Source organism: Bradyrhizobium erythrophlei, assembly GCF_900129425.1.
GTDB classification, from domain to species: domain Bacteria; phylum Pseudomonadota; class Alphaproteobacteria; order Rhizobiales; family Xanthobacteraceae; genus Bradyrhizobium; species Bradyrhizobium erythrophlei_C.
In genome coordinates, this window is record NZ_LT670817.1 from 3,990,650 (window position 1) to 4,221,335 (window position 230,686).

Genomic DNA, 230,686 nt, shown 5'->3' on the forward strand with positions numbered 1-230,686 from the left:
TGGACGTTACCCATCGCCATATCTCCTGTGCGTGGCTTTGATCCTTAAAACCGAATTAACGAACACGTTTTTTATTACGAGCCGGCGCAATCGACTTTAATCTATTACAAAGCCGAGGGCGACTGGATCGGCGCTGAATTCGTAGACCGCGGAGAAAGCAAGCAGCAAGGCATATTCACCCTTACTCACTCAGCGAGACCGGGGCATCGCCGTAGGCGTCGATCTCTGACAAACATCGCGCCGTCGTGGCTAGGCGTCCGCCGGTTAGGCCGCCAACCAAGGCCGACTTCCACAAATTCGTTGTCGCGAGGACTGCAAGAATTTTCACGCCTTGACAAGGGGCGCGGGTTAGTTTGCTCTGCCCGTGTTTAGGACGCTGGTCATATTGATCAGCAAAGGGAATTCGGTGCGGTTTGCTTTCGTCGATGGCAGGCCAAATTCGAAGCTGCGCCCGCAACTGTAAGCGGTGAATCCTTCTTCGGTATGCCACTGGGCTTTTTGGACAAGGCCCGGGAAGGCGAGGAGGGGTTATGACCCGCGAGCCAGGAGACCGGCCTGAACACGTCATCCTTCCAGCGTGCGGTGCGCGCGCATGGGGCGGTCTTTCGCTGCGGTGGCAAGATTGGAGATGTCTCGCAGAGGAGGGCCGCCATGGCAGCGCTTGTGAAATCGATTCCCCAGACGGATAAAGGCGAACCCGAATTGCTCGGCTTTCGCGGTCGGATCGTTGCAATCTACGCCATTCTCGTTATCGCCAATCTGGCGACCTGGATCTGGTCATTCATTGCGTTCGTCCATCAGCCAGTCCTGATTGGGACCGCGGTGCTGGCGTACAGCCTCGGGCTTCGTCACGCGATCGATGCGGACCATATTGCAGCGATCGACAATGTGACGCGCAAGTTAATGCAAGAGGGAAAGCGACCGGTCGCCGTTGGCTTTTTCTTTGCGCTGGGGCATTCGACCGTTGTTGTTCTCGCTTCTGTTGCCGTTGCCCTAACTGCGAACGCGCTAAGCGATGAACTCGTTTCTTACCGCGAGATCGGAGGTATCGTCGGGACATCGGCGTCGGCGCTGTTTCTCTTCATCATAGCCATCGCAAATCTGATTGTATTGCGCGGCGTATACCGGGCCTTTCGGGTGGCCGAACGCGGCAATAACGTAACGGAAGAGGAAATTGAAGCGCTGCTGCATCAGCGCGGCTGGCTCGCGCGAATATTCAGGCCGCTTTTCCGGTTTGTTTCTCAAAGTTGGCATCTCTATCCGATTGGTCTGCTGTTTGCGCTTGGCTTTGAGACCGCGAGCGAGATCAGTCTGTTCGGCCTCTCGGCTCAGGCATCGACTGCGATATCCAGCTGGTCGCTCTTGATTTTCCCCGCACTGTTTGCCGCAGGCATGACGCTGGTCGACACAACTGATGGCGTCCTGATGCTGGGTGCCTATGGCTGGGCTTATCGTAATCCCATGCGCAAACTCTTCTACAATCTGACCATCACGTCGGTGTCGGTGCTGGTGGCTTTAGTGGTCGGCGGCATTGAAACGCTTGGCCTGATCGCGGGTCAATTCCAACTGCACGGCGCGTTCTGGAAGGCGATCTCGGACCTGAACGGTAACTTCGGCGCACTCGGCTATGGCATCCTCGCGCTGTTTGTCGTGAGCTGGGGGCTGTCGTTCCTGATCTACCGCTTCAAGCGATACGACTTGAATCCCGGTCTGGATCGACTCTGACGCCCGATATCTTGACGCCGGTTCAATCAGCCAGATTCTCACGGATTTCGGCGCGCATTACATTTTGTCATGACCGATGCCGGCGAGCGCGGCGCCGTAGAGGATCAGGCACGGGCCCAGCGGTTTTGCCGCGGCCAGACGGCCCGCGATTTCCGTCAGTGACCCCGCTATCACATGGGTGGACGGCGAGCCGAGGCTTTCGACCACCACTGTCGGCGTTTCGCCCGATAATCCTTGGGCGATCAGCTTGTCGGCCAGTGCGGCGAAGGTGGCCTTGCCCATAAACACGCAGGTTGTGGCGCCGGGATCGGCGAGAGCCGCCATATCAAGATCGGCTGGCAGTCGGCCGTTGAGGTCGTGGCCGGTGACCATCTGAACCCGGCGCGCCACCCCCCGTTTGGTGAGCGAGGTGCCGAGATAGGCTGCCGCGGCGGTCGCGGTGGTGATGCCAGGCACGATCTCGATCGGCACGCCGGCGGCGCGCGCGGCACTGATTTCCTCGTCGGCGCGGGCGAAGATCGAGGGATCGCCGGACTTGACCCTGACCACGCGCTTGCCGAGCCGGGCATAGCCGATCATCAACCGGCTCACTTCCTGCTGCCTCGGCGAAGGATGGCCGGCCCGCTTGCCGACCGCGATCAGTTCGGCGTCGGGACGTGCGAACGACAGAATTTCGTCACCGGCAAGGTCGTCATAGAGGATGACGTCGGCGGCGCGCAGTCGCTCCACCGCGCGCAGGGTCAGCAGATCGACGTCGCCCGGACCGCCGCCGATCAAGGCGATGCTGCCGAGCGACGTCGCGTCGGACGATACAGAGGCGGACGCCGTCATGCTCGGGTCTCCTCTGCCACATCGACCATGTGAAAAAAGCTTCCGGTAACGCGACCGCGCCGGCCACCGGTTTCCGCCGTCGACACGCCCGAGGCGTCGCGGATATTGGCGAGCGGCTGGTCGGGCTGCGCCACGACGCGGGCATAGTGGAATTCATGCCCGCGCAGAACGCGCCCTGCGGGGTGACCTGGAATCGCCGCAAGCAGCGTCGCGGTCCTGTAGCCGAGATGCAGGCGCCGCTGCGCAAAATCGGTCTCGAGTCCGAGCAGCCCGAGCATCGCGTGACGAGTTCCCGCGGCGTCGATCAGACCAGCGCCGAGCGTCATGTAGCCGCCGCACTCGCCGTGCACCGGGCGCGTTAGCGCGAACGTGCGGATGCCGTCGGCGAATCGCGACGTGGTGGCGAGCTTGCCGGCGTGCAGTTCCGGATAGCCGCCGGGTAGCCATACAACGTCACAGGAAGGATCGGGCGGCTCGTCGGCGAGCGGCGAGAAGGGGATGATCTCGGCACCCGCCGCGCGCCAGGCAGCCAGCAGGTGCGGATACACGAAGGAGAACGCCACGTCGCGCGCCAGCGCGATCCGTTGTCCGGGCGGGACCATGCGAGGCGCGTCCGTGCGCGGTTGGCGCCGTGTCGGACGAGCCGCCGCCTGAAGGGCTGCAAGATCGATGTCGCGCTCCACAAGATCGGCCAGCGCCGCGAGCCGGGAAGCGAGCGAAGAATCTTCCTGCGCCTGAACCAGCCCGAGATGGCGCTCCGGCATCGTCAGCCTGTTGTCGCGTCCGATCGCCCCAAACACGGTGATCCCGCTCGTTGCAAAACCGTCGCGGACCAGTGCTGCGTGGCGCTCGCTCGCCACCTTGTTGAGGATCACGCCGGCGATCGTAACGTCGTCGCGATAGCGCGCAAAGCCGAGCGCGACCGCGGCCGCGGATTGCGCTTGGCCCGCGACATCGAGCACCAGCACCACCGGCCAGCCGGTCGCTGCGGCGATATCGGCGGTCGAGCCGATGCCCCAGGCGCCTGATGCGGCGACGCCGTCGAAAAGCCCCATCACGCCTTCGGCAAGGCACAGATCGGCATCGGCGGCAGCATCCAGCAGCGCGTCGAACCGGTCGCGCCCCTGCGCCCAGGAATCCAGGTTGAATGATGCCCGGCCGGCGGCGGCGGCGTGGAACGCCGGATCGATATAGTCCGGCCCGCATTTATAGGGCTGCACGATGCGGCCGCGACGACGCAGCGCGGCGAGCAGCGCCAGCGTCAGCGTCGTCTTGCCGCTGCCGGATGCGGGCGCGGCAATGACCAGTCCCGGTGTGCTATTCCCCGCCACGGCCGTCCTCCGCGGATGGTCGGAACCGGCGATCATAGTTCGCGTCGTAAAGTGCGCTGTCGGCAAAATCGCAAGCGGCGAGCGCCGGCCCGACCAGGATGAGCGCCGTGCGCTCGATCGCTTCAGCGCGCACCCTGGCGCCGATCGTCGACAGCGTGGCGCGAATGACGATCTGTTCCGGCCAGCTCGCGCGCACCACCACGGCGACAGCGCCGTCGGCTCCGTAATGCGGAATCAGCGTTGCCGCCACCTCGTCGAGCGCATGGATCGATAGGTGGATCGCGAGCGTCGCGCCGGTCGCGGCATAGGCGGCGAGGCTTTCGCCCGATGGCATCGCCGAGGCGCGGCCCGAGGTGCGGGTCAGCACCACGGTCTGCGCCACCCCGGGCAGCGTCAGTTCGCGTCCGAGCACAGCGGCGGCGGCGGCGAATGACGGCACCCCCGGCGTGACCGTATAGGGAATGTCATGGCCCTCGAGCCGCCGGATCTGCTCGCCCATCGCGCTCCACACCGAAGGGTCGCCGGAATGCAGCCGCGCCACCTCGAGCCCGGCGTTATGGGCTGCGACGAATTCAGCGGTGATAGCGTCGAGGTCGAGCGGGGCAGTGTCAATCACCCGCGCGCCGGGCGGGCAGAGCGCGATGATCTCGCGCGGCACCAGCGATCCTGCGAACAGGCACACCGGACAGCGCGCCACCAGATTTTGGCCGCGCACGGTGATCAGATCGGGCGCGCCGGGGCCGGCGCCAATGAAATGGACGGTCATGCCGCAGTATCCTCGATGATGGCGGCGGCTGCGGTGGCGTGGCGATCGGCCGACACGATGCGGGTGACGATGAGGCGCGCGCCAGCGCCGGCGGCGGCGAGCGCCGCCGCTTCGCAGACGCTGCCGACGCCACGGTGTTTTTTCACCTGGTCCGAGCGGGTAGCCAGGTGCGCGTCGGCCGCGCGCATCGCGCTGGCTGCGACCGTCTCAATCGGCAGGTGCGCGGCGTGTGCGGCCGTGAGCAGGCCGGCGTGAGCGGCTTTGTCTTCAGGGACGGCGATGGCGCTCGCGACGCCCGGCAAGGCGGCATCTGCGACAACGCTGGCCAGCACCTCGGCAATCGATAGCGCGTTGGCCTCGTCGCGAAAACCCAATCCGATGACCAGCCGGCTCATTTGGTCACGCTCCATTGCACCACCGGCATCGCCGCGCGCCAGCCGGAGAGGTCGCCGACCGGGCCGGCGCGCTCGACCGCGAGCCGCAGCAGCGCGCCGCCATGGCGCGCCTGCCGGCAGATCAGCATTGCTTCGGTTTCGAGCGTCACGGAATTTACGACCAGCCGCCCTCCCGGCGGCAATGCCTGCCACACCGTATCGAGCACGCCTTCGCGGCTGGCACCGCCGCCGACGAAGACGGCATCCGGGATCGGCAGGCCCTTGAGCGCGTCGGGCGCGGCGCCAAGCCTGAGATCGAGATGCGGCACGCCGAGCGAATCTGCATTGGCCCGCGCCGTGTCGAGCCGATCCTCGCGCGCCTCGATCCCGATGGCGCGATTGGCCGGGTGAGCGAGCAGCCATTCAATCCCGATCGCGCCGGAGCCTGCGCCGACATCCCACAGCAATTCGCCGCCGCGTGGCGCCAGCGTCGACAGGCTGACCGCGCGGATCTCGCGTTTTGTCAGTTGACCGTCGTGGCTGAACAATTCGTCCGGCAGTCCGGCCACACGTGGAATGACGATGGCGCTCGGCTCCGCCACGGCTTCGATCGCGACCGCGACCGGGGATTTGATATCATCCCATGCGAACCCTGTGGTAGCAGCGGAGCGAATGCGCTCGCGCGGTCCGCCGAGCGCTTCGAGAATCGTGAGGCGCGACGGTCCAAAGCCGACGCCGTTGAGATAGGCCGCGATCTGCGCCGGCGCCGCGCCGTCGCGCGCCAGCACGATCAAGCGCGCGCCGGTCCGCAGATGCGGACGCAGCAATTCGAGCGGGCGGGCATGCAGGCCAAGGGCGATCGTCTCCTCCAGCCGCCAGCGCAGCCGCGCCGCGGCCCACGCAAAGCTCGAGGGGGCCGGCACCACGGCGATTTCCGCTGCTGGGATTGCTTCGGCCAGCACCGAGCCTGCGCCGTACCAGAACGGATCGCCAGAGCACAGCGCGACGACGCGCTTGCCGCGATGCGCCAGCAGTTTTGGGATAGATGCCGCGAACGGCGTCTCCCACTCGAACGTCGGCTTGTCGAGCGAAGCGACCAGCGCCAGATGCCGGAACCCGCCGGCCACCAGATCGGCGCCGGCGAGCAGCCGGCGCGCCGCCGCCGATAGGCCATCGAGCCCGTCTTCGCCGATCCCGACGATGGACAGCCAGGGTCCCGGCGTGTCATCGCTCGCCGCCATGATATCCTCCCCGGCCAGACCACGGCGCGTCCTGATCCTCGGCGGCACCGCCGACGCCAACCGTCTCGCGCGAGCGGTGGCCAATGATCCGCGCATCGATGCAATACTGTCCTATGCCGGCCACACCGAAAACCCGACGCCGCCGCCGATTTCCTGGCGCCTTGGCGGCTTTGGCGGCATCGATGGCCTGGTGAACTATCTTCGCGGCGAAAACATTGTGCGCGTCGTCGACGCCACCCATCCGTTCGCGGCGCAGATGAGCGCGCACGCGGTCGCCGCCTGCGCCGTGGCGGCCGTGCCGCTGCTGGCGCTCGAGCGTCCGCCGTGGCAACGCGCGCCCGGCGACCACTGGATCGAGGTCGACGATCTCGCAGCGGCGGCCGAAGCGCTCGGCACGGCGCCGCGCCGGGTGTTTCTCGGCATCGGCCGCCTGCAGCTCAAAACGTTCGCCGCGCATCCGCAGCATTCTTATCTGGTCCGGCTCGTCGACCGCCCGCGCGTGCCGTTGCCGCTGCCCGATGCCGAGGTGATCGTGGCGCGCGGGCCATTCAAAGTTGCCGATGACCGCGCCATGTTGGCGAATTACCGCGCCGAAATTGTCGTGGCCAAAAACGCCGGCGGCGATTCGGCCTCGGCGAAAATCGAGGCCGCGCGCGATCTCGCGCTGCCGGTAGTGATGGTCCGCCGACCCTTCATACCCGCGCGGGAAACGGTCGAGACGCCTGCGGAAGTGATGCGCTGGCTCGGTCACGACAAAACTCCGGCCGAGCGCGGCGTATAGACGAAAACCTTGTCGCCCGCCCGCGCGATCAGCCGCGTCCGCGACGAGCCGATCAGCACAAGCGTGCGCATATCGGCGCGGCTCGCGGCCGCGTCGCGCAACATCACCGTATCGATCGCCTCGCTCGCATCGCTGACCGCACTGGCGAATACCACGGGAACGGTGCCCGGCAGTTCTTCGCGCAACAGTTCGAGCGCGCGGCCGAGCTGCCAGGGCCGCGCCCTGGAAAGCGGGTTGTAAAGCGCAATGACAAAATCGGCCTGTGCCGCCAGCCGTAGCCGGCGCTCGACCAAATCCCACGGTTTCAGATTGTCAGACAGGTTGATGGCGCAAAAATCATGACCGAGTGGGGCGCCGATCCGCGCGGCGGCGGCGAACATCGCACTGATGCCGGGCAGCACCCTGATATCGAGGTTGCGCCATGCGGGATCGCCGGCATCGACCGCCTCGAACACCACCGCCGCCATCGCGAACACGCCGGGGTCGCCCGACGAGACGACGACGACCCGCTTGCCCTCTGCTGCGAGCCGCAGCGCCAGGCCGGCGCGGTCGATTTCCTCGCGGTTGTCGGAGAGATGGCGCGTCAAACCTGCGCGTTCAGCCACCCGCGTCACATAAGGTCCGTAGCCGATGAGGTCGGTGGCTTCGGCAAGCGCCTGGGTCACTTCCGGCGTCACCAGTTGCGTGGCTCCGGGGCCCAGCCCGGCGATGGCGAGCCAGCCGGTCATGGTCTGCGTCCGCGACCATGGACCAGAATCATCGAGAAGTAGGGCGCCTCGTTGTCGGTCTTGTCGGTGAGCCGCATCACCTTCTCGCCGGCCATGGTACCGCGCTCGACATAGATCGCCCGCTCGGCAAGACCGGCGGCCTGCAGCGCACGGCGCACTTTTGGCAGATTGCGGCCGAGCTTCATCACCACCAGCGCGTCGATCGACTGCAGCCGTTCGTACAAGGTCGCCTCATCGAGCGTCGCCGGCACCACGGTCAGGACGTCGTCGCCAAAGGTGATCGGCACGCCGCTCGCGGTCCAGCAGCCGGACATGCCGGAAATGCCGGGCACCACCACGACAGGCACGCGACCGGTGAACCGGCTGTGCAGGTGCATGAACGAGCCGTAGAGGAACGGGTCGCCCTCGCACAGCACCGCGACGTCGCGGCCATCGGCGACATGGCACAGCAGCCGCCGTACGCAATCGTCGTAGAAGCTTCGCAGCGCGTCGCCATAGGCCGGGTCTTCGAGCTCGATCTCGGTGGTGACGGGATATTCCAGCGCCTCCTCGATCACGCCGGGGGCGAGCATGCCGTCGACCAGGGTGCGGGCGTTGCCGGGGCGGCCGGCTTTCCGGAAATGCGCGATGACGCCGGCCCTGGCGATCAGCCGCGCCGCCTTGACGCTCATCAGCTCCGGATCACCCGGGCCGAGGCCGACGCCGTAAATGGTTGCGGACGAACTCATTCGTTTTCACTCGCAACCGCATTGAGGGCAGCCGCGGCCATCGCGCTGCCGCCGCGCCGTCCCCGCACGATGACGCATGGCACAGGGGCGCTGGCGAGCAGCGCTTCCTTGGATTCCGCGGCGCCGACGAAACCGACCGGGATGCCGATCACCGCGGCGGGCGGAGCCACGTCAGGCTCTTGCAGGATCTCCAGCAAACGGAACAAGGCCGTCGGCGCGTTGCCGATCACCACCACCGATCCCGCCAGTTGTTCCCGCCACAATTCCACCGCCGCCGCGCTGCGGGTGGTGCGGCGTGCGGCGGCGAGTGCCGGCACACGCGGATCCGACAGCGTGCAGATCACGGCATTGTCGGCCGGCAGCCTCGCTTTGGTGATGCCGTGGGCCACCATCTGGGCGTCGCAAAAGATCGGCGCGCCTTTGCGCAACGCCGTAGCGGCGGCGGCGCCAAAACCGCGGGCGAACACGATATCGTCGGCGACCTCGACCATGCCGCTGGCGTGGATGATCCGCACCGCGACCTTTTCATCCCCGGCATCGAAACGCTCGAGCCGGGCTTCGGCACGGATGATGGCGAAGGAGCGCCGGTAGATCGCGGCGCCGTCGGTTTCGTAGGCGTAGCTCATGACGCCGCCCCTGCATCTGTCGGCGCTGTCGCGATCGCCTCGATCGCGCTGTTGCGCCGGGTCGCCCAATGGCCGGCGTCGCGCAATTGCTGAAAACGCCGGCGCATCATCGCCGCAGCTTCGGGGTTGGCCTGTTCGATGAAGCTCCGCACCGAGTCGTCGCCGAGCGTCGCGTCGTAATAGAGATCGAAATGATGGCTTTCGACGGCGCCAGCCAGATGCGCGTACAGTGCCATCTGGTCGAGCGTCGAAGCGATCTCGGCTGCGCCACGAAAGCCGTGCCGCATCTGCCCGTCGAGCCAGCGCGGATTGGCGGCGCGACCGCGCACCACGCGGGCGATCTCTTCGGCCAGCGTCCGCGCCCGCGGCGCATCTGACGTTGCCGAGTCGACGTGATAGAGCGTCGGTGCAGTGCCGCCGAGCCGGCGCGCCGCGGCGGCGAAACCGGCTCCGTGAGCGGCGTAGTCCGGTGCCGACAGCAGATCCGTCTCGGGCAGGTCCTGGGTGTGGACAAAGGCGTCGACGGCGGTGGTGCGCTGCTCCAGCACCGGCCGCGCCGCCATGCCGTCCTGTCCGCCGCCATAAGCGAAGGCGCTGGCGGCGAGCCAGGCTTCGCCGGCGTCCTCGGCCGTGGCCGGCGTGAACTCCGTCACGGCTTCGACGACGCCGACACCGTACTCGCCGGGCGCGGGCCCGAACACCCGCGGACCCGCCGCGGCGCGGTAAGGGTTTTCCCCAACGGGTTCATCGCGCGCGGCCAGCGCCGCCGCCGCCTGCTCGAACATGACAGGCAAGGTCGGAAACACATCCCGGAACAGGCCGGAGATCCGCAGCGTTACGTCGATCCGCGGCCGTCCGAGCATCGCAAGCGTGATCACGTCAAACCCCGCGACGCGCTCTGAAGTGGTATCCCACACCGGCGCGATGCCCATCAGCCGCAGCGCCATGGCGAATTCCTCGCCGGCCGTGCGCATGGTCGCCGAACCCCACAGATCCAGCATGACATTGCGCGGATAGTCACCGTGGTCCTGGAGGTGGCGGGTCAGCAAGGCATTGGCAAGACGCTGGCCCTGTTCGGCGGCGGTGCGGCTCGGCACCGCGCGGGTGTCGACGGTAAAGAGATTGCGGCCGGTCGGCAGAACGTCGCGCCGCCCTCGCCATGGCGAGCCGGCGGGCCCGGGCGCGACATGCTTGCCGTCGAGTGCGGCGAGCAGGGCGGCGCGTTCGGCCGCCGCGCAGGCGTCGAACGGCATTCCGGTTTGGTCCGCGACAGGCTGCGGCGGCGCTCGACCGAAGATGTGAAGACCGTCGGCGACCAGCGTGGTCTTGACGTCGCACACGAAGCTGTCAAGCCGTACCACGGCTTCGCGCGGAGTCATGGTGTCGGTGAGGCCGCTATCGCGATCGAGGCCGGATTCGGACGCCGCATCGATGATCGCGCGCGCCAGCCGCTCGCGCCGGCGCGGATCGAGCCCTTCGGCGACCGAATATTCGTCGAGCAGCCGCTCCATCGCGTGCAGTCCCGACGGTAATTTGCCGGTGCTGATCGGCGGCGTCATATGTCCGATCGTGACGGCGCCGAGCCGGCGCTTCGCCGCGGCAGCTTCGCCGGGGTTGTTGACGATGAATGGGTAGATCACCGGCGTTGCGTCGAGCAGCGCGTCGGGCCAGCACTCCGACGATAGCGCCACCGACTTTCCCGGCAACCATTCCAGCGTGCCGTGGGCGCCCATATGGACCAATGCGTCGCATCTGGCGACGTGACGGAGCCACAGATAGAACGCGACGTAACCGTGGCGCGGCGATCGTCGCGGATCGTGATACTCGGCGGCGCGGTCCGCGCGCTGGCCGCGATCGGGCTGCAGCGCGATCAGCGCGTGGCCGCAACGCACGCATTTGAAAACGAAATCACCGTTGTCGATTGCCGCGTCGCGCTCAGGCGCGCCCCATTGCGCGGAAAGGTCGGCGACCAGTGCCGGGTCGAGGCCGGCAAGGTGGCTGCGGTATTTCTCGAGCGGCCAGCGGATCGTCTCGATCTTCAGGCGATCGATCAGCGCGGCGCCGTCGGGCGGGGCGTCGGTGATGGCGTAGCCTCGATCGCGCAGAACGTTCAACACCTCCACGGCGCTTTCCGGTGCATCGAGGCCAACGGCGTGCGCCATCTGGTCGTCGCGCCCCGGATAGGCCGACAGCACGATGGCGAGTCGCTTGTCGGCATGCGCGGTTCGCCGCAGCGCGATCCAGGCGCGAGCGCGCGCGACAATGGCGGCGATGCGTCCGTCATCGCCGGAATGAACCGTGCGGGCGTAGCCTAGCTCCGGATCGGCCGTTTCGACTTTCTTGAACGAGGCGACGCCGGCGAAGATGCGGCCGTCCAGCTCCGGCAGTACGATGTGGATCGCGAGGTCGGGCGGCGAGAGCCCGCGGTCGGACTCCGCCCATACCTCGCGGGTCGAGCCCGCCAACGCCACCTGCAGCACGGGCGCATCAACGACGTCGAGCGGTGAACCGGCATTGCCATCGCCGCGCGCCGAAAAGGCAGTCGCGTTGACAATCACATCGGGTCCGATTCGAATGATCCAGTCCCGCAGCCAGCCGTCGCTTTCCGGATCTTTCAGGCTTGCAGCAAACAGGCCGATGGCTCGGATGCCGCAGCGGCCCAACTCGACCATCAGCCGGTCGATCGGATCGGTGTCGGAGGCGGCAAGAAAGGCGCGATAGAACACGACCAACACGATCGGTGCGCCATCGGACGCGAGGTCGAGATCGGACGGCTCGACGACGCCTGTTCCTGGAACATAGAAGCCGTGGCGATGCAACGCGGCGCGATGCACCGGAGGTACAGAAGGCAAGCCCGCGGCGAGCGCGAGCTGCGCCAAGGCGGCGCGCGCAGAGTCCGGTCCGCCGCTGTCGCAAAGCGTCTTCAGCCGGCGCAGCGTCGAGGGCGGCAGGTTCGAGGCGGCGTCGAGGCGCGGATCCGGCCTGCCGTCGCCCGGAACGATCGCCAGCGCGATTCCCTTTGCCGCCGCCAGCGCGCTGACCTGCTCGACGCCGTAGCGCCAATACTCGACACCGCCGAGCAGGCGAATCAGAACGCCGCGCGCGCTCGACACCGTCTTCTGGATGTAGAGATCGACCGAGAGCGGATGGGTCAGACGGCGTAGATTGGCGAGACGCAGGCTCGGCAGTGTCTCTCGCCCGGCACGCCACGCCGCAGCGAAAGCGCTGAGATCGCTGTCGGAAAACGAGAGCACGACGAGATCCGCCGGGGCCTGACCGAGGTCCTCGGCGACCGCGGTCTCGTCAAGTCCATGCCGTTCCCGCAGCAGGATATGCATGCTTCACCCCGTCAGGACGGCGGTGATCGCATCGCGATCGAAGCCGCGCTCGCCAATCACGACGATCCGTGAGAGACGTTCTTCGTCGGCGCGCCACGGCCGGTCGAACTGCGTCCGTACCCGGGTCCCGACGCCCTGGACCAGCAGGCGCATCGGCTTGCCGGCGACGGCGACGTAACCCTTGGCGCGCAGCACGCTGTGGTCGCGCGCGATCGCCTCCATCCTGACCACAATCGCCTCGGCATTGGTATCGGATGGCAGCGTCACCACGATGGTTTCGAAATCGTCGTGATCGTGGGCATCGTGATTTTCGTGGTGGCTCGGCCGCGCGTCGAGATCGTTCTCCGCCGCGGCACCGAGGCCGAGCACGACGCGCGGATCGATGCGGCCCTCGGCTACCTCCAGCACCGGAATGCTGCGCGGCGATTCCGCCAGTACGGTCCGGCGCGCCTCGGCGAGACGGTCCCGGTCCACCAGATCGGCCTTGTTGAGAATCACGATGTCGGCGCAGGCGACCTGATCCTCGAACACTTCCCCCAGCGGGGTGTCGTGATCCACGCTGCTGTCGGCCAGACGCTGCCGCGCGATCGCCGCCAGATCGGGCGCGAACCGGCCGTCGGCGACGGCCTCGGCATCGGCTACCGCAATCACGCCGTCGACCGTGATGCGGGATCGTAGTTCCGGCCATTCGAATGCCTTAAGCAGCGGTTTCGGCAGCGCCAGTCCGGAGGTCTCGATCAGGATGTGGTCGGGCGGCTGCGGTCGCGCCAGCAGGGCTGCGATGGTCGGCACGAAGTCGTCGGCGACGGTGCAGCACAGGCAGCCATTGGTGAGTTCGACGATCGCGTCTTCCGGACAATCGGCGTCGGCGCATCCTTTCAGGATGTCGCCGTCGATGCCGAGGTCGCCGAATTCGTTGACCAGGATCGCCAGGCGGCGGCCCTGCGGGTTCTGCATCAGGTGGCGAACCAGCGTGGTCTTTCCCGCGCCGAGGAAGCCGGTAATGATGGTGACGGGCACTTTTTCGATCGACATGCGATGCTCCTAAACCGGCCGAGGGAATGGCGGGATGCGCGCGATCACACCCTTGCGGAAGATCACCGGCCGCTCCCGCCACGGCACCAGGCCGTCCTTGGTGGCCGCGTAGCGCGAGGCGCCGGTGAGGAGATCATCGACCAAAGCTTCGTCGAGATCGCCGTAGACGTAGCTCCAGCGTCCCGGTCCGGTGAGCGCGACGCTGCAGCCGCGATTGCAATTCGAGAGGCATTCGGCTTCGACGATGCGAAAGTTCGGCAGTTCGTCTTGAAGGCGCTGTGCATCGGCCAGCGCGTCATGCAACCGGCGGCCGGCGCGCGGCACGGTTTCGCGGTCTTCGCCGGCAAGGCATGTCACACAGACGTACAAGGTCGCCACGATATCGCCGGATTCGGATAAAGTTCCCCGGGGAGCGGCTGGTGCAGATGGGTCCATAGCAGCAAAGCCCGTCGATGGATGGCCACCGCCCAAGGCGGTACCCAGACATGCGGCGAGCGGACCTGCACTCCGTTCGACCAACTCTCTCACTCCGGGACGCCCCGTCCGGAATGGCGAATACGGCAGGCGACGGCAGGTTTCCTGGCTCACGGGTCATTGCCGGCACCACCTTCCCGGGTGAACGACCCAGTGGCTTTAGATGCAGGCTTTCCGCTCACAGTTGCGGGGGCAGCTCCGGCTTCGCTCAAACCCGGGAACTTCCCCGTGTCTGCTGCGCCCGGTATTCCCTCTTAGTCCCATCCGAAGACAGGACACCGTCGGCTGAGGATTCAATCAGACGGAAACGCCGTCAAGTCAATCCCCTTGCTCAAGGGGGGCGCGGGCATGTTGCCGAGATGGTCTTGGTGTGTTCCTGTCGCCGCCCATGGATTATACCGCAGGACATGATGACCGAGATCGACACTGACGAGGCCGCGCGTTACCGCGCCAAGATGGCCAAACGCAAGGCGGTCCAGGACGCCGAAGTTGCGTCCAAGACCGTCGCAAAAGGCCTGTTGATGATCAACACCGGGCCCGGCAAAGGCAAGTCGACGGCCGCCTTCGGCCTTGCCTTGCGTGCGCTCGGTCACGGCTGGCGCGTCGGCGTCGTGCAGTTCATCAAAAGCCGGGCGACCGGCGAGCAGGCAGCGCTGCAATCGTTCGGCGACCGTCTGATCTGGCACATCGCCGGCGAGGGGTTCACTTGGGAGACCCAGGACAAGGCGCGCGACATCGCCGCGTGCCGGCGCGCCTGGGAGATCGCGCTCGGTCTGATGGACGATCCGACCTTCGGCCTCATAGTGCTCGACGAACTCAACATCGCGCTCCGCTACGATTACTTGCCGCTCGACGAAGTGGTGGCGCGGCTTACAACGCGGCGAAGCGATCTGCACGTGATCGTCACCGGCCGCAACGCCAAACCGGCGCTGATCGAGGCGGCCGACCTCGTTACCGAGATGGGCGCGGTCAAGCATCACTTTTCGGCCGGCGTGAAAACCCAGGCCGGCATCGAATTCTGATGACCGCGCGGGCGCTGATGTTCCAGGGAACCGGCTCGGACGTCGGCAAGTCGCTGATCGTCGCCGGCTTGTGCCGCTTGTTGGCGACCCGCGGCCTTTCGGTCCGTCCTTTCAAACCGCAGAACATGTCGAACAACGCTGCGGTGACCGAAGATGGCGGCGAGATCGGCCGCGCCCAGGCACTGCAGGCGCGCGCCGCACGCGTCGCGCCGTCTGTCGACATGAATCCGGTGCTGCTCAAGCCGCAAAGCGAAGTCGGCGCGCAGATCGTGGTGCAGGGACGGGTGTTCGGCAATGCCCGCGCGCGCGAGTACCAGTCCCGTAAGGCGGAGCTGATGCCCTATGTGCTCGATAGCTTCGCAAGAATTCGAGCGCAATGCGACGTCGTGCTGGTCGAGGGCGCCGGTTCGGCGTCGGAAGTGAATTTGCGCGCCAACGATATCGCCAATATGGGCTTTGCCCGCGCCGCCGACGTGCCGGTGGTGCTGATCGGGGATATCGATCGGGGCGGGGTGATCGCAAGCCTGTGCGGTACCGCCGCGGTGGTCGATCCCGATGACGCAAAGTTGATCGCGGGTTTCATCGTCAACAAGATGCGCGGCGATCCGTCCTTGTTTGCAACCGGCATGACGTTCGTGGCCGAGCGCACCGGCTGGGCGCCGCTCGGCCTGGTGCCGCATTTTCGCGACGCGCATCGGCTTCCGGCCGAGGATGTTTTCGGTCTCAGGGCCCCGCCGACGCGCGCGCCGGACTCCGGCGGACGCCGCGTGCGCGTCGTCGTTCCGGTGCTCCCGCACATCGCCAATTTTGACGATCTCGATCCGCTGCGGCTCGAGCCCGGTGTCGAACTGGTGCTGTTGCGTGACGGAGCGTCGCTTCCCGTCGATACCGAACTCGTTATCCTGCCCGGCTCGAAGGCGACGATCGCAGATCTGGCGGCGCTGCGAGCGTGCGGCTGGGATGCCGACATCATCGCTTATGCCCGCCGCGGCGGGCGCGTGCTCGGCCTGTGCGGCGGCTATCAGATGCTCGGCCACGGCATCGCCGACCCGGACGGCATCGAAGGTCCGCCGGGGTCGGCGGCGGGCCTCGGCTTGCTCGAGATCACGACGGAACTGACCGGCGACAAGTCGCTCGTCGCGGTCCAAGGCCGGACCGTGGCAGACGACGTCGCTGTGGCCGGCTATGAAATGCATATCGGCCGGACCACCGGCACCGGAACGCAGCGGCCGCTGCTGAGGCTCGATGATGGCCGGCTGGATGGCGCGGTTTCGGCCGACGGCCGCGTCGCCGGTTCGTATTTGCACGGTTTCTTCGCCGGCGATGCGCAACGCGCGGCATGGCTCGTCCGGCTCGGCGCGCCGGCGAGTTCGCTCGCCTACGAAGCACTGGTCGAGCAAACCCTCGATGCGCTTGCCGCGCATCTCGACGCGCATCTCGACGTCGATAAGCTGCTCAGCCTCGCGCGCTGACACGCGTTCGCTCAGCCACGAAGCCAAGCAACCAGCAGGCCGAGCGCTGCGACGATCAATAGCGCACCGGCGAAGGCGACGCGGTAGATCATCAGCGCGCGATCGACATCCAGCGCCGTCGCCTCGGCCCGACCGTCGCCCATCCAGTGGTCATGGACCAGAACACCGCCATAGATGCGCGGGCCGGCGAGCCGCAGGCCGAGCGCGCCGGCCATCGCGGCTTCCGGCCAACCGGCATTGGGCGATCGATGCAGCCGCGCGTCGCGCCGATAAGCCCGCCATGCCGACGGCGCGGACGCGCCCGGCACCATCGCGGCGGCGGCAACGAAAATCAGCCCGGTCAGCCGCGACGCCGGAAGATTGACGAGGTCATCGAGCCTTGCCGCGGCCCAGCCGAAGGCGCGGTGGTGCTCCGACATGTGGCCGATCATGCTGTCGGCGGTGTTGATGGCCTTGTAGGCGATCATGCCGGGCAATCCGCCGGCCAGAAACCATAGCGCCGGCGCCGTCACGCCGTCAGAGGCGTTTTCGGCAAGACTCTCGATCGCAGCGCGGCAGATCGCGGCTTCGTCGAGTGCGTCCGGATCGCGACCGACGATTTTTGCGATGCTGCGCCGTCCGCCGTCCAACCCCTCGGCGCCGAGCGCGGTCGAGACCGCACGCACGTGCTGATCGAGATTGCCGAAGGCAAGCAGCATGGCGACCACCAGGACAGCGATGGCAAATCCGAAATACGGAATCGCCGGCGCGACGGCCTCAATCGCAACGCCCGCGCCGAGGCTGCCGGCGAGCAGCAGTAGCACCGTTCCCACGCCAGCGCCGCGGCGCATGGCAAACGAATAGTTCGGCCGGTTGAGCGCAGAATCGAGCGCGGCGATCAGTGCGCCGATCCACGACACCGGATGACCGATTGCACGAAACACCGCCGCAGGATAGGCCAGCACGGCTTCGATGCCGAAGGCGATGATCAGGATCAAGACGCGGCCGGACAAATCGAACATGGATTGCAACATGCACCTAAAGGATGAGACCCGGGAGACGGCGGCCGAGCTTCGCATTCACGGCGGCCGAATCGATACGGCGGCGCTACTCTATCCGTCGGCGCCCCAACCGTGGATCGATCTGTCGACCGGGATCAACCCTATCGCCTGGCCGGTGCCACAGATACCGCTCGCCCGGTATCAGCGCCTGCCGCTCGCGCGCGAAATGGCGCAGATGACCGCCGCGGCCGCCGAGGCCTACGGGCTTCCGGCGAACGCTGCGATCGTCCCGGTCTCCGGGAGCGAGCTCGCGATCCGCTTATTGCCGCGCATGATCGGCGCTGGCCGCGTCGGCATCCTGACGCCGACCTATGGCTCGCACGGCGCGGCCTGGCGCGACGCAGGCGCCGAGGTGCATGAACTCGTCGCGCTGCCGGACCCAAATACTCACGAGCTTCAGACCCTGATCGTGGTCAATCCCAACAATCCGGACGGGCGCGCGATCGCGCGCGCCGATCTCGCAGCTTTCGCCCAGGCGTGGACCGCTGACGCGCGAAGGCTGATTGTCGATGAGGCTTTTGCCGACGTGCGGCCCGATGTTTCGTTGCTGGCGATGCCGGAACTGCCGGTCGGCGTCGTGGTGCTGCGCTCGCTCGGCAAGTTTTTCGGTCTCGCGGGACTGCGCGTCGGCTTCGTTGTCGTCCACGAACCGGAAGCGGCGGCTTGGCGCCAGCTGCTCGGCGATTGGCCGGTATCCGGCCCGGCTTGCGAGATCGCGGCGCTGGCGCTGCGCGACGCGGCATGGATCGCGAAGGCGCGGGGGCGCCTTGCCGCTGATCGAAGACGGCTCGACGGCACCCTCGGCCGCGCGGGCCTGAAACTGCTTGGCGGCACCGATCTTTTCGGTCTGTTTGAAGGCTCCGATGGAATCGACTTGCTCGACCATTTCGCCCGTGCCGGGATCTTGATCCGAGGCTTTTCCGCGCCGGCAGGGCGCTATCGGTTTGGACTTCCGGCCGACGAAGCCGCGTGGCGGCGGCTTGAGGCTGCCTGCGGTACGCTGGCGGCTTGATGGCATCCATCGCGTCTCATCCCGCGCACTTCGCTGCCGGAGATTATCTTCCGGCCAACCGCGCGGCCTCCTCGCCGGCGAGGCGGCCGAATACGGTGGAAAGCGCGACGCCGAGACCAGCGAGATAGCCGTCGCCCAGCACATTCGCCGCCATGATCATTCCGGCCGCGAAGACATTGCTCGCCGGCTTGCCATCATTTCTCAAAACCCGCATTTGTTCATCGACGGCGACACCGAAATGCATGAACGTCACGCCCGGCCGCATCGGATAGGCGGCAAACGGCGGGTCCACGAGCGCGACCGCGCCGCGCGATTTCGGCGGGGTTAGCCCGCTGGTACAACGCGCGGTTAGCGGCACATCGTCGGTGGCGATCGCGGCATTGAAGTCTCGTATCGTCGTTTCCAGCGCCGCTTGATCAAGCCCAAGCGCCGTCGCGAGTGCGGCGACGGTGTCGGCCCGGATCGGCGGCAGCGCCGTTGGCAAGGCGCGGTTAAGGCCTTTCGCATCCATGATCAGGTAGGCGATCTGACCCGGGCAGTCGGCGATGCGCGCGCCCCAGCGGGCAAAATGCGTTTTGCGGGCGTCCTCGCCCTCGTCGTGAAATCGTCTGCCATCGCGGTCGACGACGATGCCGTGCGGAATCGCGGTAATGCGGGTGACGATACCACCATCGAACTTTGGTCCCCGGGCGTCGACCGCAACCATGTGGCAGCGCGAGGAATCGCCGACCGGCCTCACGCCGGCGTCGAGCAGCAGGCGTAATACCGAGCCGGTAACATAGGGCGTTCCGCGGATCATAAAACCGTCGGCGGCGGCGCCAAAACTTTCGCGCAGCCAGTCGAAATTGGCCTGATAGCCGCCCGAGCACACAACCATTGTCTTCGCCAGGACCCGTTCGATGCCGCCGCCATGAGCGATGTCGGCTTCGCAAACCCGAGCGTCGCCGAAAGCAAGTTCGACCACTTCGCTGTCATAGCTGATCGTCACGCCGAGTTTCGCCGCGGTCATGTAGAGCGCGTTGATCATTGCCTTGCCACCGCCGAGGAAGAATGCGGTGCGCTGCGAGTAGGGCATCGCGCCCGCTGCCGGATCCTGCAGACGCACGCCGTTGTCGCCGAGCCATTGAGCGATTGTGGCGGAGCCGCGGATCAACGCGCGCGCCAGTCGCTCATCGGTCGCGCCTTGCGTGACGCGGAGCAGGTCCCTGAAGAACGCGTCCTCGCTATAGGTGCCCGGCACATACCATGCCGAGCGGTCATGCATCAGGCGGAAATTACGCGCGTGACGGGTGTTGCCGCCGCGCATCGCGGCTGGCGCCCACTCGACCATCCGTACCGAGACGCCGCTGCGCCGCGCCGCTATCGCAGCGCACAGCGCGGCGCTGCCGCCGCCGACCACCAGAACGTCGACAGTCGAGGCGGCCGCTTCGCTCATGATCGTGTTCGGTCGATCATGTTCCGCACCGCGTTCCCTGTTCAGTGAATGAAATTCGATGAAATTGATAGGGAGGCTAACATCGCGTTGTCAACCGCGGGGCGTGCCAGATTGCGGCGGCCGAGCGGCGAAGGGCTATCCTGTCGGCGCTTGCGCGACAGCCTGCATCATGCTCTCGTGGTTCCGTCTTTCGGTGCCTCGCGAGAGGTGAAACGGGAATGCGGTAAGGCGAGAGATCGCCCAAGCCGCTGCTGCCCCCGCAACTGTAGGCGGATCGTCCTCGATCAACGACGTCACTGAACGCCGCGGAAGCGGCATCGGGAAGGCGATCGGGGGCATTGTCCGTGAGCCAGGAGACCGGCCGCAAGACACTGAATCAACTCGTTCGACGGTGGGTCGAAGAGAGGGGGAGTGCACGCCACAGCCGTTCAGTCGCCATACTTTCGGTTTGGTCGGCGGCGCCGCGCCGCCCGACGCCGAAATCCCGTTGCCGCCCGTCTCGTCATCGCCATCGTGTTGTCCGCAATCCAAACCGTCGCGCGGCGCGGCCGCGCGCTCGTTTCGTCCTTTATCTTATTGAGCAAAGCCAATGCGAACCAAAGCGTCGTCCGCTGAATCGAATGATCTGCAGATCGAACCGATTGATCGATCGCTCGAGCCGCAGTTTCGTGCCCGAATTGACGGCAAGGCGAAGCCGCTCGGCTCGCTCGGCCGGCTTGAGGATCTCGCGGTCCAGCTCGGCCTGATCTGGCACCCGCTAGTGCCGCGCACCGGGCGCGCTGCCGTCTTCGTCTTCGCTGCCGACCATGGCATCGTGGCCGAGGGTGTTTCGCTATATCCGGCGAGCGTCACCCGCGCGATGGTCGCGACCTACCTTGCCGGACGAGCCGGCGTCAACGCGTTCGCGAAGGCGTCGGGCGTTGACGTGCAGGTGATCGATGCCGGCGTCGACGGCGACATTCCCGCGCATCCCGGCCTGATCGACGCCAAGATTCGGCGCGGCAGCCGCAACGCCGCGCGCGAATCGGCGCTTACCTCTCGGGAGGCGAGCGATTGCCTGGCGCGAGGTTCGTCGATCGTCGCGGCATCGATCGATGCCGGCACCGACGTGGTGGCGATCGGCGAAATGGGCATCGGCAACACGACATCGGCGGCACTCTTGATGCACCGGCTCGCGCCGGTTCCGCTCGCCGACTGCGTCGGCGCCGGCGCCGGTCTCGATGCGGCCGGGATCGCGCGCAAGCTCGCGGTTGCGGAAAGAGCGGCCTCGCGCAGCGACGCGACGTCGCCGCTCGACGTGCTGGCCGAATTCGGCGGTTACGAAATCGCGATGATGGCTGGCGCGGTGCTCGGGAGTGCCGGGCGTCGCCGGCCCGTGATCATCGACGGATTCATCGCGACCGTGGCAACACTGGTCGCAGTGCGGCTGCAGCCCGCGGCACGCGGCTACTGCGTTTTTTCGCATCGCTCCGCCGAGCGCGGTCACAGCCTGTTGCTGGAGGTGCTCGACGCAAAACCCTATCTCGACCTGGGGCTACGGCTCGGCGAGGGGACTGGTGCTGTCATGGCGGTGCCGCTGCTGCGGGCTGCCGCCGGAATCCTGACCGGGATGGCAGATCTCTCGGACGTCCTGGCCGGAACGTTGGAAACGCCAGCGGCGGATCGTCAGCATGGCTGATTTGATTTTCCTCACCGGACCGACACGCAGCGGCAAGAGTCGCCGCGCGGTTGAGATCGCGCAAGCGTGGGGCGAAGGCGTGGTGTTCATCGCGACCTATCGGTCCGACGCGAGCGATGCCGAAATGCTCGAGCGTGTGCGGCGCCACCGTGCCGAGCGCCCGGCCGTGTGGCGGACGCTCGAGGCGCCCGCCGACATCGCGCAGGGGCTCGCCAATTTGCGGCCGGCGCCCTCCGGCGCGGTGATCGACAGTATCGTGCTGTGGCTGGCCGATCGCCTCGGTCAGGACGATGCGAACCTTATCGCCGCGTGGGAGCGCCAGCTTGATGGCTTCCGCGCGGCCCCGCATCCGGTCATAGTGGTCGGCGACGAGATTGGCTGGGGACCGGTGCCGATGGACAAGGAGTTACGCCGCTTTCGCGATCTGCTCGGCCTGCTCGGCCAGCGCACTGCGGCGCGGGCTTCTGAGGCATGGCTGATGGTCGCCGGCTGCAGCGTGCGGCTGAAATGATGGCGCGCCGGATCGCCGCCATTGCCGGGGACTGGATCGACGATCTTCGCCTCGCCACCGGCCTGCTGACGCGGGTGCCGATGCCGCATCTGGGCGGTGTGATGCCTGCTGGTCTGGCGCGCGCCCAGCGCGCGTTCCCGCTAGTCGGCGCGGTAATCGGCCTGGTCGTCGGGCTCGCCGATCTGTCGTTGCTGGGGATAGGCATTCCACCGTTAGTAGCGGCGACGCTTGCGCTGGGCGCCGGCGCGGCGTTGACCGGCGCTCTGCACGAGGACGGCCTCGCCGACGTCGGCGACGGGTTTGGCGGTGGCCGCGATCGGGCTACGAAGCTTTTGATCATGCGCGACAGCCGGCTCGGCACCTACGGCGCGATTATTTTGCTCGTCAGCTTTTCGGCGAGGTTGTCGGCGCTGGCGAGTTTGCCTGCGGTCGCGATTGTTCCGGGCCTCGTGGTAGCGCACGCGCTCGGCAGGGCAGCTATTCCCGTACTCGCGGCGCGCATGCCGTTCGCCCGCGACGACGGGCTCGGCAAATCTGCGGGACGGCCCGAGGCGGCAAGCGCTATAACGGCGATCATCATCGCCGCCGTGATCGCATTGCTGTGCCTGTCGGGGAAGGAGGCATTGCTGGCGCTGGCGGTAACGGTCGCAGGGGCGGCGGCGATGGCGCTGCTGGCATGGCGCCAGATCGGTGGCGTGACCGGCGACGTGTTCGGTGCAACCGAGCAGGTCGCGGAAACCGCGGTGCTGATCATGCTCGCCGCCCGGCTGTCGTGAGAGCATCACCATGAGCGAGGACCATCGTCTGTGGCTGATTCGGCACGCGCCGGTTGCGGGATCCAGGGGCGTGATCCACGATTCCGACGTGGCCGCCGACACCAGCGATGACGCGGCATTCTCCGCTTTGCGTGCGAAATTACCGGCGGAGGCTACGCAATTCGCCAGTCCCAGTCTCCGGACTCTCCAGACGGCGGCCGCACTGGGGCTGCGGCCGACGGCAGAGCCAAACTTTCGCGAGCAGAATTTCGGCGACTGGACGGGACGCCGTCATGGAGATCTCACCCGCGAGCTCGGCGCCGCATATCGTGATTTCTGGCGGGCGCCTGCGAACAGCGAGCCACCGGGCGGCGAAAGTTTTGCGGACCAGATCGTCCGCGTGCGCGATGGCCTGGCGAGGCTCCCGGCGGGCGACGTCGTACTGGTGGTGCATTCGGGCACGGTGCGGGCGGCACTTGCCATCGCGCTCGAAATCGCGCCGGAACCGGCGCTGCGCTTCGCGATCGATCCGTTGTCGCTAACCAGGATCGATCGGTTGACGAACGGCTGGCGCGTCGTTTGCGTCAACTGTTGAAACGTTGCGTACATCGAACTGCTACCCGGAGGGACAGATGCGAAAGATATTCGTTATCGGCATCGGCGTCGGCGATCCTGATCACGTGACCATCCAGGCGATCAAGGCACTCAATCAAGTCGATGTCTTCTTCATTCCCGACAAGGGGACCGAGAAGGCCGCCTTGCGTGATTTGCGAACTACAATTTGCGAGCGCTTCATCGAAAATGCGGATTACCGCACGATCGACGTCGATATCCCGCAGCGGGCGACCACCGGCGGCTATCTCGCCGGCGTCGACCAATGGCATGGCCGCCTCGCCGACATCTATGGCCGCCTGTTCGAGCACGAGCTTGAAGAAGGAGAAGTCGGCGGCATCCTGGTGTGGGGCGATCCCGCGATCTACGACAGTACGCTGCGGATTCTCAAACGCGTGCGCGCCAAAGGGCTCGCGCTGGACTTTCAGGTGATTCCCGGGATCAGCAGCGTGCAGGTTTTGGCGGCTAAACATTGCATCGCCTTGAATCGAATCGGGGAAAGTGTGCTGTTGACCACCGGACGCAACCTCGCCGACGGTTTCCCGAGCGAATTCGGCAGCGTGGTCGTATTGCTCGACGGCGCACAGGCTTTTGCGAGCCTGGGCGAACCGGACCTCGATATCTTCTGGGGGGCCTATCTTGGAACCGAAGACGAAATCCTGATTTCAGGTAAACTCGCTGACGTCAAAGACGAGATCGAGGCGGTGCGCCGGCGCGCGCGTGAACAGCACGGCTGGATCATGGATACGTACCTGCTGCGCAAATCCGATCCCGACAGATGACGAAGTGAAGTAGCGCCGCAATCGACGGCGTTGCCGATGCCGTAATTGCAGTCAAGTTGTCCGGCACCATGGCGGCGCCCGCGACGGAAAGAGAAGACGATGGAAACCAACGACATTCAGGGCGACGCCGAGTTCTCCGCCGACGAGCGAGACGCCGTCTACAAATGCATCTTCAACCGCCGCGACGTGCGCGGGCAGTTTCTTCCTGATCCGATTCCAGATCAGGTGTTGGCGCGCCTTCTCACGGCGGCTCATCATGCACCGTCGGTCGGTTTCATGCAGCCCTGGGACTTCATCGTCGTCAGGGACAGCGCCATCAAGCAGCGGGTGCGGGACTCGTTTCAGGCCGCAAACCTGGAAGCAGCCGGGATGTTCGAGGACGAGAAGCAGAAAACCTACCGCCAGCTCAAACTGGAGGGAATCGTCGAAGCGCCGATCGGGATATGCATCACCTGCGACCGCAGCCGCACCGGCGCGGTCGGGCTCGGGCGAACCCATCAGGCCGACATGGATCTCTATAGCGCGGTCTGCGCGGTGCAAAACCTCTGGCTTGCCGCCCGCGTGGAAAATATCGGCGTCGGTTGGGTCAGTATTATCAGGCACGATGATTTGCGCGGGGCGTTGGGCATCCCGCCGTCGATCCAGCCGATCGCCTATCTCTGCGTCGGCTATGTCACGCATTTCCTTCGGAAGCCGGAACTGGAAACAGCCGGCTGGCTGCCGCGGATGCCATTGTCCGACGTAGTGTGGATCGACCGCTGGCACGCGCGCGAGGCATCCGATCCGCTTCTTCAATGCCTTTGATCCGTGTGATTTCTCTTTCCGATGGCTTGATTTTTGGTTGCGCCAAAGGCCCAAGGATTCGCCGTATTCGACCCCAAGGTTGAAATGACGAAAGGTGTCCATATTCGAGCCGGCGTGTGATGTGGGTCGACCCGTGAAGACGTCCACGGAATCGCCGACGGCGGGGTAGGGTGCTCAAGCAGGCAGCGGTGGTTTACTCCCGAGAGGCAGATGCACCGGATATTAGCAACATATGGGCGGGCCTCCTCCCTGTTTAGAAAATACCTGGGTGTTCCAAGGGCTGCTTGTGGCGCGAAGCCACCGTTCGTCGAGTATGTGATCTACGTGGTTTACGGAACGAAGCAGCGGCGACCAATCGTCCGGCACGTCATCGGGGGCGCGCTTCATATCTCGCGCAAGCGACGCGAGAGAACCTCCAAGGGTCGCCGCGGCATTGCCGCCATTCTGGACCGCCAGAGCGAAACAGAGCAGCCCGATCATTCCGCCAGCTTAGGCGATTCCATCACGTCATCAACTCGGACAAGGTTTTCGGTACACACACGATCCCGAGTGCGCGCTGAAGTCCGCGAACGCCGTCCTCGATTTGATGAGGTGAATGACGAGGATGTTCCGCGTCGGTTGTGGGCGAGGAGCGCGACGACTGCTCTTCGTATGTGCTCTATCGATTTAATTCGTGGCCGGCACGGACAATAGTCATGATCGTCTGTGAAAGCCGAGCACATGAAACTGTGAGACTTATTTTCTTCCCAGCAGAGATGAAAGAACGGCGACCAGCTCTGCCTGTCGATTAACGCCTAGCTTTGCAAAAATGCTTTTTAATCGGCTCCGACCTGTTTCTTTAGCGATAGCAAGGCTATCCGTTATTTGTTCCAAGCTCTCGCCCGCGGCGATGCGAGCAGCTAAGCGCGCCTCAGCCTCCGTCAATCGGAAAGCAGATTTTAACACCTCTTCGGACGGGCGCGCCACTGTATTTAGGTCGACGAAGATGACGATAGCCTGACAGTCTGCAAGCGCGTTAGCAGCTAAGCTCGATGGCCGCATCGGATAGGCCAACAAAGGACGGCCCGTGGCCCGCGGGAAACAAACAGGCGGGGAAAATCGACCGCTTGTGCTATTCCACAGCAACTGACGTAGCGCCTGGTTTAGTTCGGCTGATCCCCTGAGGTCTTTTGAAACGAGATTCCCGTTTGAAATCTGAAAATCACTGGCTAAAACTCTCTCGGCCGTCTGGTTCAGCTTGAACGCCTTGCCAAGCCGATTGATTAGGATCGCTGCGGTGCCGCTAATCTCGAAGGCTTCTAGCAAGCCCGTCGACGCCGATGCACCCAAGGCCCGCGCCAATGCCACACTTGCTGACAGACGAGAAGAGAGTGTGGTCAACTGTTGCTTCTCTTGCGTCGTAAATGGCTCCTGATCGATCGTACGTTGAATGGAGAGGCACCACGTATCCTCCGCGCAGGCGACCTTGACGCCAGCGAACCATCGTAGCCGGTGCGGAGCGAGAAATTCTTGATAATACGGATGCGTCTTAATGCGATCGACGCTGATGATATCCAGGTCATCAACGACCCCGCGCTTCCGCATGATTTCAAAGCCGTTGTTTCGTTCATCGCGTAGATACCAACCTTCACGAAAGTAGACGTCTGCCGAAGGTCCCATCTGCTCTGTAAACGGCACGTTTGGCAGCAAGCCGCCGGTATTTGGTATCAGCACTGTGCCGAAGCTTTCGGTCGCCGCGGTCACCGCTTCTAGAGCGGTAACCCACCGGCTGGGGTCTAAAGCCGCTTCAGCAAAGCGTTGTTCAACTAAGGCAAAATCCCATGAAGCCATTGATCAGCTTGATCCTTTATTTCTGGATATTTTCGAGTTTAACCCAAATGGGTGTAGACGGCCAACGTAAGTGCGGGCCTCATTAGCGGCTCGCTCGTGAAAAATTCCCGTGCCGGAATGGAACCTCGATCCGGGACGCGAGCAAACAAGCTTAGGGGGCATGCGTTGGACGAGTTAATCCGTTATCGAGCTATGCAAGCATTCTGCCTACAACGCGCCAAGATGGAACACGAAGATGAAACGTTTTGGGAGGCGGAGGCCGAAGTCTGGGCGCGGCGCGCAGCTCACTTCGATATCAAAATAGGCGGCGATGAATCAGCGTCGCCAGGCAACTGCGACACGTGGGTCTCCAGTCCTTCGACGGCAGCCAGCGGTGACGGTGGCCGGACCACTACTTCAATTTAGGCCGTCTCCAAGCTTACCCGGCTCGATAGGTTGCGCGAGGTCCACTCGCGATCTCTCTCCGCCATCGATTTTGGACAGCGCAGAACTCGTCAAAAACAGGCTTTTCTCGAACCGGCGGAAAATGACGGTGTAGCACCACGGTGGAACACCGCGACCGGGTCAAGTTGCCATCATTGAGCCGCCGGTGGCAATGACGAATCCAACACCCGACGTCGTCTGAATAAGACATTCTCCACCCGGACAAGGAAACTTTACGCCCGGTCAATTCGCCAGGCCGTTCATTCAGTCGGATGCACTGCCAAGCTGGCGGCGTGAAGTGCGTGACCTTTGGCTTCGCCGCGGTGCCAAACGCGTCGATCCAGAACGGCGCAGCGATGCCCATTCCGCCGATGACTACGCGGCCAAGCGCAGGTCCGATCGCCCCGCTGATGTCGACGCCGACGCCGTTGCTCGCCGCCGCCGCGGTCAACTCCTGCTTCGGGACAAGCTGTGGCACGACCGACTGCCATGCCGGAATCGCGAATACAGGCCCGGAGACTTCAAGTTGGTTCAGGGAAAACGAGGCGCGCCTCGAAGCCGCTGACGCGGCCCATGACAGGGGAAATGAGCGTCAGGCTGCCGCCGATCTGCTTCATGACGTTGTCGACAATAGCGAGCCCAAGGCCGCCACCCGCGCCGACCGCGCATCCACGTATGAAGGGCTTCTTCAGAGTTTCGAGCGTCTCCGATGGAATGACAGCACCGCCGTTGAGCAGGCGAATCTGCCGGTCGCGATCGATGACGATCTCGATCGGCTCACCGGGATCGCCATAACGCACGGCGTTCTCGATCAGATTGCGCAGCGTGATGCCGAGGACGTCCAATTCCCCCTGCACGATGAATTCGTCTGGGCATTCGGCGGCGACGACGAGCCTGTCGCCCACGTCCTCGCGTCGGCGAAATTCATCGACCAAGACTTGTAGGACGGTCAATATGTCAATGCGTTCGCGCAGCAACCCGACGCCGGCCCCCGCCCGAGACAGCTGGAGCAATTTCTCGGCGAGGCTGCCGAGACTTTTTATCTGGTTGACGATTCGCGCTGCGCGCACTGCATGCGGCGACGCCGTGAGCTTGGTCGACAACAGTTGCATCTGCGCCAGCACGGCTGCGATCGGCGTCCGCAATTCGTGCGCGCTGTTCGCCGCGAACTGGCGTTCGGTAGCCAAGGCACGCGCCAGCCGCTCCAGGAGCCGGTTCACTGCAGCCTCAATCGGAGCGAGCTCGGTGGGCAGGCCCATGTCTGGAATCTGCGACAGGTTGGAGCCGTCGCGACGGCCGATCTCGCTCCGGAGCCGGTCCAGCGATCGCATGCTCCGGAACACCGCCCAGCGGATGAAGAACCAGGACAGCGGCAGGAACAGCAATAGCGGCCCGACGGTAAGCGCGACGGCTCGCCGCAGCGACTCGGAGCGGTGCATGGCAGGCTCGCCAACCTCGATGAAATAGCCATCGACAGCCGCTGGCTGAGAATAGACCCGGTACTGCGGGATGTCGTGAAATCCAGCCTGGCGCGGCACCGGAAACGGCGTCTGGGGTGCGTTCTCGGAGCGCATGATGATCTCGCCGGCCGGACCGACGATCTGATAAGCTAGGGCTCTTGGATCCATCGTTGCGACCAGGCGCTTGGCCATCTGCTGCATGGCCTGCGGTTGCTGGATGGCATCGTAGGTCGCTGGCAATAGCCGCTGTGCGACTTCCTCGATCGCGTCATCGAGCCTCTCGTGGACCTCGAATACCGTCAGCACGCCAGCGGCGACGCTGCCCAGCAGCCATAGCCCCGCCATCGACGAGGCCAGCATCCAGATCAGCCGTGAGACCAGACTCCTTCCCGCCACGTCCTAGTCTCCCAAGCGGTAGCCGAGACCGCGTATCGTGCGAATGAAATCCCGCCCGAGCTTGCGTCGAATGCGGCTGACATAAACTTCGATGGTGTTGCTCTCGATTTCCTCGCCGAACGCGTACAGCGCATCCTCGATCTGCTCCTTCGACACCGTCGATTTCCGCCGTCGACCCAGCACGTCAATAACGGCCCACTCCCGCGCACTCAGTTCGACTGGTCGCCCCTCCAGCCGCGCGACTTTCGATTCCCATTCCAGCTCCACTGGGCCGACCTGGAGGACCGGTACCGCCTTGCCGAAGTACCGGCGGCTGACCGCCTCCAAACGCGCACTTACTTCGTCGAGGTCGAACGGCTTGACGATGTAATCGTCGGCGCCCGCTTTCAACCCCTCGATCCGGTCACTGACGAGGTCGCGCGCGGTGAGGATGACGACTGGCAGCGCATCGCCACGGCGGCGAAGTTTGCGCAGGAAATCCAGACCCCGCCCATCGGGCAGGTGCAGATCAAGCAGCAGCGCGTCATAGGAGACCGTGCGCACCGCGTGCTCCGCCGGCTCCAGCCGTTCGAACCAGTCGACGGCGTGTCCCGCCGCACGAACATGCTCCTGCACAGCCGATCCGAGATGCGGCTCGTCCTCAATCAGCAAGACGCGCATGGTCCGCTCACGATGCTCATGAAAGGTAGTTGAAGGAGAAAGCTGAAGCCAACCTGAATGTCACGGAGATAGTCTTCAGGCCCGCGTCAGAAAAGCCCGCTAACGGTGCCGACCAACGGTTTTCTTCGGAGCGGGAAATGATTCATACAAGCCTATCACGCACAGCTCACGCTTTCGCGATCAATAGGTCGGAGGCCGGTCATGGCCTGTTGCCTCTTCGTCGGGCATTGCCGCTTACACAGCGCCGATTGCTCCTCAGTGTCGCGACAGTCGCTATCGCCTTGGCCGCGGGATTTGCCGCGGGCCGCTCGTTGCCGTCCGCCTCGATCGCGGCGCCCGTGAGCGTCCCGGCGGCAGTCACCGCCCATCCGGAGCTGCCCGCCACAATTACTCTCTCCGAGCCGAAGCTCGCGAACCTGCAATTGCAGATCGGACAGGCGAAGTCCGGTCCGCTGGTTCGTGCCGTGTCGGCGACGGGTAGCGTCGGCTACGATCAGCTTCACCTCGCCCGTATCAGGCCCGTGGCGCGCGGCCGGATCGAAGCACTCGATGTAAACGCCGGCGATCGGGTCGTAGCAGGTCAGCGGTTGGCGGTCCTCGACAGTTTCGACCTCAGTGCCGCCCGCAGCAAGGTTCTGAGCGCCGAGGCGGCGCTCAGTCAGGTACAAGCGCAACTCAGAGCGGCAAGTGCTGCTTACGACCGCGCGACAAACCTTATTCGCAACGACCTCGTGACGCAGGCCGAGGTCGAGGCTCGGCGCGCCACCGTCGCCACCATGGAAGCCGAACTCCGCACCAAGCAAGCCGAGTTGCAGCAGTACCAGGAGGAAGAGGCGCGGCTCTTGCCGATGCGGGCCGCCACCGCAGACGCAAACCCCTCCAGCGCTCAGCCGACGCTCGGCTCGCGGGGCGCCATTGTCGCGCCATTCGCCGGCGTGGTTGATTCGGTCTCTGTTGCGAAAGGGGAGATCATCGATCCGGCGACGTCGATATTGACCGTGTCGGACCTCTCGACCGTCTGGGTCCAAGCCGACGTAGCGGAGAGGGATCTCGGCGCAGTCAAGGTGGGCGATGCAGTAGAGGTGAGAGTGAGCGCCTTTCCAGGTCGCGTTTTTACCGGCCGTGTCATCTACATCCCCGACCAGATCGAGACGACGACGGGGATGGCCAAGGTGCGCTGCGAGATCCCTAACCCGGACGGCGCGCTGCGCGTCAACATGTTCGCCAGCGTCACCATTCTCTCACCCCAGGGCGGCGACGCCGTCATGGTGCCGAGCGAAAGCCTGCAGGAAGTCAACGGGCAGAGCGTCGTGTTCATTCTGACAGGAGATCGCCAGTTCGCCTGGCGTGCGGTTCGTACCGGCCCGGTCGCAAACGGAAAGACCCAGATCGCGAGCGGGCTCGCGGCTGGGACGCCGGTCGTCGGCGAGGGCAGCTATTGGCTCAAGGCGGCTCTGATGCAGTCCACCATTCCGGACCAGGGCTAAGGGAGACATCACCGTGATCAACAGGATTGTCGATGCCGCCCTTGGTAACCGCATGCTCGTGCTCATGCTCATCGCCGCGCTCGTCGCTGCCGGCCTCTTGAGCATGCAACGCCTGCCGTTTGACGCCGACCCGGACATCTCGCCGCTGCAGGTGCTGGTGACGACCCAGGCACCGGGTTTGGCCCCGCCGGACGTGGAGCGTTCGATCACCTTGCCAATAGAGCTGGCCTTGCAGGGTCTGCCGGGCATGACGAGCTACCGCTCGATCTCGCGCTATGGGCTGTCCGTCATCTATGTGAAATTCGCCGACGGCGGCGACATCCTGACCGACCGCACGCTGGTTGCGCAGCGGCTGAGCCAGACAGCGCTGCCAGCAGAGGCAGGAACGCCCAGGCTCGGACCACTCTCCGACGGCCTCTCCGAGATCTACCAGTTCAGGGTCGAGGGCAAGAACTACTCGCTCATGCAGTTGCGTTCGATCTTGGATTGGCAGGTCGCGCCGCAGCTCAAGCTGGTCCCGGGTATCACCGAGGTCAACGTCAACGGCGGCGAACTCAAGACCTACGAGGTCCGAGTTTCCGAGAACGCGTTGATGCACTTTGGCTTTTCCATCGAGGACATCTACAACGCGGTGGCGCAGAACAACCGTGCCATCGGCGGCGCGACGCTCGCCCGCAATGGTGAGCAGGCGGTCGTCCGCGGCGAAGGGCTGCTGCAATCGATCGGCGACATCGGCAACATCGTGCTGCGCACCGCAGCCGGCGGGGCGCCGCTCTATGTCAAGGACGTCGCAGAAGTTGTGGAGGCGCCGATGCCGCGGCTCGGCGCGGTGACCAGCCAAGGCGACGGGCAGGCGGTGGTTGGCGTCGCACTGATGACGCTGGGCGAGAACACGCGCGTGGTCGCCCAGCGGCTGGCCACCGCCGTGCAGCAGATCAACAAGACGCTTCCGCCTGGGGTCAGCATCGTTCCCTACTACAATCGCGCCGATCTGATCGACCGCGTTCTGGAGACGGTGGCGCACAACCTGGCCGAGGGTGCCTTCCTGGTCATCGCCGTCCTGTTGTTGCTGCTGGGCAATTTCCGCGCTGCCGTCATCGTGGCGCTTGCCATCCCGCTCTCGATGCTGGCCGCCGTCACTGCGATGTACTTCACTGGGCTGTCTGGCAACCTGATGAGCCTCGGCGCCATCGATTTCGGGCTCCTTGTCGACGGCGCGGTGGTGATGATCGAGAACATCGTGCGCCGTCGCGCGGAGGCGCCATCTCTCCCGGCCGAGCAGGTGGTGCGCGAGGCCGCGCACGACGTGGCGCGCCCGGTCGCCTTTGCGGTCGCGATCATCACCCTGATCTATCTGCCGATCCTCAGCCTACAGGGCGTCGAGGGCAAGATGTTCCGCCCGATGGCGGTTACCGTGATGTTCGCGCTGGCTGCCTCGCTGGCGCTAACGCTCACGCTGATGCCGGTGCTCGCTTCGTTCTTCCTGCGCAAGCCGGTCGCCGAGCGGGACAGCCGCATCGTCGGTGTGGCCAGGAGCGGTTACGCGCCAGTGCTCGCGAGGACGATGCACCATCCCGGAATCACCATCCTTGTGGCGACCTTGATGCTGGGCGGCGCCCTCGTGATCGGCTCCCGTCTCGGTGCGGAGTTCCTGCCGCGCTTGGAGGAAGGCGCCCTTACCGTAACGACCACCAAGCTGCCCGGCATCTCGCTCGAATCCGCCATCGCCACCCAGACCATGGTGGAGAAGACGCTCAAGAAATTCCCCGAGGTCGAGACTGTCACCACGCTCGGTGGCAGTTCGGAGATTCCGACCGACCCGATGGGGGTCGAGCAAAGCGATACCTTCATCATTCTCAAGCCAAAATCGGAATGGCGCACCGCGCAGATCGAGGCCGGGCTGATCGAAGCATACAAGGAGGCACTGGATCAGAGCGTGCCCGGCATTACGCAAAGCTGGGCGCAACCGATCGAGATGCGCATGGACGATCTCTTGCAGGGTGTGATGGCCGACCTGGCCATCGTCGTCCACGGGACCGACACGGCAACACTCCACGACCTCGCCGACCAGGTTGCGCGCGTGGTCTCGGCCGTTCCCGGGGCGGCCGACGTGCAGGCAAAACAGACGGTTGGTCAGCCGTATCTCCGCGTCATCGTCGATCGCGGCGAGATCGCTCGGCGCGGGTTCAATGCGACCCAGGTGCTCGATCTCGTCGAAGCGCTGGGCGGACGCACCGTCGGCACCATGAAGGACGGCGACGAGCGGTACAATATCCGCGTCCGGCTCGCTCCGCAGGACCGTGACAGCATCGACCATATCCGCGCGCTGCGCGTGAACAACGGCGCCGGCGTTTCGGTTGCTCTCGGCGATCTGGCCGATATCCGCTGGGAGCCCGGCCCAGCCCAGATCGAGCGCGAGGAAGGCAGACGCGTCATCACGGTGCAGGCCAATGTGCGCGCGCGACCGCTCGCTGGCTTCGTGGCCGACGCGCGGCAGGTGGTCGCGGCCCAAGTCCGCCTGCCGCCGGGCTATACGATCTCCTGGGGTGGGAGCTTCCAAGACCTGCAGCAGGGCATGGCGCGACTGTCCGTTGTCGTGCCCGTGGCGCTCGCCGTCATCTTCGTGTTGCTCTATCTGATGTTCGGCAGCGCACGGCTTGCGACGTTAATCTTTTTCAACGTGCCGTTTGCAGCGGTCGGCGGAATCTTCGCTCTCGCGCTGCGCGGCATGCCGTTCAGCATTTCGGCCGCGGTCGGCTTCATCGCCTTGTTCGGCATCGCCATTCTGAACGGCGTCGTGATGGTGAGCTACATGGAGGAGCGGCGCAAGGAGGGGCTCGCCGTGGCCGCCGCGGCCCGGCGGGCGGCCATGACGCGGCTGCGCCCGGTGCTGATGACGGCGACTGTGGCCAGTCTCGGCTTCCTGCCAATGGCGCTCTCGACGAACTCGGGTGCAGAGGTGCAGCGCCCGCTGGCGACGGTCGTCATCGGAGGCCTGATAAGCGCAACGCTACTCACGTTGCTGGTGTTACCTGCACTGTATCCATGGTTCTGCCATGTGCGCCGCTCCGTTCCCACCGTCGCAGACCATACGTTCTATGCGCCGCAGCCGGCAGAGTGACGACACTTTTGCCAGCCTTATCAGTCTGAATCTGCAGAACGCGGTGGCCGTCCGCAGCACGTTCCTCAACCCCGACATCAAGGAGAACCTAGCGCATGAGCACTCCCGACATTGGCCTGGCCTCTCGATCTGTGGTCGCCCTCCCAATGATCGTGATTTCCAGCGCCAGTAGCTGCGAAAGCCGGCCCGATGCCAACCAACCAGCGTCTCGGGACGGATGACCGTGAGGACCACCAGGATCGACGGAAACCAGCGATATAACTGAATGAAGAACCAGCGATTGCTGTTGGCAAGTTTGACGCGCCCGCGCAGCTTGCGCCGCAAAACGATCAACTGATGTCGGAGCGCGGCATTTTCGGCCTCAAGCCGGGTCGTCGACTTGAATGGCGAGGTCAAGGCGGCCAAACCGAAACACAAAAGCCAGATCATTTCCGCGAGCTTAGGCGATTCCATCACGTCATCAACCCGGATAGCGTTTTCGGTACGCACAACGGCGGCGGCGTCGGAGAAACCTCGCTTGCAAGCATCGATCGAGCGCTTACGAGGCATCGCTGGAAAGGAAGGCCCGGTAGCCCGTATGAGTCGCGCGGCTGTTCACCCGGATCACTCGCGACGCTATTTCGCAGTAGGATTTCGTGACAGCAACGTCAGAGTCGTGTACCCAGATGATGACGACCCGTTGCAGTTCAAACAACAGGTTGTTGCGAGCGAATCATCGGGCTTCGAGTTCCTGCGACCCGAAACCGCTCTCTCTAACCTTATAAGCGGCGCTACCGTCGACCTCCACCGCGACCTTAGACTAACGCTGCCCAGTCAATTTGACGGGCTTCCAGAATGGACGATAGCCGCGATCGTGCGCGTGGGTTGGTGCCGCAAGGGTTGCGAACGTAGAAAGGCCCATTTTTTCCGCGATTACACGGGTGCTGCATTCGATAGAGTTTTGTCAATCAAACCCAACACGGTCATGGAACCCGAATTTCCAAGCATCGAAGATGACAATATGGTCTCGCCCCATGCGCGAGAGATCGAGTACGCCCTGATTCTTTCGCAGATGATCAATATAGCGAAGGAAGATCCTTCCCAGATGCGTTTGGCGATCTACGAGTTTGCGCGCGCCAGACTGAAGACCGCTACCTCATGGGCCGACGAAGCTGAACGAGAGCGGCTTTCGGCCTCGCTCGAGAAGGCCATCCAGGGAGTCGAGCAGTTTTCGGCACGCAGCGACCAGAAGGAGCGGCTTCAGCTTTCGACTGCATCCGCGCATAGGGCGCTCGGCAGTTCGCCAGTCGAAGCAACGACTACGTCGATGGTACCGGTTCATCTGGTAAGCTCAGCGCCAGACGGCATTCCAACGCGAAAAGAAGCTTATTGGCGGCCTGAAGTGCAGCCGGTTATAGAAGTGCAAATGCGAGGGCGGGTATCCAGGCTGGCTCGGGTCTCGATCGGAATCTTGCTGTTCGGTTTGGGCCTGGCAGTTTATACGGAGCGAACGTCCCTGTTGGGGGCGGGAGAGAATTTACTTTCAGCGATAGTTTTAACGCCTCCAAAGCCGGTAGCTCCGCCGTTGATTTCGGAGCCGGCTCAAACACCCGTGGCAGCCGACTTGAAGACGGCGGCTGCTTCATCGAGTGCGCCGCCTTTTCCGCTGCCGACCGACTACGGCGTGTACGCCGTAAGTAATGCCGGCCTGAGCGAACTCCAAACTCTTCCCGCACTGGTGCCGGATAAGCGGGTTGCAATCTCGACACCTGTCAATCAGTTCAGCCGCACGACTCTTCCGGACGGAAAAACAAAATTCGTGGTGTTCCGCCGCGATCTTGCGGGCGACGCGCTCGATCAGATTGAGGTGCGTGTGGTTGCCCGGGTGATGCGTGCCGTGACGTTCGATGCCAAGGGAAAGCCGAATTTCTCGCCGGTTTCGGACGCCTGGAATATTCGGAATCTATCATATGAGTTTAGGGTTCGGCCGATTGCTGGAAACTCCGAAATGGTTCTGGTGCAGCCAAAGGATCCCGATTTCACGCTTCCTGCGGGCCGCTATGTTCTTGCTCTGAAGAATCAGGGCTATGATTTCACGGTTGCCGGTAAGGTGACCGATCCGTCGCAATGCCTTGAGCGGATAGATGCGGCCAATGGTTCGTTCTACAGCGTTTGTCAAAAACAGTAGACGCTTCTTCTAACTCTAACTCCAAGAGGCGGATGCAGATCGGATGCCAGAGTGCGGTCGCATGCAATGAGTCGCGGAAGCTATGCCGAAAGGCTGATCGGTTCGATCCGACGGGAATGCGTTGACCACGTCATTGTATTCAGCGAACGCCACCCCCATCACTTACCGCTCTGTTACATGAGATATTACAATGGGACCCGCACGCATCTATCCCTGGAGAAAGATGCACCGGTCTCACGCGCCGTCGCTCGCGCCGGGCACATTCTTTGTCGCCCGATCTTAGGCGGACTCCACCACCGATACGCCCGGATCTAATTTACGACAGGCACAGCCGGGAGCAGGGCGGTGATAGACCTCCACGGGCGGCTTGACCCCGTCCCCTGCATGAAATGCTCGGCCGCCATCCGGCGCCCCGACTTCCAGGAAAGGCTGATCGGCCTGAACGCCGCCTGGACGGGATTCGACGCGACCGCGCTGCCGGACGGCGACGCCGACCTCGACCAACTGGACTTCTCGGGTTTCACTGTGCCGTCTTGAGCATCCCGCGGCGGCGTTCTCAAGCCGGACGTGGTGTTCTTCGGCGAAAGCGTCCCACGCGAGCAGGTTGCCTTGGCCCTACAGAATTTGGAGGCTCCGACCTCACGCCCGCCCGTTATGGTCAACCGATTTCGAGGCTCGCGGATCGCGCCTTGAGTGCAATTCGAGACCAAAAATGCAACCGAAAATCTGTCGATTCAGGTGCCTCGAACGGCATTTCCGGCAGGTCTTCCAGCGGCTTAGAGTAGGCGCAAATTCATTTGGACGAGGCGCAGATTCAATTGGATTACGCAGCAATCTGGTGAGCCCTAAGTCGAATTACGAGTCGGGCCGGATACAAAAAGCCAATGATATCAATGCTGTATGTAAAATATATTGTGAGTCCAGTTTAAGTCAGTTTTGAGTCCCGGGCATATAGCCCCATCGAAATCCGAGTCCCGTCGCAGCCGGCGAGTAGGCGATGAGGCGTTGTTGGCGCCAAGCACTCTGGCCACGGGCTCTTTGCCCCTACGGCGGACATTCTAAGGTGGCCTAAGGTGGCCGAGTGGGCCCAGAAGCAGACACAAATTGCCGCTTTGCCCCAGAAAGCGAACGGACGTAATGAAGCGGGATCTTTTGATTATCTGTAGTGAATTGATTGCGATCGGTCTGGCCCGAGTGGACGTGCCGGGGAAATCCGCAGCGGACCTACACGCCCGAGATGAAAACGTTCAGACACAGAGTCGCATGTTTGGTTTGTGGGAGCGCAAGGGGAAGTCAGGTGAGAAGCCGTACGCAACCTTCGACCAACGCGCATCGGCCTTTGTTTGTCGGCACCGCCGAAGGATTCGTTGAAGTAGATTACAAGGCGAGGCACGCCTTAAAAAGCTATTACGCCGAAGCCTGCTCGGCTGCGAACTGGCCAACGATCCAGCGTCTGAAATTGTGCACCCGGGCCGGCAGCCGGTGGCGATCCGGATAGATCAGGTAAAAGCCGTCGCCTGCATCGGCCGTCTGCTCGAACGGCTGTATCAGATTGCCCTTGCGCAGGTCGTTTTCCACAAACCCGCGCCGGCCGAGCACAATACCAAGACCATCGAGCGCGGCGCTGAAGGCCAAATCGGTGCTGGTAAAGGTAATACGCCGTGCGAGCGCCGGTGCCTGGACCGAGTTCAAGGGCGACTGACCGGATGGGGCGCCCCGCCTGCCTATGCGGGTGCTGCCGCCGTTCTGGATGTGCGCCTTGGATCAGTTCACCGATCCGGCGCGAGCGGCGGTTTCGGCGGCACTATCTTGCTTTGCGGCATCGGCCGCTTTGGCGCATCTACGTCGAAATGCTCGGGATTGTGCGGCAGCAGTCCATCTAGGCACAGCCGCTTTGCCTTGCTGCGTATCGCCCAGCGCGGGCGGTGCAGCCGTTTGACAATTTGCGACACCGAGTGTGTCGGCCACAAGGTGATAAGCTCGCGGAGTTCCTCGTCGGTCCAGCGGGACATTTAGGGCCTCGGTCATGGCAGCCCCCAGCGCCTTGTTCTGTGCCGACCGATTCGCGTCGCGACTTTGGCGATTGCATCTTTTCCACAGCGGCGCACACGCGCATGCGCGCTGCCTGCCGGGCCGCCGTCGTCGTGAGTGCTGTCCGCTGTTGTCGTCGTTGGTCGAGGTCGAGGTGACGAGCGACGGCTGGCGATGGTGACGCGGTGCGCTGGCCTGCGAAACGGAGCGGCGCGCCGCTCCAGCGAACCCGGAGCTAACGATAGCTCCAGCGAACCGTCGAAGGATGGCGGCCCTCCGCAATCGGTCGGCAGGGTCCTTTGGGAGGGTGACCGTGCGCGGGGACTGCGCGACCGTGGAACTTAAATATGTTTGCAATTTATCATATCGCCCTAAATTTTATGCCGGTCGGTACACAAAGGTCGGTGCGCGATGTGCCACAGGCCGAATACGGAAGCCGTGATCTTCATGGGGGTTGGAACGCCGGGCCTGGCACGAGGTTAGATAGATCGCGCACCATCGCGGCGGCGCTGACCGGCGCGTTGGATTGGAGGCGGCCCATGAAAACCATCGTGGACGAAGCCGGTGAGATCATCGCCAAAGCAACGGATGACCATATTCTAATCGGCGGCCACCACCGCCTCGCGGTGGCGGCCAGCCTCGGTAAAAGACTGTTCTGGCGAGATACCGGCGAACCTGTGAAGCTCGATCTCTTCTTCAAGCATTATGGAAGTTCTCTTCGGCATACAGCCTGAGCCGCTCGTCGAGACGACAAGGACGGATCGGGAGAACTCACCGGCCTATCAGATGTGATCCTGATCACCGAGGAAGAATGCGACGTGTGGATGCGCGCGCCATCGGATGAGGCGCGGGCACTGCAAAGGCCGCTGCCGGATGACGCGCTCAAGATTGTCGCTCGCGGTGCCGACAAGGAAGACAGGGCGGCAGCGTGAAGGCTGATCGCGGCTGGAACCGAGCGTTCGAAGACCCCATCCCGCTTGCGCGCGGCCGTCAGCTCGTGACGCTGCAAGACGTCGCCAGCTACGTCATGAAGCTCCCGAAGGTCGAGCAGAACATTCGCGGAAGTGATCAGGAATGAAGTTACGTCACTAAAAGGACTTTGCCGATATTCCTGCGATCTTGGACGAAATGGTGCGCTTGCGGAGCTTCGGCGAACGGGAAGGTGCGCGCGACCTTCGGCTTGATGGCTCCCTGTGTCCACAAGTTCAATAGCTGATCGGCCCACTGACGCTGGCGATCGATCTCACCCCACATATGGCCGAGGTTGACGCCGAAGACGCCCTTGTTCGCATTCATCAGCGACAGCGGGTTGAACTGAAACCAGGGGGCGCGGGCAAGCGTAGCCAGCATTCCGAGCAGGCTGCGTTCCTTGCCGCTCACGGCCGCGGAAATACCGAATATGCCAAGCCGTCCTGTCGGTGCGAGGACGCGATAACCTTTCTTCCATGACTCGCCGCCGACGGCGTCGAGAATGAGCTCGACGCCGCGGCCGTTGGTGATTTCCCTCGTGCGGGTCTCGAAGTCCTCCGTTCGGTAATCGATGAGGTGGTCGGTGCCGAGCGCGCGTAATTCCGCATGTTTGGCCGCGGACGCAGTGCCGATGACTTGGGCGCCGATGTGTTTTGCGATCTGGGTTGCAGCAATGCCGACGCCGCCGCCGGCCGAATGGATGAGGACCGTCTCGTTCGCCTTGAGGCCGCCCATGACCACGATAAGCTGCCAAGCAGTGAAATAATTGATCGGGATCGAGGCTGCTTCCAACGCCGACATGCCAGGCGGGCGTGCGAAAACCTGGTTGATCGGGACGCATATAGTATCGGCGTAGCCGCCAAATCGGGTCGCCGCTAAAACATCACGGCCAGCCCAATTCGGTGCAACACCCGCACCAACAGCATCGATGTGGCCGCTGACCTCATAACCAGGCACGACCGGGATGGGGGGCAGGTCGGGATAAAGACCCAAGCGGCCCATAATGTCAGCGAAATTAACCCCGCTTGCCTCGACGCGAATCCGGACTTCGCCGGCTTTGGGCTCCGGGTCGGGCGCTTCCTTCACCTCGAGAACTTCAGGCGGGCCAATCTTCGTGATCCAAATCTGCCGCATGACCGCGACCTCGGCGTTCGGGCTTCGAGCCAAAAACTATATACGAGCCATTTGGAAGATTCGAGGATGACCACGAACGGCGCCGAACCGCGACTTGAATGACCGCTCCGGGTCCAACTCGGAAGTGGAGAGCCATTCACGGAGAGTCCGGTCTGTCCCGATGAACGGACATCGTCAGTTTGACTGGGTCGCATCGAGGAATATCGGCAGGCAGTTAGGTCGGATAATACCGGGTGTGCATCCGAGCGAACGCGACGCCCGCCAGTTGCTCCGATGGCGCCAACGACTCATGCTGCGACCTCGACGGTTTCCTGCTTCATCGATCGCGCGCGAGTTTGCGCTTGCCCCAATGCTTTTCCTTCCGTGACGGATCGACCACGCGCTCGACATGTCGGTTTAGAGCCCTCATCACGCCGATCCGAGCAAACATGGTGGGTCCGCCGCGATCGGCGACGAGCATGAGCGCCTCGATCGCGGCCTGCCACTCCGGCAGCGCGGCTTCTTTTTTTGGAAGCCCAGTAATGTAGTTGGCCGCGTCGTGGAGGGTGCGAAGTGTTCGGCCGCCGGGCAGCGAAACCGGCTCGTCGAATTCGCGCGCCCAACCCCGGTTGCTAATGGCGCCAGCCCTTCTTGTCGAATTCGGTCTTGAAGCCCTTCGGCATCCGCGGATCGTCGTCGCCCGCGTTGCAACGTGGACAAGGAGCCCCGGCGGCGCCGCAGGTGCAGGCGTGCTCACCCTCCCATGGTTTATCGGGGTGGCTTTCACAAACCCAGCCGCAGTCCTCGCAGAGGGAGCATTTCACAGGGGTCGTGTGGATAAGGTACATCAACAAGACCCGTGGTGTGGCTTGGCGGTTCCTGACATCAAATCCTAGTGGCATTGCCGGATGCCCGCAAAGTGCGCTGTAGTCGCACCATGAGCACCAAATCGCGCGAGGTAATTTTCGGCAGTCAGATAGCGGGCGCCAAAATCCGCGCCGAGGGTGCCCGCCAGCGCGCCAGGGAGGCTGTTCGCGAGGCGGATCGCGCCGAGGCCGAAGCATGGTCGATCCGGATGGAGGGCTATGGCGGACCCGCGCAGCCGTCACCGACGCTCGGGCAATGCCTCAACGGCGGCCTCGGTTGGCTCCAGGTCAGATGCCATCGCTGCAAGACCGAAGCCAGCATCCCACTCGATTGCGTTCGCAGGCCGAAGGACACGCCCATATGGAAGCTTGAGGCTTCACTGAAATGCCGCTCATGCCGGAAGGGGCGTTACGCTCCGCCGGTGCACATGATCCGGCTGACAGAAGAACGGGAGACGGTGCCTTACGTTTGGGTGCATCCGGACGAGGAGAGGTGAGGTCAAGGCTTTTTCTTTTTGGGAGCGCCACGGAACGAACTCAACCTAGGACCCGTTTGGCTTCTGTCACGGCAAAAGGGGAGGGTAAGCAATGGCTCACAAAGCCAATCTCACTCCTGTCGACAAGTATGAGCCGGATCGCCGGGAGGCTGAGAGGCTCGACCTGGAGAAGCGTGCGCGATTGGAAGCGGGTTTGATCGATCCGGTGAGCGCCATTCAGCGGGTGCCAACCGCTGAGCATCAACACCGGGAAGGCCTATCGTTCTGGCAGGCGATCAAGACGATGTTCAAGTAGACTCGTCGGGACGATGAGAGGTGAGGGGCGGCCGGTTCACGCCGGGCGGGGTCCTTTTCCGACTGACCGCAGAGACCTTCGATCAGTAAGGCCGCCTCAGTTGGCGACATTGATAATCAATGCGCGGTCGCCGACCCAGCCCGGCTGGTTTTTCTTTGGCTTTTGCAGCGCGCGGCCCATGTTGGCCGGCGGTCCTTTCAATCCGACGTTCTTTGTTGCGGCCGGGATTACCACCGAACCGAAACGAGCAGCCCATCGCTGCTCGAAGCGTCTTTGAAGGTCTAGGGGAATAATGCTCATGGCTGGAGCTCCCGTTCCGGATCGCCCCAGCATTCCGCTCACCTTAAACGCGCCCAAGGCCTTAAAGGTCCCATGGGGTCACGCCGAAGTGTCATCGGTCGCGCGCCCGCTTGCGCCGTCCCAATGAATCCTCTTCGCGGGCCGGATTGAACATGCGCTCGACGTGGCGATTCAACGCCCGCACCTAAAGTGGGAACCGCGCCGCTGTCTTTCGTTTATTCCTAGGAACAACCCAACTCTTCAAGCTTTGTATCAGGCCGGTCATCGTCGACGCGGGAGGTCCGATGCCAGATTTTCAACTTGAAAGTCGATGCCGTCCTCAATTCTCGTCGTGGGGAGCCCTATCGGCCCAGGTGCTCAGTTACAATATGTGACCACGAACATCGCCGAATACTGGCGTCATGTGGCTGAGACTCACGTCGCGGCCGTCATCGCTATTGCCGGCGCCCTTGAGACACCGACGGATCGGCGGCGCAAGTTTACGGTAATTGATGGCCGGAAAAAGTAATTGCAGGTTCCCGCAACAACAAAAACCCGCCTGTTAAGGCTGGTTTTCAGCTTCCTATACACCAAACGACGGCACAGTCTGTTCACTTGCATGCGCAGCGAATTACGAACCCTAATGCTGCTCCTCTACTCCATCGCGCGCGTCGCATTGAATGCGACACTCAGTAGCGTTTTGAGTCTAAATCCGCTACTGTGACCGTACTTTGTAGCGTTCATTTTTGGTTAGTTGGAGGTCTCAAATGAGTTCTCTTCAGCAGCACATTGCGGTCATCACCAACCTTATTGATCGGTTACGCGAATTGGACCAACTGCGCGTTCGGGTCCGGAAAGCGCAGCTAACTGCCCGAAGATCGCAGCGGAGATCATCCCGCAGAAAAAGAAGGCGCATTTAGAATGAAAGGCCGCCTCAGTTGGGCGGCCTCTTTCAATTTCCACCGCGCGGGCGCTCCATCACCAACCACCACCGCGCCGTCGCGCTTGCGCACGCACCACGGTATCGGCACCACCTGGACATCCGGACGAGGAGAGGTGAGGGCGAAGCGCCGCCCCCAAGACTCAGCTAAATGCGATAGTGAGCAGGCCAGAGCAAAGCAGGATAAGACTAACCACGGTCACAGCGAGGAAAACGAATTCTTGGCGCATGGTACACTCTTCGCGCTGTGTTCTCAGCGCGGCGCACTAAAGCAAGAAACCGCGCGGGGACTGGCCCCCTCTACGGCGGCTTTTTTTTGCGAGCGTCAAAAGAATCGGCCCCAGCGTGGGGCAGAGCTGGGGCCGAACTTTAGAAGTGTCGAGAGTGACTGTCCGACACGATTCTGATGTAGGTTCGCAGCCCCGCTGATCCCATTAAATTCTGCTTTAGGGGGCCAAACGCCTCAGTCGGCGGCCTCTTTCAGCTTCCACTTCGCAGGCTTCCCCTCAGCGACATTCTGGACGCCCTTGCCGCCTGAGAAGCCAACCGCCCCGAACCTTCCGCCGCCGGTGTGCAGCAATGCGCCCGGGCGGTTTTCGTTTGACCACAGGCCTAGCGCGGGCCGTGGGACGTTCCTGTGGCTGGCCGATTGATGCTGAGTGCCGCGGGGCAACGGTATCGGATCTTCAAACCGTCGCTTCCAGCCGCGATCGCGCAGTCCGCCGGCATTACCAAAGCCCGAGTTTTGCATATTCAACGCGGCGCAATCTGAACGCGCGACGGCGTACGATCATTGACGTCTATCGAACTGTCGCGGACATAGACCTTCGGCGTCCCAAACGCGAGGTAGAGGACCGCTATCATCGTGACGACGTTGGCGACTGCCGATGCGCCAAGGAGCCAAGCGAGAGGCGAGATGTTTCGTACCCACGGCTTGAACGGCATCGGACTTTTACTCTTTGATGACCTTGGCGCTTTCGTTGGTGTTTTGGGCCAGTGCTACGCGCATCAACCTCGGCCACGATGACTGACCTGCGCGCGAGCTCGTGCCGACCGTGAAGCTCCAGAAGCGGTCTCTGCTCTTGGCATCCCCTGGTCGTGAGATCGAGATATTCAACCGCCATCCAACCGCAACCGGAGGTCGAAGGCAATAGCGGACGCACGAAGCCACCCCACTGTGCTCGGCTACGGCTGTGGAAAAGCTGGCTGCGAATCGCTAATCTCCGAATGCGCTATCCAGCAGTTTGGCGAGCCTCACGCCGGCCTTCTGCAACTGCTCTTTCACCACTGGCTCGTTCGCATCAAGGTATTCCTGGTTTATTGTCACGCTGCCGTCAGGCAGGTCGCAGGATGGTCCGTGCATCACGCAATATTGCGTCTTGGCTGCCTCCGAGATCGCAAAGGAATCGTTCGCCCAATCGCGCGGTTCTGATGCGCTCCACTTTGTTTTCAGTTCATCCGTGATCCCGTCGACTAGCTCGCTGGCGGCATCGGCGACGTCCGGACCAACAGCGGACTTCCGCCCTCAGGTTTCGGAGATTTGCCAACACGTCCTTCGGCGGCAGATCGACTTTTGACAGTACCGCCTCGGTCATCGTTGCGACGACGTTTTCGGCAAAATGGTCGATGCGGTCAATTGCGACGAGCGCAAGAATCGCAGCGACGATCACCATGATCGACGTTGCATTGATTAGCGCCAGCAGCAACTGCACAGGGAGGCTCCACAACCGCGAGGCGATTCCATTGCGATCGGGCTCGGTCACAATTGCCTCCTGTCGTCCAAGATACCGGGCTTTTCCCTTCCGCACAGACATCGACCATCTGGAACCGAACAGGGAGCTGGCGTCCGATCAGTGCAAAACCGAACGCCAGTTCGGTTCATTCACTCGTACGCAGCGCAAACGCCAGCCTGCCATCGCACACACCTGCGGACGGCTCGGCGCGTCTGGCGGACGGTGGTTCGTGCCACGCAAACACCATTGACTCTTGTCCTGCCGGGGCCGCAGCCGACAGCAATTTGCGTCACCATGTCGTCCGGCTGAGGAAGCGGCGCAGGCGTCATGCCTTGCGCCGATGTTGCAATCGATAAGGCGAAGCCAACCACAGCAATCAATCTGAGCATTGTTCTCCTCCTTTATCATCAGACGGTGCACAGTTCATGCCGACTGTCGGGCCGGGCCTTGAGATGGATCAAGGTCCGCACGGCCTTCGAGCCGGATCCTTTCCGGCATCAGCGACAAGCCGCGCCACGATTGGAGGTTGGCGAGTCCCGACGGTCAGGAAGTCACCTGCAAAGTGATCTGCTCCGTGTTGATACAGATCAGCCGTCGGCCACTTATTGGGCGCAACGTGGCTGGCCGATGGATCGGCCACACCGGCCGAACTCGACAGTGGAGAACACATTATGATCCATGTTCTGATCGTCGTTAGCTGGCTCGGCGGTGCTGTCCAGGGCGCCACGATATCGACACAGGAATTTTCGAGTGCAGAGCGTTGCGAAGCAGCCCGGCTGGCACTGATTGAGTATGCCAAGGCCCGCAGCATCGAAGAGACGCTTCGGCCTGTCTGCACGCAGAAGTGAGAGAGCGCGCAGCGGCTGAAGGCCCACCACCGCTTTTCAATATCCCTCGCCCCATCGATACTGCCACGCGATGCCGGCTGCACTGAATTCGCTGCCGGTGCGAGTTGAGATGCCGGTGCTGGCGGAAGACTTCAGCGAGTTACGGGGGTCGATCGGCAGCGCGAGGCTGAAACCGGCCCCGCGTGTTCCGTTGCTCGTTGTCGCCCTTTACGCCGTTCAGCGTGGTGTGGCCGCCCGTGAAATAGATCCCGTCGAGCGCCATCCAGACACCGGACTGGAACGTGTAGAGGATATGTGCCTGAACGGCGTAGATTGGCGCCTGAGCGAAAATATTGCCGCCGAAGAAGTCGGTGTTGTCGCTGAAGATTGTCACGCTGGGGGCGACCTCGAATGTCCAGGGACCCCAGGCCTTGGAAATCCCCAGCTCAGGCTTGAACGACCAGCGATCGTTGCCGAGGTTGAGCAGCTTGCTGTTGTCGTACTGTCCAAGTGGCGCGGAAACCTGAAGGCTCATGCCAACGATGAGATCCTGCCGGTAGCTGGCGAAGTCCTTCACCGACAGCGCAGGGGCTCCAAGCGCCATCAGTGGCCGGTCAGCACCAACGTCTTGATCGGCAGCAGCAGCGCCTGGATTCGCAGCAGCAGCGCGTGCACCAGTCCGACGCCGTCGACGACATGCAAAGCGATCTTGCGGCCGGTGCCGGTCTCCTTCGCAGAGATTTCCTCGTGGTTGCTGGTGTAGGCGTTGACGATACAGCTGCTGCCGGCCGTCACCCCCTCAAGGCCGCCCCTGTAGAGCGGCTCCAGGTAGACGAGGATCGTCCCGGGTCTGGTGATGTTCTGCGCTTCGACCAGCTGCTCGCCGCCGCGAAACTGACCGGCGGCGATGTAATCCTGAACCGTGGTGACGACCATCGGGATGATCACCCAGGGCCTGGAGACGCAGGTCGCCTCCGCCACCATCCCTTCCTTCATGACTTGAGCCTCAATCTGGCCGAAACCCGCCTGCAGTACCCGCTGGCCGGCGCCTTCCGGAATCAGAATCCCGGCGGGCCGCATGAATGGATTGACCACGTCGCCCGTGCGCAGCGCGAACTGTTCGACCCGGCCGGTAACCCCGGCGCGGACGAAGGTCTTGTCCAGGTCCACCTGCGCCTGCGCCAACGCCGCTTCGGCGCTCGCCTTTTCCGCCGGCAGGAGCGTCGAAACGCGCAAGGACGCCGATTGCTTCACCGCGGCGGCCGCATCGACCCCGGCCTGGCGCTGGTTGACCATTACCTGCAGCTTCTCGATGTCGCGCTGCGGCACGATGCCGGGATTGCGGCGCTGCAGTTCGCTCTTGACGTCGAGCTCGTCCTTGGCCTGCTGGAGATTGGCCGTGGCTTCCTGAACCTGGGCTTCCGCCTTGACCACCTCCGATTCCGCCGACACCATCGCGGCATCGACCTCCGCGATCTTGCGCTTGGCCGTTTCGAGCGCCGCCTCCTGTTTCGAGCTATCCAGCCTGAAGATCACGTCGCCCTTGGAGACCGGCGCACTGAAGCCGATGTTGACTTCCGCCACACGTCCCGACCCTTCGGGAAGAATCGGAACCGTCCTGAAGAACAACGTGGCGCTGGTGGTCGAGGGATGAAAATAGAAGATCATCGTTATCAGCGAGATCGTCAGCATCAGACATCCGGTGATGCCCCATCTGAGCTCGTACCAGACCGAATAGAACGTGATCTCCTTGCCAAACCGCTTGTTCTGGACATAGCGGCGGTAGAGATAATCGGGCAAGATCGTCACAAGGGAGCAAATCATCAGCTCAAACATGGGGCCTATCGCCTTCTGTGCGCCGCTTGCGCTCTTCTGCAGCGTCGGTTGGAAGTGACGCGGGAGCCAACGCCGCTTCCTGCTCCGCTTCGGCACTGGTATCCGGCCCGGTGTCCGCTATTTTTTCAACCGACCCCGCAATGCTGCGCAGCGGGGTGCCGAAATCGGGGATATCGATCATGGCAAGCAGCAGTCCCGCTACCCAGAACAGGTGGATGTGCGTGAAGAGCGCCAGCAGGCCCAGAATGGCCACGATCTCGAACTGCAATTTCTCCGACTTGTGTGCCATGCGCTCCGGCAGGCTATGCAATCGCAAATAAAGTGTGCCGACCCAGACGAGGGCGGCGACCAGAAAGATGCCCATCACGACCATCAGGACATCGGTCCCGCTTCCCGGGGCGAGGTAGAAGGGCAGATGATGCGGGCCCATCGGATGAATCTGCGCGTTCAATGTTCTCTCCCCGAAAGACCCAAGGCGTTCTGTGGTCGAGGACACCGTATCGGGGGTCTCGGGCGTTGATCTGGATCAACGGAAGGGGGCAGGACCGGATTCCAGTCGCACGTCCCGCGTCTTCGACCGAAGCCGCGCCTTCCGTACTAACGCATGGCTGGTCGCGGAGCCCGGCGGGGACGCTTCCGGACTCCGCGATCCTAGCTTCACTCTGCCGGAACGCGGTTCGCCGCCGCGTACATGTCCCGGTAGCCGCGCGCGATCAGCCGCACGCCCCGCCCGTTTGGTCGTTGATCTACGCGACGGTCAGCGACCGCACCGTGACGATCGCGGGCGTCGATCAATTGCGTGCAAGGTTCAACGCCAATGCATTCTCGGGCCGCGTCGAAGGCGGCTATCGTTTCGTCACGCCGTGGATGGGCCTCACGCCTTATGCCGCCGGACAGTTCACGACGTTCGATCTGCCGGCCTATACCGAGCAGGCGCTGTCCGGCGCCAACACCTTCGCGCTCAACTACGCTTCGAAGGGCGTCACGGCGACACGCAGCGAGTTGGGTGTGCGCACCGATAAATCTCCTGGGCGATGCAGGACGCGATCTTCACCGTGCGCGGCCGCCCCGCGCCAGCTCGATGACGTGGTCCGCCGACAATATCGCGCTAACCAGATCAGACTGCGGCGCGGTGTGGATTTCGTACAAATGATGCTGGGATTCCGGTTGCGACATAAACCGTTCGATGCACTCGTCGAGAGTGCCGTCCATGATCATGTAGGGACGCGCGCCGAGGGTGGCGCTCACGCGCTCCTTGTTGACTGATGGCCATTTTCTGAGGGTTGCGGGGGCACTGAAATCAATTCGGGTATCGGACATGCTTAACCGGGTCACCTTTTCTTACATACGTCAATAGAAGCGCAGAACGTGGTGTTGGGCAAACGCTCGGCCGCAGCCCGGTGGCGGCTTAGATCGCCGTGGCCGCCATCACCGTGGCAGCGGACTTCGCGGCTATTGGCGGGGCCCTTGTCGCGCTGCCTTTCGCCACCGATGACGGCATTGCGGCTGGCGAGCCGACCGAATGCTTCAATCCCATCGCCGTTGTAACGCGCTGAGGCGCTCCCGCGCAAGGAAGGTCACGTTGGCGCGGTCGCGTTTAGCCGCACCGGCGATCCTGCTACGGGCGATTTCAGCGATGCCAGGGTGATTGGGAAGTTCGGCGACGTGCCGGATGATTTGAGTGCGTTGTGATCATACGAATGCACCCGAGATCGCGCCTTACGTTTGGGTGGATCCGGATGATGATGATCGGCGCCGACGGTGGCCACCAAGCTAGGTGACGCCTATAGCTCCAAACGCTGCTGACGTAATGTCCGCTATCGGGGGCAACCCGGACTCCTCGGGTGCAGCGCGGAAACGACGCGAATGACCCAAATGCGACATCGATTGAACGGACGGCCACCGTTTCTATGGACCCTAGATTTGAATGACATTGGCGGACCGAACCGGTAGGCTCGGGGCTTCCGGCAGGAGATGCCCGATGAATCTGCAGCAGCTGTCGGACACGATCGGCGTTATTTACGATTGCGCACTGGAGCCAGAACGTTGGCCACAAGCGCTTAGCCAAGTCGGAGAATTGTGCCAGGCACCGTTCGCCTTTGTGCTGGCGCATGACGTCGAGCGGAACCAGCCCGGACGGGTGTTTCAACATGGTGGCCGCGCTGAGTGGATGATGAAATATTGCGGGCAATACGCGACCATCAACCCGCTATTCACGGCCTCATGGCTTCGCCCGATTGGCGAAGTCTACACCCCCGACGATCTCTTTAGTCGTGACGAATGGTTTGAGAGCCGGTTCTACAAGGAATTCATTCAACCATCAGGTTTCGTTGATCTGATGGGGTTGATGGGGCTTCGCTCGGGAAGCCGGGCCGTCTGGTTTACTGCCGCGAGAATGGGCGAGGCATCCCAATTTTCCGGCGCGGATAACCAGGCTTTCCAGCTGCTCTCACCCCATGTCTGTCGCACGATCAAGATTTCGCACGCTTTGGACCTGCGCACGCTCAAATCTGAAAATTTGGAGGCCGCACTCGACGCGTTGTCTACTGGAGTGTTTCTTCTCGACAGCCAGGCACGCGTCATGCACGCCAACCGCGCGGGCGAGCGACAGGTTAGGACCGGAAACGCGCTGCGCATCGTCAACGACCGGTTTTCCCCAACTGATAGCTCTGCGAATGCAAATTTTATGAAGGCTCTTTCGCCAAAAACCGATTGGGACCGCAAATCAGTTGAGAATATGCATTCGATCGCGATGCCGGCCAACGATGGCGAAGGTTTGATTGCGACCATACTGCCGATCGGCGACGGCCACCGTTCGAGCCTGATGGCGCCTTGGTCAGCACAATGGGCGGTGTTCTCGCAGAACCCGATGTCCGTTCCGCAAATACCGGGGGAGGCTTTTGCACGGCTACATGGACTAACGGGTGGTGAATTGCGCGTTGTGCTCGCGGTGTTGCCTGGATTGGGCGTACCAGAAGCAGCAGAACTTCTCGGCCTAAGCAAGGAAACAGTAAAAACACACCTTCATCGTGCCTTCGAAAAGACGGGGACAAAAAGACAAGCCGAGTTGGCCAGGTTGTTCATGGCTTCCACACCGCCGACACACGGGTAGCGCCAAACAGCAATTGCTGGGACGTATCCCCACGCATTCCCGCGAACGGCATTGCGCCTTATCTCGGCGATCCCTCATCTGGTCCGTACACAGTTGAGGGGACAATCAAAACCACCTTGTTTACAACAACTGGCACACATCATGCTGATTACTGACTATTTCCATAATCCGCTTATCAACCGATACTTTCATTGACTCCGGTCGAGTATCCCCTGATCGGGTGACGCGCGCCTGCGTACGATCCGCCATCATCATAAAATCGTTCTTTCGGTAGGGCGCGCGTCCGCTGACTACCACGATCGGCGGTCAGTACCAAAAAAAGTGAGGAAGCATCATGACCGACACAAATCGTCGAGTATTCCTTGGCGGCCTTGCTGTCGCCGCCGGTGGCCTTGCCGCGACACAGTCACTCGCCGCCGGCAATGACGGCCACGCTGCAGGATATGACGTCGCTCCCGCCTCGGACTATGTACCGCTGATTCCGCGGCGCACCGGCGATCCCGTCACATTTACGGCCTCGCTCGACAAATCGCCGATCAAGTCGACTTCCGGCGGCTGGGCCCGCGACATCACCACCAAAGGACTGCCGATCGCCACCGGCATCGCAGGCGCGCATCTGTTCCTCAGCGCCGGCGGGATCCGCGAGATGCATTGGCACAATTCCGCGGAATGGGCCTACGTCTTGAGCGGCCATTGCCAGGTGACCGTCGTCGATCCCGAAGGCGAAACCGAGGTGGCCAACTATGCTCCCGGCGATCTCTGGTACTTTCCCAAGGGACATGCCCATTCGATTCAGACGCTTGGACCCGAGCCTTGCCACGCCATCCTTGCTTTCGATGACGGCTTGTATGGGGAGCACGGAACATTCGGCCTCAGCGACTGGATGAGCCGGTTCGATGCGGGGATGCTTACGCAGGCACTGGGTCTGCCCAAAGACTACGTCGCCAAGATTCCGGCCGCCGAGGTCTACATCCGGCAGGGCGACGTGATCGGCCGCGATAGCGCGGAAGCGCGCACTGTTCGCGTGCTGGATGGAAAGCGGACGCATCGCTTCCCCCTCATGGCGCAGAAGCCGCGTGTCAGCTCACCTGGGGGCGCCATCCATGTTGCATCAGCCAAGGAATATCCGATCGCAACGACAATCACCGGGGTTGTCACAAGATTGAAAGCCGGAGCAATACACTCACCCCATTGGCATCCGAACGCCAACGAATGGCACTACGTTGCCAAGGGGCGGACACGGGTCACCTTGTTTGCACCCGACAAGCGAATGGCTGTGGCTGAGCTCTCGCCGGGCGACTGCGCCTATATTCCGCGCGGGTGCGGTCATTCCGTGCAGAACATCAGCGCGGAAGAAAGCGAAATGGTCGGCGTCCTGGACAGCGGTACGTATGCGGAAAGCTCGCTGTCCGACTGGATCGCGAAGGCGCCTCACCACGTGCTTGCCAACAATCTCGGCCTGCCGGCGGAAACCTTCACGACAGTCACGAACAGATCGGTGATTGTTGCAGCGAGCTGAGGGCCGTTTGTCCCGCTTCGGCTCAGATAGTCCGTTCGTCAAACCGATAAATGGTCCGGTACCATGAGTAGTAGCCACAAATATTGCAGGCGCGCATTGATTGCCGCAATGCCACGCGCGCTCGTATTCGCTCTCGCATTGGCTGTGTTCGCAACGGCGGCGTCCCTAACCCTCGCCGCGGATCGGACGATCATTCTGAAAGTCGGTGCCACGTCGGCGCTGCTGCTCGAGAGGCCATTCAATACCATGTTGATCGGCGATCCCGACGTTGTCGATGTCCTTGTGCGCGACGATCGCTCGGTGATCCTGCAGCCGCTGAAACCAGGAGCAACAAACATCATTTTCCTTGATGGGCGGAGCATCGCGATCACCAACGTCGGCATTCTGGTCTGCAATCTCGGCGTGAGCGCCATCACCTACCCTGACAAATCCGTTTGCGAGCACGTCGATGAACAGCCAACTTGAAACCGGTTTGGATGGTCTTCACGCGCGCTTCTGAGCGTGGACATAGGATCGAATGGGAGAACGTAAATGAGCGTAGTCGAGCGATTTTACACCCGATTTCCCACCGAGACTGCTGAATCCGTTGATGACGGTGCCGCAATCTTCTGTGGGATCAGCCTGCTACTTGCCGCCGTGGCGGTGATCTTCAGTTGGCTCGGATCGTCTGGCCCGATTTTCTACTGAGACGATCAAATAATGGCAGGCGCCGGCTTGGCGCTCGATTTCGGCGATTTAACGTTACCGCCAGCGGCTTGGGGCACGTTCAATGAATAATATCAATCTGCTGTTCGTCTGCCTCCTTCTCGGCATGGGTCTTCGCACCACGCGACGGCTGCCGGAAAACGCACATGTTGCGCTCAACGCGTTCATCATCAACATCTCCCTGCCTGCCCTCATCGTCCTGCAGATCCACCACGTTGCCCTCCAAACGCAACTGCTATTCAGCATCGCGATGCCGTGGTTGATGTTCGCGCTCGGTGTCGGCTTTTTCTGGACGCTTTCCTCGCGTTTGAAATTCTCGCGCGAAACCACCGGGGCGCTGATGCTGGCCGGCGGGCTCGCGAATACCTCTTTTGTCGGACTGCCGATGATCGAGGCCTTTTTCGGCGCTTCCAATATGGCGACCGGCATCCTCATCGATCAGCTGGGTAGCTACCTGGTCCTCAGCACGTTGGGGATCACGGTCGCCGCCATTTATTCGGCGGGTACGGAATCCAAAACCGCTGTCTTCAAGCGGGTCCTCACATTCCCGCCTCTGCTTGCCCTGATCGCGGCATTCATTCTGATGCCCTTCGAGTTCCCCGATTGGGTCTCCGACGCGCTCAAGCGTTTAGGCGACACCCTTTCCCCATTAGCCCTCGTTTCAGTCGGTTTCCAATTGAGGTTTGACCAAACCACCGGGCTCAAGACCGCGCTTGCGACGGGCCTGGGGTTCAAGCTGTTCCTGGCCCCCATCGTGATCGCTTCCATTTACTTCATCGTGTTGGGCACCGGCGAAGAAATCACCCGAGTGACCCTGTTTGAAGCTGGGATGGGCCCGATGATCGGCGGTGCAATAGTCGCGGCCCAGCACGGCCTGAACCCGCCACTGGTCTCGTTGATGGTTGGAGTTGGCATATCACTTTCGTTTCTCACACTGCCGCTGTGGTCCTACGCCTTGCACCACCTTTGACGGTTGAAATCGATGATGGCTCTCAAAAATGAAAGGGAAACCAATGAAAATCCTTGAAGCGCTACAATCATACGAAGTTCGCTCCAGTGGAAGAGATCTGCACTTCATTTTCGGCTATTTCGGATTAGCAATGTGTATGTTGGGTGCGATCTATGCTGCCGCGTTGTCTCCCGGAAACACGGTCAGCGATTTGGCATTGATGTCCGTGTTTCCCTGACAATCCAAGCTCTGCCGGCAAGGGCGTCGTCCGCTATCAGTGGTGAGCCGACTTCCGCTGTTGGCACTTTTCCGACATGTCGGGGCGGTCTGACTATGTCCGTTCATAGGGGCAGACCGGAAGTGGCCCAACCACGGTCGAAACGACGCGATTGACCCGAACCGGTGATTCAAAACCGGGCCCTAGACAGGCTATCTCCCCTGGTGGATCATGCGTCGGTAGGCGAGCCAGGGGCGCCGTTATGGACGTCGGAGGTTGGCTGCGGAGGCTTGGCCTCGAACAGTATGAGGCCTCATTCCGCGAGAATAAGATCGACGACACGGTCCTGCCGAGGTTGACGGCCGAGGACTTGAAGGATCTTGGTGTCGGATTTGTCGGACATCGTCGAAAGCTGCTCGACGCCATCGCAGCCTTGCGCGCTCAAGTAAGCGCACCAACGCCGCCATTATCCGATGCGCCTCTGGCAATCGACAAATCCGCCAAGGACACCGCCGAGCGCCGCCAGGTCACCGTGATGTTCTCGGACCTTGTCGGCTCGACAGCACTCTCCGCGCGAATGGACCCTGAGGATTTGCGCGAGGTCATTGCGGCTTATCAGAAGTGCGTTGCCGAGGCCGTGCGTCGCTTTGGCGGGTTTGTGGCGAAATACATGGGCGACGGCGTGCTCATCTATTTCGGTTATCCACAAGCGCATGAGGACGACGCCGAGCGGGCGGTGCGAGCGGGGCTAGAGTTGATCGCGGCGGTCACTGCACTCAAATCGCCAGTTCCCCTGCAAACCCGCGTTGGTATCGCCACTGGACTGGTCGTCGTCGGCGACCTGATCGGATCGGGAGAGGCGCAGGAGCACGGCATCGTCGGCGATACGCCGAACCTTGCGGCACGCTTACAGGGCGTTGCAGAGCCGAACAGCCTGGTGGTTGCTGAAAGTACACGCAAACTCGTGGGCAGCTTGTTCGAGCTTGAGGATCTTGGTCCACAGGAACTCAAGGGTATTTCAGGGCCTGTACGAGCCTGGGTGGCACTACGACCGGCTTCAGTGGAAGGCCGTTTCGAAGCCATGCATGCGAGCGGCGTGACTTACCTCGTCGGGCGGGAAGAAGAACTCGACTTGGTGCTGCGGCGGTGGTCGAAAGCCAAATCCGGCGAAGGACAGGTAGTGTTGCTCTCCGGCGAGGCAGGCATCGGCAAGTCGCGACTGACGGCGGCACTTCTGGAGCGCCTCTCCGGCGAAGCGCACACGCGCTTGCGCTATTTCTGCTCGCCGCAGCACACAGACAGTGCATTCTATCCGATCAGTGGCCAGATGGAGCGCGCCGCCGGACTGGCGCACGACGACAAACCGCAAGCGAAGCTCGACAAGCTCGATGCGCTTCTCGCCCAGACCTCGACCTCGACCCAGGCTGCCGCACTCTTTGCCGAGATGCTGTCGCTCCCAAATGATGGACGCTATCCCGTGCAGGAGCTTTCTCCGGAACATCGCAGGCAAAGAACGCTCGAAGCGTTGATGGCGCAACTTGCAGAATTGGCGCACCAGCAACCGGTGCTGATGATCTTCGAGGATGCGCATTGGGTCGATCCGACGAGCCTGGAAGTGCTCGGTCGGACTGTCCACCGGATTAAAACTCTTTCGACGCTGCTCATCGTAACTTCCCGTCCCGAGTTCGACGCGCCGTGGGTGGGACAGTCGCATGTGACGAGCCTGACGCTCAACCGGCTTGGGGAACGTGAAGCGGTCGCCATCATCGCGCGGCTGGTCGGGAACAAGGAGCTGCCGGCGGATGTGATGGTGGAGATCGTCGAGCGCACCGACGGCATTCCCCTGTTCGTGGAGGAGATGACGAAGGCGGTTCTGGAGGCGGAGAGCGAGGGAGCGGCCCGGCGCACGCTCGCTTCGGTTCCGTCTCCCGCCTTGGCGGTCCCGGCAAGCTTGCAAGCATCGCTGATGGCGCGGCTCGATCGGCTCGGCCCCGCCAAGGAGGTGGCGCAGATCGGATCGGCGATCGGGCGGGAGTTCTCCCATGCGCTGCTGGCGTTGGTGGCGCGGAAGTCCGAGGCGGAGCTGGGATCGGCGCTTGATCGTCTCGTTCAGACAGGTTTGCTGTTCCGGCAGGGCGTGCCGCCGCAGGCGAGCTACCTTTTCAAGCATGCCCTGGTGCAGGACGCGGCCTATGGCACGCTGCTGCGCGAGCCGAGACGCGCGCTTCACGCCCGTATCGCCGAAATCCTTGAAAGCCAATTCGCCGAGACTGCCGAGAGCCAGCCCGAGATCCTGGCGCGTCACTGCACCGAGGCTGGGCTGATCGAGAAGGCCGCGGGATTATGGGGCAAAGCGGGTGAGCGGTCGCTCGATCGCTCGGCGCTTGCGGAAGCCGCGGCCCAGTTCACCCGTGCCCTCGAGCAGATCGCGACCTTGCCCGGCACGCCGACCCTGCGTCGCGAGCAGATCAAGCTTCAGGTCGCGCTCATAACCCCAATCATCCATGTCAAAGGCTATGCCACGGTCGAAACCAAGACGGCTGCGGAGCAGGCACGTTTGCTGATCGAGCAAGCTGAAGCGCTGGGAGAGCCTCCCGAAGACCCGCTGCTGCTGTTCTCGGTCCTCTACGCCTTCTGGGTAGCGAACTTTGTGGCCTTCAATGGCGATGTCTGTCGCGATCTCGCGGCGCAGTTCCTGGTGCTCGCGGAAAAGCAAAGGGCGAAAGCCCCGCTGATGATCGGGCATCGCCTCATGGGAACTTCCTTGTTGATAAGGGGGGACATCACGGAAGGCCGGGCGCACTTGGATCAGGCGATCGCGCTTTACGATCCCGCCGAGCATCGTCCGCTGGCGACGCGATTTGGCCAAGACGTTGGGGTGGCAGCCTTATCCTATCGGTCGTGGGCTCTGTGGTTGCTTGGCTATCCCGAGGCGGCGCTCAGAGACGCTGATGACGCGCTCAAGAAAGCGCGAGAGATCGGTCAAGCCGCTTCGCTGATGTACGCTTTAAACCATACCACGGTATCATATACACTCTGCGGCAATCACGCCGAGGCCGCCTCGCAAGCCCAGGAGCTTTTCGCTCTCGCCGAAGAAAAAGGTGCCTTTTTTTGGAAGGCGGCCGGAATGATGCGCCGTGGTAGCGTATTGGCCCTGACCGGCAAGGCTTCGGACGCGAACGAAATGTTGATCTCCGGGATTACTGCCTATCGGTCAACGGGAGCAACTGGTTTCTTGCCACTCTTTTTGCCGCAATTGGCACGCGCCCATGCGGAGCTTGGGCTCGAGGAGGCTTGGCGCTGGATCGGCGAAGCGATGACAGCGGTGGAAACAGCCAAGGAAAAATGGTGCGAGGCCGAAGCTCATCGCGTGGCCGGCGAAATTTCATTAAAGTCCCCGGAGCCGGTTGTGGCGAAAGCGCAAGCCTATTTCGAGCGCGCGCTATCGGTAGCGCGGGCGCAGCAGGCAAAGTCCTGGGAGCTGCGCGCGGCGATGAGCATGGCGCGGCTATGGCGCGATCAGGGCAAGCGGGACGAGGCCCGTGACATACTCGCTCCGATCTACGGCTGGTTCATTGAAGGCTTCGACACGCTCGATCTGAAGGAGGCCAAGGCGTTGCTCAACGACCTGCACGACTGACAACGAGTTTTGATGCCCGAATTTTTGTTGCAGCGCATGAGTCCGTTCCTGGCACGAAACGGACATGGCGGGGCCGTCAGAGGATGTCTGTTGTGGAGAGAGTAGAACGGACATGCCGTTCCAGCGCGGCCACTTCCGTTTTTGGTAGCGGTTGCCGGGTGGGGCTTGCACCCACTGGAAAGCGCCGCCTTGTCACGGCGCACACCCGGGACGGACATCGCAAGGTTGGCTCGCTTCACTCGAAATTCGATGCACTAGGTCCTTCCGTGTGCTAATTTGCCCAGCGTTCGTCTGTCCCAACGCCTTGGGGGATGGTATGAAACGACGCCAGTTCATTACGGCCCTCGGCGGCGGCGCGGCATTATGGCCGCTTGTTCTACGTGCGCAGCAGCCTGCGATTCCCCTGGTCGGATTTCTCAATAGCACCTCTTCCGTGGGATATTCGCCGTATGTCGTGCGCTCTCAGCAGGCAGAACAGGCTCGTCGTATCGGCATACTCATGAACCGCGCCGCAGATGATACCGAAGGTCAGGCGGGCATCGCGGCTTTCCAACAGGCCTTGCAACAACTTGGATGGAACGTTGGCCTCGATCTGAGGATTGACGTTCGATGGGGTGAAGACGACGTTGCGCTGGAGCGCAAATACGCCGCAGAACTTGTCGATCTCTCGCCAAATATCATTCTGGCCAGCGGCACAATGAGTGTAGCTGCGGTGGAGGGCATCACCCGCGCACTGCCGATCGTATTCGTCGGCGTAACCGATCCAGCCGGTGCGGGGTTCGTCGATAAGCTTGCGAAGCCGGGCGGCAACGCCACCGGCTTCATGATTTTCGAGTTCGGCTTCACAGCGAAATGGGTGGAGCTTCTCAAACAGATCGAGCCGAACATAAGGCGAATGGCTGTCATTCGCCTTCCGGACAATCCCGCAGCGATGGCCCAATTTGGCGCCATACAGGACGCTGCGGAGTGGCTCAGCGTGGAGATCAGCGCTGTCAACGCGCGCAGCAGTAGTGAGATCGAGCGCGCGATCGTCGCTCTCGCGAATTCAGGGAATGGAGGCCTGATCGTAACGCCGAGCGCCGGAGTGTCGGCGCATCGCGATCTCATCATTAAACTAGCTGCCCAGCACAGACTTCCGGCCGTGTATGGCAACCGAAACAATATCAACAGCGGCGGGCTGATTTTCTACGGGCCCAATCGCATCGACCAGTTTCGGCGCGCGGCCGGTTATGTCGATCGCGTTCTCAAGGGCGAGAAGCCGGCCGATCTTCCGGTCCAGGCTCCGACCAAATATGATCTGGTGATTAACCTGAAGACGGCAAAAGCCCTCGGCCTCGATCTTCCGGCTTCCCTCATCGCCCGCGCCGACGAGGTGATCGAATGATGTCGCCTGTTGGCACTTTTCGGACGTGACAGCCCTGGTGCGAGATGTCCGCTCTTGAGGGGTTGAGCGGACGACGGCAGGGCGTCTGTCAACTTCCGCTTTTGACAGTAACGGACATCCGACCGCTTGGACCCGTGCCATGAAAAAGTTATTCGGCGTGTCGGATATGCATCCCGACGTTTGTCCTCTGGATGTACATCCGCAAACAGTCGGAGCAAGAGCCATGATGCAGCAAGGCGGAACATGCAGTCCGCTGCGGCCCGCCAGCTGCGCGCGTCGGCGAGGGCGGCGGTATCGCACCGCCGAAAGCGGAGCTGCAGGCGGACGGCGCTACGTCATTAAGACAGATCGCAGCCGGGCTCGACGCCAAGGAGTACCGACTGCGCGAGGCGAGGGCGCGTGGACCGCGCTCCAGGTGAAGCGAGTGTTGAAGCGGCTGGTGTGATAGCCCGCTTCCGCTCTCGGTTCTAAATTGGGTCCGGGGGTAAACCCCCGGCACCGCAGATCGGCCGCGCCTCTATATTCATTTCCCCTTTGGTCGTCGCAAAAGGGCGACCCAAAAATTTTTTGGCCAGTCTCAGGTTTGATCTTTTTCGCTCAACTTCGCCAGTTGGCGGTGACGGTGGGTAACGTCCATCCGAGACGGCACCGCAATCGCTGCGCGGCCCACCGCCTGTCGATCTGCACCCGTGTCGTGCGGTGTGACAGCGGCCGACGAGCGAACGCACCAGCGGGCTCGGCTGCGTGGATCAGTTCACCGACATTTGCCCCCGCAAGGTCTCATAGCATTCGCAAGCCATGGCCTTGACCGCTTCGGGATCGATGATCTTGATGAGGCCACGCGAACAAATGATTGCACCAGCGGCCTCCATTTTAATGGACGTCTCCGTGACTGTCGTGCGGCGAACCCCGAGCATCTGAGCGAGAAATTCGTGCGTGAGCATGATCGTGTCGCTCTCGGCTCGGTCACGGGTTTGCAACAGCCACCGGCAGAACCTCGCCTCGAACCGATGCAGCGCATTACACGCCGCGCCGATCCGCGCTTGTGTGAGCAGACCCTCGTTACTGCGTAGACAGAGATCGGCAATCGCTTTGCTGGAGGAGACTGCCTTCCTAAATTCGGTTGAGGCGATCCTTCTGGCGAGCATCGGCAGTTGGGCGATGACTCTCACCTGCCATTTACTGGGGCCAATTCCGGACATAGGGCCGACCACGCCTTCGCACCCCACGGTGCCGGTCTCGATGGCCTTACCATCGCGCATGACGGCCAGCAGCGAGACCGCGCCGGACTTCGGGAAATAGACGTGATCGACATCGACGTCCGGCTCGCAAAGGACGGTACCTTGAGCGAATTTCATTGTGACGAAATGTGGAATGAGAAACTGGAGGTCTTGAGGCGGAAGTTCCGCCAGCAACTTATTGCTGCGCGGGTCCGGATCGATTGCATGCACGGCTAATTCCCCCCTGTCGATCTGGGACTGATACCTGCGGGGATAGATGTGCCGTCCGAGAATCGTCGCCCCCCGCGCCTTTAAAGGGTAAGCTACACAACCAAGGCTCGGGTTTGTCCTGCGCTATCTTGTCACTGCTCCGATGCCAACGGCTATACGGGCTATCTGTCCTCATCTGGATGCAGGCAGGCGGGTACGGGTCGCAAAGTCGCGTCGTCGGATCGGCGTCGGCGATCTCCACGATTGTCGTGGTGCTGGCGGGGTCGCGTCGTACCGTAACAGGGTCGGAAGGGCGAACGCACCGGCGGCCTCCGCATCCCGAATTGATTCAAGATCACGATGGTCGGCTGGTACTGGCCTATTTTGGTTTTCGGCGGGACGTTAGAAGCGTGCGGATCAAATCTATTGCCGTGCACCCGATCCACCCGGCGGTGAAGATGGCAAAAAGTGCCGGAGCAACCACACCAAAGACACTCGAATTATAGGAAGGAGAGTATCCCCAAAAGGCATAGGCTATCAGGGCGCACACCGTGAATATCAAAGCTGATGCGAGCCCCTTCTGCGAATTCGACGCCTGCCGCATCGTGGGGATATAAATTATAGAAACGAGCGCCGTGCAAATTGCGCTACCGACAAGATAAAATTGGATGTGCTCAAATATGCCGTAACTATCCATGCAACACCTTAAGCTGGGCCGCCTCAGTTGGCGGCCTCTTTCATGTCAGGCTCGGCATCGCGTAGCGTGTCCCATCATCGCCTCGACGCCTGGGGCGCTGAGTTGCTCGGTTCATCCGCCATACGGACCAAAACGGCCTCGAAGGCCAAGCCCGGCGCTTGTTTGGCAGTTCCGGTGCAGGATGCCGTCGTCGGGGTGGAATTACCGGTCAGCGTCAAATTAACGTCGTCGATGCCGAGGCCGAAAACGGATGGTTGCCCCGGCGTGTGCCGCTCCGTGGCAATGAACGCTGTGAAATTATCTCCGTCTACAACGTATGAGCCGGTGTAGGTGAGCCCGCCGTCTCCGCCGGTCACTTTCCCGTCGTTAAGCTCAATAACGCCGGTTCCCTCTCCCTGCATCATGCAGCGTCTTTCCTTCTGCCGGGTTCTGAACCAAGCAGAATAACTGCCATTTCGAAGCATGTGCCCACCTGAAGTCGTGTGCGGGTTTTCGCGACGTGGTAGCATCCATCGGTTGGCGGATGGTTTACCGTAGGCTTTGCTTTTAACTCTAATGCAACGGGCCTTGCGGCCCCGGATTCTGGCATATTTCAATCTCCACGTCGTGAACATGCGCCAGCATTTGGGTTAGATCGCGCATGCGAGCAACGCTCCGCAGACCGGGCATTTGTTGAGATGATCGGCCTCGGTTCGATCTCGCAGCCCACCGGGCTCAAGCGCATCGACCTGGAGCTTAGGAAGCGGCACCGGCAACAGCCCGTGCCGTGCCCCCGCCTTGCGGAGCGCGCCCGAACGCGCACTGACGGTTGACCACATTGCGTTGGGCCCTATTATTTGGCGCACACTGGGGGGCCGTGCGATGCCAAAAACTAGCAAGGCGGTCACGCGCGTCGATCTGTACGAGGCGGTCTACCAGAAGGTAGGACTGTCCCGAACTGAATCATCCGCTTTTGTTGAACTGGTCTTGCAAGAGATCACCGACTGCCTGGAGAAGGGCGAGACGGTGAAGCTGTCTTCGTTCGGGTCATTCATGGTACGCGAAAAAGGGGGACGTCTCGGGCGCAATCCCAGGACCGGCATCGAGGTGGTGCCGATCTCTCCGCGACGCGTGGTGGTGTTCAAGCCCTCAGCTATTATGAAACAGCAGATCAACAGCCAGCCACCCGGTAGCGGCGCGGTCGCGGGCGCGGAAACCCGGTCGTCCTTGACGGGCGGCTGAAACTGCAGCGCGGGGTCAGGCGCAGCGGCGATTGCGAAGCGCGGTCGGCCGACAAAGTAAACCGCCTCGGTTGGCAATAGAATACCGCCTTTACTTCACCCTGCCACACTTGGGCACGGCTGCGGTGCCGACGTGACGCTCGGTTTCGTAGTCCAGCGGCATTTCATAGGAGAAACATTCGATAAGGACGAGCGCACGCGGAGCGGGTCTCGGCCCTCCCAGAAGGGTCCGGAGGACTGGTTCACCGGCACTGTCCGCATCGGTCCGCTTTTCCAGGCGCCGGAGCCCGCTCGCGTGAGCGGCGCCCAGGTCACGTTCGAACCAGGTGCCCGCACGGCCTGGCACACGCACCCGCTGGCCAGACGCTGATCGTGACGGCGGGGCTCGGGTGGGTGCAGCGCGAGGGCGGTGCGGTCGAAGAGATCCGGCCAGGCGACGTCGTGTGGTTTTCGCCGGGCCTGAAGCACTGGCATGGCGCTTCGCCGCGGCGTCGCCGGTCAGGAAGCTGGAAGAGATCGGCGCGCTTTGCGCGCACTGTCCAGTGGCCAACGAAGGACGCCAAGGGCCCCGGCTCTCGTCCGGAGCTAACCACACCGGAACTTTCTCGCCCGGAATTACGTAAAACGGCAGTCGCCGTATTCGGCGTTCCGATCCCGACTCGAAATCAGTGCTCGGTCTCAATTCAGACCTGCTGACCGGACTGGCGCATCCTCTGAAATGCCATGACAGCGGATACACGGTTCGTGGCGCCGCACTTCTGCATGATGCTGCTCATGTAGTGCTTGACGGTCTTTTCGCTGATCCTGAGTTTTTCGGCGACCATCCTGTTGGTTGCGCCGTTCTCGACCTCCGCGATGATCTGGAGCTCGCGATGACTGAGATTCACGTTGATCGATCCGACTTCTTTCTGCTGAACAGCCGAGAGCAGGCGCGCGGCGAACTCTGGCGAGACGAACGAAGACTCGTTCTTGAAGACGGCCCAGATCGCGGCCTTCAATTCGCTCGCGCTGACCCCCTTCAGGATGTAGCCGTGGGCACCCGCGTTCAGGGCGGCGATTCCGGTCTGCGGATCGTCGCAGGCGGTGAGTATCACGCAGTGCGTTCCGGGAAATTCCACGCACAACTGCTTGAGCGTCTCCAGGCTGTCGCCGGGAATCCCGAGATCGAGGATGATGATGTTCGGGCGATGTGCCTTCGCTATGTCCAGAGCGTCTGCGGACGAGACGCCTTCGGCTACGACCTTGAAGCGCCGCTCCGCCCGAAACACGGCGGCCAATCCTTGGCGGTAGATCGGGTGGTCGTCGACGATGGCAATGGTAGCTTGCTCACTCAACGTTTCCATATGCGGTACTCACAATGCAAAAAACTCACACCGATGAAAAGTGGCATTCCAGAATGATCGAATGATAGGCATCATAAGGATACAAGTTCAATCACTTTCAATAGATCGACGTTGCAATCGCGTTGGTGGCAGTTCCGTCTGGAAACCGTTCACGGAGAGCTCACACAGAATTTCAGTACCTTGTTCCGGGCTCGAGAGTACCGAAAAGGTGCCTCCCAGCGCTCTCACTCTGGAGGCCATTCCCGGCATCCCGAGACCCGCATGCGGCCCGGTCGGCGTCGCACTCGAAAGGCCGCATCCGTCGTCGCGCACCGAGAGCCGCAACATCCCGTCGTCCCATCGGAGTATCACGGTCTGGCGGGTGCTCCCCGAGTGCTTGGATGCGTTGTTCAATGCCTCCTGAGTCACTTTGATGACGCAACGCATCACCTCGCGCGGCAGTTTCTCAGGCACGCCGGCCACCTCAAAATCGACAATGCACGCGGCGCGGCCTTCGTACGTCTGTATGATCTTGCGGAGTACCTCGGGGAGATTGCCGCTATCGCCGACCTCGGGAAGAAGCAGGTCGGCGGCGATCACGCGTAGCTCCTTGAGCGCGTCCTGGAGCGCGCTCCGAAGCTCTTTCAGCAGCGCCCGCGCGCTCGGCGGGCGGTCATTCAGCTCCTGCTCGAGATCCTCCAGCCGCAGCAGCACGAAGGACATCAGCTGGGCGGGCCCGTCGTGGAGCTCGGCTCCAATCCGTGTATGGACAAGATCGTCGATCCGAGCAGCCGTGCGAAGGGCTTCTTCCGTTTCAGACGTGAGGATGTCGTTCTTGCGGTGCAGCAGCATCTTCTCGCGGAAGCGCTGCCTGATCGCCGACCGTTGCCCTTTTATCGTCGTGCTTCCCCGGTGCACGACGACGAACAGAGCCAAGAGGGTGCCGAGACCCACCGACCCGACCACCAGCCACGCGCCGCGCACGGCGCTCGCCTGGTCGCGGAGAAGCGCGCTGGCGTCTTCGTAGATTTCGGCGACGGCGATGATCTTTTCCGTCTCGTTCTTGTAGAGCGGCAGGAAAATCTCGTAGAGCGGCATCGACAGAGAGCGTTCGAACTCGCTGTCGTCATCGTTCAGGTCGGCCATTCCCGCACGGATCTCTCCTCGCAGCGAGGGTGCGATGTCGGTCGTCGGAAAGCGCTTTCCGATAAGTCCTTTTTGCGTGCTGTAGACGATGGTGCCGTCCGGCCGCCAGATCTTGACGGAGGCGACATGGCGCCTCGATTTCAGCAATTCGTCGATCGCGTCGAGTCCGCGGGCGTCTTCCGCACTCGGCGAGCCGCCTCCGTCCATCGACTGTACGTAAGGCTCGACGAAATTCATCATGTACAGGGCGGCGGCTCCGCTGGTGCCGCGCAGAACGCCATCAGCGATGCGAGTACCGACCCAACCGCCGACCGCGAGGACCGAAAGACACAGCACCAGCGAAGACAACATCGCGAATTGCTCGAAGAGCGACCTCCGAAACCACCAGCTATGCAACCGCCGCCGGGCGATGCTGATGGTTTCTCCGGTCGGCCTGGATGCGGCGCCTCTGGCCGCCGGCTTGCCTTCGCCGGTTCTCAAGGAAGCAATGTCGTCGCGAGGAATGTGCCGATCATCTTCACCGGCACCGGAGACTTCTCCTTCATGGCGATCAATCTCGAACAATGTCATCGATGAACAGATGCTTAAATCTGCGACTATCATATGCTCCAATCAGGTCGGCTTTCAACGTTTTGGGCGAACATGGTGAAGATCGCAGGCGCTCCCACGTCGCCTGCAGATTCATCTGAAGCCCCATCAAGGTTAACGCCACCGCCGGAACCTTGCCGCCCATGCGCTCGCGCGAGTGCGCGCCGCCCGTCGAAAGGCCGAGCTGGATTCGGACCAAAGTCCGAGGCGGGGGACTTTGGTCCGATGAAGCTCGGCCGACCATCGGCGGAATTTTTCGCTCGACCTTCTCCCCTACACAGCCCCCGATGCACTCGACATGCTTCTGCAATGTGGGAGATCCGGCCGTTCGATCTCCTTGAAACTTGGCAGGAGTGGATCATGGCGAATTATCTCAAGCCGTTTGTAATTGATCAGAGCGACATAGACTTCCTGCTCAATCAAGTGAACTTCCGTCCGCTGTTCGACGCTTCAGGAAACGCCATCATCCTGTGGGACGGCACCGGCCCGGTGTACGACTCGCACGGCAATCTCATCGGCACCGGCGGAACGGTTGCAGGCGACGCGGCGTCGACGGCAGCCATCGCCCAGTGGGGGCAGTCCTACTATTCGGAGTTCGACTTCGCCGGCCTGCGCGATCCGAGCGGTCTCAACAACAACCTCTCGCTCGTCAACTCGACCTTCGGCGCAGTCGACCAGATATTCACACGCTCGGCGGCAGCCGACTACGCCGGCTACTCATCCGTGATGCAGGCGGTGGCCGACCGGGTCTACGCCGCCGCCAAAACCTACTACTCCTCCTACAGCGCCGCGACCGGCGGCTTCAACCCGGCGCTCAACGGCGACTACGCCATCAAGGCGGATCCGGCCGGTGCCCAGACCGCGGCCGACGGCACCAAGATCGATCTGCCGAACGTCGTCGATTATACGCCGCGCATGATCAGCCTGACGACCACGACGGGCGGCGTCACCTTCGATACGTGGGCGAACCACCAGAGCGACGCCGGAGTGGCCTCGCATCAGCCGAACGAGATCTACTACGATCCGACCACCGGCACCGCCAAGGTGCTCGATTGGGGCCAGCTCGCAACTGTGGCTGACGGCGGGCTCGGCCAAGTCGATACCCAGGCGCGGCTCGCCGCCTCGGCCGGCCAGGGCGACCACTTCATCGGCGGACTCAATCCGGGAGTGTCGCCCTCCAACGGCTTCTTCGTGCTGTTCGGCCAGTTCTTCGATCATGGCCTCGATTTCATCGGCAAGGCGTCGGGCCAGACCATCAAGATCGCGCTCGCCGCCGACGACCCGCTGTACGGCATGCTCGGCCCGGACGGGCAACCCGTTCACGAGATCACCATCAACCGCGCCACCGTCCAGACGGTCGACGCCCAGGGGCCCGAATACGTCAACCACACCTCGCCCTTCATCGACCAGAGCCAGACCTACGGCTCCCACGAGCAGCTCACCAACCTGTTGCGGGAATGGGTCAAGGATCCGGCCACCGGACAGTACCACGCCGGCATGAACCTGTTCGACGGGCAGACCCTCGAGACGGCCTGGATTAAGCCCGACGGAACGAGCACTCACCAGACGCTGCCGACGCTCGACGAACTGCGCGCCCATGTCGATGCGACCGCCCGCGACGCGCTGACCTGGGAGGACGTCAACGACCTGCGCAACCGCGACGCCTCCGGCCACGTGACCACTGGCACCAGCGGATCGGCGCTGCTGCTCGACATGAACCCGCGCTTCGACGCCGGCCACATGGGCGCCTTCTATGACAAGAACGGCAACGGCACGCAGGACGCCGGCGAGGCTGCCTACGGAACCGCGGCTCAGGCGGCTAAGGTGACGTCCGCGATCTCGACCATCGACGGCTACGTCAAATCGACGTTCGGCAGTGGGTCGAGCTTCGGCATCGACGCGACCACGCACAAGCTGACGCTGTTCATGCAAAACCTGCCTCCGGGTTCGCCTGCCGGAACGCCCCATACGCTGGACGGCGCCAACGCGCTCTTTCCGTTCGTCAATTTCGCCGACTTCAGCATCAAGGTCCCCGCGGGTGCGCTGCACGACGCCGTCGGCGAGATCCTGATGGCCTCGGTCGGCGACCATTACGTCGCGGGCGACGGCCGCGTGAACGAGAATTTCGGCCTCACCTCGATCCACCACGTATTCCACGAGGAGCACAACTACCAGATCCAGAACATCATCGAGGCGCTGCACACCCAAGACGTCGTGTCGGGAGACCCGACGCACGCCGCGTTGCACGGCTTCCAGATCGATACCGGGCACGGAATGAACGCCGCCGGCGACTATCTCGACGCCAACGGCAACATCTCCTGGGACCAGGACAAGATGTTCAACGGCGCCAAGCTGGTCGTGGAGATGGAATACCAGCACGCGGCGGTCGACCAGTACGCCCGCAACGTCTCGCCCAACATCCAGGAATTCGGCGCCTATTCGACCGAAGTCGACTCCGCGATCTCGCTGGAATACTCGCAAGCGGCCTTCCGCTTCGGTCACTCCACCCTGCGCGAGACCATCGACACCATCGATCCGTCCGGCGGCCTGACCGGCAAGATCATGGGCTACGCCCTGAAGGCGGCCTTCCTGGCTCCCGACAAGTTCGCCGACGTCGGACCTTCCGCGATCGTGCTCGGCATGACGCACCAGCAGATGAACGAGGTGGACGAATTCGTCACCCCCGCCCTCAACCAGGGCCTGCTCGATCAGCCGCTCGATCTCGCCGCGATCAACATCGCCCGGGGCCGCGACCTCGGCATCCCGACGTTAAACGAGGTGCGCCACACGCTCGGCTATTCGGAATACACCAGCTGGAACGACTTCGGCCAGAACATGCAGCACCCGAGCTCGCTGGCCAACTTCATCGCCGCCTACGCCTTCGATGGCGACTTGGAAAAGGCCAACACCATCGTCGGGATCGTCGACGGCAGCGTCGCGGCCGGCACGCTCGGCATCTCGCTCGACCAGGCCTACGGCTTCATGAACGGCGACGAGGCGGCCGGCGGCGTCGGCACGCTCGCCTTCAATCAAATCGACACTTGGCTCGGCGGCCTGGCCGAAATTCACCAGCCGGGGGGCCTGCTCGGCGAGACCTTCGACCGCATCTTCGTCGACCAGATCGAGAAGCTGATGGACGGCGACCGCTTCTACTACCTCTACCGCCTCTTCGGCGTGCAGTTCGGCACCGAGATCGTCAACGCCCAGCTGAAGGATATGGTCGAACGCACCACAGGCCTGACGCACCTCAACGGCAACATCTTCGGATATGCCGACCAGTACGTCGACCTCGGCGCCCACAAGGAAGTGCTGGCGCCCGGACAGACAGAGTACCTGACGACCGGCAATGAGCACAAATACGGCGACATCGCCGCGGTGGATGCCGGAACGATCGGCATCTACTCCAACGGCGGACGCGGCAACCTGAACGACGGCCATGAAGTCGTCATCGGCGGGGTGCACTACATCCAGGACACCCGCCTGGCCGACACCGACCCCAACAGCGCGTACGGGCAGAACGGCTTCGTCAACCTCGACGGCACGCCGAATTCCGGCGCCGAATCCAACGAGATCATCGTCGGCTCGAAGGGGGCCGACCTGATCTACGCCCAGGGCGGCGACGACACCGTCTACGGCGACGCCGGTAACGACAAGATCTACGGCGGCTACGGCATCGACCGCCTCTACGGCGGCGACGGTGTCGACACGATCTACGGTGGCGACAACCCCGACCTGATCGACGGCGGAGCCGGCGACGACTTTCTGTATGGCGAGTCGAGCGGCACGGACATCAACGGCCTCGACCAGGTCATAGGCGGTGCGGGCAACGACTACATCAACGGCGGTATCGGCATCGACAAGCTGTTCGGCGGAAATGGCGACGACGTCATGTACGGCGAGCAGGACACTGACCCGTTCTTCGAAGGCAACGACGGCAACGACTATCTCGACGGCGGCTCCGGCACCGACATGCTGTACGGCAGCAACGGCGACGACATGCTGCTCGACGGCACGGACGTCGACATTTCCTTCGGCCAGGCAGGCGACGACTGGTTCAAGGTCGGCGACATCGCCCAGGCGCTTAGCACCGGTCCGGACGAGATCCTGGGCGGCGACGGCGTCACTGACGACGGCAACACGCCAGGAACCGTTGGCTTCGACGTCATGGACTTCAGCCTGCAGCACGCCCGTCCGGTCGGCGTCACCTACGACCTCGACCAGCAGGCCAACCCGCTGGCGGCGGTGAACGCCGCGCAATCAGTTCCCGCTGCGTTCGAAATCGAGGGCCTGGTCGGCAGCGTCTCCAACGACACGCTGGGCGGCGACGCGGGCGACAACTGGGTCGTCGGCGGTTCCGGAGACGATGTCCTGACGGGCGACGCAGGCAACGACGTCATCGTCGGCGGGTCGGTCCGGCTCGACACCTTGATCGGCCAGTACATTCAGGGCCACGATGCTCAGGGGAACGAGATCGCCTCGACCTACGACCACAACAACAACAACGACGGCTCCACCGAGGCGCTTCGACTCCAGGACGCCCGCTACCAGGGCGCCTCGCACCGTGTCGCCTACGACGACACGCTCGGCGCCGGTCTTCTGGACAACGCCGCCCTAGGCACGCAGGATTTCGACAAGCACTTCACCGAAATGCTGCGCACGCAGTTCTTCAAGGATGTCACGCTGGGGGACGGCGGAGCTTCGGGCGGCACCGACACGGCGGCCTATAACGGCGTGAAGGCCGACTACGAAGTCACGCTGATCGAGTTCGACAGCGCCAAGGCCGGACACGTCCAGGCCTACAAGATCGTCGACAAGGGCCACACGCCGACGGGACCTAACGACCCGCTGCCAGCCCGCGCACCGACCGACGGCACCGACCTGCTGGTCGGCATCCAGAAGATCCAGTTCGCCGACGGCACGGTCGATATCGCCAACCTGGTCGAAATCCCCGCCACGGGCGCGCCGGTGATCTCCGATCCGACCCCGACCGAAGGGCAGCAACTGACCCTCGACATCAGCGGCATCCAGGATGCCAACGGCTTCGATCCGGCCGCCCTGCATTACCAGTGGCAGCAGCTGAACGCCACGACGTGGACCAATATCGCGGGTGCCACCAACGCGACATTTACGCCGCAGGACATCTCGCTCCTGGGATTCAACGGCCTCGACGCCCAGGCCGGCCACCAGCTGCGCGTCGTGGCGACCTTCACCGATGCGGGAGGACACGCGGAAACCGTGATCTCCAATCCGACCGGTCCGGTCGGCGCGAACTGGGCTTCGCCGATCCAGGCCACGTTCAACGGCACGGCCGGCGACGACATCGCCAACGGCTCCAACACGATTTTCGGCTTCGGAGGTGCGGACACGTTGAACGGCAACGCCGGCAACGACATCCTCAACGGCAACGGCGGCAACGACACCATCAACGGCGGCGCCGGGGACGATACCATCAACGGCGGCGCGAACACGGATACCGCCGTCTATGCCGGTGGCCTCGGCAACTTCACCTTCGGCCTGAACGGAGCGGGCCAGTTGACGGTGAGCGATCTCACTGCCGCGGAAGGCACCGACACGGTGGTCGGCGTCGAAACGTTGCGGTTCGCCGGCGCCAACTACAACCTGGTCAACGGCACCTCGGCGGCCAACACCATGCCCGGCACCTCCGGCGTCGATCTCGTTCTCGGTCAGGATGGCAACGACACGATCACTGCCGCGCTCGGCAACGACGCCGTGTTCGGCGGCGCGGGCGACGACACGGTCAACTGGCGCAGCAACGTCTCCGGGGCGACCGACGGCCGCGACTTCGTCGATGGCGGGGCGAACGGCGCCGCCGGCGACCGCTTCGTTGTGACCGGCAACGCCTCGGCCGAAACGTTCCGGATCTACTCTAACACCGACGACTGGGACGGTGCTGGTCCAGGAACGGGCAGCAGCGCCGCGCATGCCGGCTTCACGGGCCTGAACGCCAACACCGAAATCGTCGTGGTCCGCAACGGAGCGGTGATCGCGGAACTCGACAATATCGAGGAGATCACGGTCAACACGGCAACGGTCACGTCGCCCGGCGGCGTGCTTCCCGGCGGCACCGGCACCATCGGTGGCGACACCGTTCAGGTGATCGGCAACTTCACCGGCACAAGCCTCAACTACAGCACGATCACGGTGAACGGGGGCGCGGGAGGCGATACCGTCGACATCTCCGGCCTGACGTCGGACCACCGCGTCGTCTTCCACGGCGGCGGCGGCGACGACCACGTGATCGGGGCGCTGCGTCCGCAGGACGTGGTCGACACCCAAAGCGTGCTTCCCGCTGGCGATCCTTCAGGCCCTTCTGGCGGGGACCATGAGGAGCAGGACAGCGGCCAGGACGGCAACTCGAGCGGAGAGGACGAGCACTGTTCTTCCGGAACCGGTGATCACGACGGCGCCGACACTCCGGTTCCGCCGGCAGTGAACCCGGGCATGGCCGAAGGTCAGATCGGGACCTCCAGTGCCGACGTGATGATCGGAGCGACCGGGGACGACGTCCTCAGCGGCCTGGACGGCGACGACGTGATCCTTGGCAACGACGGCGCCGACACGCTCAAGGCCGGGGCCGGAGACGACCTGGTGAAGGCCGGCGCAGGCGACGACGTGGTGTTCGGCAACGAGGGCAACGACGACCTATTCGGCGGTGCGGGACGCGACCTGATCACCGGCGACGCCGGCGACGACCGCCTCTTCGGCGACGCGGGCGACGATGCCCTCGAAGGCGGTGCCGGCAACGACACCGTCTACGGCGGCGCCGGCAACGACCGGATCATCGCGACCGCCGGCGACGGCAACGACACTTACTTCGGCGACACCGAGGAAGACACGCTGGACTACTCGGCGATCTCCGCCAACATCACGGCGGATCTCGGCAACGGCATCGGCCAACACGGCAGCGTCGCGAGCGCCCAGAGCGGCACCGACCAGGTCTTCGGGTTCGAGAACTTCATCGGCGGCTCCGGCAACGACACCGTCGCGGCGAGTTCGGCGGCGAACGTCATGGATGGCGGCGGAGGCAACGACACCTTCGTGTTCGGCTCAGCGGCCGACGCCAACGGCGACACCATCAAGGGCTTCCAGCCGGGCGACAAGATCGACCTGTCGGCCATCGACGCCAACACGGGGGCGGCCGGCAACCAATCCTTCGTGCTGTTCGCCGGCAACGTCTTCACCTCGGCCGGACAGGTGATCGTCACGCAGGAGGTCAAGGACGGCGCGGAGCACACCTTCGTCTCCGGCAACACCAACGGCGACACCGCGGCCGACTTCAAGATCGACCTCGGCGCCGGCAACCACGCGCTAACGACCGCCGACTTCAACGGCGTGCACTAAGCGTAACCGACCATCACCCGGGCGAACCGCTGCCCGGGTGAACGACGTCACTGAAGCCAAGGGCAGGGCAGGACACGATGAGCAAGAACGCGAAGCGAAAGAATTCGACAGAAAATCCGATCGGCAGCTACCGCGGCATCGGTTTCGTCCTGCTGGGAATGTCCGGAATCATCAACCTACTGGCGCTGACCGGCTCGTTCTACATGTTGCAGATCTACGACCGGGCGCTGACCAGCCACAGCATCCCGACCCTGGCGGCGCTCTCCGCGCTCGCCATCGGGCTCTATCTGTTCCAGGGCATGTTCGACATCCTGCGCTCGCAGATCCTGGTCCGCTTGGGGGCCCGCCTCGACGCCAGGCTGGCGCCCTTGGCGCACCACGTCGTCATCGAGATGGCGCGCTACGGCTACTCGACCTCCGAGGCGCTGGAGCGGGGCCGCGACGTCGATGTCGTGCGCGGCTTCCTCGGCAGCCAAGCCCCCATCGCCTTCTTCGACCTGCCATGGATGCCGCTGTTCCTCGGCTTCGTCTACCTACTCCACCCTGTGCTGGGGCTGGTCACGCTGGCCGGCGCGGTGGTCCTGATGTCGCTCACGGTGGCAACCGAACTGCTGACGCGGCGGGCCGGCAAGGAAACCCACCAGGCGGCGGTGCTGCGCTCCACGCTGGCGGATTCGCACGCGCGCAACGCCGACATCCTGCGCGCGATGGGGTTCGGCGGCCGCGCCGTGGCCCGGTTCGAAACCGCCAATGCCCGACATCTGGCGCTGCAGACCCGAACCAGCGACATCAGCGGCAGCTTCGGCGGGATGGCGAAGGTGATGCGCATGATCCTGCAGTCGGCGCTGCTCGGGCTCGGCGCGTTCCTCACCATCAAGGGCGAACTTTCGGCGGGCGCGATCATCGCCTGCTCGGTGGCTTCGGCACGGGCGCTGGCTCCGATCGATTCAGCCATCGGCAACTGGAAGGTGATCGCCGCGGCGCGGCGCAGCTTCAATCGTCTGAAGCAGACGCTCGCAGTGGCCGATGATGGCAGCCACGTCCTGCTGCTTCCCAAGCCCTGCGCGAGCCTCAAGGTCGAAGGCATTACCGTCGTCGCGCCCGGCAGCGGCACCGTCCTCGTCGGCGAGGTCGGCTTCGAACTCAAGGCGGGCGAGGCGCTCGGCTTGATCGGCCCCAGCGGCGGCGGCAAGACCTCGCTGGCCAAAGGTCTCGTCGGCGTCTGGCCGCTTCTCAGGGGCAAGGTCCGGCTGGACGAGGCGGATCTCGACCAGTGGCGCGCCGATGCCCTCGGCGAGCATATCGGCTACCTGCCTCAGGATGTCTCGCTGCTCGACGGCAGCATCGCCGAGAATATCTCGCGGTTCGAGACCGAGCCCGACGCCCGCAAGATCATCGCCGCGGCAAAGGCCGCCGGAATTCACGAGATGGTCACGCGCATGCCGGACGGCTACCAGACCGAACTCGGGCCGTCGGGCACGGCGCTGTCGGCCGGCCAGCGGCAGCGTATCGGCTTGGCGCGGGCGCTCCACGGCGATCCCTTCCTCGTCGTGCTGGACGAGCCGAACTCGAACCTCGACGCGCCGGGCGAGGCGGCCCTCGGCGAGGCCATCGAAGGCGTCAAGGCGCGCGGCGGGATCGTGATCGTGATCGCGCACCGTCCGAAGGCGCTGGCGGCGGTAGACTACGTCGGCGTGGTGCAGGGCGGCAAGCTGGTCGCGTTCGGACCGAAGGACAAGGTGATCGGGGCGCCGGCGACGCCGATCCCGTTCCCCGCCGCGGCGACGGCCTGATCAGCGGGAGGTAGCTATGGACGAACGGCTGTCGTTGGGAATTCCGGACCGTAGCGCGCTCGATGCGCCTGCGCGGCGCTTCGCGCTCATCGAAGAACGGTCTCGCGTCAGTTCCATCGTGCCTGCCATCCTGCTCGCATCGTGGGGACTTCTGCTGAAGCAGGTGTTCGGAGACGGCAAGGAGGAGGCACCCCATCAGCCGAAGGCGGACTCTCAGGACGCGCCAACGCAGCCGGAAACGGATACGTCGCCCGCGCCGCCCATCGCCGTGGAGCGGGGCACCGGATCGTCCGAGCTCGTCCGCGCCTTCGGGCTGCAAGCCGTATCGATGAACGAGGCGTTCGAGCCGGCGGTCGATCCGGACAGGCTCAGATTCGCCAGGACCGAGGGGCCGCGGCTGTCCTTGGTCCCGGCCAACCAGAACGCGCCGGCTCCCGCGCATCAACGGCCGCCGGCCGCAGCAGAGGCCACACCGGCCGCCGGCGGCGGCGGCGGCGGCGGCGGCGGCGGATCTCCGGATGACCGCAACAAGCCCCCGGGCGATGAGCCCAAGAAGCCGCCGCCGGCGAGCAAGGATCCGCCTCCCGATCCGCCGAAGCGCGTCAACCATGTGCCGGTGAGCGCGGGCGCGGTCGATCTCGGCAGCGGGCTCGTCAACGAAGCCTTCATCATCTCGCTCGGCCAATTGCTGAACGGCGCCAGCGATCCGGACGGCGACCGGCTTTCGGTGCAGGCCCTCCAGGTCGACCACGGATCGCTGCAGGCGTTGGGAGCGGACCGTTGGCTCTACACGCCGGAACACGACGACATCGGCCCCGTCCAGTTCAACTACCGCATCTCCGACGGCACCGCCTCGATCGTCCAGACGGCGCACGCGGATCTGCACGCCGCGCCGGACGAAGAAATCCATGGCACCGAAGGCGACGATTTCCTGATCGGAACGCCCCTGGTCGACGTGATCGACGCCGGCGCCGGCAATGACATCGTTTACGGTCGAGAAAGCGCCGACACGATCTACGGGGGTGAGGGCAAAGATCGTCTGGTGGGCGGCGACGGCGACGACATCCTGTTCGGAGGCCCGGGCAACGACGTCATCTTCGGGGGCGCTGGCAACGACACGCTGTTCGGCGAAGCCGGCGACGACGTCCTCTACGGCGAGGACGGGAATGACCTGATCTTGGGCGGCGATGGCGACGACTTTGCGTCCGGCGGGCAGGGCAACGACACGCTCCTAGGCGGTGCTGGCAACGACAGCCTCCATGGCGACGACGGCAACGACAGGATCGAGGGCGGGGAAGGCAACGACCACATCGACGGCGGTACCGGCAACGACACCCTGCTCGGCGGCGCCGGCGACGATTGCATCGCAGGGGGGGCCGGCGACGACACGGTCCACGGCGGCGAAGGAAACGACCGCATCGACGGCGGCGCCGGCAATGACACCCTCCGCGGGGATGCCGGCGACGATGACCTGGACGGCGGGACCGGCGACGACGCGCTCTCGGGCGGCGCAGGCGAGGACACCCTGCAGGGCGGCGCGGGCAACGACTGCATCGACGCCGGCTGCGGCGACGACGTGATCGTCCTCGGCGTCGAGGCGGGCCACGACGTCATTCACGGGGGGGCCGGCGACGACACGCTGGATCTGTCGCAGATCGTGTTCGACGAGAACGTAGACCTGCCCGACGGCATCGTCGAAATCTGCGACGGGCAGAGCGCGCAGATCTTCGAGATCGAGAACGTGCAGGGTGGCCACGGCCGCGACCGCCTGGTGGCCGACGCCCACGTGAACATCATGGAGGGCGGCGACGGCAACGACACCTTCGTGTTCCAGAACCTGGCCGCGTTGAAGAACGACGGCGGGCCGCGCGACCACATCGTGGACTTCAGCGTCGGCGACAGGCTCGACCTTTCCAGAGTCGGACAGGAATTCGACGATTTCTCCGGCCGCAAGCTGTTCTTCGCCGGCGCGGACCAAGCCACGTTCGACGAGGTCGGCGCCGTCGGCTACCGCCACGAAATCGTCTCCGACCAGGAGATCACGATCGTCTCCGGCCACCTCGACGGCGACGCGGAGCACGATTTCGAGATCGTGCTGGACGGCAACCTCGTTCTCGACGAGAGCAATTTTGTTTTCACGGCCCCCCAGCAAACCAACGCGCACCCCTGAACGTGGAACCGCGGACTCGTGCCGGTTATAACAACGGAGATTGAGCGATGGACCTAAAGCCCACGGAACGGGCCGCGCGCGGTGCGGACAAGTCGTTCGGCATCCGCTCGCGCGTGGCGATGGCGGCCGTTCTGGCCATCGCCCTGATCGGGGGATGCGGCGGCTGGGCGGTGCACGCCGAGCTGACCGGCGCCGTGATCGCGCAAGGCAAGGTCGCAGTCAGGAAGCAGGTCAAGCTGATCCAGCACCGCGATGGTGGCATCGTGGGCGAGATCCTGGTCGCCAACGGCGACGCCGTAAAGGCGGGCGACGTCCTCGTCAGGCTCGACGAAACCCAGACCAAGGCGGAACTCGGCGTGCTCAAGGGGCAGCGCGCGGAGCTGGAGGGCCGCAGGGCGCGGCATGTGGCCGAGCGCGACGGGGCCACGGCCATCAGGTTCGATTCCCGGTTCGAGCACGACCCGTTCACGGCGGAGATCGCGCGGGGCGAGATCCGGCTCTTCAACGAGAACGTGGCGGTGCGGGAGGCCAGGCGCGATCAGTTGTCGCTGCAAATCGCGCAGTTCGAGGAGCAGGTCCGCGGGCTGACGGCGCAACAGGAGGCCAACGCCAGCGAGCGCAAGATGGTCAAGGACGATCTCGAGCGTCTGACGCCGCTCTACAACAAGGGTTTCATAGAAATCGGAAAAATCCGCACCATGGAGCGCGATCTCGTCAAGTTAGACGGGCTTAAGGGCGAGATCGACGCCAACATCGCGCGCGTCAAGGGGCAGATCAGCGAATCGCGGATCAAGATCATCGAACTTGATCAGCAGGCGCGCACCGACGGTCAGCGGGATCTGCGCGAGGTGGATGGCAAGCTCGCGGAGCTTCAGGAGCGGATCGTCGCTTCGTTGGACCGCCTGTCGCGCATGGTGATCCGCTCGCCGATCGCCGGCACCGTCAACGAGCTCGCCGTCAACTCTGTCAACGGCGTGATCGGTCCGAAGGACACGCTGATGTCCATCGTGCCCGAAAGTGCCGACCTGGTCGTCGAAGCGAAGCTGTCGCCGACCGACATTGACCAGGCGGTGGCGGGCCAGCCCGCCCGCCTGCGCTTTTCCGCCTTTAACCAGCGGACCACGCCGGAGGTGTCGGGAATAGTCGAAACCATCGGGGCAGCAGCAACCTTGGACCAGGCTACCGGACAGACGTACTATCTCAGCACCATCGCGATCGCGGGCGGCCAGAGACAGGTCGCGGGCAAGCCGATCGTGCCGGGAATGCCGGTCGAGATCTTCCTGACGACCGGCGACAGGACCGCATTGTCGTACCTGATCAAGCCGTTCGCGGATCAGATGATGAAATCGTTCCGGGAGGAGTAAGACATCTGCTCGCCATTATAGCAATGAACTCGCCTGAGGGCGCGCGCACTTGGCCTCGCTGGCGCGGACTTGCATGGGTGCTGCTCGCGATCTGGATTCTCGCGGCGACAACTGCCCCGGCTCCCGCTGCAGAGTCGGAGGCGCCGCTCCGCCTGGGACTGCCGGTCAACTGCAGACTCGGCGAGGATTGCTTCGTCCAGCAGATGCCGGACATCGATCCCAGCGAACAGGCGCTGGATCCGCTCTGCGGGAGGGCGACGTACCAGGGCCATGATGGTTGGGACATCCGCGTGCGCTCGCTTAAGGACGTTGACCGCCCGTCGCCCGTGATCGCCATCGCCGAGGGCACCGTCGCCAGAACAAGGGACGGCGTTCCGGACCGCATCTACGACCGCGTTCAGGACGGGGATCTCAAGGGGAAGGAATGCGGCAACGGCGTCGTCGTGGAGCACGCCGGCGGACTGGTCTCGCAGTATTGCCACCTCAAGGAAGGCAGCATCGCGGTCAGGCCGGGAACGCGCGTGGGAAAGGGCGACTCCCTCGGCTCGATCGGCGCTTCGGGGCTCGCCGAATTTCCGCACGTGCATCTGTCTGTCCGCCGCGACGGCCAGCGGCTCGAGCCGCTCACTGGACGGCTGCTCGATGCGGCGGGGGAGCAATGCGGCGACACGACGCGAAGCCTGTTCGAGCCGAGCGTTAGGGACGCGCTCACTCGATCGACGTCGGCGATCTTGTTGATAGGGCTGACCAACGCTCCGCCCGAATCTTCGAGCCTGGTCCGCAGCGGCGATCCGCCCGTGCCGACGATATCCGAACCGGTCATCGCTTGGGTCTGGGCCATCAACGTCGAGCCGGAAAGCCTTTTCAGAATGCGTCTGGTCGATCCGGATCGAAAAACGATCTTGAACTTCGAGACAAAATCCCTTGAGGGGCGGAAGGCAACTTATGTGGCCTATGTCGGCGGAAAGCATGCGCTAAGGGAGGGGTCATATAGGCTTCAAGTTGACCTAGTCTCTGACGGTCAAAACGTAAGGTCGACGGTCCGATCGATTTTCATCGGACCATGAAAAAGGCGAGCGAGCTCGTAAGCTCGCCTATGGCGCGAGACCTTTTTGCACTCCTCTGAAGATCGTTAACGGAATAATCCAGCGTCATTGGTGTAAAGGTTTGGTGACATCCCTGATACATCAAATGACCCGTCCTTTCCTCACGACGCGTCCCGGCCGCTGGATACTGAGGAGCATCTGGGTAGCACACTCGAAACTGGCTAGTTTGGCGCATAGGTTCGAATTTTCCCGTCACCGGAGGGATGCTCGGCTGAGGGGAAGGGGCGACAACCTGCGGGGGCCTATCGTTTGGCTCGGGGACCTGCGAAAGCGCAAGGAGCGAAACGGTAGGTAATCTGGCCACGCGAGGGCTCATTGAACCGCCTCAAAAACGTGCATTCGCGGTGATCAGTCGACTGACCCGCAGCGCGTCTCCGACTGTCAATCGGCCTTCAGGCCGAATAACAATCCGCCGGCGGAGCTCGGGATAGACCGAGCCCGGGTAGTCCTCAGACGTCGGCCACTTCATGCCGCTCTGGGAGATGACGGCCGCTGTGACGAGGCTACCCCGGACACGGTCGAAACGATCGACACGTTCTCCAGCAGGTGCTCGCCGCAGGACGCAGAGATGGAAGACGGCGGCACGAATGCCGCCGCCGGAAAGCGCCAGACCGATACGATGGAGGGCCGCCTGCGCGGCGGTTTCCGCGGAGGCCTCGTCTGCATCAGTCGCTTGGTCGCCCATGCCCCTCCTACTCGCGCCTCTCTGCGACCACGCTCATCACCGTGCGTCCAAAATCGATTCACGATTTCAAGCAAGAGCCGCGGCCATCCTGATAGGATCCAGCGGACCCGGTGTGCGCCAGCACCTACGGATTGCACATTTCGACCATCGCCCGGAGGGCAATCCCGGAATGATGGTCGGGAGTGGCTTCCTACTCCCGCACTCGCGACGGCAGCCGCGCAACCGCGGCTTGAAAAGTGCCGGGGACGGGGCTCGGCGCCCAATGAGGCCGCCACATTTGGCTATCCGTGACAGGCGCCGATTGAACAGCGGGTGACGGCCTCATGTGGAAATGCTGGGGCGAGTGCCTCGCTCCTCAGGAGCCGGGGGTTGGATACGCTGATGTGTGGCATCTTGGTTCAGTGCAATCGCAGGCCACAGAAATGGAAATGGGCCAACGGATACACTCCCACGTTAAAGGGAAGGGACCTCTCGGCTACGAATATCGTCAGCGTGTGTCGAGCCTGTAAGCGTGAACAGTGCCGTCCATCATCATCGGGATCATGATGATGCCGTCCGGCCCCACGCCGAGATCGGCGCTCCCCTTCGCGAGCGGAAGCAGGCGCGTCGGCTTGCCGTCCTTCGCAACCTGGAACAGGCCGCCGCTTACCCAGTCGGTGACAAGATAGCCGCCCTTGCCATCGGGCTCGACGCCATCGAAATTGCCGGCCGGTGTCGAGTCACCAAGAGCAGACACTTTCTTCGTCGCGAGATCGACCGCCTTCATGTGGCCGGGCACCTTGGTCGAGAAGTCCGGGGCCATCTTGCCCCACGACGCGACCACAAGCCTCCCGTCCTCGGCGAGGAGCCCGTTCGGGTTGTCGAGCGCGTCATCCTGCATCAGGAGAGACAGCTTGCCGCCGTCGAGCACCCAAATGCTGTTTGTCACCATGTCGGATGCGTAGACCCGTCCCGTCTTGTCAGCCGCGAGGTCGTTCAAGAACTTGGATCCGGGTGCCTCGTATCGCTTGGTGATTTCGCCCTTGGCGATGTCGATTTCCGCAATCCGATCCACGTCTGCGGCGTACAGCTTGCCGTTGGCAAGCGCGAGCCCGGTCGGACTGTCGAGACCTTTGACCCACTCCATTGTCACGACCTTTCCATCCGGCCCGAGCTTTGAAATGAAGCCGTTGCCATCCTTTTTCATCGGATCGCCGTTGACGTTCGACACATAAATGGCCCCCGCGGCTCGGTCAAAGACGACCGACTCGGGCTGCTTGAAGCCACTCGTCTCCCACAGCTTCTGAGGTTCCGCGGCGACGGCATTGAAGGTAAGCACAGCAAACACTATTACGGAGAGCTGAGTTGTCCTCATGGTGACCTCCTCGTGATTTCCCCCAGGAAGGAACGAGCCTGTCACGGCAGATCTTCCGCCGTTTTTCTTTTATGTCACGCACCAATTTGCTCTGACTGTGTTGGCTGCATGATGCTGGCCCAGCGCATTGGGCTGGGTCGAGCCTGTCGCGGGCGATGTCGTTGTGACCACGGCAGACGGGACCGGCACTCTTACCGACGGTTCACCTTGTGACTGCGACGACCGGGACGGGCACACGCCGGCCTCTGGGCCGGCGGACTCATGCTGCGACCTCGACGGCTTCCTGCTTCCTCAATCGCGCGCGAGTTTGCGTTTGCCCCAATGATCATTACGTCGATCCGAGCAAACTTGGTGAGTCCGCTGCGATCGGCGACGAGCATGAGCGCCCCGACCGCTGCCTGCCATTCAGGCTCTGCGGCTTCCTTTTTCGGTAGCCCAGTGATGTAGGTGGCCGCGTCATGCAATGTGACCAACATTCGTCCGTCGGGTAACTGGATGCTGCCAGCCGCGATCGGTCACGCGGCGGCCTTGTCTTCCTTGTCGACGCCGCGCATGACGATCTTGAGCGCGTCGTCGGGCAGTGGTCGCTGTAAGCTGTCTGTACCGAAAACTTAAGCACGGCCATAGTAGTAATGAAGTCTGCCCAGGATGGCGCGTGAACTGATCACACCGGTTGGCTGAACCGGGCGAGAAACCGGCGCATCCTTGTTCAACGATCGATGTGTTCTGTCGCAATTGTAGTAATCGGCGTAAGATTTTAGAATTCGACGCAAATGTATCGCGCCCAAGACAATGACGTGGTCCAAACACTCGCGCCGGATCGATCCGATCAGCCGTTCGGCAAAGCCGTTCTGCCAAGGTGAGGCCGGTGCGATGGGCTTGTCCCGAATGCCCATGGCGCGCAATCGGCGTGTGACGACGGGACCATAGATGCGATCCCGGTCGCGGATCATGTAGCGCGGAGCCTCATTCCACGGGAACGCTTCTGTGATCTGGCGTGCAACCCATTCGGCGGTCGGATGTGTTGTGACGCTGATCCAGACCAGCTCTCTGCGATCCAGCCGCACTATGATGTAGGCGTAGAGCAGATCGAAGCCGATGGTCGGCACAACGAACAGGTCCATGGCGGCAATGTCCGGCGCGTGATTACGCAGGAAGGTCCGCCATCCCTGACTGGGCGGATGGAGTCACGTTTGAAGTGCAACGATTGATTTGAGTTTGGAGAATGCCTCGGCGGGGGTCTTGAAGTCCAGGCATTTGCGTGGGGTGTCGTTGAGGCGCCGAACGTATCGCTTGAGTGCGGCTGCCGTGATGAGCTTGAGGTCAGTTTTACGTGGCAGTGAGCGTCGTAAGCGCCCGATGGAGTTTTCCACGCCGCCTTTTTGCCAGGGACTGTGGGGATCGCAGAAGAAGGTTTGGACGCCGAGGGTTTCGTGAAGCCTGTGATGCTCGGCGAACTCGGTTCCGTTGTCGAAGCTGATGGTTTTGCGCATCGCCTGTGGAAGCTTGCCGAGTTGGCGAGCGATGGTCCGAGCGGTAAGAACCGCTTTTCGATCGAGCGGATGCTGAACCATGCTGAAGCGGGTTTGCCGTTCCTGGAGAACCAGCAACCCTTGGCCATATCGGGCGAACAGCATGAAGTCGGCTTCCCAATGGCCCGGCACCTCGCGACCTTCGACCTCGGCGGGCCGTTCGGTGATCGCGCGCCGTTGTTTGATGAAGCTGGCGGGACTGCCGCCTGGGCGTCGGCGGCGGCCTCGTCTGAGTTTATGGCGCGGCAGCAGGCGATGCCAATAATCCTTCTGGGCCGTACGATGATAGATGAAACGATAGATTGACTCATGGCTGATGATGACGCGACCATGCTCCAGCGCCAGTCGGCCAGCGATCTGCTCCGGGGAATGTCCCATCGCAAGGCTTTTTCCCACGCAGGCCCGTAGGTCCGGCTGGCGCGCCAGCTTGAAGCGGCCATCCTGCCGGCGCCGACGCTCGGCCAATTGCTGCGCCCGGACAGGCTCGTAGCCCCCCGCCCAGACCTTGGTGGGCCGGGAGTTGCGCTCGAATTCCCGACTGATCGTTGACGGCGACCGATCAAGCGCAGAAGCAATTTCGATTTGAGATCTACCGCCTGCATGCAGGCGGTAGATCTCAACACGCTCTTCAAGGCTGAGCTGGCCATAACATTTTCCCATCGCCACAACACCCTAGCAGGTGTTGCACTTGTGTCGTGAACCCAAGCCCCCGCCGTTTGACCATGTACTTGGCGACGCTCGACTGCGCGACCTCAAACCCGAGCTTGAGCAGTTCGCCGTGAATGCGTGGCGCGCCCCAAAGCGGATTCTCCATGCTCATTTGCCGGATCAATCCGCGCAACTCCGTGGCGATCTGCGGTCGCCCTCCCAATGGGCGCGACTTCAAACGCCAGTAGCAGCGAAAGCCGGCCCGATGCCAACGAACCAGCGTCTCGGGACGGATGACCGTGAGGACCTCCAAGATCGATGGAAACCAGCGATATAACTGAATGAAGAACCAGCGATCGCTGTTGGCGAGTTTGACGCGCCCGCGCAGCTTGCGCCGCAAAACGAGCAACTGATGTCGGAGCGCGGCATTTTCGGCCTCAAGCCGGATCTTCGACTTGCATGGCGAGGTCAAGGCGGCCAAACCGAAACACAAAAGCCAGATCATTTCGCCAGCTTAGGCGATTCCATCATGTCATCAACCCGGATAGCGTTTTCGGTACACACAACCAGAATCTCCGCGACAAAGCGCCATCGCGGCGTTCCCATCATGCGTGCCGCCTCGATGATCGGCCGCTCGATGTCGCGAATGCCGGAAAATGAATTGATCACCGAAGGCACGAAGGCCGCGAACCAGATCACCATGATCTTGGCGGCGTCGCCGAGGCCGAGCCACAGGATGGCCAGCGGAATCCAGGCCAGCGGCGGGATCGGCCGGATGATGAGGAACACAGGGTTGATGGCAGCCTCCGCGCGCCGGCTCCAGCCCATCCACAGGCCGATCGGCACTCCCGTGGTGACGGCGACGACAAATCCGACCGCGACCAGGATCAGGCTGTGCAAGGCGTGGGTGAAAAGCTCGCCGCCGGCATAGCCGCGGGTCGCGATCTGAACCAGCGAAAACCAAAAATCGGCGGGCGAGGGAAATCGTCCGGCCGAAACGATGCCGGTCCATGTCGTCAAGGCGAACCACAGCAACACGAGGACGGCGAGCGTCGCAAATCCAATCGCTGTCCGGCGCCGCCCGATCATCCCGCGTTTCCAGGAGTTTTATGAAAGCGCTTTCAGCTTCCTAGCGCGAATGGTGCTTGTCAATGTACTTTTCTGCTATTTAACTGCGGCCACCGCGGCGGTAGAAGGACTGAAAATATTTTCAGTGGGCACGGCATGGCTTTCAACCGGCGGATCAAACTTCTTGACGTCGCACGCGACGCCGGCGTCTCGCCGGCCACGGTCTCGCGCGCCATCGCCCAACCGGAGCTCGTGAATTCCGCAACACTCGCGCGGGTCAGACTGAGCGCCGCGCGTCTGGGCTATGTGCCGGGCGGGGCCGCGCGGGCGCTGGCCTCGGGACGCTCGATGACGGTCGGCGCGGTGGTGCCGACGCTGGACAGCGCCATTTTCGCACGCGCGCTGCAGGCGATGCAGACTGAACTCTCGCGGCAAGGCTTTCAGCTTCTTGTTGCCTCTCATGATTACAACGCAGCAGCCGAGGCCGAAGCCATTCGTATCCTGCTTGGCCGCGGTGTCGATGGACTCATCCTGGTCGGCGCGGAACGCCCCGCAGCCATCTGGCAACTGCTGCAAGGGGCGGGCGTCGCCATCGTCCTGACATGGTGTGGCGATGATCGCGCAAGTTCGATCGTCGTTGATAACGAAAAAGCAGGCGTGCTTGCCGCACGACATCTCGTCGAACTCGGGCACAAACGGATCGGCGCCGTCGTTGGCGGCCTTCAATTCAACGACCGGCAAACGGCGCGCCTTACGGGAATTCGCTCGGCGCTTCGCGCAGCCGCGCTCGATTTGCCGGACTGGCTGGTTAGCGAACAACCCTTAACCCTCGCCGGTGGTCGAACCGGTTGCTCGTCGATGCTCGCTCTGGAACAGCCGCCGACGGCTCTCATTGGCGGCATCGACATGCTCGCCATCGGGTGCATCGAAGAAGTGCATTCGCGGGGGGCTCACGGTCCCCGAGGCGTTGTCCGTCGTCGGCATCGACAATATCGAAATGTCCGCCCACATATTTCCACCACTGACGAGCGTCCATCTGCCGGTCGCCCGAATCGGCGAGGTTGCAGCAAACTGCCTTCTCGATGAATTGGCGGGAAGGGGCGTGAAATCCATGATTGAGCTGCCGATCGAGCTTGTATCGCGAAAATCGAGCGCAAGGGTCAGCTCAAAATGACCGGGTCATTTGCGAAGTGGCGTCCTATGCGACTGGGACCGGAGACTTTGCAAAGCAAGCGGGCGCCGCGCAGTGTTACCTGTGCCGGACTGTGCCCGGCCTTTTCGCGAACCAGCTCTTCAGTTTTTCCTATCGGCAACTTCGCTTGAACCAGATTAGTAGCTGGTGTGCCCTTCGTCTACGTTAGAGCTGCGGATATCGCCGAACAGGAAAGGGATAGCGATGGTTGACAAGGTCTTTGCGGGAACGATCGTTCTTCCTGACCGGATCGTCGACAACGGTTATGTTCTGGTTGGTGATGGCAAGGTGCAATCGGTTGGGTCAGGCGGCTCGCCCGACGGCGAAAAGCATGGAGGGCAAGGATTTCTGGTATTCCCGGGCGCGATCGATGCGCAGGTCCACAGCCGCAGCCAGTTAGGCCAGGAGGATTTCGTCTGGTCGACGCGCAGCGCCGCGGCGGGCGGCGTCACGACCATAGTCGACATGCCCTATGACGACAACTGCCTGATCGCGACTGCCGAGCGGTTTCGTACCAAGGCCAAAGAGGCTGCCGCGCAGGCGCGCGTGGATTTCGCGCTTTATGCGACCATCGATCCGGAGGAGGGCGCGGCGCGGGTCGATGAACTCGTTGAGGCCGGCGCCGCCGCGTTCAAGTTTTCGACCTTCGGCACGCACCCAAAGCGGTTTCCGCGCATCCCGCCGCACATGCTCTACCAAAGCTTCTGCGCCGTCGGCAAAAGAGGGCTGATCGCAGGCATCCACAATGAGAACGACGAGATGGTCCGGGCCTTCATGGCGGAGGTCGAGGCCAGGGGCATTACCGATTACACCGCGCACGGCCTGTCGAGGCCGCCGATCTCCGAGGCGCTGGCGACCGCTGAAGTGTTCGAACTCGGTGCGGGCGCCGGCTGCCCGGTGCATATCGTCCACAGCTCGATCGGCCGCGGCTATGAACTGGCCGCCGCCTATCGCGCGCAGGGCCATGGCGCAACGATCGAGGCCTGCGTGCACTACCTTACGCTCGACGAAGACAACGACGTTCGCCGGCTCGGCGGCAAGGCCAAGATCAATCCGCCGCTGCGGCCGCGTCACGAGGTCGAGGCACTGTGGAGTCATCTCGACGCAGGCAATGTCACGATCGTCTCGACCGATCACGTGAGTTGGTCGGAGGATCGCAAGACCGATCCGAACATGCTGAAGAATGCTTCGGGAATTCCGGGCCTCGAAGCCCTGTACGCGCTGCTCTTGAAAGGGCTGGACGAGCGCAAGCTTTCCCTGACCCATGCCGCGCGCCTGCTGGCCCATAATCCCGCCGCTCTGTTCCGGATCATGCATGCCAAGGGCGCGCTGGAGGTCGGCCGCGATGCGGACATCGTGTTGATGCGCCGCGATCTCCATCGTTACAACGCGGCAGCCAGCGGGAATAACTTCGTATCCTGGAGCCCGTATGACGGAATTGAGTTGCCATTCCGTGCGGTCGAGACCTATCTGCGGGGCGACTGCGTTGCTGCCGACGGGCGTGTGCTGGCCGAACCTGGCAAGGGCCGCTTCGTCAGCCCGCTTCGCTCCCACTAATTACGGAAACCGATGAAAACAAATCTTCCGCTCGACGCCGATCGCCTTTGGGCCGATGTGATGGCGCTGGCCGACATTACCGATCCGGTGCGGCCCTACACCCGGCGCTCGTTCACGGCGTTGTTTCTCGAAGGCCGCGCCTGGCTCGCGCAGCGCTTCGCAGAGGCGGGACTGGTAACCCGGATCGATACGGCGGGCAATCTGATCGGCCGGATCGAGGGCAACAATCCCGAACTCGGCGTCATCGCGATCGGCTCGCACAGCGATACCGTGCCGTCCGGCGGTCGCTTCGATGGCATCGCCGGGGTGGCGACAGGGCTCGAGATCGTGCGCGCCCTGCGCCAGTCCGGCGCGCGGCTGGATCACACCATCGAAATCATCGATTTTCTCGCCGAAGAGCCCAGCGAATATGGCCTGTCATGTGTCGGCAGCCGCGGCATGACGGGCTCGCTGGACGGCAAGATGCTCGATCTCACCGAGCCCGGCGGCGAAACGTTGCGTGACGCCTTGCGGCGGGTCGGCGGCAATCCCGATCGGCTCATCGAGGCCAAACGCAACGATATCAGCGCCTTTCTGGAGTTGCACATCGAGCAAGGCATCGTACTCGAATCGCGGTCGCTCGATGTCGGTGTGGTCACATCGATCGTCGGCATCCGCCGTATCGAAATCGTGTTCCAGGGCGAAGCCGATCATGCCGGTACGACGCCGATGGCGCTGCGCCACGATGCGTTGGCGGCGGCCGCCAACACCGTCGCGGCGGTTCGCCGTGTCGCCGAGCAGCTTGCCGCCGAGGGGGAGAATTATTTTGTCGCCACCGTCGGCATCCTGACGGTCGAGCCTTCGGCGTCGAACATCGTGCCCGGGCGCTGCAGGCTGGTCATCGATGCACGCACCACCAATCCGGAATTGACGGCGCGTTTCGTCGGCACCATCGATCTCGAGAGCGCGGCCCATGCCGCAGCGGCTAAGGTGACGCGCCCCAAATTCGAAACCTTGTCGGATGGCCCCCCGGTGGCCTGCGATCCGGATCTGCGCGCCGCCTTGCGGCAGGGCGCGCATGATCTCGGTCTTGGCGAAATGGACCTGCCGAGCGGCGCCGGCCACGATGCAGCATTCATGAGTCGGATCGCGCCGTCGGCGATGGTCTTTGTGCCTTGCCGCAAGGGAAAGAGCCACGCCCCGGAGGAATGGGCGGACCGCGAAGCAATCGCGGCCGGCGCGGCGGTCATTTATCAGGCGGTCAGGGCGCTCGATCAGTCCTTGCCGCGAAGCCGGGGTGGTGAAGCCGCATAACAGCACAAATTCTCGAAGCGTCTTAAAAGAGGGCATCAGCTCGCTTCGCTGGCTCGGACAATTTCCTTCGCAGCGAGTTGACCAGGCCGCGTTCGGATTCGCTCAGGGTGCGCTCGCCGGAATAGATCACGAACAGCCGCCGCGAAATCGTCGGCTCGATGATCGGGTGAGCGGCCAGGTCGCCGGCGGCGATTTCGCGCTCCACTGCCGATGCCGGCAGCACCGTGCATACCGGCAGCCGCGCCAGGATCGCAACCGCCATCGGCAGGGCGTCAATCTCCATATAGGGCCGCAGTCGGATGTCGTGCTGTTCGGCCGCACCGTCGAGCAGCTGGCGCAACCCGAAGCGGTTGGTCGGCAAGGCGAGTTGCAGGCGCGCGAGGTCGGCGAGTGTCACCGGGCCCGGGGGCAGCATGCTGTGACGGGTGTGGACGATCGCCGCCAGCCGTTCGGATGAGCCGAGCGGCAGGCGTGGCATTTGGGGCAGCACGGTTTCAACGATCGCCACGCCGACCAGACCGCGTATCACCCAGTCCTGCAGCGTGCCGTTCGGCGCCTCCCGGATCACGAGTTTCAGGGCCGGATGGCGCGCCTGGACGTCCAGCATGGCCTCTGTGATCCGGTTGACGAGGAAGCCGTGCTGGTTGACCGACGGCAAAATTCCCAAGGCAATCCGCCGGCTCTGCGCTGCCGCCGCGCCGGCATCGCCGGTGGAAAGTTGCCGGTACCGGGCTTCGATCAGCCTCGCGATCCGATCGAACCGCTCTCCCTTGTCGGTCGGTATCATGCCGTCGCCATGCCGCTCGAACAGCGCGCCACCCAGGGACACTTCCAGCTTGTGGATCTGTTCGCTGAGCGCGGGTTGGCTGATATTGGCGCCGCGCGCCGCGGCGGACACACGCCGGAGCCGCTGCACCAGGTTGAAATAGCGAATTTGCCGCAGGCTGACGACAGGACGTTCGGCCCGAGATGGCTTGGTCTCCGTCAATGCGCGCTGCAAATGGCGCACGAACAATGCCGTCACGGCGTCCGGCTCCGCCGCGCGGGCGACGATCTTCGTCGTCAGCGGTTTTTCCGGCACGACCGCTACGACGTTGAGCAATCCCAGACGCGGAGAAACCAGTGTCTCCGGCACAAAAAGGGCCGCGTCCGGATAATCATCCATGATCCGCGGCAGGTCACCCGGATGATCGCCGAGATACCGCACGCCGCTGATCCTGTGCTGACTGAAATAGCGTTCGGCCTGCTCGATCAAAGGCGGTGACAGCAACGGCACCACCAGCCGGCCTGCCGCCAGATCGGCCGCCTTCGGATAATGCGGGGTGCCCGCGGGCATTCGGCAGGCGAACACCCACCGATCCGACAGCAGCGTTGTGGCCCGCTTCGACGCCCGCGGACTTTCATCACCCAACGCCAGGGTGATGCGGCTGGATTTTCCGTCGCCCCATTCTTCAGCCATGCCGCCGAGATGCGGAATATCCTTTTCGTCGGCCCATAGCGGATCGACGAAAACGTCAGGACGCTCAACACCCATTCGGTCGACGGCGTGGCGAAGCGCCTTGCTCAGTCCGCCGATGGTGAAGCTCAGGCCGGTCTCGACGGTCAACCGTCTAAGCGTGGCCTTCGCCGGTGCGGCGACCCAGCGGCGGGCGAACAGCTCAGCCATCAGCAAGGGATCGGCGCCGCGTATCAACGCTCGCGCCGAGTCGGTTGGATAAAGGTTGTTGTTGATCCGCCGGAAAAGCGAGAGACCGACCTCGCGTTCGAGTGCCTTCATGGTGGTGCTGAGCGTCGATACTGCGATGCCAAGATCCGCCGCGGCTTGGGTAAAACTGCCGGATCGGCAAGCGGTCACGAAATAGGCCAGGGTACGCAGTTCGACCATCGGATCTCGCGGGATTGTGACAAATCATATTCCCTGCGCGTCGCTTCGTCACTAGGCCTTTCGTTTTTGCCTATGCCCTGGTTCGCCGCAGGTAGACATGGACCGGGCCGCAATGACCGATATGATCCTGATGCGGCAATCCGCTTCCGGATCGACGAATCCGGGGTTGCTCGCAGACATGTTTCGCAGGGGTCAGGCAGACGTGCACGCCAAGGATGCCATCAACAGCGAGGCGACGCATTCCCGCCAGTCAATACGCGCGTTCCTGTCCGCCCTGCGGGGGGCCGGCGAACTCGCGTCGATCGCACAGCCGATACAGCTGGACTATGAAATTGCCGGGTGCCTTGCGGAGATCGACAGCGGCCCGGCGCTGCATTTTACCAATGTCGAATCCGCATCCGGCGCAGTTACGATGCCGGTGGTAGGCAATCTGCTTAATTCACTGCCACGGTTTGCCCTCGGACTGGGCACCACCGTCGACCAAATTCAGGCGTCGTTGCTGGCGGCGATCGAAAAGCCTCTGCCACATCGCGTGCTGCGGTCCGGACCCTGCCAGCAGGAAGTCATTGCGGGTCCGTCGCTGGCGGACGAATTGCCGATCCCGCGCTTCTTCGAAAAGGAGGGCGGGGCTTATGTCACAGCCGGCGCGATCGTCGCGAAGGACCGGGTCACCGGCCACACCAACCTGTCGATCGCGCGCTTGATGCCGCTGGGTGGGAACCGCGCCTTCGTCGGAATCGCGCCCAACCACCATCTCGCCGTTTTGGCGCGGGCGGCTTACGCACGCGGCGAAAAACTGGATATCGCGGTCTGCGTCGGAAATCATCCCGCGGTTCTGGTGGCCGCCTGTCTCTATCTCGGGCTTGGCGAGGATGAACTTCCGATCGCCGGCGCGCTGCTGGGGGAGCCGCTCGAGGTGGTCCGCTGCGCCGGGTCCGGTCTTCTGGTCCCGGCGCATTGCGAATGCGTGCTGGAAGGCAGCCTCGATGCCGGTGAACCCTTCACCGAGGGACCGGTCAGCGAGTTCCACGGTATGTATGAAAATTACGGCGCGGGCGTCGTCGCGACGTTTTCGCGATTGACCCGCCGCAGCGACTCAATCTTCCAGATCATCCTGCCGGGCTACCATCCCGAGCATTGCCTGCTCGGCGGCGTCGCGATTGCCGCGGGCCTCGTGCGCGCTATCCGCAGTGCCGTCTCCTCGGTTTCCAATGTGGCCGTCGGCGTCGGCGGGGCTGGCCGCCTGCATGCCGTGGTCGCGCTGCACGGGCCGCGTCCGGGCGAGGCACGCAAGGTGATGTTCGCCGTCTGGGCCGCCGTCAACCTGATCAAGCAGGTGATCATTGTCGATGACGACATCGATCCCTGGAACGCGCTTGAAGTGGAATGGGCGCAAGCCACGCGCAGCAAGCCGGAACGCGATTTTGTCATCGTTCCCGGCGTTCGCGCCGATCGTTCCGAGCCCCTCGAGCGGGATGGCACCATCGGCAAGCTCGGCATCGATGCGACGCGCAAAGAGGACGACCGGCGCGACTGGGAACTGGCGCGGCCGACGCGGCCGGCGCTGGCGCGTGCCCGCGAAATATTGCGCGAAAATCGGCTTGTCTAGGCTACGTGACGTGACGCCCCTTTCAATGGAGAAAGCCATCGTGAACCAGATCCCCAAAACGCCGGTGCGGAACAAGAAGCTGTTCATCGGTTTCGCCAGCGCGCTGATTCTTGGGCTTGCCTCAACGATGCCGGCGCACGCCGACATCAAGATCGGCTTCCAGGTGCCGCTGACGGGCCCCTCGGCGACCGATGGCAAATCGGCGCAGATCGCAGCCACCATGGCGGTCGAGGACATCAACGCCGCCGGCGGGGTGCTCGGCCAGAAAGTCGAACTCGTCACCTATGACGACCAGGCCAAATCTGACCAAGCGATCTTCACCGCCAACAAACTGATCGGCGAAGACGGCGTCAGGCTGGTGGTCAATGGCAGCTATTCGGCGTCGGGCCGTGCGGCGGCTCCGGTGTTCCAGAAAGCCGGCGTCGTCATGATTTCCGCCTACGGCGTGCATCCAGACATCACCCGCGCCGGAGACTACATGTTTCGCCTCGTCCATCTCGGTCCGCCCCAGGGCGCGGCGACTGCGCTTTACATCGGCAAGAACCTCGGAATCAAAAAAGTATCCACCATCACGATGGATAATGATTACGGGCAGGCGACGATGGATGGATTTCTGGAGGCGTCCGGCAAATACGGCATCGAGGTCCTCAACAAATACAGCTATTCGCTCAAGGACCGCCAGTTCGGCTCGATCGTCGCAAGCGTGAAGCGAGACAATCCCGACGCGGTCTACGCCACCGGCTACTTCTTCACCGCCGGCCCGCTGGTCGCCCAGCTCCGCGCAGCCGGCATCACCGTGCCGATCATCGGCTCGCAAGCGTTCGATTCCGAGAAGTTCGTCGAGATCGCCGGGCCGGCCGCCGAAGGAACCTATATCATGGACAGCTTCGACCGCGACCGGAAGGACGCGACGCTGCAGAAGTTTTTCACCGAGTTCAAGAGCCGAGCCGGCTATTCGCCGGAGGGCGTCGCCGCCGTAACTTACTCGGCAGTAAAGCTGATGGCGGACGGCATCAAGCGCGCCAACAGCGCCGATCCGGCCAAGGTGCGCGATGCGCTCGCGGCGACCAAGGATTTCCCGATGCTGGAGGGTAATCTCAACGGCTTCAACAGCCTGCATGAGATAGTGATGCCGATCAGCGTCAACGTGATCAAGGACGGCAAGTTCACACCGGCCGGCGTGATCACCGACCTCGCCGCCTTCGCACCGCCCGAGAAATAAGACGGATGCGGGTGCCGACGGCAGAGACGGCTTGCGCCATCTGCGGCAAAGGATGATCCGGTGTACTACATCGATCTGGCCGTAACCGGCATCAGCTTCGGCTGCATGTATGCCATGATGTCGGTAGGCCTGACCCTTGTGTACGGCCTGCTGCGCATCCTGCACGTGGCGCATGCCGCTGTGTTCGCGCTCGGTGCCTATGTCACGGTTCTGGTCGCCAATGCAACCGGCAGCATCTTGCTCGGCTTTCTCGCGGCTGTCATTATCACCCCGCTGTTCGGCATCGCGATTTATCGCCTGCTGTACGAGCCGCTGCTCAAATACCGACCGGACGTCCCCATGATCGCTTCGGTCGGGTTGCTGGTCTTGATGCAAGACGCGTTCCGCATCGTGTTCGGCGAGCAGGGCATTACCTTTCACCGGAATGCTTTCGCCTTCACGACCTTCAATTTTTCCGGCGTCACCGTCAGCGCGGTGCAGATCGCGATCGTGATGACGACCGCCGTGGTGTTCACGGGGCTGCATCTGTTTACGACGCGAACCCGGATCGGGATCGGCTGGCGCGCCACCGTGTCCAGGCCGCAGATCGCCGCGAGTTTCGGGATCGATCCGATCAAGGTTCGCTATCTCAACTTCGCCGTTGGGTCGGCGCTGGCGGCGGTCGCCGGCGGCCTGGTGGCCGAGATGAACAATCTGGTCGATCCCGGCATCGGTTTCGTCGTGAGCTACAAGGCGCTCGCCATCATCGTTCTCGGTGGCCTCGGCAGCGTGCGCGGCACCCTGATCGCAAGCCTGGTGCTGGGCCTGGTCGAAGCTTACGGCACCGTTTTTATCGGCGCCTGGCTCGATCGCGACGCGATCGCATTCCTCGCCCTCATCGTGCTCCTGATGATCCGTCCGCAAGGGTTCACCGGAGCGCGCACGGCATGAGCGCTTACGAAATCAGCATCATCTCGATCATCGGCATCAATGTCATTCTGGCGGTCAGCCTGAACATGATCAGCGGTTTCTGCGGACAGATCAGTTTAGGCCACGGCGCCTTTTTCGGCGCTGGTGCCTATGCGGCGGCGCTGACGATGACCGGAAACGGCAGCGTTCCCATGGCGATCGCAGCCGCGCTGATCACCGGCAGCGTGCTCGGTGTCATCGTCGGTTTTGCCTCGCTGCGCGTGCGCACGGATTTTCTCGCGGTCACCACGATCGGCGTCAATTTCCTGTTTGTTGGTTTCGTCCGCAAGCAGACTTGGCTCGGTGGCGAGATGGGGATCAGCGGCATTCCGCCGGCCGGTCTCGGCGCTGCCGGCAACATGGTGATGATCCTGCTGTTCGCAGCGGCGACCACTGCCCTGAGCCTTTATATCAGTCGGTCCTGGATGGGCTTTGCGTTCCGTGCCGTCGGCGAAGACGAGGGCGCTGCGGCTACGCTTGGTATCAATTCCGGCGCCTACAAGCTCGCCGCCTTCGGCATCGGAACGGCGCTCGCCGGTCTTGCTGGAGGACTCTACACATTTTTCACCCAATTCATCACGGTGGATGCATTCGACTTCATTTTCTCTGTCATGCTGATGGCGATGGTCGTGATCGGCGGCATCGGATCGACCTGGGGCGTTGTGGTTGCTGCCGTCGGCCTGACCCTGTTGCCCGAGGCGATCCGCTTCGTGAACGACTATCGTCTGCTGGTGTTCGGCGGCCTGCTGGTGCTGGTGATCCGCCTGGCGCCGGGAGGCTTGGCGGCAATGGTGCAAAACCTCTTCGTCGCAGCGAGGAGGTCATGAGTGCAGCGCTGAGGCTTGAGGATGTGGCGATCCGGTTCGGCGGCGTTCAGGCCATTGATGGCGTGTCGTTCCTGATCGAGGAAGGTGATTTCGTCGGGCTGATCGGGCCCAACGGTGCCGGAAAGACCACTCTGATCAAGGTCGTTGCCGGCTTGTTGCACCCGGACCGAGGGCGGGTGTGGATCTCGGGCGTCGACGTGACCAGGGACGCGACAGCGGCACGGGTGCGCCGGGGTCTCGCATTGACCCACCAGATCGTACGGCCGTTTCGCGAATTGACCGTGGTGGATAACGTCGCGCTCGGTGCCGGATATCGTCATACATCGTCGCCATTGCGTGCTTTGATGCATCTCAATAGGCGAAGCGAATATGAACGCGCCGCACACATTCTGGCACAGGTCGGCTTGGCGGGGACCGAAAGCAAGCTCGCCGGCTCGCTGCCGCTCGGCCAGATGAAACGGCTGGAGGTCGCCCGCGCACTGGCTGTCGATCCGCGGGTGATCCTGCTCGACGAACCCTTGGCCGGGCTCAACCATACCGAGGCATCGAAGCAGGTCGAGACCATCGCCGAGGTTCATGCCCGCGGCATCACCGTGGTCCTGGTCGAGCACAATTTGGAAGAGGTCATGCGGATCTGCCGGCGCCTGATCGTCCTGAACAATGGGCGGGTGATCGGGGACGGCGAGCCGCGCGTCGTCATGGCTGACCCCGTCGTACATGACGCCTATGTTGGCGGGGGGATGGCAAGCCATGCTGAAGCTTGAGAACCTCAATTGCGGTTACGGCTCGGTCGAGGCCGTGCACAACGTGTCATTCGAGGTTCCCTCAGCCTCGGTGTTCGCATTGCTCGGTCCCAATGGCGCCGGCAAGACCTCGACCATCATGGCGATCATGGGCCATGTCGACATCCACGGTGGCCGCATCCTCCTCGGAGGCGAAGACATTACGCGCCGCCGCGCCATCGACCGCGTCGGTCTCGGGATTTCTCTGGTACCGGAGGGGCGGCAGCTGTTTTCCGATCTCACGGTCGACGAGAATTTGACGGCCGGTGGTTACGCACGTCCGATTTCCCGGGACGCCGCCAAGCGTGATCGCGTGTTCGGCTATTTTCCACGGCTGTTTGAGCGGCGAACGCAGCTCGCAGCTTCGCTGTCAGGCGGCGAGCAACAGATGCTGGCGATCGGTCGCGCGCTGATGGCCGAGCCTCGCCCGCTGCTGGTCGACGAGTTGTCGCTTGGACTGATGCCGAAAATGGTCGATATCTGCCTCGGCGCGTTGCTGCAGTTGAAGCGCGACGGCATGACGATCGTTCTGGTCGAGCAGAACACGGCGCGCGCGCTGGATGTGGCGGACCAGGTCTGCGTGCTGTCGTCGGGCGTGCAGGTCTATCGGGGCACGGCGTCGGAGGCGAAAGCGGCTGGCTCGATGTTCGCGACCTTTCTTGGTGTCAACGAGTCTGTCGAGTTATCGAATGTGAAAGTGCGGCCTTGAGGCCGGAGGATAAAGCAATGGCGCGAATGCTGACGGTGGACGATGTGGAAGCGGGGCTTGTCGGGGGATTGTTGCTCTCGGCGGGCGGCAGCGGCAGGAATGCGGTCGACAAAAATCGCGGGCTCGGCCGCATGGCGCTGGACAATGGCGGCGTCCGTCTGGTCGCGCTCGACGAACTGGCGCCTGACGCGACCATCATCACCGCAACCGCGGTTGGCGCGCCGGGTTTTGCGAACTGGCAGATCAAGCCGCGCGACTCCATCAATGCGGCGCGGCGGCTGATCGAGAAATTGGACAAGCCGCCGGTCGGCGTCATCTGCGGCCATGTGCCGGGCTTCAATGCCTGGCTCGTCGCCGCCGCGCTCGGGCTCGACTATATCGATGCGGCCTCGAACGGGCGCGGTCATCCAACCGTGAAAATGGGCGGCATGGGACTGGCGTCGCGGCTCGATCTTTCCATCACCCAGGTCGCGAGCAGCGGCAGCAAGGCCGAGAACTCGGAATTCGCCATCGAGGTGGAAGGTGACATTGTCCGCACCTCCAATGTGATGCGACAGGCGGCGGTGATCAATGGGGGATTGATCTATGCCGCGCGGGGTCCGTTGACGGCGGGCTTCATCGGTGAGAACGGCGCTCCGGGCGCCATCACGTTCCAGCTCGACCTCGGTCGCGCCATGCTGGCGGCCAGCGGCGCCGATCGCGTTCGCGCGACGGTCGAGTTCCTCGGCGGGGAATTGCTGGTCGACGGCGAGGTCACGGCAAATAGCGTGACCTATGGCGGCGGCTTCGATCTCGGCCAGATGACCGTGCGCGGCAAGAACGGCGAAGCGGTGCTCGGCGTCTACAACGAGTTCATGACCGCAGATTTCGCCGGCAAGCGCGTTGCAACGTTCCCCGACATGATCGGAACGCTGGATCCCTTGACCGGTGAGGTGGTGTCGATATCGGAATCCAAGCCCGGCAGCCGCGTCGCCGTCATCATCGCGCACCGGTCGAAATTCCCGGTCGGCAAGGGCGCGCTCGACCCAGCCGTGTTCCCCGAGGTCGAGAAGGCCATGGGTGTCGACATGCGATCGTATCTCTGAGGAAGGCAGGTCCATCATGCTGCGTCTCTACGACAGCCGGTTGTCCGGCAACGCCTGGAAAGTGCGCATCCTGCTGGCGCAACTCGGCATCCCCTTCGAGCGCGTTACCCTCGATCTCGCCAAGGGCGCAACCAGCGACCCGGCGTTTCGGGCCAAGAGCCGCTTCGCGCGCGTGCCCGTGCTCGAACTCGAGGACGGCCGCACTATCGTGGAGTCGGCGGCGATCATGCTCTATCTGGCGGAAGGCTCGCGGCTGCTGCCGGACGATCGCTATCTCCGCGCGGAAGTCACGAGCTGGCTGACGTTCGAGCAGGCGGATTTGCTACGCGCGCTTGCGCTGCCGCGGTTCTACCATATGCGCGGCATCGCCGATCAGATGAAAAACCGCATCGCCGATTTTGAGGAAGGAGCCTATGTGGCGCTGGCCAAGGTCGACGATTGGCTTGCCATGCACGATTGGCTTGTCGACAATCGCTACACCATCGCCGACATCGGCATGTTCGGCTACGTCTCGATGGCGGGCGAGGGCGGCTACGAGATGGAAAAATTTCCAGCGATCCGCGCCTGGCTCGCGCGGGTCAAGGCCCAGCCGGACTGGGTTCCCCTGGTTGAGGAGGCCTGACGATGAACATTCCCGTACGCCGCGGCAAAGAGGTTAAGGCAGGGCGCGGCAACGTCTTGCGCTGCAAGGGCTGGCGGCAGGAGGCGATCCTGCGCCTGCTGGAGAACAATCTCGAGAACGGCGAGGATCCCGACAATCTCGTGATCTACATGTCGATTGCACGCGCGGCGCGCGACTGGAAGAGTTTTGACCGCATTGTTGCGACGCTGGCGTCGATGCGTGAAGACCAGACCTTCATCATGCAGTCGGGCAAGCCGATCGGCGTCTTTCCGGGCCAGTCCACGACGCCGCTCGTGATCATGGCCAACGGCAATCTCGTGGGCGAATGGAGCGGCGAGGAGAGCCGCCGCCAGCTCGACGACATGGGTCTCACCGTCTATCCCGGCATGACGGCGGCGGCCTGGCAATATATCGGCAGCCAGGGCATCCTGCAGGGTACGTTCGAGACCTTCATGGCGATCGCCCGCCAGCATTTCGGCGGCACCCTGGCCGGCCGCTTGCTCCTCACGTCGGGCTGTGGCGGCATGAGCGGCGCGCAGCCGCTGGCCGGAAAGCTCGCCGGAGCATCGACGCTGGTGATCGAGGTCGATCAGGCCCGCATCGACCGCCGTATTGCCTCCGGCTATTGCGATGCCACCACTGATGATCTCGACGATGCGATCGCGCGATGGCAGGCCGCCCGCGACGAGCGGCGTCCACTGGCGCTGGCGCTTTGCGCCAACTCAGCGGTCGTGCTGCCTGGACTGGCCCGACGCGGCATCCTGCCCGACATCGTCACCGACCAGACCTTTCCCGATCCTCTGAAGGGTTACGTGCCGGCGGAATTGTCGCTCGAACAGGCCCGCGCCATGCGGACCAGCGATCCGCAAAAACTGATGGCGCTGGCGCGGCAATCCGTAGCCACGCATCTTCGGGCGATGCTGGGGTTCATGGACCGTGGCGCGATCGTGTTCGAATACGGCAACAGCCTGCGCGCCGAGGCGAAATCCGCCGGCGTGGAAGACGCATTTCGGATGCGGTCTTTTGTCGACCTCTATATCCGCCCGCTGTTCTGTCAGGGCATCGGACCGTTCCGCTGGATCGCGGTTTCGGGCGACCCGCAGGACATTTATACCATCGACGAGATGATCCTGGAGACATTCTCGTCCAACCATCCGATCTCGTCCTGGATCGGGAAGGCGCGCGAACATGTCAAATTCACCGGACTGCCAGCGCGGATCGGTTGGCTCGGCTATGGCGAGCGCAGCCGTCTGGCCTTGCTGGTTAACGAAGCCGTGGCGAGCGGCCGGATTTCCGCGCCGGTCGCCTTCACCCGGGATCATCTCGATTCCGGCTCGGCCGCGCTTCCGCACCGGGAAACCGAGAACATGAAGGACGGCTCCGACGCGATCTCGGACTGGCCTATCCTCAATGCACTGTTGAATTGCTCGTCCGGTGCCGACCTCGTGGCGATCCATGGCCTCGGCGGACGCGGCGTCAGCGCCGGCGTCACGATCGTGGCCGACGGAAATCCGGCGACCGCCGAGCGGCTCAAGCGTGTGCTCGACGGCGATCCCGGCATCGGCGTGTTGCGCCACGCCGATGCCGGTTACGACATCGCGATCGAGCAGGCCGAGCGCTCGGGGCTCGCCGCGACGGTGCCGCCCGGCCTTGCATCCTAAGCAACCGGTCCGGCTCGCTGGACTGGTTGACTTTCCCAAGCCCCTTAATAATGTATAGACATATTAGGCTGAGCCCGCGGCTTGCCCGCGGCGTTTCGGCTTTGGTCGCGCGCCGGGGTGGCCGCGGTCGCCCTGCTAAGGAGGTTCCGTCTTGCCGCCGATCTATATCGCCTATCTCAACCGCCTCGATATCGACGAACTCAAGATTACCGATGAGGAAATCCTCTCGGCCATCGAAGCAAGCCTTGCCAGTCAGGGCAGGGGCGAAACGGTAATCGAACCGCGCGTTCATCTCGAACCCGGGGTCGCCAACGGCCATTTCAACGTGCTCCGCGGCGCCATCAAGCCGCCGATCGATTCTGCGGGCGTCAAGATCGTCGGCGACTTCGTCGACAACTACAAGCTCGGCTTTCCCTCCGAACTCGCGATCCTCGCTTTGTTCGATCCCCGCACCGGCGCGCCAAAGGCCATCCTCGACGCCAGCGGCATCACCGACATGCGCACCGGCGCTGTGACCGCGATCGGCGCCAAACATCTTGCGCGGAAGAATTCGAAGATCCTTGGTCATATCGGTGCGCGGGGCACCGCCTACTGGAACGTGCGGCTGCTCAATCATCTGTTCGATTTCGATGAAATCCGCGTTCACTCCCGGCGCGAAGAGAGCCGCAACAGCTTTGCGGAGCGGCTGAGCCGCGATCTCGGCAAGAAGGTCGTCGCCACCGAAGACTGGCAGAGTTGCGTCGAGGGCGCCGATATCGTGGTCGAGGCTTCACGGCTCGACAAGCCGACGCCGATGCTGAAGACCTCCTGGATCAAAAAGGGAGCCTTTGTGGTTCCCTATGGGACGATGAGCGCGATTGAGCTGTCGCTGACCGACATCATGGCGAAGCTGGTGGTCGACGACTGGGGCCAGTGCAAGGGCGGCAAGTTCGGCAGCCTGCGCGCCCATGTCGAGGCGGGAAAGCTGTCTGAAAAAACGCTTCACGCCGAACTCGGACAGATCGTGGCTGGTCTGAAACCGGGACGGCAGCGCGACGACGAAACCAATTTGTTCTGGCATCGCGGACTGTCGCTGTCCGATATCGCGCTTGGCCATGCGATGCTGGAGAAATCCCAGCGTCTGGGGATCGGACAGCGTCTGCGCTTTGCCTGAGGAACAGTGCCGATGCCGTACGTCGCGAATGCACGAATGTATTCGGTCAATCCGGCGGCGGCATCGGCATGGAAAGAGCTGTTCGACTGGCTGGCGCGGGAATCGCAAGTCAATTTGCGCGCGATCGACCATGCGTTTCCATTGCCGCTTGCCGAACTCTGGACCCGCCCCGATCTGGCCTGCGGCTTCATGTGCGGCTTTCCCTATGCGCTTGCACCGGTGAGGCCGCAGCCGGTCGCAGCCCCCGTTCCCGCGGGAGCGCCTGTTCCTGGAAAGCCGGTCTACGCCACGCGCCTCGTGGCGCGCGCGGATTCGAGGTTCTATTCGCTTGAAGACACGTTTGGCGGCCGGCTCGGATATACGGTCGAGGATTCCCATTCCGGCTATAACGCGCTGCGGCATCATTTGCTGCCGTATCAATCCGCGCGCGGGGCGCGCCTTTACCGCGAGAGCGTCGGTCCGCTATTCACGCCGCGCCGGGTCATCGAAGCCCTTCTCGCCGGCGATATCGATGTCGGCCCGCTCGATAGCTACGCGCTGGACTTGATGCTGCATCACGAGCCGGATCTGGCGGCCCGGATCAGGATCGTCGCGACCACCGATCCTGCGCCGATTCCATTTCTCGTCGCGGCGCCGGACTGTTCCGTCGAAACGGTGTTGGCGCTGCAGGCCGCGCTGGCGAACTTTGCCGATGCGTCGGCCTGCGCGGACCTGAGAGACCGGCTTTGCCTGGAGGCGTTCGCTCCGGTCAAGACCGACGACTACGAGTTGATCATGCGGTGGGACACCGAAGCCCGCGCGGCGGGCTATATCCAACCGGGCTGATCGCCCGGCTAAATCACCTGATGCTCATGCAGGAGCACCAGGTAGCAATCGCTTGAGCCTATCGACACGATCCGGAAAGAATTCTTGCGCGCGCCGCTCAAGATGGCCGCATCGCCGTGGTTCAGCGTCGCAGTATCCCGGTCCAAGGCCAGCGTCGTGCTGCCTTTGAGCGACAGCACGACCGCGATTTCGTTGCCGCCAAATTCGCAGCAGGCGGACTGCCCGATGCGCCGCAACCGATGGCGGAAGCGCGACCGCCGCGTCATCACGTTGAGGTCGGTGATCTCGCCTGCGGTCAGCCGCGCCGATATCGGGATGTCGCCGGCGAAGCCGATCGGATCGGAGCCGCGTTCGACGCGGATCGGCGCGTTGCCTCCGATGGTGAGCATCATGCCTTTCCCGTCAATGACGGCAAGCGTCCGGTCAATTCCGGCAAATTCGGAGAAGGGGCCATCGGCGGCGACCCTTGCCACACTGATGCGCCAGTTGAAGTCGTCGAGCGTGGCGCCAGGTGGCTCGGCAACGATCTCGGTCGTCGAGCCGCCGCCGTTCTTCCAAGGCGTGGTGCGGCAACTTCCGGCGCGGATGATCTTCAACGGCGCGTCTTTCCTCAGCGCAGGCTCGGCAGGTCGAGCTTGTTGGCGCGCGCGCAGTCGATCGCGAGGTCGTAGCCGGCATCGGCGTGACGCATCACGCCCGTGGCTGGATCGTTCCACAGCACGCGGCCGATGCGGGCAGCGGCCTCCGGCGTGCCGTCGCACACGATCACCATGCCGGAATGCTGGGAAAAGCCCATGCCGACGCCGCCGCCATGATGCAGCGACACCCAGGTGGCGCCGCTGGCGCAATTCAGGAGCGCATTGAGCAGCGGCCAGTCGGACACCGCGTCGGAGCCGTCCTTCATCGCTTCGGTCTCCCGGTTGGGGGAGGCCACCGAGCCGGAATCCAGATGATCTCGGCCGATTACGACCGGCGCTTTCAATTCGCCGCGTGCGACCATCTCGTTGAAGGCAAGCCCGAGCCGGTGGCGATCGCCAAGACCGACCCAGCAGATGCGCGCCGGCAGGCCCTGGAACGCGATGCGTTCGCGCGCCATGTCGAGCCAGTGATGCAAGGCGGCGTTGTCCGGCAGCAGCCCCTTGACCTTGGCGTCGGTGCGATAGATGTCTTCGGGATCGCCGGACAAGGCCGCCCACCGGAACGGTCCGATGCCGCGGCAAAAGAGCGGCCGGATATAGGCCGGCACGAAACCTGGAAAATCGAACGCGTCCTTGACGCCTTCCTCGAAGGCCATCTGGCGGATGTTGTTGCCGTAGTCGACGACCGGAATTCCCATTCTGTGAAAATCGAGCATGGCGCGGACGTGTTCCGCCATCGATTTCCGCGCGGCGCTCGCGACCGCCTTCTGGTCGGTCTCGCGCCGGGATTCCCACTCGTTGGTGGTCCAGCCCTTCGGCAGATAGCCGTTAACGGGATCGTGCGCGGAGGTCTGGTCGGTGACGGCATCGGGCCGAACGCCGCGCCGCACCAGTTCAGGGAAAATGTCGGCGGCGTTGCCGAGCAGGCCGACCGACACCGGCTTGCCGTCGCGGCCTGCCTGTTCGATGATCGCCAGGGCCTCGTCGAGGCTCCCAGCCTGGCGGTCGAGATAGCGGGTGCGCAGACGCATTTCGATCCGCGACGGCTGGCATTCGACGGCGAGGCAGGATGCGCCCGCCATCACGGCCGCGAGCGGCTGAGCGCCGCCCATGCCGCCAAGTCCCGCGGTCAGAATCCATTTGCCCCGGAGGTTGCCGCAATAATGCTGGCGGCCAAGTTCGACGAAGGTCTCGTAAGTGCCCTGAACGATGCCCTGGGTGCCGATATAGATCCAGGAGCCCGCCGTCATCTGGCCGAACATCATCAGGCCCTTGCGGTCGAGCAGATTGAAGTGCTCCCAATTGGCCCAGTGCGGCACCAGATTGGAATTGGCGATCAACACGCGCGGCGCGTCGGCGTGGGTGCGAAACACCCCGACCGGCTTGCCCGACTGCACCAGCAGGGTTTCATCGCCTTCGAGCCGTTTCAGGGTCGCAACGATGCGATCAAAACTTTCCCAGTCGCGCGCGGCGCGGCCGATGCCGCCATAGACGACGAGCTCGCTCGGCTTCTCCCCGACATCGGGATCGAGATTGTTCATCAGCATGCGCATCGGAGCTTCCGTTTGCCACGATTTGGCCGAAAGCTGGTTGCCGCGCGAGGCGCGGATGACGCGGGCATTGTCAATGCGGGTCATGGTCGAAAAAATCCTTGCAGAAGAGGTCAGAGGAGGCCTGCGGCCACGGCGTGTGAATCGCCATGCCAGACACGAGCGTGGAGGGGGTTGAAGCCGATGCGGTAGACGAGCTCCGCCGGCCGCTCGATATTCCAAATGGCGAGATCGCAATATTTGCCGCGCTCGAGACTTCCGATGTCCTCGAAGCGTCCGAGCGCGCGCGCAGCCTCCCGCGTGACGGCCGCAATGCATTCATCGACGGTAAGGCGAAAGAGCGTCGCGCCCATGTTCATCGCCAGCAGCAGCGACGTCAGCGGCGAGGTGCCGGGATTGCTGTCGGTGGCGAGTGCTATTCGTGCGCCGTGGCGCCGCATCGATTCAATCGGCGGCGCCTTCTGCTCGCGGATGAAGTAGAACGCGCCCGGCAGCACCACGGCAACGGTGCCGGCCCGGGCCATCGCCTCGATGCCGTCGTCGTCGGCATATTCGAGGTGATCCGCCGAAAGCGCGCCGAAGCGCGCGGCAAGTGCTGCACCGTGCAGGTTCGAGAGCTGATCGGCGTGCAGGCGAACGGGCAGGCCGAGCGCTTGCGCTTTCGCAAATACCTGCGCGGTTTCCTCCGGCGAGAACGCAATGCCTTCGCAGAAGGCGTCGACTGCATCGGCGAGGTCCGCGGCGGCGATCTGCGGCAGCATTGCGTTGCAGACCGCGTCGATATAGGCGCCGCTGTCGCCCTTCATCTCGGGCGGCACCGTATGCGCGCCGAGAAAGGTCGTCTGGATCGACACCGCGCGCTCGGCTCCGAGCTTCCGCGCGGCCTGTAGCTGTCGTCGCTCGGTGTCGAGTTCGAGGCCGTAGCCGGATTTGATCTCGACCGTGGTCACGCCTTCTGCGATCAGCGCGTCAAGCCGTGGCAGCGAGGCGTCCATCAATTGTTCGGTATTCGCCTGTCGTGTCGCCTTCACCGTCGAGACGATGCCGCCGCCCGCTCGCGCGATCTCCTCGTAACTCGCGCCGGCGAGGCGCTGCTCGAATTCCTGGGCGCGGTTGCCGCCATAGACCAGATGGGTATGGCAGTCGACCAGCCCGGGTGTGATCCAGCGGCCGTCGCAATTGGTTCGTTGTTTGGCGTCGAGCGAGCGCGGAGCGTCCGCGGCGGGGCCTGCATAGACGATACGCCCATCGGCGGCGGCGATCAGGCCGTCATCGACCAGACCGAGACCTTGGCGTGACGGCGAAAGCGTTGCAAGACGGCAGCCGTGCCAGATGTGATCGACCGATGCCATGAACCCCCTTGGCCCATCAGAGGCGTTTAACGTACTTGGCAAATTGCCCATTTGTCTATACATATTCGCGACGAACCTGTCCAGCGTTTCGCTGACTTCGGAGGCGTGAAGGGTGGCCGGAATATTCTTCGACGAGGCCTTGTTGTCGCAGGGCTGGGCGCGCGACGTCAGGATTACGCTTGCCGACGGCCGGATCGCGAGCATTGCCAGCGGCGCCGGGGCCGAGCCCGGCGACGAGCGTCACCGGATCGGGCTTCCCGGAATCTGCAATCTCCACAGTCACGCATTCCAGCGAGGAATGGCGGGTCTTGCCGAGATCAAGGGAACATCCGCAGACAGTTTCTGGACCTGGCGCGAGCTAATGTACCGTTTCGTCGGACGCATGACCCCTGAGGATATCGAGGCGGTGGCGGCGCAGGCTTATGCCGAGATGCTGGAGGCTGGATTTACCCGAGTCGGCGAGTTTCATTACATCCATCACGATGTGTCTGGCGCGCCTTATGGCAATCCGGCCGAATTGGCCGAACGGATCGCCGCGGCGGCGCAGGCCACCGGCATCGGCCTGACATTGTTACCGGTCTTCTACGCGCATGCCGGATTTGGTGGTCGAACACCCGACAGTGGGCAACGGCGCTTCATCAACGATATCGGCGGGTTCGCGCGGTTGCATGAGGCGAGCCGGCGCGCTCTGGCGGGGCATGAGGGCGCAATCGCCGGTATCGCACCGCATTCGCTCCGGGCGGTTACGCCGATGGAACTTTCGGCCCTCGTGAGCCTCGCCGGATCAGACCCCATTCATATTCATATCGCCGAACAGACCCGCGAAGTCGATGAATGCATCGCCTGGAGCGGCCAGCGGCCGCTGGAATGGCTGTTCGGCCACGCCGCCGTTGACCGCAACTGGTGCCTCGTCCATGCCACGCATGCGACCGTTGCCGAAATCCGCTCCATTGCCGAGAGCGGCGCGGCGGCCGGACTATGCCCGGTGACGGAGGCGAATCTCGGTGACGGCACCTTCAACGCACCCGAATTCATAAAGCGCGGCGGCGTGTTCGGTGTCGGCTCTGATTCCAATGTCCTGATCGGCGTCAGCGACGAATTGCGGCAGCTCGAATATTCACAACGTCTCGCGCTGAGGGCGCGTAACGTGATGGCGTCGGGCGGCGCCACTTCAACGGGCCGCGCATTGTTCGACGGCGCGATGCGAGGCGGCGCGCAGGCGCTTGGCGTGAAGCGTAGCGGGCTATTAGAAGGTGCTCTCGCCGACTTCATCAGTTTGGACGCAGAGAGTGTCACCCTGGCCGGCCGATCCGGCGATGCAATCCTCGACAGCTGGATCTTCGGCGCTGGCCGATCGCTGGTCGATTGCGTCTGGGCCCGCGGCCGAAAAGTAGTGCAGGACGGCCGGCATCGTGGCAGGGAGGTAGTCGAAGAGCGCTTCCGCCGGGTGCTTGAGAGGTTGCTGCAGACATGACCGCGAAACTCAAGCCGGGTCCGAAAGCCACACCGAAGGCATTGTATCAAGTCATCCGTGGCGACATCGAGGCCAAGATCACCTCGGGCGACTGGCCGCCCGGGCACAAGTTGCCGTTCGAGCATGAACTGATGGAGACCTATTCCTGTTCGCGGATGACTGTGAACAAGGTCATTTCGGCGCTCGCCGAGGCGGGCCTGGTGGTGCGTCGTCGCAAGGCGGGCAGCTTTGTATCGCGGCCACGGGTGCAGTCCGCGATCCTTCAGATCCCTGATCTCAAGGGTGAAGTCGAGAAGCGTGGCGAACTCTACAAGTATCGGCTGATCGATCTTCGCAAGCGCCCCGCATCGGCAAGCGATAGGGCTCGTCTTGGCGTCGGCGCGCGCGCGCAGGTGCTGGCCATTCGTTGCCTGCACGAGGCTGAAAGTCAGCCATTTGCAATTGAGGATCGCCTGATCAATCTTGATGCGGTGCCGGATGCGTTGCGTGAAGATTTTTCAGCGACACCGCCGAACACGTGGCTGGTGAGTCATGTGCCATGGACGGAGGCCGAGCATCGCATCACCGCGTGCAATGCCGACAAGCAACTCGCATCTGACCTTAGGATCGACGAGGGCGCTGCGTGTCTGGTGATCGAGCGGCAGACGTGGCGCAGCGGCGAACCGATTACGGCGGTTCGGATCACGCATCCCGGCCATCTCTACGATCTGATCGCGCGGTTCACGCCAACCGGCTGAAGAATCTGCGGCCAGAACTTCGGGCAGGCCGCCTTTTTCTTGGCGGCCTGTTCGATAAAGCGTTGATCCAAAGAGCGTTCCGCGGCGCGGCGGGGTCGAAGCCCTGCCGAAGTTGAAACGCTTGCACGTCCAGATTTCGCCGGTAATGCCGCAGTTGGGCGATGCCGCGGTGAGCGCCGAAGGAAACTGCTTAGGCGAAGAACTGCGTCTGGATCGCCTGCGCGGCAGAGCGATGAGCTCGCGGATATCGGCGACGTTTAATGCGCGGTAGTTTTCGGCGGCCCAGAGCACGAAGAACAGCATGTTGACGTCGGCGTCGAAACGATCTTGCGGCGAGCAAGGCTCGCCTCTGCGACGCGGTGCCGCGCGTAAAGTTGCAAAGACAATTCCCAGAACGGATGGCCGTAATGACTCATTGTTGAAACTCAAGTGACGCGATGGGCCGGATTGCATTCATTAGGTCAGCAGATGCTCACGGAGTGAGCAGGCTGAGGTTGATCTTCCCAAGAACCGAAATCATCCTTGTTGAGCAGATACTCGTCGCGGTAGTCGGCGGTGCTACCTTGGTCGCCTTGACTCGATTTAGGCGCCATGTATTATGTATAGACATTTAATCAGGCGAATGATCTGCCGGGAGAATTTGGCTTCGCCCCACTCTAATACTGCTGCGAGGGACCCGAGGATGCATAACTGTCGCAAGAATATCTTTGCCGCCGCACTCGGCATGTTCGCTCTTTTCGTGACAGGGGCCGCGCAAGCTCAGCAGACCGTTCGGATCGGACAAGCCATCTCGGGCATGAGTTTCTTTCCGATCTGGGCTGCTCGTGCGCTTGGTTCGTTTGAAGCGCAGGGCCTGACGCCGGCCGTGTCGATCACGGGTGGAGATGCATCCGCGCTCGCTGCACTCGATGCCGGCGATGTCGATCTCGCTGCCGTTGGCTCCGAGGCGGTGCTGCGTGCCGCCGCTAAGGGACAACCATTCCAGATTGTCTATTCGCTGATGTCCAAGGTGACACTTCAGCTCGTGGTGTCTCCCGCATTCTTGCAGAAAACCGGTGCGAAGGCCGCCGATCCCATCGAAAAGCGACTCGCCGCGCTCAAGGGGGCGGTGATCGGCGTGAGTTCGGTCGGAGGCATCGAGGAGTCGCTGGCGCGCTGGTTGGCCTTCAAGGGCGGGCTCAATCCCAAAACGGACGTCACCATCGTGCAAGTGGGCGGTCCACCCGCTCATCGTCTGGCGCTGGAGAATAAGGCTATCGATGCGTTTATTCTTTCACCGCCCGAGCCTTATCTGGCAGAGAAATCGCGAGTGGGGACCGCTTTCATCAAGTTGAGTGACGATTTTCCGCAGCTGGGTCGGATTCCTTACCTGATCTTCGTGGCGAAGAAGCCGGTGGATCCTAAAACCTCGGACGTTGTCGTGAAAGCGATCCGCGCGGTGCAATCGGCCAGCGCAGAATCGATCGCAAAGCCGGATGCGGTCGGCAGCGCTATCGCCACGAAGTTTTTCCCGAAAGCGGATCCCGACGCCATTGTTGCCGCCCTGAAGGCGATGAATCCTGGCGTTGCGGAGGCCGGAAAGCTCGATGCCGGCAACATCCAAAATCTTCTGACTCTTTCAAAAGAAATGGGCGCGGACGCGGGCAAGGAGAGCAGTCCGAAGGCGTCGGAGGGCGATCTTTGGAGCAACGCATTCGTCGAGAAGGCCCTGGCAAAGTGATGTTCGACCGCCCCACGTTGCGCTGACCGAAGAAAGGTCTCGCAGCCCGGCCAAGCTGCCGAAGAAGAGGCAGGACTGGCTTCCGGGTTCCGCGCAAGTAGTGCTTCCTACGAATAAGTTAAATGTAGCATCTGCCGTTTGGAGATAAGTCCATGGCGCCAGCGCCCATCAACCCGCAAGACCTTCGCAGCTTTCTTTCCAGGTTCGAGGCGGAACATCCCGGCAAGGTGGTTCACATCAAGGATGAGGTCGATCTCGACTACGACGCGACCGCCATCACTTTCGAATATGAAAAGCACGGCAGCCCCATTCTCATTTTTGAGAACGTGAAGGGCTCACGCTTTCCTGTTATCATGAATTTGTTCGGTGCGAGGGACCGCTTCGCTGCGGCTCTCGGCGTAACGGAAGACAAGCTTATTGACCGGTGGGCCAACAACGACGTCACTCCAGTTGCGCCGAAGCTCGTGCAGACGGGGCCGATTCTGGATGTGGTTCTCAAAGGCGCGGATGTCGATCTGAACTATTTGCCGATCATGCGGCATTTCATTCAGGACGGCGGAAGCTATCTCACCAACGCGATGTTCATTGCGAAGGATCCGGAAACCGGAGTCCGGAATGCGTCATTTCACCGGCTGCAGCGCAACGGCAAGAACCGCTTTGGAACCAGCCTTCATAGCCGCCGTCACCTCTGGAATTATGCGCGCAAGGCGAGCGCAATGGGACTAAAAGAGCTTCCGGTTGTGATCGTGGCCGGGTGTCATCCCCTGATCGCAATCGGTTCCGGTCTTTGGAAGGGACCTATCAGCACCGACGAATATGAAGTGGCGGGAGGCTTCCTGGGGCAACCGCTGGAGATTGTGAACGGTGTCACCGGTCCGATCGAGATACCCGCGCATGCCGAGATCGCGATCGAAGGAAAATTGATACTCGACGCTGACGAGGACGAAGGTCCATTCGGCGAATTCACGGGCTATGCCTCGGAGCGCTCGACGCGCAATGCCGTGGAAGTCACGGGCATTCTCCATCGGAAAGACGCGTTCTATCATACGGTCGCTCCCGGGATTTCGGACGAACACACGCTGCTGCTCGGAATCTCTCAGGAAGCTCGCCAGCTTAAGTCGCTGCGTGTGCAATACCCCGGCGTCACCGCGGTTCACTATCCGAAGTCGGGCACGTGTCTTCTTCATGCCTACGTCTCGGTCAAGGACCCGGCACCCGGCGAGCCCAGCAATATTGCCGCCGCGGCGTTCGGTGATAACCTGAGCCTGAAACTCGTGGTTGTGGTCGATGCTGACGTGAACGTTTTCGACGAAGAGCAGGTGATGTGGGCGGTGTGCACGCGTTTCCAGGCCGACACCGACATGGATGTGATCCGCAACGGGATGGGAGCCATTCTGGATCCCTCCAATCGCGACGGCGCAACGGCGAAGCTGATGATCGACGCGACTTGCAAGAAGCGGCCTTACGCGGCACGGCACACATTCCCGGATGCCGTGCGGGAGAAGGCGCGGAAACTGGTCCTGGGAAGGCTCTAGGCCGGCGGCGATTCCATGGCTCGCACAGTCCTCAAATTCGATAATATCCGGCAGGAGTTTCCTGCTCCCGGAAAGTCGTCTCCGGTCAAGGTCCTTGATGGAATTTCGTTCGATGTCGACGCGGGCAAGTTCGTTGCAGTGATCGGGCCGAGTGGTTGCGGCAAGAGTACCCTTTTGCAGATGGCGGCGGGGCTGTTGATTCCAACCCACGGCCGGGTTAGCCACCGGGAAAAGCCCGTTCTGGGTATCAACACGGAGGTCGGCTTCGTTCCCCAGCAGGCCCAACTGTTTCCGTGGAAGACGCTGGTGGAAAACGTGGAGCTGCCGTTGGTGCTGCGCGGAGTATCGCTGTTCGAGCGCAGGGATCGCGTCGCAAGGGTTCTCGAAGCGGTCGGCCTAACGGGATTTGAAAACTATTACCCAAGTCAACTTTCGGGCGGAATGCAGAAGCGGGCATCCATTGCCCGCACCCTCGTGTACGGCCCGGACGTCATTCTGATGGACGAGCCGTTTGGCGCGCTGGACGCCCAGACGCGAATGGTCATGCAAAGCGATCTTCAATCGCTGTCGCAGAACGCGAGAGCCACGGTGCTGTTCATCACTCACGATATTGCGGAGGCCGTGCTGCTGGCCGACAATGTGGTGATCATGAGCAACCGGCCGGCCCGGGTTCTGGCCAACGTCGCCATCAACATACCGAGACCCAGAAACGTGTTTGAGGCGTTCCGCAATCCCGATTTCGATGAGGCATATGACGCCGTCTGGTCGGTTTTCAAATCGCAGGTCGAAATGCGAGGGCACCAGCATTGAAGGCAGAAGCGATGGATGAGCCCGCAACGATGGACGGCGCGGAGAGGAGTGTCGACCGCGTAGCGCCTAAGCGCCGGTCATGGGTCAAAGCAATTGAGCGTGGAGTTACGGCACTGTTGCCCGGCATCGTCCTCTTGGCATTTTGGCAGTGGGCGTCCGGCCACCTCATCAAGAAAATCTACATCAGCAAGCCAACCGACGTCGCGTATAGGCTGTATGAACTCTTTAGTTCCGGGGAAATCTATCCGCATCTTTTGACGACCGGGCAGGAGTTGGTGCTCAGCTATATCATCGGTGTCAGCTCCGGTATTATTGCCGGTTACGGTTTGGGTCGCTCACCGCGCCTTGCGAAAATTTTCGAACCCTATGTGATGGCGTTTTATGGCATCCCCAAAATTGCCCTCGCGCCGCTCTTCATCATCTGGTTCGGGATCGGAATCTGGTCGAAGGTGGCGATTGCCGCCATCATGGTGTTCTTCCTCGTTTTCTACAACGTGTACTCCGGTGTGCGCTCGGTTGACCGCGAGCTTGTCAATCTGACGTTGGTGATGGGCGCCAATCAGCGGCAGTTGACGTATCACGTGTATCTGCCGGCAACGTCGCCCTATGTTCTGCTGGGCATGCGTATGGCAATCCCATATGCCGTCATCGGCGTGATCGTCGGAGAATTCACTTCGTCGATGAAGGGACTCGGCTTGTTCATCAACCAGGCGTCGGCGAACTACGACCCCGCCGGAGTTTTTGCGGGTATCGTCATCCTGCTGACCTTCGTTGTCGCCGCCAATTATCTGGCGGGGCGCCTGGAGCGACGGTTTCTGCGCTGGAAGTCACCGCCAGGTCAGGCGCCGAGCGAAATCTAGCAAATCCACGTGCCGATCGCCGCTGGGTGGAACACGATCGGATGTGCTATTGCGCTAATGGCGGCCATCTCAGGAACGTGGCGGCACTGTCCGAACTGGGCGCCAGCATTGCGCCCCCGGTTCCCGCATTCTATGCGAAGCCGGAATCGATCGAAGAGATGGTAGAACACACCGTGGGTCGGGTGCTGGACTTGTTCGAGATCGATGTGGCCACCGTTCGACGCTGGGGAGAAGATCGGGATCTGCGAGGCCGTCCCGTCAAGAGCTGACGGGTCGATGGATGTCTTGCGTGCTTACGCGGTGGCGTCATCGGTACGCGCGATGCTGGAGTTAGACAGATGGATCGTTTCAACCTTGGCAGCCATACCAGAATTATTTCGACAGGCTCGCCGGAAGCGCAACGCTGGTTCAACCTGGGCTTAAACTGGTGCTTTGCCTTCAACAAGTCAGAGGGCGTCAAATGCTTTCGAAAGGCCCTCGAATTCGATCGCGAATGCGTCATGGCTCATTGGGGTATCGCCTATGGTTGCGGGCCTTTTTACAACATGACGTGGCGTGACCACAGCGAGGAAGAAGCCAATGCCGCGACCGGCATCGCCTACGAACATATCCAGATAGCGCGCGCCCTGACACACCGGGCGACGGTGCTCGAAAATTGGCTGGTCGAGTCGCTGGCCTGCCGCGTTCAGAGGCCACATTCGGTTCCGCCGGAAGAGTTTGATCGTTGGGACGACGACTACGCCGCGGAGTTGCGCAGAGTCTATCACCAGCATCGGGACGATCACGATGTGGTGGTGCTTTTTGTTGAAGCCCTGATCATGCGGACGCCGAGACGCTTGTGGAATGTCAAAACCGGATTGGCGGCAAGAAATTCCGACGTGATCGAAGCCCTCGAAGTCTGCGAGCGCGCAATCGACGCGGCCGAACGACAAGGGAAGAACAAGCATCCGGCGCTGTTCCATCTGCATATCCATATTCTTGAAATGTCGAATGAGCCGGAACGCGCGGAGACCTCGGCGGTCGCACTCGCCACGATGTGTCCGGACGCTGGCCACATGAACCATATGCCGGGGCATGTTTATGTCCTGTGCGGGCAGTACCGGAAGGCGCAGATCGCCAGCGAAAAGGCGATAGCAGCAAACGACAAATATCTCGCTTACGCCGGTGCCCTCACTCCATACACCACGGCTTGCGCGCACGATCTCCTGTTGATGATGCACGCCAGCATGTTCATGGGCAGATTCGGGGACTCGATCGCAGCGGCGAATAAACTGCGCGGCATGCTGACGAAAGAGGTTCTCGGCGTGAAGGGCCGGCCCAAATTCTCGACGAGTCTCGAAGGCTACTATTCGATGAGCGGGCACGTGTTGGTGCGTTTCGGACGCTGGCAGGAAATCATCGACACGCCATTGCCGGACGACCCTGAGCTGTATCTGGTTTCGACAGCGATGCACCATTATGCCAAAGGCATCGCTCACGCCTCACTCAAGCGTTTCGACGCCGCCGACCGCGAACGAAAGCTGTTTCACGACAGTTTGAGACGTATCCCGCCGGACCGAAAAGTCTTCAATAACAGCGCCCAGAGCATATTGGCGGTGGGCGAGAAGATGCTCGATGGCGAACTCGAATACCACAAAGGCAATCACGAAGTTGGCTACGCCCGTCTGCGGGAAGCCGTCGATAGAGACGATAACCTGGAATACATCGAGCCCTGGGCGTGGATGCATCCGCCGAGGCATGCGCTTGCAGCTCTGCTGGCCGAACAGGGCCATTACGGCGAGGCGGAGGCGGTCTGTCGCGACGATTTGGGCTTGAGCGGTCGAATTCAACGGTGTGCGCGGCACCCGGATAACGTCTGGGCGCTGCATGGTCTGGCGGAATGTCTGCAGCGGCGGTGCGAGGTGGAGGAATTGGCCGATGTGCAAAGAAGGCTTGCGCCTGCGATGGCCCTTGCGGATGTGCCAATCATGTCTTCGTGCATGTGTCGGACGGCGGTTCGGATCGAGAAGTCGGGCTGTTGTTGCGCCGGCGGGATGGACGCAACTGACCGCTAGAGTCGGTCCTTGACAGATATGCTTCTATATAAACGCGTCCGTCTCCCGCCTCGAACGCGGGGCCGTGAGTTGACTGACAGCAAACAGCAAAATGAGTCAGTTGGCTGATGGGTGAGAAAGGCGGAAAAGCCTTCCTTTTGCTGAATGGCCGCCTTTTGCAGCCAAAGCGGACCCATCGGCCGATCGGGTGAATGTCCGCCGTTCAGGGCATAGGCGCCCATTGGTGTTCCATGACATCTGATTTGTTTGTCATTCAAAGGCTTTCGTTGAGTTGTTGTCTAGAACAGTTGTGCGGACGCCATCGCGATGCGTCATAGCGCATCGAACCTAACGCCTTGGGCGAGCGGCAGCGTGCGGCCATAGTTGATCGTGTTGGTGGCGCGGCGCATGTAGGCTTTCCATGCGTCCGACCCGGATTCACGCCCGCCGCCGGTTTCCTTCTCGCCGCCGAATGCGCCGCCGATTTCTGCGCCCGAGGGGCCGATGTTCACATTGGCGATCCCGCAATCGGAGCCGCGCGCCGACAGGAAGGCTTCAGCCTCGCGCAGATCATTGGTGAAGATCGAAGACGACAGGCCCTGCGGAACGGCGTTGTGCAATTCGATCACGGCATCGAAGTCGCTGTATTTGATGACATAGAGGATCGGCGCAAAGGTCTCACGTTCGACCGGTCCGGTCTGTCCATCGATCTCGACCAGCGCCGGGCGGACATAGAAAGCCGCATGCGCGCCGGCGACGGTGACACGGTCGCCGCCGACAATGGCGGCACCCGCGGCGTTGGCTTCGCCGAGGGCGCGCTGCATCGATTCGTAAGCGTGGCCGTCAATGAGAGGGCCGACCAGATTGCCGGTGAGGGGATTGCCGACCGAGACGGACGCGTAGACCTTCTTCAGGCGCGGCACGAAGCTGTCGTAGATGCTCTCGTGAACGAAGAGGCGGCGCAGGCTGGTGCAGCGCTGGCCGGCCGTGCCCATTGCCGCGAAGGCGACGCCGCGCAGCGTCAGGTCGAGATCGGCTGTCGGCGTGACCACCGCCGCGTTGTTGCCGCCGAGTTCCAGAATGGCACGGGCAAAGCGCTGCGCGAGCTTCGGAGCGACGTCGCGTCCCATGGCGGTCGAACCGGTCGCCGAGACCAGGGGAACCCTGGGGTTGTTGACGAGGGCCTCACCGATCTCGCGCCCTCCGACCAGCACCGCGGACAACCCGTCGGGCGCCGAGCCGCCATCGGCCTTGAAACGCCTCAGAGCGCGTCCGAACAGCGCGTCCGCCGCCAAGGCGGTGAGAGGAGTCTTCTCCGACGGCTTCCAGACGACGCTGTTGCCGCAGACCAGTGCCAGCGCGGCATTCCATGACCAGACCGCGACCGGGAAATTAAACGCCGAGATGATGCCGGCGACGCCGAGCGGATGCCAGGTCTCTGCCATGCGGTGCTCGTGGCGTTCGGTGGCGATCGTCAAACCGTAGAGCTGGCGGGAAAGCCCCACGGCGTAGTCGCAAATGTCGATCATCTCCTGGACTTCGCCGAGACCTTCGGACTCGATCTTGCCGGCCTCGACGGAAACGAGCCGGCCGAGCGCGCGTTTGTTGCTGCGCAGCTCTTTGCCAAGCAGCCGCACCAGTTCACCGCGCTTGGGACTTGGGATCAGGCGCCATTCGAGGAAAGCCGCATGAGCCTTTTCGATGGTCGAGGTCGCGCCGGCGGCATCGACCTCCCTGACATGCGCCACGGTTTCGCCGGTGATCGGGGTCTTCGCAACCAGCGTGCCACCGGTATAGCTGACGGGTTCGACACCGAGCTCAACCAGCAGCGCGTCGACCTCGGCGTTGAGCGAGAGGTTTCCGGCCTGGGCGGATGGTTTGATCGTATTGACTGACATGAGGGGCTCTTTCCAAGCGCTCGCGTTAATTTCAGAGGGGCTGCTGTCAGCGGTTGGCTGGAGACTTCACGATCGTTCTCCGTCAGGCGCTGGCCTTGAAGGCGATCTGCGGCGACCCTAGCCGGATCAGCGCCTGCTCCAAAGAGGCGCTTTCCGAGAAAGGCGGGTGCGGCTGGACCAAGCCTTAGCTGGAGTGAAGCCGACTTGTCTGCCAATGCAAGGAGCATTCGATCCGCGCCGGCCGCGCCAATCAAAGAAACGCCAAGCGCTCTAGTCTTCGTCCGCTCGCGCACGACCGGCGGTTCGTCGGCACGGTCGTCTTCCTCTTCGTCCTCGTCCTCTTCGTCTTCATCAGGATCTCGGGGCGGCATCGTGTTGCCCATGATCACCAAGGAACTCCAGTCGATCAACCTGGTGGAAAATGCCTCGGGGATGTGTGGGGTCATGTTGTAGCTCCTCGGGTGTGGACCCTAGGGGATTTTACCCCTTCTGCTGTCATTCGGCATGCAAATTTGACCCCCTTAGCCAGGGGATCGGTCGATCGAAGTGATTAGTTTCGGACCGGAAGCGCTCGATGGCGCACTATCTTGGATTTCCTGCGACATCACGGGTGTAACGGGCGGTTATGCTGCACGGCCGCTTCGGGATCAAGAGCCGACGTTGTGGTCCGCTCTGCTGCCAAAAGCAGTCGGTCGAGGAATGTCCGGGTTGGGGGTCACAAGCGGACGTGGCACCCGTTCAAAAGCATGTCCCCTCAAGAGCAGACATCTCTCATCGCGGTCCCGCAACCGCACCTCTGTCGTATTGAGGAAGATCAAAGCGCCTCGCTATCGAGCGGTTAGGTTTTGCTGAGCGTACCACCGAGCGGCGGTCCCAAAGGCGCTGTTGCGGAGTTATGCGCGGGAGCCACCCGCCCCCTCTTTTCTTTAGGTCCCGCCTCTTATCCTGCCGCAGTGGCATGTGCGGCTCCGCTTAGCAGCAGGGCCGGCTCTTTTTGCCACAAGGCATCATCGAAGCAGTCGCGCCGTGTTAGCCGCGGCCTCAGCCAACATTGCATTCAACTGTGACTTGGTGAGTTCCTTAGGCTGCCTCACTATTGGCTTACGCGTAGACACAACCTTATGAAACGGGCGAGCACAGGCCGCCAACAGCGCTGGCTTTCGCTTCGGCACCGACACGATCTTGGGTTTGGCGGTGGGCGGTTTGCGGCCGCGCTTCAAGCCCATGCGCAGCAACTTGGCGCACACCGCTTGCGGCTGTGCCCTAGTCGAATGGCGATCTGCGCGGCGCTGTGGCCGCCGGCCCAGAGTTTTTTGAGAAGTGCAATGCTGGCGGCATCCCACATGTGGAGTCACCTTACACCTAACGGGCGAAAAATCGCAACTCACCTCTTAAAGCGCATCCGGCGCGGGGCTACTTCGCCCTCGTTGCATCTGAGGCGAACGAATGTGCCATCCCTTGAACTTCATCTGATCGGTAGTCGCCGATGTCGCCAGAGGGGCCCGCATGGCGAATATTGTCCGGCTCCGGTGACACGGGACCAAACCGTTTTATGTCGTTGGGATCGACAAGGCGATAGAAAGTGTAAAAGCTCCGCGTGGGTTCGAATAGAACTGTTACGCTGCTCTCAAAAACCTCCACCACTGTGAAGTCATCTTCGGTCGGATGCTCCATCATCTGCTGCTCCTGCCTTTGGGACAATAGCGCGCGTCACGGCCTCAATCACACCAATCCATCCGATCACGCGGCAGCGAAGCCAAAATATTTTCGCCCGCGATCAATATGGAACGGCCGCTTCTGGCGCAAAGCGGACGACCAACGGTAAATCGACGCCGGACCGCGAAATGGACGCCCGTGGCCAGGGTCGTCGCGTAGCATCGTTATGCTTGTGAGCTCATCGCCTGCACTATTCTTTGCACGTCTGCTTGGCCCGCGCGTCGAATCTGGCTACCGGCCTGTTCGTCTGCCAAAGCTCCACATCGTGTCTGTCGACGAGCCGCCTGGCGGATTTGATGGCGGATTCATCATCAATACAATCCAATTGAACCACACCAATGGTTCGGTCGTGTAGCCCAACGATATATGCACAATAGACCGGCATCTTGGCCTCCAGGTAACGCGAAATGCTTCATTGGCGAACTTCCGGAATTCCTACGCGCAGGACGATACGAAGACGTCAACTGCGCGATCAGGAGGCCGGGCCATTCGTCGGAGGCGCACCACGATCGGTGAATGCTTGCCGGAAGATGTCCGCGAGAGTGTGTGGATTCGAGGGGATTCGCCTAGTCCTTTTCTAAAAGCGGAATATTGCCCTCCAACCGCAGATATCCCTCCGGTGTAGCTTCGGGCGAAGGCCATGCTCATGGCGATCTTATGCGGCTCATATGAAACCGAGGCTGCGGCGCTCTCGAAATTAAATTTCGTCAGGAAGATATTGGTCCATGTGAGTCAAGCAATCTCGCATGAAACGCCGTCTGCAGACCGACGAGTGGGCGAGAACGAACGAAAACAGGTGATGCTATGTCTTCTCCTCAGATTGCCACTGGCGACAGAATTGTTGATCCGATGATCGCGCTCGCGGGCTGCTCAAAGCGCCAGCGCGTCGTGGTAGTCGGCTCGAAGGGTATGGAACTGATGCTGGAGTTACACCGGCGTGGATATTTGCTGGCGGCAGCGGCGGGCAATTGTGGCCGTCCAACCGGTCAGTACCATGTTGCGCTTGTGGATTGGCGGCGACGCACGCTTCACGCGCTTGAGCCGACGATGGACTGGCTGATGAATTTCCTCGGCCCTCGCGCTGTGCTGGTGGTTTGGGTTGACGCACAGAAACCAGCAGCGAACGACAGCCTTCGCGCGTCAGTGACGAAACGTGGCTTCGTGATCGTGCGCGGTGCCGTGCATGAATGCGGTTGCGCGCTTTTGGCGCGACGATCGCAGGACTATCCGGTCCAAAAGGCGGCGTAGCGCGCGCCAACCGATGATCGGAATAGCCTCAAAAGGAAATCCAGATGGCCAAGCCGAAGGCACGACGTGCCATTATTCGCGGGTGGATGGCACTTGCGCCCGAGAAACGGCAATCGGGCCAGCAGACACTGGCTTTTGCAAAAGCCGCGATCCAACGGCATAGCCTGCCGCGCAGCCGCCGAACGCCGCACGACGTGATCATTGGATGGCTGCGGCCACGCACCGGACGACCCTGATCTGAGGCAAGAGGTCACCCGGAGGCTGCGCAAGCCTACCTAGCACGGTGCCCCGGCAAGCTTTCCCACTCTGGAAAGCAGTAGCTTTAAGATCGGGGAATTATTCGACTTGTGGTAGGCGATGACAAGGTCAAGTGTGGGCACTTCCCCCTTCACCGGACGGGTGGTTATTGACTCGGGCAGATAACGTCTTGTGTAAGCCGGTAACAGCATAGCAGCGCGCATCGCTTTTGTCCGAGAGCTGGATGAGGGAAATCTGCCTGTCCAGTTCGATCCGCGGGCGGGGAGAGGTCGGATCGCGTCAGCGATCCGGGTGAGGGGGCGTCGACGCGCAGCCGGGAGCTTTCCTGCCGTCAGTGACCGCTGCAACGAAGTGTGGACCCGCGGGTCAAGCCCGCGGGTGACGCAGAGTGCATGGCACCGCGATTCTCCAAACGCTGTGTCATGGCCGGGCATAGCGCTCAGCTTGTCTGAGCGCGTCCAACAACTTGACCCGGCCATCCACACTCACCAAACCCACCGCCGTCATTTCGAGCGACCTGGAAAGCTCGGCGAATCCGAAAATCGCTCAATCCCAGAACCCACCATTCTGCGGGAGCTTGGCGAAATCTTCGGCATCGTGGCAGAAAAACAGCGGGATACCGCTGCGCTCCAGCTGTTTCATCCGCATGCGCGTCATCGACATGGCGCCCGCGCTCCAGTCCCAGGGCATGGGAACCATGTTCTCGAATCCATCGCGCTGGTGACCGGTATCGGCGGCGAGACAGATGCGTCCGCGGTTCGGCAGGTCGACAATCAGGACCTGATGGCCGGGAGCGTGACCGGGCGTCTTCACGAGCCGCAGCGTGCGATCGTCGAACAGGTCGAAGTCACCGTCGATCTCCAGGATGTTCAGTTTGCGAATATCCTTGAAGTCGTTCTGGCAATAGACCGGGCGCGTCCAGGGATCCGGCCACAGCGCATAGCGGATTTCGTCGCGCTGGACCACGTGGACGGCATCGGGGAAGTACGACATGCCACCGGCGTGATCGAGATGGAGGTGGGAATAGACCACATAGCGCACGTCCTTCGGCTTGATCCCGAGCTTGTCGAGTTGGGCATCGACGACGTGGGCGCGCGTGAAAGCGTGCGGGTTGAACGCGGCGCGCAAGCCGGGGCCCCAGTAGGCATCGCCGCGCTCGGGATCGGCCACGGCGTCGTTGATTCCGGTGTCCCACAGCACGAAGCCGTGCTTGGGGTGTTCGATGATTGCTGAGGTGGTCGGGATGTCGACGCGTCCGGGCGCGAACGCCACCAGCAGGTTCTTGTCACAGGTTATGGGGCCGACATTCATCGCAGACATTCGAAGTCCGGGCATGTTTTCCTCCATTTGATTGGCGTGCTTGTTTGCGCACTGCGCTCTTTTTTCCGACGCGTGACGGCGTCGCGCATCGCTTCGGCGGCTCAGCCGACGATGGCACAACTATAGCGGGCGATGACAGCGGGTAAATAGTCGTGCCGGGGGCGTGGCTGAGCGGCGGAGGCGAACGGCGATTACCGGGCTTCAGGGACGAGCGCCGCATGATCGGTTTCGCTTCCGCAATGATCGCGCGATGTTCGGCGCCACCTCGCGGATCATGGGAGGCATATGGAAGGCGAGGATTGTCTGGGCACTCGGCTGGCCCCGTCGGCTGCGCTGACGGCGCGTTCCTGCCGACGGCAGCCGCAGCCGACAGCTTTTCCATCTGCTTTGGGGTCGGCATACGCCAGCTCGCGGGTCAATCGGTCATGTCAGCACTAATCCCCATTGTGAATAAGCACCGAAGCGGGACCCCAACTCGGATGACCGCAATGTTTTGTTGTAGCACGAGGAAATTCGTTCGGCGTGGGGTCCGGATCGGCGCCGATCGGGACCCGGTTGTCTGCTAAGTTCACGAGCTAGATCAACAGGTTGGCGCTCACGTAGCCCGGGGGTCCCACTTCGGTGTTTTATTCACACCGTAATGCGCAGCAAAGCGGACCTCGGTGAGGGAAACGTAGCGGCCTGTACAATCAATCGCAGGCGGCCTACTGCATGGGCGCCCCTCCGAGCGCTGGCGTCTCCGGACCTTCGCCGACCTCCATCGCCGCGTCGTGAACGTGCGCGAGCATTTGGGCTAAATCGCGCATGTCGAACAACGTCCCGCACACAACCATGCGGCTCGATTCCTATGTCGCGTTTATGAACGGATGGCTGAATCATGGTCGCATTCCTATGCCGTGATGCGCATCTCCCTGCGATCGGGGATTCTGACGCGACAAGGAAACAGAGCCATGACGAGAAATCTCAAGAAAGGTCAGCGTATCGGCCGTACCCCGAACACCGGCGCCGAGCTCGCGATTTCTCCGCGTCGCGTGATCGTGTTCAAGCCGTCGGCCATTCTGAAGCAGCGGATCAATGGCCACAGCCCCAGTGGCGTTGCGTGAGCAGCGATGGCCGCAAGACGATTGAGCAGCCAAATGAACAAATGGAACACGCTTAAAGTTGCGATGTACGGAGCTTGCCTAGGACTGCTCTACGCAGCCTCTCTGGAGATTGGGCTTTGGACACATCCCGATGTGTACGGGCAAGCGGGTGGCGGATTAATTGGTGGCACTATCGCTGGAGCCATCCTCGGCTTACTTATTTCGGGTTTTCGGAATCTCTTTGTTCGGTTTTTTAGCTGACGCCATCAGCGGGTTTTTGTCGTCGTTTGCATGGTGTCCCGAGGCCACTCGCACCGGCTCATTCCCCTTCGCCTTCAGCCCCCGGTGCACCCGCCCAAGCCAACCCGCCTCCCATTATCTCGCCCGAGTGCAGCACGGAGCGCCAATGCATTCCACGCCAAACCCGAAACAAACCGATCCGCGCGATTTCCTTCTGATCGCGCCCGAGGATAAAGAGCTTTCCAATCTGGCGCACGACGCCATGCGCTATTCTTCGGCGCAGACCCGCATGGGGTCCAACTTCTCCGCTGGCCCCCCGATACCCCAGGTCGATCTGAGGTTTTGCCCTGCTGCCGTCAACAATGTCGAAATCCCGGGCGACCGGCCGTCGATTGGCAGGCGGGCGGTACGCGCCTTCATTCGCTTCCTATGGGTAGCGTGCATCGGTGGCGCGGGCGTCGCTTGGCAGTTCTACGGTGATGCGGCCAAACAGATTATCGCGAAATGGGCGCCGCAGTTCGTCCTGATTTTATCGCCGCCGCTGGAAAACCCAAGGCTCCCCGAGCAACCGACCCCACCTGCCGTCCAGGCGTCCGCGACGAAGGCAACACCACCGCAACCGGCGCCTCTGGCTCAGACCGCCACGGAAGGCGTCGCGCCGACCGCCGCCGCCCTATCTCCCGAATCAGCGCAGTTGCTCCAGTCGATGGGGCGCGACCTCGCAACCGCAGGGCAAGAGATCGAGCAGCTCAAGGCCAGTATTGAGCAGCTCAAGGCCAGCCAGGAACAAATGTTCCGCGACGTTGCCAAGGCTTCCGGGCAGAACCGGCGCCCCAAGATATCAGCGTCTCCGCCCCGGTCGGCCGCCGCGCCGCCGCGCAAGCCGATGCCATTTAGGCCCTCGCAAGCCGCAGCAGCCCCTACGTTGCCGCAAGCCGCCGCACCTTCCGTGCTGCGGCAAGCTGAACCGCAACCGCAAGCCACGGCCCAGCCGCAGGTCGAACCAGAGCTGTCATCGGTGCCGCGGCCGCCGATGCCCGTGCACTAGCACAAATTCTTTGCGTGGCGCTCGACCGGTCCGGGAGACGTTCGCCCGAGATATAGTAGGCTTGCACGCCCGCGCCATGGCAGCCTGCCCGACCAAACGGATGAGACATACGCCCGATCGTGTTCGATCTGACCTTTCTCGGAACTTCGGCCAGCGTGCCTTCAGCGGACCGCAACCATCCGGGCCTCCTAGTGGAGGCCGGGGGCCACCGCATCTTGGTCGACTGCGGGGAGGGTACGCAGCGCCAATTGCTCCGGAGCGGCGCTGGCTTCAGAAGGCTCGACCGGCTCTTGCTGACACACGGCCATTTCGACCACGTGCTCGGCATTCCGGGGCTGTTTTCGACGCTGCGGCTGCGGCAAAGCACCGATGTCATGACGATCCACGGCAGTCCGGAGACCCTCGACGTCGTCGTCCGGATGCTCGCCGGAATCTGGGGCGAGGGACGGGAGCCCATCCCGTTGCAACTCGTTCCGTTGGCGGAGGGGCGGACCCTCGACGCCGGCGAGTTCACCGTCGACTGTTTCCGTGTGCGTCATCGCGATACCGAAAGCTTCGCGTTTTTCGTTCGAGAGCCATGTGCGTCGCCATCTTCTGCCCGACCGCCTTTCGGCTCTCGGCGTGCCGGACGGTCCGGTGCGCAAGGATCTGGCGGAAGGGCGACAAGTCCTTCTGGCGGATGGCAGGAGGATCGATTCCGAGGACGTGCTGGGACCGCCCGAAGGGCGCAAGAAGCTCGTCGTCGTGGGCGACACAGAAACGACCGACGGCCTGGCCGAGCAGGTCCGGGAGGCGGACCTCATGGTGATCGAAGCGACCTTTCTCGAACGCGATGCCGCTATGGCCCTCGACTACGGCCATCTCACCGCGGCGAAAGCGCGACCGAACTCGCGGCGGCCGCCGGCGTGAAGCGACTCGTCCTCACGCACATCTCCGGACGCTACCCCGACGAGGAGATCCTGGCGGAGGCGACAAAAATATTCCCGAACTCCCGAGTGGCGGCCGACCTCGATCGACTGGCGGTCTGAAGCGCTGCCGATGATGTCCAAACACCGCTGTTCTTCGATCTCGTCGGGCGCTGCACCGAGGGCGTGTCTCCCGCGGCGTGCCGTAACGCCTCGCTAGTGACAGATCAATCAGCAACGTTCAGTACCAGCGTCCACGGCCGTACCAACCGCCGCCGCCAAGCAGCAGAATGAGAACAACAATGATGAGAAGCGTGGTGATATCCATGCGCCTTCCCTCCAAATGCTGCATATTGCGCAGCGTGGAATTCTAGCTTTTTGACAACGTTTGGCCGGTTGTCCGGTTCCAGGAGCCCACGTCGCGAGATGGCGCGGGTCATGACGCTCGCGCTAAGATAGTTCCCGTGGTCATTCCCGTTTTCGATCCCGCTATCGTTGCCCCTGGCGGACCGATCGGGATCATGGCGTGCTCGTGCGGCATATTCGCCCACATCATGTATGGCCGGTTGGAGCGGCATCCAGCCATGTCGTGCGCTGATGGATATGGATAACGGCGCCGACCCAAAGCTGAAGGCTGACGCCGCTGGCCGTGAGGGCGGCTTTTGGATCGTACCTCGAGAGTTAGTACTTAAACTCCGGCATGGCCTTCAATTCATCCTTGGTGGCGTTGTACACCGCGTGATCGGGATACCAACGCTTACTGGCGCTGGTTGTGGTGGTGGTTGTCGTGGTGGTAGTTGCGGCACCGGTGGTGGTTCGCGTGCTCCCTTCTGGAGCGGAAGTAGTTGCAGGAGCATTCGCCGGTGCGGATGTTGTTGAGGCAGTTGTCGAGATCACCGGCTGGTCAACCCACTTCAGCTTATCGTAGCCGACTGCCACGTAGTGCTCGCCCAGGCCGAGAACGCCGCCCACACCTAGAATGACATTGGCCACCTTGCCCGACCTATCCAAAATCACGTCGTTGATGTCGCCTATCTTCTCGTTTGCTTCATTATACACATCGACACCGGCGAGCTTGGACCCGCGCCATTCACCCTCCTTGTGCGTGTTAGCACTGGTAGTCGTATCCACTGGGTTTGTGGCTGTTTGCGCCGACGCCGCGCCGGTCATCGACGCGGTCGCCAGGAATGCTATTGCAAGACATTTGGAAATCATGATGTCCCTCCATTGTTTCAAGAAACAATAATGCGATGGGACTTTGGTTCCAGCGGCGGACAATAATGAACTTGCCGTCGCCGCAAGGTCTGTGAGAAGCGGTGCGCGCACCTACCTCCTACCATTTTGCTACCCAACTGTTTGGGATGAGCCAACACAAGGCGGCACACGCGCCATGTGTCGTCCCAGTGCTCGACGCGCGCAGCCGCGGTCAGATCGACACCAAAAAGAAGGACGTGGTGTGGTTCGCGCTCAATGAGGACAGACCCTTGTTCGCCTGTGCCGGAATCTGGACCGAGTTCTCGGGCGACCGCGGCACTAAGTCTAAGCCAATACCTGGACCGCATCAGGTCTACGGCTTCCTGACGACGACACCAAACGCTGTCGTGGAACCGATCCATCCGAAGGCGATGCCGGTGATCCTGACGACCGAGGAGGAGAGGGACGTTTGGATGCGAGCGCCGTGGGATGAGGCGAGGGCACTGCAACGACCGCTGTTGGATGACACGCTCAGGATCGTCGCCCGTGGTGCCGACAAGGAAGATCGGGCGGCTGCGTGACGGAAGCTGCGGGTGGGTTGCGCGAAGAAGAGAGCAGGTCGCAATTTGTTCAAGAATGGGTGGCAGAATGAGATGACGCCCTGCTTGCTGGCCGGATGTACGCCAGCGGCAGTCAGGGGCCTCGGAACGTTCCGAGGCCCTTTTCGTTGAAATGGACCGACTATTGCGAGCAACCCGCCGAGATGCCTAGGTCAAAGAAAACGGCCTCCGAGCTTGAGTAAATGATCTTGGCGCAGGTACGCGATGAGATGGTGTGCCCAACGGATTTGCAGGTCAGGGTGATCCGCGTCGGTGGCAGATGGGACGCCGTCGCCGAAGTAATCGACAAGGCTAAGCATCCGGATTGTCTGGCGCGCGTGCTGCTAATCGCCTCGGAGCTTCGCTCCCGGTACGAACTAGCCGATTTAGAGGGAACGAACCGGCAGCGCCGGGCTTGAGTCGGGGTTCTGTTGCGTAGGAGGTGCGCGTGCGCAGCACCGGTTGGACGCCAAAGGTCGTGCCGTATGGCGCGGATCAAACCGTCTACCTCGTCATTGACCGCTTTGGCGGCCTGGGCACCGTATACCGCGAAACCGAAGTGGAGCGGACGGACCTCGAAACCATCGTCAGCGATTTCATATCGGGCCAGTTTAACGACCCGATCCGCATTGTCGCCTTAAATACACTTGAACATTGGTCGGATGATGTCTCGGCAGATATAGCGACCGAAATCCAAACCCGCTGCGATATCGAAGGCGTCGCAGTCCCCGAACATATCCGGGACTTCGTTGACACCCACGCCGGTCCCGCCCGCCAACTGACGTTGCGGCTCGCCTGATCATGGCCGCGCAGCCGACCCAAGCGGCCAGCCAGCGGCAGCAAGGCTATCTATCCTTGGCTTCATTGAACTGGCGCTGGCGGCGGAGGTCTGGAACCGCCCGCGCGGGACGGTCCACTTTTATGAAAAGGGGTTAACCGGCCCAACGCTAGTCGGTCTGTTGCGCTTCTGGCCGTGCGCTGAGGTGAGTTCCGGCCCTCAGAACTTCTCGCTGATAGGCCTTCCCATCCTCAGCAATCAATTCCGCCTCTCGCGTGAGCCAGTTTTGATATTCCCTGAGTACATCGGAGGGCGTCTGGGCATCGCCAATATGTTTGGCCGCTTCAAGCGCCGCTTGCATGCCCTGATGACGCCGGGCAAACCAACCATCCGCAAATTCCCTCAAGCCTGCGAGCGCGGTTTCTTGGTTCTTCCAGAACTTGATGCCCATCGGCGCGAAGGCCTTCAAGGCAGCTGCTGGCTGCAAGATGTTCGAAACTAAAGTCACGTTATCGGTCATTGTCTTGGTCCGTTTGAGTTGACCTGTCTTATGCGTTGTATAGCGCACTGACCGTCCGCGCGAGAGACGTGCGATGTTCAAATATCGGACAACTAAATTAAACTTTCGCCACACGTCGTTGGATCAAGCTGCGCCCTTTGAGTCGAATTCGCCATTAGGCCAGCCGGAGCTGTGACGCTTGGTTATTGTGGGATGGCTTGTCGTGCTGGCGCTAGGCACGATAATTTAGGAGGCCTCCAACTGAGGCAGTCTTCGCGATTGCGGGCACCAAAAGCACAACACTGAGCGGAATATGATCGCTCGGCGGTGTTGGTATTAGGCCACTCGCCATTTCAAAACAGTTGGCTTCTAAAACTCAATTTAATGGTGTCGGCAGATTGCGAACCTACATCAGCTTCACGCATTCGGCGTTCTAGTAAAAGCTCCACTGCGGATTGTCACCCACTCCAAGCCCAACGATACTGTGTTCGGCATGCATTATTGGTCTGAATGTCTACGGGGCCAAGCGGCCACATATCGGAAACTTGCCGAGCAGACGGACGATCCTGTCCTGAAAAAAACTCGCTTGAGTTGGCGTCGGTCTGCGAGCGGGTCGCCAATAGTATCGAGGACGGTCTGACAGGCGCGTGAGTGGCGCTGAACATGAGGCTGCCTGTACACGTGCACGACGCTGAGATTGAGATCAAGGAAAGTCCGGAGCCGCCGCCGCGCCAAAGAATGCAATGACACGGTCGCTGGCCGCCCGTATGCGCAGTAATAGACGCGAAGTCTGAACCGGGCTTTGCTTGTATGATGGTGCTCAATAGGAGAGGCTTGCCGCATCTTGAGCAGGGCGGTCGCAACTTGTTCGATATTTGTGTGCTGTCTGTCATAAGGGCCGTTATCTCACTGGCACCGCGTGGCGCGGCAAACAATCCCCTAAGTTTTTGCGGGCCTTCCGCGCTTCGAATAAGCTTTGCCAAGCAAGTCAGCCGCATTTCGGAGATTGCCAGCTTTTTTCATTGCCTGGGCTCGCTCGGGACCATGCGGCATCGCTCGGGCCTCTTCTAAGGCCGCTCGGGCTTCGGCATCTAAGTCGAGTTCGGGTCGCTGGACATCCTTCTCTTGAGCCATCTGGGAGTTGCTCCTCAAATGCAACGGTCTAGTTTTGAAATTCTTTCATTGTCTGTTGGTCACTCGCATGGTCTCGCACCATTGCGCTAAGACCCTGCTTTCAAGCCAGCGAAGGCCGATAGCCAGCTGCCTTAGATCATTTCGATGGGGACCGCCCATTTTATCGCCAGCTTAATCCATTCCCCGGCCACTCGCAGCCACGCTTCCTTGTCGAGCGGGCTTATCGCCTTGCTCTCGGCATTCATCAGCTTGCTTGCAGAACCAGGCTGCTTCTTCTTCGGAATGGCGAAGCAGATAGCGCACAATAGGGACCACTGCAAAATCAAAAGGGACCAGCCCGCGAACGGCGGATGGAAAGGGGTCAGTACCCGCCGCCCGGTGCTATCCTAATAGGACACTCAATATTTAAAATTAGGACGGAACGATTTATCTTGGGGGTTCTTGGTACCTTAACATTCGGCGATCCTATCCCCGAAAGCCAAGCCACCGACCGGTCGACATTTTGCCCAATGCCCGGCGAGAGGTCTCGAGCGGTCTCAGATGCCCCGCTGAGGCCGTTTTGCTTGGACTCGGGATGAGAAATTAGGACAGATGCACGCCTAAAAGAGGCCGCCAACTGGGGCGCCTGAGAGATCAAAGATGAAAAAGTTATCCACGCAGCAGACCGAGATTAAATGTCCGGCATGCGGTGGTACCGGATTTCCAACGGTCACGCAGCCAGTGCAGCCGGGTCGAAAAATCTATCCTACGCCGTGCGAGGAATGCGGTGGTAAGGGGCGCATAACAGAGGCCGCCAACTGAGGCGGCCTTACTCCTTCGGCTGGGCCGTTACGGCCTCCGCGTGGATGGCCTTGGTTTCGTACTCCTTGGCGAGCGCGGATAGTTTCAGAGCAAATTCCGGATGGCCAGCGCCAGCCGCGAGGCGGTGACAATTTTTAGCCCGTGTGCGCAACGTCTCGCTCTCGACTTTTGGCAGTCGACTTCTTCTTGGCATTCTTGTCTTCTCCAGGGTCAAAACAGGCCAGTACCCCCGGGTCATAGGAACAGACCGAGAAACGAGAACTTTCTGTACACGTGGCGGCGCAGTGTACGATCAATCCGCTCGCGCCGCAATTTGTCATGTTCGGTATCGTACAGACAATGGCGCACGAAAGGTCTACAATCTGCAATTGTAAATATTGCAGACGACGAGGCTGCCAACTGAGGCGGCCTGAGTGATCAAAGATGAAAAAGCCATCCACGCAGCAAACTGAGATTAAATGTCCGGCATGCGGTGGTACTGGATTTCCAGCGGTCACGCAGCCAGTGCATCCGGATCGCAAAGTCTATCCTGCGCAGTGCAAGAAATGCGGTGGTGGGGCGCATAACAGAGGCCGCCAACTGAGGCGGCCCTACGGATCGAAGCTCTCTGCGGTCAGTCGAAAAAGATGGCGGACGGTGCCCGACTTGTCTGTGACTTCTAGTCGCCACTCGGGACTGTCGCCAAGTCTTGTGATGATGTCGCGGATCATGTCAGAGCATACGGCTTCGGCCTCGTCCCAAGCCGCGTCATCGTCCGGCAAATCAACGTCCACGTCGCTTGAATGAGAGCCTTGACGAAATCGGAATGTATAATGCGCCATGGGGAAATTATAGAACCCCAGTGTGCAAATGGCGGCTTAAACCATCCGAACTCCAAGTCTTATTACCGCACTGACATTCGAACATGCGAAAGGTGCGCCCAGAAGACGTGTCCAGCATGCTTGTGATAAACTTAGGTTGCTCCCCGCATGTTAAGCAGCGGAGAGAGGTTGGCTGTCGTGCCGGTTTTCTCATGCCCGCACAGAATGCCGGGAAGAGCCTGCGGGCAAGTTAAAAGATGGTCATCCGTACCAAGCACTTGGCGGCGCGGTGCGATCACGCCCGCTTGAAGGGGTAGCCGCTTTTCTAACGCGCAATTTACTGGTGTTGACGAGACGAATTCCTATGTCAGCTGCATTAAGAGATTAACATGTTAAGTGAAAGCCTTCACCATGGATTGTCGCCACACCAAGCTCAAGGGGACTGTGTTCGGCATCCATGATTGGCTTAACTATCTACAGGATCAAGCGGCCAAGTATCGGAGACTTGTCGAGCAGGCCGATGATCCTTTCGTCAAAGCCGAACTGCTTGCGTTGGCATCAGTCTGCGACGAGATCGCCGATAACATCGAAGATCATCTGACAGGCGGGGAAGACGCTGCGCCGCGTAGCCCCTCGTCAAGGCTGTCGTGAAAGAGGCTGCCAATTAAGCGGCCTTACTCTGGTTTGCGGCTCAGTCGGATCACGAAACGCACCCCGTTCCAAAGCTCAACGTCGTGCCCATCGATGAGGCGCTTGGCCTTCTCTATCGCCTCGGCGTCATCAGCGCAGACTAGCGAGTCAAACCCAATAAAATTCCCGTCGTGCCCGACGGTGTAGGCTCTGTACTCTGCCACTGCAAAAATCCCCTGACAGATGCCCGACGATAGCGGGCGCGAAGAATAAAATCCGTCCGATAGCCGACATAAATTCAAATTAGGCCGCTGCGAAATTCAAATTGGGCCACTAGGATCGAAACGGGCCAGTTGTCCTTGTCGGAAACTCAATCCGGCTAGTAAGCGCAGTCGAATCGGGTGATGCTCTTAGTTCATGAGAGATGTTTTTAGCTTGATTTGGTTGGCGCTGATCGGATTGTTCCGGTCGCGAGCGTCGCTGCAAGTTGAGATCTTGACGCTTCGTCATCAACTCAACGTGCTGCGACGTAAATCGCCGCAGCGACTAACCTTCACCAGCATCGACCGTCTGGTATTTGCCGGGTTGTATCGGCTGGCACCTGGCGTGCTGGACGCTTTGAAGATCGTCAGGCCGGAGACCGTGATCCGCTGGCATCGTGCCGGCTTCAGAGCGTATTGGCGCTGGAAATCAAGACCGCGCAGTGGCCGTCCGAAGACCCCGCTGGAAGCCCGCCAGCTCATTCGCGAGATGAGTCTCGCCAACCCATTATGGGGCGCGCCGCGGCTTCACGGCGAGCTTCTCAAGCTCGGCATCGATGTCGGACAAACCACCGTTGCAAAGTATATGGCGAGGGGAAGGCGACCGCCGTCCCAAGGGTGGAAGACGTTCCTTGATAATCACGCCGACGGCATCGCGTCGATGGACCTATTCGTGGTTCCGACAATCTCATTCCGACTGCTCTACGGGTTGCTGATACTGCAACACGATCGCCGCCAAATCCTGTGGCTGGGAGTGACTGCGCACCCGACGGCGGAATGGATTTCGCGCCAGCTCACCGAGGCCTATGGTTGGAACGCAGCACCGCGATACATCATTCGTGATCGCGACGCCGTCTACGGTGACGTCTTCATCCGCCGCCTTCGGGCGATGGGCATTCGGGATAGGCCAACCGCGCCGCGATCGCCGTGGCAGAACGGGTATTGTGAAAGGGCGATCGGTTCGATCCGGCGGGAATGTCTTGACCACGTTGTCGTGTTCGGCGAGCGGCATCTTCGCCATCTGCTGCGATCTTACACGACCTACTATAACGCGGCTCGCACGCACCTTTCAGTCAACAAGGACGCGCCGTCGCCGCGAACGGTACATGCCGTTGGTCGCATTGTGCCTACGCCATTTCTTAGCGGACTCCATCATCTGTACGCACGTGTTTGATTTCCGACAGGCACAGGGATATCAAATATTCCGTAAGCGATGGCGAAGACGTTTACGTCGATTAGAGTGTGTACGACGCCCACGAGTGCAAAGCTGACGGCTTTTGCGGGTAATGACCGGTTGCGCCACGCCTCGACCAGTTTTTGGAGCAGAAAATTCAAGAGCGGTCTCTCGTCAGCAAAGACAGTTATTTCCGATACATGATAGTATCACCACGGCCTGAAGCCGGCGTGGCTTGATCTGGTATGGAAGGCTGCCTTTTTTGATGATATATTGAAGACCGGGGGTTCGAAGGTGTGGGACCCTTTTGGCGAATGCATTCAATCAGGAAGTTGTCAGCTATTCTCGCATTGGGGGAGCGGCTTCCCTTGGCCTATTGATCGGCCTAATTCTATTTTCATTTCCGGCTGCGGCAGACGTTTATCCCGTTACTGGCGTATGGACGGCAATCGATGCCGATTTTCCCGCAGCCGCAAGTGAAACCTGCCTTGCTGTTAAAACTTTTGGCGTTGAAGCCGTATCCAAAAAATCTATCTCGGAGATGATTATTTTTGCGAAGGATAAGCGCTATGATGTCAAAGGTGATGTCCAAACTGAAACAACAATTAAGTCAATCAAAGTGGCGGATGGTGGTTTTCGAATAACTGAGTCGTTCAGCAAGCGCGGAAGTTGGCTTGGGTTCAAAAGAAAAACCACCTATTTCCTGAACGTGATTGATCCGCAAACGATAGAAATTCGAGATGCAACGGGGATGGCCCGCTACGCAAAGTGTGGGCCGCCCCAAAAACCGCGTATCTGAAGCTATATTGTCGCTTCTGCAATTCTGCCAGAAGGTCTGATTCTGTGCTATATTCTCCACATGCCCACCATCGATGAACGAAGTGCCCTGAGAAAGCAGTCAGGTCTCTCCCGCTATTGAGCGACCACAACCAAATGGGTCTACATGCTCGACATCGAGCAGTGGGACCTAAGCAGGCAAACCGCCAGTTTCGGTTCCCCTTCCGCCGCAAAGCCGCGGGTTCCTCCCGAGAATGACGTTGTGATAATCATCTCGCCAACCTTTGCGGGACGAGACGCTACATGAAATTGTCGTGATGACAAACTGGGTGCGCGGCAGTAGCCTGCGGCAAAATAAGATGCACGGGAGGATGGCATGCCAGACGCAATGGTTGCAGCACGTGTTTCAGAAGCGGCGAGTGGTACGACGCAAAAGGTCGACGTCGCGGTTGTGGGTGCCGGGTTTGCCGGCCTGTACCTTCTGCATCGGTTGCGCAAAGCCGGCTTCACGACGGCAGTGTTGGAGGAGGCTGACGATGTCGGGGGCACCTGGTACTGGAACCGATATCCCGGCGCACGCTGCGACATTCAGACCATCGACTACAGCTACACCTTCGACCCGGAGCTGGAGAGCGCGTGGAAATGGTCGGAGAAATACGCAACCCAACCCGAGATCCTGCGCTACCTTAGCTTCGTCGCCGACCGCTATGATCTGCGGCCCGACATCCGCTTTCGCACAAGGATCACGGCGGCGACGTGGGATCAGGCCGCGGAACGCTGGCTGCTCACGACCAACAGTGGCGCGACTGTATCGTGCCGCTATTACATTATGGCCACCGGCTGTCTCTCCTCGCCCAAGCCACCTGAGATCGATGGTGTCAGCGATTTCAAGGGCGAGGTCTATTTCACCAGTCGCTGGCCGCGTGAGGAGATCAAGCTCGCCGGCAAGCGCGTCGCGGTCATCGGCACGGGATCGTCCGGGATCCAGGCGATCCCGTTGATTGCCGAGCAGGCGGCCCATCTGACCGTCTTCCAACGCACCCCGAGCTTTGCCATCCCCGCCCAGAATGGTCCTCCGCCAGCGGATCGCGTTGCCTTGCTGAAGAGCGACCGCGCCAGCTATCGTGCGCAGGCCCGCGACTCGCTGGCAGGTGTTCCGTGGCCGCTATCGACTGTCGTCAGCTGGCAGCTGAGCGATGCCGAGCGCCGCGAGCGCTTCGAGACGGCGTGGGCCGCCGGCGATCTCGTCTACATACTGACCCAGCTCTGGGCTGACCAGGGCGTCGACTTCGAGGGCAACGCGGTGCTCGCCGACCTGGTCCGCGAGAAAATCCGTGAGATCGTCAAAAACCCCGAAACGGCGGCAGCGCTGACCCCTCACGACCATCCGTTTGGGGCCAAGCGTCCCTGCCTCGATACCAACTACTACGCCACCTACAACCGTCCCAACGTCACGCTGGTGAACCTGCGGCAGGAGCCGATCAAGTCGATCACGGTCTCCGGCATCAAGACCGACAAGCGCACGGCCGACCTCGACGTGATCGTGTTCGCCACTGGATTCGACGCCATGACCGGCGCGATCAGGGCCGTGCACCCAATCACGGGCCGCGGCGGAAAATCGCTGTCTGACGTCTGGACCCACGGCCCGCAGACCTATCTCGGCCTCACCGTGGCGGGCTTCCCCAACCTGTTCATGATCACCGGCCCAGGCAGCCCGTCGGTGCTGTCGAACATGGCCGTGTCGATCGAGCAGCACGTGGACTGGGTCGTCGACCGCCTGATCGCGATGCGCGAGGCCGGCTTCACCACGATCGAGGCAACCGAAACGGCGCAGGCGGGCTGGGCGCAACATATGGCCGACTGCTCAACGCTCACGCTGCATCGGCTGGCCAACACCTGGTACACCGGCGCCAACGTTCCCGGCAAAGCGCAGGGCGTGATGCCCTATCCCGGCGGCGTCGGCCCTTACCGCAGCATCTGCAACGAGGTCGTTAGCCATAATATGCTGGGCTTTAAGCTCACCGGCCCCAACGGCGCCGAGCAGTGCAACGACGGCCAGATCGTTCGCCTGCAACCGGACGTGCGGCTGGTGCTGAACATGCTGGCGGACATGAAGTTGCCGCCGCTGGAATGTTTCGGAGCCCAGGGGGCGCGCGACTTTCTGGCTGCATTCAATGCCGCCCGTCCTGCCGGCCGGCCGGTCGGCGACGTTGTCGATGGCACACTCCCGGTCACCGGCGGCTCGCTGCCCTACCGTCTCTATCGGCCAGCGACGCCGGGACCACATCCGATTGTGGTCTATTTCCATGGCGGCGGCTGGGTGTTGGGTGACCAGGTATCCGACGAACCGTTTTGCCGTGACATGTGCCGGCGTAGCGGGATGATCTTCGTCAGCGTCGGTTACCGGCATGCGCCCGAACACCGCTTCCCGACAGCGGCAGAGGATGGCTACGCGGCGATGCGGTGGATCGCCGAGCATGCGGCTGACCTCGGCGGCAAACCGGGACCGGTGATGGTCGCGGGCTGGAGCGCCGGCGCCAACGTCGCTGCTGTCACCTGCCAGTTGGCGCGCGACCGCGGTGGCCCGCAGATCTCAGGCCAGCTTTTGGTATGCCCAGTTACCGACTGCACTTTCGACCGCCCGTCTTACAACGACAACGCGACGGGCTACTTCCTGACGCGCTCGTTGATGTTCTGGTTCTGGGACCTGTACTGTTCGCCTGCCGACCGAACCGATCCGCGCGTGTCGCCACTGCGCGGCAAACTCCAGGGCTTGCCTCCGGCGTTCGTGGCGACCTGCGAGTTCGATCCGCTGCGCGACGAGGGTGTCGCTTACGCCGAAGCCATGGCTGCCGCCGGTGTGCCGGTAGAGCAACTTAAAGCTCGCGGTCACTTCCACACGTCCTTGACCATGGTCGATGTGGTGATCACCGGCGTCAGCGGGCGGGTGCAGATGGCCGACGCTTTGCGCCGGTTCGCTGGGCTTCCCCCGGCATGGAGAGAAGGTGACGTGGGTTTCCGACCAAGTCAGGTTGTCGCGCCGCACGAAATCGCTTCAGCTGCGGAGTAGCACGCGGGAACAACAGACACGCTGGCTGCTGCGTGCAGCCGGCGATCTGGGGTCGGTCGAGCGCTCTTCGAGGGCCGCCCGTCATGCGATTCCCGCGATCTATCAATATCGTCAGTTCCCCGTTGCAGGTGGATTGATGAGCTATGGACCTAAACTAGAGGACAAATCCCTGTCCCTGTCGCAAACTCAATCTGACTAGCAGCTGATCGAGAATCGGGCGATGCTGTTACGGGATGAGAGATCTTGTCAGGCTCATTGTTTGGATGGTCGCAGATCTGTTTCGGTCGCGGGCAGCGCTCGAGGCGGAAATTTGGACATTGCGGCAGCAGATAAACGTTCTGCGGCGAACCGCTCCTAAGAAACAAAGCTTCAGCGCCATCGACCGATTGATTTTTGTTTGCCTCTATCGGCTTCGCTTTGGCGTTCGCGATGCGCTGGCGATTGTTAAGCCGGTGACCGTAGTCAAATGGCATCGCGCTGGCTTCCGCTTATACTGGCGATGGAAATCGGGAGCGCGGGGTGGCAGGCCAACGGTTCCGTTGGAGATCCGCAAGCTTATCCGCGAGATGAGCATTGCCAATCCGCTGTGGGGAGCGCCGCGGATCCATGGCGAGTTGCTCGAGCTCGGCGTCGAGATCGGACAGACCAGCGTCGCCAAATACATGGTCAGGCGACGAGACCCGCCGTCCCAAGGCTGGAGGACATTCCTCCGCAACCACGCGGATGGGATCGCGGCGATGGATATGTTCGTCGTGCCGACAATCTCGTTTCGCCTGCTCTATGGATTGCTGATCATGGGGCACCGCCGGCGACATATTCTGTGGTTTAGCGTCACAGCGCATCCAACCGCAGAATGGATCGCAAACCAGGTCACGCAAGCATGCGGTTGGGAACAAGCTCCCTGCTATCTCATCCGCGACCGAGACGGGGCCTATGGTGAGGCCTTTATCCGCAGGCTTCGATCGATAGGCATTCGCGACCGGCCAACATCGCCGCGTTCCCCGTGGCAGAACGCATATGCCGAAAGGCTGATCGGTTCGATCCGACGGGAATGCCTTGACCACGTTGTTGTGTTGTGCTCAGCGAGCGCCACCTCCGTCACCTACTGCTGTCGTACATGAAATATTATAACGAGATGCGAACGCATCTATCCATGGAGAAGGATGCGCCAGTACCGCGCTGTTGAGAGGGCAGGGTACATCAATTGTCGACCTGTACTGGGCGGGTTGCATCATCAATATGTCCGGATTTGATTTACGACCGGCACAAGGCGCCGGTCGCCCGACAGGCGGATAGCGTCGACCTCGAGAAAACATTTCGACACCGGCAGGCCCGCCAAAGCCGATCGGTTTGGTTCGGGCGGCTGATTGACATCGCGCGCCGGGGGGCGCAATTTTCTCACCATTGCCGAAAGGGAGGTTAAAGTGACTTCCAGCTGCCGGCTCAGCGAGCAATGCCAAGAGGCAACGCGCCCGGTGCGCGGCGGCGGTCGCGTTTACGTTGACGGCTGCGGCTTACGGACAGGAACACTGCGGACCGGGTGTGACGATCACCGAACTCATGATCGGCCAGATCATGATGCCTTAGGGTGGGCCGGCCTCGTCTTCGTTAGCCATTGCCTCATGCCGGATCGTGCAATTGCTCGGTTGCAGCGCGCCATTGCGTTGCGTAGCACCGGTATCAGAAATGGCTCCCCTCGCCTCTTTCAGGTGGGGGCCGTCGCAATGGCCTAAAAGAAAACGCTAAACCATCGAAGGGAGGAGTGACCATGGGCAAAATGACTATGGTGGCAAGCTTGGGCCTCGCTTGCCTGCTCAGCACTGCAACGGTTGCCCTTGCGGCGGATCCAGGCGAGGAAGACCCCAACAATTGGCCGCAATATCATCGGACGAGCAACGCGTGGCGCTACAGCCCGCTCGACCAGATCAACAAGGATAACGTCAGCAACCTTTCAGTCGCCTGGATCGCCCAGGGCGGCGATATCACCATGGGGATTCAGGAAACCCCATTGGCCATAGACGGGGTGATCTATTCAATAACGGCTGGCAATCGGGTAGCGGCGCTCGACGGAAAGTCGGGACGGGAACTCTGGAGCTATGAGCCAAAGCTTCATCCGCTCACGAAGAAGGTGCTGTTCTCGCCCTATAGCCGTGGCGTCGCGGTGGGCCAGGGCATGGTCTTCATCGCGACCGTGGATGGGCGCGGCATCGCTCTCGATCAAAAAACCGGTAAGGAAATTTGGGAGGTCCAATTAACCGATTTCGCGAACTGCCATGGCTGCAATTTCACGTCGCCGCCCGTCGTTGCCGGCGACGTCCTGACTTTCGGCTCGACTGCCGGCGAACTCGCGACGCAAGGGAAAATCTACGGGGTCGAAGCAAAAAGCGGCAAGAAGCTCTGGGAATTCAACACCATCAAGAACGACCCAAAGAGTTGGCCAGGCGAGAGCAGCAAATATGGGGGCGGCGGCGCCTGGATGCCGGGCACCTACGACATGGAGACGAACACGGTCTTCTACGGCACCGGTAATCCGGGGAAGGACTTCATCAACGGGGACCGGGAAGGCGATAACCTCTACACGGATTCGGTCGTAGCGCTCGATGCCAAGACGGGTCAGCTGAAATGGTACCGGCAGGAGATCAAACAGGATACCTGGGACTACGATTCGGCCTACGAGATGATGCTGTACAAGAAGGACGGCAAGGACTTAATCATCCACATGAACAAGAGCGGCTATGTTTTCGTCCTCGACAAGAACGATGGAAAAATCGAAAACGTTTGGCCGCTCAGCGACCTCAAGAATTTTGTAAGGGACATCGACAAGAAAACCGGCGAATTGATCGGCCGCGTCGACCTGCCGATGAACCAGGAGACGCTGATCTGCCCGTCCACCTTCGGCGGGCGTAGCTGGAACGCGGGTGCCTACAATCCGAAGAGCGGGCTGTGGTACAATAATGTGCTCGATTTCTGCGGGTACCTCAAGCCGGTTGCCCAGAAGGACGACCCCAAGGACTACGCCACAGGCCACACCGGCTCCAATGATTTCGGGCGGCTGGTGCTGGCCCCCGATGGTCGCAAGCCTGGCCGGCTCGATGCGCGCGATCCACTCACGGGCGAGCGCAAGTGGAGTTATGAGATGGACGTCCCCGGCTTTGCCAGCGCCCTGACCACGGGCGGCGGGCTGGTGTTCAACGGCGACCCGCTAGGTATTCTGCGGGCGTTCGACGCCGACACTGGAAAGGTGCTGTGGACTTTCAATACGGGCTCCGGAATGCGTAGCGGAATCATCAGCTACGCGGTCGACGGCGAGCAGTACATCCTGGTGCCAAGTGGTTGGGGATCCTACGCTGCAATCCTGCTTCCGCCGTTGTTCCCCCAACTGGCAAAGATCCCGGCAGCTTCGACCCTCATCGCCTTCAAACTTCCGAAATAGGCGAGGTGAGCAACAAAGAGCGGCCGGCTCCCGGCCGCCTTTCGTGCTCCATAGTTGGGTGTTTGCCATGAAGCGCGGATTTGTGATGGTGGTCGTTGCGGGAATCCTCATTGGAAAGGTGGCGTCCGCTGAAGAAGACGTTCCGAACCTCAAAGACCCGAAAATAATTGCGGCGGGCCATGATCTCTTTTTGGCCAAGCAGTGTGCCCACTGTCATGGGGCAGACGGCAGCGGCGGCATCGATCTGACGCAGCGCGAGCTTTACCCCAAGGACATCTTTCAATCGATTGCCGATGGCCGAGAGAAAAAGGGCATCCGTATGCCGGCCTGGCGAGATGTCTTGACCGATGAAGAAATCTGGCAAGCGACGGCCTACGTCATCTCGATCAGCCGGCAACCGAAGTAGCCGCCGGCAGCCGACCCGGACACCCCGCTTATCCGATCCAACCAAGTGGAATGCATTCTTGCTGAGGTCGATCCCGATCGTGGTGATGTTTCCGGCGCCTTTGGGATGTGCGCATCGCATGCTCCTTGAGCTTTTTTGCGTAACGCCTCCATCCCGCAGGCCCAGTAGTGGCCATAACGCCTGTTATGTGACAAACTTTCTGATCAAGCTAGGTCTAGCCAGCCGAAGCCAACGCAGTACCTTCTCGGCCCGATAGTTGGGCGCCCACTTGATGGGGGAGGCCAGCAGTTGACCCAATCTTCTTGGTTCGGCGCTGACGGGCATAGCCGCTTCCAGGTCTTATGGCAGGACGGCGACCGCGTGTTCTGCCGGCGGGTCGATGGCAAGCGCGATGTCTTGGCGGTGCTGCTCGCCTCGGAGCACCCGGCTCCGGCCGCTCTCGACCGGCTCGCGCACGAATATAGCTTGAAGGATGAGTTGGACGGTGCCTGGGCGGTCCGGCCGCTGGCACTCGAGCGTGACCGCGGCCGGACCATACTGGTGCTCGAAGATCCAGGCGGCGAGCCGCTCGGCCGGCTGCTGGGCGCGCCCTTCGAGCTCGGACGCTTCCTGCGCCTTGCCATCGGCATCGCAGCCGCTCTAGGTAAGGCGCATCAGCGCGGCCTGGTCCACAAGGATCTCAAACCAGCGCATATCCTGGTGAACCGCGCGACCGGAGAGGTCAAGCTCACCGGGTTCGGCATTGCCTCGCGCCTGCGCCGCGAGCGGCAGGCGCCTGAGCCGCCCGAGACCATTGCAGGCACACTCGCCTATATGGCCCCCGAGCAGACCGGACGCATGAACCGCTCGATCGACGCCCGCAGCGATCTCTATGCGCTCGGCGTCACCCTGTACCAGATGCTCACCGGTTCACTACCTTTCACTGCGACCGATCCCATGGATTGGGTCCACTGCCATATCGCCAGAAAGCCAGTGCCGCCAAGCGAGCGGCTGGAGAATGTGCCGGCCCCGGTCTCGGCCATTATCATGAAACTGCTCGCCAAGACCGCCGAGGAGCGATACCAGACGGCGGGTGGCGTGGCGAGTGATCTGCGGCGCTGCCTGGCCCAATGGGAAGCCCAGGATTACATCGACGACTTCCCGCTCGGCCGACAGGACACGCCCGACCGGCTGCGGATGCCGGAGAAGCTATACGGGCGGGCGCGCGAACTCGACACCTTACTCGGCGGCTTCGAGCGCGTCATCAAGAGCGGCGCGCCGGAGCTGGTGCTCGTCTCGGGCTACTCCGGGATCGGCAAGTCCTCTGTCGTCAATGAATTGCACAAGGTGCTCGTTCCGCCCCGTGGGCTTTTCGCGTCGGGCAAGTTCGACCAGTACAAGCGCAACATTCCTTATGCGACGCTGGCCCAGGCTTTTCAGAGCCTTGTTCGGTCTCTCCTCGGGAAGAGCGACATCGAGCTTGGCAGTTGGCGCGACGCTCTTCTGAAGACGCTGGGCCCGAACGGACGGCTCATGACCGATCTCATTCCCGAGCTGAAGCTCATCATCGGTGACCAGCCGCCAGTCCCTGAGCTTCCGCCGCAGGACGCGCAGCGACGTTTCCAGCTGGTCATTCGGCGGTTTATCGGCGTGTTCGCCCGGCCGGAACATCCGTTGGCACTCTTCCTCGACGATCTTCAATGGCTCGACGCGGCGACGCTCGACCTGTTCGAGGATCTCTTGACCCGGGCTGATATGCAGCACTTCATGCTGATCGGCGCCTATCGCGATAACGAAGTCGACGCCGCCCATCCGCTGATGCAGAAGCTAGATGCCGTGAAGAGCGCCGGCGCCAGGGTGGCGGAGATTACGCTGGCGCCGCTCGCCGAGGAGCACCTCGGACAGCTGATCGCGGACGCGCTTCGCTGCGAGCCGGAGCGCGCGGCGTCGCTCGCGCGATTGGTGCGCGAGAAGACGGGCGGAAATCCGTTCTTCGCCATTCAGTTCGTCTCTTCGCTCGCCGAAGAGGGAATGCTCGTCTTCGACCATGATGCCGCGCGCTGGTCATGGGATCTCGACCGCATTCGCGCCAAGGGTTACACCGACAACGTCGTGAACCTTATGGTCGGAAGGCTCACCCGCCTGCCGGCGGACACGCAGAATGCTTTGCGGCTCCTGGCCTGCCTCGGAAACAGCGCCGAGACCACGAGGCTTTCGATTGTCCTCGATAGGTCGCAGGAACTGGTTGACGCGGCTCTGTGGCCGGCCGTGCAACAGGAATTGGTCGAGCGCCTGGAGGGTGCCTACCGGTTCGCCCATGATCGCGTTCAGGAAGCCGCCTATTCGTTGATCCCGGAGGATCTGCGCGGCGAGGCGCACCTTCGGATAGGGAGGCTGCTCGCGGCGCACATCGCTCCCGAGAAGAGGGAAGAGGCAATCTTCGACATCGTTAGTCAGCTCGACCGCGGCGCGTCGTTGATCACCTCCCGAGACGAGCGCGAGCAGCTTGCTCAGCTCAATCTGGTCGCGGGGAAGCGCGCCAAGGCGTCTACTGCATACGCCTCAGCACTGATATATCTCGGCACCGGCGCGACGCTGCTGCCGGAAGACTCCTGGGATTGCCACCACGAGTTGACCTTCGAGCTGGAGTTGCTGCGAGCCGAATGCGAGTTTCTCACCGGTGGGATGGCCGCCGCGGACGAGCGGTTGAAAGGGCTTTCCATCCGCGCCGCAAATACAATGGAACGCGCCTCGGTCGCCTGCCTGCACATCGATCTGTACACGACTCTCGCTCAGAGCAGCCGCGCCATCGCCGTCGGGCTCGACTATCTCCGGCACCTGGGTATCGAATGGTCGCCGCACCCGACAGACGAGGATGTGCGACGTGAATACGATCGGATCTGGACGCAGCTCGGGAGCGGCTCGATCGAGGACATGCTCGAGCTGCCCTTGATGACCGATCCAGCATCCCTTGCGACGATTGACGTTTTGACGAAGGTTGCGCCAGCTGCATTCACGCTTATGGAAGCAAATTTTCATGCCCTCGCCATATGCTGGGCAGCGAATCTCAGCCTCGCACGTGGTAACAGCGACGGTTCGTGCGACATTTATGTGAGGCTTGGCTTTATCGCGGGTGACCGATTCGGCGATTACAAGGCCGGCTCTCGCTTCGGTAAGGTCGGGTGCGAGCTGGTCGAACGACGCGGGTTGAAGCGTTTCCAAGCCCGGACCTATATGTTGTTCGCGCATTTCCTGATCCCATATACGCAGCACGTCAGGGCTGCACGTGATCTCCTGCATCGCGGATACGAAGTCGCGCATAAGATCGGCGACCTCATGTTTGTGGGGTGGTACAGCGGCTTGTATCTGATCGAGAATCTTCTGGCATCGGGAGATCCGCTCAGCGAGGTGCAGCGCGAGGTCGAGCGTGGCCTCGCTTTTGCGCAGAAGGCGCAGTTGGTACACGTCGTTTCCATCATCCAATCGCACATCGAACTCGTCCGGACGCTGCGCGGCTTGACGCGAAAATTTGGCTTCTTCGACGATGAAGAGTTCGGCGACGCCCGGTCCGCCAGAAACCCGAACTCGGCGTTTGCCGAGTGGCTGTACTGTATCCGAAAGGTGCAGGCGCACTTTCATGCCGGCGACTATTCCTTGTCCATCGAGGCCGCCACAAGGGCGCAACGGCATACGGCGTCGGGATATATTTGGCAGGTCGCCGATCTTCGCTTCTACAGCGCTTTATCGCATGCCGCAGTTTGTGACACCGCCGACCAGCGGGAAGCGCATTTCGCAGTGCTGTCCGCCCATCACCGGCAACTCGACATCTGGGCCGAGCAATGCCCAGAAAACTTCGAAAACCGCGCCGCGCTGGTCGGAGCCGAGATCGCTCGCCTGGAAGGCCGTGACATCGATGCTATGCGGCTCTATCAACAGGGCATCCGCTCTGCCCGCGTCAACAGCTTCGTCCAAAACGAGGCGCTCGCCTACGAACTTGCTGCGCGCTTCTACGCGGCCCGTGGCTTCGATGAAATAGCGCATCACTATCTGCGAAATGCCCGGTACGGCTACCTGCGGTGGGGAGCCGACGGCAAGGTGCGGCAGCTCGATGAGATGTATCCGCAGCTCCGGAAGGACGAGCCAGCGCCCGCTCCAACGAGCACAATCGGGGCGCCCGTCGAACATCTCGACCTCGCGACTGTGATCAAGGTGTCGCAAGCCGTCTCGGGTGAGATTGTTCTCGAAAACCTGATCGATACACTCCTGCGTACGGCGATGGCGCAGGCGGGCGCGGAGCGAGCTCTGTTGATTTTTGCGCAAGACGTTGCACCGCGGATCGCCGCGGAGGCTATCACCAGCGGCGATGCAGTGACCGTGCATCTGCGCCACGAGGCCGTGACCGAGGCCGCGCTGCCGGAGTCCGTCCTCCACTATGTCCTGCGTACCCAGGAGAGCGTTATTCTAGACGACGCCGCCGCCCAGTCTCCGTTTGGCGCGGACACTTACATCCGCCAACGCCATACCCGTTCAGTTCTCTGCCTGCCGTTGCTCACCCAGGCCAAGCTCATCGGTGCGCTGTACCTCGAGAACGACCTGGCTCCGCGGGTTTTCGTGCCGGCGCGGATCACGGTACTGAAGCTACTCGCCTCGCAGGCGGCGATCGCTCTGCAGACTACCAGCCTGTACCGTGATCTCTCGGAACGCGAAGCCAAGATCCGGCGCCTGGTTGATGCTAATATCATCGGTATCTTCATAGCAAACCGGGACGGCCGGATCATTGAGGCCAACGACGCGTTACTCCGCACCGTGGGATACGACCGCGAGGAGCTCCTGTCAGGCCGTGTCCGTTGGACAGACCTGACGCCGCCGGAATGGGGCGAGCGCGACGCGCGGGCCGTTGAAGTGTTGAAAACAACCGGAGCCATACCGCCGTACGAGAAGGAGTATTTTCGCAAAGACGGCAGCCGTGTGTCGGTGCTGATCGGCGGCGCTCTCTTCGCGGAAGGCGGAAACCAGAGCGTCGCGTTCGTGCTGGATTTGACCGATCGCAAGCGGGCGGAAGCCGAAGCCCGCGACAGCGAGCGCCGCTACCGCGAAGTACAGACGGATCTGGCGCACGCCAGCCGCGTCACCACCATGGGGCAGCTCACGGCCTCGATCGCCCATGAAGTAAACCAGCCTATTGCGGCGGCGGTCACCAACGCCGAAGCCGCTCAGCGTTGGCTAAGCGCGCAGCCGCCAAATATTCATATGGTGGGCGAGTCGCTCGCTTTTATCGTAAGGGATTGTAGTCGCGCGGGCGAGGTGATCGGGCGGATCCGCGCGCTCATCAAAAGGGCGCCTCCGCGAAAGGACGCCGTCGCAATCAACGACGCGATCCTCGAAGTCATGGCCCTTACCCGTAGCGAAGCGGCGAACAACGGCGTCTCGGTCCGGACTCAACTAGCGGACGACTCGCCGCTTGTCCAAGGAGATCGGGTCCAGCTGCAACAGGTAATACTCAACCTGATCGTGAATGCGATCGACGCGATGCGCAGCCTCCGAGAAGGGAACAGAGACCTGTTGATCTGCACCCAAAAGGCCGAGCCGAATGGCGTGCTGGTGGAGGTACGAGATTCGGGTCCAGGCTTCGCGCCAACGACTATCAAGCAGCTGTTCGAGGCTTTCCACACGACCAAGCCAGGCGGTTTGGGGCTGGGTCTCTCCATTTGCCGCTCGATCATCGAAGCGCATGGTGGACGACTGTGGGCGAGCGCCAACGAGCCCCGTGGCGCCATCTTTCAATTCACAGTGCCCGCCCAGTCGGGCAGCGCATCGTAATGCATGCTCTCCATGCCAGCCTGCCCCCGAAGGGCCGAACTTTTACAAACGGCCCACGTCCAAAATGGGCAATCGCGTCGTCTTGGCCGCTGGTTTGCCACTCCACCGACCCATCGGTGTTCCCTCGGCAGCTTCCGATCATAGCCATCTAGACTGATGCTCGGCGCTCCAAGGATGATGGGACGAAGATGCGAAGCGCGGTCTGCTTCGAGGGGACATTCATAGAATTTGCGCCAGGCGTTATGGGTCGTACCAACTGGTTAGTATCATAGGCAGCTTCGGTCTCTGTGGCGCTGTTTGATTGCTTGGAACGGATTTTTATTTTGGCTCCAAAGATTGGTGGGTAGTTTCGGTCGTATCCTTGAGCATCGCCCTCATCATGGTGCGGACGCCGCGGATGATTAGTCTAGTTCGCTTCGGAAATATGTTGTTGATCCTCCGGCAACGCAGATTTTCAGACTGCACTGATCTCGATCCCAATCGATAGGTGTGTGCTGTAATCGCCGTTTGATCATTTCGCCGCGAAGAGCCTCAGCATATTCCTTAACGGATTGACCGGCCGCGAACTTGTGCAAGCTGCGCTTATCAGCTTCGACCTGTTCGCGGATGTTGTCATAGAAGCGCAAAAGATTTTCGTCTCTTAAATTTTCGATTGCCATAAACACACTCTCCACGAGACGCCACTATCTATACTTTCCCCTTCGCCTTCAGGCCCGCCGCATCTCGATTTCGGCGGAGTAGTGAGTAGTCGCACCCGCTCAATTCTGCCGCACCGCTTGCAACGATATTGAATGATGTCCTTGCCTTCAGCGTCGGGGGCGCTTCCATCAAGGTTCATTGTCTCTTTGCACACGATGCAGCTCAAGAGGCCTATCAGCGGGCTTTTATCGTCGTTTAAATGATGCCTGTCCCTGTCGGAAATTCAATCTTGCTGGCAACTGATATCGAATCGGGCGATGGTCCTGCCTTATGCGAGAGGTCTGTAGCCTAATTTGGTTGGCGTTGGTCGGAGCGTTCCGATCGCGGGTCTCGCTTGAGGCTGAAAACACGATTCTGCGTCATCAGCTTAACGTGTTGCGGCGGCAATCGCCGAAACGGCCGACGTTCGGGATGCTGGACCGTCTGATATTCGCCGGCTTGTATCGTTTGGCTCCGAAGGTGCTGGGCGCCTTGGCGATCGTGAAGCCGGAGACCGTGATTAAATGGCACCGCGCCGGGTTCAGATCGTACTGGCGGTGGAAGTCACGGCGCCGTGGGGGCCGACCAACTGTAGCGCCTGAGATACGCAAGCTTATCCGCGAGATGAGCATTGCCAATCCGCTGTGGGGAGCGCCTCGGATCCATGGCGAGTTGCTCAAGCTCGGCGTCGAGATCGGCCAGACCAGCGTCGCCAAATACATGGTCAGGCGAAGACATCCGCCGTCCCAAGGGTGGAGAACCTTTATCCGCAATCACGCTGATGGGATCGCTGCGATGGATATGTTCGTCGTGCCGACAATCTCGTTTCGCTTGCTCTATGGATTGCTGATCATGGGGCACGGTCGGCGACATATTCTGTGGTTTGGCGTCACAGCGCATCCAACGGCAGAATGGATCGCAAATCAGGTCACGGAAGCATGCGGGTGGGAACAGGCTCCTTGCTATCTCATTCGTGACCGAGACGGGGCCTATGGTGAGGTCTTTATCCGCAGACTCCGATCGATAGGCATTCGCGACCGGCCAACATCGCCGCGTTCCCCGTGGCAGAACGCATATGCCGAAAGGCTGATCGGTTCGATCCGACGGGAATGCGTTGACCACGTCATTGTATTCAGCGAACGCCAACTCCGTCACTTACTGCTCTGTTACATGAAATATTACAATGGGACCCGCACGCATCTATCCCTGGAGAAAAATGCACCGATCTCACGCGCCGTCGATCGCGCCGGGCACATTCTTTGTCGCCCAATCTTAGGCGGACTCCACCACCGATACGCCCGGATCTAATTTACGACAGGCACAGGTCCCGGGGGAGGGTCTGCCAGTCGAGGTTCTTGCACTCAGGTGAGTGAGTCCAAATTGCTAATCCACGAATTGCTTCCGTAATCCGGGATTTCTTTGAACCTTGGGGATTTGGATCCCGCCGTTGCGCTTCCTCGCAATGACCCTGCCAGCATCTGCGCGCGACTCGCATCATCCGGACGATGAGAGGTGAGGTCGCCGGTTGGTGCGTTTTCTGCCACGAAGTTCGCATAGATTCGATTCGGCCGTGACGAAGGCTTGCAGCTCGCGGTTTGGTTGGGGAGGCCGGCGTGTGTCGTCCGGCAGTCGTCGCGCGTCGGGCCGCTTCCAAAGTGACGAGGAGAGGTGAGGGTGCCGGTTCACGCCGGCGGGTTTTTCTATTGCGACTCTCTTGGTCTCGATCAATATCGCCGTCGTTGATCGCGCCGCGAGGGGTGCTGTCATGAGGATCATCCTTCGGGTCGTTGGCCCGCTATTTGTTGCTGTTGGGCTTTTCTGGTTCGCACAAGGAACAGGATTGCTCACATGGTCGCACAATGCTGCAATGGTCGACTTCGGCGCGGGCATCGTAGCCGTGGGTTTCGGCCTTGTCTGGTTCGGATGGCAGTAAGTGGTCGCGCTCGCCTCGCTTCGTGCCGGGCGGCCTATGGTGTGCGATACGCGTCAACCGCATGAGCAAGAAATACGCTGGCGCTAATCAAACCGAGAATTGCAGCAACCGCTTCAATCATCTGACGCACCCTGATTTCTCTTACCGTTAGAAACCTCTGATAATCGGCCTTTGTTTCACGACCGCTTCGTCGGGCCGGTAAAATGGTTTCGTTGGCCGGCGGCCACATGACCGCTCGGTGACGGCCCCAGCTGGGGGGAAGCTGAGGCCGTCTTGGAGTTGTGCCGAGGGGCAGAAACGGCACGACTCTGATGTGGGTTTGCGATCCGCCGCCGCCATTAACTTCTGCGTGAGGGTGGCCTATTCACCAGTACCTCAGGCCAGTGCCGCCAAGCGAGCGCTGCGCTGGCACCGATCGGCCGCAGCCCTCAAATCTCGGACACACCAGCGGGCTTCCTAGAGTCGTGCAGGGGCTATCGAGGGGCGCGGGCTCAGGTCCGCGCTCAGATCGCCGATAGAGGTCTCGATCCCGCCGCTTCACCCCGGTGGGTTTTTCTTTTGCTCTTGTCGGGCCCGGCGATCTGCTGGCTCTCCCTTGTCACCTACTGCTCTCGCACATGAAATATTATAACGAGATGCGAACGCATCTATCCATGGAGAAGGATGCGCCAGTACCGCGCGCTGTTGAGAGGGCAGGGTACATTAATTGTCGACCTGTACTGGGCGGGTTGCATCATCAATATGTCCGGATTTGATTTACGACAGGCACACCCCGGCCGTATTTGTCCATCTGCTCCTTGTTGTTTCGGGAATTGACCTTGTCGGTCTACAGGTCGCCGATAAAGGTTTCCAGCTGTTTCTTGAACTCTTCCAGCGCCGAACGGGATCAATCGCGTTGCCAACGCACGAAATGTCGCTCGAATAGAACAATAGCGTAATACATGAAGCCCGCGATCGCTGTGAGTAGAACGAGGCACGTCATCACGAGAGACATGTCAAAAATGTTTTGCCCGTAAACGATGAGTGACCCTACGCCAGAACTTGCCGCAAGAAATTCACCGACGATCGTGCCAATCAATGACAGACCGATATTGACTTTGAGCGTTGCGACGATTGCGGGAATAGCCGAGGGGAAAACAACTTTGCGGAATTGCTGCCACTTGGTGGCACCGAGAGCTCGAACTAGAAGCAGCTTGTCGCGGTCAGTCTGTCTAAACGCACTAAATACCGAGAGGATCGTGACAAAGAGGGAGATCGATACCGAAAGCGCGATCACCGCTTTGACTGTGGCGCCGAGCCAAACAATGAAAACGGGACCCAGAGCTATCTTTGGCGTCGCGTTGAGCACCACAACGTACGGCTCGGCCACGTCGCTGAAGAAGTCCCACCACCACAACATCGCTGCGATTATGATGCCGACAATCGTACCAAACGCAAATCCGACAATTGTTTCAGACACGGTAACGAGCACGTGGTAGCCGAGCGAACCGTCCCGGACCAAGGCCACGAATTTATAAATCATCGCGAGTGGATCGCTGGTAATGAACGGATCGATGAAATGCCAAGACGTAACGAACTGCCAGGCGCCAAAGAAGGCCACCAGCACGACGATCTGAACGCCGATTACCGACGCCGCTCGAGTGCGTAGCGCCCGGAGATATTCCGCATGACGCGGAGATGCCGCGCTTAGTGGGATACGGCTGTCATCCGAGCTGGTGGTCAATATCGAGGTCCTTCCAGATTGATTTGCAATAGTCACGAAATTCGGGCGCGTCGCGAGAAGTCATCGGTGACCGGTCGCCGGCAACAGAAAGCTTGATCTCGTAGTTGCTTCGTACCCGTGCGGGTCGACCGCTCAATACGATCACTCGGTCGGACATCGCCACGGCCTCTTCGATATCGTGTGTGACCAGCAGCGCCGACTTGCCGTTTGAGCGAATGATGCCGTGCACCTCGCGTTGCATGACGAGCTTCGTCTGATAGTCGAGCGCAGAAAAAGGCTCATCCAGCAGAATGATTTCGGGATCGGTTGCCAGAGTACGTATCAGTGCAACTCTCTGGCGCATGCCGCCCGACAATTGACGCGGATACGCGCGTTCAAACCCGCTCAAGCCATAGGTCTGCAGGAGGCGCCGCGCGCGGTCGCCTGCTGTAGTTCGGTCAATCCCGAGAATCTCGAGTCCAAGCTCCGCGTTCTCAAGCACAGTACGCCACTCGAAGAGATGGTCTCTTTGAAGCAGAAGGCCGATTTTTCGTGTCGTGCCCTTGATCGGCGCATCATCAAGAAAAATCCGGCCTTCGGTCGGGAAGGTCAGGCCGGCGATTAGCGAGAGCAGGGTCGACTTGCCGCAGCCGCTAGGGCCAACGATACTACAGAATTCGCCATCACGGATGGCGATACTGAGCTCACTTAGGGCCGTGGTCTCCCCGAGACGGGTAAGATAGGTATATGTGACGCGCTCTGCCCTTATTCTTTCTCGCATCGCGTTACTTGTCCGCGGTCGCTGCGGCTTTTTGAGAAAATTCTGGCTTCACAACGTCGGCGTATTCACCACCCGAGTTTACTACGCCGCCCTCGACCATCAGATCAGACATCTTCTTCATGCCGTCCGGCGTGATGACAACGGTACGAGGCCAGATGTCGACTTTTTTATATTCGTCTACGACGGCCTCGATCGTGGAGACCGACATATCCTTGAAGTCGGGAGCAATCATTTCGGCGACTTCATGGGCGCTGTGCTCTCGGGTCCAATTCAGCCCCTTTTGAATCGCATTCGTGAACGATTGGATCAGGTCCGGGTGCTTTTCGATGAATTCGCCTGAGGCCATGTAGGCAGTGTACGGCAATTGGCCCAGCAGGCTTCCGACAGAGGCAACACGATAGCCTTTGTTCTCCGCCACCGCCTTGTATATCGCGGGCTCGAAGGTCTGAGCGAATGTTGTGTTAGCCTCGAGATAGGATGGGATAATGTTAGAAGTAGTTGGAATAAATCGGATGGTTAGATCCTTGTCCGGATCGAGACCGGCCTGCCTAATGATATGAAGCAACGCGAGCGCCGACGTCGAACCCTTGCCGGTCGTGACGATGGTTTTGCCCTTTAGGTCACTGACCTTAAAGTCAGGCATTGGAGTTTTTGCCAATATGAACGTACCGTCGCCATTGGTAAGCTGTGCAAAGTCGTAGAGTCGGCGGGCGGGCCCGGCCTCTCTCGTAAAAAGAGCGGATTCGGGGCCGAGCAGCGCGATGTCGGAATTTCCACTTACGATTTCCGTAAGAGCAGCTTGGGTCCCCCAGGTGGTCTTCGGGCCCGTGATATTGAGACCTTCCGTTTCGAAGGCGCCGATGTGGAGAGCTACATACTGCGGCGCATAAAAAATGCTGCGTATGACTTCGTTAAGTCGTACGGTCGTCGCCGCGAAGCTCGACGTCGAAAACCAGAGTGAAAAGATCGCGAAGGACGCAGCCTGCCTCGTAAACCAAATACAATGCCGTGCGGTTCGGTAGCCAGACATATCGCCCTCATTTCGGTTTTACTGGTTGCCAGCGTATTGCGCCCACGTGTCAAGAATTTCGTCGACCTTGGTGACAAGGCCAAATCCAATCGAGATGTTCAGAAGTGCGGCCTCGTGTTGCTCGCGCGAGTAGGCGGCCGAGGCGTCGTCCACGAGCGCAACGTAATAATCCCTCATAAAAGCGTCGCGGGAGGTCGACTCGACGCAGATATTGGTAGCCACGCCTGTGGTGATGACGGTGCGTATTTGACGGCTACGAAGAATGAGGTCGAGCTCGGTGTTCACAAAAGCGCTGTACCGATGCTTGCGGACGACTGTTTCATCCTCTCGCGGAGCAACGCCATAAAAATCGGCGCCCCATGTGCCACTAACACAACGCGGCACTTCAAAGTTCAGTCGAGCATTGCGCTCGTACCAGGGCGGAGGCAAATACACAGGATCATAGATTGCCTGCACGAAGATAACCTGGACGCCCACGGCGCGTGCACCGTTGATCAGACGACGGAGGTTCGGAAGCATTTCCCGAACCATCGACACGTCGTTGCCTGCCTTGGCGAACACACCTTCGTCCGAGCAAAAGTCGTTTTGCACGTCGACCACGATCAATGCTGCATTTCCGGGAGCGATCTTTCGGTCTAGCGTGCCTAAGACGTCAACATCATGCATTGCTTTCGCCCCCTTAAGTGTTGACTATATGGTCAACATAAAGTGGGACTTTAAAATCGTTGTCAAGCCGCAGTTTGCGGCTCCTATCAGCTCGCAATGCGAGAAATTGTGTGCTGCTGCTCCAGCACTTCACCTTTGGTAGGGTTTAGTGGACTTTCGACCGCCGCGCGGTTGTGGGATGAGGCTTCCGTCGGCCGCCCGACGCTTTCTTGGTAAGCTGCTTTTCTTTGGGGCCAGCGGATTACGCCGCGTGTCCCTGTCGCAAACTCAATCTGACTAGCAGTTGACCGAGAATCGGGCGATGCTGTTACGGGATGAGAGATGTTGTCAGGCTCATTGTTTGGATGGTCGCAGATCTGTGTCGGTCGCGGGCAGCGCTTGAGGCTGAAATTCTGACGTTGCGGCAGCAGATAAACGTTCTGCGGCGAACCGCTCCCAAGAAACAAACCTTCAGCTCGATCGACCGATTGATTTTTGTTTGCCTCTGTCGGCTTCGCCCTGGCGTTCGCGCGGCGCTGGCGATTGTGAAGCCGGAGAGGCGACGAAGATTTTCCGGAACAGCCGGGTCGCCGCCGACTTCGGTCATATAGTGATCTGAGAGCATCGACCGTTCGGCGCAAGAAGATCCCATCCGGCGATTGTATTTTAAAAATCAAAAGCAGCGATAACAGCTTAACACCCATCCGACACCTGTAGTCTGACGAGGGAAATAGCGTGGCTTCTTCCAAGCGGACTTCCGCAAGGTCGAACTTCAGCGCAGGCATACTGGCCTATCGCCGAGCAAGGCATGGCCTTGAGGTGCTGCTCGTCCATGCTGGTCAGCAATACGTTCGAGATCGAGTGGCCGCCCAGAAGTGATAGGCGGCCAGGCGTTTCCGGAGGTCGACCGCGCCGAGTGGTTCGATCTGGAGACCGCCCGGTCGAAGATTTTGTTGGGGCAAATCGAGCTCATCAATCGACTGAAAGCGGCATTGAGGTGAGATCACATCGGCAGCGCAGAACGCGGTTTGCGTCGTCGGTTTGCTGCAGCGTGGAACGAGAGAAATTCATAAACCGCCTCGGGAGAGCTGCTCTCTTTCTAAAGCAGGACGAGACATTCTCAGGTCGTGAACTCGAAATCGCGATGGTATCCACGCTCGAGGCGTGCCCACCGCCCGATCACGACCTTTGTCCGCGGTTGTCTTTTCGTATCAGGCGCTCTGCTACTTCGGCGAACCGCGGGACGAGAGGAGAAGGGCCGTCGACGCGCCATACGAGCGACATGTCGAGAGTCGTCGCGGCGTCTGCGATCTCTAGAGCTTTCACGCCGGGCGGCAACGTGGGAATGAACGAGGCGTCGAGGATCGTACAACCGAAACCGGACCGCACGAGTTGCAGCAACACGGGCAGATCGTCGGCATCCTCGACGATATTCAGTTTGAGCCCTTTCGTCGCAGTCATCTCGTCGACGAGCGCACGGAAGCCGCGCCAGCGGCTGGCGGTGCCGATGACGATTGGCGCCGTCGCCAACTGAGTTAAGGTCAACGATCGCTTCTTGGCCCAGGGATAGCTCGCGGGCACTATGGCGATCAGCCGCTCACTGGAAAGCGGCGTCGCCCTCAGCGGCGCGGAGGATACGTTCGACATCATGAAGCCCAGATCGAGCGCGCCTTCCTCGAAGGCCGCCGCCTGTTCCGAAGAGGCGAGCAGCCGCAATGCGACGTGCGCGTCGGGATATTGTTTGCGGAATTCGATGATGATGTCCGACATCGGGCCGGTCGCCGCGAACGTCGAATAGCCGATCCTCAGCGTGCCTCGCAGGCCTTGCGCGACCTGAGCGGCGCGCGCGAAGGCGCGATCCAACTGCCGCAACGCGTCTCTGCCGTCGCGGAAGAGCGCTTCGCCGGCTTCGGTCAGCGCGACGTGCCGTGTCGAACGCTCGAAAAGAGCAAAGCCGAGATGCTGTTCGAGTTGCCGGATGCTGCGGCTTAGCGCGGGCTGCGCGATACCGAGCTTTCGGGCAGCCTTGCGAAAGCTGAGTGCTTCGCCGACGGCCAGAAAGTAATGGATTTTGGCATTCAGAAAGGACTGCATCTTGCAAACTCGTTTGATACCGCAAAGTTATCAATCAGGCGATTATCGGTATTAGACAGGCATCGGCCTTTCCGGCAAGGGAAAGAAGCGTGCACGCGGCGCTATAGGCCTCGACGCCAGCTCGAAGCAATCGATTGTAGGAGCACCTATGCCTGAAGCCATGATCGTAGCGGCCCAAGTGGAGGCGGCCGAAGCAGGAGCTTCGATGCTGCGGGCGGGAGGTAATGCCGTCGACGCGGCGATAGCCTGCGCGCTCGTCCAAGGGGTGGTCGACCCGCTGATGACCGGTATCGCTGGCTTCGGTAGCGCGGGAATCTACTTTCCAGGGAAAGGGTTTCACAAATATCTCGATTTCCACGCCCCGTCGCCTGCTGCGGCACGTCCGGACATGTGGGAACATCTCATCGAGAGCGAGGCGCGCGACGGCTACGGCTTCATTCTGAAGGGCAAGGTCAACGACGTCGGCTACCAGTCGGCCTGCGTCCCGGCATCGCTGAAGGCTTATTTCGAGGCGCACAGCAAGTTCGGCGTGCTGCCGTGGCGCGACATCGTGGCGCCGGCTATCGAGTGGGCCGATAGCGGATGGATGGTCCGGCCTCACGTGGAATTCTTTTGGTCCGATCCCGGCACGATGGGACGGGCTTCCGGCGCCGAGCGGCTACCCTTTACGCCGTCCGGACGAAGCCTCTACTGCCGAGACGACGGCACGCCGAAGCGGGTCGGCGACCTCGTCCGCAATCCCGACTACGCGAATACGCTACGGATGATCGCCGAGGGCGGTTCGGACGTATTCTACAAGGGTGAATTGGCCCAGCGCATCGACCGCGACATGCGGGAGCACGGCGGTCTGATTACGGCAGACGATCTCGCGTCGTATCAGCCCAAGTGGGTGGACCCTTTGAGGGGCGCCTATCGCGGCCACGAAATAACGACGAACAATCCTCCCGGCGGCGGCCTCATGCTGCTCGAAATGCTCAACGTCCTCGAACACTTTGATCTCGCCGATATCGGGCACAACACCGCCGAGTACGTTCGCGTCGTGTGCGAGGCAATGAAGCGGGCTACCGTCGACAAGGACAATTTCATAGGCGACCCCGGGTTTGTCGATGTCCCGGTGCCCCGCCTGGCTTCCAAGGACTATGCCGCCGCGATGGCGAAGGACATCGCCTCGCGCAAGAAGGCGGATGTGCCGCGGTTCAACTCCGGATTCCCTTCCAAGGACACCACCCAGGTTTGCGTGATCGACCGCGACGGCAACTGCGTCACCATGACCCATTCGTTGGGCATGCCGTCGGGCGTCATTTCCGACGGTCTCGGTTTCTTCTACAATGGATGCATGGCCGTATTTGATCCGCGACCGGGCCGGACGGGCAGCATCGCGCCCGGCAAGGCGCGCTTCACCTCCGTGTGTCCTTCGATCATTTTCCGCGACGGGAAGCCCTGCCTGGTGATCGGAGCTCCCGGCGCGACGCAGATCGCGATGGGCGTTCTGCAAGCCATCCTGAACGTGATTGACTTCAAGATGACGATGACCGAAGCGGTGAGCGCGCCTCGCTTTTCGGCGACGAGCAACGCGATCGACGTGTCGAACCGCATTCTTCACGGCGTGACGCGAGAGCTCCAGGCCGACGGTTACGAGGTGATCCGCAGCCCATACACCTTCGGCTTTGCGGCGGTTCACGGCATCAGGATCGACGGCGGCAAATTCGACGGCGGCGCTGATCCCGGACACGACGGCATCGCCATCGCCGTCTGACGGCGAACAGAACGAAAAAGAAAAACGAAAGGGTAGAACGATGTTGAGGGCAAGAGCCACTTTGTGGGCTGTCGTGATCGTGACCGCGTCCTGCGCCGCGGCCCGCGCGCAAGTCTCCGACGACGTCGTCAAGATCGGAGTATTGACCGATCATTCCGGCGGCTTCGCCTATCTGGTGGGAAAGCATTCGGTCGAAGCCACGCAGATGGCGGTCGACGACTTCGGCGGCAAAGTGCTGGGCAAGCCCATCGTCGTGGTCACCGCCGACCATCAGAACAAGCCCGACATCGCGACGGCCTTGAGCCGGAAATGGTTCGATACGGAGGGGGTGGATGCAATCACGGATGTCGCCGGATCCGCGGTGGCGTTGGCCACGCAGGAGATTGCCCGGACCCGGAACAAGATACTGCTCATTTCGGGGGCTGCGACCACCGAGTTGACGGGCAAGGCATGTTCGGCGACGACCACTCAATGGAGCTACGACACGTATTCGTTCGCAAAGGGCACGGCGAGCCAGATGACCAAGCAGGGCGAGGACACCTGGTTCTTTCTGACCAGCGATTATGCCTTCGGCCATTCGCTGCAGAGTGACGCGAGCCACTTCGTCGAAGCGAACGGCGGCAAAGTTGTCGGCAGCGTCCGTTTTCCGTTCGGAACGCCGGATTTCTCCTCATTCGTGCTGCAGGCCCAGGCATCGAAGGCGAAGGTCGTCGGGCTCGCGATGTCTGGGGCCGATCTGCTCAACGCCATCAAGCAGACGCGCGAGTTCGGGCTGGTCCAGTCGGGTCAGAACCTGGCGAGCCTCGTCATCTACATCAACGATATCGAAGGACTCGGTCTGGACGTCGCGCAAGGATTGACGCTGACGACTTCGTTCTACTGGGACATGAACGGAGAGACGCGCGCATGGGCGAAACGCTTCATGGAACGCTCCGGAGGGTTCATTCCCAATCTGATCACGGCCGGCACCTACGCCTCCGTCCTGCACTATCTCAAAGCCGTTCAGGCTGCCGGCACCGACGATGGAAAGGCCGTTGCGGCGAAAATGCGCGAGCTCCCGGTGAACGACTTCTACAACAAGGGGGTCGAAATCCGGGCGGACGGTCGCGTCCTCCACAAGAACTACCTGATGAAAGTGAAATCGCCCTCCGAGTCGAAATATCGAGGCGACTACTACAAGGTGGTGAGCGAGATGAGTGGCGCCGAATCCTATCGGCCGCTCTCGGAAAGCCAATGTCCTCTCGTCCAGAACAAGTAGGCAGGAAGCTAACGATAACTCCGACACCGTCAGATTTCCGAGCAGCCTGCCGTCACAAGAATGAGATATCCATCCTACGAAGATGCCCCCCGCCACGGCGGAGGCGGCATAAATTCGCTTACTTTTCCGGATGGCCCGTGCCGGGCTTGGTGGTCTTTGGCGCCTTGCCGTCTTCGACCCGACCTTCATTGCGCAGATCGCGACCTTCCTGCGCTTTTGCCTTGCTTTCAGCCGACTTACCGTGCTCGTTCATTTCTTCCTTGACGAAGCCTGTGGCTTCCTTGATTTCACCCTTGACGCTCATATCAATCGTCCTCTCTCGGCATTAGGCCACGATAATTCGTGTCACAAGAAAATGCGTCGGGCAGGATTTTGATCTTGTCCTTGTCGGAAACTCAATCCGGCTAGTAAGCGCAGTCGAATCGGGTGATGCTCTTGGTTGATGAGAGATGCTTTTAGCCTGATTTGGTTGGCGCTGATCGGATTGTTCCGGTCGCGAGCGTCGCTGCAAGTTGAGATCTTGACGCTTCGTCATCAACTCAACGTGCTGCGGCGTAAATCGCTGCGGCGACTAACCTTCACCAGTATCGACCGGTTGGTATTTGCCGGGTTGTATCGGCTGGCACCTGGCGTGCTGGACGCTTTGAAGATCGTCAGGCCGGAGACCGTGATCCGCTGGCATCGTGCCGGCTTCAGAGCGTATTGGCGCAGGACATCAAGACCGCGCAGCGGCCGTCCAACGACCCCGCTGGAGATCCGTCAGCTCATTCGCGAGATAAGTCTCGCCAACCTATTATGGGGCGCACCACGGATTCACGGCGAGCTTCTCAAGCTCGGCGTCGACAGACCAGCGTGGCCAAGTACATGGTCGGCGACGAGATCCGCCGTCCCAAGGCTGGAGGACATTCCTCCGCAATCAAGCTGATGGGATCGCTGCGATGGACATGTTCGTAGTGCCGACAATCTCGCTTCGTTTGCTCTACGGTTTATTGATCATGGGGCATGGCCGGCGGCAGATCGTATGGCTCGGCGTCACAGCGCATCCGACCGCAGAATGGATTGCAAATCAGATTACGGAAGCTTTCGGCTGGGAAAAAAGCTCCCCGCCATCTGATCCGCGATCGCGACGGTGCATATGGAGAGATATTTATCCGCCGCGTTCGATCGATCGGCATTCGAGACCGCCCGACGTCTCCGCGTTCACCCTGGCAAAATGCATACGCAGAACGGTTGATCGGCTCGATCCGCAGGGGATGCCTCGATCATATCGTGGTGTTCGCCGAACGGCATCTGCGCCATGTGCTGCTGTCCCACATGGACTACTATAATGGCACGCGCACTCACTTATCGTTGAACAAGGACGCGCCGATATCACGTGCCGCCGAGGCAGCGGGGCGCATTCTGTGCCGTCCGATCCTGGGTGGACTGCATCACCAATATGCTCGGGCTTGATTTGCGGTAGGCACAGCAGTCGTCGCGATGAAAGGATTGAACGCGCATTATGATTTCAGCTGGGCAACCGCGTTAGCGGCTGAATGAGAAAACAGTCCCGACCATCGCTGCGCCAGCGCAGTAATCACATACGGCTCAGAACTTTCGTTGCCGTGCGCCATCGTGGCAGGGATGTCGGCCATGACGTCCCAATGCTCGGCAACCTTGCCGTTGTCGACACGGAAGAGATCGAAGAACGCCGTGGGCTTACCGCCAAACGTCCCCTCCGACGTGGCGAACACGAAGTTACCTTGTGCGACGGTCCGCATCTGCTCGTGATGATCGCCAGATATCTCGTAGGGCGCTATCTCGGGGATTTCGTTGCAGTTGGAAACATTCCCCAATGCGAATAGCTGATCCGCCGCGTGCAGCGCTGGAAAGCCCATCTCGCCCTGAGCAGAGTTGCATCTAATGAACAAGGCAAAATGTCCGCAAGAGAAATGGCCCGCCATTTAAATCAGGTATTTCTGGCATTTTTGGCTGCACGACGTGTGACTCGATTTGTGCTGGGGACACGCCGGGGACCCAAATGTTCTTGTGCTGCCGATGCAAACTGGGCGATAGATATCCTCTTGGGTCGCCAACAAAAGCGGCCGGTCGTTACAGCCATCCCCGCTCGCCGAATGCAGAAAGATCAACTCCCGGCGGAGCATACCATCCCCCTGTGCGGTAACGAGCACCGAGCTTCAGAGCGACCTCCTTGTTCCCATAAGGAATTCGTAGGGGTGTACCTGTTCCGAGATTTGGCGGAGCAGGAGTCGCTTCGACGGCATCGGCCTTGGGTTTCCGAGACCTCTTCGTCGGCGCTGCCGATTGAGGCGCAATTGATCCCGTCGGCTTGCATGCGGTCTTGCGACCGCTCTTGCGGCGCTTTGTGACCTGGTTCGAGCCGATCCACGCGGACATGGCAGCCGAGTTGGCCTTGGCCTCGTCGGGGACGATCAGGCCTTTCCCCTGCGCGATCTTCTTGGCGTACAACAACTGTGCCGGACTTACCGGTCCGGGTTCTTGCTTCCCAGCCGTTTCTCCATCGGCTTTTTTGGGCGCGTGTTCGCTGAGAAATTTGCGGCATATCGATATCGACGTCTTGTAGCGGGGCGGTGGCTTGATGCGTTTCTGCCGGCTAAGGCTTTCGGCAAAGCGCTTCATCGCAGGGGTTGGCGGATACGCCGCCGCGCCGTTGCCGACTACGTCGCCACGCACCGGAGGTCCTCCGGCAGCGGCACTCTCCTTCAGCCTGCCGATGATGCGTTCGGCGACATCGCACACAGCGTCAATCGCCCCGACCATCTCCTGTTTGCCGACAACGACATCGTCGAGCAGGCACTCAAGTTGTGCCGTCACGCCCGGATCGACCAGCGCCGGATCGGCCTGTTTGAGAACGCCGAACAGCGACAGGCCGGTCTCGGTCGGCACAATATTCTTTCCCTGGGCTATTAGAAAACCCTGCTTCTTCAATCCGCCGATGATCTCGGCTCGGGTCGCCGGCGTGCCAATACCCTTGGCTTCCTTCAGGCGTTCCCGAAGAACCCCATCGTCGACAAAACGCCAGGCATTTTGCATTGCCTCGATCAGAGTGCCTTTCGTTATAACGCGGCGGCGGTCGGGTCTCCTTGTTCTCAATTTTTGGATCCTGCAGCATCGCGGTCTCGCCGTTGTGCAGTGGCGGCAGCAATTGTGCCTCGTCGCCCTTTTCGTCGGCGGGTTGCCAGTCCGGGAAGGCTGCTCGCCAGCCGAGATCGATGGGCTGACGACCGGCGGCGCGGAATTCGAAGCCACGCACATCGAGCGTTGCGCTCGTCTGCCGGTAGCGAAAGTCAGGCATCATCGCTGACAGATAGGCCCGCGCGATAACGTCGAACAGTTTCTTCTCGTCGGACGAAAGACGAGGCCAGACCTCGCGCAATTTGTCGATCGTGTTGACGTTGGGAATAACGGCGTGATGGCTGGCACCCTCCAGCCCCTTGTCGTGAAAGGTGCCGCTCGCGCCACTACGGATAATCGGCGGCTCCGGCACTGGGATTGCGCTGAATGATTGCCCCAAACGTAGTCCGCCCACGATCCGCGGCACGTCCGAAATCAAGCTCGCCGGCAGATAGCGCACCTCGGCGCGTGGGTAAGTGATGATCTTCTTGCCCTGACCGTCATAGAGCTCCTGCGCCACCTCGAGCGTTTTGCTGGCCGACCAGCCGAAGCGTGAGCTGCATAGTTTCTGCAGTGACGGCAAATCATGCAACTTGGGCGGCCCCTGTCGCTTATCTTCGACGCGCACAGCGAGCGCGCCCTCGAAGCCTTCGGCTGCTTTGGCGACGTCCTCGGCTATCTCGCGCCGAACAATTCGGTCCTGAGGCGCGTGCCGCATCTGGAATTGGCCTCCCGCAACCTTAGCGGTGGCGACAACTTCAAAATAGGCAAGCGGCACGAAATTCCGGATTTCCAACTCTCGCCTGCAAACGATTGCCAAGGTCGGCGTTTTTACGCGCCCAACTCCGATCACGCCACGCGCGCCTCGGCCCAGGATGACGGTCGCAGTGCGGGTGAGAGATAAATTGTAAATCTGATCGGCCTGCCGGCGAGCGACTGCGGCGGAGTAAAGGTGAGCATATTCGGTATTTGGCTTTGCCCGATCAAATGCGGTGCGAATTGTCTGCGAGTCCTGTGCTGTGAACAGCACCCGCATAACTTCGCCGCGGTACTTGTAATGCTCAAGAATTTCCTGACCGATGAGTTGACCTTCGCGATCGCAATCGGTGGCGAGCCAAACCCGCTTGGCGGAGCGCAGAGCCTCTCGAATCGCTTTGAGCTTGGCGGCTTTGTTTCCGCCCGTTGTTGGGCGAGTGTCGTAAAGACCGTCCGGCCGCAGAAGTATTGGCGACCAGCGTTTCCAAGCCGGCACAACATCCTCTGGTTCGAGCAGGTCGAACAAATGCCCCTCGGCCGGCAGGATATCCCCGTAGCGAGAACCGACGGCGGCGCCCACGTCTTTCGCCTGACTGCTTTTCTCAGTGATGACGATCTGATCTGGCATAACGGATTGGTTGGGAGAATCGATTCGATTTGCGCGAATGTATGGAACATATAGCGAACATCGCAAGCCCGCAAGCTACTGAAGATGATGCTTTTGGCTGTAACTGGGATCTGATTGCGCTTGCCCGTGCGTGGCTTTGCCACCACAAACATGTCGATTGCCGCAATGTCCGTCAGATGGTTGTGCAGGAAGCTACGCCAGGTCGGGGAGGGGACTTTGGGCCGCCACGGCATGTATCTCCCATGGCCTGGCTGACCTTGATGCCGAGTTTTGAGCAGCTCAGCTAAGTGTATTTGAGCAATCGACTGTGGTTCGAGCTGCCGTCAGCTCGCACATTGCATCCAACGGTATGAAACGGAGGTCTTCGCAAACGTCATCTGGGAAGCCCAGTGCGGGGTGCGATAGGAAAGCTGGAATGGCCAAGCGCACCAACATAGCTGTGTAGATCGCGGCAGACGCAGTTTCTGGGCGGGATTCCAAATACTGTCCGTGGCGCGAATCAACATACAGGGGACAAAATGGCAGTGCAGATGACAAAGTCGCAGTTGATCGAGAAGATCGCTGCCAACAACGAATTAGCAAAAAAGGACGTTAAGGGGGTTCTGGAGACGCTGGCGACCATCGGCTATAAGGAACTGAAGAAAACTGGCGTATTCCTGGTTCCTGGGTTTGCCAAGTTCGTCGTCATAAAGAAGCCCGCCACCAAGGCACGTGCAGGTACAAACCCTTTCAACGGCGAGCCGATGATGTTCAAAGCCAAACCGGCTCGAAAAATCGTCAGAGCACGCCCGGTCAAGGCAGCAAAAGACGCGGTATGAATTTCAAAGGCCCCTTCTGGGGCCTTTTGCGTTTCAGGGTAGTTCTATGTCTCGACGCGGGAAGAGGCCGAACGCTTAATCCCAACGACGGAGCGCAAGGCCGCTATTCTCCTTAGCCAGATCTCCTCCATCGTTGCAGAGAGAACTTCGTGGGTATCTTGAGGGTCTCGGTCAGACTGGACGGCCTTCGCGCGCGTTCCACAATTGCTCCAGGCCTTCGCGATAGGTCGGGTAGGCGAGTTCGACGCCTAGGTCGCGTTTCAGACGCGCGTTGGAGATCTTATTGTTCGTGGCGTAGAAACTTCGCGCCATCGGCGTCATTTTAGCGGTGGCGAAGTCTTCGGTGGCCGGCGGTTTAATGCCCATCAGCGAAGCTGCGTAGGCGATGACGTCCTGCGGCGGTGCCGGCTCGTCGTCGCAGACGTTCCACGTGCCGCCCTTGTGGTGATCGATCGCCGCCATCGCGGCCTGCGCCGCGTCGTCGACATGGATGCGGTTGAAGACCTGACCAGGTTTGACAATCCGGCGAGCATTGCCGTCGCGTAGCCGCGCCAGCGCGTTCCGTCTCGGACCGTAGATGCCGGCAAAGCGAAGGACCGCGAGCCTGTCGCCGGCGACGTCCTTCCATCGTCGTTCGGCAGTGACCCGTGCATGGGCCCGATCGACCTGCGGCGAGACCGCGGTGTCCTCGTCGATCCACGCCCCGCCGTGATCGCCGTATACGCCGACGGTAGATAGATAAACGACCTGTCGCGCGGTGCTGGCCTCGATCTGCTGGCCGAACGCGGACAATACGGGATCCTCGGACCGCCCCGGCGGCACGGAGACAAGGAGGACGTCGGCTTCCTTGATGCGCGAGGCGATCTCTGAGTGCTCGACGGCGTCGAATAGGTACGCATCGAGCTTCTGTCGATGAAGCCCGTCGCGCTTCTCGGCGTGGCGGACGGTGCCGGAAATCCTCTCGAATTCGTCGGCATAGATGTCGACGAGCCGCAGCGCCGTAAATCCGAATCCGAAGGCGAAAAGCTTCATCCAGTCATCCGATTGATAGCACCCGGATGCAACGCCATCGTGCAGAGGTAATCAACCATTAAAGAGATCGCCTAAGCCAGGATGCTCGTCGGGTCGGCGGGGCCCGATATCCCAAAGAGCCGCGCGTTTTTCATGGATCGAAAGATCATTGATGCTCGCAGGCGCCCACCATAACGAGGAATTGGCAAATATTCCGAACTTCTAGGCATTCCGATAGAGGAGGTTGAAAAGATAGCTTAAATCCGGTCGCAGCAAATCACCGCTGAAACTCGCCATTTCATCTGTGGGCCTTCACGCTTGCGTTTGAATTCAGATTGGAGAAGCCGCTAGGAACTCCCATTGTTCTTGAGCATTCTGCAACGTGGCCATCGCAGCCTTCGGTTTGCAACCCATCTTCGCGATGCTGATGCCACGCTCTACCGTGCAAAGGGAAGGGGCGGAACAGAATCATTGTCAGCAATGTCGTTCCGGCCAAATTACGAACCGCAAATGAATCGAGCCGGATAAGAAAGTCAAAGCCGTAAGGCTGCGTGCTGCCCGACCGGCGCCCCCAGTTGTTCCTGTTCGGAGATCCAACCATCACGGCGCTGGCGCGCCAAAGAGCCTTCATCACATCGTCGCGGCGGGTGAGTTCAGAAGGCTCCGGCCAGGTGACACGGTGCTTCACAAGCGAAGCGTAGATCCGCCCCGCTGCTTTGCCTTTGCGACCTCACGGAGACGGGCGAGACGCACGTTTTTGGAGACGTTGTCTTTCGCTCGGTCCCATCGAGATGCCAAGGGCGGGCAGGGTGCGCAAGCAAGCGCATTAGACGCGACCGGTTCCCCGGATCGCCATCAGGCGGTAACTTCGGTCCGCGTCTTCGCCGCCGCGTCGTAAATGCGAATCTGCAGCATCGGAAACCGAGTTTTCAGTTCGCGGGCTCCATTGGTGGCGCCTTCCATCGTGACGAACTCCGATTTTAGGAGTCCGTCGACTTCGATGCCGTATCCGCTGCCAGGTAGCCCCTTGGCGTCTGTGGGTTGTTTCAAATCGTTTCTCCAAGTGCCCCCGGCTTTCTAAAGCGAGTCGGACATCGGCGCCAGACATGGCTTCGAGGTCGCCCTTGCCGTAAACGGGTTCGACGCGTCGGGGGCTTAGCGCTGCCTCAGCAGCCACGCGCTTGCCGGGGCCGCGACGCAGATCGCGGCCCCGATCGACATCGCGATGCCGATCGCCGTGGAGAGCGAGGATCCAGTAGCGGCCAATGCGGGTCCGAGAACAAGGGTCGCGCCGGAACCGCACGTCCGTGCGACGACGCTGTTGAATCCGGATGCCGACCCCGTATGTCGCGGATCAACCGCCGTAACGGATGGGTGGCGCGGTCACCTTGCTCCGCCGACCGGGCGGCCTTAGCCTCGCGGGCGCGTGCAGGGCTGTGCTCCCGAATAGGGTTCTACGGGAGACGAGCCAACGGACAAATGTGGTCTGGACCCTTCGAATCCGGTCGAGGCCCCCGGCCGAGGCTCCGGCGGCGTCTGGCGGGCCTTCCCGGCTATTTCAGCCGACGGCAGAAATCTCCAGTGTCCGGATGTTGCGGCTGAATTGTCGTTGGATCGCGAAACCGGGCCGGGCTGCCTTAGCTTCCCGATCGCGCTCGGGGACACTTCTGCGCTTCCGACCGCCGTTGGCCGTAAAAGGTGCCGGGCTTCTCCGAAGCGCGCGGTCCGTGGTAGAGGCGGCCACCGGGAAGGCTTTGCCGGCACCGAGGGCGAAAAGGAGGAGATCGATTGGACGGCCGACGCATCATCGGAGACATCGGAGGTACGAACGCACGGTTCGCGATCGCCGAGGGCGGCAAATATCGTGAGCTCATGCATGTGGAGGTCGGCCGATTCGGCTCGCTGCACGACGCCCTGACGGATTATCTCAACGGTCTGCCGCCTGCATTGCGGTCCGGACTCGACGGCGCTCTTGCGGTCGCGCGCCCGGTGTTCGGCGACAGGGTGGCGCTCACGAACCTGGGCTGGTCATTTTCAATGAGCGATCTACGTCGAAGCCTTGGACTGGGCTCGCTGAAGGTTGTCAATGATTTCGCCGCAACGGCAATGGCGGTACCGCATCTGCCCGATGCGGACGTGTTTCCGGTTGGGCCGAGAACTCGGGAGGCCGCCGGTCCGATCGGGATCATAGGTCCCGGCACGGGACTGGGCGTGAGCGCCTTGATACCGGACGGGCGAAAATGGGTGATCGTCGCGGGCGAGGGCGGGCACGTGACCTTGCCGAGCGCGTCTAAGGAGGAGGACGCCATCATCGAGGTCCTGCGCACGCGTTGGAGCCACGTCTCGGCCGAGCGGGTGCTCAGTGGCGCAGGTCTCGTCAGTCTCTATGAAGCGCTCTGCACGATCGACGGCTCCGCGGCGCGGGCGTTGACGCCGGCCGACGTAACTCGTTACGCCATCGGCAGGACTGATCTCCAATGTGTGAAGGCGTTCTCACAGTTCTGCGCATTCCTGGGGTCGGTGGCCGGCGACCTTGCGCTGACGTTCGGCGCCACCAGCGGCATATACATCGCAGGCGGGATACTGCTGCGGTTCAAGGAAGCGTTCGCGTCGTCTCCGTTCCGCGAAAGATTCGAGCGAAAGGGACGTTTCGCCGGCATGCTGGCCAAAATTCCGACCTGTCTCATCCTCGAAGAGTCGCCGGCTCTCCTCGGCCTAGCTCATCTGCCATTGGCAGGCTAGACGCATTTTCCATTTAGGTGGGCAGCATATCCTGCGTTTCGGATGTAGTTGGCGTCCGGCGCGCCGCATGGCCCTTGAAGCAGCCGAGATCGTCCATGTTTGTCAATCGGCGTTGGAATGGGGTCCGCCCATTGCTCCACCGAGCCCCATGGGCTCAAATACCACCGCGGCTCTCCCCATCGCTGGATGAAGCGCGGGGCTCAGACCATCGACACCTTACTCCTTCTCATCGGGACAGATGAAGCAGTGATCAGAGAGGAGCTTCGAGGCCTTTCTCAGAGGCTCGTCGAGCTGCATCGCATAGTGGAAGTTATGATCACGGGCATAAACTTGTGCCTCCGCGGTGAGAACGATCGCGCCATTGACGCTCGCAACCGACGCCTCCGAAACATCGACCTCATCGTTCTTCAGCTCGAATGATCCCACCATCGCACTTAAACGCGGGCGTAGCGGTGATGAAGTCCGCCCAGGATGGCGCGTGAACTGATGACACCGATTCGCTGAACCGGGCGAGAAACCGGCGCATCCTTGTTCAAGGATCGATGCGTTCTGAAGCTATTATAGTAGGCGGAGTAAGATTTCAGAATTCAGCGCAGATGCGCGTCGCCCAGGACAATGACGTGGTCCACGCATTCACGCCGGATCGATCCGATCAGACGTTCGGCAAAAGCATTCTGCCAGGGCAACGCTGGTGTAATGGGCCTATCCCGGATGCCCATGGCGCGCAATCGGCGCATGACGACGCTACCATAGATCCGGTCGCGACCGCGGATCAGGTAGCGCGGCGCTTCATTCCACGGGAATGCTTCTGTGATCTGGCGCGCAATCCATTCGGCCGTGGGATTTGGAGTGACGTTGATCCAGACGAGGTCTCCGCGGCCGAGCGGACGATGACGAAGGCATAGAGCAGGTCGAAACCGATAGTTGGGACAACGAACAGGTCCATGGCGGCGATGTCCGGCGCGTGGTTACGCAAGAAGGTCCGCCATCCCTGGCTGGGCGGCCCCCGCCGTTTGACCATGTACTTGGCGACGCTGGACTGCGCGACCTCAAACCCGAGCTTGAGCAGTTCGCCGTGAGTGCGTGGCGCACCCCAAAGCGGACTCATTCTTGCAGTTTGTTCTTTCGGGCTTCTTGCGAAGGAGCGGACTCGCGGCCGTCCTCGTCGCTTGCCGATTGAAATCTCTTCTGGCGCGCCGTTATTTCAATGACTTGGAACGCAGGCTTTTCCCATCGACAGATGATTTTACGGCCCCGATCCGATTCTTTTGGAAGACATCGTCGCGGCCGAAGTCGCAATTTTCGCGAGCTCGATGTGGGCGCGACGTATTATCCCCGCGTGTACCGGATGCATCGGCTGACGGCAGCCCGCGCGTCCGCTCGTCCAGGGTGCGCTGCGCTTGCCGGTTCAGTTCGTCGGCGAGATAGAGGGCTGCTTCCGGCGGCAACAGCAGTTGCACGAGGCCTGCGTGATCGCCGGCGGTGTCCGAACCCGGTTCATATTGCAACACCAGCTTCAGTGAGCCTCGTTCCTCGGGGCTGAGCACCCAGCCTTGCAATTGCCGAGCCTGCCCCTTTCCCTCGAAATCATCCATGCTCATCTCCTCGGTTTTTGGCATAGCAGCCGCATCCGCCATCAAGGCGTCTCTGGCGAGACCTGCGCTATGCCAAAGGATACGCGTTATATTTAATCGCTTATAGCGCTTCAGTCTGATTCTTCGTTTTCACCTCGATTTGATCAGCGTATCAATCGCTGTGCTGCGATCCGCCTCGTTCAAAACCATGGCGCGATCGCCGTAAGTCTTCGATGCGCCGTTTCGCGCGCTGCCTGCGCCGGCGAGGCGGGGCCCACCGTCGGACCGATCAGGACGAAACGCTGGTCGCTCAGGCCGATGAAACGCAGCACGTCGCGCAAATACGGTGTCGCCATGTCGGTGCGGCCGCGGTTCATCCCCGTCACGAAATCGCCGCCGCTTGCCAGGATGACGAGCGTCGGCCGATTCCTGAGCAGCGGACTGTATCCGCGATTCGGGTCGAAGCTGAAAGTGAGGCCCGGCTGCACGATCAGATCGATATATTGCTTCAGCTTGTAGGGTATCCCGAAGTTCCACATCGGTGTCGAGATCAGTACGCGATCCGCGACCGCGAGGCGCACGACCATGCGTTCGATGACTGCGAAGGCGTCGCGCTGCGGATCGTTGAACGGCCGGTCCGCCTGGCGCGCATATTTCGCTTCCAGTGCCGCGCCCTGGAAATCGGGCAGGCTTTCGCGCCAGAGGTCCAGCGTATCGATGTCCCAGCCGCGATGGGTCTCGTTGAAACGATCGACGAAGGCGTCGGCGCCCGCGCCTGAGGCGGAATCGCGGCGCGGCGACGCACGCAGATGAAAGAGCTTAGGCAAGCGCCCGTTCTCCCGAATTGACGCCCTTCAGCCGAGCGCCGCTATGACCGTATCCGCGTTGGTGACCACCGAAACGTTCTGCAATGCGAAATTGATCGAGGCGTTGTGCCATTCCGGATTCATGGTCGAGCAGCAATCTTCCGGAACGATCATGAAATAGCCCTTGTCGGCGCCGGTACGCGCGGTGTGCTCGACCGACATGTTGGTCCATGCGCCGGTGTTGATGATCATGTCGCGCTTGCCGCTCTTGAGCATCGTCTCCAGCCGGGTGCCTTCCCAGGCGCTCATCCGCATCTTCTCGACGATCAGGTCGCCGGGGCGGGGCTCGAGGCCGGGGACGGGCGCAGCACCCCAACCTCCGCGGACCATGGCATTGCTGTCGACCAGTCCCTCGAACAGCGGCGCGTTGAGCGTCATTCCGGGTGCGCCGGCTTCGACGACAAACCAGACGTGAATGATCATCACGCCGGCCGCACGGGCGGCATCGGCGACCCGGCGGACGTTCTCGACGACGCGCTGCGAGCGCGCATGGACGGGCGAACCGGACTCGGCGAAGGCACCGCCTTCGCCGATCACGTCGTTTTGCATGTCCTGGATGATCATCGCGCAGCGCCGGGGATCGATGCGGAGGTTCTGGCCGGTGGATGACGAACGCTCCGCGCCGCCGGATGACGGTGCCGCCCGGCCGGTTGCGCTCATATAGGGTTCGTTGCGCGGCCCGACCTTGGTGCTGACCGTGTAGACCGAATGGGTCGAGGTCATGAACAGGGTGCGGAAATCCTCGCCGCCCCAGGAGAGGTTGGCCACCAGCTCGGGCACCCGCACTTTGCCGATCAGATCGCCCGGGGGGGCATAAACCCAGACGCCGCCGGGGGCCGTGACCCAGATATTGCCGCGCGCGTCGCATTTCATGCCGTCGGGCACGCCTGCTTCCGATGAGGAGCGGATGCCGCTGGCGAAGACACGTCCATTGGTCAACAAACCGTCGCCCGCGACGTCGAACACGCGGATCAGTGTCTGTACGGTGTCGTTGATGTAGAGGCGCTTCTCGTCGGGCGAGAAGCAGAGGCCATTGGGTTGGTCGAACAGATAGCGGTCGACCAGCAATTGCGGTGCGCCGCCGCCGGGCGGGACGCGATAGACACCCTGGAAGCCCAATTGGCGCGGGCGCTCGACGCCATAGACCGGCATCCGGCCGTACCAAGGGTCGGAGAAGTAGATCGAGCCGTCCGAGCGCACGCAGACGTCGTTGGGGCTGTTGAGTTCCCGCTTCTCGAAATGCGAGGCGACCACCTCGCGCCGTCCGTCCGGCCGCTCGCGGATCAGCGACGAGGTCGCGTGCTCGCAGACAATCAGGTTGAGATCGGCGTCATAGGTCATGCCGTTGCATTTGTTGGAAGGACGGCGCACCTCGGTGACGCCGCGCTTGGCATCCCAGCGGCGCCGCACGTCGGCCGGCATGTCGGAAAACAGCAGATAATGCTCGACCGGATGCCAGATCGGCCCCTCCGTGAACGTAAAGCCGGTGCCTAACTGCCCGACCGGCGCATAGGGATCAATCAGAGCCTCGAACTCGGGCTTCAAGACAGCATGTGTCATTGCCGCAATCCCTCGTTGTCACTCAGGCCGGAAACCATTGGCGCTTGGGGTAGGACTGGACGATCGGGCCCGGAACCGAATCCTGCAGCCGGCCCGTCACGACACCGCCCTCGACCTTGCATGGCCGGTCGTGGATCGGCAGCAGGAAGCGTGCATTGTTGACCAGCTTCTTGATCGCGCCTTTTTCGGCGCGCTTCGACAGGCCATGGTTGCCGGTCGTCTGCGGCTCCGCGTCATGGATTTGCCGGAATGGCTCGACCAGCTGGTCGTTGATATCGTAAAGCACGTCGCCGCAAATCGTCGCCACACCTTCGGCGGTGTGAACATGGATGTTCATCGAGCCCTCGGTATGCGCGCCGGCCGCCTCGAGATAGACGCCGGGGATCAGCTCGACCGGACCGGTGATTTCCAGATCCATCAGACGCAGCGCGCTTTTGGTGTGCAGCCGGTCGATCAGATGTTTGATGTCGGGCGCGGGATATTGCGGGTGCTGCAAGCCGGAGACGGAATATTCCAGCTCCTTGCGATTGACGATGACGGTGGTATTCATCGGAAACAGATCGTCCTTGCCTGCGTGATCAATATGGAGATGGGTGTGGGCGACATAACGTACGTCGCCCATGCGCACGCCGTGTTTGGCAAGCTGGTTCTCGATCATGTTCTCGTGGAACTGCAGTCCGCGCATCCCCAGTGTTTCCATGATCTGGTTGGAGCGATAGCCGGTGTCGACCACGATGGGATAGGGGCCGCCCGTGATGAGAAATCCCAGCGTCAGCACCCGGCGCGTGCGACCGCAGTCACGGCCCAGCACCAGGAAGCTGGATTCCAGTTCAATATCGCCGTAATCGAGAATCTTGATTTCCAAGGCCATGATATCCTCCCCTTTTCGTGCGGGCATTCGCCCTAATTGGTTATCTGATAGACGCGCATCGCCGTGTCATGCAGCACCGCGCGCTGTTGCTGAGGCGACAGACCCTCGAGGGCCCTTCGATGGGCGCCGACCAGATCGCCGTAGGACGTCCAAAGCTTTTCGATCGGAAAGTTCGAGCCGAACAGGCAGCGCTCGGCGCCGAAAATCGAGACGGTTTCGCGCAGGACCTCGGCGATATGCGCGGGGTCGTTGCGGTGCAGGAATGTGCCGAGGCCGGAGAGTTTGCAAACGACATTAGGGCAAGCCCCCAGCCGCACCATGCCGGCGCGCCACTCCGAACGGCCGGCTTGCGAGAGATCTTCCAGCATTCCTGCGTGCTGCAAGACGAGGGTGACGGCGGGGCACGCCTCCGCGAGGCTCGCCGCGTCCGGCATCTGCGAGGCGAAAACCTGGAGATCGAAGCTCCAGTTGTAATCGGCAAGACGCGCCACATTGCGCTGGATCTTCGGATCGAGCGGCAAATCGGGCCACTCGGCAAAGCGATAGAGCGGGTTTTTGTGCCAGTGCAGCTGCATCCGGACGCCGCGCACGAGCTTGTGCCGCGCGAGCCGGTCGAGCTGTGGGCGCACGTCTTCGACGGAAAAATCGGCGTAGGCAACGATGGCGTGCGGCCAGCCGGTCGCATCCGCAGTGCGCTGTACCCAGACGGCTTCGTCCTCGTAACGATCCTTCGGCCAGTTGGTCTGCACATAGACCGATTTGACCACGCCCGACTCCGAAAGATCCGAGCGAAATTCCTCGATCGGATAGTCGCGACGGATTGCCTCGTAGGGCCCAAAAATGCGAGGCTGCATCGGGCCCATCAACCAGGCTAGATCGGCTTGTCGCCAGATGTGGTGGTGGGCGTCGACGATGGGGATCATGCGGCTTTTCCATGGGCTAGTGCGAGGACGTGGTCGACGATCGCCAGCGTTGAGCCGCCGTCGACCATGTCGTCGACGAAACGCGAAATCGCGATCAGGGCTTCGGTCTGCGGCTTGAAATTCCTGCCGACGGCCAGCGGCGTCAGCCAGCTCAGGCGCCAGGCGCGGCGCGAGAGCTTGGCGACCGCGTCGCTCATCGCGAAGGGATCGCCGCGCTCGAGCCCGTCGGAAACGATCAGCACGGCGGCGCCGCGCGCATAGCCGGCAAAGCGAGGCACGGCGAGAAAGGCCTGCAACGCGTCGCCGATACGGGTGCCGCCGTCCCAGTCGCTGACCAGCCGCGCCGCGGCGGCCAGCGCCTGTTCGCGCTGTTTGAAATGCAGTGGCCGCGTCACGCGCGTAAGCCGCGTGCCGAAGGTGAACACCTCGATCCGCTGGCAAGCCTGGGTCAGCGCATGGGCAAGGCGAAGATTGTCCTCCGTGCGTGTCTTCATCGATCCGGAAACATCGATCAGCAGCAGGATTTTCCGCGGGCGCTTGCGGCGCTTCAATCGGGCCAGTTTCAGCACTTCGCCGTCATTGCGCGCGGCGTCGCGCAGGGTTCGCCTGAGATCGACCAGGGGGCCTCGGCGGTCGCGCATGCGCCGGTAGCTGCGCCGCTGCGGCAGACGCGCCGGCGCGTCGCGCGCGAGCTTTCGCAACGCCTCGTCGCGGCCGGCGAGACCGAAGCGGCGCTCGACCAGCGTTTCCACGCCGGTCGCGGCTTCCCCGGACTCATTTGACTCGTCCGACGGTGGCGGCTCGCCTTCGCCGCGCTGCTCGTCCTGCACGCGCACGATGTCGTCGTCATCCTCGGCGTCGCCGAGAACGGGCGCGTCTTCACCGAGGAAATGTATTCGAAACAGCGCATTATAGGCGCCGTGGCGCTCGGGCGGCGGGGCGAGCATGGCGAGGCCGGCGCGGCGGATGTCCTCGGGATGGCGTGGTCCGAGCAGCGATATCGCAGACAGGAACGCGGTCGTCTGTTCCGGCGCGATCGCAAAGCCGTTCGCGCGCAGCAAACTGACGAAGGTGAGGAAAGGCCGCGCGGCGCGCGGCAGCGGATCGAACTCGCTCATGCGGCTGACTCGGCGATCAGGGCGTCGAGCCGGCCCGAAATGAATGCGAGGTCTTCCTCGTCCTTGAGCGCGACGCCGATCGCGCGCTTGAATGCGTCGGGCCAGCGGGCGCCGCCCTGATGCAGCAACGTGGCGGCTTCCGCCCAGTCGACCGCCTCGGCGATTCCCGGCGCCTTGCTGAGGGGTTCGCGCCGCAGCTTGCCGACCGCCTTGACCACGGCGCGGGCCGTCGCCTCGGCCACGCCGGAAGCGCGCATCATCACGATGCGGGCCTCGCGTTCCGCATCGGGATAATCGATCCAGTGATATACGCAGCGCCGCCGCAGCGCCTCGTGCAAATCGCGCGTGCGGTTGGACGTGAGGATCACCACCGGCTTTTCCACCGCACGCAACGTGCCGCGCTCGGGAATCGAGATCTGGAAATCGGACAGGAATTCGAGCAGGAACGCCTCGAACTCCTGGTCGGATCGGTCGATTTCGTCGATCAGCAGCACCGTCGAATCGGGCGCGCGCAGGGCGGCAAGCATCGGCCGTTCGATCAGGAAGGCTTCGCCGTAGATATCGATGCTCTCGTCGCCGGCCTGCCGGATCGCGAGCATCTGGCGCGGATAATTCCATTCGTACAGCGCGGCCGAGGCGTCGATCCCCTCGTAGCATTGCAAGCGGATGAGCTTGCGGGCCAGCACCGCGGCGATCGCCTTGGCGGCTTCGGTCTTGCCGACACCAGGCGAGCCTTCCAGCAGCAGCGGCTTGCCGAGGGCGAGGGCGAGATATGCCGACGTCGCGATCGCCTCGTCGGCCAGATAAAAGGCCGAACGCAGCGCGCGCTCCAGCGCCTCAGGACTGTCGATGCCGACGATGTTGGAGCGGATTGCCATGATCCGATTAGCGCCTCGCCTGCGGCCGGGCGCCGCCCTGGGCGCGGATCGCGCGCAGTACCTTTTCCGGCGTGATCGGCAAATCGTCGATGCGGACGCCGACCGCGTTGAAGATCGCGTTGGCCACCGCGGGCAATACCGGATTTGCGCACATCTCGCCCGGCCCCTTGCCGCCGAAGGGCGCATCGGGTGCCGGTCGCTCCAGCACAGCAATGTGGTGCGGGCAAATGTCGCCCGGGCCCGGCATCAGGTATTCGGTGAAATCGCGCGGTCCGTGGCTGATGTCGGGATAATAGGGTTCCGGGGTTTCGTAGAGCGCGTGGCTTATGCCCATCCAGGCGCCGCCGACGAGCTGCTGCTCGACCATTCGGGGGTTGAGGGCGCGGCCCAGTTCATAGGCGCTGTCCATCTTGATCATCGCGACTTCGCCGGTTTCGTCGTCGACCTCGACTTCGGCAACAAGACAGGCGTGCGCGTAGCAGGTCGCGGGCGACATTTCGCCGGTTTCCGGATCGACGGCCGACAGCGGAACCAGGAAAATGCCGCGCCCGGATATGGTGCGGCCCTGCTTGAACTGCGCGGCGATGGCGACGTCCTTGGTCGAGATCGAACGATGCGGCGCGCCCTTGACGTGGATGTTGCCGCGCCCATCGGTCTCGAGGTCGGCGACGTTGACTTCCAGCTCTTCGGCCGCCGCCTCCATCATGACGCCGCGCGCCTCCTGGGCCGCGGCAATCACGGCATTGCCGACGCGATGCGTGCCGCGCGAGGCGAAGCTGCCCATGCAGTGCGGGCCGGTGTCGGAATCGGCGGTGTCGACATAGACGTCCTCGACGGGCACCCCGAGCGTTTCCGCGCAAATCTGCCGGGTCACGGATTTCATGCCCTGTCCGAGATCGATCGATGACAGCGCCACCGTGAACTTGCCGCTCGGATTGGAATGAACCAGCGCCTGGCTGGGGTCGCCGCCCAGATTCATGCCGATCGGATAATTCATCGAGGACATGCCTCGGCCGCGAAGCTTGGCCATGTCAGCGTCTCCTTCCGAAAACCGATGAAAATCGCGTTGCGCCGTGCGAACTCGCCGCCGGGGCAGGGGAGGGCGCGGGTGGTGGCGGCGGAGGCGGAGTGGGCTCGGGCGGCGCGAAGGCCGCGCGATCGTAGCTGGTGCGCTGCTGCGCCGCGGGCCGGGCGGCTGCGATCGCATCGCGCGGCGTCAACGGAATTTCCGCGCGCTCGCCGCCGCCGTCCTTGCGCGAGGAGGCGCGCCTGAATTCCTCGCCGATCTTCCACTTCGCCTTTTCGGCGGCGACCTGGACGCATTCGATCAGCGCCGTGTTCTTGGCGATGCGCCGGTGCGCCTTCATGTCGCCGTCGCGATAGGCGTTGAGGATCCGGAACTCCATCGGATCCATGCCCACGAGATGAGCGAGCTTGTCCATCTGGCATTCCAGCGCGAAATCGAGCGCCGTGACGCCGAAGCCGCGCATCGCCGTCGACGGCGTGCGGTTGGTGTAGGCGCAAAATACTTCCGCATGAACGTTGGGAATGGTGTACGGGCCCGGTATATGCGCGACGCATTTGATGACGGCGTAGCTGGAAAGCCTGGTATAGGCCCCGCTGTCGAAATAGCTGCGCACCTGCCGCGCCATGATCCGGCCGTCGCGCCGCACGCCGTCCTTGACGTAGATCCGCTCGGCGCCGCGCGGCGAACCGAATTGCATCTCTTCCTCTCGGCCGAACACGTAGCGCACCGGCCGACCGGTCAGCATCGCGCCGAGAATCGCCAGCGGCTCGGTCATGGTGTCGACTTTGCCGCCGAATCCGCCGCCGACCGTGCCGCCGATGAAATGCAGCTTGTTGGAAGGCACATCGAGGATCTTCGCGCAGGTGTCGAGCGAAAAGAACAGCGCCTGCGTCGAGGTGTAGACGACGTAGCGGCCGTTGGTATCGGGAGCGGCGATCGAGCCGTTGGTCTCGGTCGGCGCATGCTCGATCGGCGACATCTGGTAGCGCTGTTCGAGAACGTGGTCGGATTCGGCGAACCCGCGCTCGACATCGCCGAAGCGAAGCTTCTGGTGGTCGTACTTGTCGTGAAAGGTGAAGCTGTTCTTGGGATAGGTCTCGTTCACCACCGGCGCGCCGGGCTTGAGGGTCTCCTCGACGTCAAACACCGATGGCAGCGGCTCGTAATCGACGCGGATCGCGGCCAGCGCCTCGAACGCCTCGCGATGGCTGTCGGCAACGACCGCGACGATCGGCTCGCCCTTGTAGCGCACCTTGTCGACCGCCAGCGTCGGCTCATCGTCGATGCCGAAATTGATCAGGCTGAGCAGCGTGTTGAGATTGCGCGGCACGTCGGCACCGCGAATGACGCGGCGCACGCCGGGCATCTTTTCGGCCGCCGCGACGTCGATGCGCCGGAGGCGGGCATGGCTGTGCGGGCTGCGCAGCACCTTGAGGTGCAGCATGCCCTGCAATTTGTGATCGTTGAAATAGGTCGAGGTCGCGGTGACATGCCCGAGCATGTCCTGGCGCTGCGTGCCCTTGCCGATTTCCTTGAGATTGTCGTCGCGCTCGTCGGCGAAAATATCCTTGCGAAGCTCGAACATGGCGGGACCCTTCAGGCGCGCGTGCCGCCGCCGCCGGTGGCGACGGACAGAATGGCGTTGATGATGGGCTCATAGCCCGTGCACCGGCAGATGTTGCCGCCGATCGCCTCGACCACATCCTGCCGCGACGGCTGCGGGTTTCGATCGAGCAGCGCCTTGGACGCCATCAGCATGCCGGGCGTGCAATACCCGCACTGCGCCGCGAAATGCTCCATGAAAGCCGTCTGCAGTGGATGCAGCGCCGGCCCAGTCTTCAGGCCGTCGGCGGTTTGCACCGAACGGCCCGCGACCGATTCGGCGAGCGTTATGCAGGCCAGATGCGCCTCGCCGTCGATCAGCACGGTGCAGGTGCCGCAGCCGCCCTGGCCGCATCCGAACTTGGGCGAGTGATCGCCGACGCCGTCGCGCAGCGCGACCAGCAGATTGTCGCCGCCCTCGACGAACACGGCAACGTCGTGGTCGTTGTGCCGGAATTGTAAAGCGGTTTTGGCCATGGCTCCGATCCCCTTCAGGCTTCCTGGCCCAGCAACAGGCGGCGCAGATGCACGCCGGCGACTTCGCGCCGATACCATGTGCTGGCGATCGCGTCGGTGGCCGGTGACGTTCCCTCCGCGGCGAGCGCGCCGGCAGCGGCGACTCCGGCTTCGTCCAGGGTCTTGCCTTCCAGCGCGCGTTCGGCCGATTTGGCGCGGATCGCGGTGGGTCCCATCGCGCCAAGGGCGATGCGCGCGCCGGAGACCCGTCCACCCACATTGGGCACGTGGACGGCGAGCGAAATCACCGAGGCGCCCTTCGGTTTGACGCGCGAAATCTTGCGGTAGCGAAACGCTTCGGCACTGGCGGGCCGTTCGCAGGAAACGCTTGTCACCACAGAACCGGCGGCGCGGTCGCGCCCCGCGAGAAACTCCTCCATCGGCATTTCCCGCACGCCGTAGCCGCCCTGTACCGAAACCGTGGCATCAAGCGCGAGCAACGCCACGGCAAGATCGCCGAACGGGGCGGGAGCGAACAGATTGCCGCCGACTGTCCCCATGTTGCGCACCGCCGGGCCGCCGATCGAGCGCGCCACCGGATGCAGGAAGGCGAGATCGCGCTCGCGCAGGATCTGCGCCAGCGTCACTCCCGCTCCGATGGTGACGCGTCCTCCGCTTGCGCGAATAGTGCCCAGGCTGCGGTCCTGGACCCGCACGATGGTCGAAAACGAAAGGTCGCCCTCGTTGAGCGCGCGCATCACCAGTGTGCCGCCGCCGATATATCGCGCGCCGCGTTCGGACGACAACGCGCCGGCGGCCTCGGGAATCGTCGCGAATGTCTTGACGCTCACAGGCATGATGAGAATTCCTTGTTCATGCCGCCTCGCTCACATGTCTGCGGACGGCATCGAAGCCCGCCTGATAGATTTCCTCGCCTACCATCGCGATGAGCCGTTGTTCCTCGCCCGCGCGGGTGGTGAAACGGCATTCCCAATGCCAGAACGTGCGGTCGCCGTCGGTGACCGGCAGCAGGCGGACATGGGCGACATAGTTGAAGAGCGGGATCGGCGTATCCAGCAGGCAATAGCTGAAGCTCTGTTCGAGATCGGACAGCGCCAGCAACTGCTCGCGCAATTCGGCGCCGTCCGCCAGCCTGAAGCGGCGGACGCAGCCAATCTTGTCGGAGGGCTGGCCGCGTTCGATCGCGCTGGTGGCGACGGCCGGGTGCCAGCGGTCGTGGCCGTTGAAATCGCGCAGTACGTTCCAGACGCGATCGGTCGGCGCGTTGATGATCGTGCTTTTGACGATCTTCGGCATCTGTCAGCCCCCGAACGCGCGCTTGAGCGCGTCGAAGCCGCCCTGGAACACGCCGCCGCCGATGGTGGCGATGAGTTCGGTTTCGCGATCGGGCGCGCAATCGAACTCGGCGGTCCATTCGACGAATGTGCACTCGCTGTCGGTTACCGGCGTCAGCCGCAGCGTGGCGACGTAATTCTCCACGCCCATCGGCGATTCCAGGATCGAATAGGTGCAGAACATCTCGTAGTCGGAGAGGCCGAGCAACTTCTCGCGAATGCGGTCGCCGTTGCGCAGGCGAAAATCCCGGACGCAGCCGATCTTGTCGGCGGGCTCGCCGCCCTCGATGCGGCTTTCGCCGATCGCGGGATGCCAGTTCGGCAGGCCGTTGAAGTCGCGCACCCGCGCCCAGACCCGGTCGGAGCGGCCGTTGATCACGCTGGAAACATAAACTCGCGCCATGACCCTTCCTCAAGATTTCTTGCGTGACGAACCGCCGCCGGCGGCGGGAGCGTCGGGATTACCGCCGGACGGCGGCAAAACATCAGGTTCTCTTTTCGGGGCAGCCTCCTTGCGGATACCTTGCAGGTCACGGGCCTCACGTATGAGGCCCTGCATTTTCGAGAGGCTGCCGCCTTCGATGCCGATCTCGGACAGGACCGAGTCGATCAGCGGCGCCTGCACGCGATAACGCAACGCGGAATCGATCACCTCGTCGGTCGCGTTGCGTCCGCCGCCGCCGCCGCCGCCCGAGCCGGAGCCGTTGAGGCCGTCGACATGCAGGATGCGGATGCCTTCGATCTTCTCCATCGGCTTGACGCTCTCCCGCACGATGCCTTCGATGTGCTCGAGCAGCTTGCGCTTGAACAGCGACTGGCGCGCGCCGTCGGTGAGCACGTTCTCGGCCTCGTTGATGAGTTTCTGCGCCTCGGCCTGCACGGCGGCGCGGATGCGCTCGGCCTCCGCCGCGATGCGGGTCTCCTCGGCTTCCTTCTCCGCGATGAGAACCTCGATGGTCTTGCGGCGCCGCGCGATCTCGCTGTCGCGCACGGTGATGGCCTTTTCCTGGGCTTCGGAGGCGTGCGCCTTGGCGTTTTCCGCCTCGGCCTGCGCGGCCGAATGCTCGAGCGACTTCTGGTAGAGGGCGATCGCCTTTTCCATCAGCGCCGTCTCGACTACCTTCTCACGGTCGACTTCCAGCTTGCGCAGATCGCGCTCGCGCGACACGCGGGCTTCGTCTAGGCCGCGATCGGAAGCGATGCGGGAGCGCTCGACTTCCTCGCGTGAGGCGATTTCGGCCTCCTGCAGCGCCTGGACGCGGGCGATCTCCAGTTGCTCGATCGCGCGCCGCCGCTCCAGCCGCGCGGCTTCCATGACCTGCTCGCGCTCGACGTCGCTCTTCTCGACCTGCTGCTTGGCGAGGATTTCGGCCTGGCGCACCTGCCGGTCGGCACTGATGCGTTCCGACTTCTTCGAGGACAGCGCGATGATCCGTTCCTCGTCGGCGATTTCGATCGCCTTCTTCTGGTCGATGTTCAGCACCTCTCGCGTCTTGGCGGAAGCGATGCGGTCGGCCTCCAGCGCCAGTTCGACGCCGATGCGCTGGCGCTCGATCGCGTCGCGGCGCTTGAGTTCGGCTGCGTCGAGCATTTCGGAGCGAGCGATCTCGAGACCCCGGGTATCGCGATCGGCCAGAATGCGCTCGGCGGCGACCATCTTCTCCTGAGCGATCTTGGCGGCCTCGATGGCCTCCCGCGCCCTGATCTCCGCGGATTCGATGCTCTGATTGCGGGCGATCTCGAGGCCGCGGATTTTCTCTTCCGAGGCGATGCGCGCGGAGGCGACGACGTGGCGCGAGGAAACCTCGGCCTTGTCGAGCGTTTCGTTGCGTTCGATTTCGAGCGTGCGGGTTTCCTGTTCGGCCTGAATGCGCTCGGCGGCGAGCAACTGCTCCCGCGCGATCCTGGCCGCCTCGGTTGCCTGCTGCGCGGCGATTTCGGCCTCCTCGATCGCCCGGGTGCGGGCGATTTCCAGCGAACGGGTGCGTTCTTCCGACGCGATGCGTTCGGCGTTGATCGATGTCATCTGCACGATGCGCAGCTTTTCCGTCGCCTCGCGGGCAGCGATCTCGGCTTCCTCGACCACGCGGGTGCGCTCGATCTCGCGCCGCCGGGTTTCTTCCTCGTTGACGATGCGCGACTCGCTGACCGCGCGCTCCTGCAGGATGCGCGCCTTTTCGACGGATTCGCGCGCCTGAATCTCGGCTTCCTCAATCGTGCGGGTACGCTCGATTTCCTTCTGGCGGACCTCGCGCTCGGAGGCGATTCGGGCGGTGTCGACCGATCGCTGATTGGCGATCCGCGCCTTCTCGATGTCCTCGCGGGCGGAAATCTCGATTTCCTCGACCGCGCGGGTACGCTCGATTTCCTTCTGCCGAATTTCCCGTTCCGACGCGATCCGGGCCTCGCTGATCGCCTGTTCGTTGGAAATGCGCGCCTTCTCGATGGTCTCGCGGGCGGAAATTTGCGCCTGCTCGGCCTCGGTCTCGCGCAGCGCGCGCTCGCGCGCAACCTCGGTGCGCTGCATGGCGCGCCGCACCTCGATATCGCGCTGCTGTTCGAGCCGCGCGGCTTCGCTGTCGCGCTCGATGTCGAGCGCCTGGCGTTCGGCCTCGAGGTTGCGGGTGCGGATGCGGATCATCGAATCCTGTTCGATGTCGTTGCGCAGCTTGCGCTTGGCCTCGATGTCTTCCATCAGCCGGGTCAGGCCCTCGGCGTCGAAACGGTTGGAAGGATTGAAGAATTCGAGGTCGGTCTGGTCGAGATCGGTGATCGCGACGGATTCCAGTTCGAGCCCGTTCTGCGCGAGCGCTTCGGCGGCGGCGGCCTTGACCCGCGCGACATATTCGCCGCGCTGCTCGTGCATCTGCTCCATCGTCATTTCCGACGCGACGGAACGCAGCGAGGAGACGAATTTGCCGGAAAGCAGGGCGTGGAGGCGCTCGGGCTCGAGCGTGCGCCGGCCCAGCGTCGCCGCCGCAATCGAGACGGCTTCGCGCGTCGCCTGCACGCGGACATAGAAATCGGCCTCGATGTCGATGCGCATGCGGTCGCGCGTGATCAGCGCGCCGCCCTTCTCGCGCACGATCGCCATCGGCAGCACATTCATGTTGACCGGGGTAAAGTCGTGGATGAACGGCAGCACGAAGGCGCCGCCGTCGATGACGACCCGCTGGCCGAGGAAGCCGGTGCGTACGAACGCGACCTCCTTGGACGAGCGGTGGTACAGCCAGTTCACGACATAGACGAACACCACGATGACGATGATCGCGATGATCAGCCATAGGATCAGCGTGCCAATCAAAAGACCCGACATCTTCCTTACCTCCCCAACAGGCCGCTCCTGGATGCGACCCGAATTCAGACTTCCTGGTTTCGGCCGATGGCCTTGAACCGTTTGACCTGATCGGTCAGCGCGCGCTCGACCGGCAGGCGTTCCATCGAGGACGCGCCATAGAATCCATGGCAGGTCTTCGTATGTTTCATGATGAAGTCCGCGTCCGCGGGCTCCGAGATCGGCCCGCCATGCGCGAGCACCAGAATATCCGGCCGGGCGCGCAGGGCCGCTCCGGCCCAGGCGTCGATCAAAGCGGGGCAATCCGCGAGTTTCAGCGCGGTTTGCGCTCCGATCGCGCCGCCGGTGGTCAGGCCCATGTGGCAGACCACGATGTCGGCCCCGGCGCGCGCCATCGCTTCGGCCTCGGCTTCATTGAAAACATACGGCGTGGTCAGCAGATCCTTGGCGTGCGCCCTGGCGATCATGTCGACCTCGAGCGTGTAGGACATGCCGGTTTCTTCGAGATTGGCGCGGAACGTGCCGTCGATCAGGCCGACCGTCGGGAAGTTCTGGACGCCCGAAAACCCCAGCGCCTTGATCTCGTCGAGGAAGACGTCCATCTGCCGGAAGGGATCGGTGCCGTTGACGCCCGCGAGAACCGGCGTTCGCCGCACCACCGGCAGGACTTCCCGCGCCATGTCGACGACGATGGCATTGGCGTCGCCATAGGCCAGCAGACCGGCGAGCGAACCGCGGCCGGCCATGCGATAACGTCCGGAATTGTAGATCACGATCAGGTCGGCTCCGCCGTCTTCCTCGCATTTGGCCGAGAGGCCGGTGCCTGCGCCGCCGCCCACGATCGGCTCGCCGCGCGCGACCATCGTGCGGAACCTTTCGAGCAGGGCTGAACGTTCGAATCGGGGCATGACTACCTCGCCGCGCGTTTGCGGTTGCCCGTGCGACCGTGCAGCACGCGAAACGCGGCAACGACGGCGGACGAGAATTCGGGATCGTTGATGTGGCGCTTGATGCGGATCAGCTGCCGGTTGGTGGTCTGGCGCACGGTCTGTTCGAGCGCGCGGAACAAGGCGGCATCGGCCTCGGGATCGTGGAACGGCTGGCCCGGCGAATCGAGCGCGGAGACGCCGCCTTCGGGCAGGAAGAAGCGCACCGGTCCGTCCATGCGGTTGAGGCGCTCGCCGATCCAGCGGCCGATGGCATCATTTTCCGCCGCCGTGGTGCGCATCAACGTCACCTGTGGATTATGGACCTGCAGGCGGCGGCCGGCATAAGCGACGGGCACGGTATCCCTGGCGCCGAAATTGACCATGTCCAGCGCCCCGACCGAGCCGATATAGGGCAGGCGGGTGCGGATGAAGGCGCCGAAACGATCCTCGGTCGCGGGGAACACGCCGCCCACCAGGAGATCGCACACTTCCGTGGTCGTGATGTCGATCGCGCCCGCCAGCATTCCGGAATCGACGAGCTTCTCCATCGATTGCCCGCCGACGCCGGTAGCGTGGAAAACCAGACACTCCCACTGCTTTGCGAGTTCCGCCGATATCTGCTGCACGCACCGGGTGGTGACGCCGAACATCGTCAGGCCGACAGCGGGCAGGTCGGTCGCGGCGGGTTCTGCCGCGCCATCAGCAAGCCGCGACTTCACCATGCCGATCAGCGCTTGCGCGCCATTGCCAAGCACTTGGCGCGAAATCGAGTTGATGCCCTGCACGTCCGTCACCGAATACATCATCGTGATGTCGGCCGGGCCGACGTAGCGGCCGACATCGCCCGACGCGATCGAGGAGATCAGGACCTTGGGGACGCCGATCGGCAGTGCGCGCATGCCCGGCGCGACGATCGAGGCGCCGCCCGAGCCGCCGGCGCTGATGATCCCGACAACGGCGGGCTGCCGCTTGATCCAGGCCTCGAACGCCTCCGCCATCGCGCTGACCGAGGCGCCGCGTTCGCCGTTGAAGACGCCGGGGCCGCCGCGCGGATGGTTGAGCGCGATTTCCTGTGCGGTCACGTCGGTGGTCGCGGGTTTGCCGCTGGTCGAAACGTCAACCAGCCGCGTCCGCAGACCACTCGACTTGACGAGATCGCGGATGAAACGCAGCTCCGTCCCTTTGGTGTCGAGCGTGCCGACGACGAGCACCGCCGGCGATCCGCCTGAAAGGACGGACGTCGTCGAGGCGCGCCGGCGCGCCGCTTCATCGATCCGGGTGAACCCGGTCGAGACGGTTCGCGCGGCGGCCTCGATGCGGGCCGCGGGGACCGGTTGCGACCATCGCGTCGGCGGAATCGGATTGGAAATGTAGATGCGAATCGGCCCCGGGCTTGCGACCGGGGCCGGCGCGCTCACCGTCTTCGCGCGCGGCGCGCCCACCTGTTCGTCGTCGGCTTCCGGCTCGGCTTCCGAGTGCCGGCCGACGCCCAGCAGCCGCTGCTGCAATTCGCGATCGGCGGCCAATCGCTGCGAGTCGATGACGCGATTGATCCGCCCATTGACCATGATCGCGACCTTGTCGGACACCGAGGTCGCGACGCCGATGTTCTGCTCGATGACAAGGACCGCGATGTCGCCGTCGTCGCCGAGCCTGACCAGCATCTCCTCGACTTGGTTGACGATCACAGGCGCCAGGCCCTCGGTGGGTTCGTCCATGATCAGCAGTTGCGGATTGGTCAGCAACGCGCGCGAAATGGCGAGCATCTGCTGCTCGCCGCCCGAAAGCTGGCCGCCGCCATTGTTCTTGCGTTCGGCGAGGCGGGGGAAGGTGTCGTAGATGCGCTCCACGCTCCAGGCACCGCGCCGCGCGCCGAGACTGATGCGCAGATGTTCATCGACGGTGAGCGAGCGCCAGAGCCGGCGCCCCTGCGGGACATAGCCGACGCCAAGACGGGCGATTTGCGCCGGTTGCAGGCTCAGCAGATCCTGGCCGTTCATGCGGATCGAGCCGCTGGAGGCGCGCACCAGGCCCATGATGGTTTTGCAGAGCGTGGTCTTGCCCATGCCGTTGCGGCCGACCACGGAAAGAACGCCCCGCTCGAGCGCAAGGTCGACGCCCTGCAGCGCGTGCGAGTGACCGTAATAGACGTTGAGCCCGCTGATCTGCAAGATCGCGTTCGCGGCGGCGGGACGGCGCGGCTCAGCCATGTCCGCCTCCCAGATAAAGCTCCTGCACCTCGGGATCGGACTCGATCTCGCGCGGCGCCCCTTCCTTGAAGATGCGGCCGTTGTGCATCATCGTCACGCTTTCCACCACGCGCAACGCCACGTCCATGTCGTGCTCGATGATGATGTAGCCGATATGCGCGGGAAGCGCCGACAGGATTTCGACCAGTTCCGCCCGCTCGGTCGGCGACAGACCCGCGGCGGGTTCATCGAACAGAATGAAGCGCGGCGCACCGGCGAGTGCGAGCGCGATCTCGAGCTGCCGCTGCTGGCCATAGCTCAGCTCGGACACGAGCTGATCCTTGACCGCGCTCAGGTGCACGGCTTGAACGAGGTTTTCCGCGGAATGAACCAGCGCGTCCGTGAGGCGAGGGCGAACCAGCGAGAAGCGTCCGCGCGAAACGCCGCGGCAGGCGAGATAGACGTTGTCGACCACCGAGAGGCCCGGAAACAGCGCCGAAATCTGATAGGTCCGCCGCAGGCCGCGCCGAATGCGCTCGTGCGGCGGAAACGCGGTGACGTCCTCGCCGAAGAATCGGATCGTGCCCGAGGTCGGCAGGAAATCGCCGGTGACGCAGTTGAACAGCGTCGTCTTGCCGGCGCCATTGGAGCCCAGCACCGCGCGCCGCTCGCCCGGTCGCACGGTCATGGTCACGTCGGTCAGGGCGGCGAGCGCGCCGAACAGGCGCGTGACCCCGCGCAGCTCCAGCGCGTTGCCGGCGCCGACGGCAGACAGGCGTTGGGCGACGCTATCCATGGCCGCCGCCTCCCGGTGCCGCATTTCGGGAGGACAGGCCGCGGTTGCGCCAGCGCATCCACAGGCCAATCACACCATCCGGCGACCAAAACACGATGACGAGGAAGCCGATGCCCACGAGCAGGCGAAACCGGTTGCCGTCTAGCCCTATCGCGACCAGGAAATCGAGCGCGAAGGTGCGCAGGATCACAAAAATCAATGCGCCGATGAACGGCCCGATCGGCCGCGAAATGCCGCCGACGACGGCGATGACCAGAATGTCGATGGCGTTGTCGACACCGACGGAGCCGGGGGAAATCTGCCCATTGCTCCACACCAGCAGGATGCCGGCGATCGCGGCCACCAGGGAGGCGAAGACATAGGCGGCAACGCGATGCGCATTGACGTTGAAGCCGAGCGCGGCCATGCGGCGCGGATTGTCGCGTATGCCCTGCAGGGCAAGCCCGAACGGCGCGCGTGCGAGGTAGCCCGCCGCCCAATAGCAGATCGCGGCAAATCCCAACGTCACATAGTAAAACGGAATCGGCGAACGCCAGTCGACGCCCCAGAACTGCGGGGTCGCGATGCTGTTGATGCCGGTGTGGCCGTTGAATATCGCGTAATTCTGGTTGACGAAATAGAAAAATGCCGACGCGATCGCAAGCGTGATCATGATCGTGTAGATGCCCACGGTACGGACCGCGAGCGCGCCGGTGATGGTGCCGAACAGCGTGGCGAGCGCCATGGCCATCGGCGCGGCGAGCCACCACGGCCATCCGAGGCTGATGGTGGCCACGCCGCTGACGCCGAAGATCGCCACCATGTAGCCGGAGAAACCCGCGATTGTCATCTGCGCGAGACTGACCATGCCGCCGTAGCCGGCCAGAAACATCAGGCTGAGGCCGATCATTCCCAGAATGAACGACCATGAAAAAATCTGAAACAGGATGAACCCGTTCACCAGCAGCGGCATCACCAGCAGGATCACGGCGACGATCGCGGCGGCCGGATGGATGCGCTTGGTCCAGTCGGCCGGGTCGGCGGCGATGGGAGCCGGTGCCGCCGATGGGCGTGTGATTTCGACGATGGCCATCGCTCAGCGCCTCACCAGCAGGCCCTGGGGCCTGACCGCCAGCACGGCCACCATGATGAGGAAAGTGAGCACGATCGAATAGGTCGGAACGTAGACCGAGCCGAGCTGTTCGGCGAGACCAATAATCAAGGCGCCAAGCGCGGCGCCCGGAATCGAGCCCATGCCGCCGACGATCACCACGACCAGCGACGCCAGCAGAAACCTTGTGTCCTCGCCCGGAGAAATCGATTGAAAGGTTGCGCCGACGACGCCGGCCATTCCCGCCAGCCCTGCGCCAAACGCGAACACCAGCACGAAAACCAGTTGAATCCGCACCCCCATCGCCGAGAGCATGTCGCGGTCGTCCACGCCCGCCCGCACGATCATCCCGATACGCGTTCGGTTGAGCACCAGCCACATCGCCAATCCGATCACGACGGAAGCCGCGAAAATGACCAGACGCACGATCGGGTATTGCAGGTAGACCGCTTCGCCCGAGGATTTGACCGCCACCACGAAGGGCAGGGGCGCCGGACCAACCAGCCAAGCGGGGGTCTGAACCTGGTAATAGTCGCCGCCGAACACCCAGAGCATGAGATCCGCGAGCACGATCGAAATGCCGATGGTGACCAGCGTCTGCCGGAGATCCTGGCCCTCCATGCGGCGGAACACCAGAACCTGCAGGATCATTCCGAGCAACGCCGCCGCCACGAAGGCCGCGACGAAGCTAAGCAGCCACGAACCGGTCCAAACCTCGGTCTTGTAGCCGATATATCCGCCGAACAGGTAAATCGACCCATGCGCGAGATTGACGTTGCGCATCAGTCCGAAGATCAGCGTGAAGCCGCTCGCGACCAGAAAATACAGCCCGCCCAGCGTGATCCCGTTGAGCAGCGCGTTGAGGAAAACCTTCTTCCTGCCGATCGCATCCTCCAGCCCCTGCGGCCATGTCCCGAAGATCAGCCAGATCGCCAGCACGATGACGATCAACAACAGGATCGACCAAAGCGGATGGCGTTCGACGAAGCGGTTCATCCGACGGCGCTCGCAAAACGGGCCGGCGCGAAGCCAATGCGCCGAATTTTCATGCTGCCCTTGGCCATGACGGCGCTCATCCTCCCGAACCTTTTCGCGGCTTGGTCGCGCGATTAAGGGGTCCAGTGTAGCCTGCCCGTATTCCGCACGCTTGATCGTGAGTATCTTTTTGCGAAGATGGGCGTCTGCTCGAAGGAAACAGGCACGTCTTCAAAGCAACTGCGCTGCACCGCGATAATCGGTAGGGGCCATGCCGACATTGGACGCGAAGAAGCGCGTGAATGCACTCTGCGAGGAAAAGCCGAGATCGAAGCCGATGTCGGCGACCGGCTTTTCCGTCTTCACCAGGACGTCGATGGCGCGCTCCATCAACAGCGTATTCAAATAGAGATTTGGCGTGACGCCGGTTTGGCTGCGGAATAATTTGTAGAAATGCGGGCGCGAAAGTCCGGATTCACGGGCAACGTCGTCGAGATGGATATCCGCGCCGAGCCCTTCCTGAATGAGGCGGATCGACTTGCGAACGCGGAAATCCGTGACGCCTTCGAGGACGCGACGTTCCGACGCCTCGCCCGGACGTCGCCAGCTTTCGGCGTAGCAGGTATCGATCAAGCCGCGAAGCTCGCGATCGAGTTCGTTGAGCGTATGCGCGGAGTAGATCATCGCTGCCGTGTGCCGGATCTGGCGGTCGATCGTCGAGGTCCGGGAGGTCAGTTGACGGCCGAAGCGAAGGCGCGCGGCGTCGCTCGGGGCCCCCGGCGTGAACCATTCCGGGTTGACGTAAAGAACCAGGAAAAGCGCGCCCTGGTCCAGGTCGCTGGGGACGAAATTGTGGGGCTCCCAGGGGCAGACGGCGACGAAGGAAGATGCGTTCAACGGGCAGAATTTATCGCCGACGGTTATGCTTCCGTCCGAGCCGCCCAGATGGAAAATTAGATGTCCTTCGCGATGCGCGTGGACGTTGAAGGGCCGATTCAGTTGATAAATCGTGGCGCGACCGAAGCAGCCATGAAACACGGCGATCGCCCTGCTCATATGGATCCTCCCCGAGTTTTCGCTTTTTTCTTAGGCGTAGGTTCCACAAACCGGAGGGACATTGCAAGAGCGCGTTGAGCCGGGGGGCGGTAACAGGTCACCCCCCGCCCGGCTCAGGTTCGTTGTGGCTCGGCGCATGCGCAGCCGGCGCACTTGGCTTGCGAAGTCAGTACTTCTTGCACTCCGGAACAGTGCGGCTTGGCAAACCGATCTTGGCGAAGACCGCCGGATCGTAGCCCAGCGTCTGGTTGACGTTCGGCACGACCGCGACAACCTTGCTGACCAAATTGCCCTTGCCGTCATCGACGACCTCGGTCACGAAATTCGTGCCGATCGCCTGGCGATTGTTGTCGAGCTTGATTTCGCCGTTGGGCGCCTGGATCACCAGCGTGTTGAGCACTTCGCGGAGTTTCCTCTGGCCGTCGCTGAGGTCGCCATTGACCTTTGCGAGCGCCTCCATCAAGGCCTGCGTGGCGCCATAATAATTGGTCGCGAGCAGGGACGGACTCGGAAAGCGCTTCTCCGGCGGGAACGCGTCCTGATAGGCCTTCACGAAAGCCTGCCAGCTCGGTGCATCCCACGTATCGCCCTGGCCGCTGGCCGCCACCGTGCCGATCAATGCGTTCTTGGCGTTGCCCTTGGCCGAAAGGATCGTCTGGTCGACCATGATCGAGCCGCCGATCAGATGCGCCTTGCCGCCCGCCTGCTGATACTGGTTGAGGAAGTTGACGGCGTCGCCGCCGCCCAGGCCGAGATAGATCGCGTCCACGTCGTCAGGCATCGCGGCGATGACCGAGGCGAAATCCTTGGTGCCAAGCGGCACCCACTGGCGATTGGTGACCTGGCCGCCGGCGGCGCAGTATTCAAGCACGAGGCCGAAAACCTGGGTGTAGACGAAGGAATAGTCCTCACCGACCGTGGCGATCTTCTTATAGCCCTTGGTCTTGTAGATGTAGTTTCCGAGGCCCGCCTGCCACTGCGCGCCGTCCATGTTGAAACGGTAGAAGTTGGGGGCCGGATCGACGTAAGTCGTTTCCTGGGCACCCGAGCCGCCGTTGATGAACGTGATCTCGGGATGCGTCTTGGCGAAATTCTTGACCGCGATGCCTTCGTCGCCGGACAGCGGCGAGATCATCAGCTGGACCTTGTCCTGTTCGATCAGCTTGCGTGCGGCGCGCACCGCCGAGTCGGGCGTGGCGTCGGTCGAGGCGATGATGAATTCCAGTTCCTTGCCGCCAACCTTGGTGCCGTATTTCTTCAAGGCGGTCTGCAGGCCGCGGATGCCGTCTTCGCCGAGTACCGTGTAGGTGCCTTCCAGGGTCGCCGTGACGCCGACCTTGATCTTTTCCTGAGCCTGTGCGCCGTCCGCCAGCATAAGCCAGCCCAGCGCGACGGCGCCGATAGTCCGCATGACCATTTTGTCCTCCCCGGTCGATTGTGTTGCGCGTTCTTTGTGCGCGCAGCGTTTCGCCAATCCGATTTCGGCCTCGACTTCAAATCCGTATGAATTCAGTCGGCCGAGGACAGGAGACTAGCGGATATCAGGCTGGCGACAGGCCGCGGGCGCACCCGTTCTTGACTTTTAGTCTCATTTTGTCTGCTGCCCCGCAGCATTTCATTCGCGCTCGCAACATGCTTACCTGTCTTCAAACGCGGCGTCGAATGTGAGGCGATCTGCCGACATGAAAAAGCGGATCATCTCACGCCACCCCGAAATCATTAGAACTAGGGCGTGAACCCATAAATCCGGAGTGGTCAGCGGACGTCTGGTTTGGCGCGCATAACGGACTCAAGCGGAGGACCGAACCTACGCCAGGCCTGATCATCCTCGACCCGAGGAAATCCGCCAACATAACGGAAAGAACAGAGGTACTCGTCGCAGCCGCCCGCGCTGCTCGCGCAATTCGCGGGCGCTACATCATCGAACGCGGCTTGCGATCTAAAATTGGCCAAGCCGATTGCGGACAAGGTCTCGAATGAGATCGCGATCATGATTCAATTCACGAAGGCGACCTGCTTTGCCAGCGACGACGGCGGCAAATGCTCACTCCTCTGCGCGTCGGACCTGCGGATAGCCCGTATAGCCTCGTTGGCATCGGAGCAGTGACAAGATAGCGCAGGACAAACCCGAGCCTTGGTTGTGTAGGCTTACCTTTTAAAGGCGCGGGGGCGACGTTTCTCGGACGACACATCTATCCCCGCAGGTATCAGTCCTAGATCGACAGGGGGGAATGAGCCGTGCATGCAATCGATCCGGACCCGCGCAGCAATAAGTTGCTGGCGGAACTTCCGCCTCAAGACCTCCAGTTTCTCATTCCACATTTCGTAACAATGAAATTCGCTCAAGGTACCGTCCTTTGCGAGCCGGGCGTCGATGTCGATCACGTCTATTTCCCGATGTCCGGCGCGGTCTCGCTGTTGGCCGTCATGCGCGATGGCAAGGCCATCGAGACCGGCACCGTGGGGTGCGAAGGCGTCGTCGGCCCTATGTGCGGAATTGGCCCCAGTAAATGGCAGGTGAGAGTCATCGCCCAACTGCCGATGTTCGCCAGAAAGATCGCCTCAACCGAATTTAGGAAGGCAGTCTCCTCCAGCAAAGTGATTGCCGATCTCTGTCTACGCAGTAACGAAGGTCTGCTCACACAAGCGCGGATCGGAGCGGCGTGTAATGCGCTGCATCGGTTCGAGGCGAGGTTCTGCCGGTGGCTGTTGCAAACCCGTGACCGAGCCGAGAGCGACACGATCATGCTCACGCACGAATTTCTCGCTCAGATGCTCGGGGTTCGCCGCACGACGGTCACGGAGACGTCCATTAAAATAGAGGCGGCTGGTGCAATCGTTTGTTCGCGTGGCCTGATCAAGATCATCGATCTCGAAGCGGTCAAAGCCTTGTCCTGCGAATGCTATGAGACCTTGCGGGGGCAGACCCAAACGTCGGTACCGCAGCCGTGCTTAAGTGTGGCAGGGTGAAGTAAGGCGGTATTTTGTTGCCAACCGAGGCGGTTTACTTTGTCGGCCGACCGCGCTTCGCAATCGCCGCTGCGCCTGACCGCGCTGCAGTTTCAGCCGCCCGCCAAGGACGACCGGGTTTCCGCGCCCGCGACCGCGCCGCTACCGGGTGGCTGGCTGTTGATCTGCTGTTTCATGATAGCCGAGGGCTTGAACACCACCACGCGTCGCGGAGAGATCGGCACCTCGATGCCGGTCTTGGGATTGCGCCCGAGACGTCCGCCTTTTTCGCGTACCATGAATGACCCGAACGAAGACAGCTTCACCGTCTCGCCCTTCTCCAGGCAGTCGGTGATCTCTTGCAAGACCAGTTCAACAAAAGCGGATGATTCAGTTCGGGACAGTCCTACCTTCTGGTAGACCGCCTCGTACAGATCGACGCGTGTGACCGCCTCGCTAGTTTTTGGCATCGCACGGCCCCCCATTGTGCGCCAAATAATAGAGCCCAACGCAATGTGGTCAACAGTCAGTGCGCGTTCGGGCGCGCTCCGCAAGGCGGGTGCACGGCGCGGGCTGTTCCCCTAGGCCGTGCCGCTTCCTAAGCTCCAGGTCGATGCGCTTGATCCCGGTGGGCTGCGAGATCGAACCGAGGCCGATCATCTCAACAAATGCCCGGTCTGCGGAGCGTTGCCCGCATGCGCGATCTAGCCCAAATGCCGGCGCATGTTCACGACGCGGAGATTGAGATCAGCGAGGGTCCGGGGCCGCCGCGGCAAGGCCCGTTGCATTAGACTTAAAAGCAAAGCCCACCGGTAAACCATCCGGCAACCTATAGATGCTATTATATCACGAATATCTACACACGACTTTAGGTGGCGCATGCTGCGAAACGGCAGTTATTCTGCTTGGTTTAGAACCCGGCACCAAGAAGGAACTGGCGTTATGCAGGGTGAAGGAACCGGCGTTATTGAGCTCAACGACGGGAAAGTGGCCGGCGGAGACACCGGGCTCGCCTACACCGGGTCATACGTTGTAGACGGAGATAAATTCACAGCTTTCATTGCCACGGAGCGGCACACGCCGGGGCAACCATCCGTTTTCGGCATCGGCATCGATGACGTCAATTTGACGCTGACCGGGAAATCCACCCCGACGACGGCATCATGCACTGGAACTGCCAAACAAGCGCCGGGCCTGGCCTTCGAGGCCACCCTTGTTCGTATAGCAAATCAGCCGAGGGCGCTCCCCAGCGCGCCGACGCGCCCGCGTTCACCGGCCGCCGTGATCATCAACCCATCCCAGATCGCGCGCGACGCCCGCTCAAAAAAGTAAGGTCCCCGAGGCCCGACCTACCGGCGCGCGGGGTGCGTCCGCGCCAGCCCGGCATCGGATGACCTGCGAAATCGACGATGCCGTCATGTCGCCCGTGATGTTAGCACCCGTCGCAATGTCTGTTTTACCTCCCCGTGAACGGACATGGACTGCGTGTTCGGCGACGTCGGAAAAGTGCCAATGAACGAACCCGCTCACGCGGGAGGGGCTGGCGGCGCGGTCAGCTCCGTCGTGCGCAAACCTCCATAGCCCTCGGCGCTCGCGGCGCCACCGCCTGCCATTTCCCGCGGGTTCCTTCATTGAAGGCTTTCGGACGCCGGCCACGGTGCAAGCCGCATCGCTGCGATCGGCCGGCATCCGAAACCCTCAACAATAGGCGACATCGTTCCGTCACCTCGTCGGCGCGCAGGATCCGGCAGGCACACCTTATTCGTGACCGATGTGAGCGCCTTTCTCAGCCACCGAGCGTTTCATCAACAGCACGACGGGTGCCAGCACCAGCGTCACCACGGCCAAGATCAAAAACACATCGAGATAGGCAAGTGACGATGCTTGCTGCTGCCGCAAGTTCTCGAGCGCCTGCCAGGCCAACTGCTCCGCTGCAGATGGGTCACCGGTGTGCTGCAGGAACACTGCGCGAGCCTGATCGAGGAAGGAAACCACAGCCGCGTTGAAGGAATCGACAAGCCGCAGAACGTGAAATTGGTCACGGCGCTCCTGAATTGTCTGCGCCATCGAGGTCCCCACACTGCCTCCCTCGTTGCGCAGCAGACTTAGCAAGCCAACGGCCGCCCCACGCAGCAACGGTGGGGTATAAGCGGTTTGGTCCCGTTTCACCGGAGCCGGATGGTGTACGCCATGCCGGCCCCCCTGGCGACACCGGTCACTACCGATCAGATTAAATTCAAGGGATGGCACATTCGTTGGCCTCAGATACAGCGAAGGCGAAGTAGCCAGCGCGCCGGATGCGCTTTAAGACCTGAGTTGCGATTTTTCGCCCGTTGGGTGTAAGGTGATGTCCCCATGTGGGATGCCGCCAGCGTTGCACTCCTCAAAAAACTCTGGGCCAGCGGCCACAGCGCCGCGCAGATCGCCACTCGACTAGGGCACAGCCGCAACGCGGTGTGCGCCAAGTTGCTGCGCATGGGCTTGAAGCGCGGCCACAAGCCGCCCACGGCCAAACCCAAGATCGTGTCGGTGCCGAAGCGAAAGTCAGCGCTCTTGGCGGCCTGTGCTCGCCCGGTTCATAAGGTTGTGTCTACGCGCAAGTCAGTAGTGAGGCAGCCTAAGGAACTCACCAAGTCACAGTTGAATGCAATGTTGGCTGAGGCCGTCGCTAACACAGCGCGACTGCTTCGATGATGCCTTGCCTTGGAGAAGCAACAACATGACCCCACACATCCGCAAGGAATTTTCCACCAGGTTGATCGACTGGAGTCCCTTCGTGATGGGCAACACGATGCCGCCCCGAGATCCTGATGAAGACGAAGAGGACGAGGACGAAGAGGACCGCGCCGACGAACCGCCGGTCGTGCGCGAGCCGGACGAAGACTAGAGCATGATTCCCACGCGCAAAAGCCGCCAAGGTGTCCCTCGACGGCTCGCCGTTGCGTTGCGTTTGCGTGGAGGTTTGCTGCGTCGAGCGGTGTCGAACGTAGCCGCGCCTGCCTTGCCATGGGACGCACGGCCTTAATCAGGCGCTGGTGCGTTGCCCAGTGTCGGGGCCAACGATCCCCGATAGCTTGTCATGTGTCGCTTCATGTGTCGCTGGCGATGATGCTGATCAAGTTAGCTTTGCTGTCCTATCAGCGCTGAACGCAAGCTGTGCCGAGGGACGGTATCGAACACGCGTGTTCTTCGGCGTGGGGTCTGGCGCTCGATCGGCGTCCAAGTTCACCGATGCCGTTGCGAGCCAATTCGATGGCAAGAGGGGCGCCGACCGCGCCAGCGCCCACAAGGGCAACCGATTTGGCCGCCAAGCCGGCAATCGCAGGCGCTCGCGAAATCAAATCCCGGTGACCGGCTCGAAGCGTTTTTATGATAAAGGCATCAACGCGCCCTGGATCCTTCTTGCTGGGGTAGAACGCATTACGCTTACCTGCGGCAAGAACGAACAACCAAGAATCGCCTTGCTTTCGGAATTGAGTTTCCGTCGGATACAGAAAAGCATGCAGTTGGCCTCGTTTCGACTGCGCCAAATCGAAACAAGCAGCGGGATTATTTCGTCCTCTCAACAACTCACCAAGTCCAACACTTTGATCTTGCGATAGCGGTGTCGGGAGAAGCTCGTTGTCCCGTCGCTCCCAGGAGATCTCCATCTCTTCGACCGCATCGCCCTGCAGTACGCTCGGCATAGGACCGTTCCACGCTGCGACTTCTTTGCCGTCGGCGTCGAGGACGCTCTTCACCACGGCACAGAAAACGGGATTGCTCGCGAGCTTCAACCTTCCTGGAGCTTTCACCTCCAGAAGTGACCAAGCGTCGTTGAGTTGGCCTCCATTCCGCATGGTGGCGGCCGTCGGCCCGTTCAAGCTGCAACGATTGCAGTCGTCGCCAAGGTGGGCAAGGTTTCGCCGCGCACCATATCGAACACCAAGGCACTCAAACGTGACGCTATTCCTACCGTTGTCGATGCTGTCAAACGCGGTGAGGTCCCGATTGCGCAGGCCGCAGCGTTCGTGAGCAAAACACCGCCGCTGGATCAGGCCCGGATTATTGCCGATCTCGGATCACCTGCCGCCGCCGTGAAGGCTGCGATAAGGGCGCAGGCGGATCGCGCTACTGTCAAGAAACCGAAGCCATCGCCCGACGTGACGGCTGCGGCGGACCGCGCCGAGGCAAGGGCCAAGCTCGCGGTCGTTCCCGCCGAGCCGGCTGTCGAGAGGGCAGGGTACATCAATTGTCGATCTGTACTGGGCGGGTTGCATCATCAATATGTCCGGATTTGATTTACGACAGGCACACCCGGCGCAACCCGTCGCCGACGATCGGGCAGGGATATTGCTATCAAGCCCTGCGCTTAACCGGCTTCTTCTTGTGGGAAGTGAGATTCTTCAAATACACAAGGCCGTCAACCGTGAGCTTGTCGGCATTGTGCTCTCCGCGCTCGGCAAGCGAAGCGATGTACGCCCTAAGTAACGCCCGGCGATTGTTATTCTCGGCAATGCCGTGATCGAGAGAGGAGAAGATGCCCCATACCCGGTTGGTCACCCGTTCGACGGTAGTGTCAAGCACCATGAGACATCCCCTTTGGGGGACCAAACAGCTGAAAAGCCATTTGTTCCAAATGCTAACGCCGACTGAACAGGTTCGTCTTGTTCCATTGCCCTTATTGCGACGTTAGCGAGTTTAATTCGATGCGTAACGCCAGACTGCCACGCGATAATTATTGCTCTTCCCATCCACCTCGATTGTGAAACAAGCGCCTGGTAATTCGGTTTCACGCGGGCCACAAAAGCAATTGCGCCGTCTCTCGACGCCAAGGCCTCAAGCATCAACTAATTCGCCGCTTAATGGGTGCGGGAGTCGGGATCGTAGGGGTCCGTAACGATGGACGCACCTCCCTTCCGATCCGGATTTTGTTATACAGCGTAGGAGCGATAGCCACCGTAGGCGGGTCCGAGATAATCATAGTAGCCTAGCGGTCCATTACTACCTTACGCTCGCGGTCTTCGCGATTTCTCTCGATAATTGCGATCATCTCTGGGGGTTCCCATTCTCCTTCTTTGATCGCGGCCGTGTTCCAGTCCGTATCGTAACAACTGTTTTGGCTTGTCCCTACCGAGACGCCGTTGTCTACCCAACGAACACTAACTCCAAGGCCAACTTCTTCTGAACTGGCTTGGGTAGCGCCCAATACAGTCGCAGCCACCACAAAGCTCAAAACGTAGCGCATGATCCGCTCCAACCGGTGACTTTTATTCTAACAGGATGCTTGGGCAGAGGTTCCGGCTTGCCTCTCAAACCGTATGCTCTCGCCTTCGTTTTCTGTTCCAATTGAGGTTCGGCCTGGCATCCGACGCAAGTTGGTCAGAGCGAGCTGGCAACGGGCGGGTCCTAGCTAGACGATCTCTCTGCCCCGCAAATCAGCAGTGTAGTCTTGCCGAACTACTGATCGCATCGTCCGTTAACTTGAAATGCAGTATCGTGGAAAAGAATATAGCATTGTCCGAGGCATTAAGCCTGGCACATGGAAGTGGACGGTCCGCTTAGACGAAAACAACGTCAGAACCGGAGTAGATAAAACGCGGTCAGCTGCGATGGAGAGCGTAGGACGTCTGGTTGATCGGGCGCTAGTGCCCAAAAAGTTGTGATCTCGTGAATCCAGCGTTTGCCGCTCATGGATGGAGATCGCAAATGCAAAGGATGATAGCAGCTCTAGCGATTGGGACTTTTAACCTGCTCCAGGGTCACAGCCGACGCTGCGGGTGAGTAGACCGGAGTTTCCGCCATAGCGCAGACACCTTTCTAAGCCCGCTAGGCGTTAATACGCATCTGGATCAAGGTTATAATGCGGGCTCCTATGTTGTGCCTCCGCGATATCTTGGAGTTCGCAAGTCCCCAAATCGATCCCCAAATGCGGCCGCAAAGTAAGATGCGATCTGTTCCTCCAGGAGCAATCAAGCAGCCGCTGAGAAGTCGCCCCTGACTGCTTGCTGCCAAACATGAGCGTAGACGTTCTTGGCAAGCTGCTCCTTTTCTTCCACCGAGAACGGCGGCGTTGGAAGACCGGCGAAAATTTCATCGAGGATCCGGCCGCATGAGCCTGGCGGTGAGGAGAAGGCCACTGCCATGCTCCAAGCCCAGGGGTGGAGATCTGTCTCGGCACTCTTTGTGCCTTACGGCGTCGTGTTGTTAGTCGCGCCCACCGCTCCAGATGTCATCAGGGCGAGGGCCGGGCAGGTTCTAAGGGCTTGGCCGGAATTCGACGGGCTATTTGATTCCTAGGCGGCTTCCACGGTGCGTTCGTGATGTAGCAGTGGGGACTTCATTCCACTGAGGCGGTTGCCTGATGTTGACGTTTCCATCAATTGTAGTCATGCCAGCACGAGCTGAGGCCGAGATCCTTGCAGGCGCGCAATATCTGTGACCCCTATGGTCATATGGACCGGATCTGCGGAAGTAAATGGAAGACTCAGAGGAACCATTTGCGCCGCGGTCTATTGGATCCACGTAGCAGCGGTCTCGCGTGCTCAACCCCCAAATTCAGATGTTGTGGTCTGACGCCCCTTGGACGAACGGAACGGGGGCTGCTCAGCAAGAACGTTTGGATTGTCGGCACAAGCCGCTGCTTGAATTGCGATCGGGCCGTAGGCTGCAGCCACATGGACAATCTTTCAGGATACGCCAATCGTCCGCTTCCGTTCATACTGCGCTATCTCCGCCAGCGTCTTGCATCGCATGTCGTCATCCTCACATCAGTTATTGTAGCGGTTGCTTGTTCGGTAGGCACGCAATATGGCGTGAAGTATCTGGTCGATGGTTTGTCAGCCGGGCCGGCCCGCGCGGGCGGTGTATGGCTGGCATTCGTTTTACTTATGTCGCTGATAACAGCGGATAATTTTCTATGGCGGATCGCCAGCTGGACGGCGAGCTTCACGTTTGTGGGCGTGACGGGTGATCTCCGCCGCGACATCTTCCGCCACCTGACCGGGCACGCACCAAACTATTTCTCCGACCGGCTGCCGGGAATGCTGACCAGCCGCATTACGGCCACATCCAATGCCGTCTTCACCGTTGAAAATATGTTCGTCTGGAACGTGCTGCCGCCATGCATCGCGACTGTCGCGGCAATTGCGTTGATCGGCACCGTGAGTCCGCTGATGGCGGGAGGATTGATCGTTGTCGCCGGTGCGATGGTATTTGCGATGTTTCATCTGGCGGCCGCCGGCAAGCCTTTGCACGACGATTTCGCCAACAAGGCCGCTGCCGTCGACGGCGAGATGGTCGATGTCATCAACAACATGCCGCTGGTGCGGGCGTTTTGCGGCCTCAGCTTCGAGCACAACCGATTTGACGCCACCGTCAACCGGGAATTGACGGCGCGAGGACGCAGCCTCCGTTATCTCGAAAAGCTGCGAATCACCCACGCCGCGACTACGGTCGCGCTGACAATCGGGTTGCTGGCCTGGGTTATCGTACTATGGCAGCGCGGCGGCGCCACCACTGGCGACGTCGTGCTGGTCTGTACGTTGGGACTTTCCATTTTGAGCGCCACGCGCGATCTCGCAGTGGCACTGGTCGATGTGACCCAGCATGTTGCCCGGTTGACCGAAGCTATTGCCACGCTGTTGCTTCCACACGAACTGCGCGACCATCCGAAAGCCGAACCGCTGGTAAAGAGCGGCGCCGCCATCGCCTTTAATAACGTGTCGTTTCGCTATCCCGGTGGCCTGAAGGTCTTCGACCGATTCAGCCTTCGTCTTCAACCAGGGCAAAGGGTTGGGCTGGTCGGTCAGTCCGGCGGCGGCAAATCCAGTCTGTTCGTGCTGCTGCAGCGGTTCTACGACGTCCGGGACGGCAGTATCATGATCGATGGCCAGGACATCTCGAGGGTGACGCAGCAAAGCCTGCGTCAGGCGATCTCGGTGGTACCGCAGGACATCTCGCTTTTCCATCGATCGATCATGGAAAATATCCGATATGGACGGCCAACTGCGACTGACGACGAGGTGCTGCGCGCAGCGATCGCCGCGCGCTGCGATTTTGTCGAGACGCTGCCGGAAGGTTTGGCGACGCAAGTTGGCGACCGCGGCGTCAAGTTTTCTGGCGGCCAGCGGCAGCGCATTGCCATTGCGCGCGCGTTCCTGAAGGACGCGCCGATCCTGCTGCTGGATGAAGCGACCGCGGCGCTTGACAGCGAATCCGAGGAAGCTATACGCGAAGCGCTCGGACGCCTGATGCGCGGGCGCACCGTCATTGCGATCGCCCACCGTCTTGCGACGCTGCGCGGTTTCGACCGGGTGGTCATGCTGCAGGGCGGCCGGATCATCGAAGATGGCTCGCCCGACCGTCTCATGCAAGGCAGGGGCCCGTATCGGGAACTGGTGACGCGGGAGATGAGCCGCCTTGCAACGCATGCGGCCTGAGGCGGCGCCGAAAGAGGCCGTGCCGCCACCCTCCGTCACGATCATTGGGGCAGCGGATGCGGATGGCGTGCTCGGACGCGATGTTCGCAGCCCGACGGACGAGGTGTCATTGTCGGAAACTCAATCCGACTAGCAAGTGGAGTCGAATTGGGTGATGCTCTTGGTTGATGAGAGATGTTTGCAGCCTGATTTGGTTGGCGCTGATCGGATTGTTCCGGTCGCGAGCGTCGCTGCAAGTTGAGATCTTGACGCTTCGTCATCAACTCAACGTGCTGCGGCGTAAATCGCCGTAGCGACTAACCTTCACCAGTATCGACCGGTTGGTATTTGCCGGGTTGTATCGGCTGGCACCTGGCGTGCTGGACGCTTTGAAGATCGTCAGGCCGGAGACCGTGATCCGCTGGCATCGTGCCGGCTTCAGAGCGTATTGGCGCTGGAAATCAAGACCGCGCAGCGGCCGTCCAACGACCCCGCTGGAGATCCGTCAGCTCATTCGCGAGATAAGTCTCGCCAACCCATTATGGGGCGCACCACGGATTCACGGCGAGCTTCTCAAGCTCGGCATCGATGTCGGACAAACCACCGTTGCAAAGTATATGGCGAGGGGAAGGCGACCGCCGTCCCAAGGGTGGAAGACGTTCCTTGATAATCACGCCGACGGCATCGCGTCGATGGACCTATTCGTGGTTCCGACAATCTCATTCCGACTGCTCTACGGGTTGCTGATACTGCAACACGATCGCCGCCAAATCCTGTGGCTGGGAGTGACTGCGCACCCGACGGCGGAATGGATTTCGCGCCAGCTCACCGAGGCCTATGGTTGGAACGCAGCACCGCGATACATCATTCGTGACCGCGACGCCGTCTACGGTGACGTCTTCATCCGCCGCCTTCGGGCGATGGGCATTCGGGATAGGCCGACCGCGCCGCGATCGCCGTGGCAGAACGGGTATTGTGAAAGGGCGATCGGTTCGATCCGGCGGGAATGTCTTGACCACGTTGTCGTGTTCGGCGAGCGGCATCTTCGCCATCTGCTGCGATCTTACGCGACCTACTATAACGCGGCTCGCACGCACCTTTCAGTCAACAAGGACGCGCCGTCGCCGCGAACGGTACATGCCGTTGGTCGCATTTTCCCTAAGCCATTTCTTGGCGGACTTCATCACCTGTCTGTGCGTGTTTGATTTCCGACAGGCACACCCGGATCGCTCCGAGGCCCGCAGCCGTGCTGGGGTACATCCGCCCGAACAGCATTAGGTTCCAATTATTGTCATAGCTGCCCCTGCTGTCAAACGCCCGGCTTGCCGCTTTGGCGGATCGACAACAACACCTTCGCAGACGATAAGGTCCACGGCTTGCCCGTTGACATTGGACCGAGCCACTTTGAATTCGAGCGTGTCATATCTGGGCAGCGTCTTGCCGGGCTTGGGCGGCAGCAACTCGCTCCGTCCTTGAATGTTTAGCACCGCATATCCGGCACCGTGAAAATCGGGGTTCCACATTTTGATCCCGGTCTCTGACCAACGTCGGCGAATTAGCTTTTCTCTCTCGGATTGGTCGTTCGTTTCTGGTGCTGCAATTTCGTGACTGCTGGACGGCTCCAAAACAGCGGCATGCTGATCAACGGCGTTTCTGGTCACGCCGGGAGCTTCGTCGAAAAACTCGTTAGTGGGCGGTTCGCCTCTCCCTTTGTTGCTGCGCAGCAGCGCCGCAAATATGGCAAACACCAATTTCACCGCTGGAATATTGCGCAGCATAACCGCCAGTTTTGTAAAAGCTCGAACAGGCTTTGAAGCGTACTGGCCCATGGCGTTGGCGGGGCGGCGCTCCCCTTTAGGGCCTCGGGGCATTTAATGAACGTTTGCCAAGCAGCAACGCAAGTTGCTTTGTATCGGCGGGCACGGCGCTGAGCCGTAAGAGCAGAACACGCAACAATCGCCCGCGAGGGGCCTGAGCCGCTCGCCACAGCCCTTGCACTCATAGAAGAACTGGCAGGCATCGGTCGGCATCGTCTCGACGGCCTGATAGCTGCATTTGGGGCAAGTCAGTGTGGATTGGAGCTGCAATATCGGTTCCTGCTTCGCGGTAAACATAATACAGCTTGGACCCGGTCCATCAAAGCGGCAGTAATGGCTGGGGCTGTGCCCTTTCCGGGGTAGGTCCTCGCGCTCGCCGCTGGCGACCCCAGCGGATGCTCTGATGCGCATTTTGGCTTTGGCGATTTTGTTGACCGCGACATTTTTGGAAACGGCACCAGCTCGGGCCCAGACGTACAACCCGGATTATCCGGTCTGCTTACAGGTCTACGGCATAGGGGGGAGTTACATCGCCTGCGGCTATACTTCACCGGCACAATGCGCTCAATCGGCATCGGGCCGTGCGGCACAGTGCATCCTCAATCCATATTTCAGGGGCGCGCAACTGTCTGCGGGACCACATTATCGGCGGCATCGTCACGTCCGCGCGATACGCCAATCTGGAAACTTGAGGCCGCGCTGAAATGCCGGTCATGCAAGAAGGGGCGATATGCGCCGCCCGTCCATATGATCATGCTCACCCAAGAGCGGCAGTTCACACCTTACGTTTGGGTGCATCCGGACGAGGAGCGGTGATGCCCCCCTGCACCCGCAACAGCGTGGATAGCGCATAATCTTCCCGTTCTCGGGTAAAGCGCTGCTGATGCGCCTTGAAGGTTGCGATGCGCTGTCTGATTTCCTCACGCGCCGATCCGTTCCACTTCATTGGCTCCAACCGAGGCTGCTCGGCAGTTTCATCGGACACTACTTGAGAGGTTCCTGACACGATCGGCACCGGCTGCTGAAAATGTTCGGGCATACCAACAGGCAGTTGCTTCGGGGTGACGATTGCCGTGGTGGAGATCGGCCTCTGCGAACAAACGGCTTCAACAAAGGCCATCGTCTCATTGACGAATGCGTCCCGCTCCGTTTTCCAGTTGCCCATGTTTTCTGCCCCCTAAAAATGAGTCTACCGGTCGCGCACGCTATTGTCATCTGCGGTGCCGACCTCTGCGGATATTAATCCAGCGTATTCGGCAAGCAGTTCACGGGCCGCCTTGGTCTCCGGGTTTGGCTCCGGCCCATATTCGACCAAGCTATTGAACGGCACCAAGCACCGGTTCTAGGGCTTGAGCCAAGCCCGCCAGTGCGGAGAGAACCTATTCCTGATGTTCGTCACCGGGTATCCACCGGCCCGTGGTGGCGGCGGCATTCCCCAGCGCATCATCGTCAGCTCGCGGTCGGTGTCGACGTTGCGGATCACCGGTGCCGGGTAGTCCGGGAAAACACCCGGCATCGGCGGCAGATTGCCGACGTAGCGGTTCATGAGACGGAATAGCGCGATGATCGCAGCCTGATTTGTCGTGATGCTATATAAGTTACACACGCCCGTACCTGTCAGGTCGCCCCGCCGCATCAGGGCTGTGTGCGATTGCACGCTGATCACGACCGAAACAACGCGAAATAAATCACATACAGCCAGCCGAAAATCCCGCGGATGATTGCCCAAAGTATCGAGTGGTTGGCAGTGTAGGATATCGCGATAGCCAGGGCAGAGCCAAAGCCAACGCCGTCTTTGCTCCCTCGACGCGGACCCCGTAATAGCGATTTCCGTTCATGTTCGCCGCCTCCAATGACAGCCCTATTGTCTCACAGGTTGAAATCCGCGCAATATGCCCGTTAGGAATCAACCAGCAGTTAAGGGATGTGAGAGGCCAAGGCCATGGCAAGGAAAACCACACTGAGCGTTATCAGCAACGGCAAAAAGAAACCGAACGGCGGCCTCAAAAATCCACGGTCGAGCGGCAAGTACGACATTGAACTCGGCAAGCGCATTCGGCTGCGCCGGGTTGAGATTGATATCTCGCAATTGGGGCTTGCCAACAAGCTCGGCATCACCTTCCAACAGGTGCAGAAATACGAGAAAGGCGTCAACCGGGTTGGCGCGTCTCGCTTGCAGCAGATCGCCACGGCGCTTGATGTCCCGGTGACGTTTTTCCTTGACGATGACGGTCTGGGAAAACGCGCGAGCGATGGCAAGCGCGAGGTCGAGAGCTTGCTGTTTGTGGATAGCGCTTTCAGCCTGCGGCTGTTGCGGGCCTATGCCGCGATGAAAAACCAAACAGTGCAACGCCAGTTTGTTTCGCTGATAGAAAGCATCGCAGCCAACGAATGATTCCGCAGCTTGCCCCGGGCCGGGAGTCAGCCCATCGCGGCCTGCTTCATCCGCATCGTGTTCTGCCTTGGGCAGCTTGGTGATGTAGAGCGCGGCGTCGAGGAGCGTGACCATCGGAGAAGATGTGGACCGGCTTGTGATCGTCACAAACAAATAATCACGCGACTCATTTCCTAACGCCGTTTGGTTTCCAACCCAGCCGCCCCGCCGCCCTTGCTTCTATCCAATCATCCATCTCTGCCGCGAGCCATCCGATATGATGGTCTCCAATTTGCACCCGGCCAGGAAATTGTTTTTGAGATTCTAGGCGGTGCAAATGTTGACGGGAAAAGCCGATCCCCCGCGTGGACTTCAATTCCTCGTAGGTCAGCAACTTTTCAGGATATCTTTTGAGTTCTTTTATGAGCCATCCATAGCTGGCCAAGATAAAACCAACCGGATCATCACCGTGAAAACAGCGCCGTCCAACAGAGTCACGCTCCGCTATAAATTGAACGATCCGTTTTTCCTCTGGACTGTATGGTTGTTTTTTTAAATTGCGACCCATTCGTTCCCCCTTGGTTATCACGACAAGGGCATTTCAAGAGTCCAAGGATTGGACTGTCAAGGTGCTTCATTGAGGTTGGCTGATGTTGCAACAATCGAATGGTCTAGCGTTGCCGAAAACTTCGCGTGCCAGCCCATCCTTTAGACTAAGCGCAACGCCAATTGGCGCTCGCGACCGGCATATCACGCGCGGTGATCCCTTTTCGGCGAAATGCCTAGCGTGCAGGCATGAAGCCGAATATCCGAAATCTGCAATTGGAATGCTTGTGTCGGATGGCGCGTAATAGAAAGGACCGGCAGGGGCGCCGGTCGGTGAAAAATAGTCTTTGTTAATTATAGAAGAGCAGATTGGGCCAATTCAGTCCAATTTTTTGTTATCCCAAATGAAAGCAAGACATTTAAATCGAGAAGTTCGGAGAACCCGCCACCTATCGGCGTGGATCAAGGTCGAGGGTCGCGCGCATTGCGAATGCCAAGTTCTGGATATCTCAACACACGGCGCGAAGGTCATCGTTGCCTCGGCTGTCCCCGATCGCTTTGAACTGGCTTTTTCCGAGGGCGGGCAACATCGGGTTTGCGAAGTCGTTTGGCGGCGCGCCAAGATGCTAGGTGTAAAGTTCATTTTCTGAAATGAAGCGACGAAGCGACTCTTCGCCTTGCGCAGCCACTACGGGCTATGAGAACATAAAGTCTGGCAGGGGCTATAGCATGAGGCCGCGCCATGACGCCTGAGGAAGCTCTTCGCAACATTTTAACGCTCGTTGAGGGATCGGACGAGGTTGAAGATGCTCACGCGCTGCAAATCCTTTTGCAGAGCATCAAGACATTGGCTGAGAAGGGATTGGGGCGTTCGAATTGACGTTCCGAACTGTCATGTTCGCGTTACTGCTTTTCCTGACGGAATAAGCCGCCGCCGTTTGTTCGGCCAAAACGTCCGGTCGATCACGTTCTCGGCCTTGGTCGCTGCGTCGGGTTTGCTACTGGTTAGGCCCGATTTAGTTTCGTCCGCGCGCACCGATACGGTCCATCTCCACGTACCGCGCTCGATGCCTTGGACAATGCTATATTCTACGCCTCGATATTCCATCCCGCTTCTTATCCCCGTGACGTCGGGATTGTCCATAGCGTGCGCCTTTGCGCATTCGCGAGGTGCTATGAGAACATTCGTGATCGCTGCGCATACATTCGTCACCTTCAGAACAAACGATTTGCGCAAAACAATTCCAATGGTTCGCCTGCCTCGAGAAGCGATAAACGTCAGTCGTTACGACCTAACGGGGGATACGCAATGTTCGTAAACCGTATCAAGAGCCCTCGATGCCCAAAATGCGGAGCAATGATGTCCTTGCGGATCATCGAGCCGGAACGTCCAGGTTTCGATTCGCGGACTTTCGAATGCCCGAAATGCTACGACACCGAAACCTTCGTGGCGTCGATCTCCCGCGAAATAGGCATCTCTGTTGGGCCAGCCTAAGCAGGCGCTCAGGCGGCTAGTGCATTTGCCTTCGGCATCAACGGCAACACCGCCGCCTCAATCGCCATGACGGCTTCGCGCTTCTCTTCGAACGTGTGCCAGCGCGCATAGATGCCCGTCACGCCTTTGTCGGTATGGTTCAGAAGTGCCTTGACGAAGTCGACGGGCAGGCGTGCTGGCCAATGGAAAATCCTTTGAGCGATCAGATGAGGACGAACGTTTAATAGGTGTATTCAAGAATTCGTTCGTTTCCGTCGACGCGATCGGGGCGTCACTTATCAAAGCTGCGGAAGAACTTCGCGTCGCCGAGGACTTCGAGATGAGCGGCATTCGGGTGCAGAGAAATGGACGATCCTCGAAAATCCTTCAGGCGCGCCAGCTCGATGACGTGGTCCGCCGACAATATCGCGCTAACCAGATCAGACTGCGGCGCGGTGTGGATTTCGTACAAATGATGCTGGGATTCCGGTTGCGACATAAACCGTTGGATGCACTCGTCGAGGGTGCCGTCCATGATCATGTAGGGACGCGCGCCGAGGGCGGCGCTCACGCGCTCCTTGTTGACTGATGGCCATTTTCTGAGGGTTGCGGGGGCATGGAAATTAATTTGAACCTCTTTATCGGGCATGCTTAGCGTTTTTTCCTAGCAGCTTTTTGTTGGCTTGCCGCCGATCACGGTGACGCGCAGGGCGATGGTTTTCGGAATCGTTCGTGGGCGTATCAACGCAGCGCCCGAAAGGGTGCCACCGATCACCGTCGCGCGCAAAGCAATGATTTCAGAATCGCCAGTCAACAGGTTTATTGAGATCGGCGTTCGCCCACCACCGCTCTATTTTCGGCAAAGTTTCGCCCCGAATCCCACTGTAGAAATTCGTATTGGTAGATTCAGGGAACGAAATGAATCCAGCGGACTATGCGCGCATGGCGGAAGAGTGCTCTCGGCAAGCCGATGCAATGCGGCCAAGCCGGGAGCGGGATGCTCTGATGGAAAAAGCTCGGCAATATGCGTCCTATGCTAAAATTGATAATTGGGTCGGCTCGAAAGAGCTACAGCCACCCAGGCCGCGCCAGCCGCGCACGTGACTCACATGGGAAATTTTTGATTAACGCTGCCCTGATATGGTGCGGATCGTCGCGGGACTGGTTTCGCTTACCGCGACCATTGGTGATGCGTGCAAACTATCGAAATCACGAGTCCGATATAGGCCCGGCGCCGCCGCTACGCCCAATACCGGGGGCGAAAGGGCGCGATTGATGTTAAATGGATTGCCTGTCACGGGGATGATCCGTGCAGTTAAGGAAGATAGGTCCAACATTCCGACACGATGGACCGTGACGGTGGTACCCAAGCAGGGCATCGCAGCCTAGCCGAAAAGGGTGAGGTTCGATCAACTATCAAGCGTTCACGAATGACAGCCTGACCTTGATGTACGAGGCCGTCCAGGGCGCGATGGCGGCCGACGATGCACTGAAGCGGCAGGAATCGGAAACTAAATTTCGCGTTCGTGAGACCCCCGATTGGAGACATCACGCCGCTGACCTCGAGGCGGAAATGATCAAGCGCGGAATGATGTTCGAGGTCATCGATTGGTCGGAAGATCAGGGGACATTACCCGGGCTCTAACCCGACAACCAGCAAGCAGCGGTAGCGAGCCGTGCGACGGCCGGGATCGCCCGGCAAAACCCTGACAGCCAAATCCCACCCGCACCAGCGACTCTTTCAGGCCCTTGGCGGGGTGATTCCGTCGTCGGATTATCGGGCCGTTGCGCGCTTTTGCCTTGGTGGCTCTGTTGGCTGAACTACAGGAGCCTGCTGAGCACTTGCTATAGATTGTTGCAGGGCTTCAAGTTTGCCAGACAGCGCGTTGACCTGGTCGGACAACCGCTTAATCTCGGCCCGATCGGATGAGACCGTTTGTTGAAGGACCCTCAGTTGATTGACGGCTTGCTGCAGGGACGTCTGCAGGTCATGGATCGCCTGAGAAGTCGGATCCGGTGGTGGTGGTGCGGTCGCTTTGTGCTGCTTCACAGGAATGGTTTCGTAAACGCCCAAAGGTACGATTAAGGCGACGGCTAGTAACGTCAGGACGAAGATACGCGCCTTCCGAGAGTGGCGATCAGGTCTTGGTGGACGCTCGAATCTCGATTGATCGTCCATGAAACAAAATCCTGGTTTGCAGGGTTCTGACATTTACGCGGCCCGGCTCAGCTTAAACGATTCCCCGGCCGCGCCAGGGCGCCATATCGCGCACGAAAAGCGAAAACCCCGCATGGGGGCTGCGGGGCTTTCTTTGGGGAAGCGGGGGATAGGGGACCGCGCGCTTCGTGGATAGGTCCTCGAACCCCGGAAAAGGTTCAAAAATAGAAATGCGTGGGGGCCTCGGCCCCGTGGCTCTAGCCCGTGCGATAAGCGTCGAAGGCGTGGGCTAGGAAAACGCTGACACTGAGGCAGGTCAGCAGCGCTGTTACGATCTCGATCATCGGCGCACTCCCTGGGTCGCCACCATGCCGAACACGGCGGCCTTGAGGAAATGGCGGTAAATCGCGCTGAGGATGACGGCCATGACGATCCAGCCCCGTTGTTGATTAGCCGAGAGGCTAGGCCCGCATCGGTTTCCGGACGACTTCGTGGTATTGGAAAACGGTTTCATCGGGAGCGCAGGGCTCGCCGGGCCGGCTGTACCACCGGCGAGTGCGACGTCGAAGGCAAGGAAATCTTGCACGATGTTTCCACCGTGGATGGCACAAAGTGTGCGCGATTGCCCGGCGAATTCTCAATTCCAAGGAAACGAAAGCCGCTATTGCTCGGGGGACCCTCCATTGCGATCGGCGGATGACGTTCGGCAAGAAGGTCGTAAGGCTGATTGACACTGCCGAGAAATACGAAGCCGAACGCGGGGCGGCGATCGAACAATCAGGCTTACCGGACGCGAAGGCGAGCCAGTGGGAAGCGGCTTACGAGATCGAGAAGATGGCCTATGAGGCTTGCGATATCGAGCCTCAGACAATGGCCGGCGCGCTCATTCAAGCCCGCGCGCTCACTGCCTATGCTGAGGTAGAGATCGTTGTCGGCCACTACCGCGGCCGATCAGGACAACTCGTCGGGCTTGCGTTGGCGCAATCCCTCACGCGGCTGAGCGCGTAAATAAGACAGCCCGCCAAGAATTGAAAAGGCCGCCGGGCAATATCCGGCGGCCTACCGGGCTCAAAATTGCGTGCTTTCGAAATGGCCCCGTCCGCCCCGGTGACGGGAGACTTGCATTGGCGAGCGGAGCGAGGCGAATCAAAACTGCTGTTCCAGCAAAGGAACAAAAAAGTTGTTGCGGGGAGGACACTATTCGTCCCGTTTCAACTTCCGTTTTCCCCAATGCGTGTCTCACGGAAGAGCGGGAGATTGATCCGTATCTGTCGGCGCATCCGGACGAGGAGAGGTGAGAAGGCCAGTTATTAGCAACCGCGGCAAATGCCCTTGGTCATGCGGTCGAGTTCCGCGTTCTCTCGGTTGATTGGATCGTTCGGATCATCCATCAGGTTTTTCTCCGAGGGCACTTGATCAACATGCGGCTGGCGATGCCCGATCGGTGCCTCCGGTATCGATTGCTGGTTCGGGCTCATCAACGGAGCTGGGGCCGGATTTCGCGAACCAACCGTCTGCGCAATCGCCACCGAAGTGTCGACCAGGGCCAGCAACGCTATCGTCGTGATCAGCTTTCGCATGTTCGGTTTCCAGAGTTGGGCCCCACTCACGATCATGGTAACGGGAAGCTCGATCAGAAAGGTGCGCAAGCCTCACGTTTTGTTCAGATCCTCCAGCGCGCGGGCGATGCAGGCAAAAACCTTGGGTATCGGCCCCTCGGCCATCAGCGCTAAGGCAACGGGACGGAATCGCTTGGGGCTCGCCATTATCCGGACGAGGAGAGGTGAGGGGCGCCGGCTCACGCCGGCGGGTTTTGCTTTAATGTTTGGCTACAATCGTAACGCTCTTCCCGAGCGCTGAAATACCGCCGTAGCGCTGTCCCGTTCAATTTGGATGGCGCAAATCAGCCAACGGGAGACCAGCCAATGGGTTCAAGGGATGCTTTGACGCACCAAGCGCAATCTCGGCCAAAAACTGGCAGGGCCATGACCATCGCGGTTGCCGCTCTGATTGTGGTTGTAACCACCATGTTGCGGTCGCGATCTTCTTCGATCGAGCTATCGGCCGCTGCCAAGCCGCCGTTGGAAGAACTCCACCCAATGGCGGGGAATCTTTCACTCCTCCGGTATTTTGGCAGCTTGAGTTTCTAGTCAGCTCGCTCCGGCGCTCGTCCGGACGATGAGATGAGAGGCCGCCGGTTGACGCCCGGCGGGTTTTTCTTGCGCGGCACCTGGTCGCGGGTACTGGCCCCTTTCCATCATTCGGATACAAGGCTTGACAGGTTCGGATATCGCACCTAGTTAGTCAACTGACTTACAGATCGCTGACGTCCGTCGCTTCATTGAGGCGGGCGAACGAACGGGCAAAATCGTCGTCACCGCTTGATCCCTTGTCCAGGAGCGCCGTCATGTCCGTCCAGCCTCTCTTTACCCCAGTCCGCATGGGCGAACCGGATCTGCCCAATCGCATCGTCATGGCACCGCTCAACCGCATGCGCGCTGGGCCGATCGATCACGTGCCGACCGCGCTGCAGGCCGAATACTATGCCCAGCGGGCTTCGGTCGGACCGATCGTCGCGGAAGCGACCGCGATCAGTCCCCCAATCACGTCATGCGGGAAGGTCGAGGACAATCATCCCGATCGTGCCGCGTATCCCGGGCACGGCTGGACGGCGTACGCCGCCCTGACGCGCGGTCTCGCCGTGCATCCGGGGGACGCTGTGTTTGTGCCGAGCGGCGGAGAGCGTCCTCGCAACTTTGTCGATGGTCCCATGATTTGGAAGGGTATTTAACCATGAAACTCAAGAGCAATACGATTTTGATCACCGGCGGCGCCAGCGGCATCGGTTACGAACTCACCAAACAACTCACGGCGCTTGGTAATAAGATTCTCATCACGGGCCGCGATCAGGCCAAGATGGACCGTGCGAAAGCGGCCTTTCCAAAAATTCACACCTTTCAAAGCGACGTTTCCGATCCGGAAGCGATCGCCACTCTTTACGAAGAGGTCACCAAACAATTTCCAGAGCTCAACATTTTGATCAACAACGCCGGCATCATGCGCAAGATCAATGTTCACGACAAAGCCGGAAGCCTCGAAGACATCACTCGAGAGATTGAAGTCAACTTGAGCGGGCCGATCCGCATGGTGAAACAATTCTTGCCGCATTTGAAAACAAAATCAGAGGCGGCAATCATGAACGTTTCATCGAGTTTAGCATTTGTTCCATTGCCCATTTCACCGGTTTATTGCGCCACCAAGGCCGGTCTGCATTCGTTCACCGAGTCTCTTCGTGTGCAACTGAAGAACACCAAAGTGAAGGTATTTGACCTGGCACCGCCTGCGACACAAACCGAACTCTTGGGTGACTTTGATGTTGAAGACATGAAAGGCGCTTCTGTCATGACGGTGGAAGACATGGTTCGAGTCGCCGTCAAAGGAATGCAAACCGATCGGTTTGAAATTCGTCCAGGTCAGGCGAATCAGCTCAAAATGATGAATCGCTTGGCGCCAGGATTTATTTTGAAGCAAATGAGCCGATCGGTCGATCGCATGCTCAGAACACAGAATTAAATTCGAAGTATCGTGCCGCGCATCACGGTCACGTCTATCGCTTCGGCGCACTATCCTGCCTTGGAAGCAATCAGGGCCGGCAGCGTCGCCTTCCGAACGGGCGCGGCTCGTGCGGTTTGTTCGGGCCCCAGCAGAGAGAAAATGAACGATGGGTAAACTACAAGGGAAAGTGGCTGTCATTACTGGAGCTACGCAAGGTATCGGCCTCGCCACGGCAAAACTGTTCGCCAGTGAGGGAGCCTATGTTTTCATTACAGGCCGTCGTCACAAGGAGCTTGACGAAGCCGTAGCGTCAATCGGCAGCAACGTCACGGGCGTTCAAGGCGACGCGTCGAACCTGGCCGACCTCGATCGTCTCTACGAGAGCGTCAAAGCGAGAGGCCGAATTGATATCCTGTTCACGAATGCCGGACTGGGCGGATCTCTCCCGTTGGGAAGTATCACCGAGGAGCACTACGACCAGATCTTCAATACGAACGTCAGGGGGCTGCTCTTCACCGTCCAGAAGGCGCTCCCGCTTCTGAACGATGGCGCTTCCATCATTCTGACCGGTGCGGCCGCGGGCTCCAAAGGCACCCCCAACTTCGGCGTCGCCTCTGCGACCAAGGCGGCAATTCGCTCATTCGCGCGAACCTGGACCGTGGAGCTGAAGGACCGGCACATCCGCACAAACGTTCTTAGCCCTGGACCTGTGCTTACGGCGTCGCTAAAGGCGGCCATGCCGGCTGAGGCCTTCGGGCGCATCGTGTCTACCGTCCCAATGGGCCGCATGGCGGAGCCCGAAGAGATCGCCAAGGTCGCGCTCTTTCTGGGCTCGGACGACTCCAGCTTCGTCACGGGGATCGAACTGTTTGCCGATGGCGGCAGAGCGCAAGTCTGACTATTGCTGATCTTGGGAAATGGCCGGTCAATTCTGGAGCCTCCAACCGGAGAACGCGGCTCCCACACACCGCATGAGGTCCCGTGCTCTTGGCGATCGACTGCGGGCCGATGGAGGAGCGAGCGACATGCCCGCACTCGAACGCCCTATCGGGTACGTCAGGATCAGGGATCGTGGCTGGCCAGAAGAAAGCCGCAAACTTGACAGGTTTGCCAGTCCCCATCATATCCAAGTTAGTTGACGGACTTATGCACATGGCTAGGACAAATATCGACAAGCGATCACGGCTGCTTAGCGCGGCGGTGGAATTGACGTACCAGAACGGGTTCGAGGCCACCTCGCTTGCCGACATCGCGCGCGAAGCCAAGGTTCCTCTTGGCAACGTCTATTATTACTTCAAGACCAAGGACGAGATTGGCGAGGCGATCGTCGAGCTGAGGCTGGCGAAGCTGTCCGCGCAGCGGCAGCGATGGAACGAAGCCGGATCGCCCAAGGATCGGCTTTGCGCCTGCGTCCAAGGCGTCTTCGAGAACAAGGATTGCCTGGCGCAGCTCGGCTGCCAGGTCGGGACGTTTTGCTCCGAGCTCCACAAGGCGGGCGGCCCGGTGGCCACCAGAGCGACCGAGATATTCGCTCAACACCTGGCCTGGATCGAGAGCCAGTTTCGGGCACTCGGAAAGGGGAAAGACTCCAACGGCCTTGCCGTGCACCTGCTTTCCGCCATGCAAGGCGTTTCGGTCCTGGCTCATACCTTTCATGACTCCGGTCTGGTGGCGAGGGAGACCAAGCGCCTCAAGAGTTGGATACAGAGCTTGTGAGACGCCAGGCGGGCTGAACCCGCAGGCCCACACGGCGAAGACCGAAGTGAGCGGAGCGAAATGTGCATTGTAATTAGTCAGTCAACTAACATACACTTGGATTAACCGAGGTGATCGGACGGCACAACAAGCCCCAAGCGGGGAGAATGGAGCTTTCATGAAAATTGTTCTAATTGGCGCAAACGGAAAGATCGGGGAACTGGTTCAAACGGCCATGGCCGGCGCCGGCCATGAGATCGTCAAGGTCGGACGCAAGTCAGGCGATTTCCAAGTCGAGATCGAGAACCGCGAAAGTGTCAGGAAGCTTTATCAAGCCGTCGGCTCGTTTGATGCCGTGGCCATTGCAGCAGGTGAAGTCGCATTCGCTCCGCTTTCGGAACTCACCGCTGAAAAGTGGCAGTTCTCGTTGGGAAGCAAGCTCATGGGCCAGATCAGTCTGGTTCAGGAGGCGATCCCGTTCGTCAACGAAAGGGGATCTTTCACCTTGGTTTCGGGCGTTCTTAATGAAGAACCGATCTTCGCCGGTGTCGCGGGTGCAACCGTCTCGGGCGCATTGGAAGGTTTTGTTCGGGCTGCCGCCGTCGAACTTCCCAAGGGACTGCGCATCAATGTGGTGAGTCCGACGATCCTGAAGGAATCCGAAGCTCATATGGGTTCGTTCTTTCCCGGCGTAGTTCCGGTCGAAGGCTGGAGAGTGGCACTGGCCTACAAACGCGCGATTCTGGGGGTGCAAACCGGCCGCGTCTACAGAGTTGATTGAGCTTGCCCAGCGTTTATTCGAAGACCGCGGGTTTGACAAAAGGATCGACTTGTCGCGGCAAGTCAGCCGACTGACTTGTACAACAAACAAAACAAGCCCTGAGCAGGCAGAACGGAACAAAAAGAATGAGAGTCCGGCGCCGGGCCCTTTCGCCTGCGGTCATGACGGCCTTCAGTTTAGTCGGGGCCGCACTGGTCGTAGCGAGCAACAGCGCGGTCACGCCGCTGTACCGGCTGTACCAGCAGTCCATGCATCTGACGCCGCTGATGATCACTCTGGTGTACGCAGTCTATACCTTCAGCCTGCTGGCCGCGCTGCTGACGGTCGGGGGGTTGTCGGACTATGTGGGGCGCCGGCCGGTCATTCTCAGCGGTCTGCTGTTGAACGCGATCGCGATGGTCCTGTTTTCCTATGCCACCGATGTCGGACAACTGATCCTGGCGCGCGCGGTGCAAGGCCTGTGCGTGGGCACTGCGACGCCGGTGCTGGGCGCTGCAATTCTCGACACCGACCACAGACGCGGACCCTTGCTCAACAGCGTCACGGCATTTCTCGGGTTGACGGCTGGCGCGCTCGGTGCTGCGGCCCTCGTCACCTTCGCGCGCGATCCGCTGCATCTGGTCTATGAGGTGCTGTTCGTGCTCACGGCTCTGATGATGGTCCTGCTGTTCGTGATGCCCGAGACGGTGTCGCGCAAGGCCGGCGCGTTGGCGTCTCTGCGGCCGCGTGTCAGTGTGCCGAGGCAATCGCGCGCGGCGCTGTTGCGTATAACGCCGGCCAGCATTGCGGCCTGGGCGCTTGGCGGATTTTACCTTTCGCTCATGCCGACGGTGGTGGCGACGACCTTGGGCGTCCGCGCGCCCTGGGTCGGTGGCATCGTCGTTGCGGCGCCCTGGTTGTCCGCCGCGGTGACTGTGGGAGCGCTCCGACAATTGGCCGCGCGCCGGTTGCTGCTGCTAGGCACTAGCGCATTGTCGCTGGGCGTTGTCGCCTCGCTGCTCGGCATTTGGCAGCACAGCGTTGCCGCCTTGTTCGCCGGTGCCTTGATCTCTGGTCTTGGCTTGGGCGCATCGCTCTCCGGCTCGTTGAGCGCGCTGTTGCCGACCGCCGAAGCGCATCAGCGCGCCGGCTTGCTGGCGACGTTCTATGTGCTGTCCTATCTCGCCCTCGGTCTGCCGGCGCTGGTCGCGGGCGCCTCGGTGCCGCTGATCGGGTTGGACACCGTGGCCTATGTGTACGGCGCGGTGGTCATCGTGCTCGCCATCATCTCGCTGATCGCGTCGCTGCGCAGCATTGGCAACGCGGCTGACGAACGGGATAGTTGAGAAAGAGGGCTTCGGCCTTCCTTTTCGAAGATGGAGCATACTTCCTTGTCCGATGCTTTGATTAGCTTGATCCCAACCTACGGCCCGTGGATCATCTTTGGTATTGTTGCGCTCGAAAGTGCCGGCGTGCCTCTCCCCGGAGAGACAATCCTTGTTGCAGCTGCGCTCCTTGCCGCTACCACTGGTCAGATCAGCATCGTCGTCGTTGTACTAGCAGCTGCAGCGGGTGCCATTGTCGGGGACGGCATTGGATACATGGTCGGGCGTCGATTTGGTTTGCCCCTTATTCGCAGATACGGCCGGTACATCCGCCTCGATGAGAATCGATTGCTGATCGGTCGATATCTTTTCTTTCGGTATGGAAACGTCGTCGTGTTCTTTGGGCGTTTCGTTGCAGTGCTACGAATGTTTGCGGCCTTGCTTGCGGGCGCCAACAGCATGCCGGCAGGTCGTTTTTTCTTCTTCAACATAACTGGTGGAGTTTGCTGGGCGTGCCTCTTCGGCTTCGGCGCTTATGCAGTGGGTGCCGAATTTTACACTATTTCGGGAACGTTGAGTGTGATCTCATTGGGGTTATTTATTGCCACGGGATTTGCACTCTCAATTTTCATGCGCCGAAATGAAGTCACGCTACGCCGTCGAGCGGAGCTGGCTCTGTCAGATCATTCGCGCGGATGACTAATCCGGTAATGGCAGATATTCGACCAGATCGGAATCGGCCAATGGTTTCGGATCGTCACCGGACTGGTCGAGATCTTGGGAGCGTTGGCCCTGTTGATCCCGCGCTCGGCGCCGGCCGGCGGCGTCTGGTTGGGAGTGACGATGGCGTTCGTGGCGGTACCTTCGCCAGGTCTTCGGCTTTATCGGCGTTGCCGACATCGAGATCATACTTGCCGGCCGCGCGCGTGCCGGCGACACGGGCGAGAAGGCCGTCGAGCAGTTCGGCGCCGCGGTCGCGGCAGCTGCGGCCTAGGCTGGCGCAGAGGAGAACAGAGATTCGCCGACCATGGCGCCTCATACCAATCCAGCTCCCGCTGCGCCGATCGCGATAGTTTTGGCGCGAACTCGGATCGAAAGGACCAAGCCGATGCTTGAACTGAATGTCTCGAACGTTCCTCACGCGACAGCCAGCGACGACGGATTGACCCTCACGATCATCTTCGATCTGGAAGACGGCGGCCAAGCGCGGATGCACATCCCTTACGGCCAGTACGACTGGTGGATTCAAGCGATGCAGGTCGTAGCCTCCGCCGCGTTCCGGAAGCAGGTCGAGGCCGGCCGAGTTACGGCAATTCCCAATCCCGTCAATGCCACGCAGATAGCCGACAGTGTGCGGATCCTCGCGAATCCAAAGCACCAGCATGCGCTCATGCAGGTAACCGGCCGAGCCTTCGAGAACGGACCTCTCGCGATGGGGTCGGTCTTGTTTTCGCCGTCGCTTGTCGAGTATCTCGCCCAGAAGTTTGCGGAAATCGACGGGCAACTCAAGGGCGCGAACAACCTTTCATAAGCCTGCGGCGGTGCAGAGGGGCGTGACGCCGGGGCGAGGGGTGGACGACCGCCTCCGGCGACTCGGTGGGCGAGGAGAAATCCTCATCCCTACCGCGACCAAAACGCTGACTATTCCTTCGGTCTTGTGCAAAGAGACAAACGCGCAAGAAGTCAGTGGGGCGGTCTCAAGGCGAGGGTGTAGTTGTCAATCGGCGACAATTGTTGGTCGACATGGATGACCTGCATCTCGCTGCTTCCAGATCAAGAGCTGTTTGCACCTTTGAGCTTGGGCGATCTCTGCGCAGTCGTTCGATCGCGCGGAGCATCGGCTCTCCGGTATTTGAAGTGCTCGATGAACGCGCGCAGCTTGGGCGAGACCTGGCGTCCACCGGGGTAGTATAGAAAAACCCCCGGCACTGTGACAGCGAACGGGGTCAGAAGGGCGCGCAATCGCCCGTCCGCAATCGGCGCCTTGGCGAGCGGGCTGGGCACTTGTGCAAGTCCTACACCCTGGATCGCCGCTCCGAGGAGTGTGGAGAAGTCGTGCGCAATGAGCGGCCCAGAGAGGATTGCCTCGACCGCCTTGTTGCCGTTGACAAAAGGCCAGGGTGCGATCGACCCATTCGAGCGGCGCATGCGCAGGCACGCGTGCTGACGCAAGTCATCGATGCTTTCCGGCCGCTTCCGTCGGCGCAGATAATCTGGGCTGCCCACGACCACGAACGGGAACGGCGGCATCAGCCGCACTGCGACCATGTCGGCGGCGATGAACTGGCCCAGCCGGATGCCGGCATCAAACCCTCCGGCCGCGAGGTCGAGCAGTTCATCGCTTGCGGCGATCTCCACCTCGACCTCGGGAAAGGCTTGGCAGAAGGATGCGATCAGCGGCTCCAGCAGGATCGGCACCACTGTCCGAGGCACTGTCAGGCGCAACAGTCCGGTCGGTCGCTCGCCAAGATCGCGCGCAATCTCGCTTGCGGCAACGAGTTCCTCGAAGGCGGGCTTTGCGCGCGAAAGGAATCGTTCGCCGGCCTCAGTCAGGCCGACACTGCGAGTCGTGCGTAGGAAAAGCGCTGCACCGACGCGTGCCTCTAGTACGCGGACCGTGTGACTGATCGCCGATGGAGTCACCCCGAGGTCTGCGGCCGCTCTGCGAAAACTGCGGTGCTGGGCGACGCTCAGGAACGCCTCCACGCCGTCGAGCGCGCCTTGCCTGACTGTGAAATTCTGTTTCATAGCCCATCATCATTATCGCCAATAGTCGCTCGCGAGAAGAGGTCATATGTCTGGCCTGCAAATTCGCAACGTCGATGTCGAGACCCAAGATCGGCGTCAACTCAAGCCCGGTGAGACGCGCCGCGTGCCCACGTCCGGGATTGGTTGCGACAGGGGGAGAGTAACCGAGGCGATCGGGCAAATGGATGAAGTCGGTCGGTTTTGCCGCACTCCCTAGTTCACAGGAGAACAAAAATGTCGAAACAACAGCTCGCCGCAATTCTTGAAATGAGCGCCCAAAACCCCCCTCCCGCAAATGCCACCCCGGCGGAGATGAGAACATGGATCGAAGGTGTCGCCGGCCAATTGCCCGCGGCGGAGAACGTCCAGATCGAGCATGTGAACTGCGGACCTTGTGACGGCGAGTTGATCTTGCCCGCGGGCGGCGATGCCTCGCGCCTTATCATCTTGTACCACGGCGGCGGCTTCTTCTTTGGGTCCAGCCGCACCCATCGCGTCATCGCTTCCAACTTGGCGCGCGCAGCCGGAAGCGCCGTATTGACGCCAGACTATCGTCTGGCTCCGGAAAACCCGGCGCCGGCCGCCCACGATGATGCATTCGCCGTATATCAGTGGGCGCTGAAGCATGGTTATGCGTCAGGCAAAGTGGCTTTGCATGGGGACTCCAGCGGCGGCAATCTGGCGCTCGCCACGGCCGTGCGCGCCAGGGACGCCGGGCTTCCGCGGCCTGCAGCGGTGACGTTGATGTCGCCCTGGCTGGATGTGGCCCGGGAAGGCGCCTCGCACCAGGGAACGCCCGATGACCCGGTCGTCTCCAATGAAATCCTGGAACTCTTTACGGTCCGCTACCTTGGCGACGGGGATCGCAAGTCGCCCTCGGTGACCCCGTTCTATGCGGACTTCAGCGGCTTGCCGCCGACGCTTGTGCACGTGGGCACTCGGGAACGGCTGCACGACGACTCGGTCACAGTGGTTGCGCGCATGAAGGCCGCGGGCGTCGCCGCCGACCTGAAGGTCTTCGACGGCATGAGTCACAACTGGCAGCTCTACGCCCCGATGCTCGATGAGGGCATGGCGTCCATCGAGGAGTGCGCGGCGTTTATCAAGGCGCATCAGGCCTGACGTCCGCGGCCGTGTTTCGTATGCGACATCATTCATGCGCAGCGCGTTATTCGCGGAGCGGCCTACCCATGTTTGGCACCCGTTTCCTCGCCTAATCCCTCATTCGGGTACAAGTAAGGACATCACAATGAAAGACGCCAAAACACTTCTGCTCGAATTCCTCGCCGCGGTCACGCACGGCCAAGACGCCGCCGCCCAGTTCGCCGAGGATGGGGCGCTCGAACTGCCGTTCCTGCATTCGCTGGGCATCCCCTGGCGCCACCGGGGTCGCCAAGCAATCAGGGAGTTCCAAGACCAGCTCGCCGGGCTCTATGTGGACATCGGCTTCCTGCCCGAGGACACCATCGTCCTGATCGACACCCCGGAGCAGGTGTTCGCCGAATACATGGCCCACACGACGGCGCGGGCAACCGGGCGCACCCTCCATCACATGTTTGCAGCCCGTCTCGTGGCCGAGAACGGACTGATCAAGCTGGTGCGGGAGTCTCTGAACGTGGTCGCCGCGGCCCAAGCCCTCCTACCCGGCGGCGTCAAGGACCTGCCCGATCCGGAGAAAGTGATCTTCTCGGTTCCTCCGGACTACCGGAGCTAAAGCCTTCGAGAGTTCTCTTCCAGCATCGTCAATCATTAAGCTCATCGAGGAAGCACCACCATGGCCGACAACATGCAAATCGTCCTGAACGCCTTCGAAACCCTTTTCAACAAGCGCGACTACGCCGCCGCGGAGCGTTTCTGGTCTCCGAACTACATTCAGCACAGTGCGCACATTGCGCCCGGACGCGAGGGACTTTTCGCCCTGATCAAAGGGGCCCCTGAAGCCTTGCACTACGAGAACGGGCTCACCGTTGCCAATGGCGACTACGTGCTCCTCCACGGCCCGTTTAGCGGCTTAGGGCCGGCGAACTGGATCGTGGTCGATATTGTGCGCCTCGAGAATGGCCAGCTGGCGGAGCATTGGGACGTGATCCAGGACGAGGCCACGCGCGAGCAGTCGCGGAGCGGCCTGCCGATGTTCGGCGACAAGTTCCCGGGTTGATCTTGCCGCGCGCCGGGCACAGCGACAGCTCGCCAACTCTGCAAATTCACCTCATCCTGGTCAATGTGCATGGTTCCGGTTCCTGTTCGGTCACCTCTCGATAACGTGAATATATGACGATCCTCATGTTATCGACCGACGAAGAAGCGCGACTAAATTAACGTCTACTCAAATTACAGATGAGGAGAATTTCGATGATGAAACATGCCAAACATTCGATCGAGTCTCATCGCTATGAACTCCTGCACGGCGAAGATGCCGACTTCATCGCCTATCGACGGAAGTTTGGCGATGGCCTTTGGCAGACGGTTTCAACATGGATGATCCCGCGTACGGAGTATCCGTAGCCGATCTTTGCCCACCTCGCCCCAAATGAGGGCGACGCCACGGGCGGCTGAATGGCGTCAACCCGTGGCGAAAGGTTCGTGGAACTTCGAAAGCCAGGGAAAGTAGCCGGACACCCGGGGCCGCAAGCGCTGCGGGGATGCGCTTCACCAGGAAAAAAGGAGTGACGATAATGGGCAAGCTCGCAGGAAAAATCGCACTCGTGACAGGTGGCAATAGCGGTATCGGACTCGCCACCGCGAAGCGGTTCGTGGACGAAGGCGCCTACGTCTTCATCACGGGACGCCGTGATCGGGAGTTGGCCGCGGCGGCAAAGGAAATCGGCAGAAACGTGACCGGCATACAAAGCGATGTCTCGAGCCTTGCCGATCTCGATAGACTCTTTGCGCAAATCAAGCGTGAGAAAGGCAAGCTCGATATCGTGTTTGCCAATGCCGGTGTCGCGAAACATGCCTCCTTCGGTGAGATAACCGAGGAGCTCTATGATTCGACCTTCGACATAAATGTCAAAGGTCTTTTGTTCACAGTGCAGAAAGCGCTTCCGTTATTGCCGGATGGCGCTTCCATCGTCCTCAATGCGTCTATCGTCGGCAGCAAAGGGCTGCCGTCGAACAGCGTTTACAGCGCGACCAAAGCCGCCGTGCGCTCCTTCGCGCGGACTTGGACGACGGATTTGAAACAGCGCCGCATTCGCGTGAACGCGATAAGCCCTGGCTCCATCGACACGCCAGGCTTGACCGACATGCTGGCTTCCTCGGAAGCAGGCGAGCAACGCCGAAAGATGATCAGCAGCGCTGTTCCGCTGGGTAGATTCGGCACCCCCGACGAGATCGCGAAGGCCGTGGTGTTTCTCGCGTCCGACGAGAGCAGTTATGTCACGGGAACGGAATTGTTCGTCGATGGCGGTTTCGCACAGGTTTAGTCCCGTCATCGCCGACTGCGTCCAGGAGGACTGAACTATGGTCAACAATTCGCTCGCGGAAGTCCGCGAAGACCGTGCCGACCTCTCAAAGCTTGTCGACCTGATTTCAGGCCTTAACAGAGCGACCTTGCATTGGCCGCATCGATAGCGACTCGCGACGCAAATTATTTTCTGGGTAGGAGGTGAGATCTATGCGGTTGAAAGGCAAGTGTGCCCTGATCACGGGCGGCAATAGCGGGATTGGCCTTGCGACTGCGCGGCGGTTTGTTGCCGAAGGCGCTCGTGTTGCAATTACAGGCCGCGATGCGGCAACGCTCGCCGCGGCTGCGAATGAGTTGGGTGTGACGGCCATCAGATCGGATGTTCTGGATGCGCAGGCGCGCTCCAGCCTTTTCGATCGGATCAAGGACGAATTCGGCCATCTCGACATCCTGTTTGCCAATGCCGGGATAGCAAAATTCAGCCCTATCGAGGAGACCCTGGAAAAGGATTTCGATGACGTCTTACGCACCAACGTCACCGCGGTTTTCCTGACCGTCCAAGCTGCTTTGAAGCTGATGGACGCGGGTGCGTCGATTATACTGAACGGATCGATGGCTGCGACAACCGGCAGTAGCCAATCTTCAGCCTACGCCGCCAGCAAAGCGGGCGTGCGGGCGATGTGCCGCTCGCTCGCAGGTGAGCTTTCACCGCGTGGCATCAGAGTCAACGCTGTTGTTTCTGGCGTTATCGAAACGCCGATCTGGCAGCGAACGGCCGTGCCGCCCGAAGCCGCTGCGGCACGCGAGCGTCGCCTCCAAGCGATGATTCCACTCAATCGCGTCGGTCGAGCCGAAGATATAGCCAACGCCGTCCTCTTTCTTGCGTCGGATGAGGCAGCTTACATCCAGGGAGCAGAGCTTGTCGTCGATGGCGGCGTTCTTGGATCAGCGGCCGCAGCACCAGCGCATCGCCGCTGACGATTGGTGAGCGCGGGTCGATGTGAACATCCTCTTGCGTCCACCCTGCACGCCTCACCGCCCTCTATCCAAACAGGAATGCCCCGATGCCAGCCTATGTGATCCTCATCAACAACAAGACGACCAACGCCACGGAGCTCGACCGCTACCGACCGAAGGCGGCCGCGGCGCGCGCCGCCCACCCCGCGACGTTCCTCGCCGTCAACGGAAAATACGAGGTCCTTGAAGGAGCTCCCGCCGAGAGCATCACCATCGCCCAATTCCCGGACATGGCGGCCGCCAAGGCCTGGTACGACAGCCCCGAGTACCAGGATGCCAAGCAGCATCGCTTAAGTGGCGCGGACTTCCGCATCATTCTGACGGAAGGCCTCTAAGAGCGCTCGCATGGTCCGGCCCGCCGCGCACGGCGCAGGCGGGACCCTCGCGGTCCACGGCGGCATCACCGCCGCGACATGAACGAGCCGCCGTTGGATCGCGGCGGTGCAAAGAGGAAGCATCATGTCCAATTTTCGTCAGGTACAAGTGGGCGAGGTCACATTGCGGGTCGCCCTTCAGGGTGAGGGCCCGCTGGTTGTCATGGTCCACGGCTTTCCGGAGTCGTGGTACTCGTGGCGCCATCAGATGGGCCCCATTGCGGCCGCCGGCTTCACGGCCTGCGCGATCGACGTTCGCGGTTACGGCGGCTCTGACAAGCCCCATGAGGTCGAGGCCTATAGTCTCGAACATCTGTCCGGAGATGTGGCTGGCCTGATCGCCGCCCTAAGCCCGGACAAGCCGGCGGTGGTCATCGGCCACGACTGGGGCGCGCCCATTGCCTGGACCACGGCCCTCGCTCATCCCGACCGGGTGCGGGCCGTCGCTGGCCTGTCGGTGCCCTACACCGGTGCCCCCCAGCAGTCGGTGCGCGAAATTGTTGAGGCCGTCTACACGAGCCAGGATCGGTTCTTCCATATGCACTCTTTCGAGACAGAAGGCGTCGCGGAGGTCGAATTCGAAGCCGATGTACGCGGGGGGCTGCGACGCTTCTTTTACGCCTGGAGCGGCGACGCTCCGGCCGAGGCCTGGCCCTCGGACAAGCGGGCCGGCGACCCAGTCCTGCTGCGCGTCCCCGATCCAGACCCCTTGCCGGCCTGGCTCACCGGCGCTGACATCGACTACTACGTCAGCGAGTTTGAGCAGCACGGCTTTCGGGGACCGCTCAACCGCTACCGCAATAACGATCGGGACTTTGCCTTCCTACGGGGCTTCGAGGGACGCCGCATCGAACAGCCGGCGCTCTACATCGGCGGCGAGCGGGACAGGGTTCTCCAGATGTTCGGAGACCGCCTGCCCCTCATGCGAGGCGCATTGCCGGACCTGCGGGGGCTTCACCTGCTTCCAGGCTGCGGCCACTGGACTCAGCAGGAGCGGCCTCAGGCAGTAAATGATCACTTGTTGACCTGGCTTCGCGGGCTCTGACGCTTCCATGCCGAACTCGTTTAGCTCAGCGACAATCGCACGGAGGCGAAGCGCTGGAACGACTTGGCGCACAGCGAGATCTCTTCCAGCGGTCATCCTTTGCATCCGGGTCCGATGGCCCACGGGCCCGAATACGATCGACGGTGATTTGCACAGATAAAAGACGTGGACCGAACCGGATCGTCTAGGACGCATTTATCCGGCCCTTGCCAGAACACTTCTGGCAGGGCGGAGGATAGATCCGGCGGCCGGGCTGCTTTGGCTGAGCAGCAGCCTGGAAACCGGTGCCATCGCAAGCGGAGTATATGATTTCCGTCGAGGGTGCTTTTGACTTCAAATTCTTCATGGCGATCATTTCTTGGACACGATGCCGACGCCTGCCATGTCGTTATGGAGGACGGTTTGTGCGCTCCGATTATCCCACTTCAGCGTCACCCCGGACCAATTCGTCTCAGTGACGGTAGCCTGGTCGCTCTTATCGTCACGCCAGCAAACGCGGGCGCCGACGCTTAAAGTTCTGGACTGGGAGCCGGTCATCCGTTTTGCCGTTTCTGTGCAGGGTCGACGCCGCCACACTAGCTTTTTGGCCGGCCGATTGCCACGATGACCCTTGAGGGGGCCGAGCCATGAATCGTGAGGCGAGGAAATGCGGACTGTACGCGGCAATCCTGGCGGCAACGCTGTGCTTTCCGGCTATGGCCGCGGATTACCTGGGCACGGTAACTTCGGTGGCGGACGGCGACACCTTCACGATGGAAGCGGAGACGGGGCGGGTGCGCGTCCGGATCTGTGGGATCGATGCCCCGGAACGCGGCCAGCCCGGCTACGGCCAGGCCGCCGGCGTGCTGGCAAACCTGGTCGAGGGAAAAATAGTCCACTGCCTGCAGGTCGGCGAAGGCACCCCTTGCGACGGCAAATCGAAACCCATCAGCCGTGACCGCATTGTCGCGCAGTGCTTTCTGGACAAGCTCGACATCGCCGAAGAGATGACAAAATCTGGAACGGCGTGCGACTGGGCCAAGTTTTCCGGAGGCCATTACAAGATCAGCGACAGCACTTGTTCGCGGAAATAGCGTCGGCGACAGGTTATCCTTAGTCAAGCGCTCTGCCTCATCACTTAAAGCTCTAACGGCATCTGTTCGGGGCGATCAATCTCTCCTGCAGAAAATCCTGAAATCGAAACTCCAAGTAGCCTGACGGCCTTTTCCGTCGGGAAGATGGTCTTCAGAAGTTCAGTCGACGCCGAGGCTAACTCGTGGCGGCTGCCAATAGTGCCGATCAACGTCCTGCTCCGCGTAATCTGCTCGAAATCGGCGAACTTCACCTTGAGCGTCACCGTCCGGCCCCGTGTGCCCTTGTCCTCGCAGTGCCGCCAAACCTTGTCGATAAGCGGCTGGAGTTCGGTAACCATCGCCTCGAATTCGGTGAGGTCAGTGAAGAACGTGTTTTCGGCGCCGACCGACTTCCTTATCCGGTTGGCCCGTACCTCGCGATTGTCGACGCCTCTGGAGATCCAATAATAATACGTACCCGCCTTCCCGAAGTGGGCTTGCATGAACTCGAGTGACTGGTTGCGCATGTCGAGGCCAGTGTAGAGCCCGAGGGAATTCATCTTGGTGCTGGTCGCCGGCCCGATGCCGTGAAACTTGCCGACGGCTAAGGTTTCGACGAACGCCGGCCCCATCTCCGGCGTGATGACGTACTGGCCGTTCGGCTTGCGGTGGTCGGAGGCGAGCTTGGCCAGAAACTTGTTGTAGGAGATGCCGGCGGAGGCGTTGAGGCCAGTCTCCTGTTTGATCTTGGCGCGGATTGCCAGGGCGACGTCGCGCGCCAGCGGAATCCCCTGCAGGTTTTCGGTAACGTCAAGGTAGGCCTCGTCGAGTGATAGCGGTTCGATGATCGGCGTGTGCTCGGCGAATATTTCGCGGATCTGCTGCGAGACTGCCTTGTAGGTCTCGAAGCGTGGCTTCACGAATATCAGGTCCGGACACTGTCGCTTCGCGGTGACCGACGGCATCGCCGAACGGACACCGAACTTGCGTGCTTCGTAGCTCGCCGCCGCCACGACGCCGCGCTCGCGGGATCCGCCTACGGCGACCGGCTTGCCGCGGAGATCCGGATTGTCCCGCTGCTCGACCGACGCGTAGAAGGCGTCCATGTCGACGTGGATGATCTTCCGCTGGCGGCCTTCGTCCATCGCGCACTCTATTGATTTTGCAGCCGTCCCGGCGCGAACCTTGACAAATCGGGGCGTTCTAGAACAAAGATAGAACAGTTACCGCGCAGCGGCAACCAACCGCGCCGGTCATGGCCCGTCAATTCCTTGCGCGCCATCCAGGAAGGCCCGAAGGCGCTGCGAATGAAACGGCCCGATCTACCCGTCTACTACTACCACGATCATTTCGTCGAAATGCTGTCGTTCGCCAGGACGACCTACGGCTCGATCCTGACGGACGAGCACGACGCCTTCGTCTTGCGGTTTCAAAGCCTTTCCAAGGACGCGCAATGCCTGCTGATCCGGATGGTCAACCGGCGCGGCGCGATCTTCAACAGAACGCTCTTCCGCTACACCGAGATATTCGATGTGGAGCGCGCGGCCGACGACCTCTTGGCTTGTGGCCAAGCCAGAACCCTCAAGGCGGAGGACTATGCTTCCTTCGTCGCATGCCTGCCCAAGGACATCCTGGTCGGCGGCGCGAAAGGCGCGGGGCGGACAGATATCCGTGTCTCCTGGCCGAAAGCGAAGCTGGTCGACTACTTCCTGACCCAGGTTCCGTTCGAGGTCGCCGCTGAACATTGCGGGGCCGCCAAGTTCATCGCGCTGGATGACGTCCGGCCGCTCGAATTCCTGCTCTATCTGTACTTCGGCAAGACAGAGGAGGACCTGAAGAATTTCGCCCTGCGAGATCTGGGCATCATGCGGACCAACAAGGCCACTTCGTTCAGGGCCCGCTTCACGGACGGGGATGAGGCGAGGGCATGCTTTCGTTACAGCCAGCTTCTCGACAGGATCGAGGTCGGGTCGACCAACATCTACCAAGGTGCGGTTGGCGACATCCTCGGAGGTCCGGATTGCCCGAGCGACTATGCTGCCGATCTCCGCAGCCGTGCCGCCTGCCAGGTAGGTCAGTTCTTCGAAAAGCTCGGAGAGAAGGATCTCGCGAGGCAGCTTTATCGCGTCGGTTCGTCGCCGGAATGCCGAGAGCGCTTGGTCCGTCTGCTCTACGGGACCGGCGAAAAGGCTGATGCCGAGGATCTGCTGAGACGAATGATCGACGATCCGGCCAGCGATGGCGAACTCGTTTTCGCGACGGATTTCTACGCGCGGAAATTCGGCGGCCGTAGGACCGGATCGTGTACCGAGCTTCTTCGTGCCGGGCTCAAGCTAACCGTCGACGACACCTATCGCGGCAATCCGGAGGCGGGCGTCGCGGGTGTGATGCGCCGCAGGGGCTACCGGGTCTTCTTCGCGGAGAACACGCTCTGGCATTCGCTGTTCGGGTTGCTGTTCTGGGACGAGTTGTTCGAGTCCGACCTTCTCAACAGTAGCTTCGATTGGGTGCCGCACTGCCTCAAGGACCGCAGCTTCGCGCATCGGTTCGCTGCCCAGATCGACGACAAGCTTGATGCCATCCGATCAGGCAATGCGTTCAATCTGCTCCTGCGCCCGATCGCTGCGAAGTGGGGCCGTCCGAACGGCATCTTCGCCTGGGACCACGTCGATGTCGATGCGCTGCGAGCGCTGCTGTCGGGAGCCCGCGGAGAAGGGATCGCAACTATCGTAAGCGCCTTGTGCGAGAACTTCCGCGACATGCGCGACGGCTTCCCGGATCTCATGCTGGAGAAGGATGGCGCGGTCTCCTTCATGGAGATCAAAGCCGAGGGCGACGTGATCCGCCGCAACCAACTCACTCGGTTGCGGCAGCTTGGAGGCGTCGGCATCCGCGCGGAGATCGGCCGGGTCGATTTCCGGTTCGATCCGGAGCAGGACTACGTCGTGGTCGACGTCGAGACGACGGGCGGTTGGGCGTCCGGCGATCGGATAACCGAAATCGGCGCGGTCAAGATCCGCAACCACCAGGTCGTCGACGAGTGGCATTCCCTGGTGAATCCACAGCGAGCCATCCCGGCCAAGATAACGCAGATCACCGGCATCACGAACGAGATGGTCCGCGGTGCTCCGATATTCGCCGAGGTCGCCGACAGCTTCATGCAGTTCATGGGCGACGGGATATTCGTCGCTCACAACGTCAATTTCGATTACGGCTTCATGAGCCATGAGTACGAACGACTCGATCGCCGCTTCCGGTTTCCGAAGCTGTGCACCGTCGCCGGCATGCGTCGGCGCTACCCCGGACACAAGTCGTACGGCCTCGGGAAGCTGTGCGAGCACTACGGAATCGAACTCGAGACGCATCACCGTGCGCTGTGCGATGCGCGGGCGACCGGTCACCTGCTGAACCTCATGAACCTCAAGCGGGAAGGTTGCGCGCCCGAGCGAGCCGAGGAAGCGGCCTGACCGAAGCTAATTCGAGTCGAGATGGTGCCGGGCTTCGTGTACGAAAGCCGCACCGATCAAATCCGGAGCGAACCGATTCCCCAACTCATATTCGGCCTGGCCTATCTGCTGATCCTGACCCGCTTCGTCTGGCCGCTGCAGTTGCCGCTCTCGATCAAGATCTTGGTGGCGGCGCTCGCGTTGGTCGCATTGCAGTTTCACCGGTGGAGCAAGCTCTCGTCGGGCTCGGTATTCTCTCCGGAGTTTCCACGCCCTGTGGTCGTCCTCTTCAACTGGGCGTTCGGCGCGATCGTCTTGCTGGCGCTGCTGCAACTGACGCTCGATGTCGGACTTCTGGTCGGACTTCTGATCCATGGTGGCATCGTGAGCGCACCCGACGGCGTCCGCTATGGATTGGCTGCGGTGGCCACCGTCGCGGCCGCTGTCGGTGTCCACCAGGCGATGCGGATTCCGCCGCTGAAGGACATCGAAGTCGGCATCCACGGACTTCCGCGACAGTTCGACGGGTACACCATTCTGCAACTGACCGATCTCCACATCAGCCGGCTGTTTCCCGCTTCATGGGCGCGCGCCGTCGTCGAGCGATCGAACAAACTCGGCGTCGACCTGATCGCGATCACGGGTGATCTGATCGACGGCACTCTCGATGCGCGACGCGCCGACATCGAGCCGTTGCGGGACTTGAAGGCGACCGACGGCGTCTACGTGATCTCGGGCAATCACGAATACATCTTCGGCTACAGCACGTGGATGGCGCACTTCGCCGAATTGGGACTGCTCTCGCTCGAGAACAGGTACATCGTTCTCG

General features: G+C 61.6%; 213 protein-coding genes, 10 pseudogenes and 3 riboswitches (2 of these 226 cut by a window edge). Of the genes and pseudogenes, 120 read left to right on the forward strand and 103 right to left on the reverse strand.

What is annotated here, in order from left to right:
- Positions 1–14 carry the beginning of an HdeD family acid-resistance protein gene (locus B5527_RS18960; protein ID WP_172842594.1) on the reverse strand. 541 nt of this gene lie to the left of the window's left edge, so only the first 14 of its 555 coding nucleotides appear in the window; it begins with the start codon at positions 12–14; the stop codon falls past the left edge of the window.
- A 339-nt stretch (positions 15–353) separates the two neighbouring features.
- Positions 354–573, forward strand: a riboswitch (cobalamin riboswitch).
- A 78-nt stretch (positions 574–651) separates the two neighbouring features.
- Here B5527_RS18960 and B5527_RS18965 point away from each other — a divergent pair.
- Entirely contained in the window at positions 652–1,725 is a 1,074-nt protein-coding gene (locus B5527_RS18965; RefSeq protein ID WP_079602885.1) for a HoxN/HupN/NixA family nickel/cobalt transporter, read from the forward strand.
- Positions 1,726–1,782: 57 nt separating this feature from the next.
- Here B5527_RS18965 and cobA read toward each other — a convergent pair whose 3' ends face one another.
- From cobA to cbiE, 5 genes are read right to left on the reverse strand one after another with little or no spacing between them, the layout of a single operon-like run.
- Positions 1,783–2,556 (reverse strand): uroporphyrinogen-III C-methyltransferase, encoded by a 774-nt coding sequence (gene cobA / locus B5527_RS18970; protein WP_079602886.1) that lies wholly within the window; start codon positions 2,554–2,556, stop codon positions 1,783–1,785.
- Positions 2,553–3,923 (reverse strand): cobyrinate a,c-diamide synthase, encoded by a 1,371-nt coding sequence (locus tag B5527_RS18975; RefSeq protein WP_079602887.1) that lies wholly within the window; start codon positions 3,921–3,923, stop codon positions 2,553–2,555. The genes cobA and B5527_RS18975 overlap by 4 nt, the downstream gene beginning before the upstream one ends.
- Positions 3,874–4,653: a precorrin-4 C(11)-methyltransferase gene (gene cobM / locus B5527_RS18980; RefSeq protein ID WP_079602888.1), complete on the reverse strand. Its 780-nt coding sequence runs from the start codon at positions 4,651–4,653 to the stop codon at positions 3,874–3,876. The genes B5527_RS18975 and cobM overlap by 50 nt, the downstream gene beginning before the upstream one ends.
- Positions 4,650–5,048 (reverse strand): cobalamin biosynthesis protein, encoded by a 399-nt coding sequence (locus B5527_RS18985; protein ID WP_079602889.1) that lies wholly within the window; start codon positions 5,046–5,048, stop codon positions 4,650–4,652. The genes cobM and B5527_RS18985 overlap by 4 nt, the downstream gene beginning before the upstream one ends.
- Positions 5,045–6,268 (reverse strand): precorrin-6y C5,15-methyltransferase (decarboxylating) subunit CbiE, encoded by a 1,224-nt coding sequence (gene cbiE / locus B5527_RS18990; RefSeq protein ID WP_079602890.1) that lies wholly within the window; start codon positions 6,266–6,268, stop codon positions 5,045–5,047. Before cbiE ends, B5527_RS18985 begins: the two co-directional genes overlap by 4 nt.
- Here cbiE and B5527_RS18995 point away from each other — a divergent pair.
- A complete protein-coding gene (locus tag B5527_RS18995) occupies positions 6,267–7,049 on the forward strand; it encodes a cobalt-precorrin-6A reductase (RefSeq protein ID WP_154072881.1) in 783 nt (260 codons plus the stop codon). The two genes, cbiE and B5527_RS18995, sit on opposite strands and share 2 nt — an antisense overlap.
- Here the strand turns inward: B5527_RS18995 and cobJ are convergent.
- The 6 genes from cobJ to B5527_RS19025 are packed head-to-tail and all read right to left on the reverse strand — an operon-like array spanning position 7,016 to position 13,885.
- Positions 7,016–7,777 (reverse strand): precorrin-3B C(17)-methyltransferase, encoded by a 762-nt coding sequence (gene cobJ / locus B5527_RS19000; protein ID WP_079602891.1) that lies wholly within the window; start codon positions 7,775–7,777, stop codon positions 7,016–7,018. The genes B5527_RS18995 and cobJ overlap by 34 nt on opposite strands.
- Complete coding sequence (locus B5527_RS19005; RefSeq protein WP_079602892.1) at positions 7,774–8,505, reverse strand: precorrin-2 C(20)-methyltransferase; 732 nt, start codon at positions 8,503–8,505, stop codon at positions 7,774–7,776. The genes cobJ and B5527_RS19005 overlap by 4 nt, the downstream gene beginning before the upstream one ends.
- On the reverse strand, positions 8,502–9,131 hold the full coding sequence (locus tag B5527_RS19010; RefSeq protein WP_079602893.1) for a precorrin-8X methylmutase: 630 nt from the start codon (positions 9,129–9,131) through the stop codon (positions 8,502–8,504). Before B5527_RS19010 ends, B5527_RS19005 begins: the two co-directional genes overlap by 4 nt.
- The gene (gene cobN / locus B5527_RS19015) at positions 9,128–12,469 is read right to left on the reverse strand and encodes a cobaltochelatase subunit CobN (RefSeq protein ID WP_079602894.1); all 3,342 of its coding nucleotides are present in this window, start codon (positions 12,467–12,469) and stop codon (positions 9,128–9,130) included. The genes B5527_RS19010 and cobN overlap by 4 nt, the downstream gene beginning before the upstream one ends.
- A 3-nt stretch (positions 12,470–12,472) precedes the next feature.
- Positions 12,473–13,504: a cobalamin biosynthesis protein CobW gene (gene cobW / locus B5527_RS19020; RefSeq protein ID WP_079602895.1), complete on the reverse strand. Its 1,032-nt coding sequence runs from the start codon at positions 13,502–13,504 to the stop codon at positions 12,473–12,475.
- A 9-nt stretch (positions 13,505–13,513) separates the two neighbouring features.
- A complete protein-coding gene (locus B5527_RS19025) occupies positions 13,514–13,885 on the reverse strand; it encodes a DUF1636 family protein (protein WP_154072882.1) in 372 nt (123 codons plus the stop codon).
- 171 nt (positions 13,886–14,056) lie between these two features.
- Positions 14,057–14,276, reverse strand: a riboswitch (cobalamin riboswitch).
- Positions 14,277–14,388: 112 nt separating this feature from the next.
- Here B5527_RS19025 and cobO point away from each other — a divergent pair.
- Positions 14,389–15,000 carry a cob(I)yrinic acid a,c-diamide adenosyltransferase gene (cobO, locus tag B5527_RS19030; protein WP_079607378.1) on the forward strand — a complete coding sequence of 204 codons (612 nt, stop codon included), beginning with the start codon at positions 14,389–14,391 and terminating at the stop codon, positions 14,998–15,000.
- Positions 15,000–16,472: a cobyric acid synthase gene (locus tag B5527_RS19035; RefSeq protein WP_172842595.1), complete on the forward strand. Its 1,473-nt coding sequence runs from the start codon at positions 15,000–15,002 to the stop codon at positions 16,470–16,472. Before cobO ends, B5527_RS19035 begins: the two co-directional genes overlap by 1 nt.
- 11 nt (positions 16,473–16,483) lie before the next feature.
- Here B5527_RS19035 and cbiB read toward each other — a convergent pair whose 3' ends face one another.
- A complete protein-coding gene (gene cbiB / locus B5527_RS19040; RefSeq protein ID WP_079602897.1) occupies positions 16,484–17,473 on the reverse strand; it encodes an adenosylcobinamide-phosphate synthase CbiB in 990 nt (329 codons plus the stop codon).
- Between the two features lie 10 nt (positions 17,474–17,483).
- Here cbiB and cobD point away from each other — a divergent pair, with 10 nt between their 5' ends.
- Positions 17,484–18,524 (forward strand): threonine-phosphate decarboxylase CobD, encoded by a 1,041-nt coding sequence (cobD, locus tag B5527_RS19045; protein ID WP_079607380.1) that lies wholly within the window; start codon positions 17,484–17,486, stop codon positions 18,522–18,524.
- 43 nt (positions 18,525–18,567) lie between these two features.
- On the opposite strand, the gene tcuA is transcribed toward cobD, so the two are convergent.
- Positions 18,568–19,959, reverse strand: coding sequence for an FAD-dependent tricarballylate dehydrogenase TcuA (tcuA, locus tag B5527_RS19050; RefSeq protein ID WP_079602898.1), 1,392 nt, complete (start codon positions 19,957–19,959; stop codon positions 18,568–18,570).
- A gap of 174 nt (positions 19,960–20,133) precedes the next feature.
- Positions 20,134–20,339: riboswitch (cobalamin riboswitch) on the forward strand.
- 209 nt (positions 20,340–20,548) lie between these two features.
- Here tcuA and cobT point away from each other — a divergent pair.
- From cobT to bluB, 6 genes are all read left to right on the forward strand, one after another.
- Positions 20,549–21,637: a nicotinate-nucleotide--dimethylbenzimidazole phosphoribosyltransferase gene (gene cobT, locus B5527_RS19055; protein WP_079602899.1), complete on the forward strand. Its 1,089-nt coding sequence runs from the start codon at positions 20,549–20,551 to the stop codon at positions 21,635–21,637.
- Entirely contained in the window at positions 21,630–22,148 is a 519-nt protein-coding gene (locus B5527_RS19060) for a bifunctional adenosylcobinamide kinase/adenosylcobinamide-phosphate guanylyltransferase (RefSeq protein WP_079602900.1), read from the forward strand. The genes cobT and B5527_RS19060 overlap by 8 nt, the downstream gene beginning before the upstream one ends.
- Positions 22,109–22,924, forward strand: coding sequence for an adenosylcobinamide-GDP ribazoletransferase (cobS, locus tag B5527_RS19065; protein WP_245332648.1), 816 nt, complete (start codon positions 22,109–22,111; stop codon positions 22,922–22,924). Before B5527_RS19060 ends, cobS begins: the two co-directional genes overlap by 40 nt.
- Positions 22,925–22,934: 10 nt before the next feature.
- The gene (locus B5527_RS19070; RefSeq protein WP_079602902.1) at positions 22,935–23,498 is read left to right on the forward strand and encodes a histidine phosphatase family protein; all 564 of its coding nucleotides are present in this window, start codon (positions 22,935–22,937) and stop codon (positions 23,496–23,498) included.
- Positions 23,499–23,535: 37 nt separating this feature from the next.
- A complete protein-coding gene (cobF, locus tag B5527_RS19075) occupies positions 23,536–24,297 on the forward strand; it encodes a precorrin-6A synthase (deacetylating) (RefSeq protein ID WP_079602903.1) in 762 nt (253 codons plus the stop codon).
- Positions 24,298–24,396: 99 nt separating this feature from the next.
- Entirely contained in the window at positions 24,397–25,101 is a 705-nt protein-coding gene (gene bluB, locus B5527_RS19080) for a 5,6-dimethylbenzimidazole synthase (RefSeq protein WP_079602904.1), read from the forward strand.
- Positions 25,102–25,836: 735 nt separating this feature from the next.
- Here bluB and B5527_RS19085 read toward each other — a convergent pair.
- From B5527_RS19085 to B5527_RS19100, 4 genes are all read right to left on the reverse strand, one after another.
- Positions 25,837–26,931 (reverse strand): helix-turn-helix transcriptional regulator, encoded by a 1,095-nt coding sequence (locus tag B5527_RS19085; protein ID WP_079602905.1) that lies wholly within the window; start codon positions 26,929–26,931, stop codon positions 25,837–25,839.
- Between the two features lie 418 nt (positions 26,932–27,349).
- Positions 27,350–27,832, reverse strand: a complete 483-nt coding sequence (locus B5527_RS46375) for an MFS transporter (protein WP_245332649.1) — start codon at positions 27,830–27,832, stop codon at positions 27,350–27,352.
- A gap of 43 nt (positions 27,833–27,875) precedes the next feature.
- A complete protein-coding gene (locus B5527_RS19095; protein WP_154072363.1) occupies positions 27,876–29,210 on the reverse strand; it encodes a histidine kinase dimerization/phospho-acceptor domain-containing protein in 1,335 nt (444 codons plus the stop codon).
- Positions 29,211–29,213: 3 nt separating this feature from the next.
- Complete coding sequence (locus B5527_RS19100; RefSeq protein ID WP_079602908.1) at positions 29,214–29,870, reverse strand: response regulator transcription factor; 657 nt, start codon at positions 29,868–29,870, stop codon at positions 29,214–29,216.
- Positions 29,871–30,208: 338 nt separating this feature from the next.
- On the opposite strand from B5527_RS19100, the gene B5527_RS19105 reads away from it, so the two are divergent.
- From B5527_RS19105 to B5527_RS44160, 4 genes are all read left to right on the forward strand, one after another.
- On the forward strand, positions 30,209–31,357 hold the full coding sequence (locus tag B5527_RS19105; protein WP_172842596.1) for an efflux RND transporter periplasmic adaptor subunit: 1,149 nt from the start codon (positions 30,209–30,211) through the stop codon (positions 31,355–31,357).
- 13 nt (positions 31,358–31,370) lie between these two features.
- The gene (locus B5527_RS19110) at positions 31,371–34,478 is read left to right on the forward strand and encodes an efflux RND transporter permease subunit (RefSeq protein ID WP_079602910.1); all 3,108 of its coding nucleotides are present in this window, start codon (positions 31,371–31,373) and stop codon (positions 34,476–34,478) included.
- A gap of 379 nt (positions 34,479–34,857) precedes the next feature.
- The gene (locus B5527_RS19115) at positions 34,858–36,645 is read left to right on the forward strand and encodes a hypothetical protein (RefSeq protein ID WP_245332650.1); all 1,788 of its coding nucleotides are present in this window, start codon (positions 34,858–34,860) and stop codon (positions 36,643–36,645) included.
- A 345-nt stretch (positions 36,646–36,990) separates the two neighbouring features.
- Positions 36,991–37,182: a hypothetical protein gene (locus tag B5527_RS44160; RefSeq protein ID WP_154072364.1), complete on the forward strand. Its 192-nt coding sequence runs from the start codon at positions 36,991–36,993 to the stop codon at positions 37,180–37,182.
- 870 nt (positions 37,183–38,052) lie between these two features.
- Here B5527_RS44160 and B5527_RS19130 read toward each other — a convergent pair.
- Positions 38,053–38,337: a LysR substrate-binding domain-containing protein gene (locus B5527_RS19130; RefSeq protein ID WP_172842597.1), complete on the reverse strand. Its 285-nt coding sequence runs from the start codon at positions 38,335–38,337 to the stop codon at positions 38,053–38,055.
- A 77-nt stretch (positions 38,338–38,414) separates the two neighbouring features.
- Complete coding sequence (locus B5527_RS19135) at positions 38,415–38,657, reverse strand: hypothetical protein (protein ID WP_079602915.1); 243 nt, start codon at positions 38,655–38,657, stop codon at positions 38,415–38,417.
- Between the two features lie 558 nt (positions 38,658–39,215).
- Here B5527_RS19135 and B5527_RS19140 point away from each other — a divergent pair.
- From B5527_RS19140 to B5527_RS44170, 3 genes are read left to right on the forward strand one after another with little or no spacing between them, the layout of a single operon-like run.
- The gene (locus B5527_RS19140) at positions 39,216–39,410 is read left to right on the forward strand and encodes a hypothetical protein (protein WP_074271120.1); all 195 of its coding nucleotides are present in this window, start codon (positions 39,216–39,218) and stop codon (positions 39,408–39,410) included.
- A gap of 54 nt (positions 39,411–39,464) precedes the next feature.
- On the forward strand, positions 39,465–39,608 hold the full coding sequence (locus B5527_RS44165; protein WP_154072365.1) for a hypothetical protein: 144 nt from the start codon (positions 39,465–39,467) through the stop codon (positions 39,606–39,608).
- Positions 39,605–39,754: a hypothetical protein gene (locus B5527_RS44170; RefSeq protein ID WP_154072366.1), complete on the forward strand. Its 150-nt coding sequence runs from the start codon at positions 39,605–39,607 to the stop codon at positions 39,752–39,754. Before B5527_RS44165 ends, B5527_RS44170 begins: the two co-directional genes overlap by 4 nt.
- A 2-nt stretch (positions 39,755–39,756) precedes the next feature.
- On the opposite strand, the gene B5527_RS19145 is transcribed toward B5527_RS44170, so the two are convergent.
- Together B5527_RS19145 and B5527_RS47370 are read right to left on the reverse strand one after the other, a co-directional pair.
- A complete protein-coding gene (locus B5527_RS19145; protein WP_197689315.1) occupies positions 39,757–40,731 on the reverse strand; it encodes a synaptic vesicle VAT-1 family membrane protein in 975 nt (324 codons plus the stop codon).
- 364 nt (positions 40,732–41,095) lie between these two features.
- Positions 41,096–41,239 (reverse strand): hypothetical protein, encoded by a 144-nt coding sequence (locus B5527_RS47370; RefSeq protein ID WP_338065114.1) that lies wholly within the window; start codon positions 41,237–41,239, stop codon positions 41,096–41,098.
- A gap of 456 nt (positions 41,240–41,695) precedes the next feature.
- Here B5527_RS47370 and B5527_RS19155 point away from each other — a divergent pair, with 456 nt between their 5' ends.
- Positions 41,696–42,121, forward strand: coding sequence for a hypothetical protein (locus B5527_RS19155; RefSeq protein WP_079602916.1), 426 nt, complete (start codon positions 41,696–41,698; stop codon positions 42,119–42,121).
- Between the two features lie 91 nt (positions 42,122–42,212).
- Positions 42,213–42,416, forward strand: a complete 204-nt coding sequence (locus B5527_RS19160) for a hypothetical protein (RefSeq protein ID WP_079602917.1) — start codon at positions 42,213–42,215, stop codon at positions 42,414–42,416.
- 96 nt (positions 42,417–42,512) lie between these two features.
- Here the strand turns inward: B5527_RS19160 and B5527_RS44175 are convergent, their stop codons facing one another.
- From B5527_RS44175 to B5527_RS19185, 3 genes are all read right to left on the reverse strand, one after another.
- Positions 42,513–42,716 (reverse strand): hypothetical protein, encoded by a 204-nt coding sequence (locus tag B5527_RS44175; protein WP_154072367.1) that lies wholly within the window; start codon positions 42,714–42,716, stop codon positions 42,513–42,515.
- A 2,135-nt stretch (positions 42,717–44,851) separates the two neighbouring features.
- On the reverse strand, positions 44,852–45,100 hold the full coding sequence (locus B5527_RS47665) for a S1/P1 nuclease (RefSeq protein ID WP_079602921.1): 249 nt from the start codon (positions 45,098–45,100) through the stop codon (positions 44,852–44,854).
- Positions 45,090–45,347 carry a hypothetical protein gene (locus B5527_RS19185; RefSeq protein ID WP_154072368.1) on the reverse strand — a complete coding sequence of 86 codons (258 nt, stop codon included), beginning with the start codon at positions 45,345–45,347 and terminating at the stop codon, positions 45,090–45,092. Before B5527_RS19185 ends, B5527_RS47665 begins: the two co-directional genes overlap by 11 nt.
- 692 nt (positions 45,348–46,039) lie before the next feature.
- On the opposite strand from B5527_RS19185, the gene B5527_RS45380 reads away from it, so the two are divergent.
- A complete protein-coding gene (locus B5527_RS45380) occupies positions 46,040–46,216 on the forward strand; it encodes a hypothetical protein (RefSeq protein ID WP_172842598.1) in 177 nt (58 codons plus the stop codon).
- Between the two features lie 139 nt (positions 46,217–46,355).
- On the opposite strand, the gene B5527_RS19200 is transcribed toward B5527_RS45380, so the two are convergent.
- From B5527_RS19200 to B5527_RS19210, 3 genes are read right to left on the reverse strand one after another with little or no spacing between them, the layout of a single operon-like run.
- Entirely contained in the window at positions 46,356–46,772 is a 417-nt protein-coding gene (locus B5527_RS19200) for a transporter (protein WP_172842599.1), read from the reverse strand.
- A gap of 26 nt (positions 46,773–46,798) precedes the next feature.
- Positions 46,799–48,031 carry an HlyD family secretion protein gene (locus B5527_RS19205; protein WP_079602926.1) on the reverse strand — a complete coding sequence of 411 codons (1,233 nt, stop codon included), beginning with the start codon at positions 48,029–48,031 and terminating at the stop codon, positions 46,799–46,801.
- Positions 48,024–48,461, reverse strand: coding sequence for a hypothetical protein (locus tag B5527_RS19210; RefSeq protein ID WP_245332739.1), 438 nt, complete (start codon positions 48,459–48,461; stop codon positions 48,024–48,026). Before B5527_RS19210 ends, B5527_RS19205 begins: the two co-directional genes overlap by 8 nt.
- A gap of 329 nt (positions 48,462–48,790) precedes the next feature.
- On the opposite strand from B5527_RS19210, the pseudogene B5527_RS47670 reads away from it, so the two are divergent.
- Positions 48,791–49,104, forward strand: a pseudogene (locus B5527_RS47670) (autotransporter outer membrane beta-barrel domain-containing protein); the annotation flags it as partial.
- Here B5527_RS47670 and B5527_RS47675 read toward each other — a convergent pair.
- Positions 49,082–49,351, reverse strand: a complete 270-nt coding sequence (locus B5527_RS47675; protein WP_079602928.1) for a hypothetical protein — start codon at positions 49,349–49,351, stop codon at positions 49,082–49,084. The pseudogene B5527_RS47670 and the gene B5527_RS47675 overlap by 23 nt on opposite strands.
- A gap of 134 nt (positions 49,352–49,485) precedes the next feature.
- Between B5527_RS47675 and B5527_RS19225 the strand changes: the two are divergent.
- From B5527_RS19225 to B5527_RS19255, 9 genes and pseudogenes are all read left to right on the forward strand, one after another.
- Positions 49,486–49,723 (forward strand): annotated as a pseudogene (locus tag B5527_RS19225) (hypothetical protein).
- A 289-nt stretch (positions 49,724–50,012) separates the two neighbouring features.
- The gene (locus B5527_RS19230; RefSeq protein ID WP_172842600.1) at positions 50,013–51,143 is read left to right on the forward strand and encodes a helix-turn-helix transcriptional regulator; all 1,131 of its coding nucleotides are present in this window, start codon (positions 50,013–50,015) and stop codon (positions 51,141–51,143) included.
- Positions 51,144–51,477: 334 nt separating this feature from the next.
- Positions 51,478–52,662, forward strand: coding sequence for a cupin domain-containing protein (locus B5527_RS19235; RefSeq protein ID WP_079602930.1), 1,185 nt, complete (start codon positions 51,478–51,480; stop codon positions 52,660–52,662).
- 108 nt (positions 52,663–52,770) lie between these two features.
- Positions 52,771–53,127 (forward strand): pilus assembly protein N-terminal domain-containing protein, encoded by a 357-nt coding sequence (locus B5527_RS19240; protein WP_172842601.1) that lies wholly within the window; start codon positions 52,771–52,773, stop codon positions 53,125–53,127.
- Between the two features lie 66 nt (positions 53,128–53,193).
- Positions 53,194–53,349 (forward strand): hypothetical protein, encoded by a 156-nt coding sequence (locus tag B5527_RS44180; RefSeq protein ID WP_154072369.1) that lies wholly within the window; start codon positions 53,194–53,196, stop codon positions 53,347–53,349.
- Positions 53,350–53,431: 82 nt separating this feature from the next.
- Complete coding sequence (locus B5527_RS19245) at positions 53,432–54,337, forward strand: AEC family transporter (RefSeq protein ID WP_079602932.1); 906 nt, start codon at positions 53,432–53,434, stop codon at positions 54,335–54,337.
- 43 nt (positions 54,338–54,380) lie between these two features.
- A complete protein-coding gene (locus B5527_RS44185) occupies positions 54,381–54,554 on the forward strand; it encodes a hypothetical protein (protein WP_154072370.1) in 174 nt (57 codons plus the stop codon).
- A 241-nt stretch (positions 54,555–54,795) separates the two neighbouring features.
- On the forward strand, positions 54,796–58,173 hold the full coding sequence (locus B5527_RS19250) for an AAA family ATPase (protein ID WP_079602933.1): 3,378 nt from the start codon (positions 54,796–54,798) through the stop codon (positions 58,171–58,173).
- Between the two features lie 316 nt (positions 58,174–58,489).
- Entirely contained in the window at positions 58,490–59,557 is a 1,068-nt protein-coding gene (locus tag B5527_RS19255) for an ABC transporter substrate-binding protein (RefSeq protein WP_079602934.1), read from the forward strand.
- Positions 59,558–60,306: 749 nt separating this feature from the next.
- Here B5527_RS19255 and B5527_RS19260 read toward each other — a convergent pair.
- A complete protein-coding gene (locus B5527_RS19260) occupies positions 60,307–61,008 on the reverse strand; it encodes a Crp/Fnr family transcriptional regulator (protein WP_154072372.1) in 702 nt (233 codons plus the stop codon).
- 750 nt (positions 61,009–61,758) lie between these two features.
- A complete protein-coding gene (locus B5527_RS45385) occupies positions 61,759–62,088 on the reverse strand; it encodes a GrlR family regulatory protein (protein ID WP_172842602.1) in 330 nt (109 codons plus the stop codon).
- 457 nt (positions 62,089–62,545) lie between these two features.
- Between B5527_RS45385 and B5527_RS19280 the strand changes: the two genes are divergently transcribed.
- Positions 62,546–62,905, forward strand: coding sequence for an integration host factor subunit alpha (locus tag B5527_RS19280; RefSeq protein WP_154072374.1), 360 nt, complete (start codon positions 62,546–62,548; stop codon positions 62,903–62,905).
- A 165-nt stretch (positions 62,906–63,070) separates the two neighbouring features.
- A pseudogene (locus tag B5527_RS46385) lies at positions 63,071–63,391 on the forward strand ((R)-mandelonitrile lyase); the annotation flags it as partial.
- Between the two features lie 196 nt (positions 63,392–63,587).
- Here B5527_RS46385 and B5527_RS19290 read toward each other — a convergent pair.
- The 3 genes from B5527_RS19290 to B5527_RS45390 form a co-directional block, all read right to left on the reverse strand.
- A complete protein-coding gene (locus B5527_RS19290) occupies positions 63,588–64,247 on the reverse strand; it encodes a response regulator transcription factor (protein WP_079602939.1) in 660 nt (219 codons plus the stop codon).
- Positions 64,248–64,334: 87 nt separating this feature from the next.
- Complete coding sequence (locus B5527_RS19295) at positions 64,335–65,942, reverse strand: sensor histidine kinase (RefSeq protein WP_172842603.1); 1,608 nt, start codon at positions 65,940–65,942, stop codon at positions 64,335–64,337.
- Positions 65,923–66,270 (reverse strand): hypothetical protein, encoded by a 348-nt coding sequence (locus B5527_RS45390; RefSeq protein WP_172842604.1) that lies wholly within the window; start codon positions 66,268–66,270, stop codon positions 65,923–65,925. The genes B5527_RS19295 and B5527_RS45390 overlap by 20 nt, the downstream gene beginning before the upstream one ends.
- 50 nt (positions 66,271–66,320) lie before the next feature.
- Here B5527_RS45390 and B5527_RS19300 point away from each other — a divergent pair, with 50 nt between their 5' ends.
- The 5 genes from B5527_RS19300 (at position 66,321) to B5527_RS19320 (ending at position 79,716) form a co-directional block, all read left to right on the forward strand.
- Positions 66,321–73,322 (forward strand): peroxidase family protein, encoded by a 7,002-nt coding sequence (locus tag B5527_RS19300; RefSeq protein WP_154072375.1) that lies wholly within the window; start codon positions 66,321–66,323, stop codon positions 73,320–73,322.
- A gap of 77 nt (positions 73,323–73,399) precedes the next feature.
- Positions 73,400–75,115, forward strand: a complete 1,716-nt coding sequence (locus B5527_RS19305) for a type I secretion system permease/ATPase (protein WP_079602942.1) — start codon at positions 73,400–73,402, stop codon at positions 75,113–75,115.
- 16 nt (positions 75,116–75,131) lie between these two features.
- A complete protein-coding gene (locus B5527_RS19310; protein ID WP_079602943.1) occupies positions 75,132–77,285 on the forward strand; it encodes a cadherin-like domain-containing protein in 2,154 nt (717 codons plus the stop codon).
- 47 nt (positions 77,286–77,332) lie between these two features.
- On the forward strand, positions 77,333–78,649 hold the full coding sequence (locus B5527_RS19315) for an HlyD family type I secretion periplasmic adaptor subunit (protein WP_079602944.1): 1,317 nt from the start codon (positions 77,333–77,335) through the stop codon (positions 78,647–78,649).
- Positions 78,650–78,726: 77 nt separating this feature from the next.
- Positions 78,727–79,716: a peptidoglycan DD-metalloendopeptidase family protein gene (locus tag B5527_RS19320; protein ID WP_172842605.1), complete on the forward strand. Its 990-nt coding sequence runs from the start codon at positions 78,727–78,729 to the stop codon at positions 79,714–79,716.
- Positions 79,717–80,080: 364 nt separating this feature from the next.
- Here B5527_RS19320 and B5527_RS19325 read toward each other — a convergent pair whose 3' ends face one another.
- The 6 genes from B5527_RS19325 to B5527_RS19355 all read right to left on the reverse strand — a co-directional run bounded on the left by B5527_RS19325 (position 80,081) and on the right by B5527_RS19355 (position 85,063).
- On the reverse strand, positions 80,081–80,440 hold the full coding sequence (locus B5527_RS19325; RefSeq protein WP_079602946.1) for a hypothetical protein: 360 nt from the start codon (positions 80,438–80,440) through the stop codon (positions 80,081–80,083).
- A gap of 487 nt (positions 80,441–80,927) precedes the next feature.
- The gene (locus B5527_RS19330) at positions 80,928–81,794 is read right to left on the reverse strand and encodes an SMP-30/gluconolactonase/LRE family protein (RefSeq protein ID WP_079602947.1); all 867 of its coding nucleotides are present in this window, start codon (positions 81,792–81,794) and stop codon (positions 80,928–80,930) included.
- Positions 81,795–82,405: 611 nt separating this feature from the next.
- On the reverse strand, positions 82,406–82,918 hold the full coding sequence (locus B5527_RS19340; RefSeq protein ID WP_079602948.1) for an integrase core domain-containing protein: 513 nt from the start codon (positions 82,916–82,918) through the stop codon (positions 82,406–82,408).
- 63 nt (positions 82,919–82,981) lie between these two features.
- Positions 82,982–83,986, reverse strand: coding sequence for an IS30 family transposase (locus tag B5527_RS19345; protein WP_079602949.1), 1,005 nt, complete (start codon positions 83,984–83,986; stop codon positions 82,982–82,984).
- Positions 83,955–84,455 carry a hypothetical protein gene (locus B5527_RS19350; RefSeq protein WP_197689316.1) on the reverse strand — a complete coding sequence of 167 codons (501 nt, stop codon included), beginning with the start codon at positions 84,453–84,455 and terminating at the stop codon, positions 83,955–83,957. Before B5527_RS19350 ends, B5527_RS19345 begins: the two co-directional genes overlap by 32 nt.
- A 20-nt stretch (positions 84,456–84,475) precedes the next feature.
- A complete protein-coding gene (locus tag B5527_RS19355; RefSeq protein ID WP_079602950.1) occupies positions 84,476–85,063 on the reverse strand; it encodes an ABC transporter permease in 588 nt (195 codons plus the stop codon).
- A 135-nt stretch (positions 85,064–85,198) separates the two neighbouring features.
- Here B5527_RS19355 and B5527_RS19360 point away from each other — a divergent pair.
- The 4 genes and pseudogenes from B5527_RS19360 to B5527_RS19370 form a co-directional block, all read left to right on the forward strand.
- Positions 85,199–86,020: pseudogene (locus B5527_RS19360) on the forward strand (LacI family DNA-binding transcriptional regulator); the annotation flags it as partial.
- Complete coding sequence (locus tag B5527_RS47680) at positions 86,010–86,216, forward strand: substrate-binding domain-containing protein (protein WP_425305080.1); 207 nt, start codon at positions 86,010–86,012, stop codon at positions 86,214–86,216. The pseudogene B5527_RS19360 and the gene B5527_RS47680, both read left to right, overlap by 11 nt.
- A gap of 216 nt (positions 86,217–86,432) precedes the next feature.
- Positions 86,433–87,791 (forward strand): dihydroorotase, encoded by a 1,359-nt coding sequence (locus B5527_RS19365; RefSeq protein WP_079607384.1) that lies wholly within the window; start codon positions 86,433–86,435, stop codon positions 87,789–87,791.
- A gap of 12 nt (positions 87,792–87,803) precedes the next feature.
- Positions 87,804–89,084, forward strand: a complete 1,281-nt coding sequence (locus B5527_RS19370; protein WP_079602952.1) for a Zn-dependent hydrolase — start codon at positions 87,804–87,806, stop codon at positions 89,082–89,084.
- A gap of 22 nt (positions 89,085–89,106) precedes the next feature.
- Here B5527_RS19370 and B5527_RS19375 read toward each other — a convergent pair whose 3' ends face one another.
- On the reverse strand, positions 89,107–90,969 hold the full coding sequence (locus B5527_RS19375) for a LysR family transcriptional regulator (RefSeq protein ID WP_079602953.1): 1,863 nt from the start codon (positions 90,967–90,969) through the stop codon (positions 89,107–89,109).
- 112 nt (positions 90,970–91,081) lie between these two features.
- On the opposite strand from B5527_RS19375, the gene B5527_RS19380 reads away from it, so the two are divergent.
- From B5527_RS19380 to B5527_RS19430, 11 genes are all read left to right on the forward strand, one after another.
- Positions 91,082–92,578: a UbiD family decarboxylase gene (locus tag B5527_RS19380; RefSeq protein WP_172842606.1), complete on the forward strand. Its 1,497-nt coding sequence runs from the start codon at positions 91,082–91,084 to the stop codon at positions 92,576–92,578.
- Between the two features lie 40 nt (positions 92,579–92,618).
- Positions 92,619–93,800 carry an ABC transporter substrate-binding protein gene (locus tag B5527_RS19385; RefSeq protein ID WP_172842607.1) on the forward strand — a complete coding sequence of 394 codons (1,182 nt, stop codon included), beginning with the start codon at positions 92,619–92,621 and terminating at the stop codon, positions 93,798–93,800.
- Positions 93,801–93,860: 60 nt separating this feature from the next.
- Positions 93,861–94,730 carry a branched-chain amino acid ABC transporter permease gene (locus tag B5527_RS19390; protein ID WP_079602956.1) on the forward strand — a complete coding sequence of 290 codons (870 nt, stop codon included), beginning with the start codon at positions 93,861–93,863 and terminating at the stop codon, positions 94,728–94,730.
- A complete protein-coding gene (locus B5527_RS19395) occupies positions 94,727–95,575 on the forward strand; it encodes a branched-chain amino acid ABC transporter permease (protein WP_079602957.1) in 849 nt (282 codons plus the stop codon). The genes B5527_RS19390 and B5527_RS19395 overlap by 4 nt, the downstream gene beginning before the upstream one ends.
- On the forward strand, positions 95,572–96,339 hold the full coding sequence (locus B5527_RS19400) for an ABC transporter ATP-binding protein (RefSeq protein ID WP_079602958.1): 768 nt from the start codon (positions 95,572–95,574) through the stop codon (positions 96,337–96,339). Before B5527_RS19395 ends, B5527_RS19400 begins: the two co-directional genes overlap by 4 nt.
- A complete protein-coding gene (locus B5527_RS19405; RefSeq protein ID WP_079602959.1) occupies positions 96,326–97,066 on the forward strand; it encodes an ABC transporter ATP-binding protein in 741 nt (246 codons plus the stop codon). The genes B5527_RS19400 and B5527_RS19405 overlap by 14 nt, the downstream gene beginning before the upstream one ends.
- 17 nt (positions 97,067–97,083) lie before the next feature.
- Positions 97,084–98,151, forward strand: a complete 1,068-nt coding sequence (locus B5527_RS19410; RefSeq protein WP_079602960.1) for a DUF917 family protein — start codon at positions 97,084–97,086, stop codon at positions 98,149–98,151.
- A 16-nt stretch (positions 98,152–98,167) separates the two neighbouring features.
- Positions 98,168–98,773 (forward strand): glutathione S-transferase family protein, encoded by a 606-nt coding sequence (locus B5527_RS19415; RefSeq protein WP_079602961.1) that lies wholly within the window; start codon positions 98,168–98,170, stop codon positions 98,771–98,773.
- Between the two features lie 2 nt (positions 98,774–98,775).
- On the forward strand, positions 98,776–100,434 hold the full coding sequence (locus B5527_RS19420) for a urocanate hydratase (protein ID WP_079602962.1): 1,659 nt from the start codon (positions 98,776–98,778) through the stop codon (positions 100,432–100,434).
- Between the two features lie 151 nt (positions 100,435–100,585).
- The gene (locus tag B5527_RS19425) at positions 100,586–101,587 is read left to right on the forward strand and encodes an ornithine cyclodeaminase family protein (RefSeq protein ID WP_079602963.1); all 1,002 of its coding nucleotides are present in this window, start codon (positions 100,586–100,588) and stop codon (positions 101,585–101,587) included.
- Between the two features lie 12 nt (positions 101,588–101,599).
- The gene (locus B5527_RS19430; RefSeq protein ID WP_079602964.1) at positions 101,600–102,412 is read left to right on the forward strand and encodes a phosphate/phosphite/phosphonate ABC transporter substrate-binding protein; all 813 of its coding nucleotides are present in this window, start codon (positions 101,600–101,602) and stop codon (positions 102,410–102,412) included.
- Between the two features lie 8 nt (positions 102,413–102,420).
- On the opposite strand, the gene B5527_RS19435 is transcribed toward B5527_RS19430, so the two are convergent.
- The 3 genes from B5527_RS19435 to hutI are packed head-to-tail and all read right to left on the reverse strand — an operon-like array spanning position 102,421 to position 105,952.
- Entirely contained in the window at positions 102,421–103,008 is a 588-nt protein-coding gene (locus B5527_RS19435) for a HutD/Ves family protein (protein WP_079602965.1), read from the reverse strand.
- Between the two features lie 14 nt (positions 103,009–103,022).
- A complete protein-coding gene (gene hutU, locus B5527_RS19440; protein ID WP_079602966.1) occupies positions 103,023–104,687 on the reverse strand; it encodes a urocanate hydratase in 1,665 nt (554 codons plus the stop codon).
- Between the two features lie 26 nt (positions 104,688–104,713).
- The gene (hutI, locus tag B5527_RS19445) at positions 104,714–105,952 is read right to left on the reverse strand and encodes an imidazolonepropionase (RefSeq protein WP_079602967.1); all 1,239 of its coding nucleotides are present in this window, start codon (positions 105,950–105,952) and stop codon (positions 104,714–104,716) included.
- A 112-nt stretch (positions 105,953–106,064) separates the two neighbouring features.
- Here hutI and B5527_RS19450 point away from each other — a divergent pair, with 112 nt between their 5' ends.
- From B5527_RS19450 to B5527_RS19485, 8 genes and pseudogenes are all read left to right on the forward strand, one after another.
- Positions 106,065–107,426, forward strand: a complete 1,362-nt coding sequence (locus tag B5527_RS19450; protein ID WP_079602968.1) for a formimidoylglutamate deiminase — start codon at positions 106,065–106,067, stop codon at positions 107,424–107,426.
- Complete coding sequence (hutC, locus tag B5527_RS19455) at positions 107,423–108,163, forward strand: histidine utilization repressor (protein ID WP_079602969.1); 741 nt, start codon at positions 107,423–107,425, stop codon at positions 108,161–108,163. The genes B5527_RS19450 and hutC overlap by 4 nt, the downstream gene beginning before the upstream one ends.
- A gap of 622 nt (positions 108,164–108,785) precedes the next feature.
- Positions 108,786–109,883, forward strand: coding sequence for an ABC transporter substrate-binding protein (locus B5527_RS19460; protein WP_172842608.1), 1,098 nt, complete (start codon positions 108,786–108,788; stop codon positions 109,881–109,883).
- 152 nt (positions 109,884–110,035) lie between these two features.
- Entirely contained in the window at positions 110,036–111,418 is a 1,383-nt protein-coding gene (locus tag B5527_RS19465; RefSeq protein WP_079602971.1) for a UbiD family decarboxylase, read from the forward strand.
- Positions 111,419–111,433: 15 nt separating this feature from the next.
- The gene (locus tag B5527_RS19470) at positions 111,434–112,228 is read left to right on the forward strand and encodes an ABC transporter ATP-binding protein (protein WP_079602972.1); all 795 of its coding nucleotides are present in this window, start codon (positions 111,434–111,436) and stop codon (positions 112,226–112,228) included.
- Entirely contained in the window at positions 112,225–113,088 is an 864-nt protein-coding gene (locus tag B5527_RS19475; protein WP_154072377.1) for an ABC transporter permease, read from the forward strand. The genes B5527_RS19470 and B5527_RS19475 overlap by 4 nt, the downstream gene beginning before the upstream one ends.
- 62 nt (positions 113,089–113,150) lie before the next feature.
- Positions 113,151–113,357: pseudogene (locus B5527_RS19480) on the forward strand (UbiX family flavin prenyltransferase); the annotation flags it as partial.
- 69 nt (positions 113,358–113,426) lie between these two features.
- Positions 113,427–115,142, forward strand: coding sequence for a tetratricopeptide repeat protein (locus tag B5527_RS19485; protein ID WP_079602974.1), 1,716 nt, complete (start codon positions 113,427–113,429; stop codon positions 115,140–115,142).
- Between the two features lie 311 nt (positions 115,143–115,453).
- Here B5527_RS19485 and B5527_RS19490 read toward each other — a convergent pair whose 3' ends face one another.
- A complete protein-coding gene (locus tag B5527_RS19490; RefSeq protein WP_079602975.1) occupies positions 115,454–117,019 on the reverse strand; it encodes an L-piperidine-6-carboxylate dehydrogenase in 1,566 nt (521 codons plus the stop codon).
- A 1,413-nt stretch (positions 117,020–118,432) separates the two neighbouring features.
- Complete coding sequence (locus tag B5527_RS19500; RefSeq protein WP_154072378.1) at positions 118,433–118,696, reverse strand: hypothetical protein; 264 nt, start codon at positions 118,694–118,696, stop codon at positions 118,433–118,435.
- Positions 118,697–119,584: 888 nt separating this feature from the next.
- Between B5527_RS19500 and B5527_RS19510 the strand changes: the two genes are divergently transcribed.
- Positions 119,585–119,983 carry a hypothetical protein gene (locus tag B5527_RS19510; protein WP_079602978.1) on the forward strand — a complete coding sequence of 133 codons (399 nt, stop codon included), beginning with the start codon at positions 119,585–119,587 and terminating at the stop codon, positions 119,981–119,983.
- A gap of 44 nt (positions 119,984–120,027) precedes the next feature.
- On the forward strand, positions 120,028–120,219 hold the full coding sequence (locus tag B5527_RS44190; protein ID WP_154072379.1) for a hypothetical protein: 192 nt from the start codon (positions 120,028–120,030) through the stop codon (positions 120,217–120,219).
- Between the two features lie 568 nt (positions 120,220–120,787).
- Here the strand turns inward: B5527_RS44190 and B5527_RS19515 are convergent.
- On the reverse strand, positions 120,788–121,576 hold the full coding sequence (locus B5527_RS19515) for an N-acyl homoserine lactonase family protein (RefSeq protein WP_172842609.1): 789 nt from the start codon (positions 121,574–121,576) through the stop codon (positions 120,788–120,790).
- Between the two features lie 851 nt (positions 121,577–122,427).
- Between B5527_RS19515 and B5527_RS47685 the strand changes: the two genes are divergently transcribed.
- The 3 genes and pseudogenes from B5527_RS47685 to B5527_RS19535 all read left to right on the forward strand — a co-directional run bounded on the left by B5527_RS47685 (position 122,428) and on the right by B5527_RS19535 (position 124,959).
- The gene (locus B5527_RS47685) at positions 122,428–122,664 is read left to right on the forward strand and encodes an HU family DNA-binding protein (protein ID WP_079602980.1); all 237 of its coding nucleotides are present in this window, start codon (positions 122,428–122,430) and stop codon (positions 122,662–122,664) included.
- Positions 122,665–123,049: 385 nt separating this feature from the next.
- Complete coding sequence (locus B5527_RS19530) at positions 123,050–123,931, forward strand: hypothetical protein (protein ID WP_079602981.1); 882 nt, start codon at positions 123,050–123,052, stop codon at positions 123,929–123,931.
- A gap of 119 nt (positions 123,932–124,050) precedes the next feature.
- Positions 124,051–124,959, forward strand: a pseudogene (locus B5527_RS19535) (ribonuclease Z).
- 558 nt (positions 124,960–125,517) lie between these two features.
- On the opposite strand, the gene B5527_RS19540 reads toward B5527_RS19535, so the two are convergent.
- A complete protein-coding gene (locus B5527_RS19540; RefSeq protein ID WP_079602982.1) occupies positions 125,518–126,051 on the reverse strand; it encodes a PRC-barrel domain-containing protein in 534 nt (177 codons plus the stop codon).
- A 218-nt stretch (positions 126,052–126,269) separates the two neighbouring features.
- Between B5527_RS19540 and B5527_RS19545 the strand changes: the two are divergent.
- Positions 126,270–126,611 (forward strand): annotated as a pseudogene (locus B5527_RS19545) (SOS response-associated peptidase family protein); the annotation flags it as partial.
- Between the two features lie 466 nt (positions 126,612–127,077).
- Entirely contained in the window at positions 127,078–127,428 is a 351-nt protein-coding gene (locus B5527_RS19555) for a hypothetical protein (protein WP_079607385.1), read from the forward strand.
- A gap of 148 nt (positions 127,429–127,576) precedes the next feature.
- Here B5527_RS19555 and B5527_RS19560 read toward each other — a convergent pair whose 3' ends face one another.
- The gene (locus B5527_RS19560) at positions 127,577–127,927 is read right to left on the reverse strand and encodes a hypothetical protein (RefSeq protein WP_079602985.1); all 351 of its coding nucleotides are present in this window, start codon (positions 127,925–127,927) and stop codon (positions 127,577–127,579) included.
- A 1,752-nt stretch (positions 127,928–129,679) separates the two neighbouring features.
- Here B5527_RS19560 and B5527_RS47690 point away from each other — a divergent pair.
- A complete protein-coding gene (locus B5527_RS47690; RefSeq protein WP_425305081.1) occupies positions 129,680–129,841 on the forward strand; it encodes a zinc finger domain-containing protein in 162 nt (53 codons plus the stop codon).
- Between the two features lie 590 nt (positions 129,842–130,431).
- Here the strand turns inward: B5527_RS47690 and B5527_RS47695 are convergent.
- Positions 130,432–130,662, reverse strand: coding sequence for a DUF6894 family protein (locus B5527_RS47695; protein WP_425305082.1), 231 nt, complete (start codon positions 130,660–130,662; stop codon positions 130,432–130,434).
- A gap of 375 nt (positions 130,663–131,037) precedes the next feature.
- Here B5527_RS47695 and B5527_RS19580 point away from each other — a divergent pair, with 375 nt between their 5' ends.
- The 8 genes from B5527_RS19580 (at position 131,038) to B5527_RS19620 (ending at position 146,190) form a co-directional block, all read left to right on the forward strand.
- Positions 131,038–131,292: a hypothetical protein gene (locus B5527_RS19580; RefSeq protein ID WP_079602989.1), complete on the forward strand. Its 255-nt coding sequence runs from the start codon at positions 131,038–131,040 to the stop codon at positions 131,290–131,292.
- A 474-nt stretch (positions 131,293–131,766) separates the two neighbouring features.
- Positions 131,767–132,705, forward strand: coding sequence for an integrase core domain-containing protein (locus B5527_RS46395; protein WP_245332653.1), 939 nt, complete (start codon positions 131,767–131,769; stop codon positions 132,703–132,705).
- A 307-nt stretch (positions 132,706–133,012) separates the two neighbouring features.
- Positions 133,013–133,504 (forward strand): hypothetical protein, encoded by a 492-nt coding sequence (locus tag B5527_RS19595; RefSeq protein WP_079602992.1) that lies wholly within the window; start codon positions 133,013–133,015, stop codon positions 133,502–133,504.
- Between the two features lie 354 nt (positions 133,505–133,858).
- Entirely contained in the window at positions 133,859–136,552 is a 2,694-nt protein-coding gene (locus B5527_RS19600) for a flavin-containing monooxygenase (protein ID WP_079602993.1), read from the forward strand.
- A 263-nt stretch (positions 136,553–136,815) separates the two neighbouring features.
- Positions 136,816–137,673: an integrase core domain-containing protein gene (locus tag B5527_RS19605; protein WP_197689317.1), complete on the forward strand. Its 858-nt coding sequence runs from the start codon at positions 136,816–136,818 to the stop codon at positions 137,671–137,673.
- A 647-nt stretch (positions 137,674–138,320) separates the two neighbouring features.
- Positions 138,321–139,985: a pyrroloquinoline quinone-dependent dehydrogenase gene (locus B5527_RS19610; protein WP_079602994.1), complete on the forward strand. Its 1,665-nt coding sequence runs from the start codon at positions 138,321–138,323 to the stop codon at positions 139,983–139,985.
- A 67-nt stretch (positions 139,986–140,052) separates the two neighbouring features.
- Entirely contained in the window at positions 140,053–140,391 is a 339-nt protein-coding gene (locus B5527_RS19615) for a c-type cytochrome (RefSeq protein WP_079602995.1), read from the forward strand.
- A gap of 288 nt (positions 140,392–140,679) precedes the next feature.
- Positions 140,680–146,190, forward strand: a complete 5,511-nt coding sequence (locus B5527_RS19620) for a trifunctional serine/threonine-protein kinase/ATP-binding protein/sensor histidine kinase (RefSeq protein ID WP_079602996.1) — start codon at positions 140,680–140,682, stop codon at positions 146,188–146,190.
- A gap of 401 nt (positions 146,191–146,591) precedes the next feature.
- On the opposite strand, the gene B5527_RS44195 is transcribed toward B5527_RS19620, so the two are convergent.
- Positions 146,592–146,849, reverse strand: a complete 258-nt coding sequence (locus B5527_RS44195) for a hypothetical protein (RefSeq protein WP_154072380.1) — start codon at positions 146,847–146,849, stop codon at positions 146,592–146,594.
- A 451-nt stretch (positions 146,850–147,300) separates the two neighbouring features.
- Here B5527_RS44195 and B5527_RS46400 point away from each other — a divergent pair, with 451 nt between their 5' ends.
- Together B5527_RS46400 and B5527_RS19635 are read left to right on the forward strand one after the other, a co-directional pair.
- Positions 147,301–148,176 carry an integrase core domain-containing protein gene (locus B5527_RS46400; RefSeq protein WP_245332654.1) on the forward strand — a complete coding sequence of 292 codons (876 nt, stop codon included), beginning with the start codon at positions 147,301–147,303 and terminating at the stop codon, positions 148,174–148,176.
- A 457-nt stretch (positions 148,177–148,633) separates the two neighbouring features.
- Positions 148,634–148,801 (forward strand): hypothetical protein, encoded by a 168-nt coding sequence (locus tag B5527_RS19635; RefSeq protein ID WP_154072381.1) that lies wholly within the window; start codon positions 148,634–148,636, stop codon positions 148,799–148,801.
- A gap of 34 nt (positions 148,802–148,835) precedes the next feature.
- Here the strand turns inward: B5527_RS19635 and B5527_RS45395 are convergent, their stop codons facing one another.
- From B5527_RS45395 to B5527_RS19665, 7 genes are all read right to left on the reverse strand, one after another.
- A complete protein-coding gene (locus tag B5527_RS45395; protein WP_172842426.1) occupies positions 148,836–149,030 on the reverse strand; it encodes a hypothetical protein in 195 nt (64 codons plus the stop codon).
- A 657-nt stretch (positions 149,031–149,687) separates the two neighbouring features.
- Positions 149,688–150,524, reverse strand: a complete 837-nt coding sequence (locus tag B5527_RS19640; RefSeq protein WP_154072382.1) for an ABC transporter permease — start codon at positions 150,522–150,524, stop codon at positions 149,688–149,690.
- Positions 150,505–151,284: an ABC transporter ATP-binding protein gene (locus tag B5527_RS19645; protein WP_079603000.1), complete on the reverse strand. Its 780-nt coding sequence runs from the start codon at positions 151,282–151,284 to the stop codon at positions 150,505–150,507. The genes B5527_RS19640 and B5527_RS19645 overlap by 20 nt, the downstream gene beginning before the upstream one ends.
- Before the next feature lie 4 nt (positions 151,285–151,288).
- Complete coding sequence (locus tag B5527_RS19650; protein WP_079603001.1) at positions 151,289–152,314, reverse strand: ABC transporter substrate-binding protein; 1,026 nt, start codon at positions 152,312–152,314, stop codon at positions 151,289–151,291.
- Positions 152,315–152,332: 18 nt separating this feature from the next.
- On the reverse strand, positions 152,333–152,980 hold the full coding sequence (locus B5527_RS19655; protein ID WP_079603002.1) for a cysteine hydrolase family protein: 648 nt from the start codon (positions 152,978–152,980) through the stop codon (positions 152,333–152,335).
- Positions 152,981–153,066: 86 nt separating this feature from the next.
- Positions 153,067–153,744, reverse strand: coding sequence for a hypothetical protein (locus tag B5527_RS44200; RefSeq protein WP_154072383.1), 678 nt, complete (start codon positions 153,742–153,744; stop codon positions 153,067–153,069).
- 394 nt (positions 153,745–154,138) lie between these two features.
- Entirely contained in the window at positions 154,139–155,053 is a 915-nt protein-coding gene (locus B5527_RS19665; protein WP_079603003.1) for a LysR family transcriptional regulator, read from the reverse strand.
- 148 nt (positions 155,054–155,201) lie between these two features.
- Here B5527_RS19665 and B5527_RS19670 point away from each other — a divergent pair, with 148 nt between their 5' ends.
- The gene (locus tag B5527_RS19670) at positions 155,202–156,809 is read left to right on the forward strand and encodes a gamma-glutamyltransferase family protein (protein ID WP_197689318.1); all 1,608 of its coding nucleotides are present in this window, start codon (positions 155,202–155,204) and stop codon (positions 156,807–156,809) included.
- A 40-nt stretch (positions 156,810–156,849) separates the two neighbouring features.
- The gene (locus B5527_RS19675) at positions 156,850–158,067 is read left to right on the forward strand and encodes an ABC transporter substrate-binding protein (RefSeq protein WP_079603005.1); all 1,218 of its coding nucleotides are present in this window, start codon (positions 156,850–156,852) and stop codon (positions 158,065–158,067) included.
- A gap of 118 nt (positions 158,068–158,185) precedes the next feature.
- Here B5527_RS19675 and B5527_RS19680 read toward each other — a convergent pair whose 3' ends face one another.
- The gene (locus tag B5527_RS19680; RefSeq protein WP_079603006.1) at positions 158,186–158,371 is read right to left on the reverse strand and encodes a hypothetical protein; all 186 of its coding nucleotides are present in this window, start codon (positions 158,369–158,371) and stop codon (positions 158,186–158,188) included.
- A 165-nt stretch (positions 158,372–158,536) separates the two neighbouring features.
- On the opposite strand from B5527_RS19680, the gene B5527_RS19685 reads away from it, so the two are divergent.
- Positions 158,537–158,992, forward strand: coding sequence for a helix-turn-helix domain-containing protein (locus tag B5527_RS19685; RefSeq protein WP_154072384.1), 456 nt, complete (start codon positions 158,537–158,539; stop codon positions 158,990–158,992).
- Between the two features lie 77 nt (positions 158,993–159,069).
- Positions 159,070–159,519 (forward strand): integrase core domain-containing protein, encoded by a 450-nt coding sequence (locus B5527_RS47700; protein WP_425305083.1) that lies wholly within the window; start codon positions 159,070–159,072, stop codon positions 159,517–159,519.
- 47 nt (positions 159,520–159,566) lie between these two features.
- Here B5527_RS47700 and B5527_RS19695 read toward each other — a convergent pair whose 3' ends face one another.
- Together B5527_RS19695 and B5527_RS47705 are read right to left on the reverse strand one after the other, a co-directional pair.
- The gene (locus B5527_RS19695; RefSeq protein ID WP_079603008.1) at positions 159,567–160,010 is read right to left on the reverse strand and encodes a nuclear transport factor 2 family protein; all 444 of its coding nucleotides are present in this window, start codon (positions 160,008–160,010) and stop codon (positions 159,567–159,569) included.
- 148 nt (positions 160,011–160,158) lie between these two features.
- Positions 160,159–162,586, reverse strand: a pseudogene (locus B5527_RS47705) (type IA DNA topoisomerase).
- Between the two features lie 518 nt (positions 162,587–163,104).
- Here B5527_RS47705 and B5527_RS19705 point away from each other — a divergent pair.
- Positions 163,105–163,404 carry an HU family DNA-binding protein gene (locus B5527_RS19705; protein ID WP_079603009.1) on the forward strand — a complete coding sequence of 100 codons (300 nt, stop codon included), beginning with the start codon at positions 163,105–163,107 and terminating at the stop codon, positions 163,402–163,404.
- A 171-nt stretch (positions 163,405–163,575) separates the two neighbouring features.
- Here the strand turns inward: B5527_RS19705 and B5527_RS19710 are convergent, their stop codons facing one another.
- On the reverse strand, positions 163,576–164,436 hold the full coding sequence (locus tag B5527_RS19710) for an NAD-dependent epimerase/dehydratase family protein (RefSeq protein WP_079603010.1): 861 nt from the start codon (positions 164,434–164,436) through the stop codon (positions 163,576–163,578).
- An 834-nt stretch (positions 164,437–165,270) separates the two neighbouring features.
- Entirely contained in the window at positions 165,271–165,465 is a 195-nt protein-coding gene (locus B5527_RS19715; RefSeq protein WP_079603011.1) for a hypothetical protein, read from the reverse strand.
- A gap of 738 nt (positions 165,466–166,203) precedes the next feature.
- Here B5527_RS19715 and glk point away from each other — a divergent pair.
- The gene (gene glk, locus B5527_RS19720; RefSeq protein ID WP_079603012.1) at positions 166,204–167,157 is read left to right on the forward strand and encodes a glucokinase; all 954 of its coding nucleotides are present in this window, start codon (positions 166,204–166,206) and stop codon (positions 167,155–167,157) included.
- A gap of 772 nt (positions 167,158–167,929) precedes the next feature.
- Here glk and B5527_RS45750 read toward each other — a convergent pair.
- The 22 genes from B5527_RS45750 to B5527_RS19835 all read right to left on the reverse strand — a co-directional run bounded on the left by B5527_RS45750 (position 167,930) and on the right by B5527_RS19835 (position 191,134).
- Positions 167,930–168,265: a hypothetical protein gene (locus B5527_RS45750; RefSeq protein WP_197689320.1), complete on the reverse strand. Its 336-nt coding sequence runs from the start codon at positions 168,263–168,265 to the stop codon at positions 167,930–167,932.
- A 91-nt stretch (positions 168,266–168,356) separates the two neighbouring features.
- Positions 168,357–168,752 carry a hypothetical protein gene (locus B5527_RS19735; RefSeq protein ID WP_154072385.1) on the reverse strand — a complete coding sequence of 132 codons (396 nt, stop codon included), beginning with the start codon at positions 168,750–168,752 and terminating at the stop codon, positions 168,357–168,359.
- 179 nt (positions 168,753–168,931) lie between these two features.
- Positions 168,932–169,558, reverse strand: a complete 627-nt coding sequence (locus B5527_RS19740) for an FMN-dependent NADH-azoreductase (protein ID WP_079603015.1) — start codon at positions 169,556–169,558, stop codon at positions 168,932–168,934.
- A 27-nt stretch (positions 169,559–169,585) separates the two neighbouring features.
- The gene (locus tag B5527_RS19745; RefSeq protein ID WP_079603016.1) at positions 169,586–171,157 is read right to left on the reverse strand and encodes an isochorismatase family protein; all 1,572 of its coding nucleotides are present in this window, start codon (positions 171,155–171,157) and stop codon (positions 169,586–169,588) included.
- Positions 171,158–171,179: 22 nt separating this feature from the next.
- Entirely contained in the window at positions 171,180–172,028 is an 849-nt protein-coding gene (locus B5527_RS19750) for an MBL fold metallo-hydrolase (RefSeq protein ID WP_079603017.1), read from the reverse strand.
- A gap of 32 nt (positions 172,029–172,060) precedes the next feature.
- Positions 172,061–172,951 (reverse strand): amidohydrolase family protein, encoded by an 891-nt coding sequence (locus tag B5527_RS19755; protein WP_079603018.1) that lies wholly within the window; start codon positions 172,949–172,951, stop codon positions 172,061–172,063.
- Entirely contained in the window at positions 172,948–174,069 is a 1,122-nt protein-coding gene (locus B5527_RS19760; RefSeq protein ID WP_079603019.1) for a vWA domain-containing protein, read from the reverse strand. Before B5527_RS19760 ends, B5527_RS19755 begins: the two co-directional genes overlap by 4 nt.
- A complete protein-coding gene (locus tag B5527_RS19765; RefSeq protein WP_079603020.1) occupies positions 174,066–174,947 on the reverse strand; it encodes an AAA family ATPase in 882 nt (293 codons plus the stop codon). Before B5527_RS19765 ends, B5527_RS19760 begins: the two co-directional genes overlap by 4 nt.
- Before the next feature lie 7 nt (positions 174,948–174,954).
- A complete protein-coding gene (locus B5527_RS19770) occupies positions 174,955–175,977 on the reverse strand; it encodes a xanthine dehydrogenase family protein molybdopterin-binding subunit (RefSeq protein WP_079603021.1) in 1,023 nt (340 codons plus the stop codon).
- 1 nt (position 175,978) lies between these two features.
- Positions 175,979–177,559: a xanthine dehydrogenase family protein molybdopterin-binding subunit gene (locus tag B5527_RS19775; protein WP_079603022.1), complete on the reverse strand. Its 1,581-nt coding sequence runs from the start codon at positions 177,557–177,559 to the stop codon at positions 175,979–175,981.
- An 11-nt stretch (positions 177,560–177,570) separates the two neighbouring features.
- A complete protein-coding gene (locus B5527_RS19780; RefSeq protein ID WP_079603023.1) occupies positions 177,571–178,053 on the reverse strand; it encodes a (2Fe-2S)-binding protein in 483 nt (160 codons plus the stop codon).
- Positions 178,054–178,067: 14 nt separating this feature from the next.
- On the reverse strand, positions 178,068–178,889 hold the full coding sequence (locus tag B5527_RS19785; protein ID WP_079603024.1) for an FAD binding domain-containing protein: 822 nt from the start codon (positions 178,887–178,889) through the stop codon (positions 178,068–178,070).
- A 16-nt stretch (positions 178,890–178,905) separates the two neighbouring features.
- Entirely contained in the window at positions 178,906–179,349 is a 444-nt protein-coding gene (locus tag B5527_RS19790; RefSeq protein ID WP_079603025.1) for an SRPBCC family protein, read from the reverse strand.
- A 3-nt stretch (positions 179,350–179,352) separates the two neighbouring features.
- A complete protein-coding gene (locus B5527_RS19795) occupies positions 179,353–179,790 on the reverse strand; it encodes an SRPBCC family protein (RefSeq protein WP_079603026.1) in 438 nt (145 codons plus the stop codon).
- Positions 179,791–179,799: 9 nt separating this feature from the next.
- Entirely contained in the window at positions 179,800–182,703 is a 2,904-nt protein-coding gene (locus B5527_RS19800; protein WP_079603027.1) for a flotillin family protein, read from the reverse strand.
- Positions 182,704–182,747: 44 nt separating this feature from the next.
- Entirely contained in the window at positions 182,748–183,590 is an 843-nt protein-coding gene (locus B5527_RS19805; protein ID WP_079603028.1) for a phosphoenolpyruvate hydrolase family protein, read from the reverse strand.
- 2 nt (positions 183,591–183,592) lie between these two features.
- Positions 183,593–185,821 carry an ABC transporter permease gene (locus B5527_RS19810; RefSeq protein WP_079603029.1) on the reverse strand — a complete coding sequence of 743 codons (2,229 nt, stop codon included), beginning with the start codon at positions 185,819–185,821 and terminating at the stop codon, positions 183,593–183,595.
- Positions 185,814–186,596 (reverse strand): ABC transporter ATP-binding protein, encoded by a 783-nt coding sequence (locus tag B5527_RS19815; RefSeq protein WP_079603030.1) that lies wholly within the window; start codon positions 186,594–186,596, stop codon positions 185,814–185,816. The genes B5527_RS19810 and B5527_RS19815 overlap by 8 nt, the downstream gene beginning before the upstream one ends.
- On the reverse strand, positions 186,589–187,668 hold the full coding sequence (locus B5527_RS19820; protein WP_079603031.1) for a branched-chain amino acid ABC transporter permease: 1,080 nt from the start codon (positions 187,666–187,668) through the stop codon (positions 186,589–186,591). Before B5527_RS19820 ends, B5527_RS19815 begins: the two co-directional genes overlap by 8 nt.
- Before the next feature lie 3 nt (positions 187,669–187,671).
- Positions 187,672–188,682 (reverse strand): branched-chain amino acid ABC transporter permease, encoded by a 1,011-nt coding sequence (locus tag B5527_RS19825; RefSeq protein WP_079603032.1) that lies wholly within the window; start codon positions 188,680–188,682, stop codon positions 187,672–187,674.
- A gap of 210 nt (positions 188,683–188,892) precedes the next feature.
- Entirely contained in the window at positions 188,893–189,717 is an 825-nt protein-coding gene (locus tag B5527_RS19830; protein WP_079603033.1) for an AraC family transcriptional regulator, read from the reverse strand.
- A gap of 166 nt (positions 189,718–189,883) precedes the next feature.
- Complete coding sequence (locus B5527_RS19835) at positions 189,884–191,134, reverse strand: ABC transporter substrate-binding protein (RefSeq protein ID WP_079603034.1); 1,251 nt, start codon at positions 191,132–191,134, stop codon at positions 189,884–189,886.
- Positions 191,135–191,662: 528 nt separating this feature from the next.
- Between B5527_RS19835 and B5527_RS44205 the strand changes: the two genes are divergently transcribed.
- Positions 191,663–191,824 (forward strand): hypothetical protein, encoded by a 162-nt coding sequence (locus B5527_RS44205; RefSeq protein ID WP_154072386.1) that lies wholly within the window; start codon positions 191,663–191,665, stop codon positions 191,822–191,824.
- A 131-nt stretch (positions 191,825–191,955) separates the two neighbouring features.
- Entirely contained in the window at positions 191,956–192,687 is a 732-nt protein-coding gene (locus B5527_RS19840; RefSeq protein WP_079603035.1) for a Crp/Fnr family transcriptional regulator, read from the forward strand.
- Positions 192,688–192,779: 92 nt separating this feature from the next.
- On the opposite strand, the gene B5527_RS19845 is transcribed toward B5527_RS19840, so the two are convergent.
- Positions 192,780–193,151 (reverse strand): integration host factor subunit alpha, encoded by a 372-nt coding sequence (locus tag B5527_RS19845; RefSeq protein ID WP_079603036.1) that lies wholly within the window; start codon positions 193,149–193,151, stop codon positions 192,780–192,782.
- 457 nt (positions 193,152–193,608) lie between these two features.
- Between B5527_RS19845 and B5527_RS19850 the strand changes: the two genes are divergently transcribed.
- Positions 193,609–193,998, forward strand: coding sequence for a GrlR family regulatory protein (locus B5527_RS19850; RefSeq protein ID WP_245332656.1), 390 nt, complete (start codon positions 193,609–193,611; stop codon positions 193,996–193,998).
- A 426-nt stretch (positions 193,999–194,424) separates the two neighbouring features.
- On the opposite strand, the gene B5527_RS19855 is transcribed toward B5527_RS19850, so the two are convergent.
- Complete coding sequence (locus B5527_RS19855; RefSeq protein ID WP_079603038.1) at positions 194,425–194,733, reverse strand: hypothetical protein; 309 nt, start codon at positions 194,731–194,733, stop codon at positions 194,425–194,427.
- 288 nt (positions 194,734–195,021) lie between these two features.
- Between B5527_RS19855 and B5527_RS19860 the strand changes: the two genes are divergently transcribed.
- Positions 195,022–195,360, forward strand: coding sequence for a GcrA family cell cycle regulator (locus B5527_RS19860; RefSeq protein ID WP_079603039.1), 339 nt, complete (start codon positions 195,022–195,024; stop codon positions 195,358–195,360).
- A 25-nt stretch (positions 195,361–195,385) separates the two neighbouring features.
- Positions 195,386–195,553: a hypothetical protein gene (locus B5527_RS45400; RefSeq protein ID WP_172842610.1), complete on the forward strand. Its 168-nt coding sequence runs from the start codon at positions 195,386–195,388 to the stop codon at positions 195,551–195,553.
- Positions 195,554–195,803: 250 nt separating this feature from the next.
- On the opposite strand, the gene B5527_RS44210 is transcribed toward B5527_RS45400, so the two are convergent.
- A complete protein-coding gene (locus B5527_RS44210; RefSeq protein WP_154072387.1) occupies positions 195,804–196,442 on the reverse strand; it encodes a hypothetical protein in 639 nt (212 codons plus the stop codon).
- A 114-nt stretch (positions 196,443–196,556) separates the two neighbouring features.
- Here B5527_RS44210 and B5527_RS19870 point away from each other — a divergent pair, with 114 nt between their 5' ends.
- Complete coding sequence (locus B5527_RS19870) at positions 196,557–196,946, forward strand: hypothetical protein (protein WP_079603041.1); 390 nt, start codon at positions 196,557–196,559, stop codon at positions 196,944–196,946.
- Positions 196,947–197,004: 58 nt separating this feature from the next.
- On the opposite strand, the gene B5527_RS19875 is transcribed toward B5527_RS19870, so the two are convergent.
- The 3 genes from B5527_RS19875 to B5527_RS44220 all read right to left on the reverse strand — a co-directional run bounded on the left by B5527_RS19875 (position 197,005) and on the right by B5527_RS44220 (position 198,791).
- Complete coding sequence (locus B5527_RS19875; protein WP_079603042.1) at positions 197,005–197,235, reverse strand: hypothetical protein; 231 nt, start codon at positions 197,233–197,235, stop codon at positions 197,005–197,007.
- Between the two features lie 400 nt (positions 197,236–197,635).
- Positions 197,636–197,893 carry a hypothetical protein gene (locus B5527_RS44215; RefSeq protein ID WP_154072388.1) on the reverse strand — a complete coding sequence of 86 codons (258 nt, stop codon included), beginning with the start codon at positions 197,891–197,893 and terminating at the stop codon, positions 197,636–197,638.
- Between the two features lie 724 nt (positions 197,894–198,617).
- Positions 198,618–198,791 (reverse strand): hypothetical protein, encoded by a 174-nt coding sequence (locus B5527_RS44220; RefSeq protein ID WP_154072389.1) that lies wholly within the window; start codon positions 198,789–198,791, stop codon positions 198,618–198,620.
- A gap of 531 nt (positions 198,792–199,322) precedes the next feature.
- Between B5527_RS44220 and B5527_RS19880 the strand changes: the two genes are divergently transcribed.
- The 3 genes and pseudogenes from B5527_RS19880 (at position 199,323) to B5527_RS46425 (ending at position 202,270) form a co-directional block, all read left to right on the forward strand.
- Entirely contained in the window at positions 199,323–201,086 is a 1,764-nt protein-coding gene (locus B5527_RS19880; protein ID WP_079603043.1) for an ABC transporter ATP-binding protein, read from the forward strand.
- Positions 201,076–201,189, forward strand: a pseudogene (locus B5527_RS46420) (PRC-barrel domain-containing protein); the annotation flags it as partial. The gene B5527_RS19880 and the pseudogene B5527_RS46420, both read left to right, overlap by 11 nt.
- A gap of 253 nt (positions 201,190–201,442) precedes the next feature.
- Positions 201,443–202,270 carry an integrase core domain-containing protein gene (locus tag B5527_RS46425; RefSeq protein WP_245332657.1) on the forward strand — a complete coding sequence of 276 codons (828 nt, stop codon included), beginning with the start codon at positions 201,443–201,445 and terminating at the stop codon, positions 202,268–202,270.
- Between the two features lie 69 nt (positions 202,271–202,339).
- On the opposite strand, the gene B5527_RS47375 is transcribed toward B5527_RS46425, so the two are convergent.
- Positions 202,340–202,894 (reverse strand): hypothetical protein, encoded by a 555-nt coding sequence (locus B5527_RS47375; protein ID WP_197689321.1) that lies wholly within the window; start codon positions 202,892–202,894, stop codon positions 202,340–202,342.
- A gap of 42 nt (positions 202,895–202,936) precedes the next feature.
- Entirely contained in the window at positions 202,937–203,179 is a 243-nt protein-coding gene (locus tag B5527_RS46435; protein ID WP_425305084.1) for a GDCCVxC domain-containing (seleno)protein, read from the reverse strand.
- Between the two features lie 106 nt (positions 203,180–203,285).
- Here B5527_RS46435 and B5527_RS19900 point away from each other — a divergent pair, with 106 nt between their 5' ends.
- The gene (locus tag B5527_RS19900; protein WP_079603045.1) at positions 203,286–203,585 is read left to right on the forward strand and encodes a DUF3551 domain-containing protein; all 300 of its coding nucleotides are present in this window, start codon (positions 203,286–203,288) and stop codon (positions 203,583–203,585) included.
- A 72-nt stretch (positions 203,586–203,657) separates the two neighbouring features.
- Here the strand turns inward: B5527_RS19900 and B5527_RS19905 are convergent, their stop codons facing one another.
- Positions 203,658–204,047 (reverse strand): hypothetical protein, encoded by a 390-nt coding sequence (locus B5527_RS19905; RefSeq protein ID WP_079603046.1) that lies wholly within the window; start codon positions 204,045–204,047, stop codon positions 203,658–203,660.
- Positions 204,048–204,158: 111 nt separating this feature from the next.
- Positions 204,159–204,488 (reverse strand): annotated as a pseudogene (locus B5527_RS19910) (SOS response-associated peptidase family protein); the annotation flags it as partial.
- 336 nt (positions 204,489–204,824) lie between these two features.
- On the opposite strand from B5527_RS19910, the gene B5527_RS19915 reads away from it, so the two are divergent.
- Positions 204,825–205,277: a helix-turn-helix domain-containing protein gene (locus tag B5527_RS19915; protein ID WP_079603047.1), complete on the forward strand. Its 453-nt coding sequence runs from the start codon at positions 204,825–204,827 to the stop codon at positions 205,275–205,277.
- Positions 205,278–205,443: 166 nt separating this feature from the next.
- On the opposite strand, the gene B5527_RS19920 is transcribed toward B5527_RS19915, so the two are convergent.
- Positions 205,444–205,824 (reverse strand): helix-turn-helix transcriptional regulator, encoded by a 381-nt coding sequence (locus B5527_RS19920; protein WP_079603048.1) that lies wholly within the window; start codon positions 205,822–205,824, stop codon positions 205,444–205,446.
- Between the two features lie 382 nt (positions 205,825–206,206).
- On the opposite strand from B5527_RS19920, the gene B5527_RS47710 reads away from it, so the two are divergent.
- Positions 206,207–206,452, forward strand: a complete 246-nt coding sequence (locus tag B5527_RS47710) for a PilZ domain-containing protein (protein WP_079603049.1) — start codon at positions 206,207–206,209, stop codon at positions 206,450–206,452.
- Between the two features lie 92 nt (positions 206,453–206,544).
- Positions 206,545–206,682, forward strand: a complete 138-nt coding sequence (locus B5527_RS44240; RefSeq protein WP_154072391.1) for a hypothetical protein — start codon at positions 206,545–206,547, stop codon at positions 206,680–206,682.
- A gap of 886 nt (positions 206,683–207,568) precedes the next feature.
- Here B5527_RS44240 and B5527_RS19930 read toward each other — a convergent pair.
- Complete coding sequence (locus tag B5527_RS19930) at positions 207,569–207,925, reverse strand: hypothetical protein (RefSeq protein WP_245332658.1); 357 nt, start codon at positions 207,923–207,925, stop codon at positions 207,569–207,571.
- A 15-nt stretch (positions 207,926–207,940) separates the two neighbouring features.
- Positions 207,941–208,090, reverse strand: coding sequence for a hypothetical protein (locus tag B5527_RS44245; protein WP_154072392.1), 150 nt, complete (start codon positions 208,088–208,090; stop codon positions 207,941–207,943).
- A 633-nt stretch (positions 208,091–208,723) separates the two neighbouring features.
- Between B5527_RS44245 and B5527_RS19935 the strand changes: the two genes are divergently transcribed.
- Positions 208,724–208,921, forward strand: a complete 198-nt coding sequence (locus B5527_RS19935; RefSeq protein WP_245332659.1) for a hypothetical protein — start codon at positions 208,724–208,726, stop codon at positions 208,919–208,921.
- 129 nt (positions 208,922–209,050) lie between these two features.
- Here the strand turns inward: B5527_RS19935 and B5527_RS44250 are convergent, their stop codons facing one another.
- Complete coding sequence (locus B5527_RS44250; RefSeq protein WP_154072393.1) at positions 209,051–209,455, reverse strand: hypothetical protein; 405 nt, start codon at positions 209,453–209,455, stop codon at positions 209,051–209,053.
- A gap of 319 nt (positions 209,456–209,774) precedes the next feature.
- Complete coding sequence (locus tag B5527_RS44255; RefSeq protein ID WP_154072394.1) at positions 209,775–210,020, reverse strand: hypothetical protein; 246 nt, start codon at positions 210,018–210,020, stop codon at positions 209,775–209,777.
- Between the two features lie 110 nt (positions 210,021–210,130).
- Between B5527_RS44255 and B5527_RS19940 the strand changes: the two genes are divergently transcribed.
- Positions 210,131–210,442 (forward strand): hypothetical protein, encoded by a 312-nt coding sequence (locus B5527_RS19940; protein ID WP_079603051.1) that lies wholly within the window; start codon positions 210,131–210,133, stop codon positions 210,440–210,442.
- Positions 210,443–210,744: 302 nt separating this feature from the next.
- Here the strand turns inward: B5527_RS19940 and B5527_RS19945 are convergent, their stop codons facing one another.
- Positions 210,745–211,014 carry a hypothetical protein gene (locus B5527_RS19945; protein WP_079607388.1) on the reverse strand — a complete coding sequence of 90 codons (270 nt, stop codon included), beginning with the start codon at positions 211,012–211,014 and terminating at the stop codon, positions 210,745–210,747.
- An 827-nt stretch (positions 211,015–211,841) separates the two neighbouring features.
- Here B5527_RS19945 and B5527_RS45765 point away from each other — a divergent pair.
- The 9 genes from B5527_RS45765 to B5527_RS19990 all read left to right on the forward strand — a co-directional run bounded on the left by B5527_RS45765 (position 211,842) and on the right by B5527_RS19990 (position 218,300).
- Positions 211,842–212,225 carry a hypothetical protein gene (locus B5527_RS45765; RefSeq protein WP_197689322.1) on the forward strand — a complete coding sequence of 128 codons (384 nt, stop codon included), beginning with the start codon at positions 211,842–211,844 and terminating at the stop codon, positions 212,223–212,225.
- A 2-nt stretch (positions 212,226–212,227) separates the two neighbouring features.
- Entirely contained in the window at positions 212,228–213,007 is a 780-nt protein-coding gene (locus B5527_RS19955; protein WP_079603052.1) for an SDR family oxidoreductase, read from the forward strand.
- A 148-nt stretch (positions 213,008–213,155) separates the two neighbouring features.
- The gene (locus B5527_RS19960) at positions 213,156–213,887 is read left to right on the forward strand and encodes an SDR family NAD(P)-dependent oxidoreductase (protein ID WP_079603053.1); all 732 of its coding nucleotides are present in this window, start codon (positions 213,156–213,158) and stop codon (positions 213,885–213,887) included.
- Positions 213,888–214,141: 254 nt separating this feature from the next.
- Entirely contained in the window at positions 214,142–214,705 is a 564-nt protein-coding gene (locus B5527_RS19965) for a TetR/AcrR family transcriptional regulator (RefSeq protein WP_172842611.1), read from the forward strand.
- Positions 214,706–214,862: 157 nt separating this feature from the next.
- Positions 214,863–215,465 carry a short chain dehydrogenase gene (locus B5527_RS19970; protein ID WP_079603055.1) on the forward strand — a complete coding sequence of 201 codons (603 nt, stop codon included), beginning with the start codon at positions 214,863–214,865 and terminating at the stop codon, positions 215,463–215,465.
- Positions 215,466–215,590: 125 nt separating this feature from the next.
- Positions 215,591–216,790, forward strand: coding sequence for an MFS transporter (locus B5527_RS19975; protein ID WP_154072396.1), 1,200 nt, complete (start codon positions 215,591–215,593; stop codon positions 216,788–216,790).
- A 45-nt stretch (positions 216,791–216,835) separates the two neighbouring features.
- Complete coding sequence (locus B5527_RS19980; RefSeq protein ID WP_245332660.1) at positions 216,836–217,468, forward strand: DedA family protein; 633 nt, start codon at positions 216,836–216,838, stop codon at positions 217,466–217,468.
- Positions 217,469–217,498: 30 nt separating this feature from the next.
- The gene (locus B5527_RS47715; RefSeq protein WP_276329351.1) at positions 217,499–217,885 is read left to right on the forward strand and encodes a DoxX family protein; all 387 of its coding nucleotides are present in this window, start codon (positions 217,499–217,501) and stop codon (positions 217,883–217,885) included.
- Positions 217,878–218,300, forward strand: coding sequence for a hypothetical protein (locus B5527_RS19990; protein WP_079603059.1), 423 nt, complete (start codon positions 217,878–217,880; stop codon positions 218,298–218,300). Before B5527_RS47715 ends, B5527_RS19990 begins: the two co-directional genes overlap by 8 nt.
- Positions 218,301–218,542: 242 nt before the next feature.
- Here B5527_RS19990 and B5527_RS19995 read toward each other — a convergent pair whose 3' ends face one another.
- Complete coding sequence (locus tag B5527_RS19995) at positions 218,543–219,517, reverse strand: LysR family transcriptional regulator (protein ID WP_079603060.1); 975 nt, start codon at positions 219,515–219,517, stop codon at positions 218,543–218,545.
- Between the two features lie 234 nt (positions 219,518–219,751).
- On the opposite strand from B5527_RS19995, the gene B5527_RS20000 reads away from it, so the two are divergent.
- The 9 genes from B5527_RS20000 (at position 219,752) to B5527_RS20040 (ending at position 226,432) form a co-directional block, all read left to right on the forward strand.
- A complete protein-coding gene (locus tag B5527_RS20000; RefSeq protein WP_079603061.1) occupies positions 219,752–220,639 on the forward strand; it encodes an alpha/beta hydrolase in 888 nt (295 codons plus the stop codon).
- A 127-nt stretch (positions 220,640–220,766) separates the two neighbouring features.
- Positions 220,767–221,231: a nuclear transport factor 2 family protein gene (locus B5527_RS20005; protein WP_079603062.1), complete on the forward strand. Its 465-nt coding sequence runs from the start codon at positions 220,767–220,769 to the stop codon at positions 221,229–221,231.
- A gap of 60 nt (positions 221,232–221,291) precedes the next feature.
- Positions 221,292–221,675 (forward strand): nuclear transport factor 2 family protein, encoded by a 384-nt coding sequence (locus B5527_RS20010; protein ID WP_079603063.1) that lies wholly within the window; start codon positions 221,292–221,294, stop codon positions 221,673–221,675.
- 194 nt (positions 221,676–221,869) lie between these two features.
- Positions 221,870–222,022, forward strand: a complete 153-nt coding sequence (locus tag B5527_RS45405; protein WP_172842612.1) for a hypothetical protein — start codon at positions 221,870–221,872, stop codon at positions 222,020–222,022.
- Between the two features lie 170 nt (positions 222,023–222,192).
- The gene (locus B5527_RS20015; RefSeq protein ID WP_079603064.1) at positions 222,193–222,942 is read left to right on the forward strand and encodes an SDR family oxidoreductase; all 750 of its coding nucleotides are present in this window, start codon (positions 222,193–222,195) and stop codon (positions 222,940–222,942) included.
- Between the two features lie 191 nt (positions 222,943–223,133).
- Complete coding sequence (locus tag B5527_RS20020) at positions 223,134–223,901, forward strand: glucose 1-dehydrogenase (protein WP_079603065.1); 768 nt, start codon at positions 223,134–223,136, stop codon at positions 223,899–223,901.
- An 86-nt stretch (positions 223,902–223,987) separates the two neighbouring features.
- The gene (locus tag B5527_RS20025) at positions 223,988–224,275 is read left to right on the forward strand and encodes a DUF1330 domain-containing protein (RefSeq protein WP_079603066.1); all 288 of its coding nucleotides are present in this window, start codon (positions 223,988–223,990) and stop codon (positions 224,273–224,275) included.
- Between the two features lie 124 nt (positions 224,276–224,399).
- Complete coding sequence (locus B5527_RS20030; RefSeq protein WP_079603067.1) at positions 224,400–225,359, forward strand: alpha/beta fold hydrolase; 960 nt, start codon at positions 224,400–224,402, stop codon at positions 225,357–225,359.
- 626 nt (positions 225,360–225,985) lie between these two features.
- Positions 225,986–226,432: a thermonuclease family protein gene (locus tag B5527_RS20040; RefSeq protein WP_079603069.1), complete on the forward strand. Its 447-nt coding sequence runs from the start codon at positions 225,986–225,988 to the stop codon at positions 226,430–226,432.
- Between the two features lie 44 nt (positions 226,433–226,476).
- On the opposite strand, the gene dinB is transcribed toward B5527_RS20040, so the two are convergent.
- Positions 226,477–227,556, reverse strand: a complete 1,080-nt coding sequence (dinB, locus tag B5527_RS20045) for a DNA polymerase IV (RefSeq protein WP_079603070.1) — start codon at positions 227,554–227,556, stop codon at positions 226,477–226,479.
- Positions 227,557–227,718: 162 nt separating this feature from the next.
- Here dinB and B5527_RS20050 point away from each other — a divergent pair, with 162 nt between their 5' ends.
- Positions 227,719–229,878, forward strand: coding sequence for a 3'-5' exonuclease (locus tag B5527_RS20050; RefSeq protein WP_079607389.1), 2,160 nt, complete (start codon positions 227,719–227,721; stop codon positions 229,876–229,878).
- 75 nt (positions 229,879–229,953) lie between these two features.
- On the forward strand, positions 229,954–230,686 hold the 5' portion of the coding sequence (locus tag B5527_RS20055; protein WP_154072884.1) for a metallophosphoesterase. It continues 392 nt past the right edge of the window; 733 of the gene's 1,125 nt are visible here — the first part of the coding sequence; it begins with the start codon at positions 229,954–229,956; its stop codon lies beyond the right edge, outside the window.

What these genes read in the sequence shown, in the direction of transcription:
- B5527_RS19900 (WP_079603045.1), top strand. Translation starts at nt 203,286, where the DNA reads ATGCGCATTTTGGCTTTGGCGATTTTGTTGACCGCGACATTTTTGGAA.
- B5527_RS19945 (WP_079607388.1), bottom strand. Translation starts at nt 211,014, where the DNA reads ATGCGAAAGCTGATCACGACGATAGCGTTGCTGGCCCTGGTCGACACT.
- tcuA (WP_079602898.1), bottom strand. Translation starts at nt 19,959, where the DNA reads ATGAGCGAAGCGGCCGCCTCGACTGTCGACGTTCTGGTGGTCGGCGGC.
- B5527_RS19810 (WP_079603029.1), bottom strand. Translation starts at nt 185,821, where the DNA reads ATGGCTGAGCCGCGCCGTCCCGCCGCCGCGAACGCGATCTTGCAGATC.
- B5527_RS19240 (WP_172842601.1), top strand. Translation starts at nt 52,771, where the DNA reads ATGCCACGCGCGCTCGTATTCGCTCTCGCATTGGCTGTGTTCGCAACG.
- B5527_RS45750 (WP_197689320.1), bottom strand. Translation starts at nt 168,265, where the DNA reads ATGAGTCCGCTTTGGGGTGCGCCACGCACTCACGGCGAACTGCTCAAG.
- B5527_RS19155 (WP_079602916.1), top strand. Translation starts at nt 41,696, where the DNA reads ATGAGCACCAAATCGCGCGAGGTAATTTTCGGCAGTCAGATAGCGGGC.
- B5527_RS19395 (WP_079602957.1), top strand. Translation starts at nt 94,727, where the DNA reads ATGAGCGCTTACGAAATCAGCATCATCTCGATCATCGGCATCAATGTC.
- B5527_RS19465 (WP_079602971.1), top strand. Translation starts at nt 110,036, where the DNA reads ATGGCGCCAGCGCCCATCAACCCGCAAGACCTTCGCAGCTTTCTTTCC.
- B5527_RS19830 (WP_079603033.1), bottom strand. Translation starts at nt 189,717, where the DNA reads ATGAGCAGGGCGATCGCCGTGTTTCATGGCTGCTTCGGTCGCGCCACG.
- B5527_RS20015 (WP_079603064.1), top strand. Translation starts at nt 222,193, where the DNA reads ATGGGCAAGCTCGCAGGAAAAATCGCACTCGTGACAGGTGGCAATAGC.
- B5527_RS19975 (WP_154072396.1), top strand. Translation starts at nt 215,591, where the DNA reads ATGAGAGTCCGGCGCCGGGCCCTTTCGCCTGCGGTCATGACGGCCTTC.
- B5527_RS18985 (WP_079602889.1), bottom strand. Translation starts at nt 5,048, where the DNA reads ATGAGCCGGCTGGTCATCGGATTGGGTTTTCGCGACGAGGCCAACGCG.
- B5527_RS19735 (WP_154072385.1), bottom strand. Translation starts at nt 168,752, where the DNA reads ATGGATGATTTCGAGGGAAAGGGGCAGGCTCGGCAATTGCAAGGCTGG.
- cobM (WP_079602888.1), bottom strand. Translation starts at nt 4,653, where the DNA reads ATGACCGTCCATTTCATTGGCGCCGGCCCCGGCGCGCCCGATCTGATC.
- B5527_RS47690 (WP_425305081.1), top strand. Translation starts at nt 129,680, where the DNA reads ATGAAAAAGTTATCCACGCAGCAGACCGAGATTAAATGTCCGGCATGC.
- B5527_RS19290 (WP_079602939.1), bottom strand. Translation starts at nt 64,247, where the DNA reads ATGGAAACGTTGAGTGAGCAAGCTACCATTGCCATCGTCGACGACCAC.
- B5527_RS19970 (WP_079603055.1), top strand. Translation starts at nt 214,863, where the DNA reads ATGAAAATTGTTCTAATTGGCGCAAACGGAAAGATCGGGGAACTGGTT.
- B5527_RS19140 (WP_074271120.1), top strand. Translation starts at nt 39,216, where the DNA reads ATGAAAACCATCGTGGACGAAGCCGGTGAGATCATCGCCAAAGCAACG.
- B5527_RS19750 (WP_079603017.1), bottom strand. Translation starts at nt 172,028, where the DNA reads ATGGCCTTGGAAATCAAGATTCTCGATTACGGCGATATTGAACTGGAA.
- B5527_RS19300 (WP_154072375.1), top strand. Translation starts at nt 66,321, where the DNA reads ATGGCGAATTATCTCAAGCCGTTTGTAATTGATCAGAGCGACATAGAC.
- B5527_RS19500 (WP_154072378.1), bottom strand. Translation starts at nt 118,696, where the DNA reads ATGATGGAGCATCCGACCGAAGATGACTTCACAGTGGTGGAGGTTTTT.
- B5527_RS19370 (WP_079602952.1), top strand. Translation starts at nt 87,804, where the DNA reads ATGAAAACAAATCTTCCGCTCGACGCCGATCGCCTTTGGGCCGATGTG.
- hutU (WP_079602966.1), bottom strand. Translation starts at nt 104,687, where the DNA reads ATGACCCGCATTGACAATGCCCGCGTCATCCGCGCCTCGCGCGGCAAC.
- B5527_RS19670 (WP_197689318.1), top strand. Translation starts at nt 155,202, where the DNA reads ATGCCTGAAGCCATGATCGTAGCGGCCCAAGTGGAGGCGGCCGAAGCA.
- B5527_RS19355 (WP_079602950.1), bottom strand. Translation starts at nt 85,063, where the DNA reads ATGATCGGGCGGCGCCGGACAGCGATTGGATTTGCGACGCTCGCCGTC.
- B5527_RS19295 (WP_172842603.1), bottom strand. Translation starts at nt 65,942, where the DNA reads ATGACATTGTTCGAGATTGATCGCCATGAAGGAGAAGTCTCCGGTGCC.
- hutC (WP_079602969.1), top strand. Translation starts at nt 107,423, where the DNA reads ATGACCGCGAAACTCAAGCCGGGTCCGAAAGCCACACCGAAGGCATTG.
- B5527_RS44240 (WP_154072391.1), top strand. Translation starts at nt 206,545, where the DNA reads ATGACGCCTGAGGAAGCTCTTCGCAACATTTTAACGCTCGTTGAGGGA.
- B5527_RS19645 (WP_079603000.1), bottom strand. Translation starts at nt 151,284, where the DNA reads ATGCGAGAAAGAATAAGGGCAGAGCGCGTCACATATACCTATCTTACC.
- B5527_RS45380 (WP_172842598.1), top strand. Translation starts at nt 46,040, where the DNA reads ATGATCCATGTTCTGATCGTCGTTAGCTGGCTCGGCGGTGCTGTCCAG.
- B5527_RS19800 (WP_079603027.1), bottom strand. Translation starts at nt 182,703, where the DNA reads ATGTCGGGTCTTTTGATTGGCACGCTGATCCTATGGCTGATCATCGCG.
- B5527_RS19745 (WP_079603016.1), bottom strand. Translation starts at nt 171,157, where the DNA reads ATGACACATGCTGTCTTGAAGCCCGAGTTCGAGGCTCTGATTGATCCC.
- B5527_RS19940 (WP_079603051.1), top strand. Translation starts at nt 210,131, where the DNA reads ATGACGTTCGGCAAGAAGGTCGTAAGGCTGATTGACACTGCCGAGAAA.
- B5527_RS19405 (WP_079602959.1), top strand. Translation starts at nt 96,326, where the DNA reads ATGCTGAAGCTTGAGAACCTCAATTGCGGTTACGGCTCGGTCGAGGCC.
- cobD (WP_079607380.1), top strand. Translation starts at nt 17,484, where the DNA reads ATGCACCTAAAGGATGAGACCCGGGAGACGGCGGCCGAGCTTCGCATT.
- B5527_RS19650 (WP_079603001.1), bottom strand. Translation starts at nt 152,314, where the DNA reads ATGTCTGGCTACCGAACCGCACGGCATTGTATTTGGTTTACGAGGCAG.
- B5527_RS47375 (WP_197689321.1), bottom strand. Translation starts at nt 202,894, where the DNA reads ATGGGCCAGTACGCTTCAAAGCCTGTTCGAGCTTTTACAAAACTGGCG.
- B5527_RS19485 (WP_079602974.1), top strand. Translation starts at nt 113,427, where the DNA reads ATGGATCGTTTCAACCTTGGCAGCCATACCAGAATTATTTCGACAGGC.
- B5527_RS19770 (WP_079603021.1), bottom strand. Translation starts at nt 175,977, where the DNA reads ATGGCCAAGCTTCGCGGCCGAGGCATGTCCTCGATGAATTATCCGATC.
- B5527_RS19755 (WP_079603018.1), bottom strand. Translation starts at nt 172,951, where the DNA reads ATGATCCCCATCGTCGACGCCCACCACCACATCTGGCGACAAGCCGAT.
- B5527_RS19815 (WP_079603030.1), bottom strand. Translation starts at nt 186,596, where the DNA reads ATGGATAGCGTCGCCCAACGCCTGTCTGCCGTCGGCGCCGGCAACGCG.
- B5527_RS19100 (WP_079602908.1), bottom strand. Translation starts at nt 29,870, where the DNA reads ATGCGCGTCTTGCTGATTGAGGACGAGCCGCATCTCGGATCGGCTGTG.
- B5527_RS19210 (WP_245332739.1), bottom strand. Translation starts at nt 48,461, where the DNA reads ATGGGCCCGCATCATCTGCCCTTCTACCTCGCCCCGGGAAGCGGGACC.
- B5527_RS19540 (WP_079602982.1), bottom strand. Translation starts at nt 126,051, where the DNA reads ATGATTTCCAAATGTCTTGCAATAGCATTCCTGGCGACCGCGTCGATG.
- B5527_RS19905 (WP_079603046.1), bottom strand. Translation starts at nt 204,047, where the DNA reads ATGGGCAACTGGAAAACGGAGCGGGACGCATTCGTCAATGAGACGATG.
- B5527_RS19060 (WP_079602900.1), top strand. Translation starts at nt 21,630, where the DNA reads ATGGCTGATTTGATTTTCCTCACCGGACCGACACGCAGCGGCAAGAGT.
- B5527_RS19920 (WP_079603048.1), bottom strand. Translation starts at nt 205,824, where the DNA reads ATGGGTCGCAATTTAAAAAAACAACCATACAGTCCAGAGGAAAAACGG.
- B5527_RS19765 (WP_079603020.1), bottom strand. Translation starts at nt 174,947, where the DNA reads ATGGCAATCCGCTCCAACATCGTCGGCATCGACAGTCCTGAGGCGCTG.
- B5527_RS19600 (WP_079602993.1), top strand. Translation starts at nt 133,859, where the DNA reads ATGCCAGACGCAATGGTTGCAGCACGTGTTTCAGAAGCGGCGAGTGGT.
- B5527_RS20010 (WP_079603063.1), top strand. Translation starts at nt 221,292, where the DNA reads ATGGCCGACAACATGCAAATCGTCCTGAACGCCTTCGAAACCCTTTTC.
- B5527_RS19510 (WP_079602978.1), top strand. Translation starts at nt 119,585, where the DNA reads ATGATCGCGCTCGCGGGCTGCTCAAAGCGCCAGCGCGTCGTGGTAGTC.
- B5527_RS19085 (WP_079602905.1), bottom strand. Translation starts at nt 26,931, where the DNA reads ATGGCTTCATGGGATTTTGCCTTAGTTGAACAACGCTTTGCTGAAGCG.
- B5527_RS19850 (WP_245332656.1), top strand. Translation starts at nt 193,609, where the DNA reads ATGCAGGGTGAAGGAACCGGCGTTATTGAGCTCAACGACGGGAAAGTG.
- B5527_RS44195 (WP_154072380.1), bottom strand. Translation starts at nt 146,849, where the DNA reads ATGGCAATCGAAAATTTAAGAGACGAAAATCTTTTGCGCTTCTATGAC.
- B5527_RS19235 (WP_079602930.1), top strand. Translation starts at nt 51,478, where the DNA reads ATGACCGACACAAATCGTCGAGTATTCCTTGGCGGCCTTGCTGTCGCC.
- B5527_RS47685 (WP_079602980.1), top strand. Translation starts at nt 122,428, where the DNA reads ATGGCTGAATCATGGTCGCATTCCTATGCCGTGATGCGCATCTCCCTG.
- B5527_RS19490 (WP_079602975.1), bottom strand. Translation starts at nt 117,019, where the DNA reads ATGTCAGTCAATACGATCAAACCATCCGCCCAGGCCGGAAACCTCTCG.
- hutI (WP_079602967.1), bottom strand. Translation starts at nt 105,952, where the DNA reads ATGGCATCGGTCGATCACATCTGGCACGGCTGCCGTCTTGCAACGCTT.
- B5527_RS19960 (WP_079603053.1), top strand. Translation starts at nt 213,156, where the DNA reads ATGGGTAAACTACAAGGGAAAGTGGCTGTCATTACTGGAGCTACGCAA.
- B5527_RS19255 (WP_079602934.1), top strand. Translation starts at nt 58,490, where the DNA reads ATGAAACGACGCCAGTTCATTACGGCCCTCGGCGGCGGCGCGGCATTA.
- B5527_RS47675 (WP_079602928.1), bottom strand. Translation starts at nt 49,351, where the DNA reads ATGTCCGATACCCGAATTGATTTCAGTGCCCCCGCAACCCTCAGAAAA.
- B5527_RS19515 (WP_172842609.1), bottom strand. Translation starts at nt 121,576, where the DNA reads ATGCCCGGACTTCGAATGTCTGCGATGAATGTCGGCCCCATAACCTGT.
- B5527_RS19635 (WP_154072381.1), top strand. Translation starts at nt 148,634, where the DNA reads ATGAGGATCATCCTTCGGGTCGTTGGCCCGCTATTTGTTGCTGTTGGG.
- B5527_RS19035 (WP_172842595.1), top strand. Translation starts at nt 15,000, where the DNA reads ATGACCGCGCGGGCGCTGATGTTCCAGGGAACCGGCTCGGACGTCGGC.
- B5527_RS19965 (WP_172842611.1), top strand. Translation starts at nt 214,142, where the DNA reads ATGGCTAGGACAAATATCGACAAGCGATCACGGCTGCTTAGCGCGGCG.
- B5527_RS19760 (WP_079603019.1), bottom strand. Translation starts at nt 174,069, where the DNA reads ATGAGCGAGTTCGATCCGCTGCCGCGCGCCGCGCGGCCTTTCCTCACC.
- B5527_RS20020 (WP_079603065.1), top strand. Translation starts at nt 223,134, where the DNA reads ATGCGGTTGAAAGGCAAGTGTGCCCTGATCACGGGCGGCAATAGCGGG.
- B5527_RS19245 (WP_079602932.1), top strand. Translation starts at nt 53,432, where the DNA reads ATGAATAATATCAATCTGCTGTTCGTCTGCCTCCTTCTCGGCATGGGT.
- B5527_RS44215 (WP_154072388.1), bottom strand. Translation starts at nt 197,893, where the DNA reads ATGCGCTACGTTTTGAGCTTTGTGGTGGCTGCGACTGTATTGGGCGCT.
- B5527_RS19230 (WP_172842600.1), top strand. Translation starts at nt 50,013, where the DNA reads ATGAATCTGCAGCAGCTGTCGGACACGATCGGCGTTATTTACGATTGC.
- B5527_RS19710 (WP_079603010.1), bottom strand. Translation starts at nt 164,436, where the DNA reads ATGAAGCTTTTCGCCTTCGGATTCGGATTTACGGCGCTGCGGCTCGTC.
- B5527_RS19990 (WP_079603059.1), top strand. Translation starts at nt 217,878, where the DNA reads ATGCTTGAACTGAATGTCTCGAACGTTCCTCACGCGACAGCCAGCGAC.
- B5527_RS18975 (WP_079602887.1), bottom strand. Translation starts at nt 3,923, where the DNA reads ATGATCGCCGGTTCCGACCATCCGCGGAGGACGGCCGTGGCGGGGAAT.
- B5527_RS19530 (WP_079602981.1), top strand. Translation starts at nt 123,050, where the DNA reads ATGCATTCCACGCCAAACCCGAAACAAACCGATCCGCGCGATTTCCTT.
- B5527_RS19400 (WP_079602958.1), top strand. Translation starts at nt 95,572, where the DNA reads ATGAGTGCAGCGCTGAGGCTTGAGGATGTGGCGATCCGGTTCGGCGGC.
- B5527_RS19705 (WP_079603009.1), top strand. Translation starts at nt 163,105, where the DNA reads ATGGCAGTGCAGATGACAAAGTCGCAGTTGATCGAGAAGATCGCTGCC.
- B5527_RS19995 (WP_079603060.1), bottom strand. Translation starts at nt 219,517, where the DNA reads ATGAAACAGAATTTCACAGTCAGGCAAGGCGCGCTCGACGGCGTGGAG.
- B5527_RS19250 (WP_079602933.1), top strand. Translation starts at nt 54,796, where the DNA reads ATGGACGTCGGAGGTTGGCTGCGGAGGCTTGGCCTCGAACAGTATGAG.
- B5527_RS19795 (WP_079603026.1), bottom strand. Translation starts at nt 179,790, where the DNA reads ATGGCGCGAGTTTATGTTTCCAGCGTGATCAACGGCCGCTCCGACCGG.
- B5527_RS19785 (WP_079603024.1), bottom strand. Translation starts at nt 178,889, where the DNA reads ATGCCTGTGAGCGTCAAGACATTCGCGACGATTCCCGAGGCCGCCGGC.
- B5527_RS19675 (WP_079603005.1), top strand. Translation starts at nt 156,850, where the DNA reads ATGTTGAGGGCAAGAGCCACTTTGTGGGCTGTCGTGATCGTGACCGCG.
- B5527_RS19875 (WP_079603042.1), bottom strand. Translation starts at nt 197,235, where the DNA reads ATGGTGCTTGACACTACCGTCGAACGGGTGACCAACCGGGTATGGGGC.
- B5527_RS19790 (WP_079603025.1), bottom strand. Translation starts at nt 179,349, where the DNA reads ATGCCGAAGATCGTCAAAAGCACGATCATCAACGCGCCGACCGATCGC.
- B5527_RS19340 (WP_079602948.1), bottom strand. Translation starts at nt 82,918, where the DNA reads ATGGACCTGTTCGTTGTGCCGACCATCGGCTTCGATCTGCTCTACGCC.
- B5527_RS47370 (WP_338065114.1), bottom strand. Translation starts at nt 41,239, where the DNA reads ATGCTCGTCGCCGATCGCGGCGGACCCACCATGTTTGCTCGGATCGGC.
- B5527_RS44180 (WP_154072369.1), top strand. Translation starts at nt 53,194, where the DNA reads ATGAGCGTAGTCGAGCGATTTTACACCCGATTTCCCACCGAGACTGCT.
- B5527_RS19845 (WP_079603036.1), bottom strand. Translation starts at nt 193,151, where the DNA reads ATGGGGGGCCGTGCGATGCCAAAAACTAGCGAGGCGGTCACACGCGTC.
- B5527_RS19680 (WP_079603006.1), bottom strand. Translation starts at nt 158,371, where the DNA reads ATGAGCGTCAAGGGTGAAATCAAGGAAGCCACAGGCTTCGTCAAGGAA.
- B5527_RS19915 (WP_079603047.1), top strand. Translation starts at nt 204,825, where the DNA reads ATGGCAAGGAAAACCACACTGAGCGTTATCAGCAACGGCAAAAAGAAA.
- B5527_RS19410 (WP_079602960.1), top strand. Translation starts at nt 97,084, where the DNA reads ATGGCGCGAATGCTGACGGTGGACGATGTGGAAGCGGGGCTTGTCGGG.
- B5527_RS19205 (WP_079602926.1), bottom strand. Translation starts at nt 48,031, where the DNA reads ATGTTTGAGCTGATGATTTGCTCCCTTGTGACGATCTTGCCCGATTAT.
- B5527_RS44220 (WP_154072389.1), bottom strand. Translation starts at nt 198,791, where the DNA reads ATGGCAGTGGCCTTCTCCTCACCGCCAGGCTCATGCGGCCGGATCCTC.
- B5527_RS20005 (WP_079603062.1), top strand. Translation starts at nt 220,767, where the DNA reads ATGAAAGACGCCAAAACACTTCTGCTCGAATTCCTCGCCGCGGTCACG.
- B5527_RS19835 (WP_079603034.1), bottom strand. Translation starts at nt 191,134, where the DNA reads ATGGTCATGCGGACTATCGGCGCCGTCGCGCTGGGCTGGCTTATGCTG.
- B5527_RS19695 (WP_079603008.1), bottom strand. Translation starts at nt 160,010, where the DNA reads ATGGCGGGCCATTTCTCTTGCGGACATTTTGCCTTGTTCATTAGATGC.
- cobS (WP_245332648.1), top strand. Translation starts at nt 22,109, where the DNA reads ATGGCTGATGGTCGCCGGCTGCAGCGTGCGGCTGAAATGATGGCGCGC.
- B5527_RS20000 (WP_079603061.1), top strand. Translation starts at nt 219,752, where the DNA reads ATGTCGAAACAACAGCTCGCCGCAATTCTTGAAATGAGCGCCCAAAAC.
- B5527_RS19315 (WP_079602944.1), top strand. Translation starts at nt 77,333, where the DNA reads ATGGACCTAAAGCCCACGGAACGGGCCGCGCGCGGTGCGGACAAGTCG.
- B5527_RS19005 (WP_079602892.1), bottom strand. Translation starts at nt 8,505, where the DNA reads ATGAGTTCGTCCGCAACCATTTACGGCGTCGGCCTCGGCCCGGGTGAT.
- B5527_RS19460 (WP_172842608.1), top strand. Translation starts at nt 108,786, where the DNA reads ATGATCTGCCGGGAGAATTTGGCTTCGCCCCACTCTAATACTGCTGCG.
- B5527_RS20030 (WP_079603067.1), top strand. Translation starts at nt 224,400, where the DNA reads ATGTCCAATTTTCGTCAGGTACAAGTGGGCGAGGTCACATTGCGGGTC.
- cbiE (WP_079602890.1), bottom strand. Translation starts at nt 6,268, where the DNA reads ATGGCGGCGAGCGATGACACGCCGGGACCCTGGCTGTCCATCGTCGGG.
- B5527_RS19560 (WP_079602985.1), bottom strand. Translation starts at nt 127,927, where the DNA reads ATGACCGATAACGTGACTTTAGTTTCGAACATCTTGCAGCCAGCAGCT.
- B5527_RS19375 (WP_079602953.1), bottom strand. Translation starts at nt 90,969, where the DNA reads ATGGTCGAACTGCGTACCCTGGCCTATTTCGTGACCGCTTGCCGATCC.
- cobW (WP_079602895.1), bottom strand. Translation starts at nt 13,504, where the DNA reads ATGTCGATCGAAAAAGTGCCCGTCACCATCATTACCGGCTTCCTCGGC.
- B5527_RS19305 (WP_079602942.1), top strand. Translation starts at nt 73,400, where the DNA reads ATGAGCAAGAACGCGAAGCGAAAGAATTCGACAGAAAATCCGATCGGC.
- B5527_RS19470 (WP_079602972.1), top strand. Translation starts at nt 111,434, where the DNA reads ATGGCTCGCACAGTCCTCAAATTCGATAATATCCGGCAGGAGTTTCCT.
- cobA (WP_079602886.1), bottom strand. Translation starts at nt 2,556, where the DNA reads ATGACGGCGTCCGCCTCTGTATCGTCCGACGCGACGTCGCTCGGCAGC.
- B5527_RS20025 (WP_079603066.1), top strand. Translation starts at nt 223,988, where the DNA reads ATGCCAGCCTATGTGATCCTCATCAACAACAAGACGACCAACGCCACG.
- cbiB (WP_079602897.1), bottom strand. Translation starts at nt 17,473, where the DNA reads ATGTTCGATTTGTCCGGCCGCGTCTTGATCCTGATCATCGCCTTCGGC.
- bluB (WP_079602904.1), top strand. Translation starts at nt 24,397, where the DNA reads ATGGAAACCAACGACATTCAGGGCGACGCCGAGTTCTCCGCCGACGAG.
- B5527_RS19775 (WP_079603022.1), bottom strand. Translation starts at nt 177,559, where the DNA reads ATGTTCGAGCTTCGCAAGGATATTTTCGCCGACGAGCGCGACGACAAT.
- B5527_RS46400 (WP_245332654.1), top strand. Translation starts at nt 147,301, where the DNA reads ATGCTGGACCGTCTGATATTCGCCGGCTTGTATCGTTTGGCTCCGAAG.
- B5527_RS18965 (WP_079602885.1), top strand. Translation starts at nt 652, where the DNA reads ATGGCAGCGCTTGTGAAATCGATTCCCCAGACGGATAAAGGCGAACCC.
- B5527_RS45765 (WP_197689322.1), top strand. Translation starts at nt 211,842, where the DNA reads ATGTCCGTCCAGCCTCTCTTTACCCCAGTCCGCATGGGCGAACCGGAT.
- B5527_RS44185 (WP_154072370.1), top strand. Translation starts at nt 54,381, where the DNA reads ATGAAAATCCTTGAAGCGCTACAATCATACGAAGTTCGCTCCAGTGGA.
- B5527_RS20050 (WP_079607389.1), top strand. Translation starts at nt 227,719, where the DNA reads ATGAAACGGCCCGATCTACCCGTCTACTACTACCACGATCATTTCGTC.
- B5527_RS19820 (WP_079603031.1), bottom strand. Translation starts at nt 187,668, where the DNA reads ATGGCCATCGTCGAAATCACACGCCCATCGGCGGCACCGGCTCCCATC.
- cobT (WP_079602899.1), top strand. Translation starts at nt 20,549, where the DNA reads ATGCGAACCAAAGCGTCGTCCGCTGAATCGAATGATCTGCAGATCGAA.
- B5527_RS19070 (WP_079602902.1), top strand. Translation starts at nt 22,935, where the DNA reads ATGAGCGAGGACCATCGTCTGTGGCTGATTCGGCACGCGCCGGTTGCG.
- B5527_RS19880 (WP_079603043.1), top strand. Translation starts at nt 199,323, where the DNA reads ATGGACAATCTTTCAGGATACGCCAATCGTCCGCTTCCGTTCATACTG.
- B5527_RS20040 (WP_079603069.1), top strand. Translation starts at nt 225,986, where the DNA reads ATGAATCGTGAGGCGAGGAAATGCGGACTGTACGCGGCAATCCTGGCG.
- B5527_RS19935 (WP_245332659.1), top strand. Translation starts at nt 208,724, where the DNA reads ATGTACGAGGCCGTCCAGGGCGCGATGGCGGCCGACGATGCACTGAAG.
- B5527_RS19610 (WP_079602994.1), top strand. Translation starts at nt 138,321, where the DNA reads ATGGGCAAAATGACTATGGTGGCAAGCTTGGGCCTCGCTTGCCTGCTC.
- B5527_RS19345 (WP_079602949.1), bottom strand. Translation starts at nt 83,986, where the DNA reads ATGGGAAAATGTTATGGCCAGCTCAGCCTTGAAGAGCGTGTTGAGATC.
- B5527_RS19665 (WP_079603003.1), bottom strand. Translation starts at nt 155,053, where the DNA reads ATGCAGTCCTTTCTGAATGCCAAAATCCATTACTTTCTGGCCGTCGGC.
- B5527_RS44175 (WP_154072367.1), bottom strand. Translation starts at nt 42,716, where the DNA reads ATGAGCATTATTCCCCTAGACCTTCAAAGACGCTTCGAGCAGCGATGG.
- B5527_RS18995 (WP_154072881.1), top strand. Translation starts at nt 6,267, where the DNA reads ATGATATCCTCCCCGGCCAGACCACGGCGCGTCCTGATCCTCGGCGGC.
- B5527_RS19655 (WP_079603002.1), bottom strand. Translation starts at nt 152,980, where the DNA reads ATGCATGATGTTGACGTCTTAGGCACGCTAGACCGAAAGATCGCTCCC.
- B5527_RS46435 (WP_425305084.1), bottom strand. Translation starts at nt 203,179, where the DNA reads ATGTTTACCGCGAAGCAGGAACCGATATTGCAGCTCCAATCCACACTG.
- B5527_RS19825 (WP_079603032.1), bottom strand. Translation starts at nt 188,682, where the DNA reads ATGAACCGCTTCGTCGAACGCCATCCGCTTTGGTCGATCCTGTTGTTG.
- B5527_RS19860 (WP_079603039.1), top strand. Translation starts at nt 195,022, where the DNA reads ATGTGGGATGCCGCCAGCGTTGCACTCCTCAAAAAACTCTGGGCCAGC.
- B5527_RS19010 (WP_079602893.1), bottom strand. Translation starts at nt 9,131, where the DNA reads ATGAGCTACGCCTACGAAACCGACGGCGCCGCGATCTACCGGCGCTCC.
- cobN (WP_079602894.1), bottom strand. Translation starts at nt 12,469, where the DNA reads ATGCATATCCTGCTGCGGGAACGGCATGGACTTGACGAGACCGCGGTC.
- dinB (WP_079603070.1), bottom strand. Translation starts at nt 227,556, where the DNA reads ATGGACGAAGGCCGCCAGCGGAAGATCATCCACGTCGACATGGACGCC.
- B5527_RS19280 (WP_154072374.1), top strand. Translation starts at nt 62,546, where the DNA reads ATGCCAAAAACTAGCAAGGCGGTCACGCGCGTCGATCTGTACGAGGCG.
- B5527_RS19805 (WP_079603028.1), bottom strand. Translation starts at nt 183,590, where the DNA reads ATGCCCCGATTCGAACGTTCAGCCCTGCTCGAAAGGTTCCGCACGATG.
- cobO (WP_079607378.1), top strand. Translation starts at nt 14,389, where the DNA reads ATGACCGAGATCGACACTGACGAGGCCGCGCGTTACCGCGCCAAGATG.
- B5527_RS47695 (WP_425305082.1), bottom strand. Translation starts at nt 130,662, where the DNA reads ATGGCGCATTATACATTCCGATTTCGTCAAGGCTCTCATTCAAGCGAC.
- B5527_RS19855 (WP_079603038.1), bottom strand. Translation starts at nt 194,733, where the DNA reads ATGGCGCAGACAATTCAGGAGCGCCGTGACCAATTTCACGTTCTGCGG.
- B5527_RS47710 (WP_079603049.1), top strand. Translation starts at nt 206,207, where the DNA reads ATGAAAGCAAGACATTTAAATCGAGAAGTTCGGAGAACCCGCCACCTA.
- B5527_RS19325 (WP_079602946.1), bottom strand. Translation starts at nt 80,440, where the DNA reads ATGGGCGACCAAGCGACTGATGCAGACGAGGCCTCCGCGGAAACCGCC.
- B5527_RS19160 (WP_079602917.1), top strand. Translation starts at nt 42,213, where the DNA reads ATGGCTCACAAAGCCAATCTCACTCCTGTCGACAAGTATGAGCCGGAT.
- B5527_RS45405 (WP_172842612.1), top strand. Translation starts at nt 221,870, where the DNA reads ATGATGAAACATGCCAAACATTCGATCGAGTCTCATCGCTATGAACTC.
- B5527_RS45395 (WP_172842426.1), bottom strand. Translation starts at nt 149,030, where the DNA reads ATGTGGCCGCCGGCCAACGAAACCATTTTACCGGCCCGACGAAGCGGT.
- cobF (WP_079602903.1), top strand. Translation starts at nt 23,536, where the DNA reads ATGCGAAAGATATTCGTTATCGGCATCGGCGTCGGCGATCCTGATCAC.
- B5527_RS19380 (WP_172842606.1), top strand. Translation starts at nt 91,082, where the DNA reads ATGACCGATATGATCCTGATGCGGCAATCCGCTTCCGGATCGACGAAT.
- B5527_RS19615 (WP_079602995.1), top strand. Translation starts at nt 140,053, where the DNA reads ATGAAGCGCGGATTTGTGATGGTGGTCGTTGCGGGAATCCTCATTGGA.
- B5527_RS19605 (WP_197689317.1), top strand. Translation starts at nt 136,816, where the DNA reads ATGGTCGCAGATCTGTTTCGGTCGCGGGCAGCGCTCGAGGCGGAAATT.
- B5527_RS44190 (WP_154072379.1), top strand. Translation starts at nt 120,028, where the DNA reads ATGGCCAAGCCGAAGGCACGACGTGCCATTATTCGCGGGTGGATGGCA.
- cobJ (WP_079602891.1), bottom strand. Translation starts at nt 7,777, where the DNA reads ATGACCGGCTGGCTCGCCATCGCCGGGCTGGGCCCCGGAGCCACGCAA.
- B5527_RS19780 (WP_079603023.1), bottom strand. Translation starts at nt 178,053, where the DNA reads ATGGCCAAAACCGCTTTACAATTCCGGCACAACGACCACGACGTTGCC.
- B5527_RS45400 (WP_172842610.1), top strand. Translation starts at nt 195,386, where the DNA reads ATGACCCCACACATCCGCAAGGAATTTTCCACCAGGTTGATCGACTGG.
- B5527_RS19135 (WP_079602915.1), bottom strand. Translation starts at nt 38,657, where the DNA reads ATGTCCCGCTGGACCGACGAGGAACTCCGCGAGCTTATCACCTTGTGG.
- B5527_RS19430 (WP_079602964.1), top strand. Translation starts at nt 101,600, where the DNA reads ATGCCGTACGTCGCGAATGCACGAATGTATTCGGTCAATCCGGCGGCG.
- B5527_RS19955 (WP_079603052.1), top strand. Translation starts at nt 212,228, where the DNA reads ATGAAACTCAAGAGCAATACGATTTTGATCACCGGCGGCGCCAGCGGC.
- B5527_RS45385 (WP_172842602.1), bottom strand. Translation starts at nt 62,088, where the DNA reads ATGATGCAGGGAGAGGGAACCGGCGTTATTGAGCTTAACGACGGGAAA.
- B5527_RS19330 (WP_079602947.1), bottom strand. Translation starts at nt 81,794, where the DNA reads ATGAGGACAACTCAGCTCTCCGTAATAGTGTTTGCTGTGCTTACCTTC.
- B5527_RS19420 (WP_079602962.1), top strand. Translation starts at nt 98,776, where the DNA reads ATGAACATTCCCGTACGCCGCGGCAAAGAGGTTAAGGCAGGGCGCGGC.
- B5527_RS44250 (WP_154072393.1), bottom strand. Translation starts at nt 209,455, where the DNA reads ATGGACGATCAATCGAGATTCGAGCGTCCACCAAGACCTGATCGCCAC.
- B5527_RS44200 (WP_154072383.1), bottom strand. Translation starts at nt 153,744, where the DNA reads ATGCCTGCGCTGAAGTTCGACCTTGCGGAAGTCCGCTTGGAAGAAGCC.
- B5527_RS19930 (WP_245332658.1), bottom strand. Translation starts at nt 207,925, where the DNA reads ATGCCCGATAAAGAGGTTCAAATTAATTTCCATGCCCCCGCAACCCTC.
- B5527_RS19310 (WP_079602943.1), top strand. Translation starts at nt 75,132, where the DNA reads ATGGACGAACGGCTGTCGTTGGGAATTCCGGACCGTAGCGCGCTCGAT.
- B5527_RS47700 (WP_425305083.1), top strand. Translation starts at nt 159,070, where the DNA reads ATGGCCGGCGGCAGATCGTATGGCTCGGCGTCACAGCGCATCCGACCG.
- B5527_RS19415 (WP_079602961.1), top strand. Translation starts at nt 98,168, where the DNA reads ATGCTGCGTCTCTACGACAGCCGGTTGTCCGGCAACGCCTGGAAAGTG.